This is a genomic window from Rhodanobacter sp. B2A1Ga4 (genome assembly GCF_018101315.1).
Taxonomy (GTDB): domain Bacteria; phylum Pseudomonadota; class Gammaproteobacteria; order Xanthomonadales; family Rhodanobacteraceae; genus Rhodanobacter; species Rhodanobacter thiooxydans_A.
Genome location: NZ_JADBJR010000001.1, coordinates 1,469,894 through 1,698,446, shown reverse-complemented (window position 1 = coordinate 1,698,446; position 228,553 = coordinate 1,469,894). Strand labels below are relative to the sequence as shown.

Here is a 228,553-nt window from a genome sequence, read left to right as displayed (position 1 = left end):
GACGGCGTCAGCCTGGCTGCGCGGCGGCTGCCCGACCTGCAGTTGTGGTGCGCCTTCGGCAGCGCGCCGCTGCTCGGCGCGGTGCGGGCGCGCATCGCGCGCGATCCGCAGCTTGCCAGGCGCGTGCACTTGCTGGGCACGGTGGCGCACGCGCAGGTCGAGCTGCTGATGCGCGCGGCCGACCTGTTCGTCTCGGGCAGCCGCGCCGAAAGCTGCGGTTACGCCGCGCTCGAAGCGCTGGCTTGCGGCGTCACGCCGGTGCTCACGGATATTCCCTCCTTCCGCACGCTGATCGGCGACAGCGGCATCGGTCGCCTGTGGGCTTGCGGCGAGGCGACGCAGCTGGCCGAGGCGCTGGTCGCTGCCGCCACTGACCGGCCGCCGGCGGCACGGGTGCGCGCCCATTTCGACGCCGCGCTGTCGTTCGCCGCGGTCGGCCGGCAATGGGCCGATGCCTACGCGCAGGTGCGCGACGAACGGTGCCGGAGGGCGTCGTGAAACTCGCGCTGGTGGTGCCGGGCGGGGTGGATCGCAGCGGCGAGTACCGGGTGATTCCGGCCCTGCTGGCGCTGATCGAACGACTGGCGCGCACCCACGAGGTGCATGTCTTCGCGCTGCAGCAGGAAGCGGCGGCGGGTCGCTGGGAACTTGCTGGCGCGAGCATCCACAACATCGGCGCGGGCTGGACCCGGTGGCGCGCGATCGCGGCGATCCGCGCCGAGCATCGCCGCGCGCCGTTCGATCGGATCCAGGCGATCTTCTCCGGCTCGTGCGGCCTGGTGGCCGTGGCCGCGGCCAGGCTGCTGCGGCTGCCGAGCCTGGTGCATGTCGCCGGCGGCGAGCTGGTCGCGCTGCACGCAATCGACTATGGCGGGCGGTTGCGATGGAAGGGACGGCTGCGCGAGGCGTGCGTGCTGCGTGCCGCCGATGTCGTCACGGCGGCCAGCGCGCCGGTCATCGAAGCGTTGCGCGTACTCGGCGTGGCGGCCAGGCGCGTGCCGCTCGGCGTCGACCTGAAAGCCTGGCCGCCGCTCGCGCCGCGTGCGCGCCGCGCCGGGCCGGCGCGGTTGATCCACGTGGCCAGTCTCAACCGGGTGAAGGATCAGCCGATCCTGCTGCGCGCACTGGCCATGCTTCGCGACGCCGGGCTGGCCTTTCGCATGGATATCGTCGGCGTGGACACCTTGTCGGGCGAGATGCAGCAGCTGGTTCGCCAGCTCGGGTTGGAAAACTGCGTCAATTTCCTCGGTTTCAAGACGCAACGTGAATTGCGTCCGTGGCTGGAAGCGGCGGATCTGCTGGTGATGTCATCGCTGCATGAAGCCGGCCCGCTGGTGCTGCTGGAGGCGGCGATAGCCGGCGTGCCGGCAGTGGGGACGGCGGTCGGACACTTTGTGGAATGGTCACCCGCGGCGGCGTGCAGCGTACCTGTCGGTGACGCGGGCGCACTGGCCGATGCGATCCGGCAGCTGCTTGCCGACGAACCGCGGCGGCTGCGCATGGCCGAGGCCGCGCAGCGCCGCGCGCTGCTGGAAGACGCCGACAGCACCGCGCGCCTGTTCGATGCGCTGTACCGCCACGCGTGCACGGGTGCGAGGGAATCAGCTGGGCTTGCGGGTGACGTAAAGTCGAAACCTTGAAGGCTTGCGACGGCCACGAAGTTTCGCGATGAGCGGGCGCAGCGCCCAGCGCATTCCGTACCAGGGACGATGCACCTTCCAGCGAATCGACAGCGCGTCCGCCATGCTGCGCAACCGCTCGTCGGTGAGATAGCCGAGGCTGGCGATGGCATCGGCGGTCGTGCCATGACGGTGCAGAAAAATTTCGCGCCGCTCGGCCAGCATCTGCCGGCCGCTCGCGTCGCGGGCGTACCACGGCGTGTCGCTGATGATCACCATGCCGCCCTTGCGCACGCAGCGCAAAGCTTCGCGCAGGCACGCTTCGCCGTCTTCGACGTAATGGAACGAGGCATTGAACACGGCGGCATCGAACTGCTCGTCCGCGAACGGCAGGCGGCACATCTCAGCCTGGAAGCGCGGAAACAGTGCCGGCAGGCGCGCCCGGTAATGCCTGGCCGCACCCAGTCCGTCGCGATCGTTGTCGAGCAGGTCGACCGCGGTCGGCCGATACCCGGCCAGCGCCAGACGAAAACTCATCCAGCCGTTGCCTGCACCGAGGTCGAGGATGCGGCCCCCTTGCGGCAGCCGCCGCACGAGGTAGTCGTAGCTGCGCGCACGCATCCGCCACTGGCAGCGATCCCTTCCCGTGGTGTCGCGGTAGGGAAGGGCGAGATAGAACGCTCCACTTTCGCTGCCGCGGCCTTCCGACGTCCTGATCCGCTCATAGTCGGCCATGAATCGCGCGTGGTGTGCGGCCGATTCGGGTGGCAGTGCATGGGCGATGCCGTCGTCGATCACGATGACGAAGCCGCATGCCGGGCAATCCAGTGTGTCGATCGAGGTCCTGCAGCGGGGACAGCGCAGGCGCAGGCCCGCCAGCGTCGCCGTATCCGCGGTATGGTTGGCCGGTGACGGGTCCGCTGCTGGTTGTGCCCGCGACATGGGCGGGCGCTACGGCGCGCGCGCCGGGCCTTCCAGGGCCGCGCGCACCGCGAACATCGTGTCCATCCGCGGTACCGGTCGGGTCAGCCAGGCAAGGATGCGCCGTCCGTGCGACAGGCCGGTCCAGTTCGACCCCTGCTGCAGCCAGAGCTGCGTGCGCAGCATGTCGGTACGCTCCTGATTGGCCTCCTGAGTGGGCCTGATCCGCTGCCCGAGGTAGCGCCCGAGTTCGCCGACGGAACGCGACCATTCGATGCCGTGCAGCGCATGCAGCCACAGGTCGGAGGACGAAACGCGGGTCAGGGTCTGGCGGCGCGATGCCATCCGCAGCAGGGTGGGGCAACAGGTGGCGAGCCGTGCCAGCACGTCCGCCGCGATTGCGTCCGGGTAGTAGCGCGCAGTCAGCAGCAGTGGCGGCAGCGCATACCAGGGCGCGTCGGCATGCTCGTCCCACAGCACGTTCCAGTCGTCCGCGGACAGGCGTGCCGAGAGCAGCGCGATGTCGTGCAGATGGAGCAGGCGCAGGCTGCGGTTGCAGAGGTTGCCGGCAGCATGCAGCAGCAGGTGGTTCATCAGCGCACCGGACGACGGGTACGGGTTCAGCCCGGGCCGCGGCTGCGACGGACGGATGCGCGCAGTGATGTCCACCGCGGTGACCGGCAGCCGCTCCTGGATGCGCGTGTGCAGCTCGATGTTGACCGGCGTGTCGCGGTGCTCGCCGAGGCCGGCAAAGGGCGCGCCGGCCGCCGGCCGGAACACCCGGTGCTTCCACCCGGCGAACGACTCCACGTAACCCAGTTCCTGCAGCAGCGCGATCGCCGGCGCGGCATCCTCCGCGCGGACCAGCAGGTCGATGTCGGCCATCGGCCGGTCGCCGGGCGCGTAGATGCCGAGCGCGTGCAAGGCGGAGCCCTTCAGCGCGACGAGGGCGATGCCGCGAGCGCGGGCGCCGGCGTCAATGTGCTGCAGCAGCGTATCGATGCGTCGATGGCGATGCTCGACGTGTTCGCGCTGGTCGGTCAGGAACGATTGCCAGGAGGGGTTCCGCCACACGCAGCGTCGGCACAGCAGCGGCGACATCCCGTGCACGGCGGCGGCAACGGCCGCCAGCTGCCATTCGAGCGCACTCCATGGCGGCGTGACGCTGCCCGGCCGCGCCAGCTCCGCGGCGAGCGCCTCGGTGGTGCGGCGCAGGCCGGCCCTAACGACTTTGAGCGGCGGCAGCATGGGGGAGCAGCCGGATATCGATTCGCTTCGTCGTCGCCGCCGCATCTTCGCTGCGGTGCGCCCGTTCGGATGCGACCAGCGCAGCCCATTTGGCATCGAGTGCCGCGCTCGCCTGCCGGTGGCGCTCCGGCGGGTCGGTGGCCTTCGATTGCTGCAGCGTGACCTGCTCGTGCAGCAGGTCGCGCACGCTGCGGTAGAAGTCCGAGTCGTAGGCGCCGTGGAACATCATGGCCAGGTCGCCGCTGTCCCGCCAATGCGTCTTGTCGCCAAGCTGGGCCTTGACCTTGTCGTAGAACTTGGTTCCCGGCAGCGGATAGGAGACGCTCACGCCGATGTCGTCGGGCGCGGCTTGCGCCACCAGTTCGCGGGTCGCCAGCAGGTCGTCCAGCTGTTCGCCCAGATAGCCGAGCTGGATGAAGAAGCCCACGCGGATGCCGCGCCGGCCGAGCCGCACCCGGGCCGCAACCAGGTCGGCGACCCGGGTGCCCTTGGCCATGCTGTCCAGCACGCGCTGGCTGCCGCTTTCGGCACCCAGCCACGCCTCGGCGCAGCCGGCCTGTTCGAGTGCGTCGGTCATGCGCTCGCTCATCAGGTCGGCGCGGGTCTGGATGGTGAACGGAACCGATCCACCGGCGCTGCGCAGGCGCGCTCCGAACTGCGCAACCCAGTCGACGTGGAAGCCGAAGATGTCGTCGGCCATCCAGATGTGATCGGGCCCGAACGCCTGTTTCAGGTAGATCATCTCCGCCGCCACGTCGTCGGCGCTGCGCTGCTTGTAGTGGTTGCCCCAGATCGGCTTGGCGCACCAGTTGCAGCGAAACGGGCAGCCCCGCGACGCCGCCATGTTGAGGCTGAAGTAGCCGTGCCGTTCGCGCCACAGGCTGCGGTAGCGCGCGATATCCACCAGGTCCCAGGCCGGCGGACCGACCAGCCGGGGGTCCGGCGGCATGGCGCCGATGCGTCGCGCCTGGGTCTGGCCGTCCACTTGCGTGGCGATGCCGTCGATGCCGTCGAGCCAGTGGCGGGCGGTGATGGTCGGGTCGCGCTCCAGCCGCTCGATCAGTTCCAGCAGCGCCGCGATCCCTTCGCCCAGCAGCACCGCGTCCGCGCCGGCGGCGAGGAAGGGGCCCGGCTGATCCGACGCGTCGGAGCCGGCCACGATCACGCGGGCGCCGCGCGCATGCGCTTGCGCGATCATCCGGCACGCCGCCTCGCGCATGCGGCCGAGGCACATCTTGGTCAGGTAGTTGAAATTGTCCTCGTAGAGGACCACGACATCCGGCTGCGCGGCGCGCACGGCGGCTGCGTAATCCTCGACGCCATCGGCAAGCATCGCGTCGAACAGGGCGACGTCGTGGCCCCGCCGCCGCAGCAGCGCGGCGATCTGGATCGTGGCCAGCGGGGGATAGGGCTTGCCGCGTTCCCATTGCTTGGGGTCGTACCTGAGGAAGTAGGAGTGGCCGACCTGAATCTTCAGCATCGCGAAGTGGCCTCGATCTCGTCGCGGGAATGGCGGCAGCGGCGAGGGAAACCGGCCTCCTCGTCGATGCTGCCGGGACGTGAGTGCCGGCGCGCGGCGCTTCGGTTGCCTCGCGTGGCGGTCCGTGCGGGTTGCCGGTGCCGCGGCGCCGTCAGCGGGGCGCCCGGACAACCTTTTCGCCGTGGCCGCGCACTCAAGGCCAGGCGACCCGCTGCGGATTCGCCACATCGTGCAACCACCTCTGGGCGGGGCAACTCGATCGGTGACGACGGCATCGACTCCTCACGGCGACATGCGGGACGCCTGCGCGGATCCTTTCCGCGAGCGATCCGGCTGCCGCCGTGCCGTGAGCCGGCAGATACTCGGCGGGCGCTTCCGTTTCGAAAGCGCGAGCGAGGCGCTGCTGCAGCTGGTCGAGGCCGCTTACGGCGGCCTGCCGCCGCACCGTCTGCCGGCGGCGGTGCCGGAGTTCCGCATCGAGCTGCAGCTGTCGCCGCCGCGGCTGTCGCCGGGCGGGGGCGAACCACCGCCGGTGCAGGTGCAGGCGGGAGCCGGCTGGATCTGCGGCGTCATGGACGCGTCGAACTACGTGATGCTGGCGCCCGCGCAGCAGCGGGCCCTGGTGGTGGCCTCCGCCGACATGTTGGAGCGGCCCTACCATCTGCGCTACGAACTCATCGAGTTCGCCGTGTTCACCTTGGCCACGCGCGGGCAGGGCCTGGTTCCGCTGCACGGTGCCTGCGTGGGCCGGCGGGGCAAGGGCGTCCTGCTGCTGGGCGCCAGCGGCTCGGGCAAATCGACGCTGGCTTTGCTCGCCCTGCTGCAAGGCCTGGATTTTCTCGCCGAGGACGCGGTGTTCGTGCAGCCGCACGCCATGCTCGCCACCGGCGTGGCCAACTATCTGCACGTGCAGGCCGATGCGCTGCGATTCGTCGACCCCGCCGGTGCCCGGCGCTGGATCAGCGGGGCGCCGGTGATCCGCCGCCGCAGCGGGGTGGAGAAGTTCGAAGCCGACCTGAGGCGGGGACCCGGCCGGCTCGCCGCGGCTCCACTGGAACTGGTCGGCACCGTGCTGGTTTCGGCCCAGCCCACCGACGACGCCACCGCCTTGCTGAGCACGGTTCCGGCTGCCGATGTCGCCGCGCGATTGTCCGCAGATCAGCCGTATGCGTCCGGCCAGCCCGGCTGGCCCTGCTTCGCGCAGCGGATGATGGCGATGGGCGTACACGAGTTGCGCCGCGGCAAGCATCCGCGGGACGGCGTGGCGGCGTTGCGGGAACTGCTGGACGATGCGCCGTGATCGCGCCGCGCAAGGCTTTCCTCAGGAACGATCCGAGCGGGCGCCTGCGGGCGGCGCGACTCGGTTTCGCCCGAAGACAGCGGCTTCCGGCTCTTGCAGGCATGACGGGCAATGGCTCGATCGGAGCATCCGCAAGGCGGCAGCAACGAAGTAAGCTCGGGTTTCCCCGGGTTCACGTTTCACGTCCAACGGGCACGACCGGTCGGGATGGACTCCGGCCGGGACGATGCCCCCTCACGAGGGTCACGGCAATGAAAAAGCGTTTTGCGGGATCGATGGTATTGGGTGCGCTGCTTGCGCTGGCTTCGGCGATGCCGGCGGCCGCCGCGCTCGCGCCCGGTGCCGTGGCGCCGACGTTCACCGCCCAGGCCAGCCAGGCCGGCAAGGAGTTCACCTTCTCGCTGGCCGATGCGCTGAGGAAAGGTCCGGTCGTGGTGTACTTCTACCCGTCGGCGTACACCGGGGGCTGCGACCTCGAGGCGCACACGTTTGCGGTCGCGCGGGACAAGTTCGACGCGGCCGGCGCGACCATCATCGGCGTGTCGGCCGACAGCATCGAGCGGCTCGATGCCTTCTCGGCGGATCCGAAGTACTGTGCGGGCAAGTTCCCGGTCGCCTCGGACGCCGAGGTCAAGGTCGCGCTTTCGTATGGCCTGGAGGCGATGGCGGCGCGCCCGGGTATGAAGGACGTGCGTGGCGTTGAGATCGATCACGCGTTCATCCCGCGCACGACCTTCGTCATCGCTGGCGACGGCAAGATCGTGGCCACGCTTTCCTCGGAGACCGACCACCTGCGCCCCGACGAGCACGTGAAACAGGCACTGGCCATCGTGCAGAAACTGCAGGCCGGCAAGGCGCCGTAAGCGGAGCCCCGGCGCGTAGTGATATGAGCTGCGTGCCGGCCGGGCCGGGTGGCGATGCAACCGTGTGCGTGCCGAATGGCACTCACCGGCATCGCGGTCGCCTGCGGTGACGAGGTGCTGCCGTCGATCGTGACGGAGCGTTCCCGCCATCGCGGCGGATCTTGTCGGCCATCCATCCGGATCAGCAGTGATGCCTGACGAACCATCGCCGGCGCAGGGCCACACGCTCGACCTGCTGCGTTCGCTCGCGCGCACGCTCAGCGGCGGTGACCTGGCGGAAATCGCCGCCTATGTCGCGTTGTCGCTGGCGGCGGCACTGGTCGGCAGCCTTGCCGCGGTGCTGCTGGTGCCGCTGGTCCAGCCCGGGCACGCGTTGCGGCTGGCCGGCGGGATGTTCGACGTGGGCGGCAGCGTGGAGATGCGGGCCGCCGTCTTCGTCGCGGCCACCGCGGCCTTCGCCGTGCTGCGCTGGCTGGTGGCATGGCTGGGCGCGCGCCTGACCAGTCGTTACGGCATGACCCGGCGGCGCCTGGTGCATGCACGGCTGGTCGATGCGCCGCTGGCCTCGCTGGCCGATGCGACCTCGGCGGAGATCGCGAACGTCCTGACCTACAACGTCGAAACCCTCACCCAGGGTTTTGCCGCATTGTTGCAGCTGCTGGTTGCCGGCATCACCACGATCGTCAGCCTGGGCTTCGCGTTCTGGGTGTCGCCGCCGCTGATGCTTGTGGCACCGCTGCTTGCCGGTTTCGTGCTGGTCGCCTCGCGCATCTTCGGCCGCGAACAGTCGCAGGTCGGCCGCCGCTATGTCGCCGACATGACGCGGCTGTTCTGGCTCAGCGAGGATTTTCCGCGGCGCCTGCGCCACATCCGTTCGTTCGGGCGGGGGGACGCGGAAAAGGAAAGTTACGGCGCCATTTCCGCGGCGCTGGGTCACGGCTACCGGCGCCAGCTGGAGCTGGTGGCAGCCGGACGGCTGGTGCTCGAACTGCTGGCGGCGGCCGCGATCGCCGCTGTCCTCGTGCTCGCCTATCGCTGGCACGGCGTCGATCAGTCGTCGCTGATCGCGGTGTGCCTGCTGCTCGGGCGCCTGCTGCCGTATCTGGTATCGACCCGGCAGAGCTTCCAGCAACTGCGTTCGGCCGTCCCGGCTTTCGGGCTCTGGCAGCGCTACATGGACCTCGACACGATCCGTTCGCCGGCGACGCCATCGCCCGCCGGGCCGGGGGCGGATCGGCCGGCGCTGCACATCGAGCGGATACGACTGGCGCCGCCGCTTGCCGGCCTCGACGTGCGCCAGGTGAGCCTGCGGCTCGGCGAGCTGACCCTGATCCGCGGCGACTCCGGCATCGGCAAGAGCAGCCTGGTCGACGTGCTGGCCGGCATGAGCGTGCCCGGGGTTTTCGCGGCGCGGGTCGACGGGCACGCCATCGACTTCGACGCATACCGGGAACTCGTGCGGCACGGCGCCTATGTCAGCCAGGGCGTGCGGCCCTGGCAGCACTCGGTGCGCGAATGCCTGTACTGGGCGGCGCCCGAAGCCGGCGCCGAACTGATGCAGGCCGCGTTGCAGGACGTCGGCCTCGACCGGCGACTGGCCGGCTCGCTGCAGGGCCTGGACACCGCGCTGCACAGTACGGCGAGCCGACTCTCCGGCGGCGAGCTGCAGCGCCTGCTGCTGGCCCAGGTGATCCTGCGCCGGCCCTTCCTGGCCGTGCTGGACGAAGCGACCAGCGCGCTCGACGCTGCATCCGAGATCCAGGTGCTGGCCGCCATGAAACGCCGGTTGCCGCAGACGATACTCGTCGTGGTATCGCACCGGGACAGCGTGGCAGCGGTCGCCGACCAGTGCCTGACCATCGACGGCGACCTCGTGGCGACGATGGTCGCGAAGGCCGATCCGTGCCATGCCGCGACGCGAAAGCGCGGCGGGCGCCCGCACGATGGGGCGAGCTGATCTTTCGGTCCGGCGCAGACGTTCGGGTGCCCCGAGCCGGCCGGCAACGGCTTGGCGGACGGCGGAATGCCGTTCCAGGGCACGCTGGTCGACGCGCCGGCGTGTCGGCGGAAAGCCGGCCTGTGCTTCGTTGGCGCCGCGTGCACGCGCGGCGTGCCTAGCATCGGTGCCATGCGGTGGCAGGGCGGCAACGTGAGCGATTCCGACTTGAACCTCGAAACGGCGGCGCGCGGGCGCGCTGGCGCCGTGGCTGTGCCGGCGGCGGCGATCAGCCATACCGCGCGCGTGGTTTATCCAGGCAGCGCGATCAGCAAGGGCGACGTGGCCGCGTACTACGCCGCGGTGGCGCGCTGGATGCTGCCGGAGGTGGCGAACCGGCCGCTGTCGCTGCTGCGCTGCCCGGATGGCACGGGCGCGGCCTGCTTTTTCCAGAAGCATCATGCGGACGCGCTGGGCGAGCATGTGCAGGCGATCGCGCTGCGCGAGAAGAACGGCGTCGTCGACGACTACCTGTACGTGCGCGACCTGGCTGGCCTGCTCGAACTGGTGCAGATGAACGCACTGGAGTTCCATCCGTGGGGCGCGCAGGTGGATCGGCCCGATGCCCCTGATCGCCTGGTGTTCGATCTCGATCCGGCGCCGGGCGTGCCGTGGCCGGCGGTGGTGCTGGCCGCGCGCAGGATCCGTGCGCGGCTGCAGGAACTCGGCCTGCAGAGCTTCGTGCGCACCAGCGGCGGCAAGGGCCTGCACGTGGTGCTGCCGTTCCGCCGCGGGCCGGACTGGGACGCGGCGAAGCGTTTCTGCAAAGCGCTTGCCGAGGCGATGGTGGCGCGGCATCCGCAGGATTACGTCGCCACCGCGAGCAAGGCGCGGCGCAGGGACCGCATCTTCATCGACTGGCTGCGCAACACCCGCGGCGCCACCAGCGTATGCAACTGGTCGCTGCGCGCCCGCGCCGGCGCGCCGGTGGCGATGCCGTTGCGCTGGGAGGAGCTGGGGCGGGTGCAGGGCGGGACGGCGTTCGACCTGCGCAAGGCGCTAAGGCGGGCGGCGGCGTTGAAGCGTGATCCGTGGGATGGCATCGCCACATTGCAGCAGGTATTGCCGGAGCTCTGAAACGGGGGCAGTGTGGAATGGCATTTACTTAAGGCAGCCCGACTCGCGTTCTACCCCGTTCTCGCTGAGCGTAGCCCGCGCAGCGGGCGGAGTCGAAGCGCCGCCAGATGAGGGGCCATCCCCGTCGTCGGCATGTCCTTCGACTTCCTCGCTCCTCAGGACTGTGGCCATCCATGGCCACTCCGCCGCTTCCGCCGGCGACGCTCTCCACCCTCGCCTGCAACAGTCTGGACTCCGTCCGCAGCGGTTTCCGCTTGGCGCGCAACCCGGCGACCTTCGCGCGCAACCGATCCACCCCTGCCCGCAAGCGAAAAACTCCGAAGCGCAAGGCCGAAAGCCGCGGACCGCGAAGGTCATCGACTGCGAATGCGAGGGTCAAACAGTCGCTTGCGGCTGAAAAACTTTAGCGGTCCACGCAGAAGATCTCGCCTGCAGTGCTCCGGACCTTGTCCCTGCCAGGTCGTGAGGGTTGGACGCGAAGGTCCGAGGGTTGAACGGCAAGCGCGGAGTCTTGCGTGCAACGTTGGGGGCGTCGCGCGCAAGGCCTGGGAGGTTCGGGTTTGGAAGTTTTTGGGTAGCAGGTGAGCCCCTGGGCCTTGGCTGCCGAGTCAATGGCCAGGACGCTGGCGCGCTTGGAATTGTCCCTGACACCTTTTCCCGACAATGCCGGTGACCATGCAGTAGCGGTCGAGATCGTCGGGGGCATAAACCGCGCCAGCAAAATGCCTTTTGACACCGCTCACATAGGCCGCCTGGTCGGCTTTGTCCTCAGGATCATAGTGGTAAAGCATTACCGCCTTTGCGTGGGCCTGCGTGGCAAGCTCTCCGATGTCGCCTGTGTCGAGATGCTCGAATCGGAAATGGGCACGGAACGCCTGGATGCGTTCAGGCGACCAATGATTGCGAGCCCCCATCGAGTCGATGAATCGATTGCGATCCTCGGCGTCGCGGCTCGACGCCTCCGCCACCAGCACGTCGGCGCCCTTCGCTAATCGGGCAACGGCATCGCTTGGGCCGGTATCGCCCGTGAATACGATCGCCCCGTGCGGTGTCTCGATCCGATAAGAATAGGATTTCAACTCTCCGCGTTGCTGAATCGGCATCAGTGCGTAGTGGGAATTTTCGGCCGCTGTGACGCTGATCTTGTCGTCCCGATAGATCACGCCATCCCGATTGAACTCGTGGGCAACGAAGGGGCTCACAAACTGGCCGTTGGCGACGTGGCGGCCAGAAGGGGTTTCAGCCTCAAAGGGTCGAAAGCCGATGGTGATGAAGTGGAACGCCGCCCCGACAAGTTCTTTGGTTTGTGGCGGCCCGTATATGTCGACAGATCCAGTCGCTCCGAAAAGATCCTCGCGGACAAAGTCGTTCGCCATGACATCGGCCAAGCCGAGGTCATGGTCTGCATGAAGGTGCGTGAAAAAGATGGTTCTGATCTGCTCGGATTTGATGCCGGCCTCGATCATCCGGCGCATGGTTCCGATCCCGCAGTCAATCAGGTACTCGCGTCCGTCGACGATGAGCAGCGTGGATGGCTCCGACCGATCGAGCCGCAACGGCGGCCCCCCGGCCGTACCGAGGAAAACGATCTCGGTGGTGTGTCCGGGGTCTGCCGCAGGGGCGTCCTGTGCTGCGTCTGCGCCTGGTACTCCACAAGCAAGTGCAAGGATTGCAACTGCTCGAAGCGCAACCGCCAATGCACGCATACTCATGGGAGCACCCTCCGACACTCGCTGGGCGATAACCCTTCCAGCTCTCGCCCCATGACGATATTACTCGCCACCGGTTTCGATACGAAACCGGTTCGGCAACCAATTGATGCGCTCGTCTGTGAAAGCCACGCGCACGGAGGATCGGCTCGCGGCCGTCGCAGCCTTGTGCAGCCGGTTGCGGTTCCGCCAGGCGTACGCGCAGCGTGCACAGCCCGGCCACGATGAGACTGACGCCGCCCGTCGCCAGCGCCCATGCCGGCTGACCGTGAACAGAAAAGGTGTCACCATTTCGCCGTCTGTAGTCAAGAGGCGCGCACTTGCTCTTCCCCGGTCATGCCGAAGGGTACGTGCCCGTCTTGCCGCTGACTGCCTGCCGCTGTGTTTCATGCGGTGCCGAGATCGCACCAGTCACCGTTCTGGTTGCGGAAAAGGTGTCGGGGACAATTTGTGGGTAGCTGCCGGAGGGAAAACTGTCCCTGACACCATTGTTCCCAAGGTCATCGACTGCGAATGCGAGGGTCAAACAGTCGCTCGCGGCTGAAAAACTTTCGCGACCAACCCGGAAGGCTCCGCGTGGGGCGCTCCGGACCTTGTCGCTGCCAGGTCGTGAGGGTTGGACGCGAAAGTCTAAGGGTTGAACGGCAAGCGCGGAGTCTTGCGTGCAACGTTGGGGGCGTCGCGCGCAAGGCCTGGGAGGTTCGGGCTCGGGAGTTTTTGGGTCGCGGGTGAGCCCGTGGGCCTTGGCTGCCGAGTCAATGGCCAGGACGCTGGCGCGCCTGGAATTGTCCTTGGCACCTTTTCTCCCTACTGCGTGCCGCCAACGATATCCGTGCACGTTTCAGCGAATTTGGCACCTAAAAAGGTGACGTAATATACGTAGACCTCGAAGCAATAGTTCTCAATCCAAATCTCCGAAGATTTAAAGTCCCCTATCAGACCCAACCCCTTGAGAATAGCGATAGAGCTCGGCTCAAAATCGTCGTCAATCGGCCCGCGAGGTGAGGTATAAACACTATCTAGTGGGTAGTGACCAGGGGCACCTTGCGCGATGTCAAAAAAATAGATTACCGACCCCGAGGTCTCTTCTTTCTCACGGAAGTCACTTGCCATACGCTCAAACTGGGCGTCCGTTCTTAACTGTTCAATTCCTCCAGCACGCTCTATCGCGTTTCGTATTGCGATGGAGACATACTCCGTTCTCCAGTCAGTCTCCACATCTTCTAGATGGCGTTTCGTTACGCAATGCTGGTGGGTCACGGAGGAGGCGATGTATTGGAATAGGCGAGCCTCTGGGGCGTTGAGCTCTCTAAGAATTCGGATAAATAGATTGTGCTCGCACTTTGGGCTCGTCGAGGCATCAACCAGCAAGCGTGCCCACATGTCCAGGAGCGTGTTGTCTTCGGGATCTTCGAGTGAGCAGTCTTCTAGATAGGGGACAAGAAACTTTAACGATGGCTCTTTAAGGGCAAGGCCTTCGGCGCTGGCAAGGTCCTTAGCGCGCTTTATAGAGCGAAGTAGAGAGAGCTGTCTGTAGATTCTAACTCTGTCCCCCAAGCTTCCAACCGCTTCGGTGATGGGTGAGAAAATGTCTACAAGTGCGCGAGATAGCTCCTTGGTTCCTTCGATTTTTACTTCGACCGTCATGCAGCCTCCCAGTGGCACATAACGCTTAGTAGGCCCTAGACCGGGGCATATGCACCGGATGTTCAGCTTTCGACTGGCACGCGTCAAGAGACCAATTCTGCGTACTGAGGGTGTCAGAGAAAAGGTGTCAGGAACAATTCGTGACCCTCCCCAACGAGCAGGGGAGGGGCGGGGCTCTATTTCACCTGCAGCGTATTGTTCGCGCGCTGCGCGTCCGGCAGCGCATGCGCCGGGTCGATGGTGGCTGAGACTACCTTGCGCGTGCCGGCCACGCGCACCACGTAGCTGCGGTGCTGCTGCCAGGTTTCCACCGGCACGCGGACATCCTGCTTGCTGCCGTCGTCGTAGGTCACTTCGAGCGTGGCCGGCAGCACCAGCTGGTCCAGGTTGGCCACGGTAACTTCGGCGCCGTGGCTCCAGTTGCCGTCGATCGGCGCGACTTTCTGCACCGCCATGTCGAACTGCCAGTTGCGTTCGTACCAGCCGCGCCAGAACCAGCCCAGATCCTCGCCGGTCTCGCTTTCCATGAAGCGGAAGAAGTCCGATGGGCTGGGGTGCTTGTACGCCCATGTGGCGATGTAGCGACGGAAGGCGGGGTCGAAGCGTTCCGGGCCGATGATCTGCTCGCGCAGCAGCACCAGGCCGAACGCGCCCTTGAAGTAGCTGATCGGGTGGCGGTACTTCTCCGGCGTCATGTCGGCGCCGTTGAGCAGGGCCGGCGCGGCGGGATCGGCCAGCACCGCGGCGATTTCGTCGGCCGGGTTGCCCTTGCCCGGCGCGTATTCGCTGTCGCGCTTGGGCGCGTACTCGCCGTGGTTGAACGCGTCTGCCTCGTAGACGTCGATGAAGGTGTTGAAGCCTTCGTCCATCCACGCGTCGCGGCGTTCGTTGCTGCCCACGATCATCGGGAACCAGATGTGCCCGATCTCGTGCGCGATCACCATGTGCAGCTTGCTGCCCTTGGCCAGCTTGTGGTCGAAGGTGATGCCCGGGTACTCCATGCCGCCGGCGGTGCCGGCCTCGTTGATCGCCACCGGCCACGGGTACGGATACCACTGCCTGGAGAAGTATTCGGTGGAGGCCTTGAGGTATGCGGTGGCGCGGCCCCAGGCGGCATCGCCGCCGCTTTCGGCCGGATAGACCGACATCGCCAGCGCGGTCTTGCCTGCGGGCAGGTTGATCCGCGCCGCATCCCACACGAAGGCTTTTGAGGCGCCGAACGCCACGTCGCGGGTGTTGTGCATGGCGAAGTGCCAGGTCAGCGTACCGTCCTGCTTTGGACGGCTGGACGGCTGGGTGACTTCCGCCGCGCTGCGGATCATCACGGTCTTGTCGCTGTGGCGCGCCTGCTCCAGCCGCTGCTGCTCGATCTTCGTCAGCACGTCCTGCGGGTTCAGCAGTTCGCCCGAGCCGGCCACGATCATGTCCCACGGCACGGTGATCACGTAGTCGAAATCGCCGTATTCCAGGTAGAACTCGCTGTTGAGGTAGGGCGCGGTGTCCCACCCGCGCAGGTCGTCGTAGACGGCCATGCGCGGGTACCACTGCGCGATCTCGAAGATCTCGCCGTTCTTGGTGGGGTTGACGTCGGTGCGCCCGCCGAATTCGCCGGGCACCGTGTAGCTCCAGGCGACGTGCAGGCGCAGCTTGCCGCCGTTGCCCTTCAGCGCCGCGGGCAGCTGCACCTGCATGCGCGTGTCGGAAACCAGCCATTTCACCGGCTGCCTGTTCCCGTGCGCGTCTTCCACCTCGACCGAGGCGATCTGGTAGCCGTCGGTGAACTCGGTGGGGAACTTGCTGGTGAACGCGCCGCGGGCGTCGCGGCGATAGCGGTTCTGGTCCAGCTGCAACCACAGCACGTCGAGTGCGTCGGGGCTGTGGTTGGTGTAGCTGATCACCTCGCTGCCGCGCAGCCGCCGGGTGGCCGGGTCGAGCGTGGCGGTGATGGTGTAGTCGGCGCGGTTCTGCCAGAACAGCGGGCCGGGCTTGCCGCTGGCCGAGCGATACGCGGTGGCCGGCTGCGGGTAGCTGTACGGGGCGAAGGTCTGCAGCGGGTCGAAGCGCGAGGTGGTGCTGTCGGCAGCGAACGCGGGCGCGGCCAGCAGCGTGCTGGCCGTGATGGCGAGGGAAATCGCGAACTTCATCGTGCAGTGCCTTGGGGAGGGTGGTGGATTACGGCTGGCCGCCGGCGCGCAACAGCGCCAGCACGTCGTGGCAGGCGCCCATGGTGTGGTAGTCGGTCTTGCCGGCCGGGCTTTTCTCGTCGCTGTACTTGCGGTTGTCGCGGGTGAGGATGCGATACCAGGCGCCGTAGCGATGGTCGACGAGATGCTGCCATGCATACGCCCACAACTTCCCGTACCAATCGTCATAGGCGGCCTCGCCGGTGCGCGCGTGCAGCCGCGCGGCGGCGGCCAGCGATTCGGCCTGCACCCAGAAGTACTTGTCGTCGTCGCAGACACTGCCGTCCGGCGCGAAGCCGTAGCAGGTGCCGCCGTATTCGTTGTCCCAGGCGTGCGCCAGCGCGGTGTCGAACAGCTGCCGCGCGGTGGGCAGCAGCCAGTCCGGTGCGGAACCGCGTTCGCGCAGCAGCGGTTCCATGATCAGCAGCAGCTTGGCCCATTCGGTCTGGTGGCCGGGCTGGAAACCCCACGGGCGGAACAGGTGCTTCGGATCGTCGCGGTGGTAGTCCCAGTCGATGGCCCAGCCGCGGTCGTAGTGTTCCCACACCAGGCCGCCGGCCAGCGCGGCCTGGCGGCGGGTCATGTGGTCGGCGAGGGTGTACGCGCGGTCGAGGTAGCGCGGCTCGCCGCTGGCCTGGTACGCGGCCAGCATCGCCTCGCACAGGTGCATGTTCGCGTTCTGGCCGCGGTAGTCGCTGAAGTGCCAGTTCGCATCGGCCTCGTCGCGGTACAGCCCGGCGTCGGCGTCCCAGTAGTGCCGTTCGAGCAACTGCCAGGTTTCGTCCATCCATGCGGCCGCTTCGTCGATGCCGGCCTTCACCGCGCTGGCGCAGGCGAGCAGCACGAAGGCCACGCCGTAGGCATGGTTGGTGCGGTCTTCCGGCTGGCCGTCGCGGATGGTCCAGGCGTAGCCGCCGCTGGCCGGATTGCGATGCACCTCGCGCAGGTAGCGCAGGCCGTGGCGGGCGGCGTCCAAGTACTCGCGCCGAAGCGCCGCGTCGTCGCCGAATTCGATTGCCGCCAGCGCATAGTTGAAGACGAAGCGGGTGCTGCTGACCAGGTGCCGGTGGCTGCGGTCATAGACCGTGCCGTCGTCGCGGAAGTAGTGGAAGAAGCCGCCGTCCGGGTCGATCGCGCGCGGGTGGTAGAACGCCATCGTCTGCGCGATGTGCGCGCGCAGGAAAGCGGCGGAGCGGAAGTCGGGAGTGGCATTCATGCCTGTTGCTCCATGAAGGCCAGCACCTCGGCGCCGCGCGGCATCGCGGCGAACGAGCCCCGGCGGGTGACGGTAAGTGCGCCGCAGGCGGCGGCGAAACGCAGCATCGCATGCAGCCGCGGCATCGCGGCGACCAGGCGGTCGAGCCGGTCCGGGGTGGATTCCAGCTCGGCCAGGCAGCACAGCAGGCCGCCCATGAAGGCATCGCCGGCAGCGGTGGAGTCGACCACGGCGACCGCGTAGCCCGGCAGCTCGCCTTCGGCGTCGGGGTGGAACCAGCGCAGTGGCTTGGCGCCGTCGGTCACCACCACCAGCCGGGCGCGGCCCAGCCACAGCCGGTCCAGCGCGGCCTGCTCGCCGTCGATCGCCAGCCAGGCGAATTCCTCGGCGGAGAGCTTCACCACGTCGGCCAGGTGCAACGCCGGCCACAGCAGCGGATGCGGATCGACACCCGCCGGCCACAGCGCGGGGCGCAGGTTGAGGTCGAAGCTGACCAGCGCGCCGACACCGTGCGCGCGCTGCATGCCTTCGCGGGTGGCGGCGGCCAGCGCCGGGTCGGTCATGCTGTTGGAGCAGACGTGGAACACGGCGACGTCGCGGAAGCTGTCCGCGCGAAAGTCGGCTGGCCGGAACAACAGGTCGGCGCTGCGCTCGCGATAGAAGCCGAAGCTGCGTTCACCATTCGCGTCCAGGGTGACGAAGGCCAGCGCGCTGTTCGCCGCGTCGGTGCGCACCACGTCGGCGGTGCCGACGCCGGCCTGTTGCAGGCTGTCGAGCAGGAAATCGCCGAAGCGGTCCGTCGAGAGCATGCCGGCGAAGCGCGCAGTGCCGCCCAGCCGCGCCGCGGCGACCGCCACGTTGGCCGGCGCGCCGCCGGCGAATGGCACGAAGCGGGTGGCGAAGCTGCGGTCGTCGAAGCCGTCGGCGTGCAGGTCGATCAGGGCCTCGCCGAAGCACAGGATGGGTCGAGGCGGCATGTCAGCGGATGCCGCTGGCGTCCGGTGTCGGCAGGCTGCGGATGCGTGAGCCGCGCAGGCCGTAGAACACGATGTACAGGTAGCACAGCAGCGGCAGGAAGAACGCGTGCTGCAGGCCGATGTGGTCGGCGAACAGGCCCTGCAGCGGCGGAATGATCGCGCCGCCCACGATGGCCATGATCAGCAGGCTGGACGCCTTGCTGGTCATCGGCCCCAGCCGTTCGATGCCAAGCGCGAAGATGGTGGGGAACATGATCGAGTTGAACAGGCCGATCGCGATGATGCTGTACATCGCCAGGGCACCACTGCTGGACATGGTGGTCAGCACCAGCAGCGCGTTGATCGCGGCGAATGTCGCCAGCAGCTTGCGTGGCGAGAACTTCGCCATCAGCGCCGAGCCGAGGAAGCGGCCGACCATGGCGCCGCCCCAGTACCAGGACACGTACTTCGCGGCCTGCTGCTCGCTCAGATGGCCGATCTCCGGCATCGACAGGTAGTTGACCATGAAGCTGCCGATCGACACTTCGGCGCCGACGTAGAAGAAGATGCCGAGCACGCCGAACAGCACGTGCGGGTGGCGCAGCACCTCGGCGAAGCTGTGGCGCGCATGGTCGCCCTTGTCGGTGGCCTCGCTCAGCGCCGGCAGGCGGAACAGCCACACGAACACCGCCAGCAGGAACAGCACCACGGCCAGGCCGATGTACGGCCCCTGCACCGCCTGCGCCTGCTGGGTGTCGTAGAGCAGGCGCTGTGCCGGTTCCAGCGTGGCCAGCTCGGTCGGACTCTTCACCACGTTGGACAGGATCAGCAGGCCGCCGAACCACGGCGCCAGGAAGGTGCCGAACGAGTTCAGCGCCTGCGCCAGGGTCAGCCGGCTGGAGCTGGTCTTCTCCGGGCCAAGCAGGGCCACGTACGGATTGGCCGCCACCTGCAGCACGGTGATGCCGGTGGCCAGCACGAACAGCGCGCCGAGGAAAGCCGGGTACAGGTGCAACCCGGCAGCCGGCCAGAAGCCCAGCGCGCCGACGCCGGCGATCGCCAGCCCGGCCACGATGCCCTTCTTGTAGCCCAGCGCGGCGACCAGCCGGCCGGCCGGCAGCGCCATCAGGAAGTACGCGCCGAAGAAGGTGAACTGCACCAGCATCACCTGCGCGTAGTTGAGCTGGAAGATCGACTTCAGGTGCGGGATCAGGATGTCGTTGAGGCAGGTCAGGAAGCCCCACATGAAGAAAATCGTGGTGAGCACGCCCAGCGCCGTCGGGTGGCTGGTGTAAGGCTCGTGACCGGTGTGGTGGTCCGGCGTGGGCGCAGGCGTGGGGGACGGTGCAGCGGCAAGGGCCATGGCGGTATTCCGGTTCGGAGGGTGGTCGAGGCTTGGACGGGATCGAGCGAAGGATGTGCCGCCGCGCCAATGTAACCATTTTTACCGAAACGCCGATCACGCGCCGCAGCATGCCGCCGGCGGTGCTACCTTCGACGCCTTGCACCCGGCCAACGGAGGAAGTCCATGTCCCGTACCAACACGATGCTGCTCGCCTTGCTGGGGCTCCTGGCCTGCGCACCGGCGCTGGCCTCGCGCGGACATGCGGCCGATGTCGACCCGCGCATCGGCACGGGCGGCGATGGCCACACCTTTCCCGGCGCCACCGTGCCGTTCGGCATGATCCAGCTGTCGCCGGACACCGCGATGCCTGACTTCAAGCACGCCTACAAGTGGGCCGCCGGCTACCAGTACGGCGATAGCAGCATCCTGGGCTTCTCGCACACGCACTTCTCCGGCTCCGGCCACTCGGACCTGGGCGACGTGCTGGTGATGCCGATCGCCGGCGACGTGCGGCTGGAACCGGGTGATCCGGCGAAGCCGGGCAGCGGCTACCGCTCGCGTTTCTCGCACGACAGCGAAGTGGTGCAGGCCGGCTACTACGCGGTGACGCTGAGCGACTACGGCGTGCGCGCCGAACTCACCGCCGGGCGCCGCATCGGCTGGCATCGCTACACCTTCCCGGCCGGCAAGCCCGCGCACGTGCTGCTGGACCTGCGTCCGAGCATCTACGACTACCCGGGGAAGGTGCTGTGGGCCAGTCTGCGCGTGCATGCCGATGGCAGCGTCACCGGTTGCCGCGCCACCCGCGGCTGGGCGCCGGGGCGCGAGCTGTGTTTCGCCATGCGCTTCTCGCAGCCGATGGTTTCGCGCGAGCTGTACAACCGCGAGACCGACATCACCTACAAGGGCTTCAAGGGGCCGGGCAACCAGGCTGAGGACCACGACGCGCAGGACGGCCGCGCGCTGGTCGGCGTGTTCGACTTCGGCCAGCTGAAGCGGCCGCTGGAAGTGAAGGTGGCGATCTCGCCGGTGAGCGAGGCGAATGCGATCGCCAACCTGGACAAGGACGGCGCGGGTTGGGACTTCGATGTGCGCCGCGCCGAGGCGAAAGCCGCCTGGGACCAGGCGCTGGCGGTGATCGACGTCGATGCGCCGAAGACCGCGAAGACGCAGTTCTACACCGCGCTGTACCACGCCATGCTGTCGCCCACGCTGAGCATGGACGTCAACGGCGAGTACCGCGGGCCCGATCACGCGGTGCATCGCGCGGACGGCTTCGAGTTTTATTCCACCTGGTCGCTGTGGGATGTCTACCGTGCGCAGCAGCCGTTGATGGTCTTGCTGAATCCCGGACGCAGCACCGACTTCATCCGCTCGCTGATCGCCGCGCGCGAGGCCAGCCCGTTCGGCATCCTGCCGGTGTGGGCGTACCAGGGGCTGGAGACCTGGTGCATGATCGGCTACCACGCGGTGCCGGTGATCGCCGACGCCTACGTCAAGGGCGTGCGCGGCTTCGACGCGGGCAAGGCGCTGGCGGCGATGGTGGCCAGCGCCAGCTACGGCCCGTACGGCGACCTGGCCGACTACATGAGGCTCGGCTACGTGCCGATCGACAAGGAGCCCGAGGCCGCCTCCAAGACGCTGGAATACGCCTACGACGACTGGTCGCTGGCGCGGATGGCGCAGGCGATGGGTAAGACCGATATCGCGGCCACCTTCGAAAAGCGCGCGGGCAACTGGAAGAACGCCTGGGACCCGAAGACCGGCTTCATGCGCGCCCGGCTCGCTGACGGCACGTTCCGCGAGCCGTTCGATCCCACGGCTGCGGGCTACGGCAGCGACTTCACCGAGGGCAATGCCTGGCAGTACTCGTGGTACGTGCCGCAGGACGTGGCGGGGCTGATCGCCGCGATGGGCGGCGACGCGAAGTTCGTGGCCAAGCTCGATGCACTGTTCGAGGCGAAGGTCGACCCGTCGCACTTCAAGCATGTCGAGGACATCACCGGGCTGATCGGCTGGTACGCGCACGGCAACGAGCCCAGCCACCACATCGCGTATCTCTACGATTACGCCGGCGCGCCGTGGAAGACGCAAGAGCGGCTGAAGCAGATCATGGACAGCCAGTACGCGCCGCGCGCCGACGGCCTCAGCGGCAACGACGACCTCGGCCAGATGTCGGCCTGGTACGTGTTCACCGCGCTGGGCTTCTACCCGGTGACACCGGGCAGCGACGAGTACGCGATCGGCCGGCCGTTCGTGGCGCGCGCCTCGCTCCACCTGGGCCACGGCCGCATGTTCACGATCAGCGCGTCGCCGCTGGACGACGCGCACCCCTACGTCGGCGCGGTGACCCTGAACGGCAAGCCGCTGGATCGCACGTACCTGCGCCACGGCGAGATCGTGGCCGGCGGCGAGCTGCATTTCAGCATGCAGGCCGAACCGAATCGGGCATGGGGCAGCGCGGCGGTGGCCCGGCCGGCTGCGATGAGCCGCTACGGTGAATGAGCGCCACTTCCGCGGCATCGCCGACGCGCGGATGAAACATGCCAGAATGCAGCGGGAACCCTTCACCGTGGGCCTGCCGATGTGGCGAGCGGCATGAAAACCAGGGGCATCATGCGCTGGCGTACCGTCGGCCTGCTGCTGGCGATGCTGATCATCGTCGGCCTGCCGTACATCGTCACGCTGCAGGGGTCACGTGACACGGAGCAGGCTGCCGAGTGGGTGGTTCGCTCGACCGAGGTGAAGTCGCTGGCGTACCGGATCGCCTATATCGTGCATGACAGCGAGGCGGCCACCTACCGGCTGCTGGCGGGCGACGTGAACGCGGCCACGCATGCGCGCGCGGAGCGGGTCGGCAAGGAAGTGCCGCCGTTGCTGCAGCAGCTGCGCCGGATGACGCGCGACAACGCCGATCAGCAGACCCTGATGGGCTCGCTGGCCAGCAGCGCCAACGGCCGCGTCACCCTGATGAACCAGGCGCTGGACCGGCTGCGGCAGGGCAATTCGGGCGGCGCCCGGCAGTCGCTGCGCGACGCCGACGACCTGTTCGGCATGAATGCACAGATCGCCGGCATCGTGCAGATCGAGGATGGCCTGCTGCAGCAGCGCCAGGCGGCGGCTACGCGACAGTCCCTCAACGGACGCATCGTGCTGTCGATCACCGCGCTGGCGCAGCTCCTGCTGCTGGTCATCATCGTGATCGCCTCCGAGCGGCAGATCGGCCGGCGCCAGCTGGCCGAGACCCGCGAGGGTCGCGCGGTGATGCGCACGCAACTGATCTTCCAGGCGGTGCGCGAACCGATCGCACTGTTCGACGAGAACCTGAACAGTCTGCTGGTGAACAACGCCTTCGGCGAGTTGTACGGGGTGGACCCGGGGCGGCGCTCCCAGCCGCTGGTGCAGATCGGCGAAGGTGCCTGGAGCGACGGCGTGCTGCTGCAGCGCCTGAACGACGTGCTGCTGCGCGATCGCGAACTGTGGGACTACGAGGTGGTCCAGCGCACCGTCGACGGCATCGACCGGCACGTGGTGATCAATGCACGCCGGCTGCAGCAACAGGACGGCGGCATGCCCGCGCTGCTGCTGACGGTCAGCGACGTCACCACGCGTGCGCTGGCCGAGCAGCAGGTGAACGAACTCAACCGGCAGCTGGAAGGCAAGGTCACGCAGATTTCCGACGTCAACCGCGAGCTGGAGGCGTTCAGCTATTCGGTGTCGCACGACCTGCGCGCGCCGCTGCGCCACATCGCCGGCTTCGCGCGCAAGCTGGAGCAGCACCTGGGCGAGCAGGTCGACGAGAAATCCGTCCACTACATCGAGGTGATCGCCAGTTCGGCGCAACGCATGGCCGTGTTGATCGACGACCTGCTGGTGTTTTCGCGGCTCGGCCGCGGCGCGTTGCGGCTGCAGGCGGTGGACATGCAGTCACTGGTCGACGAGGCCCGCGCGCTGGCCGAATCGGGCGTGTCGGGTCGGCGTATCGTGTGGACCATCGCGCCGTTGCCGATGGTGATCGGCGATGAGAACATGCTGCGCACGGTATGGCAGAACCTGCTCGGCAATGCCGTGAAGTACACCGGGCATTGCGAGGTGGCGCGCATCGCGGTGAGCGTGCGGCAGGGCCGCAACGGCGAATACGAATTCACGGTAAGCGACAACGGCGCGGGGTTCGACATGCAGTATGCGGACAAGCTGTTCGGCGTGTTCCAGCGTCTGCATCGCGCCTCGGAATTCCCGGGCAACGGGATCGGGCTGGCCAATGTGCGACGGATCGTGGCGCGCCACGGCGGTCGTGTCTGGGCCGAGGCCGAGCCGGAGCGGGGCGCCCATTTCCATTTCTCGCTGCCGGCCACCGACGCGGCCGGCACACGTACCTGAGAGCGAAGCATGAACAAGAAAGACCTGCGTACCATCCTGCTGGTGGAAGACAGCGTGGCCGATGCCGAGATGGCGATGGACGCGCTCGGCGAGGCGCACCTGGCCAATCCGGTGGTGCACGTGGAAGACGGCGTGGAGTGCATGGACTACCTCCACCGTCGCGGTGCGTGGGCTTCGCGCGAGCCTGGCGATCCGGCGGTGGTGCTGCTGGACATCAAGATGCCGCGCATGAACGGGCTGGACGTGCTGACCGCGATGCGCGGCGACGGCGGGCTGCGGCGGATCCCGGTGGTCATCCTGTCCTCCTCGCGCGAGGAAAGCGATCTGGCGCGCAGTTGGGACCTGGGCGCCAATGCCTACGTGATCAAGCCGGTCGACGTGGACCAGTTCTTCGAGGCGGTGCGCACGCTGGGGCAGTTCTGGGCGGTGCTCAACCAGGCGCCCGAACAGGAATGAGCGAATGGAGTGCGGCGATCCGCACCAGCCGGCAGGCTGCATGCGGGCATCGGAGACGGGCAGGGCAGCAGGGGAACATATGCCACACAGGCAATTTCGGGCGATGTCGAGTATCCGGGTGCTGCAGGTCGAGGACAGCCAGCTCGATGCCGAGCTGGTGCTGGCCGAACTCGATGCCGACAACATCGGCTACGAGGTGCGCCTGGTCGACGACGAGCCGGGCTTCCTCGCGGCGCTGGACGAATTCAAGCCGCACATCGTGCTGTCGGACCTCAGCATGCCGGGGTTTTCCGGCCAGCATGCGCTCGACCTGCTGCGCCAGCGCGACGAGGACCTGCCGTTCATCTTCGTCTCCGCCACGCTGGGCGAGGAGGCGGCGATCGAGGCGCTGCGCAACGGCGCCACCGACTACATCCTGAAGCAGAACCCGGCCCGGCTGGCCAGCGCGGTACGCCGCGCGCTGAGCGAGGCCGAGGCGCGCCGGGCCAGTCGCCGCTCCGAGGCGGAGTTGATCCGCGCCCAGCGTTTCGAGAGCCTGGCGATGCTCGCCGGTGGCCTCAGCCACGACCTGCGCAACTTGCTGCAGCCACTGCTGCTGGCCGGCGACAGCCTGCAGGATTACCAGGACGACCCACGCCTGGCGCGACTGGGTCGGCTGGTCCGCGACTGCGGCAAGCGCGGCCTGGACATGGTGCACTCGATGCTGTCGTTCGCCGGCGGCGCGCGCCGCGCGGAACAGGTGCGGCTGGGCGCGCTGTTCAGTGCGTTCGACCTGCTGATGCAGGGCAGCGTGCCGCACACGGTGAAAATGGAGCTGGTGATCGACGATCCGGAATTGTCGTTCGAGGGCAACCACACCGAGCTGCAGCAGTGCCTGCTCAACCTGTGCCTGAATGCGATCCAGGCGATGCCGGACGGCGGCCACCTGCGCGTCGAGGCGGCGCGGGCGCAGCTGCCGGAGAACTTCTTCCTGCCCGATGAGCCGTCGCGGCAGTGCTGCTACCTGTGCATCAGCGTGATCGACGACGGTCCGGGCATGGAACCGGCGGTGAGGGAGCGCCTGTTCGAGCCGTTCTTCACCACCAAGGAGTCCGGTACCGGGCTCGGCCTGCTCTCGTGCAAGCGCATCGTCAGCAGTCACGGTGGCGTGATGCGGGTAGCCAGCGAGCCGGGCCATGGCACCCGTTTCGACCTGTATTTCCCGCTGGAAGCCGCGGTCGCCGACAGCAGCCAGGCGGATGGCCAGGACAACCTGGAGGGCGCCGCCGAGCGGGTGCTGGTGGTGGTGGAAGAGGCCGGCCAGCTGTCGCTGCTGGTCGATACGCTGGATGCCTGGGGCTACCAGGCGCATGCCAGCCAGAGCGGCACCGCCGCGCTGCAATGGATCGAGGCCGCCGGCCTGCCCGACCTGGTGGTGCTGGACGCGGACATGAACCTGTTCACCGGCGTGCGCACGCTGGCGGCGCTGCTCGAACAGGGCTACGCCGGCGCGGTGATCCTGCTGACCCACCCCGGCGCCATGCCCGACCTGCACGAGCTGCCCATGCAGGAGCACCTGTACGTGGTCGACAAGCCGGTCACCACCCAGTTGCTGCTGCGCACCCTGCGCAAGGCGCTGGGCGCCGCCGGCAACGGCGGCTGATCCGTGGGTCGTGCGGACGCGGTGATCGGCAGGACCGGGATGCTGGCGTATTACTTCGATCTGGCCCTGCGCGGTTGCCGGCGCAGCAAGGCCTTGACCGCACTCGTGGTGGTGTTGATGGGTTGCGGCGTGGCCACCTGCATGGTCACCTTCGCCGTGTTCCGCGTCGCCGCGGCCGACCCGATCCCGTGGAAATCCGGCCAGCTGTTCGTGCCGCAGATCGACAACTTCGGGCCGGCGCACAACTGGAAGGGCGAGCCGCCGATCCTGCTCAGCTACACCGATGCGCAGGCACTGCTGCACGCGCGGCAGGCAAAGCGGCAGGTACTGATCTACGGCAGCAAGTGGACGGTGCTGCCGGACGACGCGCGGCAGCAGCCGTTGCCGCAGGAAGGCGATGCAGTCAGCAGCGATTTCTTCGCGATGTTCGACGCGCGCTTCCGCTACGGCGGCGGCTGGTCGGCCCATGACGACGACCAGCGCGCGGCGGTCGTCGTGATCAGCAGCGCGCTCAACCAGAAACTGTTCGGCGGCGCCGACAGCGTGGGCCGCGAGATCAACCTGGACGCGCACGTCTACCGCATCGTCGGCGTGCTGGACGAGTGGGAGCCACGCCCGCGCTATTTCGACATGGCCAGCACGTTCTACGCCTTCAGCCATCCGCGCCAGCTCTACCTGCCGTTCAGTCGCGCCATCGATGTGCGGAAGGCCACCACCGGGCAGTTCTATTGCAGCACGAATACCGTCGATCCCGACCTGCCGGACTGGAGCAGCGTGCTGCGCAGCGAATGCGCGTGGATCGTGGCCTGGGTGGAACTGCCCGCGCGTGCCGACGTGGCGCGTTACCGCGACTGGCTGCGCAACTACGCGGCCGAGCAGCAACGCCTCGGCCGCTTCGCCTGGTCGCCGAACACGGGCTTGTCCAACGTCGGGCAGTGGCTGCACGTGATGAAAGTGGTGCCGAAGTCGTCGGCGCTGTCGCTGATCGTCTCGGTGAGCTTCCTGCTGATCTGTCTCGTCAACGTGGTCGGCCTGATGCTGGCCCGCTTCATGCGCCGTGCGCCGGAGATCGGCGTGCGTCGCGCGCTGGGCGCGTCGCGCGGGGTGATCTATCGCCAGTTCCTGGTCGAGGCGGCGGTGATCGGGTTGGCCGGCGGTGTGTTGGGCCTGCTGCTGACGGCGCTGGGCATGGCCGGCATCGGCAAGGTGTTCGAGCCGGAGCTTGCCCGGCTGGCGCGGCTGGACGCGTCGCTGTTGCTGCTGACCGTGCTGGTCGCCGTACTCGCCAGCCTGATCGCCGCGCTGTATCCCACCTGGCGCGCCGCCCAGGTGCAACCGGCGTGGCAGCTGAAGGTGAACGGATGAGCGCAACCATGCAGCTGCGTCCGATCCTTGCCGCGCTGCGACGGCACAAGATGGCCACGGCGCTGATCGTGCTGCAGATCGCGCTGACCCTGGCGGTGGTCAGCAACGCGCTGTTCATCGTCAAGACGCGGGTGGTGCACCTGTCACGCCCGAGCGGCACCGACGAGGCGCATCTGTTCGCAATCAACAACCAGTGGATCGGCCAGCCGGACGTGCCGCATATCCACGCGCAGATGCAGGCCGACCTGGCGACCCTGCGCAGGTTGCCGGGCGTGCGCGACGCGTTTGCCAGCCAGGCCTATCCAATGGAAGAGGGCGGCGGCGGGCTGGTGCGCATCAAGCATCAAGTCGAGCAGAAGAAGCTGCAGCTGGCGCTGTCCTATTTTGCCGATGAACATGCGATCGACACGTTCGGCATCGCGCTGGTGGCCGGGCGCAACTTCCGCGCCGACGAGATCGCCATTCTCGGCCCGTACGACAAGGTGGTGCCGGCGGTGATCATCATCACGCGCGACCTGGCCCACAAGCTTTTTCCGGGCGGCGCGGCGGTGGGCCAGCGCGTCTATCTCAGGGACGACGGCTCGAGCACCATCGTCGGCGTGGTCGACCGGTTGCAAGGCAGCTACGCGGGCAGCAGCACGCGATCGATCGATGAGGATACGGTGCTGCTGCCGGCGCGTTACGCCAGTGCCGACGACGGGGCAGCCTATGCCGGCGGGGTGGTCTATCTGGTGCGTGCGCAACCGGGCCGACTGGCCGCGTTGCTGCAGTCGGCGCCGGCGGCGTTGCTGGCGCAGAATCGCATGCGCCTGATCAGCCCGGAAGACGGCGTGGTCACGCTGACGCAGGCACGCACGAAGGCTTACGCCACCGATCGCGGCGTGGCGATCATGATGGGCGCGATGTGCGTCTTGCTGCTGCTGGCGACCGCCGGCGGCATCGTGGGACTGAGCAGTTTCTGGGTCGGTCAGCGGCGCCGGTCGATCGGCGTGCGGCGTGCGCTGGGCGCCACGCGCGGCGACATCCTGCGTTATTTCCAGGCCGAGAATGCGCTGATCGTCGGCATCGGCACCGTGCTTGGCGTGGCGCTCGGCGTCGCCGCGAACCTGTCGCTGATGGCGCACTACGAACTGCCGCGGATGCCGCTGTGGGTGCTCGGCGTCGGTGCGCTGGTGCTGTGGTTGCTTGGCCAGCTGGCCGTGCTCGGCCCGGCCCGCCGCGCCGCCGCGGTGCCGCCGGTGGAGGCGACCCGTTCGGTGTGAACAGGATGGGTGATGCAGGGCGGGCACTGCCCGCCGCTCTCCGACAAGGCACGAAGCAAAAGCTGGTGGGCAGTGCCCGACCTGCGAAACGGCGCTGAAACGTCGCGCGTCTGCTGTCGGCAGTTCAGTCGATGCCGAGCTTCTTCAGCTTGTAGCGCAGCGCGCGGAAGGTGATGCCGAGTTTGCGCGCGGCGGCGGTCTTGTTGTAGCGCGATTCTTCCAGCGCCTTGACGATCGCGGTGCGCTCGAGGTTGCTGATGTAGTCGTCGAGGCCGCCGTTCGCGCTGGCGGGCGCCGCGACCGGCGCTGGTGGCTGGCCCGGTATCGTCGCTTCCTGGGGCGACCGCGCGCTGCGCTGCGGCAGCATCAGGTCGGCCGCCTCGATGGTGCTGCCGTCGCACATCGCCATCGCGCGTTCGAGGATGTTCTCCAGCTCGCGCACGTTGCCTGGGAACTCATACGCGTCCAGTGCGTCGCGAGCGGACGGCGACAGCTGGCCGACGCTTTCGCCGCTCTTGCCGGCCAGCGCCTTGAGGATGAACGTGGACAGCTGCGGCACGTCGCCGCGGCGCTCGCGCAGCGGCGGCACGCGCAGCTCGATCACGTTGATGCGGTAGAACAGGTCCTGGCGGAACTGCCCCTGCTCGACCAGCTGGCCGAGGTTCTTGTGGGTGGCCGACAGGATGCGCACGTCGACCGGGATCTCGTCGCGGCCGCCGATCGGGCGCACCGCCTTTTCCTGGATTGCACGCAGCAACTTCACCTGCATGTGCAGCGGCAGCTCGGCCACCTCGTCGAGGAACAGGGTGCCACCCTGGGCAGCCTGGAACAGGCCTTCCTTGTCCGCGCTGGCGCCGGTGAAGCTGCCCTTGCGGTGGCCGAAGAACTCGCTTTCCATCAGCTCGGACGGGATCGCGCCGCAGTTGACCGGTACGAACGGACCGCTGGCGCGCGGGCCCTGCTCGTGGATCAGCCGCGCCACCAGCTCCTTGCCCACGCCGGATTCGCCGGCGATGTAGACCGGCGCCTGGTTGCGCGCCAGCTTGCCGATGGTGGCGCGCACCTGCTGCATGGCCGCGGAGTCGCCGATCAGGCGGTCGCTGGAGTCGCCGGTTTTCGCCGCGGCGGCGCCGTTGCGCCTCTCCTCGGCCAGGCGCAGCGCGGTGCGCACCAGCCCGCGCAGCATCTGGATGTCGACCGGCTTGGAGACGAAGTCGAACGCGCCGGCCTTCAGCGCGTTCACCGCGGCGTCGACGTTGCCGTAGGCGGTGATCATCGCCACCGGCATGTCGGGGTGTTCCGCGGAGATCAGCTCGATGATCTCGTGGCCGCTGCCGTCGGGCAGCCGCATGTCGGTGAAGCAAAGGTCATAACTGCGTTCGGCCAGTGCGCGGCGTGCCTCGGCGACGGTGCCGACGGCGTCGACCTGCAGGTCCATTCGCCCCAGCGTGATGGTCAGCAGTTCGCGGATGTCGCGTTCGTCGTCGATGACCAAAACGGTCTGGGGATTCATGGCACGGCGCGTGGCAAACGATACGACAGAGAATACCCGGCCCCGGCCCGGGGGGCAAAGGCCGGCCATGCCGCAGGCGGCTGCCCACAAGCCGGTCGCGGGGGCGTGCGGCAGGCGCTGTCGGGCGGGTGGATCGTTGCCGCAGCCGCGATGCCGGATGGTGCGAAGGCAGTTTCAGCGTGGCTCACGGAGCAACCGGGGCTTGCCATCGGCGCCGCGGTCGATGCGGATATCGTAATGCCTGCCGCGGAACGCGACGTTCTTCAGGGTCAGCGAGCGCCACGCCGGCGGAAGTACCGGCGCATACGCCTCGACCAGACCGTCGTCCTCGATGCGCAGGCCGCTGAGGCCGTAGACAAAGCTCTGCACGAAACCGGCCGAGGTCGCGAGGATGTAGCCCGCGTTGTTGGCGACGGTTTCCGTGCGCACGTTGAACGGCGGTTTCAGGAAGCCGACCAGGTTGCGCTGGATCCACTCGCCGGCGGCCTTGTCGTCGCCCAATTCGGCTGCGCCGACGGCGAGCATCACCATCATCATCTCGTTCGGATCGTCGCCATGCACCTTCAGTTCGTGCAGCTGGAACGCGAAGTCGTTGCGGCGCCCCTGCGGCGACATCGGCAGGTCCAGGTTCGGATACATCAGCCAGGCCAGCGACGAGCCCATCCAGGTGATCTTGTCGTGCGGCACCGAGGCGTCGAAGTCGAGATGGCGCTGGTTCTTCTCGTCGAACGGGATGGTCATCTTTGCGGCGATCGCGGCCCACTGCGGATCAGGCGTTTCGCCGACGAGCTTGGCCGCCTTGATCGCGATCTGCAGCGACTTGCGTGCCGCGGCATTGGTGAACGAGTCGTTCGGCACGTCGTCGTAAGCCTCGTCGGGCGAGGTGACGTGGTGGATCTCGTAGCGGTCCTGGCCCTTGTCGTACGTGACCCGGCTGACCCAGAACTGCGCGATCTCGCGGATCACCGGCCAGCCATGCTGCTTCAGCCAGGCATCGTCGCCCGTGGCGAGGTAGTACTGCCACTGCGCGATCGCGATGTCGGCGTTGACGTGGATCTCGCGGAACACGCCGTAGGCGAAGTGCGGCGTGTTATCGACGCCGGTCTCTGGATCGGCTTCCCACGGGTACATGGTGCCCTTCACGCCGTACTGCTTCGCGCGCTCGCGCGCCGGCTGCATGGTGCGTGCGCGGAACATCACGATCGGTTTGGCGCGCTCGGGATGCAGCAGGAGCAGGGCGGGGAATACCCACGAATCGCTGTCCCAGAACGCGTGGCCGGCGTAGCCCGGAGTCAGCGCGCACGCGCCCATCGGCCAGGCCGTGCCGACCGTGGAGTTGGACAGCAGGTAGTACAGGTCCGAATGCACGGCGCGCTGCACGTCCGGATCGCCGTCGACCACGATGTCGGACTTCCACAACTCGTGCCAGGCGGCCTGGTGTTCCGCAAGCAAGGCGGTGAAGCCCTTCTGGCGCGCGGCGATGGCCAGCGCCACGTCGTCGCGGGCGTCGCCGCCCCAGTCCTGCCGGGAGGCGGCGATGTACTTGGTGAAGGTGTAGGTCCTGCCCTTTTGCACCTTGGCGACGAGGTTGAGCGACAGCTTGTACGGGCCTTTCTCCAGCTTCACGCTTTCGATCGCGAGACCCGGCGGCAGCCCGATCGCTGCCGCCTCGGCCATCGTCAGGCCGTGTTCGGCGCGGCCGTCCAGCCACAGCGTCAGCGCCTTCGTGTCGCCGTCGCTGGCCAGTACGCGGGTGTAGCCGGGGTACCACACGGCGGCGCGGTCGGGCGTCGGCACCGGCTTGTTGTCCAGCGTCTGGCCGCTGGCGATCACCGCCGCGATCATCTCGTCGCCGGTCATGCTGGCGATCGGAAAGCGCGGCGCATGCTCCGACCACAGCCGGATCGGGAAAGTCAGCTGCACCGAGCCGTCGAACTGCGGCGTGATGGAGAGTTGCGTCGCCGCCAGATGGTTCGAAGCCTGGCTGACGAAGGTGGTGACCTTGATGTCGGTCGACTTGTTCGCGTAGTCGAAGCGGTAGCTCGTGGTGAGCGTGCCGTCGTGCATGTCCAGCGTCTGCGCGTAGTCGGCGAAGATCTTCTTGTCGATGCGGGTCGAATTGAGCCAGCCGCCGCCGGGGTTGTAGTCGATCTCGCTCCAGCCGGGGATCGCGGCAGGGCGTGCGATGTCGCCGGGTTTGTAATCCATGAACGCGACCATGTACGCGCGGTTGCCCTCGGTGCCGCGCACCGAAGTCATCGTGGAGAAGTAACCGTTGGCCAGGTAGCTGGGGAAGTAGCTGTCGAAGTTCGCCGTGGTGCCGGTGAGCAGGAAGCTCGGGTCGGTGGCGGCGGGCGCGGGTGTGGCGAGTGCGGCGGCGAACAGGAACAGGCCGGCGAGGGTGGCGTGGTGTGGCTTCATGGTCGCTCCTGGCGGTGGGCTACTTGGCGGCAAGTCCGATCGCCGGCGGCGCGTCGACGCCGGCACGGTCGGTCTCGCGCTTGAACAGGAACAGCGTGACCAGGATCAGGCTCATCGGCAGCAGCGAAAAATAGAACGCGTGGATGCCGTCGAAGCTGGCGAACACCCGGGCAGTGATGTACGAGCCCAGCGTGCCGCCGAGCGCGGAGAACACCACGATCAGCCCGGTCATCGCTGCGTGCATCGGCTTGGGCAGCGAACTCAGCGCCACCGAATTGATCACCGGGTAGATTGGCGCCATCAGCAGGCCGAGCAGCGGGATCAGGTACGCCGCCAGCGGCGCGTCGAACCAGCCGACGTCTGGCCGTGCCACCACGCCGCGCGCCAGTGGCAGCACCACGACCACCAGCACGCCCATGCCGAGCACGCACGCATTGAGCAGCACGTACCAGCGTACCCGCTTGAGCACGACGCCGGCGCCGATGCGACCCAGCGCGGTCATGCCGGCGAGGATGCTGGCGAACTGGATGCTCATCGCGTTCGGCAGCTTCAGGATCTCGTTGTTGAAGGTTGGCAGCCAGGTACCGAAACTCTGCTCGATCAGCACGTACAGGAAAGCCGAGGCGAGGAACACGTAGACCAGCGGACGCACGAACAGGCGCAGCATCTCCATGATCGCGTCGGTGAAGGAGTTGTTGTGCCCCTGCGCATGCGCGGCGCTTTCGTCCAGGGTACCGGTGGCCAGCAGCGCGATGGTCAGCGCACAGGCGCCGGCGAGCAGCCAGTACACGTTGAACCACGCCGGGTCGCCCGGTTTGGCTGGGTCGATGAAGGCGCTGAAGACCCAGTTGCCGGCCAGCACGCCGACCATGAACAGACCCTCGATGGTGTTGGTCAGGCGCGAGTGCGCGGTGCGGTCGGCGGTGAGCAGGCCGATCGACGAATACACGGCGACCTTGGTCAGCGCGAATGAAAAACCCACGCAGGCGAACAGCAGCCGCGTGGTAGGGAAACTGGGGTAGAGCGGCATCAGTACGCAGGCGCCGCCGACGATGGCCAGCGCCAGCATCATCGAGCGCCGGTAGCCGAACATCGGCAGGAACGAGGCGACCAGGAACGAGGTGGCCGCGATGGTGAGGTCCTTGTAGCGTTCCAGCGCGCTGGCTGCGGGCTTGTCGATGCCGAAGGTGGCGATCGACTGCAGGATCACCGTGCCGACGCTGTTGAGCAGGATCGCGAAGATCATGTAGATCAGCGCCAGCGCGACGATCATGCGGATTCGGTTCATGTCGCCTCCGGCGGTACGGCGTCGCACTACGGGAAAGACGCGGTCCGGATCCCCCTGAAGGCTCGATCCGGACCGCACCACGCAACAACCTCAGGTTCAGAACAGGTACTTCACCGTCAGGTTGACCTCGCGGCCTTCCATCGGGCGGGCCAGGATCACGCCATCGGTACCGGCGGCGGAGCCGAAGATGCGCGAGTTGCTCTCGGTCAGGCCTAGTTCGTTGGTCATGTTGGTGCCCTGCAGGCGGATCTGCCAGCTCTTCTGCACGTTGGCGACGATGCCGAAGTCCCAGGTGTCGTAGCTGCCCAGCTGTTGCAGGGCGGACTGGTCCTGGGTGTGCGGGCCGACGTGGGTGTAGGTCACGAAGGCGGTAATGTCGCCCCAGTCGAACGGTACGCGATAGCTCGGCGTGAGCATGTAGCGCACCTTCGGCTGGCGCTGCAGCTGCTTGCCGTTGATGCCGATGCACTGGGTGGAGCCGCTGACGAGGTCGGTAAACAGGAAACAGGAGTTGTTGTGCGTGTAGTGGCCGTCCAGATAGTTGGCGACCACCTGCAGCTTGAAGTTCTCGAACGGCGTGACCGCGCCGGCGAGGTTCACGCCCTTGGAGTCGGAGCCGTACAGCGCCTGCGCGCCGACCGGCACGCCCTGGCCGTTGGTGGGCTGGTAGGTCAGGCCGTTGAACTGGCGGTGGTACACGCTGATGTCGGCGTAGAACAGGTCGGACTGGTACTTGAAGCCGCCCTCGAAGTTCTGCACCTTCTGCAGCGGCGGGGTATTGCCGGTGGTGTTGCCGCGCAGCGCGTTGTCGAAGTCGCCGAAGTGCGCGCCCTTGTTGGCGCGCACGTAGACGCTCATGTTGTCGGCCAGCTCGTAGTTCACGCCGACGGTCCACGACGGGTGGGTCTTGTCGTAGCGGGTTCTCGCGTAGGTGCCGTTGCACGTCGGCACGCTGTTGTCGTACAGCGTGTTCGGGTTGCCGTCGAGGTCGATGTTGGTGAGGTTGCACACGTTGTTGGTGGCGTTCTCGTTCTCGACGCGGCCGGACGCGTCGATCAGCCACTTGCCGATGCGCCACACGTCGGACAGATAGAACGCCTTGTTGGTGGCGCTGCCGTGCTGGGCGATGTTGTAGCCGCCGTAGTCGAGGAAGCCCTGGCCGTCGGTGAGGTACTTGGTCTGGCCGTTGTCGACGTAGCTGACCTTGATCGGCTGTGCGTTGGGCGTGTTGGTCATCAGCATCTGGTTGCCCAGCGCCCACTTGTCGTCCATGGTGTAGTGGGTCAGGTAGAGGCCGGCGGTGAGCGTGTTGCCCTCGAAGAGGTCCTTGCTCAGGCGGAAGTCGTTGCTGATGTTCTTCAGGTGCTTGTGGATGTACCACCAGCCCTGGTGGATCACGCTCTGGTTCGGGTCGACCATGCCGCCACCGTTCACGTAGCTGGCGCTGGCCGAGCCGGCGGGCAGGTTGAAGGCGCCCATGCTCGAGGTATTGGTGTACAGCATGTCGTTCATGCTGCCGGGGTTGTTGCCCGAGAACAGCGCGTTGGTGTCGACGTCGCCGCCGTCGAGCAGGAACTTGTCCGACAGGTTCCAGCCGTTGCCCAGGTCGTAGTCGAAGTTGCCGCCGAAGAAGCTGAACTTGGTGCCGCGGCCATTGGCCAGGTTGGCGTCGGTGCCGCCGCCGGGGTAGCCGGGCAGGTGCACGTGCTGGATCGCCTTGCTGTAGTAGGTATCGGTCAGCGGGTCGAAGCCGGGGTAGGCGCTGAACTGGTCGGTGCCGTGCTGGAGCAGCGGCACCGGCGTGATGAACTGGTTGCGGTCGTTGAGCTGGCGCGCGTACAGGGTCATCGTGCCGTTGTCGCTGTCGTGGCTCAGCGTGGCGGTGAGCTGGCCGCCCTTGTCCGCGGCGAACTGCGGGTCGCGCACGCCGTCGGAGGTGCGCCAGAAGCCGCCGACGCTGCCGTACCAGCTCTCGGCGATCGGGAAGCCGAAGAAGCCGTCCACGCGACGCAGGTTCTCGTTGCCGTAGGTGACGCCGACGCTGCCGCTGGGCACGTCGGTGCCGGTCTTCAGCATGAAGTTCGCGGTGGCGCCGATCTGGCCGTCGCCGAACACCACCGACGGGCCGCCCTGCAGGATCTCCACGCGGTCGACGGTGTCGTCGAGGCGGAAGATCGAGGTGGTCTCGAAGAACGACAGCGTAGGCATGCCGTACAACGGTGAGCCCATCAACTGGGTGCTGAAATAAGGCGCGTCGCCGCCGCCCGGGAAGCCGGCGATTTCGATGTTGGCGCCGGTCTGGCCGCCGGTGGATTCCGGCCACATGCCGGGCGAGATCTTCAGCAGGTCCGCCGTGCTCTTCGGGTTGGCCATCTTGATCTGCTCGGCCGAGGCCGTGGTGACCGAGTAGCTCGTGTCGATCTTCTTCAGGCCACCAGTGGCGGTGTTGCCGGTCACCACCACCTGTTCGAGGGTCTTGGCCTTGGCGGCGTCGGCCTTCTGCTGGGCCGCGCTCTTCTTCGCCGGCGCCTGGCTGGCCTGTGTCGACGTGGTGTCCTGGGCCATGACGGCGCCGCAGAACAGGATGGCGGCGATCGCCACCGGAAGACTCAGTCTGGACAACTGTTTGTTCTTCATTTCCGTCACTCCCCACCTTTGGATTGGATTGTTTTAGCCGCGCAGCTCATGCCGGCTGCGTGGAACGGCCGCTCACGCGATGAAACGGCTGATGTCGAACGCGGCAATGTCCGGCAGCAGCACATCCGCCTTGTCCAGCTCCTGCGCGCGGCCGATGCCGACCGCCGTCATGCCCGCCGCGTGCAGGGCGGCGATGCCCGCCGCGGCGTCTTCCACGCCGAGGCATTCCTGCGAACTCAGGCCCAGCCCGCGCGCCGCCGCCAGGAAGATCTCCGGATCGGGCTTGGAGCGGGCGATGCGGTTGGCGTCGACCACGCAGTCGAACAGCGCGGCGATGCCCAGCCGAGCCAGCAGCTGCGGCGCGTTGCGGCTGGCCGAGGCCAGCGCGGTCTTCAGCCCGGCGCGACGCACGGACTCCACGGCGGCGCGCGCGCCGGGCAGCAGGTCCTGCGGGCCGAGGCGTTCGATCAGCTCGACGTAATGGGTGTTCTTGCGTGCGGCGAACGCCTCCTTCTCCGCCTCGCTGTAGCAGCGCGGCGCCTGTTCCAGCAGGATGTCCAGCGAACCGCGACGGTCCACGCCCTTCATGCGTCCGGCGGTGGCTTCGTCGAGCGGCGCGCCGATCTCGTCGGCCAGCTGCTGCCATGCCGCGCGATGCAGCACGGCGGTGTCGGCAAGCACGCCGTCGAGATCGAAGACCACTGCCTTCAACGGCGGCAGCGGTGCGGCGAAGCCCGCGCACGGCAGGCGCAACGGCTGGCCGGCACGCAGGCGTTGCGGCAGGCCGTCGTGCAGGAAGGTGAGCGCGCTGCCTTCGGTGAGCGTGTAGCGCACGCCGTCGCCGTCGACTTCGACGCGCAGGTGCGTGCCGCGCCAGCGCAGGCCGAAGCGGTAGCTTTTCCAGGCCGCCGGCAGCCGCGGCGCCAGCGCGGGCAGGCCGTCGTGTACGCGCAGGCCGCCGTAGCCCCAGGTCAGCGCCAGCCAGCTGCCGGCCATCGCCGCCATGTGCAGGCCGTGCGCCGCGTTGCCGTGCAGATCGTCCAGGTCGACGCGCAGGGTGTCGCGGAAATAATGGAATGCCTTGTCGGCATGGCCCACCTCGGCCGCGATCACCGCGAAGGTGGAGGCGGACAGGGTCGAGTCATGCGCGGTGACGCCTTCGTAGTAGTCGAAGTTGCGCCGCTTGGCGGCCACGTCGACCTGCTCGCCGGCCAGCATCAGGGCCAGCAGTGCATCGGCCTGCTTGCATACCTGGTGGCGGTAGATGGTGAGTGGGTGCATGCGCAGCAGCAGCGGGCGCTGGTCTGTCGCAGTGGCTAGTTCGGCGGGGAGCCGAGGCTTGTCGAGGAAGCCGTCGTCCTGCGGGAAGATGCCCAGCGCGGCGTCCACCGGCAGGTACATCGCCTGCGCCGCGGCCCGCCACTGCGCCGGCTCGTCGGCGTCGAGGTCGATGCGGGTGGTCAGCGCCGCATACTCGGCCGGATGGCTCAGCGCCATCCATTCGGCAGTGGCGGCGGCGTCGCGCAGGTGCCGCTGCGCCATGCGGTTGGTGTAGTGGTTGTTGTCGACCAGCGCGGAGTACTCGTCCGGGCCGGTGACCTCGTGGATGCAGAACGCGCCGCCGCGGCGCGGATTGAAGTGGCCGATCTGCAGCCAGATCCGCGCCGTCTCGAAGATCATCTCGGCGCCGCCTTCGAGCATGAACGCCTGGTCGCCGCTGGCGTCGACGTAGAGGCGGATCGCCCACGCCACCGCGGCGTTGATGTGGTATTGCGCCGAGCCGCCGGGGAAGTAGGCGGAGCATTCGTCGCCGCTGATCGTGCGCCAGGCGTACAGCGCGCCGCGCAGGTGGTTGAGTTCGCGCGCATGCCGGCGCGCGTGGCCCAGCGTGCGATGGCGGTACGCCAGCATGGCGCGCGCCAGTTCCGGCGCCAGGGTGACCAGCGCCGGCAGCATGAAGGCTTCGGCGTCCCAGAAGTAGTGACCTTCGTAGCCCTCGCCGGTGAGCCCCTTGGCCGCGGTGCTACTGCGGCCGTCGCGGCCGCTGGACTGGAACAGGTGGAACAGGTTGAGGCGCAGCGCCTGCTCGGTCGCCGGGTCGCCCGCGATGGCGAGGTCGGCCTGCGCCCAGAAGCCGGCGAGCACTTGCGTCTGTCGTTCGAGCAGGGCCGGGTAGCCGAGCGCGACCGCGGTGGCCAGGGTGGCCTCGGCGCGAGCCGGCAGGGTCTCGGCGGCATCCGTGGCAAAGGGTGCGGTGAAGGCGTAGGCGGCGTACTTGTCCAGGCTGACCGTCTGGCCCGGCGCGAGCATGCCGGCGTAGACCTGGCTCACGCCGTCCGCGGACTCCCGCGCGTGGCGGAAGGCAAGTTCCGCGCCGTGCACGTGGTGCTGCACGCAGGCCAGCCGGATGCCGCTGTGGCGGGTCTGCTGGCCGACCCAGGCCGAGCCCTCGTCCGCCTGGGTGGCCCAGCTGACGAGGCCGCCGGCGAGGCGGGTGCCGATGCGCGGGTCGTCGCCCTGGCCGGTGGCCTGGCGACCGGTTGCGATCGATGATTCCAGCGTGATCGGGCCGTGGTAGTCGAGCGAGCGCACGCGGTAACGGATCGCCAGCAGCCCGGCCTCGGCCAGACTGACCAGGCGCTCGGCCTCGATCTCCAGCGTGGCGCCCTGTGGCGAACGCCAGCGCAGGCGGCGGCGGTAGCAGCCGTGGCGCAGGTCGAGGTTGCGCTCGAACTGCAGCCATTCGCCCTGGTCCAGCCGCACCGGCGTGTCGCCCAGGCGCAGCCGGATGGGCGTGGCGTCGGCGACCGGGATGCGCGTGTCGGTGTGGCTGGCGAAGCCGGGGAAGCGTTCGTGGTACTCGATCGGGGTGCGTTCCCACACCCCGGACAACAGGCTGGCCTGGCTGGCGCTGTCAGCCTCTTCCAGGTTGCCGCGCACGCCGAGCGTGCCGTTGGCGAGGGCGAACAGGCTCTCATCCTGGGCAAAGCCAGCCGGGTCGGTGCCGTGGCGAACCAGCAGCCACGGATCGACCACGGTCTGCGCGTCGGGCATCCGGGCATTGGAGCTGGCTGCGGCCGTCGTCTGGTGATCCAAGATAAATCTCCCCTGGTTGCGCGCATGGGCTGTCCCCACCTGGCCGGGCAGAGCTTGGCATCAAATGATATCGGTATCAAGATATCGATATCATTTGACTTGGCGAGCCTGTGTCGTCGCCGCCGAGCCTGCCGGCAAGGGCCGGCGGGTGCGCTGTCGGCCGGTGGGCGGCGAGCTTGCATCGGCAAGGCGAATGTCGACACACTGCAAGCGTCGGCCCGGGCCATCGCTGCAGTCCGGCAGCGTCGCGGTACCGGAGCGGGATCGGCCAGACCAACAGGGAATCGGATCGTTGAGCAAGAAGGGCACGCGCAAACACGCGTCAGGCGGCCCGACCATGGCCGATCTGGCGCAACTGGCCGGGGTATCCAAGATCACCGTCTCGCGGGCGCTGGGCGACAGCCCGCTGGTTAATCCGGAAACCCGCGAGCGGATCCAGGCGCTGGCGCGCGAACACGGTTACAAGCTCAACATCAGTGCGCGCAACCTGCGCCTGCGCCGCAGCCACACGGTGGCGGTGATCGTGGAGATGAAGCCGTCCACCGATCGCACCATGTTCGACCCGTACCCGCTGGTGTTGCTGGGTGGTATCTCGCAGGAGCTGACCGCGGCCGGCTACAGCGTGCTGCTGACTACCCGCCAGGGCGCTAGCGCGGCGGCAGTGCAGGCCGCGGACGGGCTGATCCTGTTGGGCCAGGGCGCGCACCAGGACGCGGTGCGCCGGTTCGACAAGCTGCGCCTGCCGATGGTGGTGTGGGGTGCGCAGTCGGCCAGCGACGCGCACGTGGTGGTGGGCAGCGACAACCGCCTCGGCGGCGCGGTAGTGGCGCGGCACTTCATTGCGCTGGGCCGGCGCCGTCCGGTGTTTATCGGCAACCCCAGCCACCCGGAAATTTTCGAGCGCCTGAACGGTTTCCTCGACGCGCTGGCGCTGCGCGGGATCAAGCCGCTGCTGATGCGGCGCGACGAGTTCACGGTGGACTCGGGTATGGACGCGGTGCGCTCGCTGCATGAACGCAAGGTCGGCTTCGACGCGATCTTCGCCTGCAACGACCTGCTGGCGATGGGTGCGATCCGCGCCACGCTGGATCTGGGGCGTTCGGTGCCGGCCGATGTCTCGGTGGTGGGTTACGACGACATGCCGCTCGGCGCCAGCTTCCTGCCGCCGCTGAGTTCGGTGCGGCAGGACTGGCAGGAAGGTGGCATGCTGCTGGCGCGCAAGGTGCTGGCGCTGATCGAGGGCGAGCCGGCCAAATCGGAATGCCTGCCGGTCAGCCTGATCGTGCGTTCGACCTGAGCGGCTTCAGCGGGCTGCGGTCTGGGTGGTTTCGGCGGCCTCGGCTGGACTGCGCGCCGGCGGGGTCAGCACCAGCCGGAAGCAGCTGCCGCCGCCGGCCACGCGCACGTATTCCAGCGCCGCCTGGTTGGCGTCACTCATCTGCCGGGCCAGGTACAGGCCCAGGCCGGTGCCGTATTCGTGGGTGGTGTAGAACGGCTCGAAGATCTGTGCGGCCACCTTGGGCGCGATGCCGGGGCCGCGGTCGATCACTTCCAGGATCGGCACGCCGTGCTCGCCCTGCCGGGTCACCACCATCACCCGCGCCGGCTCGCCGGGCAGGCGGCCGTAGCGCAGCGCGTTCTGCACCAGGTTCCACACCACCTGCTGCAACTGCTGCGGGTCGGCCACCGCCGCCACCGGGGTGCTGCCGTTGGCGATCGCGCGCAGCGAATCGGCGCCGAGGTCGTTGCCCTGGCAGTACTCCTCGACGAAGGCCTGCGCCCAGTGACCCAGGTCCAGCGTCTCCGGCCGCGAGCGCTCGCGCCGCGACAGCTGCAGGATGTTCTCGATGATCTCGTTGAGCCGGATGCAGTGGTTGTTGATGATCTCGACCATGCGCTGGTCGGTGCTGTCCATGCTGGTCGACTCGGCCAGCAGCTGCGCCGAATAGCGGATCGCCGCCAGCGGGTTGCGGATCTCGTGCGCGATCGAGGCCGACAGCCGGCCCAGCGAGGTCAGCGTGAGCTCCTCCGCGCGGCGCGACAGCAGCGAGGTGTCGTCGAGGAAGATCAATACGTGCGAGTCGTCGTTCGGTGCCAGCCGGGTGAAGCGCGGCACCACCTCGGGCACGCCGTCGGCGAGCTGGGTGGCGGTCTCGTCGAGCTTGCCCGAGGTCATCCAGTGGTACAGCCGGCGCGACAGTTCCGGCGCCAGCTGGCCGAGGTCGCGCTGGTCGGCGCCGGGGTTGCCCATCAGCATCCATGCCGACTCGTTGATCTGGTGGATGCGGTTGGCATCGTCGACCAGCAGCACGCCGGTCTTCATGCGGCGGATGATCAGCTCGTTGACCTGGGCCAGGTTGGCCAGGTCGGTGCTGCGCTGCTCGGCCAGCGCCTCGGTGGCGCGCAACTGCCTGCCCAGCACGTGGCACAGCGTGGTGGTGGCGAAGTAGGCCAGGCCGAACAGCGCGGCCTCGAGCAGGTCGCGGTCGCCGGGGCTGCCGGTGGTGCCGAACAGGGTGTGCCCGAGCATGCCCAGCGTGGCCAGCGAGGCGAAGAAGCTGGACAGCCGCAGCGGCAGGATCAGCGCGCCGGCGCTGAGGTTCACCGCCAGCATCATGGCAATGCCGATGCGTGCATCGTGTATCGCGGCGATCGCCAGCAGGGCGGCGGCGATGTCCACCGCCAGGGTGGTTGCCACCACCGTGCGCGCGTACGGCATGCTGCGCCGATTGAACAGCAGGGCGCCCAGGGCGAACACCAGGTACAGCATGGCCACGGTGCGGGCGAAATCGGGCGTGGCCAGTTTGGGCCAACCCAGGCCCGGCGGACTGAACGCCAGGCCGACGTAGACCAGCGCCTGTACCAGCCGGAACACGTTGAGGAACGTCAGCTCGTGGCGGATCGTCGCCGTGCCCGCGGCGCGCTGGGCGTTCAAGGGTACTGTGCTGGACATCATGCGGCCTGTGCGGGATGGGTCAGCGCGTTTGCGGGGGTCGGGGCGAGTATAGACGGGCTGATTGGCGCCGTGACGATGCCGGAAAGCGCGTGGAAACGGCCTGCGCGGGCGCTCCGGACAGGCGGCCCTTTCCATCGGCGCCCGCTTCCGCGAAAATAGGCGGCCATGTTGCGCGGTTTGGCCGGTTCCATCCGGCAGGCGCACTGCATCCCGGCAGCGCGTCCATCCGCCGTCCGACCGTCCTGACCCACGCCGATGTTCCGCGTGCGGCCGCCATCGTTTCTCCGTTCGCTCGAGGTATCGAATGAATTTCCACGAATACCAGGCCAAAGAACTGTTCGCGCAGTACGGCATCGCCGTGCCGCCGGGCAAGGTCGCCAACTCCCCCGACGCCGCCGTCGATGCCGCCAAGGCGCTCGGTGGTTCGCAATGGATGGTCAAGGCGCAGATCCATGCCGGTGGCCGCGGCAAATCCGGCGGCGTCAAGTTCTGCCGCAGCTTTGACGACGTGCGCGCCGCCGCCAAGGGCATGCTGGGCACCAACATGGAAACCTACCAGTCGGCCGGCCGTGCGCTGCCGGTGAACCTGGTGCTGGTGACCGACGCCACCAACATTGCCCGCGAGCTGTACCTGTCGATCCTGGTCGACCGCGACTCGAAGGCGGTTTCCTTCATTGCCTCCAAGCACGGCGGCGTGGACATCGAGCAGGTGGCGAAGGAAACGCCCGAAGACATCCACACCATCGTGGTCGACTTCATCGAAGGGCTGCAGCCGTACCAGTGCCGCCAGCTCGGCTTCGCGATGGACCTCAACAACAAGCAGGTCAACCAGCTGACCAAGATCATGCTGGGCCTGTACAAGCTGTTCAACGAACAGGACCTGGCCCTGGTCGAGCTGAACCCGCTGGCCGTGCTGGAAGACGGCAACCTCGCCGCACTGGATGGCAAGGTCAACTCCGACGACAACGCCGAATACCGTCACCCGAACCTGGCCGCGATGCGCGACCTGACCCAGGAAGACGCCGCCGAAGCCGCCGCGCAGCAGAGCAACCTCAACTACGTGACGATGGACGGCAACATCGGCTGCATGGTCAACGGCGCCGGCCTGGCCATGGCCACCATGGACGTGATCAAGCTGGCGGGCGGCGAGCCGGCCAACTTCCTCGACGTGGGCGGTGGCGCCACCAAGGAGCGGGTGACCGAGGCGTTCAAGCTGATCACCTCCTCGGACAAGGTCAACTGCATCCTGGTCAACATCTTCGGCGGCATCGTCCGCTGCGACATGATCGCCGAGGGCATCATCGCCGCGGTCAAGGAAGTGGGCCTGAAGATCCCCGTGGTGGTGCGCCTGCAGGGCACCAATGTCGATCAGGGCCGCGAACTGCTGGCCAACTCCGGCCTGGCGATCACGCCGGCGGATGATCTCAACGACGCGGCGCAGAAAGCCGTGGCTGCGGCCAAGGCCTGAGGAGCAATCGAAACATGAGCGTACTCGTCAACAAGAACACCAAGGTGCTGGTGCAGGGTTTCACCGGCCAGCAGGGCACCTTCCACGCACAACAGTGCCTCGACTACGGCACCCAGATCGTCGGCGGCGTGACCCCGGGCAAGGGCGGCTCCGAGCATATCGGCCTGCCCGTGTTCAACTCGGTCGATGAAGCGGTGCTGGAAACCGGTGCCGACGCCTCCGTCATCTTCGTGCCGCCGCCGTTCGCGGCCGACTCGATCCTTGAAGCGATCGACGCCGGCATCAAGACCATCGTGGCGATCACTGAAGGCATCCCGGTGCTGGACATGCTGCGCGTGAAGAACGTGCTGCAGCAGCATCCGGAAATCGTGCTGATCGGGCCGAACTGCCCCGGCATCATCACCCCCGGCGAATGCAAGATCGGCATCATGCCCGGTCACATCCACCAGAAGGGCAGGGTCGGCGTGGTCTCGCGCTCCGGCACGCTGACCTATGAAGCAGTGTTCCAGACCACCAACGAAGGCCTCGGCCAGAGCACGGTGATCGGCATCGGCGGCGACCCGATCAACGGCCTGAACTTCATCGACTGCCTGAAGTTGTTCCAGGACGACCCGCAGACCGAGGGCATCATCATGGTCGGCGAGATCGGCGGCAGCGCCGAGGAAGACGCCGCCGAGTTCATCGGCGAATACGTCAAGAAGCCGGTGGTGTCGTTCATCGCCGGCGCCTCGGCGCCGGCCGGCAAGCGCATGGGCCACGCCGGTGCGATCATCTCCGGCGGCAAGGGCACCGCCGCGGCGAAGTTCGCCGCGCTGGAGAAGGCCGGTGTCACCACGGTGAAGTCGCCGGCCGACCTGGGCAAGACGCTCGCCAAGCTGATGAAGTAAGTCAGCCCGGTAGTGCTCTAAAATACGAAGGCCGCGATTCGTCGCGGCCTTCGTCGTTTCCGGAGCAGGAAGTTCATGGCAAAGCTGCGCATGGCGCTGGCCCAATTCGATTTTCCGGTCGGTGCGGTGGCGGCGAATGCCGCGAAAGCCCGCGAGCTGATCGCGCAGGCGCGCGCCGGCGGCGCCGCACTGGTGGCGTTTCCCGAGCTGACCCTGTCCGGCTACCCGCCGGAAGACCTGCTGCTGCGGCCGAGCTTCCTGGCCGCCTGTGACAGCGAACTGGCCGCGCTGGCGGCGGCGACCGACGGTGTCGCGGCCCTGCTCGGCCATCCGCACAGCGAGGGCGAGGTGTTCAACGCGGCCAGCCTGCTGCGCGACGGCCGGGTGGACTGCACCGCGCACAAGCAGGTGTTGCCGAACTATGGCGTCTTCGACGACAAGCGCTATTTCCGCCCTGGCCACGAGTCGACCACCGCGGTGGTCGACGGGGTGCGGGTGGGGTTTCTGATCTGTGAGGACGTGTGGCAGCCGGAGCCCGCCGCGCAGGCCGCGGCCGCGGGCGCGGAACTGCTGCTGGTGATCAACGCCTCGCCGTGGGACGGCGCGAAACAGGCCGAGCGCGAGACCGTGCTGCAGGCACGGGCGCGCGAAACCGGCTGCGCGCTCGCCTACCTCAACCTGGTCGGCGGGCAGGACGAGGTGGTCTACGACGGCGGCTCGCTGCTGGTGAACGGCGATGGCGCGATCGCCGCGCGTGCGCCGGCCTTCGTCGATGCGCTGCTGTGGGCCGAGTTCGATCCGGCCACGCACAGCTTGTCGGCGCAGGACTGGCCGGTCGCCGCCGACGCCTCGCTGGAGGCGACGCTGTACGCCGCGCTGGTGCGCGGCACCCGCGACTACATCGACAAGAACGGCTTCGGCGGCGTGCTGCTGGGCCTGTCCGGCGGCATCGACTCTGCGCTGACGCTGGCGCTGGCGGTCGATGCGCTGGGCGCGCAGCGGGTCACCGCGGTGATGATGCCCACCCGCTACACCTCGCAGTTGTCGCTGGACGGCGCGCGCGCCCAGGCGGAACGGCTGGGCGTGGATTACCACGTGATCGACATCGAGCCGACCTGCCAGTCGTTCGTGGCGGCGCTGACCCCGACGTTCGCCGGCAAGGCAGCCGACACCACCGAGGAAAACCTGCAGTCGCGCACCCGCGGCACGATGCTGATGGCACTGTCCAACAAGCATGGCCGGCTGCTGCTGGCGACCGGCAACAAGAGCGAGATGGCGGTCGGCTATTGCACGCTGTACGGCGACATGTGCGGCGCCTATGCGCCGCTGAAGGATGTCTACAAGACCGTGGTGTACCAGCTGGCGCGCTGGCGCAATGCACAGGCAGTGCGTGCCGGCGAAGCCGAACCGATTCCGCCGGCGGTGATCGACCGCCCGCCTTCGGCCGAACTGCGCGACAACCAGACCGATCAGGATTCGCTGCCGCCGTATGACGAGCTGGACGCGATCCTCGAACGCTTCATCGAGCGTGAGCAGTCGCAGGCGGAGATCGTGGCGCAGGGTTTCCCTGCCGACGTGGTGCGCCGCGTGGTGCGGCTGGTGCTGCTGAACGAGTTCAAGCGCCGGCAGTCGGCGCCGGGGCCGCGCGTGACCACCCGCGCATTCGGCCGCGAAAGACGCTATCCCATCACTTCCGGCTGGCGTTGAGTCGCCACAGAAAAGGCCGACGATCACTCGCCGGCCTTTTCCGTCATGCGACGCGTGGGCTCAGTGGTGCCCCGAGAACGGCACCATCTTGCGCAGCGTGGACGGCGCATGCGGCCACCTGGCATCGCTCAGGTACGGGTGGTTCGGGTAGTTCAGCGCCAGCACCTGGCGGCTCTGGTCGGCCAGGGTCTTCTGGTCAAGCGCCAGGTAGCTGCGGGTGAGGATGGCCAGCGCGTCGCCGGTCTGCGGAGCCTGCTGGTAGTGCTCGATCACGTACTGCGCGCGGTCGGCGGCAGCGACATAGGCCTTGTTGCGCAGGTAGAACTCGGCCACGTTGATCTCGTACTGGGCCAGGATGTTGCGCAGGTAGATCATGCGCTGGCGCGCGTCGGCGGTGTAGGCGCTGTCCGGGAAGCGGCGCGACAGCTCGGAGAAGTCGTCGAACGACTGCAGGTTGTAGCCCTGGTCGCGGCGCGCCTGCGAGCCTTCGCGGTTGATGTAGCGCTCGATCACGCCGCTGGTGCGATCAAAATTGATCAGGCCGCGCAGGTAATAGGCATAATCGACATGCTTGTTGGTCGGATAGGTCTTGATGAAGCGGTTCACGGTCGACAAGGCATCATCCGGCTGGTTGTCCTTGTACTGTGCATAGGCCAGCTCGAGTTGGGCCTGCTCGTTGTATTCGCCCGACGGGAAACGCGCGATCAGGCGCTGGTAGGCCTTGCTGGCGGCCGCATAGTCGGCGTTTTGCAGCGAGTCGTGCGCGTTGTCATACAGCGCGACCAGCGGCATCGTGTCGATGGTGTCCTTTTTCGACTTGAACATCGAACATGCGCTCATCGACGTGACGAGCGCCAGCACCACAAGCACTTTCAGAACGGGCAATTTGGGCATCGGCAGCTTGGGCGAGTCGATTGTTGGGCGCATAAGGAAAGAATTCGGATGTTTGAGCGAAAAGGCATGATAGCCGAAACCGGCCACCGCCCGCGGAGGCCGGCATGACCACGATCCGGCACGAGGCGGAGGTGCCGCGGGCCGCGGCGGGACGCAGGTTCGACCAGGCGCTGGCCGAGATGTTCCCCGATTATTCGCGTTCGCGGCTCAGCGGCTGGATCAAGTCCGGCGCGGTGACCCTGGACGGCGTGCAGGCGCCGCCGCGGCAGCTGCTGCGGGGCGGCGAGCAGGTCTGCCTGCAGGTCGAGCTGGAAAACGAGGTGTCCAGCGCGCCGGAGGACATCGCGCTGAACGTGGTGCACGAGGACGCGCACCTGCTGGTGCTGAACAAGCCGGCCGGGCTGGTCGTCCACCCCGGCGCCGGCAACCCGGCCGGCACCCTGCTGAACGCGCTGCTGCACCACGACCCGAAGCTGGCCGAGCTGCCGCGGGCCGGCATCGTGCACCGGCTGGACAAGGACACCTCCGGCCTGATGGTGGTGGCGCGGACGCTGCCGACGTACACCGCGCTGGTCGACCTGCTGTCGCGCCACGAAGTGGAGCGCCAGTACGAGGCGGTGGTGCTGGGCACGCTGGTGGCCGGCGGCACGGTGGATGCGCCGATCGGCCGCAGCATGGGCGACCGCCTGCGCCAGGCGGTGCGCGACGAGGAAGACGGCAAGCGCGCGGTGACCCATTACCGCCTGCGCGAGCGTTTCCGGGCGCACAGCCTGCTGCAGTGCCAGCTGGAGACCGGTCGCACCCACCAGATCCGCGTGCACCTGACCCATATCGGCCACCCGCTGGTGGGCGACCCGTTGTACGGCGGTGGCCTGAAGCTGCCCAAGGGCGCCACCGCGGAACTGGCTGCCACCCTGCGTGGTTTCCGCCGGCAGGCGCTGCACGCCGAAAAGCTGTCGTTCATCCACCCGGCCACCGGCGAGGCGCTGTCGTTCGAAGCGCAGCGGCCGGCCGACCAGCAGGCGCTGATCGAGGCGTTGCGCGCGGATCTGGCTGAACACGGTTCGGATCACTACTGAGGGCAGGCGCCAAGGAACGCCGCCGGTGCTTGTGCGATGCTTTCCGAATCCCCAATCCCCAATCCCGAATCCCGAATCCCGAGAAAATGACCGATACCTGGATCTTTCCCGACTGGCCGGCCCCGGCCCGGGTCCACGCGGCGATCACCACGCGGCAGGGGCCGGGCATCTCGGCGCAGCCGTTCGATCGTTTCAACCTCGGCCTGCGCAGCGGCGACGACGTCGACGTGGTGCAGTCCAACCGCAGCGCGCTGCAGCAGGCGTTGCGGCTGCCGTCGGTACCGCGCTGGCTGCGCCAGGTGCATGGCACCGGCGTGGCCGAACTGGGGCCGCTGCCCAGCGCGGACGAGCCGCAGGCGGATGCGGTGGTGTCGCACATTCCCGGCACGGTGCTGGCCATTCTCACCGCCGACTGCCTGCCGGTGCTGTTCTGTGCCGACGACGGCAGCGAGATCGGCGCGGCCCACGCGGGCTGGCGCGGGCTGGCCGCCGGCGTACTGGAGGCCACGCTGACCCAGCTGCAAACTCCGCCGGCGCGCCTGCTGGCATGGCTGGGGCCGTGCATCGGCGCGGCTTCCTACGAGGTGGGTGAGGAGGTGCGCAGCGCCTTCGTGGCAGCCGATGCCGGTGCCGCGGACTGCTTCGTGGCCACCCGTGCCGGACACTGGCTGTGTGACCTCGCCGCCCTGGCGCGGCGCCGGCTGCAGGCTGCCGGCATTCAGCGTATCCATGGCGGCGGTTTCGACACGCTGGCCGATCCGCGCTTCTATTCCTACCGACGCGACGGCGCCCGCAGCGGCCGCTTCGCCAGCCTGGTGTGGCTGGACCACGCCTGATTTTCCGTTGCTGCCCCGACCGGCCCGGCCTTTCACGCCGCTTGCTTGAATCACCTGCCACAGTCCGCATTTAAGCGGGCAGTGGCGGCGTGGCCCGCCAGAACCATTCATCTCTTGCGGGGATCATTGCGATGCGGATGGACAAGCTCACCTCGCGTTTCCAGCAGGCGCTGGCTGACGCGCAGTCGCTGGCCGTGGGCCGCGACCACAACATGCTCGAACCGGCACACGTGATGGCCGCGCTGCTCGGCCAGCAGGGCGGCTCGACCGCGCCGCTGCTGACCCAGGCCCAGGTCAACGTGCCGCTGCTGACCCAGCGCGTCAACGACCTGCTGGAGCGCTTGCCGAAGGTCAGCGGACAGGAAGGGAATATCAACCTGGGCAACGACCTCAACCGCCTGCTCAACCTCACCGACAAGCTGGCGCAGCAGCGCGGCGACCAGTTCATCGCCAGCGAACTGTTCGTGCTGGCGGCGCTGGACGACAAGGGTGAGCTGGGCGCGGCGCTGAAGGCGGCCGGCGCGAACAAGGCCAATCTTGAAGCGGCCATCGACAAGCTGCGTGGCGGCGAAAAGGTGCAGAGTGAGAACGCCGAGGAACAGCGCCAGGCGCTGGAGAAATACTGCATCGACCTCACCGAGCGTGCCGAGCGCAACAAGCTCGATCCGGTGATCGGCCGCGACGAGGAGATTCGCCGCACCATCCAGGTGCTGCAGCGGCGCACCAAGAACAACCCGGTGCTGATCGGCGAGCCCGGCGTGGGCAAGACCGCGATCGTCGAGGGGCTGGCCCAGCGCATCATCAAGGGCGAAGTGCCCGAGGGCCTGCGTGACCGCCGCGTGCTGGCGCTGGATATGGGCGCGCTGATCGCCGGCGCGAAATTCCGCGGTGAGTTCGAGGAGCGCCTGAAAGCGGTGCTCAGCGATCTTTCGAAGCAGGAAGGCCGGGTGATCCTGTTCATCGACGAGCTGCACACCATGGTCGGCGCCGGCAAGGGCGAGGGCTCGATGGACGCCGGCAACATGCTCAAGCCGGCGCTGGCCCGTGGCGAGCTGCACTGCATCGGCGCTACCACCCTGGACGAATACCGCAAGTACATCGAGAAGGACGCCGCGCTGGAGCGGCGCTTCCAGAAAGTGTTCGTGGGCGAGCCTTCCGTCGAGGACACCATCGCCATCCTGCGCGGCCTGAAAGAACGCTACGCCGTGCATCACGGCGTGGAGATCACCGACCCGGCGATCGTCGCCGCGGCCACGCTGTCGCATCGCTACATCGCCGACCGCCAGCTGCCGGACAAGGCGATCGACCTGATGGACGAGGCTGCCTCGCGCATCCGCATGGAGATCGACTCCAAGCCGGAAGAACTCGATCGGCTGGAGCGGCGGTTGATCCAGCTGAAGATCCAGCGCGAGATGCTGAAGAAGGAAAAGGACAGCGAATCGAAGCAGCGCCTGGCCGACCTGGAAGCCGACATCGAGAAACTCGAACGCGAGTTCTCCGACTTGAATGAGATCTGGAAATCGGAGAAGGCCGCGCTGCAGGGCACGACCAAGGTCAAGGAGCAGATCGAGCAGGCGCACCAGGAACTGGAGGCCGCCCAGCGCCGGCAGGACTACGCCAAGATGAGCGAGCTCCAGTACGGCAAGCTGCCGGCGCTGGAGAAGCAGCTCGCCGCGGCGCAGGCCGCCGAGACGCAGGACTTCAAGCTGGTGCAGACCAAGGTCACCGCCGAGGAAATCGCCGAGGTGGTCAGCCGCTGGACCGGCATCCCGGTCAGCAAGATGCTTGAGGGCGAGCGCGACAAGCTGCTGCACATGGAGGATGAACTGCACAAGCGCGTGGTCGGCCAGGATGAGGCGGTGCACGCGGTGTCCGATGCGATCCGTCGCTCGCGTGCCGGCTTGTCTGACCCGAACCGGCCGAACGGCTCGTTCTTGTTCCTCGGCCCCACCGGCGTGGGCAAGACCGAGCTGTGCAAGGCGCTGGCCGAGTTCATGTTCGACACCACCGACGCGATGGTGCGTATCGACATGAGCGAGTTCATGGAGAAGCATTCCGTCTCGCGCCTGGTCGGTGCACCTCCCGGCTACGTCGGTTACGAGGAAGGCGGCTACCTGACCGAAGCCGTGCGCCGCCGGCCGTACAGCGTGATCCTGCTGGACGAGGTGGAGAAGGCGCATCCGGACGTGTTCAACATCCTGCTGCAGGTGCTGGACGACGGCCGCCTTACCGACGGCCAGGGCCGCACCGTGGACTTCCGCAACACCGTCATCGTGATGACTTCGAACCTGGGCTCGCAGATGATCCAGGATGCCTCGGAAAACGGCGGCGATGCGGAGGAGCAGTACACCCAGATGAAGGCCTCGGTCATGGGCGTGGTGCAGGCGCACTTCCGCCCGGAGTTCATCAACCGTCTCGACGAGATCGTGGTGTTCCGTCCGCTGGACAAGAGCCAGATCCGCGCCATCGCGAAGATCCAGCTCGAATACCTGGAAAAGCGCCTGGCCGAGCGTCAGCTCAAGCTGGACGTGGGCGACGATGCGCTGACCCTGCTCGGCAACGTCGGTTTCGATCCGGTCTACGGCGCGCGGCCGCTGAAGCGGGCGATCCAGCAACAGCTGGAGAATCCGCTGGCGAGGCAGATCCTGGAAGGCCGCTTCCAGTCGGGCGACACGGTGAGGGTGGCCGCCGAGGGCGGGCAGCTGGTGTTCCGCAAGGCGTGAGGTAGTCCGTGCAGCGGGTGTCCCCGGACGACACCCGCTCTGGATGGTCAGGCTGGTCCCGGCCTGACCGCTCGCCCAACTCCGGCAGTCAGTCGAGGTCGAGCGGGTCACCTTGCTGCCCTAGTGCCGCTGCTGTTCCTTCTGCTCGTAGCCCCGGCCTCGCGGCCGGCAACATACAAAAGCCACGGTCGAGCCGGGGCTTTTGCGTGTTGCCAGGGCGGTGCCGGGCCCGTTACTGCCAGCTGTAGCGCACCTTGCCGTAGACGTAGGCACCGTTGTAGCCGAACGGGGAGAACGTCGAGTACGGCAGCGTGCCGTTGTTGGTGTTGTTGGGAATGTTCTTGTCCGGATGCACGTTGAGTGCGTCGTCCGCCCCCACGGTGAAAGTCCAGTCGCTCAGCTTGTAGTTCACCGCCAGGTCAAGGATCCACTTGGGCGTGAAGGTCTGGTCGACGACGCCGGTTGCGACGTTGTAGCTGGCCAGGCTGCTGACGTAATTCGTGTAACGGCCATAGCGGGTCAGCGTGCCCGTCACTCCCCAGTTCCCGACGTTGTACTGCTCGCTGAGGATGAGCTTGCTGCGCGGAGTCGAATTGGCCAGGTAGCCCTTGATGTCCTGGCGGTTCAGGCGAACGAAATTGACGCCGAGGTTGTTCAGCACCGCCGGGTTCGGTTTTACGTCCGTGACGATGTTCTGGTTGTAGTTGGCGCTCAGCGTGGTGGCGAGGGTGCCCGCACTGCCGAGGTCGGCCAGATAGGTGCCCACGATATCGATGCCGCGCGTGCGCGTGTCCGCCGCATTGGTGAAGTAATTGATGCTGCGGAAGTTGAGGTTGCCGATGCCATTGGCCGCCAGGTAGTTCACCACGGCCGGCGTGGTGGTCGAGATCGCGCCGGACAGGGCGATGCGGTTCTGGATCCTGATCTGGTAGAGGTCCACGCTGAGGGTCAGCGCATCAGTGGGATTCCAGACCGTGCCCAGGGTGAAGTTCCTCGACTTCTCCGGCTTCAGCGCTTCGGAGCCGAGCAGTTGCGCGATCTGGCTGCCGACGGGCACCAGTCCCGCGTTGTAGATGCCTGCAGGCAGGCCGGCCGAGTTGCCGTTGGCGAAGAACAGCGAGGATGTCTGCGAAAAATATTCCTGACCCAGGGATGGCGCCCGGAAGCCGGTCGAGGCGCTGCCGCGGATGGCGAAGGTGTCGGTGAAGTCGAAGCGGGCGGCCAGTGATCCCGAGGTGGTGTTGCCGAAATCGTTGTAGTGCTCGTGCCGCACCGCCGCGGCGACGCCGAGTTTGTCGGTCAGGTTGGTTTCCAGATCGAGGTATTCGGCCACGTCCTGGCGCGAGGCATCAATCGCGTTGGACGGTTGCCAGCCGGCAAACCCCTGCGCGCCACCCGAGACGCCGGACGTGCCGACGTACCAGGACGGCAGCGAGCCGGCCTGGATACCGTAAGTCTGGCGCAGGTATTGCGCGCCGAATGCCACGGTGACGGGGTTGGGCAGCCAGCCGACGGCGACATCCTTGGCGATGTCGAGGTCGAGGCTTTGCTGCTTGGCGCTGAGGATGCCGTCGCTGAACACGCTCGGCGTGCTGCCGAAGTCGTGCAGGTAGGCATAGTTGAGGCTGTGCCGCGTCTCGTAGGAGACCCGGTTGCGACCGAAGTTGCCGCTGAGGTCCCAGCGCCAGCCGCTGACCTCGCCGCGCAGGCCTGCAACGAGGGACTGGTCAGTGGAGTCGGCGTGCTCAAGCGGCAGGAAGCCGTCGGGATAGACCAGACCTATCAGTGGATTGTTCGGCTTCGGCGAATTGGTGCCGTAGCGGAAGAATGCCGGCGATGTGCTCTGGCGGCGGCCATAGTGGCCGAACGCGTAGAACTGCACATTCGGCGTGATGTCGTACTGCGCGTTGAGCAGCAGGTTGGTGTCATGCACCGAGGGGTCGCCCTGGCGGAAGTTCACGCCAAGACCGGGGAAGCCGGGGCGTTGGTCCGGTTGGGCGCGATTGGTGTGGTCCTGGTTGCCGCTTTGCACGGTGAAGCGCAGCCAGCCCTTGTCGTTGTTCAGGGGGATGCCGAAGTTGGCCGAACCCTGCCACTGCCGGCCATCGCCCGCGGAGTACTGGCCGCCGCTGAGCTCGACGTCGCCGCCCTTCGCGCCCTTCTTCAGGATCACGTTGATGACGCCGGCGATGGCGTCGGAGCCGTACTGCGCCGAGGCGCCGTCACGCAGGACCTCGATATGGTCGATCGCCGACATCGGGATGGTATTGAGATCCACCGATTGCGAACCCCGGCCGATCACGCCGTTGTTCAACAGGATCGCGCCGGGATGCCAGCGCTTGCCGTTCACCAGTACCAGCACCTGATCCGGCGACAGCCCGCGCAATTGCGCCGGGCGCTGCGTGTCCGCCGTGTCGGCGGCGGCGGGGCGCGGGAAATTCAGCGAGGGGATGATGCGCGCCAGTGCGGTGGGCAGGTCGTTGGTGCCGGTCTGCTGCAGCACCTTGGCCGAAACCACGTCAATCGGGGTCAGCGAGCTGCTTTCCGTCCGGTTGCCGGCACGGGTTCCGGTGACGATCACCGCGCTGAGCTCCTTGGCCTTGGCCGGCGGTGGCGTGGTGGCTTCCTGTGCGGCGACGTTGCCGGCCAGCGCCAGCAGCACCGCGGCAGGAAGCCATACCGAAACGATCGGGTCGGGACGTTTGCTCATGGGGACTCTCCAGATAATGGGGTGCTGCGGCGCAACATCCGCAGGTTAGTGGCATATCGCATTGGTCGTCAATAGACGTATAGACGTCCATACGCTTGTTGACGCGTCCATCCCGCTCGGCAGGCAGCTGATGGCGGCCTGGCTCCTGCACTGCTCCTCGCTTGCAGGCTACTACTGAGATCCAGGCGTCGCCATGACCCAACCGGGACGTTGAAATCCGGCCGCGCACGCCGATAATGGCCTGTTGCCGGCCCCGCGATGGCCGGCGTGCCCGGAGTCTCCATGCCCATCTACGAATTCGAATGCAGCCATTGCGGCCATCGCTTCGACCGCCTGCAGAAGTTGTCCGATACCGATCCCACCGTCTGTCCCGCCTGCGATGCGCCGCACCTGCGGCGGATGGTCAGCGCGCCGTCGTTCCGACTCGCCGGCAGCGGCTGGTACGAGACCGACTTCAAGAAGAACGGCGAGAAGAAGCACAACCTGGCTGGCGACGCCGGCCAGTCCGGCACGGCGGCTGCCCCCGCGGCGGCCCCGGCGCCGGCCTCCGGTGACTCCGGAAGCAGCGCCAGCTGAACCGGTGGAACGCCCGGCCGGTTGCCGTATTCCGGCGCAGGCTATGCTGATTCCGAAAGGCCACGGCGAGGCGCCGGGGTCGGCATGGGTGGAGGAGGCGAGGAGATGCGCACAATCGGCGGATGGATGGTCGGGGTCATCGTGGCGGGACTGGCGGGCGGCCTGCTGGGAGTGGCCTCGCCGGTGCAGGCGCAGTCGGACGCGCCGGTACGCTGCGTGAGCAGCGACGGCCACTACGCTCGCTGCGCGGTGCCGTGGCGGTATGTCGAGCTGTACAAGCAGGAGTCGAAGGGCGCCTGCATCCGCGGCGAGAGCTGGGGCATGGACCAGGGCACGCTGTGGGTCGATCGCGGCTGCCGCGGCCTGTTTGGTCCGGCCGACCGCGATGGCTACGCCTACGGCGACCGTGATCGCGGCCGTTACGACGGCCGTCCCGGCGATCGCGACGACGACGCCTGGGGCGATCGCCGGGACGATCGTTACGACGACCGCGGCGACGACCGCGGCTGGCGGCCCGGCCCCGGCTGGGATCGCCGGATCAGCCTGCAATGCGACAGCAACCAGAAGAAGTACCAGCTATGCCAGGTCGACGTGGGTCGCAACGGCCGCGTGCGGCTGGGCCGGCAGCTCTCCGACGCGAACTGCACCGAGGGCTACAGCTGGGGCTGGAACCGCGCCGGGGTGTGGGTGGCGCACGGCTGCCGCGGCCAGTTCCTGGTCGACCGGCGCTGGTAGCGCGGCCCGCCGCGACACGCGGCAGTGGTAGACTTCGCGGTCTTTTCCCTTGCCTGAAGTCGCCGCGGCGACGCCGGAGTTCCAACGCATGCGCACGCATTACTGCGGCCTCATCGACGAGGCGCTGATCGGCCAGACCGTCACCCTGTGCGGCTGGGTCAACAAGATCCGCCTGCAGGCGCACGTGGCGTTCGTCGACCTGCGCGACCACGAGGGGCTGGCCCAGCTGGTGATCGAGCGCGACAACGCCGCCGCATTTGCGGTCGCCGGCGAGATCGGCAACGAATACTGCCTGCGCGTCACCGGCACGATCCGCCCGCGGGTGTCGGTCAACGACAAGCTGAAGACCGGCACGGTCGAGCTGCTGGCCGATACGGTCGAGGTGCTCAACGCCGCGAAGGACCTGCCGTTCGCGCTGCACGAGAACCCGAACGAGGACATGCGGATGACCTACCGCTACCTCGACCTGCGCCGCCCCGAGATGCAGGCGATGATGCGCAAGCGCATCAAGCTGGTACAGGTGCTGCGCCGCTATCTGGACGAGCGCGGTTTCCAGGATGTGGAGACGCCGATCCTGACCAAGGCCACGCCCGAGGGCGCACGAGACTACCTGGTGCCCAGCCGCGTGCATCCGGGCCAGTTCTACGCGCTGCCGCAGTCGCCGCAGCTGTTCAAGCAGATCCTGATGGTGGCCGGCTTCGACCGCTACTACCAGATCGCCCGCTGCTTCCGCGACGAGGACCTGCGCGCCGACCGCCAGCCGGAGTTCACCCAGCTCGACCTGGAGTTCGCCTTCGTCGAGGAACGGGACGTGCAGGATTTCGTGGAGGAGCTGATCCGCCACGTGTTTCGCGAGGTACAGGGCGTTGAGCTGGCTGCCACGTTCCCGCGCATGACCTGGGCCGAGGCGATGCGTCGCTTCGGCTCGGACAAGCCGGACCTGCGCATCGCGCTGGAACTGGTCGACGTGGCCGACGCACTGAAGCACATCGAGTTCAAGGTGTTCGCCGAACCGGCCAACGATGCGGACGGCCGCGTCGCCGCGCTGCGCGTACCCGGCGGCAGCACGCTGTCGCGCAAGGACATCGACGGCTTGGCTGAGTACGCCTCGCGCTACGGCGCGAAGGGCCTGGCCTGGCTCAAGGTCGAGGATCTGGCCAAGGGCCGTGACGGCATCAACTCGCCGGTGGCGAAGTTTCTCGACGATGCGGCGCTGGATGGCGTGCTCAAGGCCACTGGTGCGCAGAGCGGCGACATCGTGTTCTTCGGCGCCGGCAACTGGAAGACCGTCACCGACTTCATGGGCGCGCTGCGGCTGAAGGTCGGCAAGGATCGCGGCCTGGTCGAGGACAGCTGGAAGCCGCTGTGGGTCACCGACTTCCCGATGTTCGAGTACGACGCGGAAGAGCAGCGCTTCGTGGCCTTGCATCACCCGTTCACCGCACCGAAGGTGGACGACGCCGCCCAGCTGCGCGCCGATCCGCACAATGCGGTGAGCCGCGGCTACGACATGGTGTTGAACGGCAACGAGATCGGCGGCGGCTCGATCCGCATCCATCGGCCGGAGATGCAGAGCACGGTGTTCGAGCTGCTCGGCATCGGCGCGGAGGAGGCCGAGATGAAGTTCGGCTTCCTGCTGAAGGCGCTGAAATTCGGCGCGCCGCCGCATGGTGGCCTGGCGTTCGGCATCGATCGCATCGCGGCGCTGCTGGCCGGCACCGAGTCGATCCGCGACGTGATCGCGTTCCCCAAGACCACCAGCGCGCAGGACCTGATGACCGACGCGCCGTCGCCGGTGAGCGACGCGCAACTGAAGGAGCTGCACGTGGTCGTGAAGGAATAGGGAGCAGGGAATAGGGAAGGGTTCAAGGCGTTCGCCCGTGAGCTTGCCACTTCACCAGCTTTTGCGATTTCCCATTCACTCATCCCGATTCCCGGCTTTCGCCCCATGACCGATCACGTGATCCTGCTGCACGGCCTGTGGATGCGCGGTTTCGCGCTGTCCATGCTGCACCGGCGGCTGATCGAGTCGGGGTTCCGCGTGCACCGCTTCGATTACCTGAGCGTGGCGGCTACCCAGCAGCGCATCCTGGAACGGTTGCAGGCGCGCATGGCCGCGCTGGCGGGAGAGGCCGACGCGGTACACCTGGTTGGCCACAGCCTGGGCGGCCTGCTGGCCCTGCGCGCCTGCCTCGACGGCAGTCCGCCGCCGGGCCGCATCGTCTGCCTGGGTTCGCCGCTGAAGGGCAGCGCTGCGGCGCGGGGTTTCGCCGCCTGGGGGCGCGGCGGCGAAGTGCTGCTGGGGCACAACCGTGAGCTGCTGGAGCAGGGCTTCGAGCGCTGGGACGGGCCGCGCGAGGTCGGCGTGGTCGCCGGACGCCTGCCGCTCGGCCTGGGCGCCATGCTCGGCCATTTCGCCGGCGCGCACGACGGCACGGTGGCAGTGGAGGAAACCCGCCTGGCAGGGGTAACCGCGCACCGCGTGGTCGAGGCGAACCACACCGGGCTGCTGTTCTCGCAGGAGGTGGCGCGGCTGGTGGCGGAATTCCTGCATCACGGCCGGTTTCCGCCGGCAGCGCCCTGAGGCGTCATGTCGCGGTACGGCGGGGCGGCGCAACCGGCACGCAGGGCGAATTCAGGTAAAATTGACCGCTTGTCCAATCGCTTCGTGCAGGAATCGTCATGGGTAGAGGCCCGTCCATCGAAGGTCGCAAGAACGCCGAAGACGCCAAGCGCGCCAAGGTGTTCACCAAGCTGATCCGCGAGATCACCGTCGCCACGCGTTCCGGCGTCGCCGACCCTGGTGGTAATCCGCGCCTGCGTGCGGCGATCGACAAGGCCTTGTCGGCGAACATGACCAAGGACACCATCGAGCGCGCGATCAAGCGCGGCTCCGGCGCCGATGGCGGCGCCGACATGCAGGAGCTGCGCTACGAAGGCTACGGTCCGGCCGGCATCGCCCTGATCATCGAAAGCTTCACCGACAACCCCACCCGCACCGTGGCTGACGTGCGCTATGTGCTGACCAAGCATGGCGGCAATCTCGGCACCTCCGGTTCGGTGGCGTTCCAGTTCACCCGTTGCGGCGAACTGGTGTTCGCCACCGGCGGCGACGCGGCAGCCGAGGAAAAGGTGCTGGAAGCGGCGCTGGAAGCCGGCGCCGACGACGTGCTCAACGAACACGGCGAAAGTATCGTGCTGTGCACGCCGGAGAGCTTCGAGGCAGTGCAGCAAGGGCTGATCGCTGCCGGGCTGAGCGCCCAGCACGCCGGCGTGATGATGCGCCCGAACAACCGCGTCGAGGTGCCGGAGGAAGCGCTGGAACAGCTGCTCGACCTGCTCGAGAAGCTCGACGCGCTGGACGACGTGAGCGAGGTGTCGCACAACGCCTTGCTGCCCGCCGGGACTGCCGAATAAGTCGAAGGCCGCGCGCCTTCGCATCGCCTCGTGATGACTCGCATCATCGGCATCGATCCCGGCAGCCAACGCACCGGCGTGGGCATCATCGACGTGGACGACGCGGGCAAGCTCAGCCACGTCTTCCACGGCGCGCTGGCGGTGGCCGGCGAGGCCACCTTCCCGTTGCGCCTGAAACGTATCTTTGACGAACTGTGTGACATCATCGCGACCCACCAGCCGACCGAGTGCGGGATCGAGCGCGTGTTCATGGCGCGCAACCCGGATTCGGCATTGAAGCTTGGACAGGCGCGCGGCGCCGCCATTTGCGCGGTGGTCAGCCAGGGGATCGTGGTGCACGAATACGCAGCAACCGAAGTGAAGCAGTCCGTGGTCGGCAGCGGTCGCGGGGACAAGACCCAGGTACAGCACATGATCGGCGTGCTGCTCGGCCTCAAGGGGCCGCTGCAGGCCGATGCCGCCGATGCGCTGGCGGTGGCGGTGACGCACGCGCACACCCGTGCCAGCCTGGCCCGCGTCGGCATTCCGCGCACGGCCTGGAGGCGACGCCGGTGAAGGCGCCGGCGATGCACAAGGCACGAGGGCGACGCCGGTGATCGGGCGCCTGCGCGGCATCCTGATAAGCAAGCAGCCGCCGTCGCTGCTGGTCGAGGTTGGCGGTATCGGCTACGAGGTCGAGGCGCCGATGTCGACGATCTACGACCTGCCGGGCCTCGGCAGGGAAGTGGTCCTGCTCATCCATCATGCGGTGAAGGAAGACAGCATCACGCTGTACGGCTTCCTGCACGAAGCCGAGCGCACGCTGTTCCGCAACCTGCTGAAGGTCAGCGGGATCGGCGCGAAGATCGCGCTGGCGGTGCTGTCCGGCGTGTCCACCGACCACTTCGCGCGACTGGTGCAGGCCGGCGACGTGGTCGCGCTGACCAAGATCCCCGGCATCGGCAAGAAGACCGCCGAGCGCATCGTGGTGGAACTGCGCGATCGTCTCGATGGCATGTCCGGCATGCCCGGTGCCACGCTGCATGCGGCGGGTGCGCCGCTGGATGCCGCTGGCGAAGCGACCGTGGCGCTGCAACAGCTGGGCTACAAGCCGGTCGAGGTGAGCCGGCTGGTGCAGAAGGTCGCCGCCGAGGGCGACGATGCCGAAGCCATCATCCGCAAGGCGCTGCGCGCCGCACTCGGGAGCTGATCGTGGGACAGCACACCATGCAGGACGAATCGCCGACGGAGACCCGGCGCCGGTTGCGGACGCTGGCACTGGGCGCGATCGGCGTGGTGTTCGGCGACATCGGCACCAGCCCGTTGTACACCATGAAGGAAACCCTCGGCACGCACGGCATGACGCCGACCGCGCCGGCGGTATTGGGCGTGCTGTCGCTGGTGTTCTGGGCGCTGATCATCGTGGTGTCGCTGAAGTACGTGACCTTCGTGATGCGCGCGGACAACAAGGGCGAGGGCGGCATCATGGCGCTGATGGCGCTGGCGCAGCGCTCGATGAGCGGCTCGGCGCGCGCGCGCTGGGTGCTGGCGGGCTTCGGCATCTTCGGCGCGGCGTTGTTCTACGGCGACGGCGTGATCACCCCGGCGATCTCGGTGCTCGGCGCGGTCGAGGGCTTGCAGGTGGCCGCGCCCGGCCTGGGCAAGTACGTGGTGTGGGTCGCGCTGGCGATTTTGCTGGGCATGTTCGCGGTGCAGCGGCACGGCACGCACAAGGTCGGCAGGGCGTTCGCACCGGTGATGACGCTGTGGTTCGTGGTGCTGGCGGTACTCGGCGTGCGCCAGATCATCGCCAACCCGCAGGTGCTGTATGCGGTCAACCCGCTGCATGCGGTACGTTTCTTCATCAGCCACGGTGATACCTCGTTCATCGCCCTCGGCGGCGTGGTGCTGGCGCTGACCGGCGCCGAGGCGCTGTACGCGGACATGGGCCACTTCGGCAAGAAGCCCATCCGGCTGGCCTGGTTCGGCTTCGTGCTGCCGGCGCTGCTGCTCAATTACTTCGGCCAGGGCGCGCTGCTGCTGGGCGACCCGCTGGCGATCTCCAGTCCGTTCTACCTGATGGTGCCGCCGCCGCTGCTGTATCCGATGATCGTGCTGTCGGCCGCCGCGGCGGTGATCGCGTCGCAGGCGGTGATCTCCGGCGCGTTCTCGATGACCCGCGAGGCGATGTCGTTGGGTTATTCGCCGCGGCTGGCGGTGGTGCACACCTCGCGCGAGATGTCCGGGCAAATTTTCGTGCCGTGGGTCAACCGCATGCTGATGGTGCTGGTGATCCTGGCGGTGCTCGGCTTCCGCAGCTCGGACAACCTGGGTGCCGCCTACGGCATCGCGGTGACCGGCACCATGACCATGACCACGCTGCTGGCGCTGGTGGTGGCGCGCAAGCGCTGGCACTGGAGCTGGCTGACGGTGGTGCTGGTCGGCGTGCTGTTCCTGATCATCGACCTGGCGTTCTTCGGCGCGAACCTGCTGAAGGTGGCGCATGGCGGCTGGTTCCCGCTGGTGCTGGGCGTGGTGCTATTCAGCGTGATGACGACCTGGCGCCGCGGTCGCGAGCTGGTGGTGCGCGAGATCAAGCAGGGCGGGCTGGCGCTGGCGCCGTTCATCGAGAACATCGCCGACCACCCGCCGCTGCGCGTGCCGGGCACGGCGATCTTCCTCACCGCGAACCAGCACGCCGTGCCGCATGCGCTGCTGCACAACCTCAAGCACAACAAGGTGCTGCACGAGCGCAACGTGCTGCTGACGGTGGAGACGCTGGAAACGCCGGTGGCCGAAGCCGACGAGCGCATCGCGATCACGCCTATGGCGGGCAACTTCTTCGGACTGGAGCTGCGTTTCGGCTTCGCCGAGGATCCGAACATCCCGCTGGCGCTGACCCGGTGCACACGGGAGGGCCTCGGCTTCGACATGATGGACACTACCTTCTTCCTGTCGCGCGAAACCATCGTGGCCGACGCGCGCCGACCCGGCATGGCGCTGTGGCGCGACAAGCTGTTCGCGTTCCTGTCGCGCAACGCGATGCCGGCCACCGCGTTCTTCCAGATCCCCGGCAACCGGCTGATCGAGCTGGGGGCGCAAGTGGAGATCTGATCCGCGCAGCGGATCGGATCTCCACCGTGGCGAGCCAAAGAAGTGCCGGAAAGTACTTCCTTGGCTCATGGGAGCGGCGGCTCCCGCTCCTGATTTCCACTCCATTTCACCCACGCAAGCCGCCATAATGCCGGCATGACCGACCACCGCATCATCACCGCCGCTGCCCAGCTCGACGACGAGGCGCTGGAAGCCACCATCCGGCCGAAGCGGCTGGCCGAGTATCTGGGCCAGCAGGCGGTGCGCGAGCAGCTGTCGATCTACATCGAGGCGGCCAGGAAGCGGGGCGGGGCGCTGGACCACGTGCTGATCTTCGGCCCGCCGGGGCTGGGCAAGACCACGCTCAGCCACGTGATCGCCAACGAACTGGGGGTCAACCTGCGTTCCACTTCCGGCCCGGTGCTGGAGCGCGCCGGCGACCTGGCCGCGCTGCTGACCAACCTGGAGGCGAACGACGTGCTGTTCGTCGACGAGATCCATCGGCTGTCGCCGGTGGTCGAGGAAGTGCTGTATCCGGCGATGGAAGACTTCCAGATCGACATCATGATCGGCGAGGGCCCGGCCGCGCGCTCGATCAAGCTGGACCTGCCGCCGTTCACCCTGATCGGCGCCACCACCCGCGCCGGCATGCTCACCGCGCCCTTGCGCGACCGCTTCGGCATCGTGCAGCGGCTGGAGTTCTACACCACCGACGAACTGACCGCGATCGTGCGCCGGGCGGCGAAAATTCTCGGCATCACCTGTGCGCCGGAAGGGGCGCAGGAGATCGCCCGCCGCTCGCGCGGCACGCCGCGCATCGCCAACCGCCTGCTGCGCCGGGTGCGCGACTACGCCGAGGTGCGCGCCGGCGGCGAGATCACCCTGGCCGCGGCGCAAGCCGCGCTGGACATGCTGAAGATCGACCCGCAGGGTTTCGACGAACTGGACCGGCGCCTGCTCGGGCTGATCATCGAGAACTTCGACGGCGGCCCGGTCGGGGTGGAGTCGCTGGCCGCCGCGCTGAGCGAGGACCGTGGCACGCTGGAGGACGTGGTCGAGCCGTACCTGATCCAGCAAGGTTACCTGGTGCGCACCGCCCGCGGGCGCATGGTCAGCGCCAAAGGCTGGCGCCACCTGGGGCTGACCCCGCCGCCGCGGCAGGCGCAGGCTGCCGACCTGTTCGATGCGGGAGTCGGGGATGCCTGAATCCGCTTCCACGACGCCCTTCCGCTGGAAGGTCAGGGTCTACTGGGAAGACACCGACGCCGGCGGGGTGGTCTACCACGCCGGCTACCTGCGCTTCATGGAGCGCGCCCGCAGCGAGTGGATGCGCGCGCTCGGCGTCGACCAGATGGCCTTCAAGCAGGCCACCGGGCTGGCCTTCATGGTGCGCGACATGCACATCGACTTCCTCAAGCCTGCCCTGCTGGATGATGAACTGTCGGTAACGGTCGAAGTCAAAGAACGGCGCGCAGCCAGTATCCTGTTCACCCAGACGATCACGAAGAACGACGGCAGCTGCCTGATCCGCGCCAGCGTGCGGGTGGCTTGCGTCGATCTCCAGCGCATGCGGCCGGCGCCGATTCCGGCCGACCTGATCCCGCAACCCGCACCTCAAGACAACCCAAGCCGATAGGCGGAGAACCTGCAAGCAATGAACGGTGGACTGAACATTTTCACGCTGATCGCGGATTCGAGCGTGCCGGTAAAGCTGGTGCTGCTGATCCTGCTGGTGTTCTCGTTCCTGTCCTGGGTCATCATCGTGCGCAAGTACTCGCAGACCAAGGCGGCGATGGAGAATGCCGAGGAGTTCGAGGAGCGCTTCTGGTCCGGCGGCGACCTGGCCCAGCTGTTCCGCGAGGTCAGCAACCGCCACGGCGGCACTGGCGGCATCGAGAACATCTTCGAGTCGGGCTTCCGCGAATTCGCCCGCCAGCGCCAGCGCAAGACGCACGACACGCGCAGCGTGATCGAAGGCTCCGAGCGCGCGATGCAGGTCGCCGGCACACGCGAGATCGGCCTGCTCGAGCGCAACCTGGAGTTCCTCGCCAACGTCGGCTCGATCAGCCCGTACGTGGGCCTGTTCGGCACCGTGTGGGGCATCATGGGTGCGTTCCAGGGCCTGGGCGACATGAAGGACGTGACCATCGCGGTGGTCGCGCCGCACATCTCCGAGGCGCTGATCGCCACCGCGATGGGCCTGTTCGCGGCGATCCCGGCGCAGTGGGCGTACAACCGCTACGCCACCAAGGTCGAGCGCATCGCCTCGCGTTACGACGTGTTCCAGGAAGAGTTCTCCTCGGTGCTGCAGCGGCAGATCCAGACCGACGACGTCGCCTGAGCGGAGAGCAGCCATGCGAACCTCCGGCCGCCAGCGGCGCTACAAGCTCAAATCCGAAATCAACGTGGTGCCGTACATCGACGTGATGCTGGTGCTGCTGATCATCTTCATGGTCACCACGCCGATGATGAAGTCCAACGTCGACGTGAACCTGCCGCAGGCCGATGCCAAGTCGCTGCAGCAGAAGAAGGACCCGGTCATCGTCACGGTGAAACAGGATGGCCAGCTGTTCCTGACCCTGCCCGGTGCCGAAAAGGAGCTGCTGGACGCGGCCGCTCTGCAGACCAAGGTCGGCGCGTTCGTGCGCACCAATCCGGACGTCAACGTGCTGGTGGCCGGCGACGATCAGGGCCATTACGGTGGCGTGGTCGCGGTGCTGGCCGACCTGCAGCAGGCCGGCGTTTCCAAGGTGGGCCTGATGGCGCAGCCCGTGCAGGGCAAGAGCACGTCCAATGGACGAAAGTAAGGCGACGCCGAAGGCGGTCGTACTTTCCGCCATCCTGCATATCGGCATCGTGGGGTTTTTGTTCCTCGCGGTGTTGCCGTGTTCCAGCTACGAGAATTTCTTCAACGCGCTGCATCTTCCGGCGTGGATGAACCCGATCACCTGTGCCAAACCGCTGGAGCTGCAGGGCCCGATCATCGAGGCGACTTTGATCGGACGGACCGGCAGCCCGCCACCCAAGGCGGTCAAGACCAAGCCCGTTCCCGACTCCACCCCGCCGCCACCGACCATTCCGCCGCCGACCCCGCCCCCGCCGGTGACGCCGCCGGTGAGCGAATTGCCACCGCCGCCCAAGCAGGTTGACATCAAGGATCAGGAGCGGGTGGTCGAGGATGCTGCCCAGAAGGCGGAAGACGCCAAACAGGTGCAGGAAGAGAAGCAGCGTCAGCGCCAGGCCGAGCTGGATGCGCAGGCGGCCAAGAAGAAAGCCGAGGAAAAGAAGAAGATCGATGCGTTGTTCGCCAAGATGGATGCGGCCTCGGCCCAGACCAAACAGCTGGACAACAAGGCGAAGCAGGCGAAGCAGCAGCTGGAAGACCTCAAGAACGCGCAGGATGACGGTCAGCCGGACCTGCCGCCCGCGGACCAGCGTCAGACCGGCAACAACAGCCAGAACAGCAACCTTGCCGACGAATACACAGCGGCCATTCAGAATGCGGTCACGCCGAACTGGTTAAGGCCGGATAACATAGCTGCGCTCCCCTGCAAGGTTCATATCGTGCAATCGCCCGGCGGCGACGTGATGAGCGCGACCGTCGATTCCAGTTGCCCGTATGACGATGCCGGCCGGCGTTCGGTCGAAAACGCGGTGCTGCGAACCAAGACGCTGCCTTACAAGGGCTTTGAAAGCGTGTTCCAGCGCAACCTCACCTTCACTTTCAGGCCGCAATGATCAAGCCCATGCGCAAATTCAGCCCAAGCTTTGCCGTCATCCTGCTGGCCGTGGTGGCGCTGTTCGCCGGCCCGGCCGCCGCCCAGTCGCTGAATGTCGACATTGTCGGCGGCGTCAAGACCGCCACCCCGATCGTGGTGGTGCCGTTCGCGCAGGCGGGTGGCGTGCCGCTGCCGACCGATGTTGCCGACGTGATGCGCAACGACTTCAACCGCTCCGGCAAGTTCCGCTCGCTGGCCAAGAGCGACATCGTGGAGTTCCCGTCCAAGGGGTCGGATATCAAGTTCCCGACCTGGCGCCTGCTGAAGCAGGACTACATCGTGGTCGGCAACGTCCGGGACGCCGGCAACGGCATGATCCAGGTCGAATACGAGCTGTGGGATGTCAACAAGCAGCAGAGTCTGCTGCACCAGCAGATGCCACCGGCTCCGGCGGGTGACCTGCGCGGCGTGGCCCACCAGATCGCGGACATCATCTACGAAAAGATCACCGGCGTGCGCGGCGCCTTCTGGACCCGCATGGCCTACATCACCGCGGTTGGCCTCGGCAACCACACCACCTACTCGCTGATCGTGGCCGATTCGGACGGCTACAACCCGCAGGTGGTGGCGCGTTCGAAGGAGTCGCTGCTGTCGCCGGCCTGGTCGCCGGATGGCCGCAAGATCGCCTATGTCTCGTTCGAGAGCGGCAACTCGTCGATCTATGTGCAGGACATCACCACTGGCTCGCGGCAGCTGGTGGCCTCCCATTCCCGCGGCATCAACGGAGCGCCGGCCTGGTCGCCGGACGGCAGCAAGCTGGCGGTGGCGCTGTCCTACGTCGGCAACCTGGAGCTGTTCGTGCTGGACCTGGCCAGCCGTCAAGAAACCCGGCTGACCCACAGCCTGGCGATCGACACCGAGCCGGTCTGGGCGCCCGATGGCCAGAGCATCTATTTCACCTCCGACCGTTCCGGCCGGCCGCAGATCTACCAGATCCCGGCCAGCGGCGGTACGCCGCAGCGGATCACCTTCCAGGGCCAGAGCAACCTGAATGCCTCGGTGAGCTACGACGGCAAGCAGATCGCGATGGTGCAGGGCAACGGGAACGTGTATCGTATTGTCGTCATGGACCGCAGCCTGGGTGACCAGGTGCGTTTCCTCTCGCCGGGCCCGATCGACGAGTCCCCGAGTTTTGCTCCGAATGCCAGCATGCTGCTGTATGCCGCTACCGAAGGACGTCGCGGCGTGTTGTATGCCGTCTCGGCTGACGGTCTGGTTCGCCAGCGCCTCGTACTTTCCGATGGCGACGTGCGCGAACCCGCCTGGGGGCCGTACCGGCAACGTTGAATTTCCATGCTGCTGCACGCGAGTGCGGCAGCATGATGCCCAGGGAATGGGCCCGGACAGCGCCTTTGCGGCGCGTTTCGGTTTCCGGCTGTGGCGCTTCGCCGCGTCAAAAGCCAGTCAGGGCGATGGTGCAGCATCACGTACTGTCGATCTTTCAAGTGTCAAAATAACAGCCGGCCAACCGGCGTCAGCTGTCCCGTAAATCCCATCGTCATCGTTTGTCGGAACTCAACCCGTAAGGAACGTCACCATGAATAAGACCGTTCGCGTCGCCCTGGTTGCCCTGCTCTGCGTAGGCGCGGCCGCTTGCTCCAAGAAGCAGGAAGTCAAACCCCAGCCCGCCCCGGAGCAGGCCGCTCCGACCCAGGCTCCCGAGTCCAATGGCAAGTACACCCCTGCCGACCTCGATACCGATGCCTGCCTGCGTCAGCGCGTCGTGTACTTCGACTTCGACAAGACCGAGATCAAGCCGGAGTTCCAGCAGATCATGGCGTGCCACGCCAAGTACCTGCAGGACCGCCCGACCTCGCACATCCGTCTGGAAGGCAACACCGACGAGCGCGGTTCGCGCGAGTACAACCTCGGCCTCGGCGAGCGCCGCGGCAAGGCCGTCTCCGATGCCCTGCAGGCCAACGGTGGCTCGGCCAGCCAGCTGGAAGTGATCAGCTACGGCAAAGAGAAGCCGGTGTGCCGTGAGCACAACGAGGATTGCTGGAGCAAGAACCGCCGCGTCGAGATCGTCTACACGGCGCAGTAATGATGAAGCGACTGGCTAACAGCTTTGCAGCCAGGTTCAGCATGGCGGGCGCGATCGCGTCCGCCATGCTGTTCGCGTTCCCGGCATTCGCGCAGGACTCGCGGTTGAGCCTCGCCGATCGTGTCGCGCGGCTGGAACAGCAGGCACAGAACAAGGACCAGTCCGGTACCGGCCTGGTCAACCAGATGCAGCAGCTGCAGGCACAGGTGCAGCAGTTGCAGGGGCAGAACGAGGAGCTGCAGCACCAGCTGCAGACGCTCGACGACAAGAACAAGGCCCAGTACACCGATCTCGATGCCCGCCTCGGGCGTCTCGAGGCGGGCGGTGCGGGCGCGGCGGCGGCAGGCAACACCCCGCAGGCGCAGGCCGTCCCTCCGGCCGCCACGGCCAGTGCTGCCGCTGCCGCCAGCAAGCCGGCAGCGAGCCAGCCGGCTGCGGCTGCCGCCGGCAGCAATGCCGCCGCCGGCGATCCGGCCGCGGCGCAGGCCGCCTACGACGTGGCCTTCAAGGCGATTCGCGCGGGCAATTACGTGGAAGCCTCGCGCGAGTTCCGCAGCTTCATCCAGCAATACCCGAACCATGCGCTGGCGCCGAACGCCTGGTACTGGCTTGGCGAGTCGTACTACGCCACCACCAATTATCCGGTGGCGCTGGAATCGTTCCAGCAGCTGCTCAACCAGTTTCCGCAGAGCGAGAAGGCGCCCGACGCGCTGCTCAAGGTCGGCTACAGCCAGCTGGAGCTCAAGCAGACTGCAGCGGCGAAGGCCACGCTGACCCAGGTCACCACCAAATACCCGGGCTCCAAGGTCGCCAGCCTGGCCCAGGAACGCCTGCAGCGCCTGCAACTGCAGTCGGGCAACTGAGCGAATAGCGCGATGAGCGGCAATGACGCGCGCGAGGCGTCCGGCACGCCTGCCGCGGCTGTTGCCGAGCGCCTGCGCATCACCGAGGTCTTCCATTCGATCCAGGGCGAAGCCGATGCGATCGGCTGGCGCACCGTGTTCGTGCGCCTCACCGGCTGCCCGTTGCGTTGCGTCTGGTGCGATACCGAGTATTCGTTCTACGGCGGCAACTGGCACGCGATCGACGACATCCTCGCCGAGGTCGCCACGCATGGCGTGAAGCATGTCTGCGTGACCGGCGGTGAGCCGCTGGCGCAGAAGCGCTGCCTGATCCTGCTGCGCAAGCTGTGCGATGCCGGCTACGAGGTGTCGCTGGAAACCTCCGGTGCGCTGAACATCTCCGCCGTCGACCCGCGCGTGCGCAAGGTGATGGACCTGAAGGCGCCGGGCTCGGGCGAGAGCCAGCGCAACCTGTGGTCGAACCTCGACCACCTGCTGCCGCACGACCAGATCAAGATCGTCATCGCCAGCCGCGCCGACTACGAATGGGCGTGCGCGATGCTGGCCGAGCATGCGCTGGCCGATCGCTGCATGGTGCTGTTCTCGCCGGTATGGGGCAAGGTCGAACCGCGTGAGCTGGCCGAATGGATCATCGCCGACAGGCTGCCCGTACGCTTCCAGCTGCAACTGCACAAATTGCTGTGGAACGACGCGGCGGGAAAATGATGTCGCGCCGGCCTGTGTTGCCGGTGGCGTTTGCGGCCGATGACCGGTCACTCCGAAGTGGAATACAGCATGTCTCAAAACACGTTGCGCAAGGCCGTCGTGCTCGTCTCCGGCGGCATGGATTCAGCCGTCACCATCGCGCTGGCGCGCGAGCAGGGCTATCAGGTGCATGCGTTGAGTGTGGCCTATGGCCAGCGGCATAGTTCGGAACTGGCTGCGTCCGATCGCGTGTCGAAGATGCTCGGAGCGCTGGAACACAAGACGGTCAGCATCGACCTGCGCAGCATCGGTGGCTCCGCGCTCACCGCCGACATCGACGTGCCGCTGGACGACAGCGCGCACGATGGCGATGGCCACATCCCGGTGACCTACGTGCCGGCACGCAACACCATCATGTTGTCGATCGCGCTGGGCTGGGCCGAGGTGCTTGGTTCCAGCGACATATGGTGCGGCGTCAACGCGGTCGACTACTCGGGCTATCCGGATTGCCGGCCTGCCTTCGTCGAGGCGTTCGAGGCATTGGCAAATGTCGCCACCAAGGCTGGCGTTGAAGGCGCCGGCATCCGCATCCATGCGCCACTGATGCGCATGAGCAAGGCCGACATCGCGCGCGAAGGCCAGCGCCTTGGCGTGGATTTCTCGGCTACGGTGAGCTGCTACCAGGCTGACGACGATGGTCGCGCCTGTGGCCATTGCGACGCCTGCCGGCTGCGTGCGCAGGGTTTCCGCGAAGCGGGCCTGGCCGACCCGACCCGCTACATCTGAGCGCTCGGCGCGTTTGCTTGTGCCGCTGTCGCCCAGCCCGTAAAATTGTCCGCTTGAGTTTTGCAATGATGGGTCGTTAGCTCAGTTGGTAGAGCAGTAGACTTTTAATCTATTGGTCCCGGGTTCGAGTCCCGGACGACCCACCAGTTTCCAGAGCGCCCCGACGGGCGCTCTTTTTTTGCCCTCGCAGGCAGCCGTGCGTGGCTTCATTTGTCGTCGTGGATAACGGTCCATGCCGAGGTCATCGTGCTGCGCAGCTGTTGCGGCGAAACCGGTTTGTACAGCAGCGGGATCTTCGCGGCGATGATTTCACGCAGGCGGTCGATGCGGGTTTCGCCGGTGACCAGCAGGCGGGCGAATGGTGTGCCTCCGTCGCGCCGGTAGTGCCGGTCGAGCGCGGCGAAGATGTCGATGCCGCTTTCGCCGCTGCGCAGGTGCAGGTCGCAGATCACGATGTCGGGTGGACCGGGCCAGTTTTCGATGGCCTCCAGCGCCTGCAGCCGATCCTCGGCCACCTCCACCTCGCAGCCCCAGCTGCGCAGCAGGAAGCGGATGCCGGACAGGATAGCCGGGTCGTCGTCCACGACCAGCACGCGTTTGCCGGCCAGATCGGCGGGGCTGTCGTTGTCGAATCCGGGCAGATCCGTACGAGCGGTGGCGATCGGCAGCAGGAAATGGAACACGCTGCCCCGGCCGAGCCGGGATTTCACCAGGACCTCGGTGTCGAGCAGTTCCGCCAGTCGCTGCACGGTCGCCAGCCCCAGCCCCAGGCCCGAGTGTGAGCCGTCGTCGAGCCCGGCGTCGGGGTGGTCGTCGATGCGGTAGAACTCGTCAAACACGCTGGGCAGGTGCTCCGGCGCAATGCCGCGGCCGGTATCCCACACCTCGACGCGTACCCGGCCATCGGTGGTGCGGCGGGTGCCGACCAGTGCGCCGCCGTGGCGGGTGAAGCGCAGGGCGTTGCTGACCAGGTTGTTGAGGATGCGGGTGAGCATGGTGCGATCGCTGCGCACCCAGAGCCGGGCAGGGTGGATGGCCAGCTGCAGTCCACGCTGCTCGGCGACCATGTCGAAATTGCGGCTGACTTCGGCGAAGACCTGGTCGAGCGGGAACTCGCTGATCTCGACCTGCACCGCGCCGGTTTCCAGTCGCGTCAGGTCGAGCAGTTCGCTGAACAGGTGGTCGAGCGACTGCACGCATTCCTGGATGTGGGCGATCCGGTCCAGCCGCTGCGGGTCGTGTTCGTCCACCGCCAGTGCGGAGGAGAACAGGGTCAGCGCGTACAGCGGCTGGCGCAGGTCGTGCGAGGCGGCTGCCAGGAAGCGCGACCTGGCCAGGCTGGCCGCTTCCAGCGCGGCATTCTTGTGGGCCAGTTCCTGCGTGGCTTGTTCGATCTGCTGTTCCATCCCGCGCCGCACATCGTGCAACGCCGCCGCCGCGTGGTTGAAACCCTGCTGCAGTTCACCGATCTCGGTGTGGTCGGTCACCATCACCGCCACCTGGCGGTCGCCCTGCCCGAGCTGGCGCACGGCGCTGGCCAGATGGCGCAGTGGCGCGCTGATCCAGCGAGCGGCCTGCCAGCCGATCACGCCGGTGACGAACAGGCTCAACAGCAGGGCGAGCAGCGCATAGCGCAGGCTCGCGCGCTGGGCGGCGATCGCGTCGTGCAGGCTCACATCCACCAGCACGGTACCCAGCAGGACCACCCCGGAGGGATCGCGATCGACCACGTCGCGCACCACGGTGAGGATTTCCCGCGGGGCCCGGCTGGCATCGGGCTTGTGGCGGTCGGCGAGGATCTGGCCGGCGGCGGTGCGGATCTGCACGCGTGCCACGTGCGGCAGGTCGCCAATCGAATCGGCGACCTGCGCCAGCTCGCGTAGTTGCATCGCGCGCAGCGGCTGCACGGTGATCGAGGCGGCCTGGGTGGCGATGGCCTCGGCATTGCCGTGCGCCAGTTGGCGCAGGTTGGCCAGCTGGCGCAGGGTCAGCAGGGTCACCAGCAGCGCGGCGGTGGCGAGGGCGGGCACCAGCGCGACGAAGGCCAGGCGCTGCATCAGCGAAGCGCGCTGCCACAGGCGTGCGGGCCAGGAGTGGGTCGCCATGTCCATCCGCTGCTCCGTATTTCCCCCACGTTATCCCGAATGCGCGGTCGTGTCCGGCGCATCAGCGCCACAACACTAGCGCGAAATGGGCAGGTTGGCAGCCGTGAAGGAACGCATTGGGCGATACGACCGCAGGCCCGGAAACGGGTGGCGACATGCTGTGGCGCAGGACGCACGCGGCCGCGTGCGTCGTGATTCCGGCTATCCAGGCGGCGGCACTCCCGCGCCGGCCTTTGGGCTCCCACCCTCGCGGAGGGTCCACTTCGCCGTGGCCGTGGTGCAGGCGCGACCTGGTGGCCGCGCCTGCAAGTTTCTGTCAACGCTTATTGTTGGCCTTCGGTGAACCAGTAGGTACGCTTGCGCTTGCCGGTGTTGGGCGGGGTGACTTTGTTCGCACCCAGCGCCGAGCTGTTGTTGCCGCCGTGCGGTCCGGTCTGGTTGCCGCCGCCGATCAGAACGGGGGTGTACACACCGCTGCCGGGAGTGACTTCGACTAGGCCGAATACCGGCGAGGGTGGCAGGCCGCCACCGTCGAAGGTGATGTAGCCGCCCTTGTCGTTCAGGCCCGCGCCGGTCAGGAAGTTGATCGCGTAGCCGCGTGCGATACCCAGGTTCGCGGAACACACGAGTGAGCTCGCTGGACTGGGTGTATTGGTGCCGAAGTAGGTATAGCCCGCCACCGTCAGCGGTGCATTCACGGCCTTTTCGCCAGCCCCGAAGTTGATAAAGAAGCCCCTCGTGGTGCTGGTGGAGGAATAGGGTGTTCCTCCTGTGAGAGCACCGGTTTCGTCGGTGAGGTCGGATTGGGTAATCGTGGTCCAGGTACTGGGCACGCTCTTGCCGGTGCTGGTGTCCTTCAGCATGTAGAAACGGTTGACAACACAGGAGGATGCGTTCGCCAGCAAGGGGTGCTCGCGATCGCCGCTGGCGGCCACCACCGCGTCGAAATTACCGGTCTGCGTGACGTCGGGCGGATAGAAAAATTTGCGGACACCGATGGGGGTACTGGCGCAGCTGGCGCCGGTGCCGTTACCAGTGCTACTGAGTTTGGCGATCTGGGTCACCTTCCAGTCTGTCGACGGGGTGGCACCATCGATGTCGGCACGCCAGATGTTGCCGCCCAGATCAGCGGCGTAAAGGCGGTCGATCTTGGCATCGCCATCGCTATCCAGCAGCGTGATGTCGGCAGGGATCGCATAAGTCATGTTGGAATTATTCGCCATGCAGCCGCTATTGCAGGCGGTCCACACCGTCTTGCCGGTGAAGGCGTCCAGCACCACGATCGCGTTCCCCATGGTATCGGCAACGGTTGCCGGATCGGTGTCCTCATTCGTGTCATAGCCACCACCCATGATCACCACTGGATTCGTGTTGCCGTTGACTAGGGCCAGCTTGGGCTGCGACCAGGTCTGGCCGAGTATGTTGGCGAGGTCGCCGCTGGCGGTTCTGCTCCACAGGAATTTCGGTAAGGTCGGATCGCTCACGTCGAACGCGTAGATCAGGCGACCACCACGCCGTGCCGTGACGTAGATATAGGTCTGCGGGCTGCTGGCGTTGCGCAGATCCTGGTAGACCGTGGTGGTGCCATCGAAGAAGTAGTCCTTCTTGCTGCTGGCAGCGCCCAGCGTGAGCTGGGGGGTGTTGTCGTGCAGATCCTTGAGCTTACTGAAAAATTCCGGAGCGATGAACGACCACAATTCACCGCCAGGACGCACGTAGCTTGTGGTGTTGGTAATTTTGATGGCGCCGGGAGGCGCAGGAGTGGTGGTGGGAGTAGTGGCATCCTGGTTGCCGTTGACGGCACGGAAGAGACCGTCGTTGGAACCGTAGAACGCCACGATGCCGATGGAGCCACCGTAATTGACGACTGCCGGTCGCGAGTGCAGCACATCGCCATGGATGGACGGGCGCACGGTGACCGATCCGCCCGGCCCCTTCGGATTCTCGGCACCGGTGCCGGTGTTGTTGTCCGTGCCGCGGACCCAGTTGATCAAATCCGTAGTAGTCGGGGTCGTAGTGGAACTGGTACCGAAAGTTGTGTTGCTGCCCAGCGTGGCGACATCGAACTTGGTGGTGGACAGCGCCGCATTGACGGTGCAGCCAGCTGTTGGGCAGGTATAGATCATGCGACTCGTCTGAGCGGTGAGGTTATCCGCGCGAATCATCTCGGCGACGCCGCCCTTGTCGACGATCTGGCCGTCAGGGGCATCGAATGTGCCGCCAGCGCCTTGAACGGCGGCGGGCTTCAGATTGACCCAGAAGCCGCTGGGCGTGGTGGTGGTGGCAGTGGTGAGGCTGGGCCAGTTGGCGAAGATGGTACTGGTGTAGTAGCCAGTACTGGGGTCGATGGTGAACGGGCCATCGCGCAGGGTGCCGGCCTGGTGATCCGCCGTCCAGTAGCTGAGCGCATTGGGCGTGATGAAGCCGGTAGCGGAGTTGGTGATTGCCTGGTTACCCAGCGAGTCTTCGAGCTGGACGTTCTGGTTGGTATCAAAGCCGAGCTTGTACTGCTTGAGATTGCCGGCCCAGCGCTGGGCCGTGGTGGCATCCGGGCGGAACATGCCGACGTACACCTGGTTGAGCGAGGTGCCCTGGGCATTCACGCTGACCGGCAGGCTCACCGAGGCGAACACGCTGTTGGTCGCCTGCACTTCATTGAAGATGCTCAGCAGGTCTTTGACCAGGTCGTTCAGTGCGTTTGGGTCGTTGATGTTTATCACGAACGATTTGCCGCCGCCGTTAGCGGCCATGCTCTGGACATAGCTGACGTAGGCGGGATTCCCGCCATCGGTCACCGCGATCGTGTACGTGATGATGTTCTGCGGGGGGCCGCCGTTGGTTGCTCCGGAAAGATCGGTCTGGTACATGAAGCGGGCCCACTCGGGGCCGCCGCCCTTGCCTTGATACTTGGAGGGCGGGGGGATGCTGACGGTCTGTTGCTGCGCAGCTGTCGCACCGGCTGCCACGAGTGCAGGGCTCCAGATATTTTGACCCTGATTGGGGTCGCCATTACCCATGGCATTCGCGATGTAGATCACGAAGTTCTTCTGGCAGGCGTTGAGCTTGGGCAGCGTTGAGTAGTTGGTGTTCGACAGGCCGGTTTTGCGCGCATAGTACGCCCACACTTCCTGCATGGCGCCGCCGGTGTTCGGGCTGTTTCCACCATCCCCCGTGCGGTCGATTCCCTTGATGATGGTCTGCAAGTTGCTGAGATTGAGGGCACCCGGCGAGGTGGTGGACCCGGACGGATCGCCAATGACGGGAAGGAGTGCCGCTTGTGGCTGTGGAGACTTGAAATAACCGCCATTGCCACTGTAAGACGCGCCGGAATTAGTCGTTCCATCTTTTTTTACGTCCCAACGCATCAAGCCCACGTTGATATTGCCAGCCAACTGCGCGTTAGTACCCACGGCAGTGAGTGCGTTATAGAGGGCGCACTGTTCAAAACCGGCATCCTTGCCTGCATTGTTGGAAGAAACTACGCCGGATGTGGGGCAGCTGAATGTCACGGCGCCGTTCCATGCGTTGGAGCTGTCCAGCAGCAGGATCACGTTCGGCTGGCCGCCATTGATGGGCTTGCCGGTATACAGGTCGATATCCTCGCCGTTGGCCATACCTGGCAGGGTCAGTGCCGCAGCGATCAGGACGAGGATACGCAGCCGGTGGTTCAAGACAATGCGCGCGTGTGGCATGACGATTCCTCCGCGGACGCGGATGCAAGGTTAATTGGGGCAGGGTGTGCCGATCGGCACCTGCACGGAGGCACCCTGGTGTACGGTGACCGCGACGGCGGTGTTGTTCGGATCGGTGACGGCGGACTGGATGTCCCACTGCGTCGCGGAGCACATCGAGGGCGCCGCCGGCGGCGGGGATACCGAGGAGGCTGGACCGGGCAGGATCAGGTTGCCGTTGGGGTTGTTTGGCACCTTGCACACGTCGCCCACCGGCAGGCTCGCGTTCGGGATCACCTTGCTGTCGAGGCAGACGGGAGGCGCGACTTGCGCGGTGAAGTCCGCGGTGCCGTCGCCGCTGACGTCGACCTGCACGGGGGTGATAGTGGTGATCGGCACCCGGATGAACGGCTGGCTCATCACCTGTTCGATGCCCTGCTGCGCCACGGCGCCGGCTTCCAGCCGGTACTGCTGGTTGGCGGCGACCTTGGTGTTGATCATGCTCGAACTGACCATCGAAATGGCGAACAGCATGAAGATGACCAGGAAAATCAGCGTCATCACCAGGGTGAAGCCGCGCTGCGAGGCGTGGGTCGGAGAGGCCTTCATCACTGGTTCTCCCTCATGCCGCCGGTGTTCCAGACGCGTGCCACGGTGCCGTAGACGTGCCGCTTGTAGTGGTCGCCGTAGGGCCCGTTCACCGTGGCGCGGCCCAGGTCATAGGTGCGGGTGTCGGTCCAGCTGGCGGTGTTGTCGAGATTGCGCGAAAGCAGATTGACGCGCACAGCGGTAACGTTGGGCCAATTGGCGGTGCCGGATGTGATCCATGTGTAAGTGGCGGCCGCAGCCACTGCCGCGCAGGCCGGCACGGCGCTATTGTCCACGGATGGGTTATCGACGTAGCAGTCCGGCGAGCCGTTGATGTCAGTGTCCACGCCGTAGCTGTAGTGCACGTCCTCGATGCCGGCGACCAGCGAGGAGACCTGGATGTTATTGGGTGCGCCGGGCGCGAATTCGGCCACCTTCAGCGTCGGCGTGGTGTCGGCGCCAGGACCGGTGCAGACATCGCAGGTGGCCACGTAGTAGCTGTGCTCGACGTACTGGCGCAGTTCGGCCGTGGTACCGGTGGTGCTGCACGCATTGCCAGCAATGGGAGCCTTGGTGTGCAGCGTGAAGTCGCCGGGGGTCTTGCTGTAGACCATCGACACGCTGTCGGTCTCGCAACCGGATCGCTGCAGGTAGTAATTGGTACCGTCAGCCGTGGCGGTGGTGCTGCCGGAGACATAGCTGACGGTGAGGACTTCCGTGCCGAGCTTCATGTTCGTAAGTTTGGTCGCCAGGCATGCGGGAACGGTGGCGGCCAGCGCAGGCCCGTAGACCGGGAGCGGGACGGTGAGGGGACTGGTGCTGAAACCCATCGATGCCGGCGCATTGGCGCAGGGATCCGACAGGGCATAGCTGGTGGTGGCGACTGGCTGGCTGGCGCGCCCGTAGAAGCCGGCCATCTCGATGTCGCGTCTGATGGACTGCAGGGCGAAGCGACCGTTCTCGACCTGTTCCGACGTCTTGTTGAACTCCGAGCGCGCCTTGCTGGTGGAGACATAGAGCGAACTGAGCCCGGCCAGCAGCGCCAGGCCGATGGCGACGGCGATCATCAGCTCGATCAGGGACATGCCCGCCTGGTGGCGGGCATGTAACAGGGGCTGGCCGTGGGCGCGAGGAGTCATCATGTCGTCGTGAGGTTGGCGATCTGGATTTGGACGCTGATCACGCGCCGAAAGTTGTTGTCGCCGAGCGATGGTTTTCCGCACGACAGCTTCGGGGTGGCGGTTGGCATCAGGCCCTGCCAGGCAACGCTGACGCGATAGATCGGGTTGTTGGGGTCGAAGGGGAGGACCTCGTCGACGCAGCCCACGGCACCGATCATAGCGCCGACCTTGGAGCTACCGGAGACTTCGCTGGAGCCGAGCAGGGCGTTTTGCCATGCAAGGAGATCGGCGTTGGCCGTGGCGATCTGGACGGCCGAACCCGTGGCGCAGACGGGCAGAGGGGCGCTGGTCGTGCTGAGGCCGGTGGCGCCGTTCGAATAGCACGCAGCAATCTGTCGATTCGCGTTGATGCGCGAGACCATGTCCTGCACCAGGGTCAACGCCTGCACCCGCTGGTACGACTCCATCTCGCTGCGCGTGGATTTCGCCATCAGAGTGACGGTGCCGAGCAGGGCGATGGCTGCGATGACCAGCGACACCAGCGCCTCGATCAGCATCATGCCGGTCTGGTTTTTCATGTGCAGGTGACCTTGGTGGACTCGACGCGGCCGGTGGCGCCCACCGTGACGGTGAGGCAGAGCGGCTGCGAGCCGGTCTTGTTGACCGGTTTGATCGTGAACGTGGAACCGGTGCTGGTCATCCGCCCGTTGCCGGTGAAGCTGAAGCTTCCGCTGGCTGGCGTGGGCGTGATCACGATGTTGCCGAGGACGGGCTGCTTGCGGATAACGTTGGCGGCTGTCTGGCTGACCACCCAGCCCTGGCTCCAGTCGGCCGCGTTGTTGGCCGTCACGTCGACCGTGGCATTGCGCTTGATCGCCTCGCTGCGCGCCAGCGCCACCGTGGAGTTGATGTCCATCGAGGCGTTCTTGACGCTTTGCGATTGCAGGAACGGCCGCATCGAGGGGATGGCGATCATCAGCAGCACGGCGAAGATGGCCAGGGTGACCAGCATCTCGATCAAAGTGAAGCCGTGGCTACGTGATGTGCGCATGGCTCATTTCCAGCAGTTCGTGGCGCCAGTGCTGGCCACCTTGCTGCCGTCGCCGTTGAGGGTGAGCGTGCCGCATTCGGTGTCGCGGAGCTGGCCGTTGATCGGCGTGGCGGTAATCGTGTAGCCCGGCGGGGTGCCGCCCGAGGCGGAGGCCGCGGTGGCGACCATTGAGATGGTGTAGTTGGGTGCCACCGTGTTCGGCAGCATGCCCGCGCCGTAGCCGAGTACGGTCAGGTTGCCGGCGAATTGCCGGCTGTCGACCATGTAGCGCTCCTGTGCGCTGGCGGCTTCCTGCATCAGGCTTTCGGCTGCCGAACGGTTGGAGCGCACGATGTACTTGAAGTAGCTGGGCACGGCGATGGCGGCGAGAACGGCGATGACCGCCACCGTGATCATCAACTCGATCAGGGTGAAACCCCGCGTGCGTGATGCGCACTGCACCCGGCGCAGACACAGGCGCGGCGGTGACGCGTACCGTCGATCGGCATGGTTGGCAACTGGCATGTTCCCCCCCTAGGGTTGCCGGCATTGTTTCAGTTGACCGACAAGCTTGTCCGTGTGCTGGGTCACGGGCTGAAGCGATGCCTTGACATGAATATGGAATGTTACCCCGTCAAAGTCAATTTGCCGGCCGGCGGTTTGGGTGGCCTCGCAGTTTCGTGCGCGTGATCTTTCGGATCAACCCGGCAAGTGGCTTGTCGGCGCGCCCCTGGCCAGGAATCCCGGGCGGCTCCCGGGCCGTCGGACGCGGGCTGGTGACTCAGTCGACGCGCCGGGCTCCCTGCCGATGCCGTCGGGTGAGGCGTTCGAGCAGCAGTGGCAGCAGGGCGAGCAGGGCGATCGCGCCCAGCGGCAGCAGCACTGCGCGGTGCAGGAACAGGCCGATGCCGAAGCTGTCGCCCTGGCTCATGGCATCGCCCAGGCCGGCGCCGATCGAGGTTTCGAAGATCAGCGAGACGGTGCCGCCCAGCCAGCTGGCGCCAAGGAACAGCCACAGCGGGCAGCGCAACCAGGCCAGGCAGATGGTGACCAGGCCGAACGGCGCCACCGGCACGAAGCGCAGGAACAGGGTGTAGCTCGCCGGGTGGCGTTCGAAGCCGTGACGCAGTTTCGCCACCATCGCCGGCGGCTGCCGACTGCCGGCGCCGAACGCGTAGCGGCTGGCCAGGTACAGCACCAGCGAACCCAGGGTCAGGCCGATCGAGGAACACACGGTGGCGTCGACCACGCCGAAGGCAAAGCCGCCGGCCAGGATCACCACGATGGTGCCGGGGATGCCGGTGGCCACGGTCAGCGTCAGCAGCCCGATGAAGGCCAGCCGGGTCAGCCACGGGTGGCTGGCGATCTGCGCGTGCAGCTCGGCCTGGTGCACCACCAGCTGGTGCGGGCTCAGCTGGTGCAGCGAGCCGGAGGCGAACAGCACGATGCCGGCCAGCACCAGCAGGATCAGCGGCAGCGCGGCGCGCCAGCGGCTCAATACGGTGTGCCGCTGGCGCCGTAGGTGGCCAGCACGCTGCGCGCCTGTTCGCGCAGGATGTCGCGGCGGACCTCGATGTGGCGGCGTTGCAGTTCGCCGATCCAGTCGGCCGGCAGCGGGCCTTCGTCGAACTCGGTGAGTTCCTCGACGTCTTCCGCCCGCGCGCCGATCAGCAGTTCGTCGATGCCGGCCCACACGGTGGCGCCATAGCACTGGCAGCACGGCTGCGAACTGGTGGCCAGCACGTAATGGCCGCCATCCTCGTTCAGCCGGTGCCGGCTCAGGCGCTGCTGCGCGATCATGATCACCATCATCTCGGCATGCGCGACCGAGCAGCTCTGCGGCAGCACGCGGTTGACGCCGACGGCGACCAGCCGGCCACTGTGATTGTTGAACACGGCCGCGCCGAACGGGCCGCCACCGCCGCGATCCACGTTGTGCCGCGACAGCTCGATCGCCAGGCCTACGCGCTCCTCATCGCTGTGGTAGCGCTTGTTGGTGTCGGCGACGTCGCCGATCCACGGCGGCAGGGTGAGATGGATTTGCAGCGGCAGCATGCCTTCGCTCCGTTCGTGGATCGTCCCGTTTACTGGCTGGCCGGCCTGGCCCAGACGTCGCGCAGGGTCACCGTGCGGTTGAACACCGGGGCGTCGGCGCGGTGGTCGACGCGGTCGGCGACGAAGTAGCCGAGCCGCTCGAACTGGAAGCGCTGCTCCGGTTCGACGCGGGCCGCGGCCGGTTCCAGCCATGCCCGCACCACGCGCTTGGCCTCGGGGTTGACGTGGTCGAGCCAGTTCTTGCCGTCCTCCTCGCTGTCCGGCGCGGCCACGCTGAACAGGCGGTCGTACAGGCGCACTTCGGTGGCCACCGCGTGCGTCGCACTGACCCAGTGGATGGTGCCCTTCACCTTGCGGTCGGCGCCGGGCAGGCCGTGGCGGGTTTCCGGGTCGAGCGTGCAGCGCAGCTCGGTGACGTGGCCGCTGGCGTCCTTGATGATCTGTTCGCACTTCACGATGCCGACGCCGCGCAGGCGCACCTCACCCTCCGGCTTCAGCCGGTGGAAACCCTTCGGCGGCACTTCGGCGAAGTCGTCGCGCTCGATCCACAGCTCGCGCGCGAACGGCACCTCGCGCGTGCCGAAGCTCTCGTCCTTCGGGTGGTTCGGGAAGCTCAGCGTTTCCTCGTGGCCCTCGGGCAGGTTGGTGATCACCAGTTTCAGCGGGTCGAGCACGGCCATCCGCCGCGCCGCGGTGGCGTCCAGATCCTCGCGGATGCAGTTCTCCAGGATCGCGTAGTCGATCACGCTGTTCTGTTTGGAGACGCCCACGCGCTCGATCAGCAGGCGCAGCCCGGCCGGGGTGAAGCCACGCCGGCGCAGGCCGCGCAGCGTGTTCATGCGCGGGTCGTCCCAGCCGTCCACGACGTTCTCGTTCACCAGCTGCGCCAGCTTGCGCTTGCTGGTGATGCAGTAGGAAAGGTTCAGCCGCGAGAATTCGATCTGCCGCGGCTTGGCCGGCTTCGCCTCCAGGCCCGCGGCGACCACCGACTGCCACAGTTCAGGGTGGTTCGGCAGGTCCACCTTGTCCACGCACCAGTCGTACAGCGGGCGGTGGTCCTCGAACTCCAGCGTGCACAGCGAATGGGTGATGCCTTCCATCGCGTCGGACAGCGCGTGCGCGAAGTCGTACATCGGGTAGATCGGCCAGGCGTCGCCGGTGTTCTGGTGGGCGACCTTGCGGATGCGGTACAGCGCCGGGTCGCGCAGGTTGATGTTGCCGGAGGCCATGTCGATCTTCGCGCGCAAGGTGCGGCTGCCGTCGGCGAACTCGCCCTCGCGCATGCGGCGGAACAGGTCGAGGCTTTCCGCCACGCTGCGCTCGCGGTACGGCGAGTGGCGGCCCGGCTCGGTCAGCGTGCCGCGGTACTGGCGCATCTGCTCGGCGTCGAGATCGTCGACGTAGGCGAGGCCGTCTTCGATCAGTTTCAGCGCGGCGCGGTAGAACACGTCGAAGTAGTCCGAGGCGTGGCGCAGCTCGTGCCAGTCGTAGCCGAGCCAGCGCACGTCGTCCTTGATGCCCTGCACGAACTCGGGGTCTTCCTTGCCCGGGTTGGTGTCGTCCAGGCGCAGGTTGCACCAGCCGTTGAATTCGCGGGCGATGCCGAAGGACAGGCAGATCGCCTTGGCGTGGCCGATGTGCAGATAGCCGTTCGGCTCCGGCGGGAAGCGGGTGTGGATCGCGCGGTGCCTGCCCGCGGCGAGGTCGTCGCGCACGATCTGCCGGATGAAGTCCTGATGGGGAGCCGCCTGCTGCACGGCGGCCGTCGAAGGGGCGGGTGCGTTGGCGGGGTTCTCGGTCGACATCGGGCTCGGGCTCGCAAGCGGTGGCGGAAACGCACAAGTTTACCCTGTCGCCGCCATCGCCGCCGGGCGCCTTGCCCCGCGTGCCGGGGCGGGTTAGCGTGCGAGGCATGCATACCGTCTACCGCGCCGAGAACCTGTTCGATGCCCATCTGGTCAAGGATGCGCTGGAGGCAGGCGGCATCCCGGCGTTCATCGCCGGCGAGTACCTCACCGGCGGGGTCGGCCAGTTGCCGGCGATGGATTACATCGCGGTGATGGTGCCCGCATCGAGCCTGGCCGAGGCTGGCGGCATCGTGGCCGAGGTCGAGGCCCGGCTGGTCGAGGCGCGGCAGGCGATCGACGACCTGCCGGACGATCCGCTGGCCGCGCCTTGCTGAGCCGCCCAGGCTCCCAGGAAACCCCATGCAGGACCTCGCCGCACTGATCCGTGCCGTGCCCGATTTTCCCCGCCCCGGCGTGATGTTCCGCGACGTCACCCCGCTGCTCGCCGATGCCGGCAGCTTCGCCCGCTGCATCGATGCACTGGCCGAACCGTGGCAGGGCAGCGGCGTGCAGGCGGTGTGCGGCATCGAGGCACGCGGCTTCATCTTCGGCACCGCACTGGCGCAGAAGCTGCACGCCGGCTTCGTGCCGTTGCGCAAACCCGGCAAGCTGCCGCCGCCGGTGGCGAGCGTGGACTACCAGCTGGAATACGGCAGCGACCAGCTGCAGGTGCAGCGCGATGCGTTCCGGCCGGGTGAGCGCGTGCTGCTGGTCGATGACGTGCTGGCCACCGGCGGCACGCTGGTGGCGGCCGCGACGCTGGTCGGCCAGCTGGGCGCCGGGCTGCTCGGCGCCAGTGTGGTGATCGAACTGCCTGCACTGCAGGGGCGCAGTCGCTGGCCGGCGGCCAAGCCGCTGCACAGCCTGTTGCGCTACTGAGTCCAGCCGCTCACGGCGCCGTGGCGTCGACCCGTTCGACGTAGATCAGCTCGCAGGCGCCGGCGCCGGTGTCGTCACGGCTCAGCGAGGTGTTCCAGTGCCAGCCGTCGGGGCGGCTGGCGTCGACCAGGAAGCCTTCGATGTGAACCAACTGGCCGGGGCGTACCTGTTCCAGCTGGCGCTTCACCTCGGGGTCGGCGGGAATCATGTGCATGTTCGCGCTGGAGGTCTCGATCTCGCGGCGCGGGATCGGGAATTGCTGCACATGCCAGTAGTAGAAACGGCCGGACTGGCTGATGTCGATCTTGTCCAGCACCGCGCTGTCGGACATGCGGCCCCAGCCGAGCGCGAGGTCGAGCGGCACCAGTTCGCCGTCGGTGCTCCACGCATAATCCTTGCGTGACAGCACGCGCGCGGTGATGTCGAAGTGGGCGCGGGTGGTCAGCGTGACGTCGCCGCGCTGCAGCTGCGCGCCGTGGTCGAGATCGACCTGCACCGGCACCTCGGCGGCGAGCACGCCGGGTTCGGGCTGCAGCGGACGATGCTGGTGGTGCCGCAGTACGCCCAGCAGCACCAGCAGCAAGGCAGCCGCAACGAGGAGCTTGCGCATGCTCAGGCGAAATCCGCCGCCAGCGTGTGCAACTGCCCGGGGGTGAGGAGGGCTTCGAGCGGCAGCGCCGGCAGCGTCGAGGCCAGCGTGACCGGCGCAGCGGAGCGCCAGTCGGCGATCATCGCTGCGTCGAGTTCGAAGCGCAGGAAATGCACCGCGGCGGTCTTCTCCTGGTTGCTGCGCTCCATGTCCTCGTCGGCGATGGCGGTGACCGGGGCGTGGCCATGCACGGTCAGCGCGATCGCGTGCTCGATGTGGCGCAGGCGCACCAGCTCGCGCTTGCGCTCCTCGGCGTCGGGGTATTCGATCAGCATGGTGGCCTTGAGGTTGCTGCCGTCGGGGACCAGCGGATTGTACGCATCGAGTTCGTCCTGGATGCCGGCGGCCTCGAAGATGCGCTCGATGCGCAGCATTTCCTGCACCTGGTACTGGATGCTCAGGCGGTCCTCGAAGATCAGCGTGAGATGCTCGCCCAGGTGCACCGTGCGCTGCTGCTTGTGCGCCATCACGCAGGTGCGGAATTCTGCGCGCTGCTGTGCGTAGGCTTCGAGGGAGAGCAGGTCGGCGCGGGTGAGTTTGTCCATGCTCAGATTCCGTAGGCCTTGCGCAGCAGGCTCAACGGATGCTCCGCCGCCGGCTTGTCGTCGAGGCCGTGGGCGATGTGGCCGCCAGCCATCGGGCAGTCGCTGGTGAAGTGGTCGGGTGCGGCCTGCTGCACGCGGTTCTCCACCGGCTTGGCCAGCTTGCGCGAGAGCGCATAGGTCTTGTGCTTCACGCCGTAGGTGCCGTCGTGGCCGGAGCAGCGCTCAATGGTGGTGATCTCGGTGTCCGGCACCAGTTGCAGGATCTCGCGCGTCTTCGGGCCGATCTTCTGCACGCGCTGGTGGCAGGGCACCTGCCAGGCGATCTTGCCCAGCGACTGCTTGAAGTCGGTCTTGAGCAGGCCGGCCCTGTGCCGTTCGGCGAGGTATTCGAAGGGGTCGAAGAAGCGCTCGCGCACCAGCGCCACGTCGGCGTCGTTGGGGAACATCAGTGGCAGCTCCTGCTTGAACATCAGCACGCAGGACGGGATCGCCGCGGTGAAGTCCCAGCCTTCGCGCGCCATCTTCGCCAGCACCGGAATGTTGCGCTCCTTGTACTTCGTCACCGTCTTCAGGTCGCCCAGTTCCAGCTTGGGCATGCCGCAGCAGCTTTCCTGCTCGACCAGCCGGATCGGGATTGCGTTGTGCGCCAGCACGGCGGCGAGGTCCTCGACCACGCCGGGCGCGGAGTGGTCGCAGTAGCAGGTGGCGAACAGCGCGAGCTTGCCGCGGGTACGGCCGGCGGGCACCGCGTCGCCGCTGCCGTCGAGATCGCGCAGGCGCTTGCGCGCGGTGGGCGAGTGGTACTCGGGCACGCGCGCCTTCGCGTCGACGCCCAGGGTCTTTTCCAGCAACTGGCGCGCGGCCGGGTTGCGGTTGGCGGCGTTGACCACCTCGACCACCACCGGGATCGAGGCGAGCTTGCCCACGGTGCGCGTGCTGGACAGGATCTTCGCCGACAGCGGCGCGCCGTCACGCTCGAACGCCACCGCCTTGGCGCGCAGCATCAGGTGCGGGAAATCCACGTTCCACGGATGCGGCGGCGTGTACGGGCACTTGGTCTGGTAGCACAGGTCGCACAGGTAGCACTGCTCGGTGACCTTCGGGTAGTCGGCCTTGTCGACGCCGTCGATCTCCATCGTCTTCGATGAGTCGACCAGGTCGAACAGGGTGGGGAAGGCATGGCACAGGCTGACGCAGCGGCGGCAGCCGTGGCAGATGTTGAACACGCGCTCCATTTCCGCTTCCAGCGCCGCGGCGTCCCAGAAAGCGGGTTCGTGCTGGCCCAGCGGATGGCGCGTGGGCGCATCGAGGTTGCCTTCGCGCGTTTCGTGGATGGGGTCCATCGGCGTCTCCGCGTGGCGAACAGCGAACAACCGTCATCCCGGCTCCTGCCGGGATGACGGGCGAGCTCAAGCCATGTCGCCCAGCGCCTTGGTGAAGCGGTTCGCGTGCGAGCGCTCGGCCTTGGCCAGCGTCTCGAACCAGTCGGCGATCTCGTCGAAGCCTTCCTCGCGCGCGGCCTTGGCCATGCCCGGATACATGTCGGTGTATTCGTGGGTTTCGCCGGCGATGGCGCTCTTCAGGTTCAGCTGGGTGCCGCCGAACGGCAGGCCGGTGGCAGGATCGCCCACCGCTTCGAGATATTCCAGGTGGCCGTGGGCGTGGCCGGTCTCGCCCTCGGCGGTGGAGCGGAACACCGCGGAGACGTCGTTGTAGCCCTCGACATCGGCCTTGGCGGCGAAGTAGAGATAGCGGCGGTTGGCCATCGACTCGCCGGCGAAGGCGTCTTTCAGGTTCTGCTCGGTCTTGGAGCCTTTCAGGTTGCTCATGACATCACCTCGTGGCGTTGGGCTGGGAGGGGTTGCAAGTGCGGCCTTCACGGTCGTGACCGGCCGAGCCTAGCGCGCGGCGGGCCTGCGATGAAATTGATTGTCTGGATCGGGCGGATAGCCCGCGGCTATCGGTGCGCCGCCTCGCGTGCCGGCGGAGCGGGCGGCAGCGCGGGCGTGGCCGCCGAATGCGGGTTCAGCAGGTCGGCCGGCAACTGCCGGAACACCGCCGCCAGCCGCTTCAGGAAGCCGGCCATCGCCGAGCTCTTGCGCCAGACCATGGCGATGCGCCGACTCGGCGGCTGGCCCTTGAACTCGATCAGGTGCAGGTTCGCCACCGGCGCCACCGGCGGTTTCACCGCGGTGACCGGCAGGAGGGTGATGCCGACGTTCGCCGCCACCATCTGCCGCAGCGTCTCCAGGCTGGTGGCGCGGAAGCCGCTGCGCTCGACGGCGCCGGCGAGATGGCACACCTCCAGCGCCTGGTCGCGCAGGCAGTGGCCGTCTTCCAGCAGCAACAGGTTCTGGTTGGACAGGTCGGCCAGTTTCAGCTGGCCCTGCTTGTGTGCCAGCGGATGTTCGCCCGATACCGCCAGCAGGAACGGTTCCTCGAACAGGAATTCGCTGTGCAGGCTGTCCTCGTGCAGCGGCAGGGCGAGGATGCCGGCGTCCAGCTTGCCCTCGCGCAGCAGGCGCAGCACCGCCTCGGTCTTCTCCTCGACCAGCAGCAGCTCCAGCTGGGGGAACGCCTGGCGCACCAGCGGCAAGGCGTGCGGCAGCAGGTACGGCCCCAGCGTGGGAAAGATGCCCAGCCGCACCGTGCCGGATTCCGGGTCCAGCGTGCGCCGGGCCACGCCGCGGATCTGCTCGACGCCGTTGAGCACGTCGCGGGCGCGGATCGCGATGTCGCGGCCAACCTCGGTCAGCAGCACCTTGCGCGGCGTGCGCTCGACCAGCGGCACGCCGAGTTCTTCCTCCAGCTTCTTGATCTGGGTGGACAGGGTGGGCTGGCTGACGAAGCAGGCGTCCGCGGCGCGGCCGAAGTGCCGATGCTCGGCCAGGGCCACCAGGTACTGGAGATCGCGCAGGTTCATGGATCGTCCCGCTTGGGCAATAGCCATACGCTATGGCAGGGATGGTAACAATCAATTGGAACAATGCAAACAGGCCGCCTACCCTGCATCCACATTGCGCTTGTGACACCCCGCGCGCCGGAGTTCCCCCTCCCTCTCCCCCGCAGGCGCGCGGGCTTTCCCCGGCCGGTGATGAAGCTTGCTTCGTCACCGGTTTTTTTTGCGCGGAGCTCTCTCATGGATGGCCATGCGTCGCGCGCGCTGGCCCCCGGGCATGCCTTCTGGCACTGGGTCGAAGGGCATGCCGGCTCTAGCTTGGGGATTCTCCACGTACCCAGGGAATCACCATGCGTCGACTCGCCCGTCCCCTCCTGCTCACCGCGCTGGCCGCCTGTTGCGGCGCGGCATTTGCCGCCAGCGCCGACCAGGCGCCGCAGGGCCGCCTGCCGGGCTGGGCGGTGCCGCAGTCGTACCAGCTGGCGTTCAAGGTCGATCCGGCGCAGCAGGACTTTTCCGGCACCACCACGATCAAGGTCAAGCTGACCCAGGCGTCCGACCACCTGTGGCTGGATGGCGCCGAACTGAAGGTGTCGAAGGTGACGATCACCGACGCCGCCGGCAAGACGCACGCGGGCAAGTACGTCAACGTGGACCCGAAGGCGGGCGTGGTGCGGGTGGATTTCGGCAGCACGCTGAAGCCGCAGGACCTCACCGTGAAGTTCGACTACAGCGCGCCGCTCAACCAGCAGCTGCAAGGCCTGTACAAGGTCACCGCCAAGGGCCAGCCGTACGCGATGACGCAGATGGAGCCGATCAGCGCGCGCTTCGCCTTCCCCGGTTTCGACGAGCCCGGCTTCAAGACCCCCTTCGACATCAGCATCACCGTGCCCGACCACGAGAACGTGGTGGCCAATACCAAGCAGGTGAAGGAACAGCCGGCCGACAAGGGCTGGAAGACCGTGACCTTCGCCCAGACGCTGCCGCTGCCGACCTACCTGGTGGCGTTCGCGGTCGGTCCGTGGGACATCGTGGACGGTCCGGACATCTCGCCCGACGCCTACCGCAGCGAACCGCTCAAGCTGCGCGGCATCGCCGCCAAGGGCGAAGGCCATCGCATGGAGCACGTGCTGGGCGAGACGCCGAGCATCATCCACGCGCTGGAGAACTACTACGGCTTCGGTTACCCGTTCGGCAAGCTCGACCTGCTGGCAGCACCGGATTTCGAAGCCGGCGCGATGGAGAACCCGGGCCTGGTCACCTTCCGCGACTGGCTGCTGTTGCTGGACAAGGATTCCCCGGCGCGCAACGTGCAGGGTTCGTTCAACGTCAACGCGCATGAGCTGGCGCACCAGTGGACCGGCGACACGGTGACCACCGCCTGGTGGAACGACATCTGGCTCAACGAGGCGTTCGCGACCTGGATGCAGCAGAAGGTCACCATGCAGGTGCACCCGGAATACCGTGCCGACCTCGACCGCGTGCGCGGCGGCCAGGGCGCGATGAACAACGACAGCCTGGTCAGCGCGCGCAGCATCCGCCAGCCGATCACTGGCAACGGCGACATCATGACCGCGTTCGACGGCATCACCTACCAGAAGGGTGCCAGCGTCATCGGCATGTTCGAGAACTACGTGGGCGAGCCGACCTACCAGAAGGGCATGCGCGCGTACATCCAGAGCCAGAAGTACGGCAACGCCACCGCCGACGACCTAGTCTCGGCGATCGCCACCGCGGCGGGCAAGGGCGACGCGTTCAAGCATGCGTTCAAGAGCTTCCTCGACCAGTCCGGCGTGCCCTACGTGGCGACGAAGCTGGAGCAGAAGGATGGCAAGACCGTGCTGCAGCTGAGCCAGAGCCGCTACCTGCCGCTGGGCAGCAGCGGCGACGCCAAGCGCATCTGGGGCGTGCCGGTGTGCGTGCGCTACGGCACTGTCGATGGCAGCAAGGTCGCCTGCGACATGCTCGACCAGGCCTCCGGTTCGATGGAATTGCCCGGCGCCAGCAAGCCGACCTGGGTGATGCCGAACGCGAACGCCAGCGGCTACTACCGCTTCAGCCTCGACAAGGACGGGCTCGACCGCCTGATCAAGCAGGTCGGCAAGCTCAGCGATGCCGAACAGCTGGCTTACGCCGATGCGATCAACGCCAGCTTCCGCCGTGGCGACCTGGATGCCGGCCAGGTGCTGGCCGCCATGCAGCCGCTGACCGGCTCGAAGATCCGCGAAGTGGCCACCGTGCCACTGGGCACGGCCAGCGGTCTCTACCATCGCGTTGCCACCACCGATGCCCAGCGCGCTCGCCTGGCCGCGTGGGCGAAGGCTGCCTACCTGCCGCGTCTGGAGCAGCTCGGCTACCAGCGCAAAGCCGGCGAGCCGGAAGACGATTCGCTGATGCGCAGCAGCCTGGCCAGTTCGCTGGCGTTCGACTTCAAGCTGCCCGAAGTGCGTGCGGCCCTGCTCAAGCAGGGCGAGGCGGCGTTGAAGCCGAAGGCGGATGGCCATCTGAACCTGGCTGCGGCCGATCCCGACCTGCTCGGTGATGCGCTGGGCGTGGCGGTGCAGGAGCACGGCAAGAGCGCGGTCGATGCGCTGATCGCCGAGTTGCCGAAGACCAGCGATCCGGCCTTGCGCAACGGCATCCTCGGTGGCCTGGCCAGCGTGGAAGATCCGGCACTGGCCGAACAGGTGCGCAACTTCGCGTTGACCAAGCCGGTCAAGGTCGGCGAGATGGGCATGCTGCTGCGCGGTGGTCGCGACACGCGGGCCCAGCGTGATGCGATGTGGAACTGGTTCACCGGCCACTACCAGCAGATCCTCGCTCGCACCGGCAGCTTCTCCGGTGGTCGCCTGCCGTCGCTGGCCGCCGGTGGTGGCTGCTCCACCGCCGAATACGATCGCCTGCAGGCGTTCTTCAAGACCCACGAGAAGGACGCCGCCGGCATTGGCCGCGGCCTGGCGCAGACCGGCGAATCGATCCAGCTGTGCAGCGCATTGAAGGCCAGCCAGGACCCCGCCGCAATCCTGCGCTGAGCGGATCCGGAAGTCCGGCAAAAAGCCCCGCTACCGCGGGGCTTTTTGCTGCGTGGACGAAACGTCCGGATGGTGGTGCTGACACGGGATTTGCGGGCCTGCGTCTGCATTTCGGTCACGCTGCCGTCGTAGCATGGCCGGCAGGCGCGCCGCGCCGCTGGCGCATGCGGGGGATGAATGATCGAGCTGGAAATCCAGGGTCTCTCGGAACGCCGGGGAGGTCTGCTGGTCGAGGTCGGGCGATTCGTGCTGGCCAGTGGATTCACCCTGGTGCGGCAGCGTCTGGTGGAGGACGACCACGGCATTCTGCTCACGATGGTCGTGCAGGGACCGTTGCGCCAGAGGCGGGCGCTCGAGACGGTGCTGGATGCCTACGAACGCTTCATCAGCGTCAAGATTTTCCCCTTCGTCGAGGGTGGGCCGCGGCCGCATTTTGCCGCGTCGCGCAAACCGGTGGGGGTGGTGGTGGCACCGCCGGCAGTGGCCGTTCCTCCGCCGGTGGCACCCGCGCCCGTCGCGGCCCCGGCATTGCCGGTGGCGAAAGATCGGGTCCGGGTTGTCGAAGCGGTCGCGGTATCCGCGGCGGTGGATGGGCCGGAGCTGCCCCCCGCAGCGCCGGCGGAGCCGGAGTTCGAATTCATTCTGCCCGCGCCACGGGTGGCCGCACCGGCACGCGCCGCGTCGATGGCCACGGCACCGTTCGTCGAACGGGTTCCGCTGGGGCCGGACGAGGCGGCCGTCGAAAACGCGCTGCGCGGACTGGAGTTTGACTACCCGCGAGTCGTGCCGCAGTTGCAGGCGCTGCAGCGTGCGGTTGCCGAAGGTGCGCGGGAATCCTCGCTTGCGCTGGCGGGGCGGCGCATGGGCGCCTGGGTGTTCGAGCGCGAGCACGCGCTGGACGGCGGCCTCGCCCTGCGCGAGGCGATCGGGCGCATCGGCGCTCCGGCGTTGCGCGCGCTGGTCGAGGTCGACCAGCAGGGCAGCCAGCTGCACATCCACGACAGCCCGCTGTGCGCCGAAGGCGGCGGCTCCGGTTGCAGTTTCTTCAGCGGTTTCCTGGAGGGTCTGCTCGGGCCGGTCGTCGCGCCGGGCGGGTTGTCGATCTTCCCGGTGTGCTGCCGCAGTTACGGGGCGGACGGGTGCGTGCTGGCGATTTCGGAGTGAGTCGGGTGCCGGTGCTGTGTAAGACGCAGGGCGGCAAGCTTTCGCCCTCCGCAGGATGACGAAAGCTCTTCGGCTCCTGCTTCAAAAAAAGCAGCGGCCCAGGCCATCACCCGCAGGAAAACTCAGCCGCCCAGGGCCAGCCGGGTGCCGAGGTCCAGCAGCGGCGCGGCGAGCAGCAGGCGGGCCAGCAGCAGGGCGATCATCACCGCCATCGGCGCGAAGTCGATCTGGCCGACGACCAGCCTGTCGCGTAGCGGACGCAGCAACGGGGCGACGATGCTGCCGGCGAGCTGCAGCAGCGGGTGGCGGCGGTCCACCGCGAACATGCTCAGCAGCGACCAGCCGAAGATCAGCACCAGGTAGCACAGCAGCACGAAGTCGAGCAGCTCGGCCAGCGCCAGCACGATCAGGCCGAGCGGGTGCGGCATCGTACCGTGCAGGGCGAACAGCAGCAGGAACTTGAGCAGCATCGCCAGCCACGCCAGCAGCAGGGCAGCCAGGTTGATCCGGCGCCAGTTCGGCAGCACGCGGCGGATCGGCGCCAGCACCGGGTTGGTGGTGCGGTAGACGAACTGGCTCAGCGGGTTGTGGAAATCGGCGCGACAGGCTTCGGCCGCCACGCGCAGCAGCAGCAGGGTGACCGCCGCGTCGAACGCCAGTTCGAGCAACATGGACAGCGCCTTCAGCAGGTAGCTCACGGCAGCTTGTCCAGTTCGGTGGCAAGTTCCACGCCGCGCCGGGTGGCGGCGGCGACGGCGCGGGCGACGATGTGCGGCAGGCCGTCGGCGCTGAAGCTTTCCAGCGCGGCCTGGGTGGTGCCGTTGGGCGAGGTGACGCGCCGGCGCAGCAGCGCCGGATCTTCGCCGCCGTCGACCAGCATGCGGCCGGCGCCCAGGCAGGTCTGCGCAGCGAGCGCGCGCGCGGTATCGCGCGGCAGGCCCTGCGCCACCGCGGCCGCTTCCAGCGCTTCGACCAAGGCGAAGAAGTACGCCGGGCCGGAACCGGACAGCGCGGTGACGGTGTCCATCAGCGCCTCGTCGTCGATCCAGCGGGTGGTCCCGGCGGCGTCCAGGATGTGCTGTGCCTGCGCCTTCTGCGCCGGGCTGACCCGGCCGTTCGCGCACAGGCCGGTGGCGCCGGCGCCGATCAGCGCCGGCGTGTTCGGCATGCAGCGCACGATCGGCAGGCCGTTGCCGAACCAGCGCTCCAGCTGGTCCAGCCGCACGCCGGCGGCGATCGAGATCAGCAGCGGCCGGTTGCGCTGCAGGATGTCGCGCAGGTCGGTGTGGATCGCCGGCATCACCTGCGGCTTCACCGCCAGCAGGATCACCTCGGCGTCCGCCACGGCCAGCCGGTTTTCGGCGTAGCAGGCGACGCCGAATTCGCGGCCCAGCAGCTGGCGTGCCTCGGCCAGTGGTTCGGCCACGCTGAGGGTGGCCGGCGCCACGCCGGTTTTCAGCAGGCCGCCGATCAGGCTGCGCGCCATGTTGCCGCCGCCGATGAAGGCTAGTCGTGTCATGCAAAGGCTCCTCGTCCGTCCATGCCGCTTACCTTACCGGAGCGGGCGCGATCGCGACGAATCCTGCCGGTGGGGATGCCGGTGGCAGGTCGTCCCGGGCGCCCGGGTGATGGCCGGCTGGCGAATTTTCGACCGGATGCGCAAACCGGGTCGACAGTTTGTGCATCGACGGCGGAAAGACTGGCCGCACAGCCGGTTGCGCGAGTAGTATCGACGCGGCTACAGGGGGATGCGGGAAGTTTGTCCAGGTGGTGTCGTGGCGCCGGATGCCACGCGTTGCGGCGCACCACGCCTGCGAATGTCACCCGGCCCCGGATGTGGCATACAAATCCATGCCATCCAGACGATCGGTTGAGGGGAAACGACTTCATGGACATTGCCGAACTGCTTGCCTTCTCGGTGAAGAACAAGGCCTCGGACCTGCACCTGTCCGCCGGGCTGCCGCCGATGATCCGCGTCGATGGCGACGTCCGCCGGATCAACATCCCCGCGCTCGAACACAAGCAGGTGCACTCGCTGATCTACGACATCATGTCGGACAAGCAGCGGCGCGACTACGAAGAATTCTACGAGACCGACTTCTCCTTCGAGATCCCCGGGCTGGCCCGTTTCCGCGTCAACGCGTTCAACCAGAACCGCGGTGCCGGCGCGGTGTTCCGCACCATTCCGTCCGAGGTGCTGACGCTGGAGGACCTCGGCTGCCCGCGTATCTTCAAGGAGCTGATCGAGCAGCCGCAGGGCCTGATCCTGGTGACCGGCCCGACCGGCTCGGGCAAGTCGACCACGCTGGCGGCGATGGTCGACCACATCAACAAGAACGAATACGGGCACATGCTCACGATCGAGGACCCGATCGAGTTCGTGCACACCTCGCAGAAGTGCCTGGTCAACCAGCGCGAGATCCATCGCGACACGCTGGGCTTCAACGAGGCGCTGCGCTCGGCGCTGCGCGAGGACCCGGACTACATCCTGGTCGGCGAGTTGCGCGACCTGGAGACCATCCGCCTGGCACTGACCGCCGCGGAGACCGGCCACCTGGTGTTCGCCACCGTGCATACCAGCTCGGCGGCGAAGACCATCGACCGCATCATCGACGTGTTCCCCGCCGGCGAGAAGCCGATGGTGCGATCGATGCTGTCCGAGTCGCTGCGCGCGGTCATCTCGCAGTCGCTGCTGAAGAAAGTCGGCGGCGGGCGCATCGCGGCGCACGAGATCATGGTCGGCATCCCGGCCATCCGCAACCTGATCCGCGAGGACAAGGTGGCGCAGATGTACTCGTCGATCCAGACCGGCCAGCAGTTCGGCATGCAGACGCTGGACCAGTGCCTGCAGGATCTGGTCAAACGCGGCCTGGTGACGCGGCAGCAGGCTTCGTCGTATGCCAAGAACAAGGACAATTTCAAGTGAGCGTCGGGATTCGGGATTCGGGATTCGTAATTGGCGAAAGCCAGGATCGCGTCGCGGCTCGATATTCCCGCGCTTGCACGGAAGGGCAGGTTGCCGGTCCGGAGCGCACTGCGCGGGTCGGCGGCCTTGACGCATCCCGCATCTCGAATCCCGGGGACAGACGCCATGAGCGACTTTGATTTCACCTCGTTCCTGAAACTGATGGTGCACAAGAAGGCTTCCGACCTGTTCATCACCGCCGGCGTGGCGCCGTCGATGAAGGTGCAGGGCCGGATCGTGCCGATCACGCAGAGCCCGCTCAGCGTGCAGCAGGCGCGTGATATGGTGCTCAACGTGATGACGCCGGGCCAGCGCGAGGAGTTCGAGAAGACCCACGAGTGCCAGTTCGCGATCTCCGCGCAGGGCGTGGGCCGTTTCCGCGTGTCGTGCTTCTACCAGCGTAACTGCGTAGGCATGGTGCTGCGCCGGATCGAGTCGAAGATCCCCACCATCGAGGAGCTGACCCTGCCGCCAGTGCTCAAGCAGCTGGCGATGACCAAGCGCGGCATCATCGTCTTCGTCGGCGCCACCGGGTCGGGCAAATCGACCTCGCTGGCGGCGATGATCGGCTACCGCAACGCCAATTCCACCGGCCACATCATAACGATCGAGGATCCGATCGAGTACGTGCACAAGCACGAAGGCTGCATCATCACCCAGCGCGAGGTCGGCATCGACACCGACAGCTGGGACAACGCGCTGAAGAACACCCTGCGCCAGGCGCCGGACGTGATCATGATTGGCGAGGTGCGCACGCGCGAGGGCATGGACCATGCGATCGCGTTTGCCGAAACCGGCCACCTGGTGCTGTGCACGCTGCACGCGAACAATGCGAACCAGGCGATGGACCGCATCCTGCACTTCTTCCCGGAGGATCGTCGCCAGCAGTTGCTGATGGACCTGTCCCTGAACCTGAAGGGCATCGTGGCGCAGATGCTGATCCCCACCCCGGACGGCAAGGCGCGCCGGGTGGCGGTGGAGATCCTGCTGGGCACGCCGCTGGTGCAGGACTATATCCGCCAGGGCGAGATCCACAAGCTGAAGGAAGTGATGAAGGAATCCACCCTGCTCGGCATGAAGACGTTCGACCAGAGTCTGGTCGAGCTGTACCACGCCGGCGAGATCAGCTACGAGGATGCGCTGCGTTACGCCGACAGCTCCAACGAAGTGCGCCTGCGCATCAAGCTGGCGCAGGGCGGCGATGCACACACCCTGTCGCAGGGCCTGGACGGCGTCGAGCTGGAGGAAACCCGCGACGCGCAGAATTTCGGGAGCAACTTCCTGAACCGTTGAGCGTCACCGCCGGCAGGGAACAAAAAAGGCGCCATTCGGCGCCTTTTTTGCACACGTGTCGCCTGCTGCAACCGCCGCGGCCTACTTCAGCGCGGTCTGGCTGGTGATCACCATGCCATCGTTGTCCACGTGCATTTCGGCGTCGATGCTGTCGATGCGTTCGGCCTGGGACTTCATCGTGGCGAACTGGGCCTTGGAACGGGCCAGCTCGGCGGCGGCATCGGCGGCCTCGTCGCTGCTGTCGTCGATCGAGGGCTCGTCGCTCTTGCCGATCGCCGCCGTGGCAGCGGCCACGCTGTCGATCTTCTGTTCCATCAACTGCAGCCAGCTCAGGTACATCGCGCCGCTGATGTGCATGCGGCCCATCTGTCCGGCGTCGCCGACCGGGTCCTTCAGGGTGTCGCCCAGGCGTGCGTCTTCGCCGGCACCGATGCCGAGGGCGAGCACCTTCTCGCCCATGGCCACCCACGCCGGTTGTCCCAGCATGCCGGCCATGTCCTTCGGCAGCGGCAACGGCTTGCCGTCGTGGGTGGGCTTCAGCTGGGCCAGCGCAGGCACCATCATCTGGCCCATCGCGAGCAGGCCCTCGGGATTGCTGGTGCCGAGCACCAGGCGCCCGGTGAACGTGGGCAGGCCGGCGTCCTTGCCCGGCACCAGTGAATCCAGCGCGATGCGCAGGCCGAGCATGTCGCCGAACGGCGGGATCGCCGCCTTCTGCATGGTCGGGCCGAGCTTGGCGAAGCCGTCATTGAGGTCGGTCAGCGAGGGGCAGCTGAACGGTTTGGCGGCCACTGCGTCGGCCTGGGCCAACCAGAATGTGCGCAGGCTGCCGACCGGCAGCGCCAGGCTCAGGTCGAACGGCGCGGTGCCGGCGCTGCCCAGGCCGGGCAGTTCGACCTTGAGCCCGGCGAACGCCTTGCTGATGTCGTCGGCCAGCGCCACGTCGAAACGCACGTCCTGGTGTTTCGCGTCCAGTCGGGTGTAGCCGAAGCTCACCGCCGGAACGCGCGCGGCGATGCGGGCAGCATCGGTACTGCAGCTGGGTGCGGTTTGCAGCTGGGTAGCGACCGGCTCGCCGGTCTTCGCCGCGATGGCCTCGGCGTGGGCCTTCTGGATCGCGCCGACCAGCGGGTCCTTGCCGCTGACCGCCAGCGGCAGCGCACGGGTCAAGTCCAGCTCGCCGACCAGCCACTTCCGGTAGCCCTTGGCCTTGGCCAGCGCGGCGAGACGGCCATCGTCCTGCAGGCTCTTCTGCGGCCGCTCCAGACCCAGCGCCTGGCGCAGCAGCGCCGGCGAGGCATCGGCCGGCAGCAATGCGGCCACGGCCTGCTTGCCGACTGTGGCCAGCACTACCTCGGTGCCGGAGGCAGGGAACGCGTACTTGCGATAACCCAGCTTGTCCACGCTGGCGACATCGAGCTTCTTGCCGTAGGCGGTTTCCAGCCGGCCGACGAAGCCCTCGAAGGCGCCCGGGTCGCTCAGCTCGACGCGCAGCACCGGTGCCAGGCCCAGGCCATAGAACGCGGAGTAGCCCTTGAGGTTCAGGCCGGCGCCGCGGGCGAAAGCCTCGATCGTCTTGCCGTCGAACTCGGCGCGCAGTGCACGCAGCAGGCGGGCGCCGTCGGGATCTTTCCTGGTCAGCCGTTCGGCGGTGGCATCGAGCTGGGCCAGTTGGGACGGCAGTTGCGCGTCCGCCTGGGCGAGCAGGGCCGCGCGGGTAGCGTCGTCCATGATGTCGAGGTTGGCCACCACGTACGGCGTATCCGCCGGCACGAAAGCCAGGGGTGCATCCTTGTCCTTGTGCCCGCAGGCCGCCAGCATGACGCCGGCGAAACCCAGCGCGATGTATCGCGTCGTCGATCGCATGTTGATCCCCAGTGTGGTGAATGGTGCGCCGGTCATTATGCCCGCTGCCCCGGGGCGCTGCCGTGGCCGGTGGCGGGCGTGGAGGGGGCTCAGCGGGCCAGCACTTCGTTGAGCACGGCCATGCGCACGAACACGCCGTTGCCGACCTGTTCGAGGATGCGCGACTGGGCGCCGTCGGCCACCTCCGAGGCAATCTCGATGCCGCGGTTGATCGGGCCGGGGTGCATTACCAGGCAGCCCGGGGCAGCCAGCGCCAGACGTCGCCGGTCCAGTCCGTAATGGGCGAAGTACGCCGCTTCGTCCGGCAGCTCGATGCTGGCCATGCGCTCCTTCTGCAGGCGCAGCATGATCACTGCGTCGACGCCGTCGATGGCCTGGTCGAAGTTGTCGTGGCGGCGGCACTGCGGCATCTCCTCCGCCGGCGGCATCAGTTCGGCCGGTCCGCACAGGCGGATGTCCTTCACCCCAAGCGTGGTGAACGCGTTGATGTCCGAGCGGGCCACCCGCGAGTGCCTGATGTCGCCGCAGATGAGCACCTTGAGGTTCTCGAAGTCTGGCCGGTGCTGGCGGATCGTCAACGCGTCCAGCAGGCCCTGGGTGGGGTGCGCGTGGTTGCCGTCGCCGGCGTTGATCACCGAGACCCCGCTCATCGCGTGGCGCACCAGTTCGTCCGGCGTGCCCGAAAGCTTGTGGCGCACGATGATCGCGTCCAGGTGCATCGCCTCCAGCGTGTGCAGGGTGTCGAACAGTTCCTCGCCCTTGCTGGTGGAGGACAGCCCGATGTCGAAGTTGATCACGTCGGCGCCAAGACGCCGCGCGGCCAGCTCGAACGAGGTGCGGGTGCGCGTGGACGGCTCGAAGAACAGGTTCAGTACGGTGCGCCCGGCCAGCACGTCGAGCTTGCGGGTGCCGTGCGCGCAGGCGTCGCGCAGCGACTCGGCGCGATCGAGCAGGCGCTCGATCGTCTCGCGCGGCAGGTTTTCCAGGGAGGTCAGGTGGCGCAGGCGAGGGCTCATGGCGGCGGGTCTGGAGGTGGAAAGGGGAGGGTCTGTTCAGTGGCCGGGCGTGTCGGCCGCTGGCGCGTCGGCGCCGGCGAGCCAGCGCTCGAGGATGACCGCCGCCGCTTCGGCGTCGATGTCGGCGGCATCGCGGCGGCGCTTGAGCCCCACCGCGCGGGCGGCGGCGAACCGCTGTGCGGCTTCCTGCGAGCTGTGCCGCTCATCGACCAGCACCACCGGCAGGCCATAGCGCTGCTGCAACTGGGCGGCGAACTGGCGGGCGCGGCGGCTGGCGGGCTGCTCGGCACCGTCCAGGGTCAGCGGCAGGCCGACCACCAGGGTGCCGGGCTGCCATGCCTGGCGCAGCGTGTCGAGGCGTGGCCAGTCCGGATTGCCGTCGCCGCGTACTGGCAGCGTGGCCAGCGCGCGCGCGCTGGCGGTGAAGGTATTGCCGATCGCCACGCCGGTGAGCCGGCTGCCGACGTCGAAGCCGAACACACAGCTCATGCGTGACCCGCGTAGCCGGACAACTGGCGCGGGTCGACCCCGACCAGTCCGGCAGCGGCACTCCAGCGTTCCTCCAGCGGAGTGTCGAACACCACCCGGCCGCAGGCCTCGGCGGTGAGCCACGCGTTCGCCATCAGTTCCTGTTCCAGCTGGCCGGCGTCCCAGCCGGCGTAGCCGAGCACCATGATCGCCTGGCGCGGGCCTTCGCCGGCGGCCATCGCGACCAGGATGTCGCGCGAGGTGGTGACCGACCATTCGGTGTTGATGCGGTAACTGGAGTCCCAGTCGCCGGGCTCGCGATGCAGCACGAAGCCGCGCTCCTGCTGTACCGGGCCGCCGATCAGCACCGGCGCATCGGCCAGTTCGCTGTCCATGCATTCCAGTTTCATCTGCGCCAGCACGTCGCCCAGGCGGTATTCGGACAGCTGGTTCACCAGCAGGCCGACCGCGCCGTCCTCGTCGTGCTGGCACAGCAGCGCCACGCCGCGCGAGAACGGCGGATCGGCCAGGTTCGGCATGGCGATCAGGAAATGCCCGGTGAGGGTCGAGGGCTGCACGGCGGTCATGGGCGCATTGTAAGCGCAGCGCGCGCCGTGCGCAGAAAGTCGGCGTTCCCGTTCAGCGGGTCTGCAGCACGTTGTCCGGCTGGAAGCGCCAGGTGCGGGTGATGTTGAGTTCGTCGATGCGCTCCGCGCTCCGGGGCGCCGGCGGGAACGGCGCGGCCAGGCGCACGATGCGCTCGGCAGCGGCGTCCAGCACCTTCTGGCCGGAGCTCTGGATCACCTCGATGCTCTTGATGCTGCCGTCGAGGTTGAGCACCACCGTGAGCAGCACGTCGCCGTGCAGGCCGCGGCTGCGCGCTTCCTCCGGGTAGTTGAGGTTGCCGACCCGCTCGACCCGGTCGGACCAGCCGCGCATGTAGGCGGCGTAGGCGTATTCCCGCGTGCTGGCGGTGAGGTACTTCACCTTCGGCCGCTTGGCGTAGTCCACCTTCTTCTTGCGCAATTCGGCGGCCAGCTGGGCGATCGCCTGCTGGCGCTTCAGCTCGGCGGCGGTCGGGGTCGATTCCTGCGGGTCGACCGCGGTCTGCGCGGTGTCGCTGGTCACGCGGAAGTCGGTGGCGCCGCTGGTGGTGACCATGCGGGTCGGGGTGGCCTCGCGCGGTTGCGGCGTGGTGGCCTCGACCGGTTGCGCCGCGATGCCGGGGTCGGGTTTCGGGATCGCACCGGAGAACAGCTCCGACGGCCGCGCGGCGCGGTCGCTGCGGCCACCGCCGGTGTTGTTCGCCTGGGCCAGGAAGTCCGCCTTGTCCGGCGCCTGCTGGTTGGCCACGTTGACCAGGGTCACGTCCAGCGTGGGCAGGCTGGGCGTGGGTTTCACGAAGTGGAAGGTGATGCCCAGCAGCAGCACGCCGTGCAGCAGCAGCGAGAACAGCAGGGTGGCGCCGATCGGATCGGGTGGGGAGTTGACGGTTGCAGTGGCGCTCACGCTCGGCGGTTTCCGGTGACGTGCTGCTCGATGACGTCGAACAGCTGGCCGGCAATGTTAAGCCCGAACTGGGCGTCCAGTTCACGCACGCAGGTCGGGGATGTGACGTTGATCTCGGTCAGGTAGTCGCCGATCACGTCCAGTCCGACGAACAGCAGGCCGCGCCGGCGCAGCTCGGGTGCCACCTGGTTCACGATCCAGCGGTCGCGCTCGGACAGCGGCACGCCGACGCCGCGACCGCCGGCGGCCAGGTTGCCGCGGAATTCGTCGCCCTGCGGGATGCGCGCCAGCGCGTACGGCACCGGTTCGCCATCGATCACCAGGATGCGCTTGTCGCCGGCACTGATCGCGGGAATGAATTTCTGCGCGATGGTGAACTGCCGCCCTTCGCCGTGGGGGCCGCCGCCAAGCAGGGTCTCCAGCATCGAGTTGAGGTTGCCGTCACCGGTGCGGGCGCGGAAGATGCCGCGCCCGCCCATGCCGTCCAGCGGCTTCAGCACCACTTCGCCATGTTCGGCGGTGAACCGGCGCAGTTCGCCCGCGTCGCGCGAGACCAGGGTCGGTGCGATGCATTGCGGGAATTGCAGTGCGAATAGCTTCTCGTTGCAGTCGCGCAGCGAGCGTGGGTCGTTGACCACCGCCACGCCGCCGCGCTGGGCCGCTTCCAGCACCATCGTGTCGTAGATGAACTGGGCGTCGACCGGTGGGTCCTTGCGCATCAGCACCACGTCCAGTTCGCGCAGGTCGCGCCATGACGCCGGGCCCAGCGTGTACCAGCGCTGCGGGTCCTCGCGCACGTCGAGCGGGGCGATCCGCGCCCACGGCTCGCCATCGCGCAGCGCCAGGTCGCCCTGCTCGAAGTAGTGCAGCGAGTGGCCACGGCGCCGGGCCTCCAGCAGCATCGCGAAACTGGTGTCCTTGGCTATCTTGATCGCGCCGATGGGGTCCATCAGCACGCCGACCGAAAGGGTCATCGTGGTTCTCCGTGAGTGGTTGGCCCGCAGGGCGGGTGGGCGTCGCAAGGCGGCTATGTCAGGCCGATATACTAAGGCGCCGGTCGCCGGGGCTGTCGAATTGCGACAAAGCCGGCACACCTGCGCTGTCGTCAGTGGCCAGATGGTGCCAATATGGGTCACCCGGTACGACCGGCAGGTGGCGTGGTGATTATTGCTTGACAGTCTCGGCGGGCAGGCAGTAAACAGCAAAGCTATTGGATTCACCGTCTTTAAGAGCGGTTGCAGCTGGTTTTTTCGATATTTTTTGCATGCACGCCATCCGGCATGGCTGTTGCATGTCTTGATGGCTATCCTGAGCTCGGGGCGGGCCGCAGGGGGAGTAAGTGAATTTGAACATGAGTGCTAATGACTTGGCTGGTCTCAAGGTCATGGTGATCGACGACTCGAAGACCATCCGCCGCACGGCGGAAACCTTGCTGAAAAAAGAGGGGTGCGAGGTGCTGACCGCCGTCGACGGCTTCGAGGCACTCGCCAAGATCTCCGACCAGAAGCCTGCGATCATCTTCGTCGACATCATGATGCCGCGGCTGGATGGCTATCAGACCTGCGCGCTGATCAAGAACAATCCGCAGTTCCGCGCCACGCCGGTGATCATGCTGTCCTCCAAGGACGGCCTGTTCGACAAGGCGCGTGGCCGCATCGTGGGTGCCGAGCAGTATCTGACCAAGCCATTCACGCGGGACGAGCTGCTTGGTGCCATCCATCGCCATGTCAGTCCGGTATCGAGCCACTGACTGCAGATTCTGAGGGGGACCTGTGGCCACCATTCTTATCATCGACGACTCGCCGACCGACGTGCGCGTGTTCACCACGCTGCTTGAACGGGCCGGGCACCAGGTCGTTGCCGTCAGCACGGCCGAGGAGGGCATTGAGCGCGTGCGCGCCGACCTGCCCGGCCTGGTCATCATGGACGTGATCATGCCCGGCATGAACGGTTTCCAGGCCACGCGTACGCTCACGCGCGACCCGAAGACCCAGAACGTGCCGATCGTGATGATCACCACCAAGTCGATGGAGACGGACCGCGTATGGGGGCTGCGTCAGGGCGCCCGCGCGTTCATCACCAAGCCGGTGAACGAAAAAGAGCTGCTGGCGTGCATCAACGAATTGTTGCCGAGCGAGAAATGAACCAGTCCGTCAACCGCACTCCGTTCGAGATCCTGGCCCGCTACGAGCGGCTGTCGCTGGCGCATGCGTCGGATACGCAGAACAAGCTGGAGGCACCCGGCCTGTGGCGCGGGATCGGTTTCCGGGTTGGTTCGCGCCTGCTGGTCAGCGGCATCGACGAGATCAATGAATTGCTGGCGGTACCGGTGCTGACGCCGGTGCCGGGCACCCAGTCGTGGCTGCTTGGCGTGGCCAATGTGCGCGGCAACCTGGTGCCGGTGATCGATTTCGGCCGCTTCCTGTTCGGCGAGCGCACGCAGCACACCGAGCGTGCCCGCCTGCTGGTGGTGCGCCAGGGTGGCGGCAACGTGGCGCTGCTGGTCGATGAGGTGTTCGGCCAGCGCACGGTGGACGAAGAGCAGCGACGCGAGGCAGGGCGCGAAGACGATCCGCGACTGGCCCGTTTCGTGGACAGCCGGGTCGGCGAGCAGCAGTTGGCCATTTTCAGCATGAACCGGCTGGTGCGCGCACCGGATTTCCGGCAGGCCGCAGCCTGACGTCGGAGCGGGACACAGTGACATGAAGGGCCGGCGCCCGCGTGGGCCGGAAACTCGGGACAAGCATTCCCTGGCCGGTACCCACCGCGCGGGACTGGCGGCGTAATCAGCGTAATCAGTTAGACGGATGAGGTGAACATGAGCACTACAGGGGGCGTCAGCAGGGAACGCGGTTACACCGCACTTATTGTCCTGCTGCTGATTGCGATCGGTTTCGCGGCGCTGGATTTCTTCCTGCTCAACCAGAAGAACGGCGAGGACCGCCAGGCGATCGCGCTGACCACGCAGATCCAGGTGCTGTCGCAGCAGACGGCGAAGTTCGCGCTGGAATCGTCGGACGGCAATACCGACTCCTTCAAGGAGCTCGAGTCCACTCGCAATGCGATCGACTCCGCCGTGCAGCGGCTGAACAAGGGCGACCCCAAGGGCGGCATGCAGCCGTACTCGGACAACAACGCCACGCCCGCCGGCCGTGCCGTGAGCGCGCTGGATGCCTCCTGGAAGCAGCTCGACGCCGATATCGGCAAGATCCTCTCCAACAAGGCGGTGGTGCTCGACTCCGGGCAGCGCGCCGGCACCCTGTCGCAGCAGATGCCGCTGCTCAACTCGAGCATGGAGCAGGTGGTCAACATCCTGCAGCAGCGCAACGGCAGTTCCGAGCAGATGCTGGGCACGTCCCGCCAGATGCTGTCCGCCGACCGCATCATCCGCCGCGTGCAGGAAGTGCTGCAGGGCGGCGACAGTGCCCAGTCGGCGGCTGACGGCCTGTCCCGCGACGCGCAGTTGTACGGCAGCGTGCTGAAGGGCCTGATCGAGGGCAACCCCGACAGCGGCGTGAAGCCGATCAATGACGCCAATGCGCGCAAGATCCTTACCGAGATGGACGCCAGCTGGGCCCAGCTGGCCGACCCGGTGGCCAAGCTGGTCGCCGCCGCCGGCAACATCGCCGACGTGAAGCGCGCGGGCAACCAGGCCTCGCTGGATTCGCAGACCGTGCTGCTGCGTGCGAACGACCTGTCCGAGCAGATCGGCAAACTGCCGCTGCGCCGGCTGTTCCCGAACGTGTGGTGGGGCCTGCTTGGTGCGATCGCCGCGGTGGCGTTCGCGCTGCTGCTGGTCATCACCCTGGTGCGCGACCAGCGCCGCCGGTTCGCCCAGAGTACCGAGCTGAACCAGCGCAACCAGGAGGCGATCATGCGTCTGCTGGACGAAATGGGCTCGCTCGCGGAAGGCGACCTGACTGTGAAGACCACGGTGTCGGAGGACATCACCGGCGCGATCGCTGACTCGGTGAACTACGCCATCGACGAGCTGCGATCCCTGGTGACCACCATCAACGAGACTTCCGAGCAGGTGTCGTCCTCGGCGCAGGAAACCCAGACCACCGCCCGCCACCTGGCCAACGCGGCCGAGCAGCAGGCGCAGCAGATCAGCACCGCGACCTCGGCGATCAATCAGATCGCCAGCTCGATGGACGACGTGTCGAAGAACTCCGCCGAGTCGGCCGACGTGGCCGAGCGCTCGGTGAAGATCGCCTCGCATGGTGCCGAAGTGGTGCGCGAGACGATCTCCGGCATGGACTCCATCCGCGACCAGATCCAGGAAACCTCCAAGCGCATCAAGCGCCTGGGCGAATCCTCGCAGGAGATCGGCTCGATCGTGGAACTGATCAACGACATTGCCGAGCAGACCAACATCCTGGCCTTGAACGCGGCGATTCAGGCGGCCTCGGCCGGCGAGGCGGGCCGGGGCTTCGCGGTGGTGGCGGACGAAGTGCAGCGACTGGCCGAACGCTCGACCAGCGCGACCAAGCGCATCGAGACGCTGGTGCAGACGATTCAGTCCGATACCAACGAAGCGGTGAACTCGATGGAGCAGACCACCGCCGAGGTGGTGGCCGGCGCACGCAAGGCGGAGGACGCCGGCAGCGCGCTGGGCGACATCGAACGCGTCTCGCACGATTTGTCATCGCTGATTCAGAGCATCTCCACCGCGGCGCGTCAGCAGTCCGCGGCGGCGACCGATATCTCGGTGTCCATGAACGCAATTCAGGAGATCACTTCGCAGACCTCGCAGGGTGCGAGCCAGACGGCCGACTCGATCGGTACGCTGGCGCAGCTGGCGAGCGACCTGCGGCGCTCGGTGGCGCACTTCAAGCTGCCGGGTTGACATCGGCCGGGCCGGTTGCCGGTCCGATTGAGCAAAGCACAAGACAGGGGGCAGTCTCGCTGGTTGCAGGATGCTTGCGTTGTGCAACCGTTGAGAGAGGCGCATGAGACTTCAAGACCACATCGATTTCACCACGCTGCAGTGGGTCAAGCCGGAACTCGACGACACGTTGTCGATCGCCCGCGAGGCGCTGGAGTCGTACGTCGACAACCCGGGCAAGCGCGACTACATGCGCACCTGCGCAGATCACCTGCACCAGGTGCAAGGCACCCTGCGGATGGTCGAGTTGTACGGCGCGGCGATGGTGACGGCGGAGATGGAGGCGCTCGCCATCGCCCTGCTCGAGGATCGCGTCACCTACCGCGAGGAAGCCTATGCCGCGCTGATGCGCGGCCTGATGCAGCTGCCTGACTACCTGGAACGTCTGTCCAGTGGCCATCGCGACGTACCGGTGGTGCTGCTGCCGCTGCTCAACGACCTGCGCGCGAGCCGCGAGCAGGAGCCGCTGCCCGAATCGGCGATGTTCCACCCGAATCTCGATGCGTTCCTGCCGGAGCAGGCGCCCGCGGCGATGAGCGAGGCCTATGCCGAAGCGCACCGCGGCGAACTGGTGGACCTGCGCCTGCGCTTCCAGCAGCAGTTGCTCGGCTGGTTCCGCGGGCAGAATGCCGCGCAGCAACTGGTCAACATGCGCAAGACCCTGCTGGCGATCACCGCGCGTTGCCACCATGTGCATGGCCGGCGTCTGTGGTGGATCGCCGCCGGCGTGCTGGAAGGCCTGGAGCAAGGCTTCCTCAAGGGCAGCGCCGGCGAAGTGCGCCAGCTGATCGGCAAGGTAGACCGCAACATCCGCCTGCTGATCGAGCAGGGCGAGGACAGCCTGCGCGGCGGCGAAGCGGACGACGTGGCCTGCAAGCTGCTCTACATCGTGGCGCAGGCCAAGCAGCGCAGCCCGCAGATGGAGCTGTTGCGCAGCACCTACGCGCTGGACGGCCTGCTGCCCGATGCCGGCGAACTGGAACACGCCCGGGGTTCGATGGCCGGGCACAACCGCGCGCTGCTCGACTCGGTGTCGCGCGCGCTGAAGGACGACCTGCTGCGCGTCAAGGAAGCGCTGGACCTGTTCCTGCGCCAGCAGAACGGCGACCCCGCACAACTGGCCGCACAGGGTGAAGTGCTCGAGCGCGTGGGCGACACGCTCGGCATGCTGGCGCTGGCGGTGCCGCGTCGGGTGGTCACCGAACAGCGCCGGGTGCTCGACGAGATCGCCAACCGCATGCGTGCGGCCGACGAGGAAGCCCTGCTCGACGTGGCCGGCGCACTGCTGTACGTCGAAGCGTCGCTGGACGACCACATCGAAAGCCTCGGTTCCGAAGACGAAGCGGCCCCGAACGACGCCATGCCCAGCCTGCCGCGCAGCGAGGCGCTGGGCGTGGTCACCACGCTGATGCAGGAGGCGATCGCCAACACCGGCAAGGTCAAGGACGCGATCGTTGCGTTCGTCGAATCCGGCTGGGAGCACAACCGCCTGGCCGGTGCACCGGCGCTGATGGATGAAGTCGCCGGTGCCATGCACATGCTGTCGTCGCCGCGCCCGGCCGAGCTGGCCCAGGGTGTGGGCCGCTTCATCGGCAACGAACTGCTGGAAGACCGGCGCGTGCCGAGTGGCGCGCAGATGGACCAGCTGGCTGATGCGCTGGCGGCGCTGGAGTATTACCTGGAGGCCGCGCGCGAGCATCGCGGCGGTCTGGAGCACATTCTCGACGTGGCCGAGCACAGCCTCAGCCTGCTCGGCTACTGGCCGCTGCCGTCGGCGCGCGTGGCGTCCCCGGCGGCCTTCGTGCCCGAAACGGCAGCACTTGCCGAATACGCGGACGCGGGCGAGGAACATCCGGAGCTGTCCGAGTCCGTCAGCCTGCTGCAGGGCGACGACCTGGGGCGACTCTTCGTCGGCGACAGCCAGACGCCAGCTGCATCCGCCCATGACCTGGACGGCCTGCACCTGGCGCAGACCGAAACCACCGCGCCGGGTCACTCCGGGTCCGACGAGCCGGGCGACTGGATCGAGATCGAGGAAGAGGTGGACGAGCAGGTGCCGGTGCGCGACGCGCTGGCGGCGAATACCAGTTTCAACATTCACGCCGAGGGCATCGACGACGATATCCGCGAGATCTTCCTGGAGGAGATGCAGGAGGAAATCGACAACCTGCGCGGCGCCGAGAAGACCTGGCTGGTCGACCCCGCGCAGACTTCGCCGCTGGTCGGCATCCGCCGCTCGTTCCACACGTTGAAGGGCTCCGGCCGACTGGTCGGTGCCGGCGTGCTGGGCGAGTTCGCGTGGAAAGTGGAGGACATGCTCAACCGCGTGCTGGACAACACCATCGAGCCAGGCGCCGACGTGCAGGCGCTGGTGCGGCATGCGATCGACGCGTTGCCGCAGCTGCTGGCCGCGCTCAAGGGCGAAGGTGCGCCAAGCGCGCCGCTCAGCGCGATCATGCATGTCGCCGAGCAGCTGGCGGCCGGTAACCAGGCGCGCGTGGAGGATCACGCACCCCAGGCCATGGAAACGGTGCGTCGCATCGTGCGCCGGCGCGTGCCGCGCCCCGACACGGCGGCGGCAGGGGCTGTACCCACGGCCAGCCTGACGGAGGCAAACGCCACGTCCACCAAGCCGGAGCCGGTCGAGTCCGAACACGCCATGGCGATGCCGGTGATGCCGCCGGTGGATCCGGTGCTGCTGGAGATCCTGCGCAGCGAAGTGGCGCAGTACCTGCAGACCATTCGCGCCGCGATCCAGCGCTGCGACGACGAATTGCCGATCGGTGAAGAGCTGCTGCGTGCCGTGCACACGTTGCATGGCGCGATCGCGATGGTCGACATCCCGTTGCTGACGCAACTGCTGTCGCCGCTGGAAGGCCTGTTCAAGCGCCTGCGCGCCGCCAACCTGCCGCTGTCGCCGGAGGGCGTGCACCTGCTCGGCCAGTCGGTCGACGTGGTCGATCACGTGATGGGCCAGTTCGACGCGGCCGCGCCGCAGATGCCCAATGTCGACGTGCTCACTGCGCAGATCACCGGCATGCGCGACTTCTATCCCGAATCGAAGGTGGCGCACGTCGTATTCGAGCCGCAAGCCGACGAGGCCGAGCCGGTGGAGACCTTCGGTACGGCGAATCCTGTCGACGCCGATCACGCGACCATGGCTGCCTCGCTCGAGGCCGGCATGGCCGAGGCCGCGGCGGCACAAGGGGGAACGGCATCCGCCCATGTTCCGGTCGACGCCGGCGAGGCACAGGAAATCCACCCGGACGACGCGCACCACGCCGAGCTGACCGCCGAGCTGATGGCGGCACTGGGTGCCTTTGAACCCGAGCAAGCCGTTGCCGAGCAGGCCGCGGCGGCACAAGCGGCGGCAGAGCAACTGGCGGCCGAGCAGGCCGCGGCAGCACAGGCGGCAGCAGAGAAGCTGGCGGCCGAGCAGGCCGCGGCGGCACAGGCGGCAGCAGAGAAGCTGGCGGCCGAGCAGGCCGCGGCGGCGCAGGCGGCGGCAGAGAAACTGGCGGCCGAGCAGGCCGCGGCGGCACAGGCGGCGGCAGAGAAACTGGCGGCCGAACAGGCCGCGGCGGCACAGGCGGCGGCGAGCCGCGTGACGGAAGAGGCGGCCGATGCCGCAGCGCCGGAACCCACCTATGCCCTGGCCGGCTCTGGCCAGATCGATGCCGACCTGCTGGAAGTCTTCATCGACGAGGCGCGCGAGCTCCTCGACCACGCCGATGGCGTGCTGGCGCAGTGGCACGCCGAACCTGCCGAGCTGGCGCACGTGCCGGAACTGCAGCGCGACCTGCATACGCTGAAGGGCGGTGCGCGCATCGCCGGCCTGATGTCGGTGGGCGATCTCAGCCATGCGATCGAGACCCTGCTCGAGAAGCCGATCCGCGATACGTCGAAAACCGGGCCGCTGATCGCCGCGCTGGAGGCCGGCTTCGACCAGCTGCACGCCCTGGTGCAGCAGGTGGCGCAGGGCCAGTCGGTGGATTACCCGCGGGTGATGATCGACCACCTGCTGTCGCTGGCGGGCGAGACGGCCCTGGTCGACGACATGGTGCCGGCTGCGGTGTCGGCGCCCGCGCCGATGCCGGCCGCATCGTCGCCGACGGTTTCCGCGGCGGGCGATCTCGACCTGCCCGAACTCATGCCGGAGGCGGAGGAGGAAGTACGTTCCTCGCAGGAGCAGATCCGCGTTCGCGCCGACCTGCTCGACAGCCTGGTGAGCCATGCCGGCGAAGTGGCGATCTACCGTTCGCGGCTGGAACAACAAGTCGCCGGCTACCGTTTCAACCTGGTCGAGCTGGAACAGACCGTCGCGCGTCTGCGCAGCCAGCTGCGCATGCTGGAGATCGAGACCGAGGCGCAGATCATCGCGCGCTTCCAGCGCGAACATCGCGAGGCGGGCCTGGCCGCGTTCGATCCGCTCGAGCTCGATCGCTACTCGCAGCTGCAGCAGTACTCGCGTGCGCTGGCCGAGTCGGTATCCGATCTGGTGTCGATCCAGAACATGCTGGACGAGCTGACCCGCCAGGCCGAGACGCTGCTGATCCAGCAGTCGCGGGTCAGTACCGAGCTGCAGGACGGCCTGCTGCGCACGCGCATGCTGCCGTTCGACACGATGGTGCCGAACCTGCGCCGCACCCTGCGCCAGGCCGCCCAGGAGCAGGGCAAGCACGCCCAGCTCCACGTGGACGGCGCCCACGGCGAAATGGACCGCAACCTGCTCGACCGCATCAAGGCGCCGTTCGAGCACATGCTGCGCAATGCGATCGCGCACGGCATCGAGACCCCGGCCGAGCGCCGCAAGACCGGCAAGCCGGCCGAGGGCGTGGTGAACATCACGGTCGCACGTGAGGCCACCGAGGTGGTCATCCGGGTCAGCGACGACGGCCGCGGCCTGAACCGCGAGGCGATCCGCAAGCGCGGCATCGAACGCGGGCTGCTGCGCGCCGAAACCCGGCCGACCGACAACCAGTTGCTGTCGCTGATCACCCAAACCGGCTTCTCCACCGCCAGCCAGGTCACCCAGCTGGCCGGCCGCGGCGTCGGCATGGACGTGGTGGCGAACGAGATCAAGCAACTCGGTGGTTCGCTGTCGATCGAATCCGAGGAAGGCAGGGGTACCACCTTCATCCTGCGCCTGCCGTTCACCCTCGCGGTGACCCAGGCCATCCTGGTGCGCATCGGCGAGGCCACGTTCGCGATCCCGATGACCTCGGTGCAGGGTGTGGCGCGGGTCAATCCTGACGACCTCACCGCATGGATGGCCGCAGACGAGCCGTCGTTCCAGTACGGCAACGAGGCGTATGGCATCCATGACCTGGCGGAACTGCTGGGCCTGCCGCCGGGCCTGCCGGCCGAGGACGAGCAACAGCCGCTGCTGCTGACCCGCGCGGGCGACCTGCGCGCGGCGATCCGCATCGACGCGGTGCTCGGTTCGCGCGAGATCGTGGTGAAGTCGGTCGGCCCGCAGATCAGCTCGGTGCCGGGCCTGCTCGGCGCGACCATCATGGGCGACGGCTCGGTGCTGATCATTCTGGATCTGGCGCCGCTGGTGCGTCACGGCATCATCCGCCGCGAGCAGCGCCTGGCCGAAGGCCTCAGCGCGGTGCAGGCGCCGGTGATCGAGGAAGTGCAGGCCAAGCCGCTGGTGATGGTGGTGGACGACTCGATCACCATGCGCAAGGTCACCAGCCGCGTGCTGGAACGCCACGAGTACGAGGTCAGCACGGCGAAGGACGGCGTCGACGCGTTGGAGAAGCTGCACGAGCGCGTGCCGGACCTGATGCTGCTGGACATCGAGATGCCGCGCATGGACGGCTACGAGCTGGCGACCCACATGAAGGCCGACCCGCGACTGCGCGACGTGCCGATCATCATGATCACCTCGCGCAGTGGCGACAAGCACCGCCAGCGCGCGTTCGACATCGGCGTCGACCGCTACCTCGGCAAGCCGTACCAGGAGGCCGAGTTGCTGGTGCAGATCGGGGAGGTGCTGGAGCAGCGTGCGGTGGCGGCGGAGCCGGTTCATGACTGACACGGTTCCTGCGGTTGCCCTGCTGTTCGACGACACCGAGCTGGGTAGCCAGTTGCGTGAGGCACTGTGCGAGCGTGGCGCGCGGATCGTGCACGAAGGCGGGGTGGCCGGCTTCAGCCGCGCATTGCTGCAGCAGGTGGCTGCCGACGTGCTGGTGGTCAACCTGGACGACAGCGCCGACGACGCGCTCGACCGCCTCTACGAGGTGATCGACGGCGACCGCCCGCGCGTGGTCTTCAATGACGCACAGGCCAGCCGCGCGCTGGCCGGCTGGGATCGCGCGCGCTGGGCGCGTCACCTGGCGGTCAAGGTAATGGCAGAGGGTGACCTCGATCCGCCGCGACCCAGTGACGCCCCCGGCGTCGAGGCGCCGGCGGCTGCGCCGCCGTCGATGGTGGCAGCCGGGGCCGCACCGGTGCTGGCGCCAGTGATGGCCGGGGCGACGGAGCTGCTGGCCGAACCTGCCGAGGCGCCGACGGATTTCGATCCGCAGGAGTCCGATTTCCCGATGCACGACGACCCCGCTGAGCAGCATGGTCAGGTCGCGGCGGCGGAATCGGAAAGCCTGGCGGCGGAACTGGAAGCCCTGCTGGCCTCCGACGAACTGCCGGCCGATGACGACGCGCATTCCGGTCCGGGCCTGCGCTTCGTCGATGACGAGGAGCCGCCGCCGTTGCACGACGGGAACTTCGGCGCGCCGGTGGCGGATCCGGCAGCGACATCGCCGGCCGCACCCGCTCCGGCGTTGTCGGGCGTGACGCCGGCGGCGTTCCAGCTGGACCATCTGCAATTGTCGTCGCTGACCGACGCCGCGGTCAGCACGGTACCCACCCCGGTGGCGGCCAGCGGCGTATCGCCCGTGCGTGCGCCCGAGGGCTGGACGCTGGTGGACGAAGAGGCCCAGCCGGCCGCGCCGGAAGTGCCCGAAAAGCTTGAGGCCGTGGTGTTCGGGATCGAGAAATTGAGCGCCGCTGATTTCCTCGCTCCGGACGTCGAGACGGTCGCCGCCGACCTCGAGCCGCGGATGAGCCTGGAGCTGGTGTCGATGGAGGAAGCCATCGCGCCGCAGGCGTACGTACACGAGCATGGGTCCGAGCAGACAATGATGCTCGACGATCTCGGCGGCGCGTTGAGCCGGGTGGTGTTGCTGGGCGCCGCAAGCGATGGCATCGACGCGGTATGCACGTTCCTGGCGACGCTGCCGACGACGGCGCGGCATACCTTCCTGCTCACCCAGCACCTGGGTGGGCAGTCGGATGCATCGCTGGTGGCGGAATTTTCCGCGAACTGCGCGTTGCCGGTGCGACTGGCCAAGGCTGGCCGCGCCAGGCCTGGCGAGGTGCTGCTGGTGCCGGCCGGGCAGCAGGTCCAGTTGCATCGCGACGGCGGCATCGAGCTGCGGGCGAACGGCGCGGAGGCCGCGCCGGAGCCGTCGATCGACGCCAGCCTGACCATGGCGGCGAATGCATTCGGCCGCGACGCGCTGGCGATCGTGTTCGCCGGGCGCGGCAACGATGCCGTCGCCGGTGCGCAGGCGATCCATGATCGCGGCGGGCAGGTCTGGGTAGAGTCGTCGTCCGGGGAGCATTTCGCCGACATGGTCAGTGGAATCTTCGCCGAGCGACTGGTCAGTTTCTCCGGTACGCCGTCCGAACTGGCGGCGCACCTGCTTGAGGTGTTTCCATGAGTGATCCGCTGCCGCGTGAAATCCGCTGCGTCCTGGTGCCGGTGGGCAACCTGCGCCTGTTGCTGCCCAACGCTACCATCGCCGAAGTGGTCACCCAGAGCGCGCCCGAGCCGGTGGCCGGCGCACCCGCCTGGCTGCTTGGCCGGATCGCCTGGCGCGGCTGGCGCGTGCCGCTGGTGTCGTTCACCGCACTGGCCGGCACCGAGGAGGGTGATGCCGAGCTGAGCGTGCGCGTGGCGGTGCTGAAGGCGCTCGGCGGCAATCCGAAACTGCCGTTCATCGCCGTGCTGACCCAGGGCTTCCCACGCCTGACCACGCTGAACGCGGAGCTGATCATCCCCACCCACGACGGCAAGCCGCTGCCGCCGGGCGTGCGCGCGCACGTGCTGGTGCGCGACGACGTGGCGATGATCCCCGACCTGGAATGGATCGAGACCACCTTGCTGGACCTGCTCGACGCCGCCGAGCCGGCGGAGTCCATGGAGTCGTCGGGTTCGGACGACTGAAGCGGGCCGGCGAGCGACCGCCAGGCTTGCTAGCCGTCGCCGTGCAGCGCCTGCAACGCCGCCAGTGCGGCCAGCCCTGCCGTTTCGGTGCGCAGGATGCGCGGCCCCAGCCGCAGGCCCGCGAAACCGGCGGCGGTGAGCGCGCTGACGTCGCGTTCGCCCAGGCCGCCTTCCGGGCCGACCAGCAGCAGGCCTCCGGCCGCCGTGAAGCGCAGGTCGCGCGACGAGCGACCGCCTTCCGGCAGCAGCGCCAGGCGCAGCGCGCCGTCATCGGCCAGGCCGGCCAGCCATGCCGCCAGCGGCAGCGCCGGGACGATCTCGGGCAGGCGCGCGCGGCCGCTCTGCTCGCAGGCGCTGGCCACTACCGCACGCCAGTGTGCCAGTCGCTTTTCCGCGCGGGCGGCGTCCAGCTTCACTTCGGAGCGTTCGGTCAGCAGCGGCACGATGCGCGCCACGCCCAGCTCGGTCGCCTTCTGCACGATCAGGTCCATCTTCTCGCCGCGCGCCACGCCCTGGGCCAGGGTCAGCGACAGTGGCGACTCGTTCCGCAAAGCCTGCTCCGACTCGACCCGCACGGCCACCTCACGCTTGCCCACCGCGACGATGACCGCGGCGTAGTCGTGGCCGTCGCCGTTGAACAGGGTGAGCGGGTCGCCGGGATTCATGCGCAGCACGCGCGCCACGTGTTCGGCGGCCTGCGCCGGCAGGTTCAGCGCGGCGGAGACGGCGAGCGGCTGGTCGACGTGGATACGGATCGTGCGCATCGGAGCGGACTGGGTCTGGGCGGCCGCCCAGCATAGCGCGGCTCACATCTGCGGTGCCCTGCGGATGAACGGATGCGAGACGGCTGGGCGCCGCCGCTTGCTCCTGTTGCCGCGTCGTATCAGCATGGATCGCACTCCCCATGCGCGCTCGCCGCATCTGCACCCGCGAGCCGGAGGTTCCATGTCCAGGTTCGTTTTCGTTTCCGCCATGCTGCTGGCAGGCTGCGGCGCAGGCACCACGCTGCTGGCACAGGATTCGCCGAGTTCGCCGCCCTCCGCCGCATCATCGAGCCAGCAACAGGCCGCCCGGCTGGACGATCACAACTGCATCCGCGAAACCGGCAGCCATATCCCGGCCAGGAAAGGGCACTGCCTGCCGGTGAACGGGCGCAGCTACAGCCAGCAGGACCTGCAGCGCACGGGCGAGCCCGAACTGGGCCGGGCGCTGCAGAAACTCGACCCCCGCATCACCGTCCACGGGCACTGAACAATTCGCGGGTTCAGTCCGCGACGGCGCGCTCGATCCCGGCGATGGCGGTGTCGACCAGCAGGTCGAGGTCCGACGCGTCGACCACGTAGGGCGGCATGAAATACACCACGTTGCCCAGCGGACGCAGCAGCACGCCGTGCTGCAGGCCATGCAGGTAGACGCGCAGGCCGCGCCGTTCCGCCGCTGGATATGGCCGCCGGCTCGGCTTGTCGGCGACCAGTTCGACCGCCGCGATCATGCCGGTCTGGCGCACGTCGGCGACGTGTGGGTGCGCGCGCAGCGGTTCCAGCCGGCGGGCCAGGTGGGCGGCCAACTGGCGGTTGCGTTCCAGTACCGGCTCGTCGCGGAAGATCGCCAGCGTCTCCAGCGCCACCCGGCAGGCCAGCGGATTGCCGGTGTAGCTGTGCGAGTGCAGGAACGCCTTGCCGGCGTTGTACTCGGCGTAGAACGCCTGGTAGATCTGCTCGCGGGTGAGTACCGCCGACAGCGGCAGGGTGCCGCCGGTGAGCCCCTTCGACAGGCACATGAAATCCGGCGTCACGCCGGCTTGCTCGCAGGCGAACAGCGTGCCGGTGCGGCCGAAGCCCACCGCGATCTCGTCGGCGATGAAGTGCACCGCGAACTCGTCGCACAGCGCGCGCAGGCCGGCGAGGTAGCTTGGGTGGTACATGCGCATGCCGCCGGCACACTGCACCAACGGTTCGACGATCACCGCGCAGGTCTCGTGCGCGTGGCGTTCCAGCAGCGTGCGCAGTTCGCCGAGGCGGCGTTTGGCCGTCTGTTCGGCCGACTCGCCGGGCTCGCCTTCGTACGCGTCCGGTGACGGCGCCAGGAACGGGGTCAGCAGCAGCGGCGCATAGGTCTTGCGATACAGCGCCACGTCGCTCACCGACAGCGCGCCCAGCGTCTCGCCGTGGTAGCTGCCGGTCAGCGCGATGAAGCGGGTCTTCTCGCCGTGACCCTGGTTGAGCCAGTAGTGGAAGCTCATCTTCAGCGCCACCTCGATCGCCGCCGAGCCGTTGTCGGCGTAGAACACGCGGTCGAGTCCGGGCGGGGTGATGCGCACCAGCTCTTCGGCCAGCTTGATGGCCGGTTCATGGGTGAAGCCGGCGAAGATCACGTGCTCCAGCGTGTGCGCCTGCTCGGCCAGCGCGGCGGCGAGGCGCGGGTTGGCGTGGCCGAACAGGTTGGTCCACCACGAACTGATGCCGTCCAGGTAACGCCTGCCGTCGGCATCGATCAGCCAGGCGCCCTCGCCGCGCACGATCGGCACCATCGGTATGCTTTCGTGGTCGTGCATCTGCGTGCAGGGATGCCAGACGTGGCGCAGGTCGCGCGCGGCGAGTGCGGCGTTGCCGCTTGCGGGGTTGTTCATCCGGCTATGATCGGCGTTGCGCGGCGGACACTCAAGTCGACGCAGCATTCATCCGGGACATCGACGCTTGAAGTCACTGCGAAAAAGCCTGCTCGGCCTTGGCGTGCTGGTGCTGGCCGCCACCGTGCTGCTGTGGTTCCTGCCGGCGCGCTGGGCGCTGCCGTGGCTCGCGCCGCGACTGCACGGGTTGCAACTGCAACAGCTGCAGGGCAGCGTGTGGGACGGTCGCGCCGGTGCGGTGGTCGCTGCCGACGGACAGGTGCTGGGGCGACTGCAGTGGCAGCTGTCGCGGCGCGCCCTGCTCGGGCAGCCGCGGCTGCAGCTGCAGTTCGAGGGGCCGCAGCTCGCGTTTTCCGGCGCCGTTCGGCGGTTGCCGGATGGTCGCATCGAGGTGGATGGAATGAGCGCGCACGCGCAGCTGGCCGCACTGGATCGCTACGCGTCGTCGCCGCTGGGCCAGCCGCGCGGCGAACTGCAGCTGACGATCGATCACGCCCTGCTGCAGGGCGGCTGGCCGCTGCAATTGCAGGCGCAGGCGCGATGGCCGCAGGCGCTCATGCGCACGCGCGCCGGCGACGTGGCGCTGGGTACCCTGCTGGCGCAGGCGAGCGCGACGGGCGGGGTGGTCCAGGCGCAACTGCACGATGACGGACACGGCCCGTTGCATGCCGACGGCAAGCTCCAGCTGAGCCCGCTCGGCTGGCGACTGGACGCGACGCTGCGCGCCCGACAGACTGACCCGGCCCTGCGCCGCTGGCTGGCTACGCTGGGCCCGCCGGCGGCTGACGGCAGCGTGCACGTCGAGCGCCGCGGCGGGCTGGCCGGCAGCGCGCCGGCACCCTCCACGAACTGAAGGACGCGAGACGAACATGACTCCGGATATCGCCACCACGGCCCTGGCGGCCGCACGCGAAGCCGCCGCGGCCGCGGCCGAGGTGATCAGGCACTACTGGCGACGCGGCGTCGAGGTGGAGCTGAAGTCCGACGCCACGCCGGTGACGATCGCTGATCGCGAGGCCGAGCAGGCGATCCGGCGGATCCTGCAGGCCGCGTTGCCGCAGGCCTCGATCTATGGCGAGGAGTTCGGCCTGGACGGCGAGCGCGGCGGCCTGCTGTGGCTGGTCGATCCGCTCGACGGCACCAAGAGCTTCGTGCGCCGCACGCCGTTCTTCTCCACCCAGATCGCGCTGATGGATGGCGACGAGCTGGTGCTCGGCGTGTCCAGCGCACCGGTCTACGGCGAGACGATGTGGGCCAGTGCGGGCAACGGTGCGTGGCTCGACGGCGAGCGCGTGCGCGTGGCAGACACGACGCAGATGGCGCAGGCCTCGCTCTCCACCGGCAACGTCAGGACGCTCACCGGCGACGCTCGCTGGGATGCGCTGGGCGCGCTGATCCGCGACAGCAACCGGATCCGCGGCTACGGCGATTTCTGCCACTACCACCTGCTGGCGCGCGGCAGCCTGGACCTGGTGATCGAGTCGGACGTGAACATCCTCGACGTCGCCGCGCTGGCGGTGATCGTGCGCGAGGCGGGCGGCGTGTTCACCGACCTGGATGGTGCGCCGCTGACGCTGGACACGCGCAGCGTGCTGGCCGGCACGTCGGCGATCCACGCGCAGGCCCTGCAGCGCCTGCGGCGTTGAGCGGCGCGGGTTAGAATCGCCGGATGCGCAAACTACCGATCGTCCACGCCACGCGCGATGTCAGCGACAGCCACTTCCTGCACGTCGAGCAGCTCGACCTGGAGTTCTCCAATGGCGTGCGGCGCACTTACGAACGATTGAAAGGCAGTGGCCTGGGCGCGGTGATCATCGTGCCGATGCTGGATGACGACACCGTGCTGCTGGTGCGCGAATACGCTGGCGGGCTCGGCCGCTACGAGCTCGGCCTGCCGAAGGGCCGGCTGGATCAGGATGAAACCGCCGAGCAGGGTGCCGAGCGCGAGTTGAAGGAGGAGGTCGGCTACGGCGCGCACAAGCTGAAGATCCTGCACAACCTGTCACTGTCGCCGTCGTACATGACGCACATGGCGCACGTGGTGCTGGCGCAGGACCTGTATCCCGAGAAGCTGGTCGGCGATGAGCCGGAAGAACTTGAAGTGGTGCCGTGGAAGATGTCCGAACTGCACACCCTGCTCGGTCGCGACGACGTGACCGAGGGGCGTTCGATCGCCGCGCTGTTCATGGCCCGCGAGTATCTCGCCGGGCGCTTCCAGCGCACATGAGCACGCCGCCCGGAAATATGCCGCCCGAGCTGGCCCGGCAGGTTGGCGCGATTGCCCGCGCCGCCGGTGCGGCCATCCTCGACGTCTACCACAGTGACTTCGCGGTGCAGACCAAGGCGGATGCGTCGCCGCTGACCGCTGCCGACCTGGCCGCCCAGCAGGTGATCATGGCCGGCCTGGCTGCGCTCGAGCCGGTACTGCCGGTGCTGTCGGAAGAAGCCAAGGCCTTGCCGTGGTCCGAGCGCCGGCACTGGTCGCGCTACTGGCTGGTCGATCCGCTGGACGGCACCCGCGAGTTCGTCAAGCGCAATGGCGAATTCACCGTCAACATCGCGCTGGTCGACGACCACCGCAGCGTGCTCGGCGTGGTGCTGGCGCCGGTCAGCGGCGAGCTGTATGTCGCCGCGCTGGGGCAGGGCGCCTGGCTGCAGACGCAGGCCGATGGACCCTGGCAACGCCTTCGCACGCGCCCGCTGGGGCAACCGCCGCGGGTGGCCGGCAGCCGCTCGCACGGCGGCGTGCAGGGCGATGTGCTGCAGCAGCTGATCGGTAGCGACTACCAACTGGTGCCGCTGGGCTCATCATTGAAGTTCTGCCTGATTGCGCGTGGTGAAGCGGACGTCTATCTGCGCCTCGGCCTCACCAGCGAATGGGACACCGCCGCGGCGCAATGCGTGCTGGAGGAGGCCGGTGGCGCGGTGCTCGACCTGGCCGGCCAGCCGTTCCGCTACAACCGCGGCGAGTCGCTGCTGAACCCCGAATTCGTCGCCGTCGGCGACCTCACGATCGACTGGGCCACGCGGTTGCCGGCGCCATGAGCGACCCGACCCGGCACAGCCTCGACGACCTGCTCGCGATCATGGCGCGCCTGCGCGATCCCGAGCGCGGCTGTCCGTGGGACGTGCAGCAGGATTTCGCCTCGATCGCCGCGTACACCATCGAGGAGGCCTACGAGGTCGCCGACGCGATCGACCGCCGCGACTGGCCCGACCTGCGCGACGAGCTGGGCGACCTGCTGCTGCAGGTGGTGTTCCACTCGCAGATGGCGGCCGAGCAGGGCCTGTTCGGTTTTGTCGACGTTGCCCACGCGATCAGCGCCAAGATGCTGCGGCGCCATCCGCACGTGTTCGGCGACACGCGCTACGCCGACCTGGCCGCGCAGATGCAGGCGTGGGAAGCGATCAAGACGGCCGAACGCGCGGACAAGGGCGAGCCGCCCGACGCCAGCGCACTGGCGGGCATCTCGAGTGGCCTGCCGGAATGGAAGCGCGCGCAGAAGCTGCAGCAGCGCGCGGCGGCCACCGGTTTCGCCTGGCCCGGCCCCGAGCCGGTGCTGGCCAAGCTGGCCGAGGAAGTGGACGAGGTGCGCGCGGAGTTCGCCAACGGTGCTGACCCGGCGCGCCTGCAGGACGAGATCGGCGACGTGCTGTTCGTGATGGTGAACCTGGCGCGCCATGCCGGCGTCGATTTCTCGCAGGCATTGCGGCATGCCAATGCGAAATTCGAACGACGCTTCCGGCAGATGGAGCAGCTGGCCACAGCTGACGGCACGGCATTCGGCGAGCGCACGCTAGATGAGCAGGAACAGCTGTGGCAGCGCGCCAAGCAGGCGGAACGCAAACCCTGAACCTGCACGATGGCGCCAGGCCATCGCGCAGGTCGTGGCGGACTTTCGTGAAGTTACTTGGCCGCCGGCGCCGCCTTGTCGGCACGCTGCTGCCAGGCGGCGCGCATCTTCTCGCGCTCGGCACGCATCTTCGCCTCGTTGGCCAGGTTCTCGTCCAGCCCCTTGCGCAGCGTGGCGATCGCCTGGTCGACGTTGGCCGGCTGCGCCTGCAGGCGGGCCAGCCGCTGGTAGACGTAGTCGCGCACGCGCGGATCCTGCGATTTCGCCAGCACGTCGTTGTAGACCGACGCCATCTCCTTGCTGCGGCCGGACTGCAGGTACAGCCGCTCCAGGCCGTGCAGGTCGCCGATCACACCGCTGCGCCGGTGGTCGAAGCGGTGCATGCGCATGCCGTGGTCGCGGTCGCCGTGATGCGCGCGCATGTCCTTGCCGGCCATCGCGGACGGGGCCGGCGACGGCGGGGCCGGCGTATTCTGGGCCATCGCGAACGAGGTCGATCCGGCGATCAGCACGGCCAACGCGGAAGCAAGCAGGGTTTTGCGGTGCATGGTGTGTCTCCTCGGTAGGTAGACTGGAGAACGCGGCCGGCGGCGGTACGTTGACGGGCGCGTTCATGCTTCCATCATGCTTGCAACCCTTTAGCCACCGGCCGCATCTCAGGCAGGTCGACCACCCAAGGAGAGTTCCATGCGCCGTCTTTTCACTGCAGCCCTGCTGCTCGCCCCGATCGCCGCCTTCGCCGCCAGCCCGTGCAAGTACGAGGCGCCGCGCAATCTGCAGCTCGACCTCGCCGGCGTGCGCGGCGTGCAGATCGACGTGCACAGCTACGACCTGCACCTGACCGGCAGCGACCATGCGAAGGAGCTCACCCTTCACGGTCGCGCCTGCGCTTCCGAGCAGGCGGCGCTGGACAAGCTGCAGGTCACCCAGCGACGCGAAGGCGACCAGCTGCTGCTCGACATCGGCGATGGCGGCGGCTTCAGTGTCAACCTGTTCGGCGGCAATTCCTACACCAGCCTCGACGTCACCGTGCAACTGCCGGCGAACCTGCCGGTCACCGTGCGCGTGGGCTCCGGCGACGCCGACGTCGGCGGCGTGCAGCAGCTTCAGACCAGCGTGGGCTCGGGCGACCTGCACGTGCGCCAGGTGTCCGGCAAGTTCGGCACCAGCGTCGGTTCGGGCGACGTCGATGCCACCGACGTCGGCAGCCTGGAACTGGGCTCAGTGGGCTCCGGCGACTTCAAGGCGGAAGGCATCAAGGGCGACGCCCGCATCGGCAGCATCGGTTCCGGCGACGTCACGCTGCACAACGTCGGTGGCAGCGTGCATGCCGACACGCTGGGTTCCGGCGACCTCAGGGTGAGCGACGTCGGTGGCGATCTCAGCCTCGGCGCCAAGGGCAGCGGCGATGTCAGCCACTCCGGCGTGAGGGGCAAGGTCAGCGTGCCGCACGACGACGATTGACGTCAGCCCAGCCAGCGCCAGACCAGGTACACCAACGGCGCGCACACCAGCAGGAACGGAATCGACACCAGGTGCAGCAGCCGCAGCCCATGCGGCTGCTTCGCCAGGCGCAGCGCGATCAGGTTCGCCAGCGAACCGATCGCCACGCCGAAGCCGCCCACGTTCACCGCCACCGCCAGTGCGATCGCGTCGGGCGTGCGTTCGAGCAGCAGCACCGTCGCCGGCACGTTGCTGATCAGCTGCGAGGCGACGATGCCGCCGGCATACAGCGTCAGCGGCTGGCCGAAGTCGAGCCGGTCCAGCGCCTGGTGCACCAGGGGCAGGTTTGCGAAGTGGCCCAGACCCAGGAAGATCGCGGCGAAGGTGAGCAGCAGCAACCAGTCGATCCGCGCCAGGCTCGACCGCGCCAGCAACGTGAACAGCACCAGCAACAGCAGCGCGCCCAGCGGCGCGTGGCCGTATTCCATCATCAGCACCATGCCGAGCAGCGCGGCCATCGAACACGCGCCGAGACGGGTCGAAGCCACCATGCCGTCGATCCGTTCCGGGCTCAACGCCACGCGGTCGCGCGGCAGCCACAGCCAGGCGAATGCCGCCACCAGCACGAACATTACCGTCGCGGCCGGCAGCATGGCCGCCGCGAAATGCAGGAACGGCAGTTGCGAGTGTTGCCACAGCAGCAGGTTCTGCGGGTTGCCGATCGGGCTCAGGGTGGAACCCGCGTTCACCGCCAGCGCCTCCAGTACCACCATGCGCAGCACCGGCAGGTTCGAGATGGCGCCGATCGCCAGGGTCAGCGGCACGATCAGGAACAGGCTCACGTCGTTGGTCAGCACCATCGACAGCAGCGCCGTCGCGGACACCAGCAACAGGCCCAGACTGCGCAGCGAATGCGCGCGCGCCACCACGGCCACCGCCGCATGCTGCACCAGGCCGCTGTCGCGGATGCCCTGGATCGCGATCAGCAGGCCGGTCAGGCCGGCCAGGGTCGGCAACTGCAGCCAGTGCCGATAGCTCGCCAGCGGTTGCGGATCGAGCACCGCCAGCGCGATCGCCAGCGCTGCGAACAGCCACAGCAGCCACTCCTCCCTGAGGCGCTGTCGTGTGCGGCTTGCGATCATCGGGAAGTCCGGTGGGGCGTCGGCGTACTTTATCAGCCCGCCCTTCGATGCCGGCTCAACCCTCGCGCAGCAGCCGCATCGGCGGCGTGCGGCTGACCTTGCGCGTACCGGCCAGGCCCAGCAGCATCACCACCAGCGCGGCGCCGACGGCACCACTAAGCAGCGGCCACGGCGGCGGCACGAAGTGCTCGATGTGGAACACTGCCTGGCCCAGCCACCAGCCCGCGCCGGCGGCACCGAGTGCGGCGGTGAGGCCGGCGACCAGGCCGAGCAGGGCGAATTCGCAGGCGGCGGCCACGCGCAGTTGTGCGCGGCGCGCCCCAAGCGTGCGCAGCAAGGCGGCTTCGTGGCGGCGCTCGGCTGCGCTGGCGGCGAGCGCCGCGGCCAGCACCAGCGCACCGGCGAGCAGGCTGAAGCCGAGAATCCAGCGCACCGCGTTGCCGACCCGGTCGACGATCTCGCGCACGCGGTCGAGCAGCGAGTCGACATCGACCAGGCTGAGGTTGCTGTAGTCGCGCGACAGCTGCGCCAGTTCGGCGGCATGCCCGCGCGGCAGGTGGAAGCTGGCCAGCCAGGTATGCGGCAGGCCGCCGGCGTGGGCCGGGTCGAGCAGCAGGAAGAAGTTGACCCGGAACGAGCTCCAGTCGACCTTGCGGATACTGCTGACCTTGGCGTCGATGCGGCCTTCGCCCACGTCGAAGCTAAGCGTGTCGCCCAGCTTCAGCGCGAACATGTCGCGCCACATGGTGTCGATCGATACCTCGGCGTGGGCCGGCTGCGGACCCTGCCAGCCGCCGGCAACCACTTCGTTCGCGGGCGGCAGCTCGGCGGACCAGGACAGCCGCAGCTGGCGGTCGGCCCAGTCCTTCGCGCGCTCGTCGGCGAAGGCGAGCTGGTCGATCGGGCGGCCGTTGATCGCGGTGAGCTTGCCCACCGCCAGCGGCAGCATGTTGAGCTGGTCGCCGCCGGCCTTGGCCAGCGCCTGCTCGAAGCCGGCACGCTGGTCGTCCTGCAGGTTCAGCGCGAACCAGTTCGGCGTATCCGCCGGCAGTTCCTGACGCCAGCCCTGCAGCAGTGCCGGCGCCACGATCGCCAGCAACAGCAGCGCGCACAGGCCCAAGCTGAGCGCGGTGGCCTGGATCACGCTCAGTGCCGGCCGCCGTGCCAAGGCAGCCAGGCCGAGCCGCAACGCCGGGTGTGCGCCCGGTGCAATGCGCCGGGCCAGCCACAGCAGCAAGCCGGCCAGCAACGCCGCGATCAGCGCCACACCGAGCAGGCTGGCGGCGAGGATGCCGGCCAGGGTGAGCGAGCTGCTCTGGCTCCAGATCAGGCCCAGCGCCACCAGCGCGGGAACCAAGTACAGCGCATCGAAACGCCGCACGCGTCGCTGCATGCTCTGGCGAAATACGGCAACCGGAGCGACCTCGGCCAGCCGCGCCAGCGGCGGCAGCGCGAAGCCGACCAGCACGGCGGTGCCCATCGCGGCGGCGGCGAACGACGGCGCCAGCGGCAGCACGGTCGGCACGTTGCCGAACAGCTGGCTGGCCAGCAGCCAGGCCAGCTGCGCCAGTCCCAACGCGAGCAGTACGCCGAGTGCCGTCGCCGGCACGGCGAGCGCACCCAGCGTGCCCAGCAGCAGCCCCAGCACGCGTCGACGTGACATGCCCAGCGCGCGCAGCAACGCCACTTCGGTGGTCTTGCGCCGCGCGTAGCGCTGCGCGGACAACGCGATCGCGATGCCGGCCAGCAGCGCCGAGAGCAGGGCGGTCAGGCGCAGGAACGCACCGGCGCGGTCGAACGAGGTGCGCATGCGTTCCTGGGTCTGTTCCGGGGTGATCAGCTGGGCGCCTTGCGGCAGCGCGGTCGTCTGCGCCCAGTCGCGCCAGGCCTGCACCGCGACCGGTGTACCGGCCAGTAGCAGGCGATGGCGGGCGCGGCTGCCGGTGCCGAGCAGGCCGGCCTGTTCGGCATCGGCCAGGCTCATCAGCGCGCGTGGCGCCAGCGCCAGCAGCTCGCCGCCATCGGGCTGGCGCAGCAATTCGGCGGCGATGGTCAGGTTGCGGCCGCCCAGTTGCAGCGGCTGGCCGACCTGGAGGCCCAGCGCGACCAGGGCGCGGTGGTCGAGATAGACCTCGCCCGCGGCCGGGGCGCGGCCGTTGCGCGTGTGGCCGGCGGCATCGCGCAGTTCCAGCTTGCCGCGCAGGGGGTAATGCGGGTCGACCGCCTGCACGTCAAGCAACTGGGTCTGCTCGTGCGCGAACGCCACGCTGGGAAAGCCGGCGGTACGGGCGAGTTGCAGGCCGTCCTGGCGCGCCTTGTCGGCGAACGCCTCTGGCAGGGCCTGCGGCGACGACACGCCGACGTCGCCGCCGATCAGTTCGGCGGCGCTGGCCAGCATGCCGCGTTCGATCCGCGTCGCCAGCGTGGCGACCACGCCCAGCGCCACCACCGCCAGCACCAGCGCAGCGGCCAGCGTGCGCAATTCCGGCAGGCGCCATTCGCGGCGCAGGCTGCGCAGGGCGAGCAGCAGCATCTTCATGCCTGCGCGTCCGCGCCGGACGCCACGACGCGACCCTCTTCCAGTTCGATCCGGCGGTCGCAACGTGCGGCCAGGGTCGCATCGTGGGTGACCAGCACCAGGGTCGTGCGGTGGTCGCGGTTCAGCGCGAACAGCAGGTCGCTGATGTGGTGGCCGGTGCGCTGGTCGAGGTTGCCGGTGGGCTCGTCGGCGAACAGCACGCGCGGGCCGTGCACGAACGCGCGGGCGATCGCCACGCGCTGCTGCTCGCCGCCGGACAGCTGGGCCGGATAATGCCGTCGCCGCGTGCCCAGGCCAACGGCTTCGAGCGCGTCGCGTGCACGCGCGCGAGCCGCGCTGCTGCCTTCCAGCTCCAGCGGCAGCATCACGTTCTCCTCGGCGGTGAGCGCGGGCAGCAGGTGGAACGACTGGAACACGAAGCCGACCAGTTTTCTGCGCAGGTCGGCGCGCGCCTCCTCGTCCAGTTGCTGCAGCGCATGGCCATCCAGCATGAGGCTGCCGCTGTCCGGCGTGTCCAGCCCGGCCAGCAGGCCGAGCAGGGTGGTCTTGCCGGAACCGGAGGCACCGACGATGGCGAAACTCTCGCCCGGCCGCACCTGCAGGCTGACCTGGCTGAGGATCTCCAGTCTCCCTTCGGGGCCGTTGACCGACTTGCTAACATCGCAGGCTTCAAGAAGAGGTCGGGAAGAATCGCTCATGCGTCGATGCCTGTGGTGGCTGGTTTTTCTGTGCGGCATCGGCAGCGCCCAGGCGGCGGCGCCGAAAACCGTGCTGGTGCTGGGTGATTCGTTGTCCGCCGCGCACAACATCCCGGTCGAGGCCGGCTGGGTGCATCTGCTGGATGCGCGCCTCAACCAGATGGTGCCGAAGTGGACCGCGATCAATGCCAGCATCAGCGGCGAGACCTCGCTGAGCGGGCGCAACCGCCTGCCCGCGCTGCTGGCGAAGTACCGGCCCGAGGTGCTGGTGCTGGAGCTGGGTGCCAACGATGGCCTGCGCGGCCTGCCGCTGCCGGCGCTGCGCGACAACCTCGACGCGATGATTCGCACCGCGCAGCAAGCGAAGCTACGCGTGCTGCTGGTCGGCATCGAGCTGCCGGTGAACTACGGCCCGCGCTACCGCGACGGCTTGCGCGCGGTCTACGCGGAACTGGCGCAGAGCCGCCACGTCGCCCTGGTGCCGTTCCTGCTCGAAGGCGTTGCACTCGACCCCGCGTTGATGCAGGACGACGGCCTGCATCCGGTGGCTGCCGCCCAGCCGCGGGTGCTGGCTACCGTATGGAAGCCGTTGCGACCGTTGCTGCATTGAAACCGAACCGGTTCTGAACCGTCATCGCCGGCTTTCACGCGGCCGTCACTTGCGCGCCGGTTATCTCTTCACATATGTGAAGCCACGGAGGTAAGGACGATGACCGTACATGATGAACAGGCGGGATTGATCCTGCTGGTCGAGGACAACCGCCAGATTGCCGAGATGATCGGCGAATTCCTGGAGCGGCGTGGCTATTCGGTGGATTACGCCGCCGACGGCGTGAGCGGGCTGCACCTGGCGGTGTCCAACAGCTACGACGTGCTGGTGCTGGACCTGATGCTGCCGGGCCTGGACGGGCTGGAGGTCTGCCGCAAGCTGCGCCGGGAAGCCAAGAAAGCCACCCCGGTGCTGATGCTGACCGCCCGCGACACGCTGGAGGACAAGCTGGCCGGGCTCGAGGCCGGTGCCGACGATTACCTGGTCAAGCCGTTCGAGGTGCGTGAGCTGGAAGCGCGGCTGCGCGCACTGATCCGCCGCGACCGCCGCCAGGTCTCCACCGAGGTGCTCACCGTGGGCGACATGACGCTGGATACCGCCACCTTGCGGCTGACCCGCGACGGCCAGGAACTGACCGTGTCGCCGATCGGCCTGAAGCTGCTGGCGATCCTGATGCGCGAGTCGCCGCGAGTGGTCAGCCGGCGCGATATCGAACGCGAGATCTGGGGTGATACGCTGCCCGATTCGGACACCCTGCGCTCGCACCTGTACAACCTGCGCCGGGTCATCGACAAACCTTTCGCACGACCCCTGCTACACACCATCCATTCGGCAGGTTATCGTCTCGCGGATCTCGAATCGGAAGTGGCCTCTTCGCCCCAGATGGCCTGAGCAACGATCACCGCGCATACAGGTAGGCGCACGCAGTTAATGGATAGCAGGGTCAACGCGGTCACGTTCCGGGTGGGTGCCTTCCGCCGGCGCGTCGCGTGGGTGTTCGCCCTGCAGTTCCTGATCGTGGTGATCGTCTGCATCCTGGGCATCTACAACGTCGCGCACACCGCGGTGGTGATCGCGGCGATCGTGCTCACCACCGCATTCGCCTGGCTCGCCCTGCGACGCGAGTGGCGGCCGGTGCGCACGCTGGCCCGCATGGTGAACCGCTGGGACGGCCAGCAGCTGGACCCGGAATCGTTGAACCTGGACCAGTGGTCCGCCAGTACCGATGCCGATGTGGCTTCGCTGGCGCAGGGGCTGCACGGCTTCGCCACGCGCCTGGCCAGCTACAACCAGCGCGAGCGCAATTTCACCCGCGACGCCAGCCACGAGCTGCGCAGCCCGCTCACCGTGATCAAGATGTCGGTGGACATGCTGGCCGAGGAGGATGGCCTCAGCGACTTCGGCGTGCGCTCGGTGCGCCGGATCAAGCGCGCCGCCCGCGAGATGGAGGTGCTGGTGGATGCGCTGCTGATCCTTGCGCGCGAGACCGACAGCGCGGCCGACGACCAATATTTCATTGTCAACGATGCATTGCGCAAGGAACTGGATTTCGCCCGCGAGCTGCTCGCCGGCCGCCCGATCGAGCTGCTGCTGGAGGAGCCCACCCGCTTCGCGCTGCAGGGTTCGCCGCAGGCGTTCTCGGTGCTGTGCTGGCAGCTGATCCGCAATGCCTGTCAGCAGACCGAGCAGGGCAGCGTGGTGGTCTGCGTGCTGCCCGGCGTAGTCAGCGTGCGCAATCGGGCCGCACCGCAGCTGCCCGGCGGCGATGGCCGCCCGGTGCGCGCGCGGAGCGCGGACCGGCACGGTTTCGAGCTGGCCATCGCCCAGCGGATCAGCGACCGGTTTGCCTGGCCGCTGGAACTGCAGACGGGCCAGGGCCAGGAAAACATCGCCCGCATCCGCTTCCCGCATCCGCTGCCGGTCGACGCAGCGGCGGAATCCGCCGTGTAGGGCGGGCACGGCCCGCCGGTTCTTTCGATTCCGCAGCGCCAGGCATCAACCGGCTTGCAGCGCCACCGTGAATGCGCAGCCGGTCTTCGCCTTCACTTCGTCCAGCGTCACGCCGTCGTTGAGTTCGATCAGGGTCAGGCCCTTGCCTTTCTCCACCGCGAACACGCACAGGTCGGTGATGATCAGGTCCACCACCTGCTTGCCGGTCAGTGGCAGGTCGCAGGCGTCCTTGATCTTCGGTGAGCCATCCTTCGCGTTGTGCTCCATCAGCACCACCACGCGCTTGACGCCGCTGACCAGGTCCATCGCGCCGCCCGGGCCCTTGACCATCTTGCCCGGGACCATCCAGTTGGCCAGATCGCCGTGCGCGGAGACTTCCAGCCCGCCCAGGATCGACAGGTCGATGTGGCCGCCGCGGATCATCGCGAACGACTCGGCGCTGGAGAAGAAGCTGGAGCCGGGCAGGGTGGTGATGGTCTGCTTGCCGGCGTTGATCAGGTCGGGATCGAGCTGGTCCTCGGTCGGGAATGGGCCGATGCCGAGCAGGCCGTTCTCCGACTGCAGGGTGACGCTGACGCCGTCGGGGATGTAGTTCGCCACCATGGTGGGAATGCCAATGCCCAGGTTCACGTAGAAGCCGTCCTGCAGCTCCTGCGCGGCGCGTTTGGCCATGGCCACGCGGATCGGGCTTTCCTTCGCACCGACCACGCCGGCGAGCGTGCGGAACTCGATGCGCTTCTCGTACTTCGCGCCCTGCACGATGCGGTCGACGTAGATGCCCGGCACGTGGATGTTGTTCGGGTCCAGCTCACCCACCGGCACCAGGTGTTCCACCTCGGCCACGCAGATCTTGCCGCAGGTGGCGATCATCGGGTTGAAGTTGCGTGCGGTCTCGCGGAACACCAGGTTGCCGTGGGCGTCGCCCTTCCATGCCTTGACGATCGACAGGTCGGCGCTGATGGATTCCTCCAGTACGTATTCCTTGCCGCTGAACACCTTGGTTTCCTTGCCCTCGGCCAGCTTGGTGCCGAACGCGGTGCGCGTGTAGAAACCGGGGATGCCGGCGCCACCGGCGCGCAGCTTCTCGGCCAGCGTACCCTGCGGGGTCAGGTGCAGTTCGAGTTCGCCGGCCAGCACCTGGCGCTCGAATTCCTTGTTCTCGCCCACGTAGGACGCGTACACGCGCTTGACCTGGTGTGTCTTCAGCAGCGGGCCCATGCCGAAATCATCCACGCCGGCGTTGTTGCCGACGATGGTCAGGCCCTTGGTGCCGGCCTCCAGCAGTGCGCCGATCAGGTTCTCGGGGATGCCGCACAGGCCGAAACCGCCGGCGGCGATGGTCATGCCGTCGGCCAACAGGCCGTCGAGAGCTTTCGCGGCGCTGGGATAAACCTTGTCCATTGCTGTGCCTTCCTGCAGGGAGAGTCAGCTGCCAAGGATACGACGGATTGAGCCTGACCGACCTTGTACCAAGGTCCGAGGCTCGTGGGCCCGCGTCGAGATTCGGCCGTTGCGGCAATCTTCCAGCCGGCTCGAATCCCGTAGTGGCGCCGCGGCGAGGCCAGTCCCGACTCCGCATGAAAAGGTGCTTGACGCAATCAATTACGCGTGTAAACATTAATTCACTTACACATGTAAACGGTGACTCATGGCGATCAGCGAAGCCGAAGCGGTAGTGATGGACGTGCTCTGGCGCGAGGCGCCGCGCACGGCCGAGGAGATCCTGGCCGAAGTCGGCCCGGTGCAGGGCTGGCAGGAAGGCACGGTGAAGTCCCTGCTCAACCGCCTGCTGCGCAAGAAGGCGGTGCATGCCGAACGCGACGGTCGCCGTTACCTCTACACGCCGCTGCTGGCGCGCGAGCAATACGTGCAGCAGGAAAGCAAGGGCCTGCTCGACCGCCTGTTCGGCGGCCGCGTGGCGCCGCTGGTGGCGCACTTCTCCGAACAGCGCAAGCTCACGAAGAAGGACATCGCCGAACTGCGCAAGCTGCTGAAGGAGCTAGATGATGAGCAGTGAGCTGGCCGCAATCGACTGGCTAGGCTGCGGCTGGCTGCTGCTGCTCGCGTTCACCGCGGCGGTGCTGCTGGTCGCCGCGCTGCGCAGGCCATGCCGCCGACTGTTCGGCACCGAGCGGGCGTTCCAGCTGTGGCTGCTGCCGCCGCTGGCGATGCTGGCCAGCCAGTTGCCGCATGTGGCTGAAGCACCGGTCGTGGTGTTGTCGCCGGTGGTGATCGCGATCGCCTCGGCGGCGGCCGCATTGCCGGGGTACGGGGTCCAATCCGGTGCCATCGACTGGCGCGTCCTTGCCGTGCTCGCCTGGGTCACCGGCAGCGTGTGCAGTCTGTTGCTGGCCGCGCTTGTGCAGCAGCGCTACCGCCGCTGTCTGCGCGGAGCCACCGCCGTGAATGTCTCCTCGTCGCGCTGGCCCGTGTTGCGTGCCGTCGGTACGGATGTCGGCCCGGCGCTGGTCGGCGCCTGGCGCACGCACATCGTGTTGCCGGCAGACTTCGAGCAGCGCTACGACGTCAACGAACGCGCGCTGATCCTCGCTCACGAGACCGCGCATGCGCGCCGCCATGATGGCTGGTGGTGCCTGTTCGCGCAGGTGGCGGTCGCGCTGTTCTGGTTTCATCCGCTGGCCTGGTGGGCGCTTGCCGCACTTCGCCACGACCAGGAACTGGCCTGCGACGCCGCCGTGCTGCGCGAACACGGTGAGCAGCGGCGCAGTTATGCGAACGCGATGCTGAAGACCCAGTCGGCCGCGTTCGCGCTGCCGGTGGGGTGCACCTGGTCCCCCCGTCATCCACTCACGGAGCGTATTGCCATGTTGAAACTGCCTTCGCCAAATCGCCTGCGCCGGAACGTCGGAACAATCGCCGGCTTTGCACTCGCCATTGCCGTGGCCGGTTCGGTTTATGCCGCCAGTGCGCCGCAAGCAGAGCGCATGGCCTGGAAGGTCCAGGCGGATCATGCGGCCTGGAAGGTCCGGGGTCCGGAGTACCAGCTGGACATGCAGGTCGAGCTGTCGACTGATGATGGTCACAAGGGTGAGGCCCAGAGCGTGGCGCTTGCGTTGTGCGTGGCACCGGGCAAGACAGCAGTGGCGAACGTGGGCAGCTTGATGGTGCAGGCGACCCCCGTTGCTGTTGGCGACCGACAGGTGCGTATCGACCTTGCCGTGGGCAACACAGGCGCCTCACCGCTTGCGCGCAGTCAACTGCTTGGCACGCTCGGCCAGAAGTTGCACGCCGAAGGTACCGGAGTCGACGGAATACATGCATACGCCATCGACGTCACGCCGCAGGCCGGCTGTCCGGCGCGAGCGATTGCCGAAGCTTCCCCGGTCAAGGTCACCGAGCACGTCACCAACGGCACGGCGCGTGCCGTGGCGGAATCGATAGCGGCAAAGGCGGGCTGGACGCTCGTCAACCCGGACGCGCTGGTTGCTGCCCCGGTCACGCTGTCGTTCAACGAGATGCCTGCGGGCACGGCATTGCAGCGGGTGGCCGACCTTGCCGGCATGAAGCTGGTGCTGGACGGCGAGCGGGTACGCTTCGCGCCCAAGTGAGCAACCGGACACCGGTATACTCGTGCCGTTGTCCGGAGAACGCCCACGTGAGACCGCACCACCTGTTGCTTGCCCTTGCTGCCTTCGGGATCACAGCCATGAGCCACGCCGCCGTCTCGCCCGTGCTGGTGATCCACGGCGGCGCCGGCGTGATCAAGCGCGACATGACGCCGGCGAAGGAGCAGGCGGTACGCGCGGCGATGACGCAGGCGTTGCAGAAAGGCTACGCCGAGCTCAAGGCGGGCAAGCCAGCGCTGGATGCGGTGGCTGCGGCGATCACCGTGCTCGAGGACGATCCGAATTTCAATGCCGGCAAGGGTGCGGTGTTCACCCATGACGGCACCAACGAGCTGGATGCGGCGATCATGGACGGCAACACGCTGCGTGCTGGCGCGGTGGCCGGGGTGCAGCGGGTAAAGAACCCGATCCTGTTGGCGCGCGCGGTGATGGAACATTCGCCACACGTGATGCTGTCCGGCGCCGGTGCCGAGGCCTTCGCGAAGGAGCAGGGCATCACCCTGGTCGATCCCTCGTACTTCCGCACCGAAGCACGCTGGCAGCAACTGCAGAAGGCGCTGAAGGAAGACGCCGCGAAGCAGCCACATGCGGACGTCGAGACGGCCAAACACTTCGGTACGGTTGGCGCGGTGGCGCTGGACGCACAGGGCCGCCTTGCCGCCGGGACATCCACCGGCGGGATGACCGACAAGCGCTGGGGCCGCATCGGCGATTCGCCGATCATTGGTGCCGGCACCTATGCCAATAGCGGCTGCGCGGTCTCCGGCACCGGCTGGGGCGAGTTCTACATCCGCACCGTGGCCGCGCACGAAATCTGCATGAAGGTGACCCAGATGCGCGTGCCGCTGAAGCGTGCCGCCGCCGAGGTGATCAACCAGGAAATCCCCTCGATGGGGGGCAACGGCGGTGCGATCGCGCTGGACGCGCAAGGCCATATCTCGATCCCGTTCAACACCGACGGCATGTACCGCGGCTGGATCGGCGCCGACGGCGTGCCGCACGTGGCGCTCTACGGCGACGAGGACGACGGCACCGCCGAGCTGCCGGCGCCGGCCGACAGCGTCGCGCAGCCCTGAGGGCTGCACGGCGGCGGGGCAAGGCGGCGGGCGCTGTCCGCCTACAAAATTTTGTGCAGCTGCGCCGGCGTCAGCGCGCCGCTGATGCCCAGGCGGCTGCCGTCGGCGCGGATCACCAGCACCCGCGGTGTCTCGCCGCCCCAGTTCGGGTCGAGCAGGAAGTTGGTGCGTTCGGGTGAGGCCTCGGCGTAGGCGCGCGCGGGATAGACATCCATCTTCATGCTGTGCAGGCGCGCCTCGATCGCCGTGCGCAACGCAATGCTGTCGGTCGTCACGGTGACCAGTTCAAGCTCGTGCGGATGGGCACGCTGCAATGTCGCGAGCGCTTCGAGGTTCGGCTCGCAGTAGGCGCAGTCGAGCGACCACAGCGCGAGGATGCGCGTGCCGTGCGCCGGCGGCTGCAGCAGGGCGGCAACATCGGTGGCGGCCAGCGGCTGCAGCGTGCCGGCACAGGCCAGCGCCGGCAGCCACAGGGCGAAAGCGAGCAGCAGGCGCTTCATCGTGGTACCTCGACCAGGCGGAAGCCGGCGGCGGTGTTCCAGGCCACGAACGCACGGCCCTGTTTCAGCAGCAGCTGCGGCGAACCCACCGCACCGCTGCTATGGGAGATGTCGCGGGGCGCGTCGAAGTGTGCGCCATCGTCGGTCGAGCGGCGCAGCATCAGCGTGTAGCCGTCGGCACCGACCTGGTTCCACACCACCCACACGGTGCGCCCGTGCACGGCCACGTCGGCGTGGCTGGCGCCGCTACCGGCGATCGCCAGCGCATGTTTCGGTGCATGGCCGGGATCGAGCTGGCCGTACCGGATCGTGGGCTGGCCCTTCGCCTCGTACCACACGGCGTGGCGGATGCCGTCGGTGCCGATCGCCAGGCCGGGCCCGTGGTGCGGGCAGCCGGCGATCTGCCAGTCGCTGAAGGTGGCGCGCGCGACCCGGCTGGCCTGGCCGTCCGTACGCAACACGGCATACGCGTGGTCGCGGATGTTGTCGCCGTAGATGCCGCGGAAGAACGCGGCGACTTCGCCATCGGGCATGCGCGCCAGCGCGATGCGGCAGCATTCGCAGCTCTGGTCGACCAGCTTGCGCTCGGGCACGAAGCTCTTGCCGCCGTCGTCCGACCAGCTGTAGTAGATCGCGGCGCCCAGGTACGGCTTGCCGGCGGCGGTGACCGCGATCAGGTCGCGCTTGTCGATCCAGGCGATCACGATGCGGCCCTTGCCGTCGACCGCCAGCGCGTCGAAGCGGTGGGTGATTTCGGCGCGGTCGTGATGCACGGTCAGCGGCTCGCTGAAGTGTTCGCCACGATCGGTCGAGCGGGCGAAACGTACGAAGCCGGTCCACGGTGCGGCGCGCGGCTGCGACCAGCTCACGTAGATTTCGTCGTGTGGCCCGAACGCGATCTTCGGGCGGTTCTCGCCCTCGGCGTAGATGCGTTCGGCCGTGGCGTTCACCTCGACCGGTGCGCTCAGCGTGCGGCCGTCGTCGTCGGAATGGCGCAACCGCACGTGACCATCCGCCGCATCCACCAGCCACAGCCGGCCGTGGCTGTCGAACGCCGCGCTGGCGCCCAGCTCGGGGCCTTTCGGCATTTCCATGCGCATGCCGTCGTGCGCCAGCAGCGCGGGTGACAGCAGGCAGAACAGGGTAAACAGCAGGTGGCGCATGAGTGTTCCTCGGGCTTCGCTCCTCCCCCTGCAGGCAGGGGGAGGTTGGGAGGGGGTGAAGCTTTTGACTTTGCGATCAAGAGCGACCCCACCCCAGCCCTCCCCTGCGAGCAGGGGAGGGAGTAGTGCGCGCAGGGCTTGGCAGCTTTTCACAACTCCCAGCGCAGTTCGCCGAACCAAGTGCGGCCGGCGTAGGGATGGTAGACCCAGTACTGCTCGTTGGTGAGGTTGTCGACGCCGAGCGCGGCGGTCCAGCCCGGTGCGAACTTCCAGCGCAGTTTCGCGTCGGCCACGGTGAAGCGGCTGACCGCGCCGTAAGTATCCATGTAGTCGCTGTTGTCCAGCGTGCCGTACTGGCGGCCGGAGTGGCGGATGCCGAGCGAGGCGTCCCACTGCGGTGCGAAACGGTAATCGGCGAACACGCTGGCGCGGACTTTCGGCATGCGCGGGAAGGTCTTGCCGTTGGCCAGCGGGTACTGGTGATCCTGCAGCGTCTTCGCGTCATTGAGGGCGAGGCTGGCCTGCAGGTCGAGGCCGTCCAGCCAGAGGTCGGTGAGGCCGAGCTCGCCCTCGATGCCGCGGCTGCGCATCCTGTCGATGTTCTGCACGCTGGTAACGGTAGGGGTGACGGTGATGTCGGTCTGCGAGTACAGCGAGTTGGCGATGCGATCCTGGTACAGCGAGACGCGCCAGTGGCCGTGCTCCAGGTGGCGGGTCAGGGTGAGGTCGGTGGACTCGTCGGTCTCGGGCTTCAGCGCAGGGTCGTTGTTGACGATCGCGTTGGCCGACAGGCTGCCCTGGAACAACTCGGTCACGGTCGGGTAACGCACGGCCTTGCCGTAGGCCAGGCGCAGTTCCCAGTCGTCAGCGAGATCCCAGCTCAGCGCCGCCTTGGGCGAGAAGTCGGTGCGCCGGCGATCGGCGTAGCGCAGGGTGTCGAATGCGTTCGCGCGCAGGCCGCCGTAGGCGCGCCATTGTTCCAGCCGGCCGCCGAGGGTGAGCGCCCAGGCGTCGGCGAAGCTCCACACGTCCTGCAGGTACAGCGCGCGGGTCTGCGTGCGGCCGGCGAACCCGCTGATCTGCGCGCCGTCGGCATCGCCGAGCCAGCTGCTGGCGTTGCGCACGCGGCTGTCCAGCACGTAGCGGTCGCCGTGCATGCCGGCGTAGAGCATGTGGCGCTCGCCGAGCGGTCCGGAACTGCGCAGGTCGAGCGTGTCCCAGCCGGAGCCGGCCTTGTCGGCGATCGTGCCGGGTCCGCCGCTGGGCCTGCCGGGTTCGGCCAGGTTGGCCGTGGCCGCCTGCGAGCGCAGGAAGTCGTAATGGCTGGCCACCGCGGTCCAGCGCCAGCCGTTGTCGAGGTGGCCGTTCAGCTCGACGCCGTACAGCAGGTGGGTGTCGCTGGCCGAGGAGGGTGCCAGGCCGCTGGCGGGCAGCGTCCAGGTCTGCCCGGCGGCGCTGATCGTGCCGGCGGCGACCGGGTGGCCGCCGGCATCGCGGATCAGGCTGCGGGTACGGTCCTCGGCGCGGTTGTGCCACCAGCCCACGGTGAACAGCGCGGCGACGTGATCGGTGATATCCACGCCGACCTTCAGCTTGGCCTGGTCCTGCACCGTGTGTTCGATGCTGTTGGCGCCGTACACCAGTCGCGGCGAGCCGTTCGGGTTGTGGTCCAGCACGGCACCGCTGACCGGCACCGCGGCGGCCGCATTACCGCCGGCCTTGGCGGTGGCGTACTGCATCGGCTGACCATGGTTGTTGAGCCGGCTGAGTTCCAGCAGCCAGCTGAAGCGCCCCTGCTTGTCGCCCAGCGTGGCGGCGGCCTGGTGGCCGCTGTAGTGGCCGCCGGCGCCATACGCATCATGGTAGTCCTGGCTGAAGAACTGGGTGCTCGCGCTGGCGGTGAACTGCTGCGGCAGCACGGTGTGGATCAGCACGGTGCTGCCCAGCGAGTTGCCCGGATACAGCGCGGAATAGGGGCCGTACAGGATGTCGACCGCACCGATTTCCTCGGGCGCCACCATGCCCCAGCGCGGCGCGCCGTCCCAGCCGTTGGTCATCAGGTTGGAGAGCAGCAGGCCGTCGGCGTAGACCAGGCTGCGCGCGCTCTGCAGGGTGCCGGCGTTGCGGCCGCTGACCACCGCGTTGGGATCGCCGATGTAGCGCTTGCGCACTTGCATGTTCGGCGCGTACTTCAGTGCGTCGGCGCTTTCGGTGAGGTTCTGCTGCTGCAGTTTCTGCCGCCGGATGCGCACCTGCACGCTGGGCGTTTCCATCACCATGGTGTCGCTGGCATGCACCGAGACCGGGGCGAGCGTGGTGGTGGCGGGGGCGGGTTCATCGGCGGCCAGCAGCGGGCTGGCGGACACGGCGAGTGCGACTGCACAAAGGCCGAGCGGTAGGGTGTTCAAGACGACACTCTGGATGGGGATCTAGGGTTGCAAGGATAGTCCGCTGCCGTGCGCACGACAGATGGCGCGTTGTCGCAGCGGGGGTCGCCGATGGGATGCGCGGACACGCCAAAAGGTGCCCGATCCGGGATGCGCTTCTATACGTGGCGCCAGCTCACTCTTCGCGGTCGGGGCGTTCGCGTACCGGGTGCTTGCTCAATTTGCGCTGCAGCGTGCGGCGGTGCATGCCGAGGCGGCGGGCGGTCTCGGAAATGTTGCCGTCGCATTCGGTGAGCACGCGCTGGATGTGCTCCCACTCCAGCCGGCGCAGTGCCAGTGGTTGTTCGGGAGCGTCCGGCAGGTCGTTGTCGTCGATCTCGTTGTCGCCGTCGAGCAGGGCGCGCACCACGGCGTCGGCGTCGACCGGCTTGGCCAGGTAATCGTGGGCGCCGCGCTTGATCGCCTCCACCGCGGTGGCAATCGAGGCGTAGCCGGTCAGCAGCAGTACGCGCAGGTCCGGCACCAGGGTGTGCAGCTCGGGGATCAGGCGCAGGCCGTTCTCCTCGCCCAGTTTCAAGTCGAGCACGCAGTAGCGCGGGTTGTGCCGGCGCGTCAGCGCACGCGCCTCGTCGAAGGTGCTGGCGGTGATCACCTCGAAACCGCGCGAGCCGAGCGCACGCGCCAGCACGCGCAGGAAGGTGGTGTCGTCGTCGACCAGCAGCAGCGGGCGCGCCGTGACGGCATGGGGCAACTCGGTCATCGGCTATGTTCCCTGAAAGTGGATCAGGCGCCCATTCTTGCCGGAAGCGGCGACACTTGCACGTCCGGCGGGCTATTTTTCGGCGATCACCGCCAACGGCAGGCGCAGGCACACTTCGGCGCCGTGTTCGGCATTGCGCGCGATCAGTTCGCCGTTGAGCCGTTCGGCGGTGGCTTCGGCCAGGGCCAGGCCGATGCCCAGCCCGGTCTGCTTCTGCGAGTAGCCGAGCAGGGTGAGTTCGCTGTCGGTGGCGAAACCCGGGCCATGGTCGCGCACGTTCAGCTGCAGCCAGTCGCCGTCGCGCGAGACCTGCAGTGCCACCGCGTGCGAGTGATTGGCGGCCGAGGCGTCGGCGGCGTTGTTGAGGAGGTTGAGCAGCGCATGGCGCAGGCCCGGCGGAGTGCGCAACACGGTATGCACGATGTCCTCGTCCAGCGTCGTGGCCAGTTCCGCCTCGGGCCGCAGCAGCTGGAAGCGTTCCAGGCAGCCGTGGATGAAGGCAGCCACTGTGAGCCGTTCCGGCTCCTGCGACAGTTGCGCCTTGCCGAAGGCGACCATCTCGCGCAGGATCGTGCGGCAGCGGTCGACCTGGCCTTCCAGCAGCGCCAGGTCTTCGGCCAGCGTCGCATCGCCGGCGTGCTCGCGGCGCAGTTCGGGCAGCAGGGTGCGCATGGTCGACAGCGGCGTGTTGAGTTCGTGCGCGGCGCCGGCGGCTTGGGTGGCGATCGCCAGGATGCCCTCGTCGCGCAGCGCGCGCTCGCGCACCCGCTGCACCTCGAGCTGTTGCAGCCGCAGTACACGGGCCAGCCGGCTGATGAAGAAACTCAGCAGCAGCGCCATGATCACGAAGTTCACGCCCATGCCGACCACGTGCAGCGTGAAGCGGCTGGGCGAACCGGCGGGCATCGGCAGCGGCAGCGGCACGTACGAGTACAGCAGGATCACATAGGCGACACCGGCCAGCGCGGCCACCGCCAGCACCGCCCGACCCGACAGCGCCGCCGCGCTGAGCGCGATCGGCACCAGCAGCAGGGTGATGAACGGGTTGCTGGCGCCGCCGGTGAAGTACAGCAGGTAGCCGAGCACCAGCGTGTCGAAGGCGATGTGGCCGACCGCCTCCCACTCGCGCAGCGGCCACGGCTGGGTCAGCCGCCATGCGGCGAACACCGAGAACACCCCGAGCAGCCCGATGCCGAGCAGCAGCGGCAGCAGCGGAATGCCCAGGTGCATTCCCCAGGCGCACACCAGCACGGCGGTGCTCTGGCCCGCGATGGCGCAGATCCGCAGCCAGGCGAGCGAGCGCGTCAGCGCGAACGGACCGATGCGTTGGGAGTGCCGGTGCGGCATGGTGGTATCCAGACTTGCCGGGCCGCCGCGCGGCGGCCCGGTCGGGTCACGACGGCGTGTTGAATTCCTCGCTGCGCACGGCCGGCAGCGGGTTGTTGGCGACGGAGTCGGAGTGGCTGCTCGACAGCTTCTTCATCAGCGGCAGCATTGCCAGCGCGATCACCGTGCAGGCGACGCCGGCGAAGCCGAGCTTGTTGAACAGCGCGGTATAGACCGGCAGCGACACCAGCGGATCCTTGATGTCGGTCGGGATGCTGGCGAAGTTCGCCACCACGCTGCCCAGGTACTGCGAGATGCCCGAGGCCACGTAGTAGGCGCCCATCATGAAGCCGCCCATGCGGGCCGGCACGTAGCGCGCGATCATCGCCAGGCCCAGGCCCGACACCAGCAGCTCGCCCAGCGAGTACAGGCCGTAGCCCCATACCATGATCCACGACGAGACCTGGCCGTTCACCGCGAAGCGGGCGCCGACGCCGTAGATGAAGAAGCCGATCGCCACCGCCGCGAAGCCCCAGGCGAACTTGGCCGCCACCGAGGGGTTTTTGCCGACCTTGCCCATGGTGTTGTAGAGGAACACCAGCACCGGGCTCAGCAGCACGATCCAGATCGCGTTGAGCGACTGGAACTGCTCGGGGATCCAGTTGAACAGGTGCAGGCCGAACAGGTCGAACGAGAGGTCGACGTTGCGCTGCGCGAACAGGTTCAGCGAGGTCGACATCTGCTGGTAGAAGATGAAGAAGAAGATCGTCTGCGCGGTCAGCACCAGCGCGGCGACCAGGCCGGCGCGCTCGTGCGGCTCGCTGCTGCGGATCAGGTGGACGAAGATACCCAGGATCACCACGCCGGCGGCGTACACGCACCATTTGGCGACGGTCTGGTCCTGCAGGATGAAGGCGGAGACGAACACCATGCCGATCGCGGCCAGCAACACCATGCCGAGGCGCTTGACGTCCACCGGCTTGTCATCGGCCGGCGAGCCGATGTGCGCCAGCGTCCGCTGCATCAGCGTGTAGTTGATCAGGCCGAGGATCAGGCCGATCGCGCAGACGCCGAACGCGGTATGCCAGCCCCAGGCGTCACCGTATTTCGCGCCCACGTAGTCACGGATCCACGGGGTCAGCAGCATCGAAATGGTCGAGCCGATGTTCACCGCCATGTAGTAGATGGTGAAGGCGCTGTCGATCTTGGTGTCGTCGCCTTCGTAGATCTTGCGCACCAGGTTGCCGGCGTTCGGCTTGAAGAAGCCGTTGCCGACGATGATCACGCCGAGCGCGACGTACAGGAAGTAGGCGTTGTTGGTGGGAATCCACAGCATCGCGTAGCCCAGCGTCAGCACCACCGCGCCGAGCAGCATGGTGCGGCGGGTGCCGATCAGCTTGTCGCCGACCCAGCCGCCGATGGCCGGCGTGGCGTAGATCAGCGCCGCGGCGGCGCCCCAGATCAGGTTGGCCTTGCTGTCGACGAAGCCGAGCTTCTTCACCATGTAGGTGACCATCAGCACCTGCATGCCGTAGAAGCCGAAGCGCTCCCACATTTCGATCAGGAAGACGGTGCTGAATGACCGCGTCTGCGAGACGGGCGGGTTCTGGGTTGCCATAGGTTTTCCGTGCGAGATTCAAAACCGTGGCGACGTGCGGGCACGCGCCATTGCCGTGCGGCCCCTGAATGGGCCACAACCGACGAAGCGTAACCCATTCGCCATCACGGTGTAGCTGCACTGCGGCATGACAGCGGGCCCGCGACGGGCGTCCGCTGCCGGCGCTTGTGGCATCATCGGCCGTCCGAACCGGCCCGTTCCAGGGGAGTCTTGCCGTTCATGTCCACCATTGCATCGACATCGCCGAGGTGTTTGCGGCCGACCGGGTACCGCCGCTGATGGCCGCCGAAGGTTTCCGCGGCCCGAAGCAGGTCTGGAACGCGTTCCTGTGGTCGATGAAGGGGCTGCGCGCCGGCTGGCGGCACGAGGCCTCGTTCCGGCTGGAAGCCTGCCTGGCGGTGGTGCTGATCCCGCTCGGCCTGTGGCTGGGCCACGGCGGAGTGGAGAAATTCGTGCTGATCCTGGCGCCGATGCTGGTGCTGTCGGCCGAGCTGCTGAATTCGGCGATCGAGGCCGTGGTCGACAAGGTCAGCCCGGAATTCAACGAGCTGGCCGGGCGCGCCAAGGACATGGGCTCGGCGGCGGTATTCGTGCTGCTGGTGCTGGTGGTGCTGAGCTGGGTGTTGATCCTCGGGCCGCGCCTGTTCGGTTAGCGCGTGCGTTCACCCTGTGCTGACACGATTGCGGCAAGCAGCATGGGATGATGGAATGGCCTTCCACCGGATCGGAGCGACTCCATGAAACTTCTGCGCCATCTCGTGCTGTTGCTGCTGGCCTTCGGCCTGAGCGGCTGCGGCTACAACGCCATCCAGAAGCAGGACGAGGCGGTCAAGGCAGCCTGGTCCGAAGTGCTGAACCAGTACCAGCGCCGTGCCGACCTGGTGCCTAACCTGGTCAACACGGTCAAGGGCTACGCCCAGCACGAGGAGAAGGTTTTCGTCGAGGTGACCCAAGCTCGCGCCAAGGTCGGCAGCCTGCAGGTCAATGCCGATTCGCTGAACGATCCGCAGAAGCTCAAGCAATTCCAGGCCGCGCAGGGCGAGCTGGGCAGTGCGCTGTCGCGGCTGATGGTGGTCAGCGAGAACTATCCGCAACTGAAGGCCGACGGCCTGTTCCAGAACCTGCAGGCGCAGCTGGAAGGTACCGAGAACCGCGTCACCGTGGCGCGCAACCGCTACGTGCAAGCGGTGCAGGCGTACAACGGGATGATCCGCACCTTCCCGAACAACCTGACCGCGAAGATCTTCGGCTACCAGGTCAAGCCGAATTTCTCGGTCGAGAACGAGCAGGCGATCTCCACCGCGCCGAAGGTGGATTTCGGCACCAGCACGCCGGCGCCTGCCGCGACGCGTTGATGATGCCCGGGCGCCTCCCGCGCCGCTGGCTGCTGCTGGCGCTGCTGCTGCCGGCCTTGCTGCTGGCGGCCGACGCCGTGCCGAAACTGGCGCGGCACGTCACCGACCTCACCGGCACGCTGAGCGCGCCACAGGTCGACCAGCTCGACGCGCAGCTGGTGGCGCTGGAAAAAGCCAAGGGCGCGCAACTGGTAGTGCTGATGGTCGGCAGCACCGGCGAGCAGGACATCGAGGGCTACTCGCTGGCGGTGGCCGAGGCGAACAAGGTGGGCCGCAAGGGCACCGACGACGGCGTGCTGCTGCTGGTGGCGAAGGACGACCGCCGCGTGCGCATCGAGGTGGGCTACGGCCTGGAAGGCGCGATCCCCGACGCCGCCACCGCACGCATCATCCGCGAATACATCGCGCCGAAGTTCCGCGGCAACGACTACTTCGGTGGCATCAGCGACGCGGTTGGCGCGCTGACCCAGCTGATCGACGGCGAGCCGCTGCCGCCGCCGGTGCAAGGCGCTCCCGAGCGCGACCGCCCCGGCCTCGATCTGCAGGGCGGCCTGATGATCGCCGTGTTCGTGGCGCTGTTCCTGCGCGGCATTTTCGGCCGCACCAGCCGCTGGCTGCGCACGCCGCTGGGCGCCGTGCTGGTCGGCGGCCTGCTGTGGCTGCTGATCTCGATGGGCGCCGGCATCCTCGGCGCGCTGGTCGGCGGCGTGCTGATGCTGCTGCCCGGCGGTGCCGGCCGTTCGATCGGTGGCGGCGGCTGGGGTGGTTTCGGTGGTGGTGGTTGGGGTGGCGGCGGAAGTTTCGGCGGTGGCGGCTTCAGCGGCGGTGGCGGCAGCTTCGGCGGTGGCGGTTCTTCGGGGAGCTGGTGATGGCGCGCATGCGGCGACTGTGGGCGAATCTTTGCGGCAGCTGGTTCCAGCTGTCGCGGCGTTTTCCGCCCGCATTGCTGGACGAGATGGCCGCGGCGATCGCCGCCGGCGAGCGCACCCACCTGGGCGAGATCCGCTTCGCGGTGGAATCGCGGCTGGCGCCGCTGGCCGTGCTGGAGGGCCTCGATGCCGCGACCCGCGCGCGCCAGGTGTTTGCCCAGTTGCGCGTGTGGGACACCGAACTCAACAGCGGCGTGCTGTTTTACGTGCTGATGGCCGAGCACCGCATCGAGATCGTCGCCGACCGCGGCATCGCGGCGAAGGCGTCGACGCACGAATGGGCGAACCTCTGCGCCCGCATGCGCGAAAGCTATGCCGCCGGACAATGGCGCAGCGGCAGTCTCGACGGCATTGCCGCCGCCAACGCCTTGCTGGAACGGCATTTCCCCGGCGACGGCAAGGCCAATCCCGACGAGCTGCCGGACCGACCGGTGCTGCTCTGAGCTGCGGTGCTTCACGGGTGGGCTGACGGTCCATCACAAGCACGCCCCATGCACTCGCAAAAAAGGAAGGCGCCGAAGCGCCTTCCGGGAGTGGCCTACCGTTGGCGGAGTCAGCGTGCGCTGGCGCCCGGCCCGATGTGCTTGGTGAGGAAGGCCTGCAGCCGGTTGTAGAACTCGATGTTGTTCTCTTCGCTGTAGAAACCGTGGCCTTCGCCCGGCTTGCTCAGCCATTCGTACGGCTTGTGCGCGGCGTCGAGTGCAGCGCGCATCGCCTTGGCCTGCGCGAACGGTGCACGTTTGTCGTCTTCACCGTGGATCAGCAGCACCGGCACGTCGATCTTGTCGACCAGCTTGTCGGGCGAGTTCGCATCGAGATCGGCGTCGTCCTTGCCGATGACCATGTTCAGGTAGTTGCGGCCGGACTTGCTTTCGCGGATGTCGCCTTTGCTGTACATCATCTTCAGGTCGTAGATGCCGGCGTAGCCCACCGCGCACTTGAACATGCCCGGTGCGCGGATCGTGGTCATCATGGCCGAGTAGCCGCCGAAGCTGCCGCCGTAGACGCAGACGCGCTTCGGGTCGGCATAGTTTTCCGCGATGGCCCACTTCACGCCGTCGATCAGGTCCTGCTGGATGCGGGTACCCCACTTCAGGTAGCCGGCTTCCTGGAAACCGACGCCGCGACCGCTGGAGCCGCGGTAGTTCACCTGCAGCACCAGATAGCCGCGGCTGGCCAGGAACTGCGCGTCGTCGTCGTAGTACCAGGTGTCCTGCACGTCGATCGGGCCGCCGTGCGGCAGCAGCACCATGGGCAGGTTGTTGCCGGCAACGCCCCGGGGGATCGTGAGGATCGCCTCCAGTTCCATGCCGTCGCTGGCCTTGAAGTGCAGGGGACGTCGCTCGGCCATCTTCGCCGGGTCGATCCACGGCTCCTCGGCGAACAGCTTGCTCACCTTGTAGTTGTGCGTGTCGATCAGGTAGTAGGTGCCCGGGTCGCGATCGCTGCCGACCCAGAACAGCAGCTTGCTGCCATCCTCGCTGAAGTCGACGAACTGGACATGGCCGGCGAATTTCTGGCTCAGCGCGCGGTGCAGTTTGGCCGTGGGAGTGTTCGCGTCGATGTAGCTGGTCTGCGGCATGCCGGTGGCCGGTACGGTGGCGAACGGCTGGCGCGGCAGCGCCGTCCACTCGATGCTGCCGATGCTGCTGAAACCGTCGCTGGCGAGCACCTTGCGGTTGCCGCCGTCCTCGTCCTGTTCGACCAGCGAGGTCGGGCCGCCGCCGGCGTTGTAGCGGGCGTAGACGCGCTGCCCGTCGGGCGTGGAGTCGATCGGGGTGAAGCTGCTGCCGATCCGGGCGGCAGCCATCGGCGTCCAGCCGCCAGCCTGCTGGTGGTAGACCACGTAGTCCCAGTTGTCGTTACGGCCATAGGCGTAGTGGGCCTTGCCGTCCGCGCCAACCATGAAGTCCAGTCCGCTCATCTTGATCTGGCCGATCAGGCGGCGCGTGTTCTTGCCCGCGTCGACGTCGTACAGGGTGCTGTAGTCCTGGCTTTCCCAGCCGTACGTGGTCATGTAGAAGCGGCCGTTGGTCGGCGTCGGCAGCCCGGCCAGGAAGCCCCAGCCGCGGTCGGTGCCGCGTGTGCCGGCACGCGAGCCGAACTTGCTTTCGAAGCCGTAAAGATAGTCCTGGTTCTTGCCGTCGAAATCGGTGGCGATCACTTCGCCGGTCGCGGCGGGCTTGTCGATCGAGCCCATCTGCTTGCCTTTTTCCACCACCAGCCGGGTGTTGCTGACCCAGGTGATGCCGACGGCCAGCTCGTACTTGGGCAGGCGCAGCAGGCTGACCGGCCTGCTCATGTCGGTCACGTCGTAGACGACCAGCGCATGCGAGTTGCCGTCGGTATCGTTCATGTTGACGGCGAGGTGCCTGCCGTCCGGTGAAAGCCGCGGCATGGAGAGTTGCGCGTGGCGCGCGAAATCCTCCACCGGCACCAGATCGGCGGCTACGGCGGCAGCGGGCAACAGCAGGCAGGCCGCGGACAGCATGGTCCGCGCAAGACGGTACGACATCGGTTTTCTCCCCTGAAGCTCCATGCGACAAGTCCGGCCGTCTGGAGCAAGACGGTACGGCTGGATGCGGACATCCCTGGCAAACTAGCAGCGCTACCCTCGTCCGGACTCCCCAGTGCGGACGATGTGACGGTATCGAGGGAGGATTCTAGTTCCTGCGAAAGCCCGGGCGGAAGAGGTGCCGCCGCCGCCCGCTCCAGCGTCCCGCTACACTTGGCCTTTATCCGTCAGCGCGCTCGCCATGTCCCAGCCTTACGTCGTCGATTTCAATCCCGTCGCTTTCCAGCTCGGCCCGATCCAGGTGCACTGGTACGGCCTGATGTACCTGCTCGGCTTTTTCTTCGTCGCCGTGCTGGGTGAATACCGGCGTCGGCGCGGCCGCTTGCCGGTCAGCCGCGATGCGCTGGGCGACCTGCTGTTCTACGGCATGCTGGGCGTGATCGTGGGCGGACGCGTGTGGTACATGCTGTTCTACGCCGACATCAGCTGGATCTGGACTGCGCCGCAAACCCTCTTCAAGGTGTGGGACGGCGGCATGAGCTTCCACGGCGGCCTGCTCGGCGTGCTGGCGGCGGGCTGGTGGTGGTCGCGCCGGCAGAAGCTGCACTTCTTCGACACCATCGACTTCGTGGCGCCACTGGTGCCGATCGGGCTGGGCCTGGGCCGGCTGGGCAACTTCATCAACGGCGAGTTGTGGGGCAAGCCCAGCGACGTGTCGTGGGCAATGATCTTCCCGCAGGCGCCGGACCGGCTGCCGCGGCATCCCTCGCAGTTGTACGAAATGCTGCTCGAAGGCGTGGTGATGTTCGTGGTGCTGTGGCTGGTCTCGCTGAAACCACGGCCGCGCTACCTGGTGTCCGGCCTGTTCGCGCTGCTGTACGGCTGCTTCCGCTTCGCGGTGGAGTTCGTGCGCGTGCCCGACGCGCAGCTCGGCTACCTGTTCGGCACGTCGTGGGTGACGATGGGGCAGATGCAGTCGTTGCCGCTGATCGCGGTCGGGTTGCTGCTGCTCGCTATGTCGCGGCGCGCGCCGACCCTGCCGCTCGCCACTGCCTGACGCGCCTGCCTATACTTGCCGGATGCGCGCCTATCTCGACCTGCTCCGCCATGTCCTCGACCATGGCACCGAAAAGACCGACCGCACCGGCACCGGCACGCGCAGCGTGTTCGGTTGGCAGATGCGCTTCGACCTCAACGATGGTTTCCCGCTGGTCACCACCAAGAAACTGCACATCAAGTCGATCGTGCATGAGCTGATCTGGTTCCTGCGCGGCGACACCAACATCGCCTACCTGAAAGAACACGGCGTGCGCATCTGGGACGAATGGGCCGACCCGAACGGCGATCTCGGCCCGGTCTACGGCCGGCAGTGGCGCGCCTGGCCCGCCGCCGACGGCGGCGCGGTCGACCAGATCGCCTGGGTGGTCGACGAGATCCGGCGCAACCCGGATTCACGACGGCTGATCGTCAGCGCGTGGAACGTCGGCGAGCTGCCGAAGATGGCGCTGATGCCGTGCCACACGATGTTCCAGTTTTACGTGGCGGATGGAAAACTCAGCTGCCAGCTGTACCAGCGCTCGGGCGACATCTTCCTCGGCGTGCCGTTCAACATCGCCAGCTACGCGCTGCTCACCCACATGGTGGCGCAGGTCTGCGGCCTGGGCGTGGGTGACTTCGTGCACACGCTGGGCGACGCGCACCTGTACAACAATCACCTGGAGCAGGCGCAGCTGCAGCTGAGCCGCGAACCACGGCCGTTGCCGCGGCTGAAGCTCGATCCGGCGGTGCGCTCGATCTTCGATTTTCGCTACGAGGACGTCGCGATCGAGGGCTACCAGCCGCATCCGGCGATCAAGGCCAGCGTCGCCGTCTAGGAAGTTCCGGCTTCGTAGGGCGGGCACTGCCCGCCGGCTTCCGCACTACTTGAGCATGATGTAGAGCGGCGGGCAGTGCCCGCCCTACAAAGCTAGCCGCTGCGCATAAACATGCGAAACCGGCGCGCCGCCGCTGCCGCCTGTTAATATCCGGCGTTATCGGCAGTGCCATCTGCAGGCGCAGGCCATTCCATCGATCCAGCCTCCCAAGGATTCGCCATGGCCATTTCGCTGATTGCCGCACTCGACGAAAACTTCGCGATCGGCCGCAAGGGGCAGTTGCCCTGGCACCTGCCCGACGACCTGCGCTGGTTCAAGCAGCTGACCACCGGCAAGAACGTGCTGATGGGCTACAACACCGCGCTGTCGATCGGCCGCGCGCTGCCGGACCGGGTCAACCTGGTGCTGACGCGCCGACACGAGGCGCCGTACCCGGGCCAGATCACCGTGCGCTCGATCGAGGAGGCGCAGGCGCGCTGCGACAACACCGGCCTGATCGTGATCGGCGGCGGCATGGTGTTCGCCGAGGCGTTGCCGCGTGCCCGCCGCATGTACCTCACTTGGGTCGGCGCCGCGGTCGACGGCGCCGACGCGTTCTTCCCCGGCATCCATTTCAGCGACTGGACCGAAGTCTCCCGCGTGCACCACAAGGCCGATGCCGAGCACGCCTACGACTTCGACATGGTCGAATACCTGCGCAACAGCTGATGCTGGCAGCGGCGGTGCCGAAGCCGGCCATGCACGTGATGGCCGCCGTCATGCTCGACGCCCTGGGGCGCGTGCTGCTGGCGCAGCGGCCGGCCGGCAAGCATCTGGCCGGCATGTGGGAGTTCCCCGGCGGCAAGCTCGAGCCCGGCGAAACGCCGATGGCGGCATTGACGCGCGAGTTGCGCGAGGAACTCGGCATCACCCTGCTGCGCGCCGATCCGCTGATCCGGGTGCCGTGCCATTACCCCGAGCGCGAACTGCTGCTGGATGCCTGGCAGACCGACCAGTGGGAAGACGAGCCGCAGTCGCTGGAAGGGCAGGCGCTGCAGTGGCTGCCGCCGGAGCAGGTCGACCCCTCCATCTTGACTCCGGCCGACCGCTGGATCCTGCAGGCGCTGCGACTGCCGACCCGTTACGCGATCACCCCGGCCGACGTGCGGCCGGGGCAACGCGGCCTCTGGTTCGAACGCATCGGCCAGGCGATCGAGCGCAGTCGGCAACTAGTGCAATTGCAGCTGCCGCTGTGGCCACGCGAACTGGTGCGCGAACTGGCCGCCGGCCTGCTGCCGCTGGCCCGCCGGCACGGCTCGCAACTGCTGCTTTGCGGCGACATCGAAGGTGCGCGGCGGCTCGGCATCGGCGTGCAGCTCAAGGGGCGTCAGCTGGCGACCCTGTCCGAGCGCCCGCTGCCGCTGTCGCAGTTGGTCGGCGTCAGCTGCCACGACGCCGCCGACCTGGCCCAGGCCGAACGGCTTGCCGTGGACTTCGCCACACTGTCGCCGGTCGCCGCCACCCACAGCCATCCGCAGACCCCGCCGCTGGGCTGGTCTCGTTTTCAGTCCCTGGCCGAAGCCGCCGCGCTGCCGGTCTACGCCTTCGGCGGCATGGCCCCCGCGCACGTCGCCCAGGCCCGCGACAACAGCGGCCAGGGCGTCGCCGGCATCCGCGAGTTCTGGCTGTAGCGGGAGCGGCGGACGGTGTCCGCCCTACGCAGCGGCTGTTGTAGGGCGGGCTGCGCCCGCCGGCTCTTTTCGGTCACTCGCCGAACGTCCTGCCCGGCGGGCGACGGGGCTCGCCGTCGCCCCAATCGGCGGCGTAGAAGCCTTGCCGTACGCAGCGATGAAAGCTCGAATACGGCCAGTCGATCACGCGCCTCACGTACCCGTGTTTCACCGGGTTGTAATGCGTGTAATCCATGTGCACAGCGAAGTCGGCCTCGTCGCGAATCAGGTGTTCCCAGAAGCGGGGCTGCCAGAGGCCAGCGTTGCGTCCTGGCGCGGACGTGTGTGCCTTGCCACAGTACCGGGTAAATCCGGCCTTGATCCTTCCCCACCGTGCGGAGAAATCGAAATCGTCCACCGGCAGTGTCCAGATCGCGTGCATGTGATCCGGCAACATCACCCACGCATCGATCGAAAACGGCAGCTGCCGGTGCACTTCGACGACACTCCGGCGCAAGGCCGCCACGGCTTCGGCGGTAGCCAGCAAGGGGCGCCGTCGTGCCGTCACGACGGTGAAGAAATAAGTCGCTCCCGGAATCCTTGCACGGCGGTAGTTGGGCATGCAGCGATGCTGGCAAGCCGCATCGCGAGCTGTCTGTCGGGGAAGGTCACGCCGGCGCCCGGATCCGGACGACGCGGCCGTGGGCATGGCGGACGGTGTCCGCCCTACGGGGTGCGGCGTAGGGCGGGCAATGCCCGCCGGCTCTGGCTTTGTCGCGGAAGATGGCGGAGAGCGGCGGACGGTGTCCGCCCTACAGGACGCGGCGTAGGGCGGGCAATGCCCGCCGGCTCTGGCTTTGTTGCGGAAGATGGCGGAGAGCGGTGGGCGGTGTCCGCCCTACAGGACGCGGCGTAGGGCGGGCAATGCCCGCCGGCTCTGGCTTTGTTGCGGAAGATGGCGGAGAGCGGCGGACGGTGTCCGCCCTACGGGACGCGGCGTAGGGCGGGCAATGCCCGCCGGCTCTGGCTTTGTCGCGGGAGGTGGCGGAGAGCGGCGGACGGTGTCCGCCCTACAGGACGCGGCGTAGGGCGGGCAATGCCCGCCGGCTCTGGCTTTGTTGCGGGAGATGGCGGAGAGCGGCGGACGGTGTCCGCCCTACAGGACGCGGCGTAGGGCGGGCAATGCCCGCCGGCTTTGGTTTTGTCGCGGGAGGTGGCGGAGAGCGGCGGACGGTGTCCGCCCTACAGGACGCGGCGTAGGGCGGGCAATGCCCGCCGGCTCTGGCTTTGTTGCGGGAGGTGGCGGAGAGCGGCGGACGGTGTCCGCCCTACGGGCTGTGGCGGGACAGCGCCAGGTAGCGTTGGTGCAGTTCGGCGACGGCGGTGTCGAGGGCGGCTTCGTCGCCGCTGTTCTCGATCACGTCGTCGGCCAGGGCCAGGCGTTCGGTGCGGCTGGCCTGGTGGGCCAGCATGCGGCGGGCGAGGGCTTCGTCGATGCCGTCGCGGGCGACCAGGCGGGCGATCTGCACGGATTCGGGGGCGTCGACCAGCAGCACACGGTCGACCCAGCGATAGTGTTCGATGTTCTCGGCCAGCAGGGGAATCGCCAGCAAGCAGTACGGCCCGCACTCGGTCAGCGTGCGCTCGCGCAGCCACTGGCGCACGCGCGGGTGAATGATCGCCTCCAGCATTTTTCGCGCCGCAGGGTCGGCGAACACCCGCTGGCGCATGGCCGGGCGATCCAGTCGGCCGGAACCATCCAGCACCCCGGCACCGAACGCGTCGACCACCTCGGCCAGCCCGGGCGTGCCCGGTTCGATCACCTCGCGGGCGGCCACGTCGGCATCGTGCACGTGTACGCCCAGCGCCTCGAAGCGCCGCGTCACCGCCGTCTTGCCGGCGGCGACGCCACCGGTGAGGGCGATCACCAGGGCGTGCGGCCGCGCGCTCATCGCAGGCCGGTGAGCTGCATGTAGCCCTGCAGCAGGTCCGCGCCCGCCACGAACCAGACCCAGCCGGCGGCGGCGATGAACGGACCGAACGGCATCGGGATCTCGCGCTCATGCTTGCGCAGCGCGATCAGGGTGCCGCCGACCAGCGCGCCGATCAGCGACGACAGCAGGATGATCGGCAGCAGCGACACCGGCCCCATCCACGCACCCAGCGCGGCGAGCAGCTTGAAATCGCCGTGGCCCATGCCTTCCTTGCCGGTGAGCAGCTTGAACGCCCAGTACACGCTCCACAGGCTCAGGTAACCGATCGCCGCGGCCAGGATCGAGGCCGGCGCGGTGACGAACATCGGCAGCAGCGCCAGCAGCAGGCCCAGCCACAGCAGCGGCAGAGTGAGCTGGTCGGGCAGCAGCTGGGTGCGGAAGTCGACGCCGGACAGCGCGATAAGGGTCCAGGTCAGCGCCAGTCCGGCCAGCGCAGCCCACGACGGTCCGAACTTCCACACGACCACCGCGCTCAGCACGCCGCTGAGCAGTTCCACCAGCGGGTACTGGATCGAGATCTTCGCCTGGCAGTAACGGCAGTGCCCGCGCAGCAGCAGCCAGCCGAACAGCGGGATGTTGTCCCGCGCCGACAGCGGATGCTTGCAGTGCGGACAGTGCGACGGCTCGCGCACGATGCCCGGCGGCAGCGGCGTGGCATCAGCCTGCAGCTCCAGCACCTCCCGTGCCTCCTGCCGCCATGCCGCTGCCATGCGCTCGGGCAGCCGCAGGATCACCACGTTGAGAAAGCTGCCCACCAGCAGGCCGAGCACGCCGGCCAGGGCGATCCACAGGACAAGGGGAAGTTCGGGCATGCGTCGGCCTTGTGTTTCAGGTACCCCTCGGCAGGGGAAATAAAGAGGCGGGCAGTGCCCGCCCTACGGAGCGTGGCGCCCAAGTAGGGAGGGCAATGCCCGCCGGCTCTTGATCCGGTTTTGAGGCTGCGTCAGAACGTGCCGGCGAGCTTGAAGATCGGCAGGTACAGGGCCACCACCATGCCGCCGACCAAGGTGCCGAGCACCACCATGATGATCGGTTCGAGCAAGGTGGAGAGGGTGTCGACGGCGTTGCTCACCTCTTCCTCGTAGAACTCGGCCACCTTGAACAGCATGTTGTCCAGCGCGCCGGACTCTTCGCCGATCGCGGTCATCTGCACCACCATGTTCGGGAACAAGCCGGTCTGTTTCATCGCCAGCTGCAGTTGGTGGCCGACCGAGATGTCTTCGCGCATCTGCCTGACCGCATCGCCGTAGACCACGCTGCCGGTGGCGCCGGCCACCGCGTCCATCGCCTCGACCAGTGGCACGCCGGCACGGAAGGTGACGCCCAGCGTGCGGGCGAAGCGGGCGATCGCCGAGTTGCGCACGATATTGCCCATCACCGGCATCTTCAGCGACATGCGGTCGAGGAAGTGGGCAAATTTCACCGAGCGCTTCTTGGCGAGCACGATTGCGATGATGCTGCCGCCGATCACGCCGACGACCACGAACCAGTAGCTCTGCATGAACCGCGAGGCGGTCACCAGCAGCTGGGTGGGTGCGGGCAGCTGCGCGCCGGCGTCCTGGAAGGTCTTGGCGAAGACCGGTACCACGAACAGCAGCATGATCAGCACGACGATGAATACCACCGCCAGCACCATCATCGGGTAGAACAGCGCTTTCTTGATCTTCTTCTTGATCGCTTCCGTGCGCTCCTTGTAGGTCGCCACGGTGTCCAGCACGGTGTCCAGCACACCGGAGGCCTCGCCGGCCTTCACCAGGTTGCAGTACAGCTCGTCGAACTGCACCGGGTAACGCCCCAGCGCCTCGTGCAGCGACGCACCGCCCTCGATGTTCTGCTTCACGTCTAGCAGGACGTTCTTGAAGCGGATGTTCTTCTGGCCGTCGGCAATGATGTCGAAGGCCTGGATCATCGGCACGCCGGACGCCATCATGGTGGCGATCTGACGGCTGAAGATGGCCACGTCGCCCGGCTTGATGGTGCTGCCGGTGGCGCCGAACAGCGGCTTGGCGCGCTCGCGCACGGTCTGCGGGTTCATGCCCTGGCGGCGCAGTTCGGCCTTGACCAGCAAGGCGTTCTTCGCCGGCATGTCGCCCTTCATGCGCTTGCCACGCTTGTCCAGCGCCACCCACTCGTAAGTGGTCAGCTTGCTGACCTCGGCGCGCTGGGCACCGAGCTCACGCGCCTTGTTGATGTTCGTTGCGGTAGCCGTAGCCATGCGCATCTTCCCCCAGTGGTCCAGTCCCGAAGCCGTCCTTTGCGGCGGCTGACAAGGTATCCGGTACAGCTTATGTCATTTTTGCGGCGCCAAACCGTGGCGTCGGACGCAAGTTTGGTGCAACGGACGTCCGGGTCCGTCGCTTATTCCTTGGTAACGCGGTCGATCTCGGTCAGGCTGGTCAGTCCCTGCTTCACCTTGAGCAGGGCCGACGCGCGCAGGTCGTTGATGCCCGCGGCCCTGGCCACCTCGGCGATCTGCAGCGCGTTGCCGCCCTGCAGGACGATCTTCTGGATATCCTCCAGCATCGGCATCACCTGGTAGATGCCCACGCGGCCCTTGTAACCCTCGTTGCAGCTGTCGCAGCCGACGGCCTCGTAAATGGTCAGCCCGGCGTCGATGTCGGCCTGGCTGAAGCCGGCGTCCAGCAGCACCTTGGGCGGTAGTTCGATCGGCTTCTTGCAGTCGTGCAGGCGCCGCGCCAGACGCTGGGCGATGATCAGGGTCACCGACGAGGTGATGTTGTAGGGCGCGATGCCCATGTTCATCAGGCGCGAGATGGTCTGCGCGGCGTCGTTGGTGTGCAGGGTGGACAGCACCATGTGGCCGGTCTGCGCCGCTTTGATCGCGATCTCGGCGGTCTCCAGGTCGCGGATCTCGCCGACCATGATCACGTCCGGGTCCTGGCGCAGGAACGAGCGCAGCGCGCTGGCGAAGGTCATGCCGCGCTTCACGTTCTGCTGTACCTGGTTGATACCCTCGACGCGGATTTCCACCGGGTCTTCCACCGTCGAGATGTTGCGCTCGGCGGTGTTGAGCATGTTCAGGCCGGTGTACAGCGACACCGTCTTGCCCGAGCCGGTGGGGCCGGTGACCAGCACCATGCCGTACGGCTTGTGGATGGCGTCGACGTAGAGCTTCTGCTGCTCCGGCTCGTAGCCAAGCTTCTCGATGCCGATCCGGGCCGAGGAGCCGTCCAGGATACGCATCACGATCTTCTCGCCAAACAGCGTGGGCAGCGTGCTCACGCGGAAGTCGATGGCGCGGGTCTTGGACAGGTTGAGTTTGATGCGACCGTCCTGCGGCACGCGCTTCTCGGCGATGTCCAGCTGCGCCATCACCTTGATGCGCGAGGAGATGCGGTTGGCCATCTTCATCGGCGGGCTGGCCACCGCCTTCAGGATGCCGTCCATGCGCAGGCGCACCCGGTACTGAGTCTCGAACGGCTCGAAATGGATGTCCGAGGCGCCGCGGCGGATCGCGTCGACCAGGATCTTGTTGACGAACTTCACCACTGGCGCGTCGTCGTTCGCGTTCGCGTCGACGCCGCTGCTCGATTCGCCCTCGTCGTCGCCGCCCTCGACGTCCAGCTCGTCCAGGTCGCCGCTACCCATGTCGGGCATGGTGTTGCGCAGGTTGTTGAGCAGGCTCTCGATCACTCGCTGCAGCGAGCCACGCTCCACCAGGATCGGTTCCACCATGCAGTTGGAGTGGAACTGGATCTCGTCCAGCGCATGCGACTGCATCGGGTCGGCGATGCCCACGAACAGGCGCTTGCCGCGGCGGAACAGCGGCAGCGTCTGGTGCTTGGTGATCAGCGCCTCGCTGATCAGGTCCAGCGGCATCGTTGTCGGGTTCAGCGCGGCCACGTCCATCGTCGGCATGCCGAATTCGGCCGAGGCGATCCGGGTCAGTTCGGCGCTGTCGACCAGGTTGCGATCCAGCAGCCAGGTGGTCAGCGTGGACTTGCTGTGGTTGCTGTCGGCCATCGCCTTGCGCACGACGTCTTCGGGCATCACCCCCTCGGACACCAGTCGGCGCGCCATGCCTGACAGGCCCGCGAGCGATGGTTGCAATTGAGATGACATAATCTGCTCGACCTTGCCCCTGTATGTTGTTGAATCTACCGCAGTCCAGCGCGCAGGTCACCCATTCCATGCAAGCCCGATCCAGCGCAGTGATGCAGCGCACAAGCCAGCTTCCGCAAGCCTGGTTCTCCTCCTTGGTCGGTGCGGGGCCGTGAGGCTCGGTTCCCCCCCTTGCGCGCAGAGGCTCCATGTTCAGTTCCTCGCGCACAGAGGCTCCACGTTCGGTTCCTCCCCCTGCGTGCAGAGGTCCCACGTTCAGTTCCTCCCCCTGCGTGCAGGGGGAGGTCAGGAGGGGGTAAAGCTCTTGATCTCCCGCTCCAAGACCCCGCAAATCTCCCCGTCGGCACTGGAGAAGGCCATGACCACCACCAGCGTTACCAACAAGGGCCAGATCACGATCCCGGTTGCCGTGCGCGAGGCCATGCACCTGCGTGCCGCGGATCGAGTGGAGCTTGTGGGGTATGAGTTCGCCGCCGTCACGCGCTCCATAACCGCACTCAAGAGCATGTTCGGCAAGGCGCCCAAGACGATATCGATCGAGCGGATGAACGCCGTGATCGCTGCAGCGGGTGCAGCGGCGAAATAATCGGCCTGGATACCCATGTGCTGGTGAGTTACATCATGCAGGACGATGCCGCGCAGTCGGCCAAAGCCTCGACCTTGCTTGACGCTCTGACCCAAGCCGCACCCCAAAAAACCAACCCCGTCCACAACCCCCAGCCGGCCTTCACGCTATGATCCCCTCTCCATTCGGGGGAGTCGCCTGTTGAACCGCCTGAGCATCATCCTGCCCGCCAAGAACGAAGCGCCCGCGCTGGCCGCGTTGTTGCCGCGTTTGCGCGCTGCCCACCCCGAGGCCGAGATCATCGTGGTCGACGACGGTTCCACCGACGACACCCGCAGCGTCTGCAAGAGCGGCGGCGTCCAGTGCCTGTCCTCGCCGTACTCAATGGGCAACGGCGCAGCGATCAAGCGCGGCGCCCGTGCCGCCAGCGGCGACATCCTGGTGTTCATGGACGGCGACGGCCAGCACGATCCGGCTGACGTCGCACGGCTGCTGGCCGAACTGGAACGCGGCTACGACATGGTGGTCGGCGCACGCGACTGGGGCAGCCAGGCCGGCGTCGGCCGCGGCCTCGCCAACACGCTGTACAACTGGCTGGCCACTCGCATGACCGGCCATCGCGTGCTGGACCTCACCTCCGGCTTCCGCGCCGTGCGCGCGGACAAGTTCCGCGAATTCCTGCACCTGCTGCCGAACGGCTTCAGTTACCCCACCACCAGCACCATGGCCTTCTTCCGTAGCGCCTATCCGGTGGCCTACCTGCCGATCAAGGCCGCTCGACGCGTCGGCAAAAGCCACATCAAGCCCCTGCGCGATGGTGTGCGCTTCCTGCTGATCATCTTCAAGATTGCCACGCTGTACTCGCCGCTGAAGTTGTTCGTGCCGGCGAGTGCGCTGTTCTTTCTGCTCGGTTGTGCCAACTACGCCTGGACCTTCGTGCACGAAGGTCGCCTCACCAACGGCAGCACGCTGATGTGGAGCGCGGCGGTAATCGTGTTCCTGATCGGGCTGGTGTCCGAGCAGGTCACTGCGCTGACGTATCGGCGCGACGGCAACACGTAGGCCAAATAACCATGACCGATACTTCCGACAAGTTCGCCCCGATCCGCGACTTTTACGACAATGAGTATTACGCCCAAGGCCCGGGAGGCAAATCGTTGCCTTGGCATTGCCGAAAGATCGGCAAGCAGCTAGGCAGCTTGAGCGGACGGGCCGTGCTGGATGTAGCCTGCGGCACCGGCGAGTGGCTGGATTTTTTCCGGTCTCGTGGCGCCTCCATTGCTGGCATCGACCTGTCACACAAGGCGGTCGACGAGTGCGTGCGGCGTTTCCCTGGGGGCGAGTTTTACTGTGGCCCGGCCGAATCGCTGCCGTTCGATACCGGCCGTTTCGATCTTGTTACCTGTATGGGGTCGCTGGAACATTTCCTGGATAAACCACGCGCATTGAACGAAATGAAACGCGTGGCCAAGCCCGACGCGAAATTTCTTCTGCTGGTGCCCAACGCCGGATTTCTGACACGCCGTATGGGGCTTTACGGCGGTACGCAACAAGTCAAGGCCAGAGAGGACGTGCTCGAGCTTGCCGCATGGGAGCGGCTCTTTGAAGATGCGGGCTTGCAGGTGGTGGCGAAATGGCGCGACCTGCACCCACTCTCGCGGTCGTGGATCTGCCGGGGCAACATCTTGTCCTGGCCATTGCGGGCGATGCAGGCCCTGGCCTTGACGACGTGGCCGACGACCTGGCAATACCAGGTCTATCACTACTGTCGAACCTCACATGATTGAAGAGCAGGAGTCGGGCAACGCGCGTGCAGCAATATTGCTCGTTACCCGCAACCTGCCGCCCTTGCGCGGCGGCATGGAGCGCTTGAACCGGCACATTGCCATTGAACTGGCCAGCGGGTTCCGCGTTCTGGTGGTGGGGCCGATCGGGTGTCGCGCACATTTGCCGGCAACGGTCGATGTGCATGAGGCACCGGTCCGCCCGCTCTGGCGGTTCCTCGCGAGGGCGCTCCTGCTGTCGTTGTCGCAGGGAAGAAAGGCGCGGCCTCGCATCGTTCTCGCAGGCAGCGGCTTGACGGCACCGATCGCTGTGATCACAGCCGGGATCATGCATGCGCGAAGTGCAGTCTACGCACATGGCCTCGATCTGGTGACGCCGAACCTGCTGTACCGGGCTTTGTGGTTGCCATTCCTGCGACGGTGTGACGTATGTATCGTCAACAGCCGTAACACCGCCCGGCTTGCCCGGCAGGTGGGAATCCGTCAGGAACGCATCACCGTGATTCACCCGGGTGTAGAACTACCGGTCGAGACCGGCAACGATGGTTGCGCCGCCCCTGACTTTCGGCAGCGGCATGGTCTCCAGGCATGCAAGGTCATGCTCTCCGTGGGGCGATTGACGCCGCGCAAGGGTATTCCGGAGTTTGTCCGCCAAGCCTTGCCGCGCATCGTGTCGGCATGTCCGGATGTGGTCTTGGTGATCATCGGCGACGAGGCGCCGAATGCGCTTCAGGGCAGCGGGCTTGGTGCCGGCGAACGACTCATGGAGTGCGCGCGCGAGTTGGGACTCGAACGGCACATCCGGATGCTCGGCGCATGCGAGGATGCTGAGCTGGCTATCGCCTACGACGTGGCGGATCTGTGTATTTTCCCGGTCCGTGCATTACCCGGCGACGTGGAAGGCTTCGGTATGGTGGCGGTTGAAGCCGCTGCGCACGGTCTTCCCACGGTGGCGTTTGATGTTGGTGGCGTTGGCGACGCCGTTGCCGACGGTTGCTCGGGTCGGCTGGTGCCAGCAGGCGATTACGACATGTTCGTCGAGCAGGTCGTGCAGACCCTGCAGATTGGTCGGACGGTCGAAGTGAGTGCTGCATGTCGACGATTTGCTGCCGGGTTCGAATGGAGGAAGTTCGGCGCAAGATTGAGCGACCGACTCCGGCAGTTGGTCTCCAATGACGGATCATTGCCATGAACCGGCCGCTAAGGATCTGGCTTCCGGCCATCCGTGCCGGTAGCGGGGCGGATGTTTTCGTACAGCGCCTGGCGCAGGGATTGCGTCTCGCCGGCCATGAGCCGGTGGTGCAATGGTTCAAGCACCGATACGAGTTGATGCCCTGGCGGCTCGCGTCGATGGCTGTGCCGGAAGGCATCGATGTGGTGCATGCGAACAGCTGGCAGGGATTCGCCTTCAAGCGTCCGGGGATTCCGCTGGTGATCACGGAGCACCAGTACATCGCCCATCCGGATTTCGCGCCCTGGCGTAGTCGGTCGCAGGCCTTGTATCACGACCTGTTTTGCAGTCGATGGATCAAACGCTCCTACGCGGCTGCCGATGCCGTCGTCGCCGTCAGCGAATACTGCGCCACGGCCATGCGCGCGGACGTGGACAAGCCGGTGGCCGTCATCCACAACTGGGTCGACACGGACTGCTTCGCGCCGGCGTACGTGGATGCAACCCATGAAACCGATCCGCGGAAGAATGCGGAACCGTTCAAACTTCTTTTCGTGGGCAACCCATCGCGTTGGAAAGGTGCTGACCTGCTTCCGGCCATTGCCGATCGGTTGGGGCCGGGCTTCGAGATACGCTGTATTGGTGGATTGCGCGCCGGTTTCGATGCCTCTGGACTGCCGGCGAATGTGAAGCCGTTGCCTCGCCTGGCGCCCGAGCAGATGCCGGCGGCATATCGGTCTGTCGACGCGGCACTGGTGCCGACTCGCTACGAGGCGTTCGGCTATGTCGCGCTGGAGGCGATGGCCTGCGGGTTGCCGGTGGTCGGGTTTGCCAGCTCCGGTACGGCCGAAGTCTGCCAGCACGAGAAGACGGCATTGCTGGCGCCAGTAGACGATCTTCATCAATTGGTTCGTTACGTGAAACAGCTGGCGCAGAACTCGTCGCTATGCGCACAGCTGGGGACGACAGGGCGTCGGCGTGCTGTCGAATGTTTCGGCGAGACCAAGGCGATTGCGGCGTATGTAAATGTTTATCGATCCGTGCTTGGTAGTACTTGATTTGTAACTGACTGTATCGAGATAGTGCCGACGCGCACATGAATGGCGTTATGTGTCTATCGTGGCAACCGGTCGTTTCTAAGGTGTAAATAAAAATCTCACCTGTAACCAATTTCGGAGGAATTTAATATGTCGGAAAATATATCAGTTATGGATGTTCGCCGGCTCTATCTTGAAATCTTGAAAAAATCTTTGATGCACTCATTGTGGTACAACAAGGAGCCAGTTGACTCTTTGGTTATGAGAAATTTAAAATCAATTGCGCCTAGCATTTTTGGGCATCCACGCGGAAATTTTCAGGAGAAAATTGAAGGCCGAGTGTGGCCGCAATACGCGCACACGATGATAGGTTTGCCGAGATTGAACAACCTTCAGCTCTGCATGGAAACGGCCATAAACGAAGGTGTTGAGGGTGATTTCATTGAGACGGGTGTATGGCGGGGTGGTGCATGTATTTTCATGAGGGGCATTCTTAAATCATACGGCATTTCTGATCGCGTTGTTTGGGTTGCTGATTCGTTTGAAGGACTCCCGCGACCGAATGAAAAAAAAGCGCCAGCCGACAAAGGCGACAAACACCACACCTACAAAGGCCTCGCAGTTGGGCTCGAAGAGGTCAGGCAGAATTTCGAGCTTTATTCGCTGCTTGACGAACAAGTTAAATTCCTCAAGGGATGGTTTAAAGACACATTACCGAGTGCGCCTATCAGCAAGCTGGCCGTCTGTAGGCTGGATGGCGACATGTATGAATCAACCATGGATTCTTTGAATGCACTCTATCCAAAGATTAGCATTGGAGGGTTTCTTATTATCGATGATTATGGCGCTGTCGATGGATGCCGCAAAGCTGTCGACGATTATCGTGCTAAATTCGAGCTGCGCGAAGAAATCATTCCGATTGATTGGGGCGGTGTTTATTGGCGCAAGGTTGGATGACACTGTGCGAGTAATGGTTACGGGGCTTTTGCTCAACTACCGCGATGCCGTGCGTAGCATCAGCTGCGTCCATTCGCTGCTTGGGCAGGGCATCCAGCATGTTGTCGTATGGGACAACTCGGCCGATGGAGGAACCTCTGCAGCGGCGATCGCTGCCGTATTTGTTCACGATGCGCGTGTCGATCTGCATGTGAGCGTGGCTAACCTCGGGTTCGCGGCAGGGGTCAACCGCGGACTGGAGCATTGTCACCAACGGTATCCGGGCGCCTGGGTGCTGTTGATCAACAACGATGCACGCTTGCTGCCGGGTGGGCTGACCAAACTTGTCGATGCGCTTGTTGCGAATAGCAACGCGAGGATCGCCTATCCCGATATTGACCATGCCGGGCGTGTTCTGGGCCCGGCATACTGCCATCGGTTGACCGGCCTGCTGTCGTGGCGGGCGCGTCGCGGCTATTTTCCCTATGCAAGTGGTTGTTGCCTGCTGGTCGCCGCCGAGCGTGTTGCCTTGCCGCTGTTCGACGAGGATTTCTTCATGTACGGCGAGGACTGGGAGCTGGGTTGGCGGCTCGCTCAGTTACCGGGTGCGATGGCGTATGTGCACGAGACACTGGTCGAGCATGACGGCTCGGCGAGCAGCGGACTGGGGTCCGCGTTCTACGAGTCGCACATGGTCGCCGCGCACCTGATCCTGGCGCGCAAGCTTGCACGAAGTTGGGTGGAGACAGGCGTCCTGCTGGCATCTCGCATATGCATGCTTGTGGCGCGTGGGGCGATCCGCTCGATTCGCTTCCGTTCGCTGGTGCCGTGCAAGGCCTTGTGGCATGGCGTACGGATAGCATCAGGACGACGCTAGAGAGTCCCGCCCATTGCCACGCGGCTTGCGAGGCGGCGGCGCACCAGCCACCAGCCAATCAACGCCATGCTTGTTTCGGCGATGACGAGAGCCACGGCGAGTCCGCGGATACCGTAATGCGGCGCCAGCGCCAGCATGCTGCCGACCAGAAGCAGGATGCCGCAGAGTTCGAACGCCATGCGCTCCAGTGGCTTGCCCAATGCCACCAACACGGCGCCTGCAGCCAGTCGCAGCGAAAGCAGTGGCGCGGCCGCGGCCAGCCACGACATCAGCTGGGCCATGACTGAGAACGAAGCGCCGAACAGCCACGGCAGTAACGGACTGCATAGCGCCAACAGCAGTCCACTGGCGAGGCCCCAGGCCAGTGCCAGCAAGGCGATCAGGCCGATCAGCCGTTGCCCTTCCCGGGTGGGTGCGTGCGCGTGTCGAAACAATCGGGGCAGCGAGGCCAGCAGCATGGCGGTCACCGGCATCACCGTGGCCGCCATGACGCGTGCCGTGGCCGCGTAGATACCCGCATCGTGTGCACCAACCAGGCGAACAGCAATGATCTTGTCCAGTTCGGAAGGGTTCGCCGCCACCAGGTTCATCGCAGCGTATGAGGCGCCGTCGCGCAGCTCCTGCCGCGTGGCATGGCGCGGGCGCCAATCCAGTGTCACGAGCCGGCTGGTGATCCACAAGCCCAGCAGCAGGCCGAACAGCGACGCGAGCAGCTGGAAGAAGACATAGGCCGAAAGCCGCTGTACATCCGGCAAGAGGAAGCAAGGCAATACCGCAAGCACCCTTAGACCCAGTGGCAGCCATTGCACGCATTGACTCAACGGTACCCGTTCGCGCGCCTGCAAGGCGAAACTCAGCAACATGGTGAACGGCGTCAACAGCAACTCGGCCGCACCTATCGCGAGCAGGACGTGCAGCGGAAGCGCCGGCCGGGTAACAAAGCCGGCAACGACGATATAGACGGCCAGCAACAGCAGTCCGAACGATGCCGTCATCGGCCATGCATAACGCCATACGGCGGCCGTGCCGTTGGCGTCGTGCGCATTTCGGGCCAGCATTACGAAGCCGGCGCCGAAATTAGGCAGCAGGCCCAGCACCACGGCCAGCGAAGCGGCGGCGGCGAAGCTTCCGTAGGCGCGCGGTCCGAGCAGTCGCGTAAGGAGGACGAGGACCATCGCCTGGGTCATTACCCGCAACCCGAGCATGACGCTGGTCTGCAGGCTGCTGCGCGCGAGTGGACCTTTCAATGAGTGCTCGTTGATGGGACGGATGTGGACAAGTCGGGCAATTGCGTACGCAATTGGTCCAGAGTGTTGTTCAGGTGACCGCCGATATTCAATCGATCCAATCGTTCCAAGGCTTTTTTGGCTTCGGTCTTGCGGCCTTGCACCGCCAGCATGCGAATCAAGGTGACCTGGTAGGCGGATTCATCCGGGTTGGCCTTCACTGCCGCATCGGTCACGCGCTCACCCAGGACATGGTCGTCGAGCACGTTCCACGCGTAGTCGCCGTACATGGCGAGCAATCGTGCGCTGGGATCGGGGTGTGACAGCGCGCCGAGGAAGGCTTGAGTCATGCGCTGCGTAGGCAAATCGCACTTGCGTTCACGAGCGCACATAGTCAGCGCCCCCAGTGAACTTTCATCCTGCACGCCAGGTTTGCGAGCCACGAGCTTGGCGACCAGGCTGTCCCACCACGCATCCTTGATCGGCAGGTGCATGCGTGCATTCATGAAGATCAGTGCCTGTTCGGGAAGGATGGAGGCATTCGGCAACGCGGCCGCTTTTTCCAATGGTGCGTAGGCCAGGCGGGTGAACGGCGAGGCAGGGTCGTAATGCGAGTAGATGATGTAGTTGCGGCCCAGTTCATATTGAGCGCGTGGAGACATAGGCGCACGCGCGGCGAGGTCTTCAGCCAGGCGCAATGGGTTGCCCCAGGTGTAGGCGGTAAGTGCCGTGAGCCCAATCCAGCAGAGCATCAGTCCGGCCAGCAGCACGTATCGAGGCAGTGGCAATGGGAAAGTCCGCGGTACGGCGAGCAAAGGCATCATCGCCAGCAGCAAGCCGAAGCTGGCAAAGTAGTTGCGGTGTTCGTAGATCAATTCCAGTGGCAGGATGGTGCCGGTGAGCAACTGGCAACCGAGGAACAGGGCGATGCCCAGCGCCACCAGCGGTTTGCGTGGACGCAGCCACAACATCAGCGCGATCAGTGCGGCGAGAAAAACGATGCTGGCCAGCGTACTCCATGGAGTCAGCAACCCTGTCGAGACCTGAAAATCATCGTGATAGAACGATAGTGCGCCCGGTGTGGGCAGCAGGGTCCACGCGACGTAGTCGGTGATGATGCGTGCTTCGCTGAGCAGACGGGTGCCGAGGGTGAAGTCGCGTGCGGCCCAGGTTTCCGGTTTGAACACAGTGGGCAGCAGCCACGCCAGGCCAATCAGCATTGGAAGTGCAAGCACCAGCATGAACAGGCCGATGGTGCGCGGATCATATTGCGAGCGTCTTGGCTCGCTTTCTTCAGAAGCGGTAGAAACCTCCTGTCGATTGCGAAAGTGGAACAGCGCCCACTCGATCAACAGCGCATACAGCGGCAGCATCACCGCGGTTTCCTTGGCCAGCAGCCCAAGCAGGGTGGGCAAGGTGATGCTTGTCGCGCACAGGATGAAGCTACCCCACCTCAGTCCTCCCCTGCCTGCAGGGGAGGAAGCAGGAATCCAGGCAAGCATGCGGCGGCGGCCGGCGACGTAGCCGAGCAGGCCCAGCAGCACAAACAGGTTCGCCATGCTTTCCATGCGCTGCACCACATACAGCACGGCGGTGAGGTTGATCGGCAGCAGCATCCAGCTGGCAGCGATCAGCACGGCAACGAGCTGCGCGTGCGGATGCCGATCGGAAGGATCGGATCGCAACAGTGCCAGCGACAGTAGATACACCAGCCAGCCGTTCAGCAGATGGAGCAGCAGGTTGGTCAGCTTCATCCAGTACGGATCAAGCCCGGTGGCAAGGTAGTTCGCGGCAAAGCTCAGTGAGGCCAGCGGACGCTTGAAGTCACTCGCCGGCGAGGAAAGCGCAGCGCCGACCAGCGAGGGGAGTGTGGCGTCGTGAGGCTGTACCCCCTTGTTGTCGACGATGTTGGGGTAGTCGTCGAACAGAAATCCACCGGAAAGCCCCGGCCAGTAGACGGCCAGGGTCATGGTGAAGGCAGCAAGCAGCATCAACAGCTGCCACGGTGAGCGGCGAAGGGAGTCTGTCAATCTGGTGTGCCCGGTCGGGATGACTGGCTGGAAGTATTCACAGAGCCAGCCTTTGCGTCGAGGGTGAGTTGGTTGCGCAGGTGATCAAGTTCATGTTGCCAGTAGTGTTGGTGCTGGAGCACCCACGCATGCAGCCAGGGCATGCCGAAGCCCGGCTTCATGGCGTTCCCGCTGACGGTTTCGTAATGGTCGAGCAGGCGCAGGCCGTGTGCCGGGTAACCGGCGGCGCCCAGGGTTGCTGCGGCCTGCAGCGCCATGCCGGGGCGAACCTGCAGATCGAGGGCATGGATGAAATCGGCCAGTGCCGTATCGGGTTGCCCGTGTGCGAGGGCAATCCTGCCGCGCATGTAGGTCAGGTCCTGCTGCGGTCCGGCCGCGGACAGTTTCGGATTCTTCAGCCCGGTGTCAATCAGCCCCTGCAGACCTTGCGTCGTCAGCCCGGGGCAACCACCCGAAAGTGCCACGGGCAGGGTACGGTCGAACCAGTGGGCGAACAAGGTGCCGGTCTTCGGCGTGCCCTGCATGGCGGTTCGGGCGGCGGCGAGGTCGGTAGCCTGGATGCCGCCGGTCATGCAACGTGCGCCGATCAGGTTGAAGGCGAGCTGCACCTGATCCGGTTGGGTCGCGAGCAGCTTTTCCAGACGCTGGATGGCCGCTTCCGGTCGCCCAGCTTGCATTTCGATCTGTGCGGCATTGGTCTGGGCGCGTGCCGAATCAGGGTTGATCCTGGCCCACAGCAGTGCCTGGCTGTGTACGTTGCCCCACAGCTCGGCGCGGGCGTGAGTCATCCATGCCAGGCCCAGTGGCAGCACCAGCATCAAGGCGTATTTGAACAGGCGCAGGCTGCGTGTATCGGCCAGCCACAGGCCAAGCGGCCAGAACATGAGCAGGGCGGGTAGGTAGTTGCGATGTTCGAAATAGAGCTCCAGTGATATCGAGGTAGATTCCAGCAACTGGCCGGCAAAGTAGAACAGTATGGCCAGCGCCAGCGCGGGGTATCGCCTGCGTTGCCACCAGGCCAGCCCGACCAGCCCAAGCACTGACAGCATGGCAGGCAAGGTGGTGATCGGCTGCCACCACGAGGTCGAGGCGACGTACTGGTCATTGAACAGTCCGCTCGAAAACGGGCGTGGCAGCCACAGCAACTGCAGGTAATCCAGCAGCACGCGTGGCTCGGTGAGCAGGCGCTGACTGATGCTCCATGGGCGGATGCCCACTGGGCCACCGGCAAGTACCCCGCTGAGGCCGATCCAGAACAGGTAACCGAGAATGGCCGCGGCGGGAATGATGCCGAATACCAACAGCGTGAAACGATGCGCCCGCCGTGATCCACCGGCAGGCACGGGATGCCGTGGCGCAAGCACGATGGCTTCGATCAGCAAGGCAAACAGTGGCAACAGGGCACCGTTGGCCTTGGCCAGTACCCCAAGCACGGTGCAGCCTCCCAGTCCCAGCACGCCCCAGGTCAGGCCCGCCGTGGTGTTGCCCCGGATCAGCAGGCTGCGACCGTGCAGCCAAAGCAGCAGCCCTGCCAAGGTGCAAGTGGCGGGCAGCATGGCCTCGCGCTGCACGATATACAGCGTCGTGGAGACCAGCAGGGGGTGCAGCAGCCAGAGCGTGGAGCCCATCAGGGCGGCGGTCTGGCTCTGCTGTTTGCCATGGCCCAGCAAGCGGCTCAATTGGGCCAGCAAGAGGTAAAGCAGGCCCCCGTTGAGCAGGTGCAGGATCAGATTGGTGCGCTTGAAAGGGAAAGGATTGGCAGGCCAGTCGTGCGCATCCAGCAGAAAGGTCAACAACGTCAGCGGGCGGCCGGTGGGGTCGGCAATACCGGAAGTGAGGTAGCGCCAGAATGTCGGCCAGGTGTCGACCGGGCCGGTGGTCCCCAGCGCGGGCAGGTTCGCGAAATCGTCGAACAGGAAGCTGCCATGCAGGCCGGGGGCATACGCCCACACCAGCAGCAGGGCGCAGGCCATCAGCAGAAACAACAAGGGCTTGCGCAAACTCACGGCAGATTTCCCGGCCTGGGGGGCACAAAAACGAAAGGCCGCGCTGGGCGGCCTTTCGAGATGGATCAACTGGGGTTGATGTTTATCAGTTGCGGCAGGTCGTCGGCAGGTACTTGAGCGCCGGCGCTGTAGCACCCGGATGGCAGGTCCAAATCACGACACCGTTGAGCGTCGTTGGAGAGAGGTCGATTTCCTTATTCTGGATAGCCGTGTTGGCCGCGCCCGCGTTGAACTTGGAAGTGATCAAGCCAGTCGAGCCAACGGTAACGGAGGCCACATACTTGCCGGTGATGGAGGCAGGGAGCGAGAGACCTGCTGAGGTGTTGTTGGCCGGAAGCCTGCCGGTATTGGCAAAGAACTCGGTGACGCCAACCTTGGCGCCGTCCATCATCGTGACGCCTTCGCTTGCCTGAGTGCGGATCAGGTAGTCCTGGTAGGCCGGGATGGCGATGGCGGCGAGGATCGCGATGATCGCAACCACGATCATCAGTTCGATCAGGGTAAAGCCCTTTTGCATGCTCTTCATGGTGATTCCTCTGTTTTGGTTAGCTAACCGTGTGATGCCCCCTGAGCCCCAGCCCCGTAATCCCCCTAGGCGGGATCGGACCCCATTCGCATGGTCGGAACGACCAGGAAGCTCGCGGCAAAGTCAAGCAGCTTGTATGCCACGTTTGCCGCAGGCGTATTCCCTCACAACCGTAGGCCCTTCGATTGTGCCCGCGGTCACGAAAGCTCGCAAGCCTTGGTGGAAAGCCCCATGAAGTTCGGGAAATGTGATCCCGGATGCATGGGTTTGCACTGTTCATCAAGGACACTTAGTGACGTTTATTGTCAGTTTGTGCGACGACAATGGCGGGAATGACTACTTTCGCCCGGGGTTACCTAAATATTGCGGTGTCGAAGGTGGCTTGTCTGTTGGCATGCTTGTGCTGCAGCCAGGTGGTGATCCACCAGCATGCAGAAACGGCCTGTTGCGCGCGGGCGGATGCGGGCTGGCGCGTTGCCAAGTTCGCGGCGTGCCACTTCCAGTTCGAACCACTTCTGCAGTTTGATCCATATGTCCGCCGTCGTGCCGAAGTAGCGGCCGAGGCGCAGGGTGGTGGTGTCCGCGATGATGCCGCGCTTCTGAATGGCGATGTCACTGACGCGTGCCAGCGTGACACCGATGGCACGGGCGAGCGCGTTGCAGGAAAACGCCAGCGGCAGCATGAATTCCTCACGGAGGATTTCGCCGGGGTGGACGGGGACAGCGGGGTGGAGGTCATCGTCGTTGTCGCTTTAATGGTAGTCGGTGATCTCGACGTCGTACGCGTCACCGATCTTCCAGCGGAAGCAGGTGCGGAACTGATCGTTTACGCGAATGTTGTGCTGTCCCGGTCGGTCTCCCTTGAGTGCTTCCAGACGGTTGCCCGGCGGCAACCGAAGGTCTTCCAGCGTGCCGGCTGGGTCGAGGTCTTCCAGCTTGCGGCGGGCGGGAGCTTCGATGTTCACGAAGTGGTGAACTCGCACGCTATCGAACAGCGCCCCCACATCCTGTTGACGAAGGTTTTGATCATGAGCTCATATCGCATATCGATACACGGTACGTAGCAAGCTGATACGGAGGCCGCCGCTGGGTTGGTAGCATGCTCACGCTTCACCGATCACGGCAAAGCTTGCCCGTGACGAATTTGGCGCTTACCGTCACTACTTTGACTACCAAGGGACCACCCATGAAACCCCTGATGGCTGCATTGCTGCTCGCACTGGTGACGGCGCCCGCGATGGCGGGCGATGTCGTGAACACCAGCTTCGTCAAGACCGAGGGCCCGCACGCCTTCAACGTCCGCGACCTGGTGATGATGGATCGGGTTAGCGACCCGCAGCTGTCGCCGGACGGGCGTTACGCGGCATTCGGCGTGCGCAGCACCGACTACGCGGCGAACAAGGGCGTCAATGCGGTCTACGTGCTGGACCTGGCCAAGGGCGGCCAGCCGGTGAAGGTGCTGGACAAGGGTGGCTCGGCGCGCTGGTCGGCGGACGGGCGCAGCCTGTATTTCACGGCGCCGGCCAAAGGTGTGGCGCAGTTGTGGCGGGTGGATCTGGGTGGCAAGGATGGGTTGAACCTGGGCAAGCACGCCGCGCCGGTGCAGGTCAGCCATGGGGTGCTGGACCTGGGCGGCTACAAGCTGTCGCCGGATGGCAAGCAGGTGCTGTTGTCGTATGAGGTGTTCACCGATTGCGGCACGCTGGCATGCACTCAGCAGCGACTCGACGCGCGCGCGAAGGACAAGGCCAGCGGCACGCTCTACGACAAGCTGTTCGTGCGGCATTGGGATACCTGGGCGGATGGTCGGCGCAACCAGTTGTTCGTGGCCCGTTTCGACGGTAAGGGGCAGCTTTCCGCTGAACCGAAGCTGCTCAGCCGCGGCATCGACGGTGACGTGCCGAGCAAGCCGTTTGGCGACGAGGGCGAGTTCGGCTTCGCGCCGGATGGCAAGACCGTGTATTTCGACGTGCGCATCGCCGGCCACAGCGAGCCGTGGTCGACCAATTTCGACGTGTACAGCGTGCCGGTGGATGGTTCCGCCGCGCCGAAGAATCTCACCGCCGACAACAAGGCGTGGGATGCCTATCCGGTGGCGTCGCCGGACGGCAAGACGCTGTATTACCTGGCGATGAAGACGCCGGGCTTCGAGGCCGACCGCTTCGCGATCATGGCGCTGGACCTGGCCAGCGGTACCCGTCACGAGGTGGATCCGCAGTGGGATCGTTCGCCGGGCGGCCTCACGATTTCCGCCGACGGCAAGACCCTGTACGCCACCGCCGACGACAACGGCCAGCATCCGCTTTTCGCGATCGACGCGGCCAGCGGCAAGGTCAGCCAGGTGGTCGGTGAAGGCACGGTGGGCGGCTTCTCGCTGGCCAACGGCAAGCTGCTGCTGACCCGCGACGACCTGAAGCGACCGGCCGACGTCTATCTTGCTGCCGCCGACGGCAGCGGTCTGAAGCAGGTCACCCACTTCAACGCGGCGGACCTGAAGAACACAGAGATGGGCGACACCGAGTTCTTCACCTTCAAGGGCTGGAACAACGAGACCGTGCAGGGTTACGTGGTGAAGCCGGCCGGCTACAAGGTGGGGCAGACCTACCCGGTCGCCTTCATCATCCACGGCGGCCCGCAGGGCGCGATGAGCAACGGCTGGAGCTACCGCTGGAACCCGCAGACCTACGCTGGCCAGGGCTTCGCGGTGGTGACGGTGAACTTCCACGGCTCCACCGGCTACGGCCAGGCGTTCACCGACTCGATCTCCGGCGACTGGGGCGGCAAGCCGCTGGAGGACCTGAAGCTGGGCTGGAAGGCCGCGCTGGACAAGTACAGCTTCCTCGACGGCGACCGTGCCTGCGCGCTCGGCGCCAGCTACGGCGGCTACATGACCTACTGGATCGCCGGCGTGTGGAACCAGCCGTGGAAGTGCCTGGTCGACCACGACGGCGTGTTCGACACCCGCGCCATGTACTACGACACCGAGGAACTCTGGTTCGAGGAGCGCGAGAACGGCGGTACCCCGTACGAGCACCCGGAGAACTACGAGAAGTTCAACCCGGTCAATCACGTCAAGGACTGGCGCGTGCCGATGATGGTGATCCACTCGGCGAAGGATTTCCGCATCCCCGATACCCAAGGCCTGGGCGCGTTCACTGCGCTGCAGCGCCGCGGCATCCCCAGCCAGCTGCTGCATTTTCCCGACGAGAACCACTGGGTGCTGAAGCCGCACAACAGCGTGCAGTGGCATGACGCGGTGAACGCGTGGCTGAAGCAGTGGACGGCGAAGGAGGCGACGAAGCCCGCCTCGCACTGAGCCGGTTGAAGTCATGAAAGCGGCGGCCTCCGGGTCGCCGCTTTTGTTCCTCCCTCTGCAAGGCAGGGGGAGGTCGGGAGGGGGTAGCTCCGGGCTGGCGAAGAAGATCAAGAGCACCCCACCCCAGCCCTCCCCTGCAAAGCAGGGGAGGGAGCAAGGCTGCGGGGGCTTGCTCCTCCCCTGCAACGAGTAAGGCTGCAGAGGTTTGGCTCCTCCCCCTGCAACGCAGGGGGAGGCTGGGTGGGGGTGCTCTTTTGGTCGTGTGGTCAGCGCAGCAGCGCGCGCAGGCGGCTGCGGGTGAAGGCGCCGAGGCGCAGTTGTTCGCACAGGGTTTCGAGCTGGTCGGCGGGTGCTGGACGGCGCTGCAGGGCTTCGGCGGATTCGGCGCCCGGAGCATCCAGCGCAATGCGGGTGAGGCGGCGGTATAGCCGGGCCTGCTCGGCGTGCTCGCGCAGCTTGGTGGCACAGGCCGCGGCGCCGCGCAAGCGCAGGAAGGCGACTTCGTCGACGCGGTCGAGCAGGATGTCGAGGCTGCCGAAGTGGCTGAGCAGGGCGGCGGCGGTCTTGGCGCCGACGCCGGGCACGCCGGGGATGTTGTCCACGCTGTCGCCGCACAGGGCGAGGTAATCGGCGACCTGGTGCGGGTGCACGCCGAGTTTCTCGTGTACCCCGGCCGGCCCCCAGCGCAGGCCGCGGGCATAGTCCCACTGCTCGTCGTGCTCGCCCAGCAGCTGGCCGAAATCCTTGTCGGCGGAGACGATCACGCTGCGCCAGCCTTGCGCGCGCAGGTTCCACACGGTGCTGCCGATCAGGTCGTCGGCCTCGAAGCTGTGGTCGATCATCAGGTGCACGCCGAGCGCCTCGGTAATCGCACGGCATTGCACGAACTGCCGCTCCAGGTCGGGCGGTGGCAGGTCACGGTTGGCCTTGTACGGCGGGTAGATCGCGTTGCGGAACGAGCTGTTCAGCGAGGCGTCGAACGCCACCGCGATGTGCTCGGGCTGCACGCGCTCCAGCAGTTCGCACAGGAAGCGGGTGTAGCCGTGCACCGCATTGACCGGGTGGCCGTCGGCGTCGAAGAACTCGTCCGGCATCGAGTGCCAGGCGCGGAAAACGTACATGCTACCGTCAACAAGATGGACGGCTGGACGTCCGTTCGCCGGCGCGTTCACGGCGTCCACGTGCTCAGCAGGTCGGCCAGCGCCGGGCGCTCGCGGTCGGGCACCTCGATCTGCGGCGTGCCGAGGTGGATGAAACCGACCACGTGTTCGTGTTCCGCCAGGTCGAGGATGCCCGCCACCTCGCGGTCGTAGGCGGCCCAGCCGGTCAGCCATTGCGCGCCGTAGCCCAGCGCGTAGGCGCCGAGCAGGATGTTGTAGGCCACGTTGCCGGCGCACAACTTCTGTTCGATCTCCGGCACCTTGCTGTCGGCGTGCAGGCGGGCGACCACCGCGATCACCAGCGGTGCGAAGGTGTAGCGCAGGCGTTCCTTCTCGAGCTTGGCGTCGGACATCTCCGGGTGGTTGCGGATCGCGATCGCCGCCAGCCGCTCGCCGAACGCCAGCTTCGCTTCGCTTTCGAGGCGGATCAGCCGGAATGGCACCAGCTTGCCGTGGTCGGGCACGCGGATCGCCGCCTCAAGCAGTTCATGCAGACTCGCTTCGTCCGGCGCCGGCTCGCCGAGCTGGCGCGAGGGGACGGAATGGCGTTGCTGGAGCAGGGACAGGGCAGCGGGCATGGAGCGGTTCTTTCGATGGGGAGAATGCCCATGCTAGCGGGCGGCCTGATAATGCGCGAACCGTCACGCCGACAGCGGCAGCTTGAACGAGCCGGGCAACAGGGCGGCCACGCTGGTCTGCTGGGTGTCGCCGTGCAGGTTCGCCAGCAGCACCGGCATGGCGTCGTCGCACAGTTCGGCCATCACCTGGCGGCAGGCGCCGCACGGGCTGACCGGGCTGTCGGTATCGGCGATCACCGCCAGCGCGGCGAAGTCGCCGGGCCGGCAGCCGGCGGCGATCGCGCTGAACAGGGCGGTGCGTTCGGCGCAGTTGCACAGGCCGTAGGACGCGTTTTCCACGTTGCAGCCGCTGAAGTGGCGGCCGTCACGGGTCAGCAGCGCGGCGCCGACCAGGAAGTTGGAATACGGCGCATAGGCCTGTTCGCGTGCGCTGCGCGCCAGGGCCAGCAGGTCGTCGAAAGCGTTGGAAGTAGCGGGCATCGGGATCTCCGGCGTGACCCCCGGTCGCCACTGCCGGCGGGCCAGCTTACTCTTTGGCGGGCAGCCGGATCAAAGCCGGCGAGTGCCGCTAAGATGCGTGAACCACTCAGAGGGGATGGACCATGCCGATCACCGTAGCCGCCTTGCGTGAGACTGCCGCCGGGGAGCGGCGCGTGGCGATCACGCCCGAGATGGCGAAGAAGCTGCGCGGCAAGGGCCTGCGTGTGCTGCTGGAACACGATGCGGGGCGCGCGGCCGGTTTCCCCGATGGCGTGTATGCCGAGGCCGAATTCGCCGATGCCGCCAGTGTGCTGGCGCAGGCCGACGTGCTGGCCTGCGTGCTGCCGCCGGACGACGCGGTGTTCGCCGGGCTGCGCGAAGGCAGCGTGGTGGTCGGTCAGTTGCGTCCGTACGGCGCGGCCGCGCGCATCGCCGCGCTGACCGCGCGCAAGCTCACCGCGTTCTCGCTGGAACTGCTGCCGCGCACCACCCGCGCCCAGGCGATGGACGTGTTGAGCTCGCAGGCGGCGGTGGCCGGTTACCGCGTCATGCTGATCGCGGCCGAGGCCTCGCCGAAGTTCTTCCCGATGCTGACCACCGCCGCGGGTACGATCCGGCCGTCGAAAGTGCTGGTGATCGGTGCCGGCGTAGCCGGTCTGCAGGCGATCGCCACTGCGCGCCGGCTCGGCGCCCAGATCGAGGGTTACGACGTGCGCCCGGAGACGCGCGAGCAGGTGGAGTCGCTGGGCGCGAAGTTCCTCGACCTCGGTGTCAGCGCCGCCGGCAGCGGCGGCTATGCGCGCGAGCTGTCGGCGGAAGAGCGCGCCGCGCAGCAGCAGGCGCTGGCCGATCACCTGAAGTCGTTCGACGTGGTGGTCAGCACCGCGGCGGTGCCGGGGCGGCCGGCGCCGAAGATCCTCAGCGCGGCGATGGTTGAAGGGATGAAGCCGGGCGCGCTGGTCGTCGACCTGGCCGCCGAGAGCGGCGGCAACTGCGAGCTGACCCGGCCGGGCGAGCGGATCGAGCACGGCGGCGTGGTGATCCTGGGGCCGCTGAACCTGCCGGCCGGCGCGCCGCTGCACGCGTCGGAGATGTACGCGCGCAACGTGTTCAACTTCCTGGAACTGCTGGTGCACGACGGCGCATTGAAGCCGGATTTCGACGACGAGCTGGTCGCGAAGAGCTGCCTCACCCACGCCGGCGAGACGCGCTTCGCCGGCTGACTTGACTGCGCAGGGCGGGCAGTGCCCGCCGGCTTTCTTGACGGCAAGAGCAGCGGGCACTGCCCGCCCTGCAAATCTTGGAAAAAACGCCCCGCGCAAGGCGGGCGTTTTGTCGATCAGGGGTGGCCGGGACCACCCGGCGGCGGATGGCCGTGGCCGCGTCGCTCGTCCCAGTGCAGGCGTTCGGCGGGTGGCAGCGCGTGCCATTCGCGGATCAGTTTCTCGCGTTGATCCGGCGGCAGTTGCTGGAAGCGCTCGAAGGTGGCGTGCAGTTGCTCGCGCTGCTGTGGCGGCAGCTGGTGGAACTTGCGCATGTTCTCGCGCGCCTGCCTGCGCTCGTCCGGCGTCATCTGCTGCCAGCGGGCGATGTGCTGGCGCACTTCCTCGCGCTTTTCCGGCGGCAGCGTGACCCAGTGTTCGGCACGCTGCAGCATGTGCGACTGCTTGCGCGGCGACAGGCTGTCCCAGGTCTTCTGCAGTGGTGCCAGCACGTCGCGCTGCGCCGGGTCGAGGCTGCTCCACGGACGCGGCGGCGGCATGTCGCCACGGGGCGGCGGTGGCGCAGCCTGCGCGTGCAGTGGTGCCACGGTGATGCCGCCGAGCAGGGCGGCCAGCAGCAGCGGCAGGAGCGTGCGGAGGATTCGGGTCATGGCTCAGCGACTCGCCGTGTGGCTGCCGGTGGAAGCCAGCCAGCCGTAGAAGTCGAGGTTCTGGTAGAGGTTCGGATCGGTCTTGTCGGCGTCCGGCGGCAGCTCGTTGTCGAGCTCGTCGGTGCTGCTGGTGGCGTGCATCACGGTGGTCGCCTGGTGCTGCGGTAACGGCTGCCACACCATCATCGTGGCCAGCGCGATCGCGGCGAAGGCACCGACGGGGATCAGCCAGCGTACGGCGCGGTGCGCGGGTGCCTTGGTTGTCTCCAGCGCCTGCCGCCGGGCCGCACGCAGGCGTCCGGCGGTGGCCGGGTCGATGCGCTGGGCGGCTTCGCGCCAGAGTTTGCGGGCGCGCTGTTCGAGATGTTCGTCGGGCCTGCGGTTATCGGGCGAGTTCATCGCCAGTCCTCCAGTTGGTCGCGCAGATGGTGCATCGCGCGCGACAGATGGGTTTTCACGCTGCCTTCGGAGCAGCCCATGGCGCGGGCGGTTTCCGCCACGTCCAGTCCTTCCAGCATGCGCAGCATGAACGCTTCGCGCTGGCGTTGCGGCAGCTGCCTGACCGCGGCGGCCATGTCCGCATACGACTGCACGTCGTGCAGCCGGCCCAGCGGATCCTGGCCGGGGTCCGCCGGTTCCCACGCCGGCAGTTCGTCGCCGTCGTCGTCGCGGCCGCCGCCGAGCCAGCCCACCACGATCGAGCGCACCTTGCGCCGGCGCTGCAGGTCGACCACGCGCCGGCGCAGGATGCCCCAGAACAGCGGCGCCCACTCCATGGCCGGCTTGTCGCGGTAATGCCTGACCAGCCGCAACATCGCGTCCTGCACCGCATCCATGGCGTCCTCGCGATGGCGCAGCTGCAGTTCCGCCATGCGGAACGCGCGCCGCTCGACCTGCGCCAGGAACGCGTCCAGCGTGGCAGGCGTTTCGCGGGCGTCGCCCAGCAAGTCCGTGTCGAGCGTGCCGGCCACGCCGTTCATGGACTCGTCGGCCGCAGCATCGGGTGAAGCATCCTCGGGCTCCAGCGGTGGGTTCCCGTTGTTCAACGCGGCAGGCTCGCACGGGTTGACCGGCACCCGTATGATGCGAACTCGACGTCCTGGCGGGCGGCTCTCACGGGGATGGGCTCATGATCGACGGTTTCCTGGCGCTGTATATCTTCATGCTGGCCGCGTTTACCGGCTATGAAATCATCGCGCGGGTGCCGGTGATCCTGCACACGCCGTTGATGTCCGGGTCCAACTTCGTGCACGGCATCGTGCTGGTGGGGGCGATGATCGCACTGGGCCATGCGCAGACGCCATTCGAGATGACGATCGGCTTCATCGGCGTGCTGCTGGGCGCCGGCAACGCCGCCGGCGGCTACGTGGTGACCGAGCGCATGCTGGATATGTTCAAGTCCAGCAAGCCGGACGCCGGCAAGGGAGCCAAGTGATGAGCTGGTTGCCGACGCTGATCAAGGCCTGTTATTTCCTCGCCGCGCTGCTGTTCATCCTTGGCCTGAAACGCATGAGCTCGCCGCGCACGGCGCGCGGCGGCATCGTGTGGGCCGGCTACGGCATGCTGCTGGCGGTGCTGGCCACGTTCTTCCTGCCGGACATGCACAACCGCGGGCTGATCATGGCCGCGGTGCTGGTCGGCGTCAGTGCCGCCTGGTGGAGCGGCAAGCGCGTGGCGATGACCGCGATGCCACAAATGGTGGCGCTGTACAACGGCATGGGCGGCGGCGCGGCGGCGGCGATCGGCGCGGTCGAGTTGATCGGTTACGCGCGTTCGTCGGGGCTGCTGCACGTGGTGCCGGATACCTCGCCACTGCGGCCGGAAGCCTGGGCGGTGAATGGCCTGCCGCCGGCGCTGTCGCCGACCGAGCTGGCGCTGGGCGTGCTCGGCGCGCTGATCGGCGCGGTGAGCTTCTCTGGTTCGCTGGTTGCCTTCGCCAAGCTGCAGGGCTGGCTGGACAAGCGTTTCGTGTTCCCCGGCCAGCGTGCGGTGAACCTGTTGCTGCTGGCGGCGGCAGTGGTCGCGGGCGTGCTGCTGGCCACCAGCCATGCCAGCCCGGCGCTGATCGCTCTGTTCTTCGCGCTGGCGCTGCTGTTCGGCCTGATGATGACCTTGCCGATCGGCGGCGCCGACATGCCGGTGGTGATCTCGCTGTACAACGCGTTCACCGGCCTGGCGGTGTCGTTCGAGGGTTTCGTGCTGGGCAACGAGGCGATGATCATCGCCGGCATGGTGGTCGGTGCGGCCGGCACGCTGCTGACCCAGCTGATGGCCAAGGCGATGAACCGCTCGATCGGCAACGTGCTGTTCGGCAGCTTCGGCGCCGCCGGCGGCGAGGCGCAGGCGATCGAGGGCGCGCAGAAGCCGATCGACGCTTCCGATGCGGCGGTGATGATGGCCTACGCCGAGCGCGTGGTGATCGTGCCCGGCTACGGCCTGGCGGTGGCGCAGGCGCAGCACAAGGTGTGGGAGTTCGCGCAGCTGCTGATCAAGCGCGGGGTGAAGGTGAAGTTCGCGATCCACCCGGTGGCCGGCCGCATGCCAGGCCACATGAACGTGCTGCTGGCCGAGGCCGGCGTGCCGTACGACCTGATTGCCGACATGGACGACATCAACCCCGAGTTCCCGGCCACCGACGTGGCGCTGGTGATCGGCGCCAACGACGTGGTCAACCCGCTGGCCAAGACCGATCCGGCCTCGCCGATCTACGGCATGCCGATCCTCGACGTCAGCGCGGCGAAGCACGTGATCGTGATCAAGCGCGGCAAGGGCACCGGCTTCGCAGGCATCGAGAACGCGCTGTTCTACGCCGACAACACCCGCATGCTGTATGGCGACGGCCAGGCGGCGGTGGGCGAACTGGTAGCGTCGCTGAAGGAAATCGACGCCTGACCGGCGATGGGCCGTTTCAACGCCGGCGCGGCTGGCGCCAGGCCAGCCACGCGGCCAGCAGCATGCCCAGCGCGGCGTAGCCGAAGTCCGCCGGCGACAGCGCCATGCGTGACAGCTGCCACAGCATGCCGAGGCCGGCGGTGCGCATCGCCTCGATCAGGCCCATGCCCATGTTGCCAGCGATCAGCACGCCGGCGACCAGCATGTTGACGTAGAACGCGGCCAGCAAGGTGGCGCCTGCGGCCAGCAGCGCCGCGCTGGTGCCGGCCGGGCGCACGCAGGCGCGGATGGTCCAGGCCAGCAGCGCGCCGAGCGGCAGCGCCAGCCATGGCAGCGGATGGCGCAGGTACAGTGCCGCCACCATCCACACGGCACCGGCGGCCAGTCCCAGCATGGCGGCGCTGAACAGCACGAACACCGACAGCGATACGGTGCGCACGCTCATCGGCGACGACACGTCAGGAGGGCAGGGAGCATGGGTTTTGCCGTCGGTTAAAGCGGCCATCATAACGTGTCGCCGGCGGGCATCCCTTGAGTTCCGGTGATCCCGGCCTGATCTGGGACAAGCAGCCGCATGCAGCGGACGGCATAATAGGCAATCAGGGTTCGACGCTTGGCCGTGCCCGCAGATACAGGATTGGCGTTGGCATGAGTGGTTTCAGTCTGAGCAGCGAACCCTTCACCCTGGTGCGCGATTGCAGCGCCGTGATGGTGCCACAAGGCGACGTGGTGACCCTGCCGGCCGGCCAGATCGGCTACATCACCCAGGCACTGGGCGGCAGCTTCACCGTCTACGTGGAAGGCAACCTGTTCCGCATCGCCGGCGACGATGCCGACGCGCTGGGCAAGGAGCGGCCGGCGCCGATCGAGGTGCCGGACGACGCCACCAATGCGGACGTGGAGAAACTGGCGTGGGACCAGTTGCGCACCGTGTTCGATCCGGAGATCCCGGTGAACGTGGTCGAGCTGGGCCTGGTCTACGACCTCAGCCTGGAGCAGACCGAATCCGGCGCACGCAAGGTCTACGTGAAGCTCACCCTGACCGCTCCCGGCTGCGGCATGGGTGACATCCTGGTGGACGACGCGCGCACCAAGCTGGAGATGATTCCCACCATCGCCGAAGCCGACGTGGACCTGGTGTTCGACCCGCCGTGGACGCATTCGATGATGTCCGACGCGGCGAAGCTCGAAACCGGCATGCTCTGAACCCGCCTGCCGGCCCTGCGCCGGCGTGATGGACGGCGCTGGCGCACAATTTTACGATTCGCCATGACGCATCGCTTCCTTGCGCAATAACTGACGATACGGGAACGCGGCACGCGGTGCCGCCACCTTGTTTCCTGCCCGGCATCCGCGCTGCAACGGCGCAGATGCTGCGTCCTGTGACTGTCGTCACCCGGCGTAGGAAAAAGTCGGATTGTCGTCATGATGCGCAAGGAATAACGTAACCAGATTCGTCATCGGGGAGGTTGACGGATGATCCTTTGGCGGCGTGATCGCCGTTTTGCAGTTACGCGTCCACGCGCTGCCCATGCAAGGGAATGCCAGGGGGAGGCAGCCGATCCGGGCGTAGTTTGGGATCGCTAGACAGCACACCAAAAAAAGGGGCCGTGCCTCGCACGGCAATTCTGAATGGGGTCTACGTGGCCGCATCGGGCCCGTTTGTCCCGAAAAAAATTTGTCTAGGAGTTTTCAATGCCCAATCATTACCGTCTGAAGCTGCTGGTTGCCGCGATCGGCATGGCTACCGCCTCGGTGGCCACGGCTGCCAACACGAAGACCTTGCATGCACAGAATCTCGGTGCGGTGCCGGTCAGCTTGCTGGCCGCCCAGCTCAACCTTGGCCAGAACATGTCGCTGGTACCGCGCAACTCGGCCGCCATCGCCAACGGCCACCAGGTCGTGCGCCAGCAGCAGATGTATCGCGGCGTGCCGGTCTACGGCCGCAGCATTGCCGTGGTGCAGGATGCCAATGGCAACGCGTTGCGCGCCACCGGCGAGCTGATGCAGGAAGACCAGGTTGGCCTGGCCTCGGTTGCGCCCAGGCTGAGCGGCGACCGCGCCATCTCGGCGCTGAAGTCGCACGCGCATACCACCCTGATCGGTGGCGCCACCATCAGCAACCAGCAGACCGACCTGTTCGTGTACCCGCAGGAGAATGGCCCGGCCCGCCTGGTCTACCGCGTGTCCTACTTCGTCGACGGCACCAATCCGTCGCGTCCGACCGCGATCATCGATGCCAACACCGGAGAGGTGATCCAGAGCTGGAACGGCCTGACCGATGCTTCCGCCACCGGTCCCGGCGGCAACACCAAGACCGGCAAGTACCTCTACGGCACCAACTACGCGGCGCTCAACGTGACCCAGTCCGGCAGCACCTGCACGCTGCAGAACACCGACGTCGTGACCAACAACCTGCATCAGGGTACCACTGGTTCGGTGGTCAGCTTCACCTGTCCGAACAGCGACACCGACGCGATCAACGGCGCCTACTCGCCGGTCAACGACGCCCACCACTTCGGCGGCGTGACCCATGACATGTACATGGCCTACGTCGGCGTGGCGCCGCTGAACTTCCAGCTGGTGATGAACGTGCACTACAAGGCCAACTACGAGAACGCGTTCTGGAACGGCACGTCGATGAACTTCGGCGACGGCGCCAGCACGTTCTACCCGCTGGTGTCGCTGGACGTGACCAGCCACGAGATCAGCCACGGCTACACCGAGCAGCATTCCGCGCTGCAGTACTCCGGGCAGTCGGGCGGCATCAACGAGGCCTATTCGGACATCGCCGGCGAGGCGGCCGAGTTCTACGATCGCGGCAGCAACGACTGGCTGGTCGGCGCCGACATCATGAAGAGCGGCACCGCGCTGCGCTGGATGTGCACGCCGACGCAGGACGGCAGCTCGATCGACAACGCCGCCAACTTCACTTCCACCATGGACGTGCACTACAGCAGCGGCGTGTACAACAAGGCGTTCTGCCTGCTCGCCAAGACTGCCGGCTGGGATACCAAGAAGGCCTTCCAGGTCTTTGCGCTGGCCAACAAGGTCTACTGGAATGCCACCACCACCTTCAACTCCGGCGCCTGCGGCGTAGAATCGGCGGCCCAGGACCTGGTCTACAACAAGAGCGACGTGACCGCCGCGTTCACCAGCGTGGGCGTGAGCTGCGCGGGCGGTGGTGGTGGCGGCAGCACCACCGAGCTGCAGAACAACGTCGGCGTCACCGGCGTGGCGGCAGCCACGGGCGGCGACAACGACTACTTCATCACCGTGCCGACCGGTGCCAGCAATCTGGTGATGTCGATTTCCGGTGGCACCGGCGATGCGGACCTGTACACCAAGTTCGGCAGCGCGCCGACCACCAGCAGCTACGACTGCCGCCCGTACAAGACCGGCAATGCAGAGAGCTGCAGCGTGGCCGCGCCGAGTGCCGGCAAGTACTACCTCAAGGTGCACGGTTACTCGGCGTACTCCGGCGTCACCGTCAAGGCGTCCTACAGCACCGGTGGCGGCACCGGCGGCCTGCAGAATGGCGTGCCGGTGACCGGCCTGGCCGGTTCCTCGGGCCAGGAGCTGAGCTACACGGTCACCGTGCCGTCGGGCAGCAACCTGACGATCGCGATCTCCAGCGGCACCGGCGACGCGGACCTGTACGTGAAGAAGGGTATGGCGCCGACCACCACCAGCTACGACTGCCGCCCGTACCTGACCGGTAACAACGAGAGCTGCTCGTTCAGCGCGGCCTCGGGCACGTACTACATCAAGGTGCGCGGCTACACGACGTTCTCCGGCGTGTCGCTGAAAGCCACCTGGTAAGCCCCCTGACGGGCCAGGGAAGGCCCGTCGTTTTACTCAAGGAGCAGTAACCCGGGCCCGGTCGGATCGACCGGGCCCTTTTTCATCGGCGTGGCTCAGCCGCCGACTTCCTCGAAACGGTTGGCGTCGCGGTTCTTGCGCACCTTGGCCGGGTCCCACACGCGGCCGTTCATGGCGATGTAGACGCCATCGGGCAGGGTCTGCACCGCGGCCACCGCGCAGCCGATGTTGAACACCGCGTCGGAACCCTGGAAGCGCGCCGGGTTCAGCGCGCCGGTCAGCACGATCACCTTGCCCTTGATGTTCGCCAGTTCGCGCGCGGTCTCGACCATGGTGTCGGTGCCGTGGGTGACCAGCACGTGGCGGTGCGGCTGCGCCTCGATCGTCGAGCGCACCAGTGCGCGGTCCTCGGCGCCCATGTGCAGGCTGTCCTTGCGCAGGATCGGGATCACGTCGAACTGGAACGCCACGCCGAGCTGGCCGAGGATCTCGCCGATCTGCGGCGCGCCGATCTTGTAGTCCGACTTGTCGTCGAAGTAGATCTTGTCGATGGTGCCGCCGGTGGTGACGATGGTCAGGTGCTGCATGTCGGTGGGCCGTGGAGGGAATCCCGGCATTTTAGCCCGTGCCGACAGGGCGCGGGTTGCGACGCCATCCCTGCAGAGCCCGCGGCCTCATGGAGCCGCTGTACCCATCGGCTGCCGTGGCATCGCGCCGCGGCGGGCTGTATACGACAGGCGGCGGGCAAACCGGCTAGGATTCGGGGGCGCCGGCGTCGTGCCGGGCGGCAGGTGGATTCCGGATCAGGCTGCGGATGAAGGGAAAAGCCACATCGATCGACATTGCCCACCTGGCCGGGGTGTCCCAGGCCACGGTGTCGCGCGCGCTGCGCGGCAGCCCGCTGGTCAATGAGGAAACCCGGCGGCGCATCCAGGCCGCCGCCGAACAGCTCAACTACAAGGTCGACAAGAACGCCTCCAACCTGCGCCGGATGCACACCGGCACGCTGGCGCTGCTGTTCTTCGAGGACCCCACCGCCGACGAGTCGCACATCAACCCGTTCTTCCTGTCGATGCTGGGCTCGATCACCCGCGCCTGCGCGCTGCAGGGCTACGACCTGCTGATCTCGTTCCAGCAGTTCTCGCGCGACTGGCACGCCGATTTCGCCGACAGCAAGAAGGCCGACGGCCTGATCCTGCTCGGCTACGGCGACTATCTGGCCTATACCGACAAGCTGGACAAGCTGGTCGCCCAGGGCACCCGCTTCGTGCGCTGGGGCGCGGTGCTGGCCGACCAGCCCGGCGTGTCGATCGGCTGCGACAACTTCCGCGGCGGCCAGGCGGTGGCCGGACACCTGCTGGAGCGCGGCTGCCGCCGCATCGCCTTCCTCGGCGACGCATCCAGCCACTACCCGGAATTCTTCGGGCGCTATCGCGGCTACGTCGACGCGTTGGAGCAGGCCGGCGTGGCGGTGGACCCGGCGCTGCAGGAAAATGCCGAGAGCACCGAGCGCTCCGGCTACGAGGCGATGCGCAGCCTGATCCTGCGCGAGGTCGGCTTCGACGCGGTGTTCGCCGCCAGCGACCTGATTGCGATCGGCGCCATGCGCGCGCTCAGCGACCACGGCCTGCGCGTGCCGCAGGACGTGGCGCTGGCCGGCTTCGACGACATCGCCACCGCCAGCTTCGTCAACCCGCCGCTGACCACCGTGCTGCAGGACACCAAGCAGGCCGGCGAGGTGCTGGTCGACAGCCTGCTCGGCCTGATCCGCGGCGAGCCGGTGGACAGCGAGGTGCTGCCGGTGAAGCTGGTGGTACGGCGGTCCAGCCTGCGCTGAAACGCTGACCGCGCGGCGCCACTACCGCCTTCACGCGCGATCACCTAATCTGCCCGCGTTGCCATAGCGCCACTGGCGTGACGAGGGTGCTCGCACCATGGATGAACCGCGGCTGGAGCTGGACTTTCATCAGGTGTTCGAGCGGGTCACCGATGCCTACGTGGCGCTGGATCGGGACTGGCGCTACACCTACCTGAATGCGACGGCCTGCGAGCTTTTCGGGCGCAGTGCGGAGGAACTGATCGGCCGGCACATCTGGACGGAGTTTCCGGAAGGCGTCGGGCAGCCGTTCCAGCTGGCCTACGAAAAGGCGATGGCCGAACAGCGCCCGCAGCAGGTCGAGGCGTTCTACCCGCCGTACCACCGCTGGTTCGAGAACCGCATCTACCCGTCGGCGGACGGGCTGACCATCTATTTCCGCGACGTCACCGAGCGCAAGCGCGCCGAACAGCTGGCGGCCGGACAGCACGAGATCCTGGAAGGGATCGCGGCGCAGCGGCCGCTGGCGGAGAGCCTGGAACGGATCGCGCGCCTGCACGAGACGATGAACCCCGGCGCGCTGTGCTCGCTGCTGCTGCTGGACGACGACGGCCGGCACGTGCTGTACGGCGCCGCGCCCAGCCTGCCCGACGCGTACAACCGCGCCATGCACGGGCAGGAGATCGGCGAGGCGCATGGCTCGTGCGGTACCGCCGCGTGGCTTGGCGAGCGGGTGGTGGTGGCCGACATCGCCAGTCATCCGTATTGGGAAAACTACCGGCAGCCGGCGCTGGCGCATGGCCTCAAGGCGTGCTGGTCGACGCCGGTGTTCGGCAGCCACAAGGAGGTGCTGGGCACCTTCGCGGTGTACTTCCGCGAGCAGCGCGAACCGCGCGAGGAGGAGCTGCACAGCATCGACCGCATGCTGTCGATCACCGGTATCGCGATCGAGAGCGAGCGCCTGGCCGCCCGCCTGCGCGAACGCAACCGCTTCTTCGAGATGTCGCAGGAAATCTTCTGCATTCTCGACCCGCGCAGCGGACGGCTGCGGCAGTTCAACCCGTCGCTGCAGCAGCTGACCGGCTACCGCGCCAGCGAGCTGACCTCGCTCCCCTACCGTGAATTCCTGCTGCCGCGGCATCCCGGCGACGCCGCCGACCCGATGCTGGTGTGCGGCCGCTGCGGCGAGCAGATCCACGAGTTCGTCAACCGCTGCCGCTGCAGCGACGGCAGCGAGCGCCTGCTGGAGTGGGTCTCGTTCGCCGCGCCCGACGGGCTGGTCTATGCGGTGGCACGCGACATCACCGAACGCCAGCGGGTCGAGGCCGAGCTGGCGCATGCCTCCAGCCACGACCCGGTCACCGGCCTGCCGCAGTACCTGCTGCTCGGGCGTGCGCTGCGCGAGATGCTGAAGGACGCGACGGCGCCGGTCTGGGTGCTGGTGATCGGGCTGGATCGCTTCCAAGGCGTCAACGAATCGGTGGGCCACCAGGCCGGCGACGACGTGCTGCGGCAACTGGCTGGCCGCCTGCAGGCGGCGCTGGCCGGGCAGCAGAGTCAGGTCGCCCGTGTCGCCGGCGACGAGTTCGTGGTGACCGCGGTCGGCCTGTCGGCGGACGGCGCGCATGCGCTGGCCGAGCGCCTGCGCGCTGTCGTGGCCGAACCGGTCGAGGTCAGCGATTACCGCCTGCTGCTGACCGCCAGCGTCGGCATCAGCCATTCGCCCGACCACGGCAGCGACCCGAACAACCTGTTGCGCCGGGCCGAGGCCGCGATGAACCAGGCCAAGCGGGAAGGGCGCGACCGGGTGTCCGCATTCTCGGTCGAACAAATGCGCCACCTGGAAGACCGCCTGGTGATGGGCAACCAGCTGCGCGATGCGATCCGGCACGGCGAACTGGAGCTGCACTACCAGCCGCAATACCGCGCCGCCGACCACTGGCTGAGCGGTTTCGAGGCGCTGCTGCGCTGGAACAGCCGGCAGCTCGGCCAGGTACCGCCGGCCTGCTTCATCCCGATCGCCGAAGCGTTGGGCCTGATGCCCGAGATCGGCCAGTGGGTGCTCGACGCGGCCTGCCGGCAGCTGCGGGCGTGGCTGGACCGCGGCCACCGCGACTTCACCGTCGCAGTGAACATGTCCGCGCAGCAGGTGCAGCGCCCCGGGCTGGCCGCGCAGGTCGGCGCGGCCCTGCAGCGGCACGGCGTGCCGGCGGCGATGCTGGACATCGAGATCACCGAAAGCTCGTTCATGGAGAACGTGTGGCGCGTGCAGCGCACGCTGGCCGAGCTGAAGGCGCTGGGCATCCGGCTGTCACTGGATGATTTCGGCACCGGCTATTCCAGCCTGGCCTACCTCAAGCAGTTCCCGATCGACAAGTTGAAGATCGACCAGGCGTTCGTGCGCGAGCTGCCGGCGGACACCGCCGACGCGGCGATCGCGCGCACCATCATCGCAATGGCGCACGAACTGCACATGCAGGTTGCTGCCGAAGGCGTGGAGACCACGGCACAGGCGGACTTCCTCGCCGCCGCCGGCTGCGACGAACTGCAGGGCAACCACCTCGGCCCGGCCGTGAATGTGGAGCAGGCCGGGAAGTGCTTCGGCCCGGTGCGCGAGTAGCGCATCGGCGGCATTCGCTAAGGCGGCGCCGGCACTTTCCTGCAGCGCCCGCAGTGCGGCGAGCGCCTGGCTGGCCGACTCGACGGGCACGAACAGATGGTCGTGATATGCGGCGGCGACCACGTTGCAGCTGATGCCGGCCTTGGCCAGCGCCGCCGCCACGGCGGCGGTCAGGCCGACGGCGTGCAGGTCGGAATGCACGCTCAGGGTGATCCACGCGGCGCGGAACAGCACCACCAGCCCCGCATCCTTCGCCTGCTGCTCCGCGACGATCAGGGTCAGTCCCTCGCGCTCACGGAAGGTGGCGATCGGCTCGACCTGATCTGGCATGCCACCTGTGGGTAACGAGGCGAACACATACACGCCGCGGTTCAGCACGGGGCTCATCGAGTGCAGCAGTTCGGCAAGGTTAGAGACGGCGTGGCTCATGGCAGTCATCGCGGCAGGCGCAAGCAGTCAGCTCGCCGGCCGCACGCTCCCGGCCCGGTATGCCATGCCGACGCCGGCCGGCGCGGTCGGTACGAAACCGAACCGGGCGTACAGCTCCTGCGCCTTGCCGTCCGCGATCAGGCTGACGTAGCCGCCGGGCGGCACGTTCGCGTCGAGGTAGCCCATGATCTCCTGCATGACGCGCTTGCCCAGTCCCTTGCCCTGGTGTTCGGGCAGCACCGCGATGTCCACCACCTGATAGAAGCACCCGCCGTCCCCGATGACTCGGCCCATGCCGATCGGCTCGCCGCGATGCAGGATCTGCACCGCGAACAGCGAGCCCGGCAGCCCGCGTGCGGCGGCCTCCTCGCTCTTCGCGCTGAGTCCCGCGCCGGTGCGCAGGGCGTTGTAGACGCTGGCGCTCGGGGTGGCGTGGACGACGGCGTAGGCCGGGTCGTTCGTGTCCATTGGTTATTCGCGCCGGTTCATTTGCCTGTCGACGTGGATGCTGGGTGTACCCGGCGGAACAACCGCAGCCAGAACGCCAGCTCGAACAGCACGCCGGCGAGCACCAGCACGCTGCCGACCAGCGGCGCGCCGAAGAACAGCGGGCCGAGGCCAAGGGCATAGGCGGCGACGGCCGCGAGGAAGATGGCGAATGTGATCAGGTGGCGCATGGTTTCACCTCATTGCGTGGTACGCGGTGCATGACTTCACGGGCGGCTGCAGGCCGTTCCGTGGAAGCAGGGGCCGGCCCGGCCATTTCATCGCGAACGGCCATCGTACTGCCGCACCGGGATGGCCGAAAGCTCGATGCCCTCGATGCAGCGGATGTTGATCGCGGCCATCGCGTTGCCCTTCGGGTCGCTACCTTCGCCGTACGGATGCATGCCGCAGACCGGGCAGAAGCGGTGCCTGATGGCGTGCTGGTTGAACGTATAGCTGCTGGCCGCGTCCTCGGGCGTGAGCAGGTGAAGCTTCTCGCGCGGAACGAACCACAGCAGCGAGCCCTTGCGCTGGCAGATCGAGCAGTTGCACGCCAGCGCCTCCCCGATCTCGCCTTCCACCTCGAATGCCACCCTGCCGCAGTGGCAGCTGCCCTTGTAGTTCATGGCTGTTCTCCCGATGTCCAGCGTTGTGGTGCGATGTTCGATGATGCGCCTGCGATGGATCGTGTCATCACGATATCCCGCTGCGGATCGCTGCCCAGCGGAAAAACATGGTCGCCGACCTCGACGAAGCCGCACTTCCGGTAGAACGCGATCGCGCGCGGGTTGTGCTCCCATACGCCCAGCCAGGCCACGTCCGAGCCGCGTGCCTGCAATGCTTCGATGCAGGCGTGCATGAGGCCCTGCGCGATGCCCTTGCCATGCCACGCATCGGCAACATACAGCCGCTGGATCTCGCCCGGGGATTGGCCCGCGACACATTCCGGAGCATCACCCCAGCGCAGTTGGGTAAACCCGACCAACCCTTCGTCGCCATCGCACAGCAGGGTGAGCATGTACGGGTCGGCGATCTCGCCTGACTGGATTGCCGTGCCGTAACTGGTGCGGCAGTGGAGGTCCATGTCTTCGCGCGTATTCGCCGCGCCGAAGGTGCTGCGGAAAGTCGCCTCGGCAAGCCGGGAGAGCGGTTCTGCGTCACTGGGAGTGGCTGGTCGGATGACGGGCAACGGGGTCTCCCGCGAGTGCCTGGTGTGTGGGTGAAACGTGGTCCGGCGATATTCGATGCTGCAGGCGTCGAGGCGCAAAGCGTTACGCACCTGGGGACGAAGGGGAGTCTCCCGCGGCGTTGCCACCCTCCGCCGGCTGAAGCTCGGTATGAGCATTCGCGGGGCCCGATATCACGCCATCTATCCATCGGGTGTAGCGTGAGACGCGGACGCCGTACAGGATTTCGCCATAGAGACCTTCTACGAATGGGCGACCCGGTGCCCATCTGCTCCAGAATGGATGGCCTGCCGGATACTTGCCCCAGGAGGCCAGGCCGACGAGTTGCCTTGAATCCCCGTTCTCGATGAACAAGGGGCCGCCGCTGTCGCCGCTCCCCGTGATGCCTTCAAGCGGCAAGGCGGATGGCGGCGGGTCAAAGCGATACCAGACATAGCGCGCGTCGGCACCTTCGATCACGTTGAAGGCACGGCGCAGCACAGTCCGATGCGGGCTGTGGGGATCCTGGCCATCGACGCCATTGCCGGTGGCGCCCTTGCCCACGAGCTGCACGGTCATCCCCGCTTCCTTGTTCCCGCGATAGAGAGGCACAGGAATCACATCCGTCACCGGCGATGCAAGTTCGATCAGCGCGATGTCATCGGATGATGCAAGAAATGCGTGCACCCTGGAGAGATCGCCAGATGCCAGGGCTTCCTCGACCAACGGGTTGGGCAGCTTCTTGTAGCCGGGATAGGTGATGACACGTTTGACCTTGCGCGCCACACCGCCGATGGATACTTCGTGTTCCATGCCTTCCATTTGCATGGGCGCCGCGTGCGCTGCGGTTACCACCCACCGAGGCGCAATCAATACCCCTTGCCCCTCACTCGGCATGTCGACCAGCGCGGGGAATGCCGAAGCAGGAACTCGATATCTGGCATCGTTGACATCGCTGCGAATGACGACGGCGCCTGACGTGAACGAGATTGCGAGCAATGCAACGGGAAGAAGGCGTCTCATCTGTGTTCCTGTGATTGAAAGGTGGAAAAGTCCCTGACGCCTTTTTGGATGACTGGCAAGAAACGGGGCTAGATTCGCACACCCGACATCCCGAGCATGATGACGAGCGCCAAGACCATACTGGCGCCGACGGCGACTATCCAGCCGCGATCAACGGCGCGTCGACCTGCCCCGTGTGCGAGAAGTATTCCGCGTGCCCCCGAGGCAAGATGGCCCAGCACGAAGAACACCCCCAGGAGATAGTGCGGCAGCAGCCGGATGTTCCATGCCCCATGGATGATGCCGTCCGGGGCACCGACGGCAAATGCCCAATCGCTCGGAGTTTTCAGATAGCTGCGGGCATAGACGAATACAGAGTCCAGATGTCCGATGACGTAGACGGCGAGGTACAGACCCGCGGCCAATTGAAAGCTGCGGAAAACGTCGCCGCGCTGGCCACTCCAGTGCCAGAACAGACGCATGCCGGTTATCGTCTGCAGGAGCAGCAGCAACACCAGGATCGGTTGCACAACGGGGTTCCGGTAAACGATCTCGCCGATGTGCTGGACGGCGTTGTACGTTTCCGGCGAGGCAAGGAAGAACAGGTGGTTGATCACGTGGAAGGCAACGTAGAAGACGATCACGACTGCCGTAATGCCGTGGACGACACGCCAGCGGGTGACGTTGCTCGGGCCGCCCACGGGCTCTTCGGTATCGGGGCTCGCCAGGGCGATCCCCGCCATGGCCACCCACAGCACTGACCAGACAACCTCGTCCGGCAGACGGCTTTTGACCATGTAGGTCACGACACCCAGAAAGACGTAGAGCGTTGGCGCCATGACGGTGGCGTAGGCGAGCCGGCGCATGCTAGTGGGTCCGGGAAGCTTCCAGGCGAAGGCAAACCCGACGGTGGGCGTGAGGAACACGCCAGCGAGCATCACGACGGCGAGCAGTATCGACGCGAACCCGGCGGCACCGGGGCCACCGACCGCCATGTGAAAGCCATCGAGCCAGAATGGATAGCCGATGGCCGCCAAAGCGGGAATCAGTCCGAGGAATTTCGCCAAGCCGTACGACCTGACGCCGGTGGCTGGCGCCGCCGACATCTCGCGCGTACTCGTATTCATTTTTGGAATCTCCATGGGGGAGCGGCGCTCGCGCTCGTCTGCCCATGGATTATGAGAGTTCCTGCGGAAAAGTTGACACCGACTGGTTAGCCGCCCTGGGCTCCGAACCCGACGGGAGAACGACAGTCCATCAGGGCAGACACAGTTGCGCCAGGCTTGAAAAATTCAACGTATCAGCTTCTTGATTGCCGCCTGATCCGGCCGCCTGATCCCGCAGCGTTGAATCGGGTGGATCAGTGCGTGGGATGCCCCCGCTCCTGCATCAGCCGCATCAACTCCGCCACCAGGTCCGCCCGCTTCGCGGTGGCATCCAGCAGATAGACCTGCACGTCGTGCGCGGGAACGCTGGCATGCAGGTGGCCCCCTGCAGCCACGTCGATCGCGGCGCCCCCGAGCGCCGGCTGCCAACGGCTGGGCTGCAGATACTCGCCGATGTCGAATGACGCGACGGCATCGCCCTTGTTGAGCAGCACCAGCGCGATCTGGTGCGTGTTGCCTTTCTGGTACACGCGGTAGAACGCGGCCTGGTTGCCGGCGAAGCGCAGCGGCAGCATCAGGCCGCGCTGCAGGGCGGGGGTGTTTTCGCGCAGCTGGGCGATGCGCTTGAGCTGCTGGTAGATCGGGCTTTTCGACGCCCCGTCGATACGCTGCTGGCCGTAGTAGTTGCGGTTGCCCTGGTGTTCGGCTTTGCCGCGTTCGAAGCCGGTCTCGGAACCGTAGTAGATGGCGGGGATGCCGCGGGCGGTGAACAGGAAGTTGTTGGCGTCGATGAAGCCGGCGTCGGTGGCGTTCAGGCGGGCCATGTCGTGGTTGTCGTAGAACGTGACCAGTTCGTACGGGTTCTGGTACGGGCCGTTGGTGAGGTAGAGGCGGTCGAGCAGGTGGGCGTAGTCGCTGTCCGGGCGTTCGAACACGTCGCCGAGGCGGCCGCGCAATGGGAAGTCGAGCACGCTGATGGCGCCATTCTCGGGCCAGGTGTACTGGCCGATGTTGTCCGGGCTGTAGTCGAACGCCTCGCCGAACATGAAGAAGCCGGGATGCTTCGCGCGGATGCGTGCGCTGAACTGCTTCCAGAACGCGGTGGACATGTGGCTGATGGTGTCGATGCGGAAGGCATCGGCGCCCTCGCCGATCCACTGCTCGTAGGCGCCCACGAAATAGTCGAGCACGGCCGGGCTCTGGTCGTCGTTGTTGGACAGCTGCACCAGATCGTCGTAGGCGTGGTAGAAGCGGTGCAGCGGGTTGCGTGCGGGATCGAGCTGGTATGGCGGCAGGTTCTGCTCATCGGCGATCAGCCTGCCGTCCTTGTCGAAGATCTGGCCGTACTGCGGCTGCCGCACCGGCATGCTGAAGGCGGGCGAGCCGTGGTTGACCACGATGTCCTGCACCACCTTCAGCCCGGCCGCATGCATCTTCGCGGTGAACTGGCGGAAGTCGAGGCCCTTGCTGGGCAGGTGTTCGTCGAGCTTGTAGAAGTTGACGCCCCAGTAGCCGTGGTAGCCGGTCTTGCCGCGGTCGGTGAACTTCGAGCCCCAGCTCACCGGGTCACCACCGGTGAACGCCTCGTCGGGGTTGTCCACGATGGGGGTGATCCACACCGCGCCGAAGCCCATGCCGCGGATGTAGCCGGCGTTGTCGAGCACGCCCTTGAAGTCGCCGCCGAGGTAGCCGATGTTCGCGCTTTCGCCCTTGGGCGCGCCGGGCACCGGGATGTCGAAGGTGCGGTGCGGGCCGCCCTGGTCGCGGTGGTCGTTGCTGGGATCGCCGTTGACGAAGCGGTCGGTCATCACGAAGTAGATCGCGTTCGACGCCATCGGCGCATCGGTGCCGACGAATTCCGGCACCGATGCGGCCGGCGCGGCGGCATGGGCGAGGCCGCAGGCGAGCGCGGCGACGAGGGCGGTGAGCAGGCGTGACTTGGGCATGGTTCGGGATCCGCGATGCAGGATGGGTGGCGGGCGGCGCGGTTACGCGGCGTTTTCGGGCAGCGGCACGCGCAGCGTGCACAGGCCGGCGACGAGCAGGCTCACGCCGCCCAGGCCCAGCGCCCAGATCGGCTGGTTGTGGAAGAACAGCTTCAGCAGCACGCCCAGCACACTGGCGGCCAGCAGCTGCGGGATCACGATGAAGAAATTGAAGATGCCCATGTAGATGCCCATCTTCGCCGCGGGCAGGTTGTCCGACAGCATCGCGTAGGGCAGCGAGAGGATCGAGGCCCAGGCGAAGCCCACGCCCACCATCGAGGCGACCAGCCAGTGCGGGTCGCGGATGACGAGGAATGACAGCAGACCCAGCCCGCCCAGCCACAGGTTGACCAGGTGGCTCATGCGCAGCCCGCAGGCGCGCACCAGCAGCGGGATCAGGATCGCAGCCAGCACGCCCACGCCGTTGTAGGTGCCCATCAGCACGCCGGCCCAGTTGGCGCCTTCGTTGTAGGCGACCGAGGTGGTGTCGCTGGAACCATAGAACGTCTGCGACACCGCCGAGGTGGTGTTGATCCACATCGCGAACATCGCGAACCACGAGAAGAACTGCACCCAGTTGAGCCGGCGCATCGGCAGCGGCATGCCGTGCAGGTCGCCCATGATGTGGCGCAGCGGGCCGTCGCTGCGGGTGCCGCTGAGCCACACGAACAGCGCGCCGAAGCCGGCCAGGCCGCCGGCCAGCAGATACAGCTCCTGCTCCAGCGCGAAACGCCGGATCAGGCCCAGCAGCACGAGCCCCAGCACCAGCAGCAACGCGCCGATCTTCCACGCGCCGGCCACGCTGCCGGGCGCCTCCTCGGTACGGTTGTCGGAGAACGACTCCAGCTGCTCCGGCGGGTACTCGCGGGTGCCGAGGATGGTCCACAGCATCGCGCCCAGCAGCACGAACGCGCCGGCGTAGAAGGCGTACTTCACCGAGTGCGGCACTTCGCCGGCCGGTGCCGTGTTGGCCACGCCGAAGTGGGTGAGCACGTAGGGCAGGAACGAGGCGACCACCGCGCCCACGCCGATGAAAACACTCTGCATCGCGTAGCCCAGCGGGCGCTGCTTCGGCGGCAGCTGGTCGCCGACGAAGGCGCGGAACGGCTCCATCGACACGTTGAACGAGGCATCCATGATCCACAGCAGCCCCGCGGCGATCCACAGCGTGGGCGAGTTCGGCATCGCCAGCAGCGCCAGCGTCGCCAGCACCGCGCCGGCGAAGAAGTACGGCCGGCGCCGGCCGAAGCGGTTCCAGGTGCGGTCGGAGAAGTAGCCGATGAGCGGCTGTACGATCAGCCCGGTGAACGGCGCGGCGATCCACAGCACCGGAATCTGGTCGACGTTCGCGCCCAGCGTCTGGAAGATGCGGCTGACGTTGGCGTTCTGCAGCGCGAAGCCGAACTGGATGCCGAGGAAGCCGAAGCACATGTGCCAGATCTGCCAGAACGACAGCTCGGGTTTGGCGCGCAAGGCCGTGCCGTCCTTCATGGCGTGCCCCGGTCGGTGGCGAGCGGCGCGACCAGCAGGGCATGCACCTCGGCCTGGTTCAGCGGGCCGCTGCTGCCGCCGTTGCCGCCGCTGCCATTGTCAGCGGTGTAGTGGGCGAAGTGGGCGAGGTAGCTCATGTTGAATCCGTCGTCGAGGGCGAAGTGGCAGGTGCTGCCGGCTTTCGCGGTGAAGCTGCCCCAGGTGGACTGCTGCGTACGCACACTGTGCGCCATCACGATCGGCAGGCGCTGCTCGTCGCTGCCGTCGCAGCGGATCACCAGCATCTTCACTGCGGCAGTGATGCCGGTGTTGATCGGGCCGTGGTCGTTCGCGTAGTCGAGCGCGACGCGATAGTTGCCGCTGGCCGGTGCCGTCCACGTGCGCGGCCAGCCGCCGGTGACTTTCGTCACCTCGCCCACGCAGGTGGCGGGGCTGTGCAGCGATTCCAGACCGTGTGCATCCACGCGCGTGGCGCTGAGGCAGGCTAGGCCGGCTTGCCGCGCGAGGTGGCTGTCACCGTCGACGCTGCCGTGGGCGTGGCCGTTGAGGTAGAGCCGCACCTTGCCGTCGGTCGTGATCTTCCAGCCATCGCCATCGGCTCGCGCCAGCGGTGCGGCGGGGGCGACGGGTGCGTACAGCGGCGCGTCGGTGCGCAGCGGCGGGTCCGGCACCTGCACCGCCTTCAGCGTCACCGTGGTGGTCGTGCCGTGCGTGGTGGTGCGGTCGGCGACGAGCAGGTTGCCGGTGTAGTTTTCCGGAAGCTGCAGGGTGATCCGGCGGTTGCGCAGGTCGAGCGTGATCGCGTGGCGCTGGCCGAACAGCATCGGCACCAGCGCGGTCGGCAGTTTCGGTTGCACGCTGCCGTCCTCGTTCAGGCCGAACACGCCTTCGGTGACCACCGCCAGCGCCGCCGCCACCGACCACAGCTGGCGCGGCGAATTCACCACTGGGCCGCTGAGCTTGCCTTCGTCCAGGTGCTGGCCCTGGGTCAGCAGCTCGTAGTTCTCCATGTTGGAGCCGTACAGCGCGGCGCCGCGCAGCACCGACTCGATCTCGTGCGCGATGCGCGCGGGCTGCTCCGTGATGCGCGCGGCGCGCAGCGCGTAGGCGCTGACGAAAGGCCAGATCGCGCGGTTGTGGTAGATCGGCTGGTCGGCACGCTCGGGCCAGATCACCGGGCTGCCCGCGGGCCACGCGGGATAGTTCGCCAGCGCCTGCCGCGCGCGCTCGCCGTCGGCCACGCCGCTGTCGACCGCCAGCGCGATGCCGAGCAGGTCGTAGCTGTCGTAAGGCGTGCCATCGCCGCCGATGTAGCTCATGTACATGCCGCGATCGGCGCGCCAGAAGTGGGCGTTGATCGCGTCCTTCAGCGCCGCCGCGCTGGTGCGGTAAGCGGCAGCGGCTTTCGCGTCGTGGTGGGCATCGGCCAGGCTCGCGGCCAGCTGCAGCGCCTGGTAGTGCAACACGTTGGTGGACAGCGCAAAGGACTGCGCGATGAAGGTGACCTGGTCCGCCGTCCATGCGGGGTAGCTCTGCTCGCGCCAGTCGAGGAACGAGGTCTCGCCGCGGTACAGGCCGAACGCGGCGTCGAACGCGTACAGGCGATCCTGTGCCAGCGTATTGCCCAGCGCCTTGTACACATCGGCGGCAAAGGCCTTGTCATCGAGCAGGTGGCGCGCGCCGAGGAACCACACCACGCGATCGGTGCTGATCGGCCAGCTGCCGCCGGAGCCGGTGTCCTGCATCGCGTACAAGCCCTGCGGTGCGGACGGAACGCGCACGCCGGACAGCTTGAACTTCAGCCCGTTGCGCGAACGCGTGGGGTCGAAACGCCACAGGCCCAGGTCGATCGCGTAGGACAGGTCGCGCGTCCACACGTACGGCCACTTCAGGCCGGTCACGAAGCACTGGCAGGGAATCGGCTGGCCGTGGTCGAACGCGCCGTCGCGGATCGCGCTGACCGAATCCTGCGCCAGGTCGTCCTGCGCCATCGCGAACAGGCCGTCGAACAGGGGGCTGGCGGTGTCCGTGGAGAGCGGCTGCGCTGCAATGACGCGCTGGCCGTACGGCCATGCCAGCGTGTAGCTGTGCTGCGCGTCGCGGCTGATGGCGACGTGCACGCCGTGCCAGTCAAGGCCGTCGTGCCAGGCCGGCGCGGTGGTGGCGGCCATGGCCGCGGCGAGCAGCAGGCTCAGCATCGGCCGGCCAGCTGCAGCGGGTTGCGGATCGGGTGGGTCGTCGACATGGGCTCTCCGGCGGCTGTTATGTCACGGCGTGGCATGTCCCGCATTTGCGGCTGCAACATCGACGACAGACGGATGTCGGGATGAGCCCTGCATGGTAGGTAGCGTCGCACTGCAGCAACCAGCCCATGCATACGTATTCATGGGCGAACGGGCGGTATGCCGACCTCGACATTACCAGCGCCGTTCCGCAGGGCGGGCACGGCCCGCCAGCTTTTGGCCGGGACCGGAGCGGCGGGCCGTGCCCGCCCTGTTGGGCGGAAGCTGCCTCAACGCAGCTCGATCACCACCAGCCCCTGCACCGGCACGTCGATCGCGAGTTTGCCGTCATGCACGTCCACCGTTTCCGGCGCAGCCAGCTTGCCCGCTTCGCGCAGTTGCACGATCTGCGCGCGGCTGGGGGAATCGGGGCGGCCCATGCGGTCGAACGCGGCGACGGCGTTGCCGTGGCTTTCGTCCACGCGCCACACGGTGGCGCGGGCGGCGGCGGGCAGGTTCTTCAGCGCGATGTCGAAGCGCTTCGGCGTGCCGGTCGGCTTGCCCGGCGTGTAGCTGGCGGTGTCGCCGACCGGCGGTGCGTAGTTCCACAGTGCGATGACGACGGTGCCATCGTCGCGGCGGGTGACCAGCGCGGAATCCGACTTCGTCGCCAGCTGGCGGTCGCCCAGCTTGTGCAGGATCGCGAACGCGTTGAACGCGGGCTTGGGAATGCGGTTGGCGGCGATCAGGCCGAAGCCGCCGTAGAACGGGTTGCGCACCACACCCTGTTCCTCGAACACGTCGGAGAACGACCAGTAGCTCATCGCCTGCACCTTGCCGGCGCATTCGCGGATGGTGTTGGCCAGCCACGGACCCATGAACACGGTGTCGGTGACGTTGGGCAGGTTGGCGTAGCTGGCGTTGTACTCGCTGAAGATCAGCGGCAGGTGCGGATAGGGCGAGGCAGCGATCTCCTTGTGCACTTTGTCCACCGAGCGGCAGACCATGTCACGGCGCGGAATCGACTCGCCGGTGTGGAACACGTTGTCGGCGGTGTCGTCGCCGTAGACGTGCGTGCTGATGAAGTCGACCGGCACGTTGTTCTTGTGCACGTGCACGAGGAAGTCGGTGGCCCACGCGGCCTGCGCCGTGGCCGGGCCGCCCACGCGGATGCGCGGGCTGACCGCCTTGAGCGCGCGCACGGTGTGGTCGTACAGGGTGAAGTAGGTGGACTGCGCGGGCTTGCCGACCCAGAAGCCGATGTTCGGCTCGTTCCACACCTCGAAGTACCAGCTGGCCACCTCGTCGATGCCGTAGCGCCCGACCAGGTGTCTGGCCAGTGCGTCGATCATCGCGTCCCACTCGGCGTAATCCTTCGGCGGCGCAATGTTCGGGTGGTACCAGAACGGATGCAGCGCGGCGGGATCAGAGGTGAGTTCTGGCGGCATGAAACCGAGCTCCACGAACGGCTTGAAGCCGTGCTCGAGCAGGCCGTCGTAGATCTGGTCGATGTAGGAGAAGTTGTAGGAGATCTTTCCCTGCGCGTCGCGCTGTATCAGGCCCACGTCGTGGTCGAGGATGCCGTGGAAGCGGATGTAGCCGACGCCGGTAGCCTGGTGCACGGCATCCAGATCCTTGCGGTAGTCGTCGCGCAGCGCGAGTGCGGCACGACCGGAGCCGAGCATCTGTTCCCAGAAATGCGGGAACGGCGTGCCTTGCGCGCTGGCGTCGATGTTCAGGCTGGTGGTCGTGGCGGGTGGCGTGGCGCTGGCCGTGCCGGTGAGCAGCAGGGCGGCCGCACAAACGCCCAGGGCCAGGTGGCGAAGCGAGGCGGAACGAGTCATGGTGGGATCCTGTTCGACGCGTGGGAGTGGCGCGGGGGACGGAGCAGCCGGAGCCTGCAACCATCAGGATGTAAACGTTTACATCGGGCGGAGTTTCCTACACCGCAAGGGGCCGCGTCCAGCGGCGGCGTGGCGCGCTTGCCACGTCGCCGCCACGGGCCGGGTTCACTGCGCCAGGATCGCCCCGTAATGCCCGTTCACGCTCACGCTGACCTGGCCGTTCTGCACGGTGTACTGCGTGCCCGAGATCAGCTCGGTGACGGTGCTGCCGTTGGTCATGCTCAGCTGCCACACCGGCACCGTCACCGTGTGCGTCACCGAATCGTTGTTGAGCGCCACCGCGATGCGGTTGGTCGCGTCGAAGCGGCCGTACGCGTACAGCTTGTTGGTGTCATCGGTCAGCAGGGTCATGAACGAGCCGGTGCGCAGGGCCGGATAGGCATTGCGGATCGCGACCAGTTTCTGGGTCAGTGCCACTGCGCTGTTGGTCGAAGTGCCGACGGTCCAGTCGAAGGTGCGCCGGTTGTCCGGATCGGCGCCGCCTTGCATGCCGTATTCGTCGCCGTAATAGATCGTGGGCGTGCCGACGTAGGTCATCTGGAAGAACAGCGCGAGGTAGGTTTTCCAGATGTCGCCGCCAGCGCGATTGCCGAAGCGGGTGATGTCGTGGCTGCTGAGGAAGTTGCTCATCGCCTGTTGCACGTTGGTCGGGTAGTTCGCGCGGGTGCCGTGCAGCCAGCTGTCGAACTGCGAGACCGGGATGCTCGCCGCATTGCCGCTGTAATCCTGGCCGGTGATCCACTCCGATACCGGCTGGGTGAAGCCGTCGTAGTTCATCGCGCCGTCCCACTGGTCGCCGCCGTCGGTCCACGGACCGGCGTTGCCCCAGAACTCGCCGAGGATGTCGGCGTTGGCGTTGACCGATTTCACCGCGCTGCGCAGCTCGGCCATGATCTGGTGGTTGGCGGTATCGCTGCCGTTGCCGCCGCCGGCGTCGAGGTACTGCGCCGCGTCGAGGCGCCAGCCGTCGATCGAATAGGGCGATGCCAGGTAAGTCTTCACCACCGAGCTGGTGCTGCCGTAGATGGCGTTGCGCACGGCCGAGCCGCTGGCGCCGTAATCCAGCTTGGGCATGCTGGAGAAGCCGAAGAAGGCCGAGTAGGTATTGGGCCAGCTCTGGAAGGTGTAGTAGCCGTAGGTCGGACTGGATTGCGACTCGTAGGCGCCGGTGATGCTGGTCCACCAGTTGTAGCGGTCGAACCACTTGTGGGTATCGCCGGTGTGGTTGAACACGCCGTCGAGCACCAGGTAGCCCTTCGGTCCGTTGCTGGTGCTGTGGATGTCGGCGCTCAGCGTCTGCAGCGTGCTGTTGCTGCCGAACGCCGGGTCCACCGTCATGTAGTCCTCGGTGTCGTACTTGTGGTTGCTAGGCGAGAGGAAGACCGGGTTGAGATAGATGATGTCCGCGCCTACGGTGTTCTTGATGTAGCCCAGTTTCTGGTCGATGCCGGACAGGTCGCCGCCGAAGAACACGGCGGTGTTGCAGCCGCTGACGTTGGCCACCACGCTCGACCCCCAGGCATGCTTCTCGGTGGCGCAGCCCGCGTAGGTGTACTGGCCGTTGGTTACGTCGTTGCCGGCGTCGCCGTTGTAGAAGCGGTCAGGGAAGACCTGGTACATCACGCCGTTCTTCATCCATGCCGGGGTGGTGAAGCCTGGGAGGATGAAGAAGTCGCCGGAGGACGGCTCGGTGGAGGTGGTGCCCGCGGCGTTGAGCCAGGCGGTGGCGCTGCCGTCGTTGATCTGGAAGCGGTAGTACTTCTTCGAGGCGCTGGCCGGGATGGTGCCTTTCCAGTAGTCGAAATTGCCGGTGGGATCGTTCGCCGACCAGCTCATCGCGACCCAGTGGTAGGCACCGTCCGCGCTGTCGTAGTACTTGATGTTGGCGCTGCTGATGTCGCCCTTGAACGTGCGCAGGGTCAGCGTGACCGCCTGCGCGGAAGTCGGCTCGACGTGGTTGTCGTACAACGGGCCCTGGTCGTGGAACAGGCCGCTCCACTCCACGTTGTTGTCGTTGCTGGCGGCCCGCGCCTGCTCATGGATAGCCGGCAGTGCGTAGAGCGCCAGCGCCGCGGCGAGCGCGCAGGCCAGGGTGGATTTCGAGCCGTGTCTCGCGTTGCCGTGATTGCCCATCGAACGTCCCTCCGCAGGTGAGTGGATCCGGCGTGCCCGCACGGGAACGCCGGGGTTCTTGCGCTTTCAGGAAACCTTGAACCGCCGGCCGGTCCTACATGGCGATCGTGATTTGCGCGGCACGCGCTGCCGTCACCCGTACGTAGGTGACGTCGCCGTAGCGGTCGTGGCCGCGGGCCCAGCCTTCGCCGTCGCCGTGCTGCAGGGCGGCGAGATCGGCGAAGGCTTTCAGCTGGCCGACGCTGGCTGCTGCGGTGCCGTGGATCTTCAGCAGGTAGAAACGCAGTGCCGGCTTGAAGCTGCCGCTCGCCTTGCCGATCTCCAGTTGCACCGTGGCACCCTGGCGCTGCACCGACAGCGGCTGCAGGAAGTACGCGCCGTGCTCGTAGCCGTAGGTGGCGCCGTCGTCGTCGTAATAGTCGAACGTGCTGCGCTGCGCGGCGGGGAACACGTCGACGTCGAGCTGGGTCAGCGGCCGTTCGCCCACGTAGTCCACCGGATCGGCGCGGGTGGGGACGATCGCGCCCTCGCGGACGAACAGCGGGATGTCGCGCCAGGTCTTGTTGTCGACTGCCAGGTGGATGGTCCGGCCGCCGTCATAGCTCTTGCCGCTGAACCAGTCGGTCCAGCGTCCAGCGGGCAGGTAGATGTCCTTGGCAGTCTGGCCCTCGACCACCACGGGCGACACCAGCAGCCAGTCGCCGAACAGCCAGCTGTCGACGTCATTGCGCAGCTTCGGGTCCTGCGGCCAGTTGAACAGCAGCGGGCGTACCAGGCCCACGCCGGTGGTGCGGCGCACGTGTTCATAGCTGTAGATGTACGGGATCAGCGCCTGGCGCAGGCGGATCGCGTCGGTGGCGGCCTTCTCGGCGAGCGGGCCGTATACCCACGGCTGGCGCTTCTGGCCAAACTCGCCGTGCACGCGGAAGATCGGCGTGAACGCGCCGAACTCCACCCAGCGCGCGTAGTTCTCCGGCGTTGGCGTGCCGCTCTTGAAGCCGCCGCCGTCCATGCCCCACTGCATCGCGCCCACGTTGATCGCGCTGAGCATGCGTGGGCGCTGCGCGGCCATGCTGGCGAAGCCGGTGGCAATGTCGCCCGACCACAGGCCGTAGGCATAGCGCTGCGAACCGAGCCAGAAGTTGCGGTTGATCGACCACACGCGCAGCGGCGAATGCGCGCGCTGGCCGTCATACGTGGCGCGCTGCATGTTGAGGAACTGGGTGTTGCTCTGCGTTGTGTCGGCCTCGTCGTTCCACCAGCCCACGATGCCGCTGTCGAAGCTGTGCTTGAGCGCGTCGTTGAACCACCACGCGCGCGCGGCTGGCTTGTCGAAATCGATGTCCTTCACCGGCAGGTGCGAGAAGTAGTCCGGACTGGCCTTCTCGCCGGGCAGCCACAGATCGTGCGCGGTGGCGTAGCGGCCCTCCACGGTGTCGACGTGCACGCGCGGCTTCATGATGCCGGTCATGTGCACGCCGAGCTTGTCCATGTCGGCCTTCAACTTGCCGTCGGGGCCGTCGGGAAATTTCGTCGCGTTCCAGCGGAACTCGCCCCAGTCCTTACCCCAGTCCTTCCAGTCGAAGTCGAAGGTGAAGGCGTCGATGGGGATGTGCCTGGCGCGATAGGTGGCGATGATGCGACGGAACTCCGGCTCGTCGATGCCCCACTGGCTGTTGATGAAGCCGTTCGACCATTTCGGGAACAGCGGCGCGTGGCCGCTGAGGTTGGCCAGTTCGCCGAACAGTTGCGGCGGGTTGCCGGCCATCAGATAGACGTCCATCGCGGTCCTGGAAAGGCCGTCGATGGCGATGCGCCCGTCACGCAGCGCAAAGCTCGCGCCGTCGCTGTCCACCAGCACGCCATAGCCCGCCGTGCTCCACACGAATGGCGCACCGGCATGGCCCTGCTCGCCGGCCCTGGCGACCTGCGCGCCGGTGCGCAGCAGGCCGGCGGAGGCATCGGCATCCTTGTCATAGCCGCCGATGCCGTACAGCGCGTCGCCCTGCGCGTGGGTCAGGACCACCTGACCTTGCGCCAGCGCAGCGAGATCGAGGGTGAGCAGCAGCTTGTGCTGCGTATCGCGTAGTTCCAGCGTGTTGCCACCCTTGCGCCAGGTCGCCGTCAGTCGGCTGCCGACCAGGATCAGGTCGCCGTCCTGATGACGGACCTGCGACTTCGTTTCGGGTGGTGCGACCGGGTCCATCACCAGCGTGGGCCTGTCGTCCGCGCCGTCGGGCAGCGCACGCACGTGCACGACGCCCTGGCCGGCGAGCTGGATCGACAATGTCTCGTGCGGTAGCCGGAACGTCACGCTGCCGTCGTCGACGCCTGGATTGGCGAGTACGGCGGTCCTTGCGGCATGGGCCGGCACGGCCAGCAGCAGGCTCGTGGCCAACGCGGCGGCGAGTGTACGCCGGCCCATCACTGCAGCACCACGCTGGTGTAGGCCGGCACGCTGAGCGTGTCGCCGTGGATCGCGGCGCCGGGGCCGGTCTGTTTCAGCACGCGACCGAAGTGCGGCGCACCCGGCACGTCCAGCGCCATCGTCTGCGTCTGGCCGCACAGGTTGTGCACCACCAGCACGCTGCCGTGCGGATCGGTGCGCTGCCACGCCACCAGGTGGTCGCTGGCTTCGGGATAGGCGCGGAAACCGCCGTCGCGCAGCGCGGGCAGCTCGCTGCGCCAGTGGATCAGCTGCGTGTAGAGGTTGAGCAGGGAATGCGGATCGGCGCGCTGGGCCTCGACCGAGACCGCGGCGCCATTGGCCGCATCGGTCGCCTCCCAGGTGGTCTCGCCCGGGGCTTTCGTCGAGCGCTGCCAGCGCATCGGTTCGCGCAGTGCCGGGTCGGGCTTCCTGCCCCGCGTGCCCAGCTCTTCGCCGTAATAGATGTACGGCTCGCCCGGCAGCGTGAGCAGCATCGCCGCGGCGGTGCGCATGTGTTGCAGGTTGCCATCGAGCTGGCTCATCACGCGCTCCTGGTCGTGGTTGGAAAGGAACGGCGCGTCCTTGATTGCGACGCCGCCCACGGCTTCATAGGCGGCATAGGTGCGATCGAGCGTGGGTCCGACGCCGAGGTTGCGCTCGCTTCTGGCCGCGTCGATCAGCTGTGCCGCCAGCGGGAAGTTGAACACCGCGTCCAGCGGCTTCAGGTACGGTGCAAGGTCGGTGGCCGCGGGCTGCGTCACCTCGCCCACCAAATAGGTGTGCGGATTCACCGCGTCGAGGCCGCGGCGGTATTCGTTCCACCAGGCGAGGTTCTTCGCCAGCGCGGCAGGATCGTCCACGTCCCAGGGAAAGTTCTCGTAGATGTGGCGCGCGGCGTCGAGGCGGAAGCCGTCCGCGCCCTGCTTCAGCCAGAACTGGCCGGCCTTGATCATCTCGCCGCGCACCGCCGCGTTGTCGTAATTCAGGTCCGGCATCTCGCCGGTGAAGATGCCCAGGTAGTGCTGCAGGCCGGCGGCGTGCCAGGCGCGGCTGCCGGCGGCGCTGCCGCTTTCCAGGTCGGTGTAGGGGCCGGCCCAGGTGTACCAGTCGTGGTAGGGGCTGGCCGGGTCCGGCGCGGCCTTGAACCAGGGGCTCCGGTCGCTGGTGTGGTTGATCACCATGTCGATGATCACGCGGATGCCGCGCTGGTGCGCCGCTGCCGTCAGGCGGCGGAAATCGGCCAGCGTGCCGTACTGCGGATTGACGTTGTAGTAATCGGTGACGTCGTAGCCGTGGTAGCTCGGCGAGGGGTTGATCGGCATCAGCCAGATGCCGCTGACGCCAAGCGACTTGAGATAGTCGAGCCTGGCGGTGACGCCGTTCAGGTCGCCGATGCCGTCGCCGTTGGTGTCGACCCAGCTGCGTACGAAGATCTCGTACCAGACACCGGAGGGTGCTGCTGCCGCGGCGGTGGCGGGCACGGCGGCGACCGGCGCGGCGCTGGCCGGTGCCAGCAGGGCGAGGGGCAGGGTGAACAGCAGCGATGAAGCGATGCGTCGGATCATGGGTGGCTCCGGCAAGGGTGGCGCGCCGCTGCGGCGCTCATGCGGCGAGGCTGCCGGCCGCGCGTGCCACGAATTCGTGATGCGGCGGCAGCGTGTTCTTTGCGCGGCCGACCAGGGTGCGGATGTCGGCGAGGAAACCGTCCAGTTGTCCTTCGGTCAGCGCGTCGGCCAGCGGGTGGTGGCGCTGCGGTTCGATGCGCTGGCCCAGCAGCACCTGCAGCCAGCCGGTCTCGGTGAACAGTTCGTCGGCCTCGCGGAAGATCATGCCGGTGCGGCGGAACAGTTCGATGCGGCGTTGCAGTGACGGCGGGATCTCCATCGCGCCGCACTGCTGCCAGAACGGCGTGTCGGTGCGTTCGGTGGCCTTGTAATGCAGGATCAGCAAGTCGCGTACGTGCTCGTACTCGAAACGGGTCTGCCGGTTGTACTCGTCCACCAGTTGCGGGTCGCAGTGGCGGTCGGGGAACATCGCCAGCAGGCGGCTGACGCCGGACTGCACCAGGTGGATGCTGGTCGACTCCAGCGGCTCCATGAAGCCGGCGGCCAGGCCCAGCGCAAGGCAGTTGCGGTTCCACGCCAGCTTGCGCATGCCGGTGACGAAACGCAGCGGGCGCGGCTCGCCCAGCGCCTCGGTCTCCAGGTTCGCCACGAGTTGCGCGGCGGCCTCGTCATCGCTGATGAAGCGGCTGCAGTACACGTGGCCGTTGCCCACGCGGTGGCGCAGCGGGATGCGCCACTGCCAGCCGGCGGTGCGCGCGCTGGCCTGGGTGTACGGGCGCATCGGGCCGCCCGACGCGCTGGCCACGGCCAGCGCGCGGTCGCAGGGCAGCCACTGCTGCCAGTTTTCGTAGCCGGTTTTCAGCGTGCCCTCGATCAGCAGGCCGCGGAAGCCGGAGCAGTCGATGAAGAAGTCGCCTTCGACGATCTCGCCGTTGTCCAGCTGCAGCGATTCGATGAAACCGTCGCCCTCGCGCAGGCGCACGTCCACCACCTTGCCCTCGATGCGCTGCACCGCGCCGGGCGCGATGTGTTCGCGCAGGTACTGGGCGTAGCGCGAGGCGTCGAAGTGGTAGGCGTAGCGGATGCCGCCGAGCGGGCTGTCCGGGACTTTTTCCAGCGGCGCGAAACGGTTCTCGGCGGCCGCCGCGGCGTTGAGCGAGTACGCCCACAGCCCCTGTGCGTCCGCATGGCCGCGTTCCTGCACGGCACGCAGCCAGTAGTGATGGAACGGAGTCAGCCCCAGCGGCAGGCCGAGGTCGCCGAAAGCGTGCAGGTAGGAATCGCCGAGGCGGCCGAAGCCGTTGAGCTGTACGCCCAGTTTGTAGGTGCCGTGCGCGAAGCGCAGCAGCTCGTCCTCGTCGATGCCGAGGAAGCGGTTGATGTGGCGGATCTGCGGAATGGTGGCCTCGCCCACGCCGACGGTGCCGATCTCGGCTGATTCGACCAGGCGGATGGCAACACCCGTGCCGAGCGCCTTGGCGAGCAGCGCCGCCGCCATCCAGCCGGCGGTGCCGCCGCCCACGATCACCAACTGGCGAATGCGCGAGTCGTGCGTGTCATGGTCCATCGGGATGCCGTCCTGGTTGCCGCGCCGCCGTCGTTGCAGCGGCGCGGGTCATGAAAAAAAAGCCCCGCTGAAAAGTACGCAGCGGGGCTTCATGGGGAGGTACGTCAATACGACTTACTGGAACTTGTACGACACGCCGATATCGTAGCGACGGCCGTAACGCTCCCACGTCAGTACCTGGCGGGGGTCGTTGTTCTGGAACGTGATGAACTTCTTGTTGGACAGGTTGGAGCCCTGCACGATGAAGGTCAGGCCCTTCAGGCTGCCGCTGTCGAAGCCGTAGCTGATCTGGGCGTCGTAGCTGCTGCCACCCTGGATGGTCTGCTCGATGCGGGAGGCACTGATGCCCGACACCTCGCCCAGGAAGCTGGAACGGTAGCTGTCGCTGATGCGCGCCTCGAAGCCGCTGTGCTGGTAGTACAGCGTGGCGTTGGCGACCCACTTCGACAGGCCCGGCACGGTGATCGGATCGGGATTGCCGGCGAACACCAGCGAGCTCTTGGTGCGGTTGCCGGTGAGGATCGTGCCGAAGCCGTCGAGTACCGGCGTGACCACGTTGAACGGCAGGTTGAGGGTTACCTGGGCGCCCTTCACGTAGCCATGGCCGTCGTTGGTCGGGCCGGAGACGGTACCCTGGGTGGTGCCCAGCTGGGCCTGCTGCGCCGGCGTCAGGCCGAACGGCAGGAACGAGCTGAAGTCATACAGGTAGGCGGCGTTCGGGTTGATGTAGTCGCTCAGCTTCAGGTAGTAGCCCGACAGCGCGAAGTAGCCACCGCCGCTGCGGCACAGGTCGGAGTTTTTCGCGTCGTTGGAGTTGCACTGGTAGCCGTTGCCGCCGGAGAAGTAGTGCTCGTAGCTGACGTTGTAGTTGTCGGCCATGGTCGGCTTGAGCTTGGCGTTGCCGCCGGACGCGCTGAAGTAGGCCTGGTTGGGGTCGGTCGACGACAGATGCGTGATGTTGCCGCTCACCCCGAGGCTGGCGTTCATCTGGTCCATGCGCGGACGGGCCAGGGTGCGGGCGGCGCTGACGCGCAGGTCGTCATTGTCGGTGAAGCCGAAGATCAGGTTGGCGCTTGGCAGGTACTTGTTGTAGCTGGTACTGCCCACCACCGGCAGCAACGTGATCGCGTTGCCGGTGATCGCGCTGCCCGGCGCCACGCGTTCACCGATGGCGCGCTGCGAGGTGTGCTGTGCCTGCACGCCGAAGTTGCCGCGCAGGCTGACGCCGCCGAGGTAGGTGTCGAGGTTGAACTGCACGAACGGGGTGAACGTCTTCTCGCGCACCTTCCAGTTCGGCGGCATCGACAGCGACGAGCCGAAGGTCGGCACCTGCTGCAGGGTACCGTTGTTGATCAGGTCGAACGGGTTGTAGCAGAGCTGCTGGCTCACGCCCATCCACGCCAGCGGGGAGCACGACGTGCCGCTGAACGGTGCCGTGGTGACTGCGCTGCCACCGCTGATGGTGCCACCGCCCAGGGTCAGGAAGCTCTGGTCGATGTGGTAGGTCTTGTCGCGGGTGCTGTGCGCCACGCCGAACTCCATGCTGGAGAACGGACCGCTGGAGAAGCTGCGTTCCACGCTCAGGCGCAGGTTGGCGAGGTAGTCCACGGTGTGCGGCGCGTTGATGAAGCCGGCCTGCACCACGTCGTTGCCGCCGCCCCAGCCCTGCGGGTCGGTCAGCACCACGCCGTTGGTGTAGTCCAGCGACGGGTTGACGTAGAGCAGCCCGTCGTTGCGCTCGACGAAGCCGAGCGTGTCGGTGGCGCCGTTGGAGGCGAAGCCGGTGCCGGAGTAGCTCTCGAGGTTGATGTCGCGGCGTGTGGCGCGCGAGTAGTTCGCGTCGAGGTCGGCCGTCCAGTTCTCGTTGATGGTGAACTTGTTGTCCCAGTTGAAGTTGTAGACCCGGGCGCTGGTGCTGTTGTAGTCGTTGCGGATCACCGGCTTGACGTTGCCGTAGGTGCCGGCGACGTCCATGCCGTTCTGCACCGTGCTACCCGGCTGCAGCTGCGCGGAGCTCCACCACAGCGGGAACTCCATGCCCTTGGCCTGCTGCACTTCCTTGAAGTTGTCGTAGGTCATGTCGACGGTGCCGGTGTACCACTCGGTCGGCTGCCACTGCACGGTGGCCAGCACGCCGCGGCGCTTCATGGTGTCGGAGATGCCGTAGTTCTTCGCACCGCCGATCACCGCGTTGCCGTTGTTGTCGCTCGGGTAGCCCCACGGCGCCTGGTGCTGGATCTGCGAGGGGTTGGATTCCATGTCCAAGCCCAGGGTGACGCCCAGGGTGTGGTCGGCGAACTGGTTCACCCACACGCCGTTGAGGTTGTAGCCCTTGTCGCTGACGCCGGGGCCGCTGGACAGCTGGGACGCGTCGTTCCAGATGTAGTGGGCATTCAGCGCGGCTTCCGGACCGTTCTTTTCCAGCGGGCGGATGGTGTGCATGTCGACGGTGCCGGCCAGGCCCTGGCCGATCAGCGAGGCCTCCGGGGTCAGGTGCACCACCACGTTGTCGAACCAGCTCGACGGGTACTGGTCGAACTGCACGTCACGGTTGTTGGACGTCGAGACCTGCTGGCCGCCGTTGACCAGCGCGGTGGAGAAGTCCGGGCCCAGGCCGTGGATGGTCAGCACCTGCGGACGACCGCTGACGGTCTGCACGGCCAGGCCGGGCAGGCGGCCGAGGGTGTCGGCGATGGACACGCCGGGCAGCTTGCCGACCTGTTCGGCCGACACCGCCTCGACGATGGTGCTGGAGTTGCGCTTGAGTGCGGTGGAGTTCTCGATGCTGCTGACGAAGCCGTTCACTTCCACGGCCTGCAGCTTCTGCGCCTTGCGCTTGCCGTCGGCGTCCTTGGCGTTCTTGTCCGCCTTGTCGGTCGTTGACGGCTGGGCCTGATCTTGCGTGCTCTGCTGCTGGCTGGCTGACGGTGCAGTCCCGGCATAGGCCGTGGCGCACATGCCAAGGCAAACCGAGGCGATCGCCATTGCCAGCACGTTATGTTTCAGAACCATGTTCCCCTCCCACAAAGGTGTGTCGCCGTCGAATTCGATAATTGGGTTCCCCGCGCTTTCGTCGGCGACGACCGTCGGCAGGTGCGCTGCCGAGGTTTTCGGCGGCGTGATCGCATGGTAGGCCGGCGTTTCCGCAGCGAAGCATTTCCTGCATACGTATTCATGCCGGGTGCCATCGAACGTTTATGGCACTGCAACATGAGGCGTGTAGGAAACGGGCCATGCCAGCGCGAGCCCCGGTGCGGCTTGACATCCACTCGGGACGTATGCACGCGGACGAGGCACCCCGCAGGCGCGGCATGCCGCAGCTGCAGCACGAATGAATACGTATGCACACCCGTGCTGGTGGTGGCGGGGCTACGGCTAAGCTGGCCCGCATTCAACGACGGGCGATGGAACGCGCCCGCATCATGTCGTGGGGAACCGTTCAAATGACCGATGCACCCTGGTGGCGCGGCGCCGTCACCTACCAGATCTATCCGCGCAGTTTCCTGGACACCGATGGCGATGGCGTGGGCGACCTGCCGGGCATCATCGAGCGGCTCGACTACGTGGCCAGCCTCGGCGTGGACGCGATCTGGATTGCGCCGTTCTTCAAGTCGCCGATGGCCGACTTCGGCTATGACATCGCCGACTACCGCGACGTCGACCCGCTGTTCGGTACGCTCGCCGATTTCGACGCGCTGCTGGCGAAGGCGCACAAGCTGGGCCTGAAGGTGATGATCGACCAGGTGCTCAGCCATACCTCGGCCGAGCACGCGTGGTTCCGCGAAAGCCGCGAGAGCCGCGACAATCCGAAGGCCGACTGGTACGTGTGGGCCGACGCGAAGGACGACGGCAGCGCGCCGAACAACTGGCTGTCGCTGTTCGGCGGCAGCGCCTGGCAGTGGGAGCCGCGCCGCGGCCAGTACTACCTGCACAACTTCCTGACCTCGCAGCCGGACCTGAACTTCTACCACCCGGATGTGCGCGCGGCGATCCTCGACAGCGTGCGCTTCTGGCTGGACAAGGGCGTGGACGGCTTCCGCCTGGACGCGATCAACTTCTGCTTCCACGACCGCGAGCTGCGCGACAACCCGCCCAAGCCGAAGGAAAAGCGCACGGGCCGCGGCTTCAGCCCGGACAACCCCTACGCGTTCCAGTACCACTATTACAACAACACCCGGCCGGAGAACCTGGCCTTCCTCGGCGAGCTGCGCGCACTGATGGATCGCTACCCGGGCGCGGCCACGCTGGGCGAGATCTCCTCGGAGGATTCGCTGGCGACGATGGCCGAATACACCCGCCCCGGCCGCCTGCACATGGGCTACAGCTTCGAGCTGCTCACCGACGATTTCAGCGCGGCACACATCCGCGGCACGGTGCAGGCGCTGGAAGCGCAGATGACCGACGGCTGGCCGTGCTGGGCGATCTCCAACCACGACGTCGAGCGCGTGCTGACGCGCTGGGGCCGCGGCCACCCGTCGGCGCCGCTGGCCAACCTGCTCACCGCGATGGTCTGTTCGCTGCGCGGCTCGGTCTGCGTCTACCAGGGCGAGGAACTGGGCCTGACCGAGGCCGTGTTGCCGTACGAGGCGCTGCAGGATCCCTACGGCATCGCGTTCTGGCCGCAGTTCAAGGGCCGCGACGGTTGCCGTACGCCGATGCCGTGGAACGACGCCGATGCGCAGGCCGGCTTCAGCGGCGGCCTGCCGTGGCTGCCGGTGCCGGCGGAGCATCACGCGCTGGCGGTGAGCCGGCAGGAAGCCGACCCGCATTCGGTGCTGAACGGCTTCCGCCGCTTCATGCACTGGCGCCAGTCGCAACCCGCGCTGCGCTGGGGCGACATCGCGTTCATCGACACCGCCGAGCCGGTGCTGGCGTTCACCCGCCACCTGGACGGGCAGACCGTGCTGGTGGTGTTCAACCTGGCTGGCTCCGCCGTCGAGGTCGACCTGCCGGCAGCGCTCGGCACGTCGCAACCGCTGGATGGCCACGGCCTGACGAGCGGCCGTTTCGACGGCGGCCGCTTGCGATTGCCTGGCTACGGCGCATGGTTCGCTGGCGTGGCGTGACGACGATGAGTCGCCGCACGCTCCTGTCGTGGCTGCTGCCCGGCGTGCTGCTGCTTGCCGGTGGCGCGCCCGCCTTCGCTTCGGAGGCCGTCGCCGCCAACGAACCGGTGCAACTGCAGCTCGATGCATCGGCGTTCGCGCCGCAGCGGATCAAGCTGGCCGTCTATCTGCCGCCGGGCTACGCGCAGGCATCCGGCCGCCGCTATCCGGTGCTGTACGCGAATGATGGCCAGGACATGGCAGCGGTGGGCCTGCAAGCGACGCTGGCGCAACTGTATCGGGACAAGGCGATCGAGCCGGTGATCGTGGTGGCGATCCGCATGCTCGACGACCGCGCCAGCGGCTACGGCCTGTCCGATCGCGCCACGGCACGCAGCCTGGTCGGCGGTTCGCGGATCGGCCCGATCGGCACCCGTGCGCAGGACTATTCCGCCTGGGTCGCCACCGCGCTGGTGCCGTACGTGGACGCGCACTACCGCACGCGCCGGTCCGCGCGCGGGCGCACGATACTGGGCTGGTCGCTCGGTGCGTTGAACGCGTTCAACCTGGGCTGGCAGTACCCCGAGGTGTTCGGCCAGGTCGGCGCATTCTCGCCCTCGTTCTGGCTGGCCGCGGATCGCACTAGCGCCACCGCGGTGCAGCACACGCGGCTGGCGCAGGCGATGGTCGATCACGGCCACAAGCGCGCCGGTTTGCGCATGTGGTTCGCGGTGGGTACGGCGGAGGAAACCGATGATCGCGATGGCGACGGTGTCAACGATGCCGTCGACGACGTGCAGGATTTGCTGCAGGGCTATCGCGGCGCCGACGGCTTCCGTGCCCGTGGCCTGAGGCAGCTCGGTTATTCGATCAACCTGGATTACGCGGGACATCCGTCGCGCAGGGCGGATGCCTCGCTGTTCCTGTTGCAGGGTGGCGTGCACAACCAGGCGTCATGGCAGCGGATGCTGCCGCTGTTCCTGCGCTGGGCCTACGGCCGGCACTGACAATGATTCCTCCCCTGCTTGCCCCAGAAGGGACTTCCTTCGGTCGCAGGGGGGAGGTCAGGAGGGGGTTGCTCAGGGTAGCGAAGAAGATCAAGAGCCGACCCCACCCCAACCCTCCCCTGCAAGCAGGGGAGGGAGCACATCGACAGTGTGGCTTACTTGCGGTCGGCGGCGCTGGCGTCGCGGATGCCGCGGAACTCGGAGTCCTTGCTCCAGTCCGGCCACTGGTTGGAGTTCGCCAGGTCGTGGCCGACGGTGTAGAGCAACTGCAGGTCGCGCGCCATGCCGGTGAACGGCCAGCTGGCCTGCCACTCGTCGCCGGGCTGGTGGTAGCGCCTGGCGGTGTAGTCGTCTTCCGCCGCCTTGCCGGCCTTGATGCCACCGTCGACCCAGTCATTGCCGGAGCCGAACGACACCGCCGGCACACCGCGCTTGGCGAACGAGAAATGATCGGAGCGGAAGAAGTAGCCGGCTTCCGGTTTCGGGTCCGCGGTGTAGCTCATGCCGTACTGCTTCGCGTCGGCGATCAGGTCGTCCAGCAGGCCGAGCTTCGCGCTGCCGGAGATGGTGAAGTTGCGCGCCGGGCCGTGCGGGTCGAGCGCGTCCATGTTGATCACGCCCACGGTGGTGGCCAGCGGGTACAGCGGGTTGGCGGCGTAGTACTCGGAGCCGAGCAGGCCCTTCTCCTCGGCGGTGACGTTGAGGAACACCATCGAGCGCTCCGGGCGCGGCCCCTGCGCGAAGGCGCGGCCGAGTTCGATCAGCGCGGCGGTGCCGGTGGCGTTGTCGACGGCGCCGTTGTAGATGCGATCACCCCTGGCGTCGGGCGCACCGACGCCGAGGTGGTCCCAGTGCGCGCTGTAGATCACCGTTTGCTCCGGGTGCTTGCTGCCCTCGATGCGGCCGACGATGTTGTGCGAGGTGATCACGCTCTTGTTGACCTTGAAGCTGGCCGACAGGCTCTCGCCCTTCAGCGTCACCGGCTTGAACGCGCGCGTCTGCGCCTGTTTCTTCAGCGCGTCGAAGTCCAGCCCGGCGTGCTTGAACATCGCCACCGCCAGCTCGCGCTGGATCCACGCTTCCAGCTGCGGATGCGCGGCGGACGGCTGGTCGCGCACGATGTCGAACATCGTGTTGGTGTTGGAATTCTTCACCGTGGCCCAGCCGTACGAGGCCGGTGCGGTCTCGTGCACGATCAGCACGCCCAGCGCGCCCTTGCGCGCGGCTTCCTCGTACTTGTAGGTCCAGCGGCCGTAGTAGGTCATCGCCTTGCCGCCGAAGTCGCCCACGCCGGTCTCGAAATCCGGGTCGTTGATCAGCACCACCGCGATCTTGCCGTGCAGGTCGACGCCCTTGAAGTCGTCCCAGTGCCGCTCCGGCGCCTCGACGCCGTAGCCGACGAACACCAGCGGCGCGTTGGCGATCGCCACCGAGGTGGAGCCGTCCATCGGCGCGCGCACCGCGATCTGCTCGCCCTGGGTCAATGCTTCGTGGCTGTCGCCGAGGGTGAGCGAGAGCTTCGGCACACCGACGATCTCGCTGCGCAGCAGCGGCACCGCCTGGGTCCAGCTGCGCTTGCCGTCCTTGAGGTCGCCGCCGGGCTGCAGGCCCGCGGCCTTCATCTGCGCCACCACGTAGTCGATGGTCTTCGCCTCGGCCGGCGTGGCCGGGCCACGGCCCTCGAACGCGTCCGAGGCCAGCGTCTTCACTTCGGCGGACAGTCGTTCGGTGCTGAAGGTCGGTGTATCGGAGGCCTGCGCCGCGGCGCAGGCAGACATGATCAGGGCGCACAGGAGCAATCGCTTCACGGGCAGTCACCAGTTGCGGGGATGGGTCCGCCGATAGTAGTGAGGTCGGACGCATTGATCCATCCGTGGGTGGCGGGCCACCCGTGGCCGCATCGACCGGATGTTTTTCAACGCCCTTTCAGTCGTTGCGCCAGGCCGGCGGCCGAAGTGATGTCGTTGAATTCGAAAAGGGTTTCGAAAGGTGGCGCGTCGTACCGTACGGTAACCTTCCTGATCTTGCCCGGTTCCCGATGACTGACGTTGCAGAACTGCCGCAAGCCGGGCAGCCACACACCCATATCGTGGCGCGACGCCGGGATGTGTTGCGGCACCGGGCCATCGCGCTGTTCTTTGGCCGGCTGTTTGCGCTCACCGGCAGGCAGCTTTGCGAGCCGGGCCAGTTGCCGACGCGAGGCGTGCATCGCGTCTTGATATGCCGGCCCAATCACCGGCTTGGCAACACCGTGCTGATCAGTCCGTTGCTTGCGGAAGTCGAGGCGCTTTATCCGGGTGCTGAAATCGATCTCGTCAGTGGCGGCGACGCAGCCAGGGACTTGTTCACGAATCGCTTCCAGGTTCGCCGCATATTCAGCCTGCCACGCAAGATGGCGCGGCATCCGTGGCTGACGGTGACCCTGCTTCGGCAGCTGCGGCTGCATTCCTACGATCTGGCCATCGATGCCTGCAACGGTTCGCAATCCGGTCGGCTGCTGCTGGCCATGGTCAGGGCGCGTTTCAAAATCGGCTTCCCGGACGCCGGGGCGAACAGGACGTCGGCATGGCACGACCTGACCTCGCCGGAGCATCTGGCGCATCGAAGTGTTTTTCTGCTGCGCACGGCCTATGCCGGGAGAGTGGATCGGGAGTGTTTCTCGCTCAACCTGCGGCTGTCCGATGGCGAAAAGCAGCAGGCAGGCCAGGCTTTGGCTGCCATTCTCGGTGCATCGCAACAGCCGCCGGCACGACGCCGTGTCGTCGGCATTTTTGCCAACGCCACCGGTGCCAAGCGCTACGGCGAGGGCTGGTGGAAGCAATTTGTCGATGCGCTGCTGACACTGCAACCGGATGTGCTGATCGTCGATGTGGTGGCGGAGCACGGACAGACACAACTTGGCGGGGAATTCGCCTCCTATTACACGCGTGATTTGCGGCGACTGGCCTCGATGATCGCCAACCTGGACGGATTCATCAGCGCGGACTGCGGCGTGATGCACCTGGCCGTCGCCAGCGGCACGCCGACACTGGGCCTGTTCTCGGTCACCAGCTCCACAAAATATGCGCCCTATGGCCACGCCAACAAGGCTGTCGATACCCACGACATGAGCAGCGCCGCTGTCGCGAAGATTGCTTCGGACTGGCTCGACCTGACCGGGTCGTCCGTATCGCCGGCACTGCCCGTAACCGCGGGGCATTCCTGAGCTTTCCAGACCTTCCGCTGCCGCCGGCCGGGCCGCCTGCGCCTCAGTACGTGCCGATCACCTTGCCGCTGCTGGCATCGATCTTCAGCCTGACGCTGTTGCCGGCGGGGTTCCTGGCCCTGGCCTTCCACATGCCGTCCTCGAAGTCCACGTCGTGCACGTGCGTGTAGCCCTGGGTTTCCAGCGCCGCATGCACATCCTGCCTGCTCAGCTGGGACACCTGCTCGTCCGGATACACCTGGCCGGTCTTCGCGTCGATGCGCAGTTCCACCCGATGGCCGTTCGCGCTCCTTGCCTCGGCGTACCACATGCCGTCCTTGAACTTCAGGTCGTGCACCTTGGTGTAGCCCTGTGCGGTGAGCCGGCCCTGTACCAGCGGTTCGGTCATGGCCTGCTGCGCCGCGGCGGTGGTGGAGACTCCCAGCGCCAGCGTTCCCAGCGCCAGGGCAAGGGTCAGTGGAGCGAGCTTGTTGGTCATGGGGAAGTACCTCGTTGCCTGTGGGAAACCCGAGTCTTGAATCGCCCCATCCAACCTGCGGTGAACATGGGGTGCCAGCGGTGGCTGGCGTTCAGGCATGTGACGTACGCGTCAATCCTTTCCGGATGCGATGGCAGCGCCCTCGTGTCCGGCTATAGTGCCAACTGGTCCGGAAACATGGGGTTTCGATGAGCGATCGTGGTCAGGCACCGTTGAGCCGTTCCGGCGAACGATCTTCAGGACCGCAGGGCACCCGGTTTTTTTCCACCGAGGCGTTGCGGCAGTACATCAGCGACGCCGAGGGCGCGATGAATGGCCGGATCAGCGCGCGCGAACCGGTGCTGGAAGGCAGCAGCCCCGGCATCGAAGGACAACGCTTCATCCTTCGCCCGGGCCGGCAGGCGATCGGCCGCCGGGCCGACAACGAGATCGTCATCGACGACCTGAGCGTGTCCGGCAATCACGCCTGGATCACCAACCAGCAAGGTCGCTGCGTCATCGTGAATACGCTGTCCACCAATGGCACCTTCGTGAACGACCAGCGCATCCACGAAGTGGCCTTGCGCCACGGCGACCACATCCGGCTGGGGCAGGCGGAATTCGTGTTCCTGACCCGCGAACGCGACCTGCCGGAGCCCGCATCCCGGCGCTGGATCGGCATCGTCCTGCTGCTTGCCGCGCTGGGCGTGCTGGGTGCGCTGGCGTGGTGGTTGCTCGGGTCGCCGTGAGCGAGAGTCCCATGCCGCAGCAGGTCGGCCGCTACCGCATCGAGGGCGTCCTCGGCGAAGGCGCGATGGCCGTCGTCTATGCCGGTTTCGACCCGGGCATCGAACGCAAGGTGGCGATCAAGTGCCTGCACCGGGAGATTGCCACCGACCCCACCTACCGGCGCCGGTTCCAGGTCGAGGCGCGCGCGGCCGGCCACCTGACCCACCCGCACATCGTCACCATCTTCGACGTCGGCGAGACCGACGACGGCCGTTCGTACATCGCAATGGAGCGGCTCTCGGGCGAGACGCTGGCCAGCGCGGTCGCCCGCGAGGGCTTTCCGCCGCTGCCGGTGATCATCGAGCTGGTCGGGCAGCTTGCCGCGGCGCTCGACTATGCGCATGCGCGAGGCGTGCTGCACCACGACGTCAAGCCCGAGAACATCATGCTGGCCGACGGCTGGAGCTACGCCAAGATCAGCGACTTCGGCATTGCCGAACGGCGCGGCTCGCCGCGCGAGGCCGGCGGGGCGTCCGCGGAAATCGGCGGCACGCCGGCCTACATGGCGCTGGAGCGCCTGCGTGGCGAGCGCACCGACGCGCGCAGCGACCTGTTCTCGCTGGGCGTGGTGCTGTACTGGCTGGTCACCGGCAAGCTGCCGTGGCCGGACATCGGCAACGTACAGCAGCTGATCAAAAAGCGCCTGCGCTCGCCGCGCCCGTCAATCCGCCCGCGCGACCCGGCCACGCCGTCGATCCTGGTCAACATCGTGCGCACCTTGCTGGCGCCGGCGGCGGAGTCGCGCTACCAGCGCGGCGCGGAGGTCATCGACGACCTGCGCCTGGCCGCGCGCGAGTACGAGCGCGAACGCGAAAACCCGCTGGCGACCCGCATCATTTCATTGCGCCTGCGCTGGGCCGGCAGCCTGGGTGCGATCCTGAGCCTGGTGCTGGTGCTGGGGCTGGCCGCGATCTATGCCAAGCAGGGCAGCGCAGTAACCGGCGTGGCGCTGGATTTCGGCAGCTCGATGGGGCGCATGATCGCCAGCGAATCGGCCGAGAACCTGCTGCTCGGCGACCAGGCCGCCACCCGCGCGCTGGTCACCGACGTCTCGCGCAACCGGCAGATCCGCTACCTGGCGATCGCCGACCACGATGGCGGCATCATCGCCAGTACGCAGGCGCAGGAGGTCGGCCACAGGCTGTCCGCCCCGGATGGCACGGAGTACCTGCCGCGCCCGGATGACATCCAGAGCTATCTCAGCCGCACCGCGGGCGACCGCGAGCAGGGCGGCATGCTGCTGTTCGACGTGCCGATCCAGTACCAGGCCAAGACGGTGGGCGAGCTGCGCCTGGGCATCAGCAACGCGGCCCTGCGCGCGGCGCAGCGGACCACGCTGTGGGTGATCGTCAGCGTGCTGGTGCTGACCCTGGTGGCGGTCGTCGGCGCGGCTTTCTGGCTGTTCCGCCGGCCGCTCAACACGCTGAACCTGCTGGGCGATGCGATGCTGCGGGTGGCGCGTGGCGACTTTCGCCATCGCATCCGGCTGGCCCGTCGCGACGAGCTAGGTCGCCTGTTCGCCGCGTTCAACCTGATGAACGGCGCGTTGCAGGCCCGGCAGCACCGGTCCGGGGCGCCCACGCCGGCCGCCGCCGGCGAGGACGTCTCGCGGCCGACGCGGATCATGGCGACGGCCGGGGATGACGGCGCCGCCGAGTCCTGAGTCGTGGCTCAGTACTGCTTGAGCCGCTGCTGGAGCTCGCGGGCGCGGGTGCGGTAGACGATCGCCGGCTCATAGTCCGGCGCGATCGCCAGGATCCGGTCCCACAACGCGATGGCCTGGTCCAGCTGCTGGTCGCGGTACAGCACGATCGCGCGCTCGTGATACGAGTCGAGCAGCTGCTTCCGCAGCGCGGCTGCGCCGGCTCCGGCTGGCTTCAGCTGCGGATCGATGGTCAGTGCCTGGTCGAGACGGGCCAGTGCCTGGTCCTTGTGCCCCTGGCCGAGCAGGGACACGCTCTCGTCCTGCAACCGCCGCGCCGTCGTCGCCGGCGATTCGGCGCCACGCACGATCGCTGTCGGCATCGTCGTGGCAGCCGGCGCCGCGGCTGCGGAATCGCTGGCAGCAGACAGCGGCATGTGCAGCGTCTCGCCGACGCGCAGCCGCGACGGGTTGGTCGAGCCGTTGTAGCGGGCCAGGATCAGGAACTGGTTCGGGTCGCCGAGATAACGCTCGGCCAGGGTGCTGTAGGAATCGCCCGGCTGCACGACATGCGCGCGCCAGCGCTCGCCCAGCACCTGCTGCGGATCGGCGGTGAGCTGGCGCAGCATGGCCGGCGCGGCGCGGTCGCCCGGGTGCCGCTCCAGATACTGTCGCAGGGCCTTTTCGCCTTCGGCGTAGTGACCGGACTGGAGCCGACTGCCGATCGCGGCCAGCGTGGGCTCCCTGGAGGCACTTGCCGGTGATGGCGACGATGGAGTGACCACCACCGAGGAATGCCTGTCGCGCAGCGGGGTGCAGCCGCCTGCCCCCAGCGTGGTCAGGGCCAGCGCCATCAGCAGCACCCGTGTCCGCCACTGCCGGTTGGCAGCATCTGGCGGCAGGGCGCGGGTGTCGGTCGGCATGCTCATCATGTCTCGGTCCCTGGTCAGCATTCGTCTACGCCTTCCGCGTCCGTCGGGGTTTCGCCTGCGCCGCCGCAATCAGCTGCTGCAGGTAGGCAATGCCTTCCTCCTCCGGGAAGAACGCCACCACATCCGCCACGCTCAGTTCGTGCCGCTTGCGCAGCGCCAGGAACTCCTCCCGCGCCATCGCCAGCCGCTGCGCCGCCGCAGCCTTCTTGCCGAGCGGCTTGGCCGGCTGCTGTTGCTCGACCTTGCGTTCGAGCCTGGCGAGCTCTTCCTGGAACTGGCGGAAATCGTATTTCGGGGAGGTCATGGCATTGGCGAGACATCGATGGGTGGCCGATTCTCGCACGTGGCCCGCATGCGACGGTGAGTGATGCACGACGGGCCGCATGCAGCGATGTGTGCGGCCCGTTGCGTGTGTGGGGGTGAGGTGAAGTGAAGAGGGTCGCCGAGCATCGACCTACACCGGCGCCAGCAGCACGCGCGGCACGCACGAGCAACACCAACAGCACGCCCGATCCGCTGCCCAGCGCCCGCACCAGAATTTCAGAATTTCCAGCGGTGGGTAGGGACGGTCGAGAGTTGAAATGAACGCGCACCGGGACCGTTCGGGCACCTTTTTTCACGCGTCCCCAATTGAAATTTTTCGGAGGCATCCATGCCGCGCCAGCGCAAAGCAACGAACGTCCTGGAACTGAGCGGGGCGTTTGCCAAGAATCCGAACCGTCGCCGCGTCGATCCCGTGCCACACGGTCCGATCGGCAAGGCACCGAAACAAGGGCTGATCACCTTCGCGAAGGCGTGGGCCATGATCGTCGCGCAGTGCCCCGACGGCGTGCTCGCCGACCGGGATCGCGTTTGGGTAGAAGTGGCCTCCTCCCTGTTCGTCCAGTTCAGGGCCGACCCGGCGAACATGCACCCCGCCAAGCTGTCGCGCTTGACGGCCATGCTTTCGTCGCTGGGCATGTCCCCGGCCGACGCGTCGCGTGTCGTGGCGAAGCCGGTGGAAAAGGCCAATCCCTTCGCCGAGTGACGGGGATTGGCGGGCGCCTGCACGCCGTCGTGCCGCCCGCCGCTGCACGCTTGGCAGCTACGCTACACTGAGGCGGGAGGGGGAAATGAATCTGACGCCTGAAGACCAAGCTGTTGAGGATGCCGCTCTTGATTTCGTGAGCCAAAATCGTCGACGGATTGCTAGGCAGTTGACGGACCTTGCGATCTATCCCGCAGAGAGGGATCCCGTAGCGGTCTTTATGGCCGGCTCGCCCGGTGCAGGGAAAACTGAGGCTTCGCAAGCTCTCATCGAAAAACTGGGCGGGCCCGTTTTAAGGATCGATCCGGATGACTACCGCAAGCTCATACCCGGGTACACCGGCAAAAACTCAAACCTCTTCCAGAGAGCTGTCGGCAAGATTGTCGAGAAGGTTCTAGACGAAGCGTTTGGAAATAGGCAAAGCTTCATCCTTGACGGAACGTTGTCGAACTACGAAGTGGCGTTCAGAAACGTAAGCCGGGCTCTGACGAAGGGCAGGGTGGTTCAGATTTTGTATGTTTTTCAGGAACCTTGCCAAGCTTGGCGGTTCGTAAAGGATCGAGAGGCGTTAGACGGACGTAGCATTCCTGTAGGCGTGTTCATCGGTCAATACTTCGCGGCCCGAGATGTGGTAAACAGGTTGAAAGAGGAACTTGGAAGTAAGATAAAGGTCGATCTCATCATCAAGAACCTTGACGGTGGCAATCGAGTCTACGAAGGCAACATTCAAGCTATTGACGGTTACGTTAAAGAGACCTATGATGTTCGGTCCCTAAGCGATGCGCTAGGGATACTCAATGGGAGCTAGCATGTTCTTCGGAAATAAGAAGCTTGCGTCGACCCCCTTATCCGATTTCATTCGGAACGCTTCCTCGGCGGACAAGAAGCGTGTTTACAAGGAAGTGATCGAGAAATCGACGCAGGAACAGAGAAAGTTGATCGATACCGTGCGTAGCACTCAGCGGCGGCTTGTTCACGCCGGCTGACGCGGTGTGATGCGATTGTGTGGATGAAAGCCCCGTCTAAGAGCGGGGTTTTTTGTTGCCTGTGCTACAGCCTTACATAGGGCTTACACAAGAAAAAGCCCGCTGAGTGAGAGCGGGCTAAGTCTTTGTTTTCATGGTGGCCGGGGACGGAATCGAACCGCCGACACGGGGATTTTCAATCCCCTGCTCTACCAACTGAGCTACCCGGCCGGGAACCTGGCGATCAGGGGCTGCCGCGAAGCTTGCCGATGATGCGTGGAGCCGCGCATTAGACCGAATGCACGGCTTTTCGTCAAGACTCCAGGTCGGGCGGAGTGAATCCGGCGGCCTGGTCGACGTCGCCGCCGAACAGGAATTTCTCCATCTGTTCGCCGAGGTACTTGCGTGCTTTCGGGTCGAGCGGGTTGAGCCGGTATTCGTTGATCAGTGTGGTCTGGTGGGCCAGCCATTGCTGCCAGGCAGCTCTGGAAACCTCGGCGTAGATGCGCTGGCCCAGTGGGCCGGGCCAGGGGGCGAAGTCGAGGCCTTCGGCGTCGATGCCGAGCTTGGCGCAGTGGACGGTACGGCTCATGGTTCGAATCCTGATGGGACCACAATAATGGAGGCAGCTTGCCGTTCTGCTCAGGTGCTGTCGTTGATCTGCAGCAGGAGGCTGCGCACCGGTGCGGGCAGGCCGAGTGCGCCGAGTTCGCCGGCGCTGCACCAGCGCAGATGCGGATTATCGGCGATGCCGCCGCGTGCTGTCGCGCGGTCGAACAGCAGCGGCTCGATGTCGAGCCGGTAATGGCTGAACACGTGGGTGAACGGGGCAAGCGCCTGCGCGTCGTCGATCTGCGCGTGCTGCTGCGCGAGGCGCCAGGCGCTGCCCGGGTCGCCCGCTTCGGGCAGGCTCCACAGGCCGGACCACACGCCTTGCGGACCGCGCCGTTCCAGCAGCACGCGTCGATCATGGTCGCGCAGGATCAGCATCACGGTGGCGCGGGTGGGAATGGATCTGGTTGGCTTGCGGCTGGGCAGCTGCGCGGTGAGGTCGTCGCGATGGGCGATGCAGCCGGTGGCCAGCGGGCAGTCCCCGCAGCGTGGGCGCGAGCGCGTGCACAGCGTCGCGCCGAGATCCATGATCGCCTGGGTGTAGTCGGCGACGCGAGTTTTCGGCGTGTGCGTCTCGGCGTGTTGCCACAGCTGTTTTTCTACCGCGCTTTCGCCGGGGTGGCCGTGGATGCCGTGGTAGCGGGTCAGCACGCGCTTGACGTTGCCGTCGAGGATGGGAAAGCGCAGGCCGTGCGCCTGCGCCAGGATCGCGCCGGCGGTAGAACGGCCGATGCCGGGCAGTGCGCTCAATGCCGCGAAGTCGCGCGGCAGTTCGCCGCCGTGCCGTTCCACGCAGAGCTGCGCGGCGCGATGCAGGAAGCGCGCGCGACGGTAGTAGCCGAGGCCGGACCACAGCGCCAGCACGGTGTCCTCGTCGGCGGCGGCGAGCGCGCGCAGGGTGGGCAGCGCACGGACGAAGCGCTCGAAATAGCCGACCACGGTGGCGACCTGGGTCTGCTGCAGCATCACCTCGGACAGCCATACGCGGTAGGCGTCGCGCCGGCCGTCGTTGAGCGTGCGCTGCCAGGGCAGGTCCTTGCGGCCGTGCTGGTCGAACCAGCGCAGCAGGCGGGTCGCCAGGGCTGCGCTCATGGCTGTTTCTTGCCGGCGGGTTTCGCTGGCGCGGCTGCCGTCCCGGCCGGCGCGGGCACGGCATCGCCGGTGCTGATGGTGAGGCCTTCGATGCTGATGCCAGCGGCGTCGAGCTTCGCGATTTCCGCGTGGCCGCTGCCCGGCGGCACGCTCAATTGCGGCCCTTGCGGATTGCCCAGCTGGTTCCACCAGTGCGCCAGCGCCAGCGGCGGCAGGCGCAGGTCGGCGTGGTTGGCGGGGCCGTCGAGTTTCAGCGCGAGCAGCAGCGGGTTGTTCTGGTCGGCAGGGGTCAGCAGCAGCGAGATGTCGTACTGGCCGGCACTGGCCTGGTCGAGCTTGCCGGCAAGGCTGGCGGCGGCGTCGGCGGCGCCGTGCCAGCGCGCATTGCCGGTGAGCGCGAGCGTCATCGCGCTGCCCTGCGACAGGTGCAGGGTGATGTTGTTCAACTGCAGTGCATTGCCTTCGATGCGCGGCGTGGCGGACAGCCGCAGTTGCAGCGGCGTGCCGGTGGCGGTGACGGCGGACAGGCGCAGCGGGAACGGCTGGCCGGAAATCAGGCTGCCGGCTTCGAGCGAGACGTTGCCGAGCAGCACCTGGTTGCCACGCACCACGCTGCCGTGGCTGATGCTGACACCGGTGTCGATGCGCGGGATGTTCGGCGGCGCGCCCGCGGGCTGCGCGGGCAGGGCGGCGAGCCACTCCTGCAGCGCGTCGAGGTCGACCCGCGGCGATTCGATCTGCAGTTGCGAAATCACCGTGGGACCGCCGAGCACGGTATGCCACGGCAACGCCAGCTGGCCGTGCGCGGCCAGCAGGATCGGCGCGCTGGCGCCTGCGGCGTTGAGCGTGATGCCGTCCAGGTCCAGCGCCGGCCGCGGGAACAGGGTCGGGCTGGCCGGGCTGGCCAGGTTCAGTTCGAGCCCGGCGCTGCGTGCCTGGGTCTGCAGCATGCGGGTGAAGCGCTCCGGCTGCAGCAGCAGGTAGACGGCGATCACCGCGGCAAGCACCACCGTCAGCACGAAGCTGCCAAGTGCCAGCAGGGTCAGCCGCAGTCGGCGCGACATGCGTTCAACCTCGCCGTCGTGGTTCAGTCATGGTCGGGCGCCTCGCCACCGAGGCTGGCCGGCAGCAGGCCGTCGACGAACGCCTCGGCCTCGAACACGCGCAGGTCGGTGGCGGTTTCGCCCAGCCCCACGAAGCGGATCGGCAGGCCGAACTCGCGCGCCAGCGCGAACACCACGCCGCCCTTGGCGGTGCCGTCGAGCTTGGTCACGACCAGGCCGGTCACGCCCACGATCTGGCGGAACTGGCGTACCTGGTTGACCGCGTTCTGGCCGGTGGTGCCGTCGATCACCATCAGCACCTCGTGCGGCGCGTCGGCGTCGAGCTTCTTCAGCACGCGGGCGATCTTGCCCAGTTCGTCCATCAGTCCGCCCTGGGTGTGCAAGCGGCCGGCGGTGTCGGCGATCAGCACGTCAGCACCGCGCGAGCGTGCTGCCTGCAGTGCGTCGAAGATCACGCTGGCGGCGTCGGCGTCCTGCCCTTGCGAGATCACCGGCACGGCGTTGCGTTCGCCCCAGGTCTTCAGCTGCTCGACCGCGGCGGCGCGGAAGGTGTCGCCGGCAGCCAGCATCACCGCGCGCTTCTCGTCGCGCCAGCGGCGGGCCAGCTTGCCGATGGTGGTGGTCTTGCCGGCGCCGTTGATGCCGACCACCAGCACCACGAACGGCTGCCGGCCGCGCATGTCCAGCGGCTGCTCAACCGGCTTGAGCAGGGCCACCAGCGCCTGGCGCAGTGCGGCCAGCAGCGCCGGGGCGTCGGCGAACTCGCGCTTGTGCATGCGCTTGCGCAGGTTCTCGACCAGCTCGGTGCTGGCCTCGATGCCGACGTCGGCGGTGATCAGGGTGGTTTCCAGTTCGTCGAGCAGGTCGTCGTCGAGCCGGGGATGGCGCACGAACAGCGAGCCGAGGCTGCGCGCGAATACATTGCCGGACAACCGCTCGCGCCAGCTGCGCCGGGTCGATGCCGGTGTTTCGGTGGCGGCTTCGGCGGCGGGCGCCACGAAGCGCTCAGTGTCGGGCCGGGTTTCGGCGGGCGCGGGAATTTCCGCCAGCGCCTCGTGCAGGGTTCCGTCGCCGCTTTCCGGCACGCTGGCGTCGGCAGGTGCCTTGGCGGTGGCTTGCTGCGCGTCCTTGCCGGCAGGTTTCTTCTTCCAGAACTTGAGCATTGCGGCCGTGATTCAAAGACAATGGGCGGCATGCTAACACTCCAACCTGTACGGGCCGCTGAGGGTCTGATTGCCGAGGGTCCGGCGGCATGAACGGCGGGCGCAAGGCCGCAGCGGGGCGGATCCGCATCATCGGCGGCAGCCTGCGCAATTCGCGGCTCGACGTGCCGGATCTGTCGGGTCTGCGGCCTACCCCTGAGCGGGTGCGCGAGACCCTGTTCAACTGGCTGGCGCCGGTGATCGACGGTGCGCGCTGCCTGGACCTGTGCGCCGGCACCGGCGCGCTCGGCATCGAGGCGCTGTCGCGCGGTGCGGCCAGCGTGCAGTTCGTCGAGCGCGACGCGCGCGCGGCGCAGGCGCTGCGCGCGAACCTGGCGCGTTTGAAGACCGAAGCCGGCCAGCTGGCGGTGCTCGACGCGGGGCTGTTCCTGCAGGGCGCGGCGCACCCGTACGACCTGGTCTTCCTCGACCCGCCGTTCGCACTGGAGCTGTGGCCGGCGCTGGCGCGGCAGCTGGAGCAGGGCGGCTGGCTGGCCGCGCGAGGGTGGATCTACGTGGAATCGCCACGCGGCCTCGCGCCGGCGCTGCCGCCGAACTGGCAGCTGCACCGCGAAGGGCAGGCCGGCGAGGTGCGTTTTGCGCTCTATCGGCGCGCGCTTCCGTTAAGCTAGGGCCACAATCACTGCCGCTTCCGTCTCGTGAGCAAAACTTTGGGCAATTCGCGCCTGGCCGTCTATCCGGGCACCTTCGACCCGATCACCAACGGCCATACCGACCTGGTGGCGCGCGCCGCGCCGCTGTTCGACAAGGTGGTGGTGGCGGTGGCCGACAGTTCCAGCAAGGGGCCAGGCTTCAGCATCGGCGAGCGGATCACGCTGGCGCGGCTGGCGCTGGCCGACCTGCCGAACGTGGAGGTGCGCGGCTTCGACTGCCTGCTGGCCACCTTTGTCGAGCAGATCGGCGCCGGCGTGATCATCCGCGGGCTGCGCGCGGTGTCGGACTTCGAATACGAATTCCAGCTGGCCAGCATGAACCGGCATCTGATTCCGCAGGCGGAGACGCTGTTCCTGACGCCGGCGGAACAATACAGTTTCATCTCCTCGTCGCTGGTGCGCGAGATCGGCCGTCTCGGCGGCGATATCTCCGGTTTCGTGCATCCGGCGGTGCAACAGGCCATGCGGCAGCGCTGGCAGAAGAGCCGTTCCGGCTTCAACAAGCAACCCGAAACAGAAGGTGATAACCATGCGTAAGTTCGCTCTCATTGCTGCCGTCGCGCTGACCGCCAGTCTGGCCCTGAGTGCCTGCGGCAAGCACGAAGCCGCCGAGCAGGATGGCCAGCAAGCCAGCCAGCAGCTGACCAAGCCGACCGATCCGAACGATGCCAAGGCGTGGAACGCCTACCTCGGCCAGATCGTGCAGAACAACATGCAGGGCATGAAGGCCGACCGTCCGTACCCGTACCTGGTGCCGGGTGGCGATTCCGAGGAAGCGGTGGCCGGTCGCGCTCGCCAGCTGTCGAACGTGCAGGACACCGTGGCGCGCGGCGTGCTGCCGGGCAACATGCTGGTGTTTGCCGGCCCGGACTCGGCCAAGACCGCCGACCTGATCGCCGCGGCATTCAAGGATGCCAAGCCCGGTTCGTTCAAGGACGTGATCGTCCTGTTCATCGGTGCCCAGGCCGACCAGCAGCGCGTCGACGACGTGCTGAAGCCGACCGGCGCCACGGTGCGTTTCGTCGCGATGTAAGCGCGGTCGCCGCGCCGGCAGCACCGGCGCGGACCCGCAGCGGCGCCCTCGCGCAACGGGAGGGCGCCGAACGACTGGTCGCTGCAAGGTTGCCAGCGCACCGCACGCTTCCCCAGGCGTCGCCCCCCGGCATGTAGTATCGACCGCCATGTCCCTGAAAATCCTCGACACCTGCGTCAATTGCGACGTCTGCGAACCGGCCTGCCCGAACAAGGCGATTTCGCTGGGCGAGGAGTTTTACGTGATCGACCCCGCGTTGTGCACCGAGTGCGTCGGCCATCATGACGAACCGCAGTGCGTGGTGGTGTGCCCGGTCGAATGCATCATCAGCGACCCCGATCACGTCGAATCGCGCGAGCAGCTTGAATTCAAGTACCGCCAGCTGATGGCGAAGGAGTCCGCGGCATGAGGTTTCCCATGAACTGGCACCGGCTGTTGCCGGGTGTTTTTTCGCTGAGCCTGCTGCTGGTCGGCGGCATCGCGCTCGCCGCCGACGGCGCGCCGAAGACGGCCCCGGCCGCGGCGGTCCGCACCGCACAGCAGCGTCCCGGCCATGCGGCCGTCGCCAGCGCGAACTTCCACGCTACCGAAGCCGGCCTTGAAGTGCTGGCCAAAGGCGGCAACGCGTTCGACGCGGCGATCGCAGTGGCGGCCACGCTGTCGGTGGTGGAGCCGGAGAGCTCCGGTATCGGCGGCGGCTTCATGGCCGTGCTGCACCGGGCGAAGGACGGCCACAACGTGTTCATCGACGCGCGCGAGACCGCGCCGGCGGCAGTGAACCCGAAGGATTATCTCAACCCCGACGGCAGCCCGAACCGCGATACCGCCCTGAAGGGGCCGCTGTCGGCCGGCATCCCGGGCGAGCCGGCCGGACTGGTGTTGATGGCCAGGCGTTACGGACGCTTGCCCCTGGCGCAATCGCTGGCACCGGCGATCCGCATCGCACGCGAAGGTTTCGAGCCTGATGCGCGCCTGCGTGGTGCCATCGCCGGCATGCAGAAAGACCTGCAGCGCTGGCCGGCTTCGGCCGCGAAATACCTGCCGGGTGGCAAGCCGCCGGCCGAGGGCGTGATCTGGAAGGACCCGGGCCAGGCGCGCACGCTGGAGCTGCTCGCCAGCCACGGCGACGAGGGCTTCTACCATGGCGAGACCGCGCAGAAGCTGGTGGCTGCCGTGCAGGCCGCCGGCGGCAACTGGACGCTGGCCGACCTGGCTGGCTACCAGGCGAAAGAGCGCACGCCAATCACGGTGGACTACCGCGGCTACAAGATCGTCACCGCGCCGCCGCCGTCGTCCGGCGGCGTGGCGATCGCCGAGATCCTCAA

At 67.1% G+C, this 228,553-nt stretch carries 192 protein-coding genes, 2 tRNA genes and 3 pseudogenes (2 of these 197 cut by a window edge); 99 read left to right on the top strand and 98 right to left on the bottom strand.

What is annotated here, in order from left to right; all coding sequences use genetic code 11:
- Together IMW82_RS07965 and IMW82_RS07960 are read left to right on the top strand one after the other, a co-directional pair.
- Positions 1–498, top strand: the final stretch of a protein-coding gene (locus IMW82_RS07965) for a glycosyltransferase family 4 protein (RefSeq protein WP_211004190.1). It extends 630 nt beyond the left edge of the window; only the last 498 of its 1,128 coding nucleotides appear in the window; the start codon falls outside the window, past its left edge; its stop codon occupies positions 496–498.
- Positions 495–1,640, top strand: coding sequence for a glycosyltransferase family 4 protein (locus IMW82_RS07960; protein ID WP_211004189.1), 1,146 nt, complete (start codon positions 495–497; stop codon positions 1,638–1,640). Before IMW82_RS07965 ends, IMW82_RS07960 begins: the two co-directional genes overlap by 4 nt.
- Here the strand turns inward: IMW82_RS07960 and IMW82_RS07955 are convergent.
- Genes IMW82_RS07955 through IMW82_RS07945 form a run of 3 tightly spaced genes read right to left on the bottom strand, consistent with a single transcriptional unit; the run spans position 1,602 to position 5,268 of the window.
- Positions 1,602–2,561 carry a class I SAM-dependent methyltransferase gene (locus tag IMW82_RS07955; protein WP_211004188.1) on the bottom strand — a complete coding sequence of 320 codons (960 nt, stop codon included), beginning with the start codon at positions 2,559–2,561 and terminating at the stop codon, positions 1,602–1,604. The two genes, IMW82_RS07960 and IMW82_RS07955, sit on opposite strands and share 39 nt — an antisense overlap.
- 9 nt (positions 2,562–2,570) lie before the next feature.
- The gene (locus IMW82_RS07950) at positions 2,571–3,788 is read right to left on the bottom strand and encodes a nucleotidyltransferase family protein (protein ID WP_211004187.1); all 1,218 of its coding nucleotides are present in this window, start codon (positions 3,786–3,788) and stop codon (positions 2,571–2,573) included.
- A complete protein-coding gene (locus IMW82_RS07945) occupies positions 3,763–5,268 on the bottom strand; it encodes a radical SAM protein (RefSeq protein WP_211004186.1) in 1,506 nt (501 codons plus the stop codon). Before IMW82_RS07945 ends, IMW82_RS07950 begins: the two co-directional genes overlap by 26 nt.
- Positions 5,269–5,614: 346 nt before the next feature.
- Between IMW82_RS07945 and IMW82_RS07940 the strand changes: the two genes are divergently transcribed.
- The 4 genes and pseudogenes from IMW82_RS07940 to ligD all read left to right on the top strand — a co-directional run.
- Positions 5,615–6,568 (top strand): serine kinase, encoded by a 954-nt coding sequence (locus tag IMW82_RS07940; protein WP_345777120.1) that lies wholly within the window; start codon positions 5,615–5,617, stop codon positions 6,566–6,568.
- Between the two features lie 251 nt (positions 6,569–6,819).
- Positions 6,820–7,431 carry a peroxiredoxin gene (locus tag IMW82_RS07935; RefSeq protein WP_211004185.1) on the top strand — a complete coding sequence of 204 codons (612 nt, stop codon included), beginning with the start codon at positions 6,820–6,822 and terminating at the stop codon, positions 7,429–7,431.
- A gap of 190 nt (positions 7,432–7,621) precedes the next feature.
- Positions 7,622–9,388: an ABC transporter ATP-binding protein gene (locus IMW82_RS07930; RefSeq protein ID WP_211004184.1), complete on the top strand. Its 1,767-nt coding sequence runs from the start codon at positions 7,622–7,624 to the stop codon at positions 9,386–9,388.
- 267 nt (positions 9,389–9,655) lie between these two features.
- Positions 9,656–10,504, top strand: a pseudogene (ligD, locus tag IMW82_RS07925) (non-homologous end-joining DNA ligase); the annotation flags it as partial.
- A 608-nt stretch (positions 10,505–11,112) separates the two neighbouring features.
- Here ligD and IMW82_RS07920 read toward each other — a convergent pair.
- The 6 genes from IMW82_RS07920 to fucP form a co-directional block, all read right to left on the bottom strand.
- Positions 11,113–12,216, bottom strand: a complete 1,104-nt coding sequence (locus IMW82_RS07920) for an MBL fold metallo-hydrolase (protein WP_211004182.1) — start codon at positions 12,214–12,216, stop codon at positions 11,113–11,115.
- Between the two features lie 804 nt (positions 12,217–13,020).
- Complete coding sequence (locus IMW82_RS07915; RefSeq protein ID WP_211004181.1) at positions 13,021–13,860, bottom strand: Abi-alpha family protein; 840 nt, start codon at positions 13,858–13,860, stop codon at positions 13,021–13,023.
- Between the two features lie 176 nt (positions 13,861–14,036).
- Positions 14,037–16,004: a M1 family aminopeptidase gene (locus IMW82_RS07910; RefSeq protein WP_211004180.1), complete on the bottom strand. Its 1,968-nt coding sequence runs from the start codon at positions 16,002–16,004 to the stop codon at positions 14,037–14,039.
- 28 nt (positions 16,005–16,032) lie between these two features.
- Positions 16,033–17,259, bottom strand: a complete 1,227-nt coding sequence (locus IMW82_RS07905; protein ID WP_211004179.1) for an AGE family epimerase/isomerase — start codon at positions 17,257–17,259, stop codon at positions 16,033–16,035.
- On the bottom strand, positions 17,256–18,236 hold the full coding sequence (locus IMW82_RS07900; protein ID WP_211004178.1) for a carbohydrate kinase: 981 nt from the start codon (positions 18,234–18,236) through the stop codon (positions 17,256–17,258). Before IMW82_RS07900 ends, IMW82_RS07905 begins: the two co-directional genes overlap by 4 nt.
- Position 18,237: 1 nt before the next feature.
- The gene (gene fucP, locus IMW82_RS07895; protein ID WP_280518345.1) at positions 18,238–19,578 is read right to left on the bottom strand and encodes an L-fucose:H+ symporter permease; all 1,341 of its coding nucleotides are present in this window, start codon (positions 19,576–19,578) and stop codon (positions 18,238–18,240) included.
- A 165-nt stretch (positions 19,579–19,743) separates the two neighbouring features.
- Here fucP and IMW82_RS07890 point away from each other — a divergent pair, with 165 nt between their 5' ends.
- From IMW82_RS07890 to IMW82_RS07865, 6 genes are all read left to right on the top strand, one after another.
- The gene (locus tag IMW82_RS07890; RefSeq protein ID WP_211004177.1) at positions 19,744–22,065 is read left to right on the top strand and encodes a GH92 family glycosyl hydrolase; all 2,322 of its coding nucleotides are present in this window, start codon (positions 19,744–19,746) and stop codon (positions 22,063–22,065) included.
- 111 nt (positions 22,066–22,176) lie between these two features.
- Positions 22,177–23,940, top strand: coding sequence for an ATP-binding protein (locus IMW82_RS07885; protein ID WP_244754175.1), 1,764 nt, complete (start codon positions 22,177–22,179; stop codon positions 23,938–23,940).
- Between the two features lie 9 nt (positions 23,941–23,949).
- Positions 23,950–24,396, top strand: coding sequence for a response regulator (locus tag IMW82_RS07880; RefSeq protein ID WP_108470917.1), 447 nt, complete (start codon positions 23,950–23,952; stop codon positions 24,394–24,396).
- A 103-nt stretch (positions 24,397–24,499) separates the two neighbouring features.
- Positions 24,500–26,038, top strand: a complete 1,539-nt coding sequence (locus tag IMW82_RS07875) for a response regulator (protein WP_108470916.1) — start codon at positions 24,500–24,502, stop codon at positions 26,036–26,038.
- 39 nt (positions 26,039–26,077) lie between these two features.
- Complete coding sequence (locus tag IMW82_RS07870; RefSeq protein ID WP_211004323.1) at positions 26,078–27,403, top strand: FtsX-like permease family protein; 1,326 nt, start codon at positions 26,078–26,080, stop codon at positions 27,401–27,403.
- On the top strand, positions 27,400–28,665 hold the full coding sequence (locus IMW82_RS07865; protein ID WP_211004175.1) for an FtsX-like permease family protein: 1,266 nt from the start codon (positions 27,400–27,402) through the stop codon (positions 28,663–28,665). The genes IMW82_RS07870 and IMW82_RS07865 overlap by 4 nt, the downstream gene beginning before the upstream one ends.
- A 124-nt stretch (positions 28,666–28,789) precedes the next feature.
- On the opposite strand, the gene IMW82_RS07860 is transcribed toward IMW82_RS07865, so the two are convergent.
- From IMW82_RS07860 to pgmB, 5 genes are all read right to left on the bottom strand, one after another.
- Entirely contained in the window at positions 28,790–30,178 is a 1,389-nt protein-coding gene (locus IMW82_RS07860) for a sigma-54 dependent transcriptional regulator (RefSeq protein ID WP_211004174.1), read from the bottom strand.
- A gap of 174 nt (positions 30,179–30,352) precedes the next feature.
- On the bottom strand, positions 30,353–32,599 hold the full coding sequence (locus IMW82_RS07855) for a glycosyl hydrolase family 65 protein (RefSeq protein ID WP_211004173.1): 2,247 nt from the start codon (positions 32,597–32,599) through the stop codon (positions 30,353–30,355).
- Between the two features lie 19 nt (positions 32,600–32,618).
- Positions 32,619–33,887 carry an MFS transporter gene (locus tag IMW82_RS07850; RefSeq protein ID WP_234411279.1) on the bottom strand — a complete coding sequence of 423 codons (1,269 nt, stop codon included), beginning with the start codon at positions 33,885–33,887 and terminating at the stop codon, positions 32,619–32,621.
- Positions 33,888–33,983: 96 nt separating this feature from the next.
- Positions 33,984–36,524 carry a TonB-dependent receptor gene (locus IMW82_RS07845; RefSeq protein WP_211004172.1) on the bottom strand — a complete coding sequence of 847 codons (2,541 nt, stop codon included), beginning with the start codon at positions 36,522–36,524 and terminating at the stop codon, positions 33,984–33,986.
- Positions 36,525–36,596: 72 nt separating this feature from the next.
- The gene (gene pgmB, locus IMW82_RS07840; protein WP_244754173.1) at positions 36,597–39,620 is read right to left on the bottom strand and encodes a beta-phosphoglucomutase; all 3,024 of its coding nucleotides are present in this window, start codon (positions 39,618–39,620) and stop codon (positions 36,597–36,599) included.
- Between the two features lie 292 nt (positions 39,621–39,912).
- Here pgmB and IMW82_RS07835 point away from each other — a divergent pair, with 292 nt between their 5' ends.
- Positions 39,913–40,917 (top strand): LacI family DNA-binding transcriptional regulator, encoded by a 1,005-nt coding sequence (locus tag IMW82_RS07835; RefSeq protein WP_108470909.1) that lies wholly within the window; start codon positions 39,913–39,915, stop codon positions 40,915–40,917.
- 6 nt (positions 40,918–40,923) lie between these two features.
- Here IMW82_RS07835 and IMW82_RS07830 read toward each other — a convergent pair whose 3' ends face one another.
- Positions 40,924–42,573 carry a HAMP domain-containing sensor histidine kinase gene (locus IMW82_RS07830; RefSeq protein WP_211004321.1) on the bottom strand — a complete coding sequence of 550 codons (1,650 nt, stop codon included), beginning with the start codon at positions 42,571–42,573 and terminating at the stop codon, positions 40,924–40,926.
- Positions 42,574–42,676: 103 nt separating this feature from the next.
- On the opposite strand from IMW82_RS07830, the gene sucC reads away from it, so the two are divergent.
- From sucC to IMW82_RS07815, 3 genes are all read left to right on the top strand, one after another.
- Positions 42,677–44,044 (top strand): ADP-forming succinate--CoA ligase subunit beta, encoded by a 1,368-nt coding sequence (gene sucC, locus IMW82_RS07825; protein WP_280518356.1) that lies wholly within the window; start codon positions 42,677–42,679, stop codon positions 44,042–44,044.
- Between the two features lie 14 nt (positions 44,045–44,058).
- A complete protein-coding gene (gene sucD, locus IMW82_RS07820; RefSeq protein WP_108470907.1) occupies positions 44,059–44,931 on the top strand; it encodes a succinate--CoA ligase subunit alpha in 873 nt (290 codons plus the stop codon).
- A gap of 75 nt (positions 44,932–45,006) precedes the next feature.
- Positions 45,007–46,638: an NAD+ synthase gene (locus IMW82_RS07815; RefSeq protein WP_108470906.1), complete on the top strand. Its 1,632-nt coding sequence runs from the start codon at positions 45,007–45,009 to the stop codon at positions 46,636–46,638.
- Positions 46,639–46,698: 60 nt separating this feature from the next.
- On the opposite strand, the gene IMW82_RS07810 is transcribed toward IMW82_RS07815, so the two are convergent.
- On the bottom strand, positions 46,699–47,565 hold the full coding sequence (locus tag IMW82_RS07810; protein WP_108470905.1) for an outer membrane protein assembly factor BamD: 867 nt from the start codon (positions 47,563–47,565) through the stop codon (positions 46,699–46,701).
- Positions 47,566–47,636: 71 nt separating this feature from the next.
- Here IMW82_RS07810 and rluD point away from each other — a divergent pair, with 71 nt between their 5' ends.
- From rluD to clpB, 3 genes are all read left to right on the top strand, one after another.
- The gene (rluD, locus tag IMW82_RS07805; protein ID WP_108470904.1) at positions 47,637–48,611 is read left to right on the top strand and encodes a 23S rRNA pseudouridine(1911/1915/1917) synthase RluD; all 975 of its coding nucleotides are present in this window, start codon (positions 47,637–47,639) and stop codon (positions 48,609–48,611) included.
- 86 nt (positions 48,612–48,697) lie between these two features.
- Positions 48,698–49,447 (top strand): peptidoglycan editing factor PgeF, encoded by a 750-nt coding sequence (pgeF, locus tag IMW82_RS07800; RefSeq protein ID WP_108470903.1) that lies wholly within the window; start codon positions 48,698–48,700, stop codon positions 49,445–49,447.
- Between the two features lie 131 nt (positions 49,448–49,578).
- Positions 49,579–52,170 carry an ATP-dependent chaperone ClpB gene (gene clpB / locus IMW82_RS07795; protein WP_108470902.1) on the top strand — a complete coding sequence of 864 codons (2,592 nt, stop codon included), beginning with the start codon at positions 49,579–49,581 and terminating at the stop codon, positions 52,168–52,170.
- Between the two features lie 232 nt (positions 52,171–52,402).
- Here the strand turns inward: clpB and IMW82_RS07790 are convergent, their stop codons facing one another.
- Complete coding sequence (locus tag IMW82_RS07790; RefSeq protein ID WP_108470901.1) at positions 52,403–54,880, bottom strand: TonB-dependent receptor; 2,478 nt, start codon at positions 54,878–54,880, stop codon at positions 52,403–52,405.
- 282 nt (positions 54,881–55,162) lie between these two features.
- Between IMW82_RS07790 and IMW82_RS07785 the strand changes: the two genes are divergently transcribed.
- The 19 genes from IMW82_RS07785 (at position 55,163) to IMW82_RS07695 (ending at position 70,982) form a co-directional block, all read left to right on the top strand.
- Positions 55,163–55,456, top strand: a complete 294-nt coding sequence (locus IMW82_RS07785; protein ID WP_108470900.1) for a zinc ribbon domain-containing protein — start codon at positions 55,163–55,165, stop codon at positions 55,454–55,456.
- Positions 55,457–55,561: 105 nt separating this feature from the next.
- The gene (locus tag IMW82_RS07780) at positions 55,562–56,191 is read left to right on the top strand and encodes a DUF3011 domain-containing protein (RefSeq protein WP_108470899.1); all 630 of its coding nucleotides are present in this window, start codon (positions 55,562–55,564) and stop codon (positions 56,189–56,191) included.
- 88 nt (positions 56,192–56,279) lie between these two features.
- Positions 56,280–58,034: an aspartate--tRNA ligase gene (gene aspS, locus IMW82_RS07775; RefSeq protein WP_108470898.1), complete on the top strand. Its 1,755-nt coding sequence runs from the start codon at positions 56,280–56,282 to the stop codon at positions 58,032–58,034.
- A 105-nt stretch (positions 58,035–58,139) separates the two neighbouring features.
- Positions 58,140–58,775 carry an alpha/beta hydrolase gene (locus IMW82_RS07770; RefSeq protein ID WP_108470897.1) on the top strand — a complete coding sequence of 212 codons (636 nt, stop codon included), beginning with the start codon at positions 58,140–58,142 and terminating at the stop codon, positions 58,773–58,775.
- A gap of 98 nt (positions 58,776–58,873) precedes the next feature.
- Positions 58,874–59,608: a YebC/PmpR family DNA-binding transcriptional regulator gene (locus tag IMW82_RS07765; protein ID WP_108470896.1), complete on the top strand. Its 735-nt coding sequence runs from the start codon at positions 58,874–58,876 to the stop codon at positions 59,606–59,608.
- Between the two features lie 33 nt (positions 59,609–59,641).
- Positions 59,642–60,163 (top strand): crossover junction endodeoxyribonuclease RuvC, encoded by a 522-nt coding sequence (ruvC, locus tag IMW82_RS07760; protein ID WP_108470895.1) that lies wholly within the window; start codon positions 59,642–59,644, stop codon positions 60,161–60,163.
- A gap of 37 nt (positions 60,164–60,200) precedes the next feature.
- Positions 60,201–60,797, top strand: a complete 597-nt coding sequence (ruvA, locus tag IMW82_RS07755; protein WP_108470894.1) for a Holliday junction branch migration protein RuvA — start codon at positions 60,201–60,203, stop codon at positions 60,795–60,797.
- A 17-nt stretch (positions 60,798–60,814) separates the two neighbouring features.
- Positions 60,815–62,701 (top strand): potassium transporter Kup, encoded by a 1,887-nt coding sequence (locus IMW82_RS07750; protein ID WP_108470973.1) that lies wholly within the window; start codon positions 60,815–60,817, stop codon positions 62,699–62,701.
- A 135-nt stretch (positions 62,702–62,836) separates the two neighbouring features.
- On the top strand, positions 62,837–63,886 hold the full coding sequence (gene ruvB, locus IMW82_RS07745) for a Holliday junction branch migration DNA helicase RuvB (RefSeq protein WP_108470893.1): 1,050 nt from the start codon (positions 62,837–62,839) through the stop codon (positions 63,884–63,886).
- The gene (ybgC, locus tag IMW82_RS07740; protein WP_108470892.1) at positions 63,879–64,316 is read left to right on the top strand and encodes a tol-pal system-associated acyl-CoA thioesterase; all 438 of its coding nucleotides are present in this window, start codon (positions 63,879–63,881) and stop codon (positions 64,314–64,316) included. The genes ruvB and ybgC overlap by 8 nt, the downstream gene beginning before the upstream one ends.
- An 18-nt stretch (positions 64,317–64,334) precedes the next feature.
- Complete coding sequence (gene tolQ / locus IMW82_RS07735) at positions 64,335–65,021, top strand: protein TolQ (RefSeq protein WP_108470891.1); 687 nt, start codon at positions 64,335–64,337, stop codon at positions 65,019–65,021.
- A 13-nt stretch (positions 65,022–65,034) separates the two neighbouring features.
- Positions 65,035–65,487: a protein TolR gene (gene tolR / locus IMW82_RS07730; protein WP_108470890.1), complete on the top strand. Its 453-nt coding sequence runs from the start codon at positions 65,035–65,037 to the stop codon at positions 65,485–65,487.
- On the top strand, positions 65,474–66,418 hold the full coding sequence (gene tolA / locus IMW82_RS07725) for a cell envelope integrity protein TolA (protein WP_108470889.1): 945 nt from the start codon (positions 65,474–65,476) through the stop codon (positions 66,416–66,418). The genes tolR and tolA overlap by 14 nt, the downstream gene beginning before the upstream one ends.
- Positions 66,415–67,746: a Tol-Pal system beta propeller repeat protein TolB gene (tolB, locus tag IMW82_RS07720; RefSeq protein WP_199909805.1), complete on the top strand. Its 1,332-nt coding sequence runs from the start codon at positions 66,415–66,417 to the stop codon at positions 67,744–67,746. The genes tolA and tolB overlap by 4 nt, the downstream gene beginning before the upstream one ends.
- A 250-nt stretch (positions 67,747–67,996) precedes the next feature.
- Positions 67,997–68,503 (top strand): peptidoglycan-associated lipoprotein Pal, encoded by a 507-nt coding sequence (gene pal / locus IMW82_RS07715; protein WP_108470888.1) that lies wholly within the window; start codon positions 67,997–67,999, stop codon positions 68,501–68,503.
- Positions 68,503–69,366 (top strand): tol-pal system protein YbgF, encoded by an 864-nt coding sequence (gene ybgF / locus IMW82_RS07710; RefSeq protein WP_234411277.1) that lies wholly within the window; start codon positions 68,503–68,505, stop codon positions 69,364–69,366. Before pal ends, ybgF begins: the two co-directional genes overlap by 1 nt.
- Positions 69,367–69,378: 12 nt before the next feature.
- Positions 69,379–70,071: a 7-carboxy-7-deazaguanine synthase QueE gene (gene queE / locus IMW82_RS07705; protein WP_108470886.1), complete on the top strand. Its 693-nt coding sequence runs from the start codon at positions 69,379–69,381 to the stop codon at positions 70,069–70,071.
- Between the two features lie 69 nt (positions 70,072–70,140).
- Positions 70,141–70,836: a 7-cyano-7-deazaguanine synthase QueC gene (gene queC, locus IMW82_RS07700; protein WP_108470971.1), complete on the top strand. Its 696-nt coding sequence runs from the start codon at positions 70,141–70,143 to the stop codon at positions 70,834–70,836.
- A gap of 70 nt (positions 70,837–70,906) precedes the next feature.
- Positions 70,907–70,982, top strand: a tRNA-Lys gene (locus IMW82_RS07695).
- A 60-nt stretch (positions 70,983–71,042) separates the two neighbouring features.
- Here IMW82_RS07695 and IMW82_RS07690 read toward each other — a convergent pair.
- From IMW82_RS07690 to IMW82_RS07645, 10 genes are all read right to left on the bottom strand, one after another.
- A complete protein-coding gene (locus tag IMW82_RS07690; RefSeq protein WP_211004171.1) occupies positions 71,043–72,947 on the bottom strand; it encodes a hybrid sensor histidine kinase/response regulator in 1,905 nt (634 codons plus the stop codon).
- 317 nt (positions 72,948–73,264) lie between these two features.
- Positions 73,265–76,633, bottom strand: a complete 3,369-nt coding sequence (locus tag IMW82_RS07685; RefSeq protein WP_211004170.1) for a PilC/PilY family type IV pilus protein — start codon at positions 76,631–76,633, stop codon at positions 73,265–73,267.
- Positions 76,634–76,663: 30 nt separating this feature from the next.
- Positions 76,664–77,221, bottom strand: coding sequence for a pilus assembly PilX N-terminal domain-containing protein (locus IMW82_RS07680; RefSeq protein ID WP_211004169.1), 558 nt, complete (start codon positions 77,219–77,221; stop codon positions 76,664–76,666).
- Positions 77,221–78,339 carry a PilW family protein gene (locus tag IMW82_RS07675; RefSeq protein ID WP_280518355.1) on the bottom strand — a complete coding sequence of 373 codons (1,119 nt, stop codon included), beginning with the start codon at positions 78,337–78,339 and terminating at the stop codon, positions 77,221–77,223. The genes IMW82_RS07680 and IMW82_RS07675 overlap by 1 nt, the downstream gene beginning before the upstream one ends.
- Entirely contained in the window at positions 78,339–78,899 is a 561-nt protein-coding gene (gene pilV / locus IMW82_RS07670) for a type IV pilus modification protein PilV (protein ID WP_211004168.1), read from the bottom strand. The genes IMW82_RS07675 and pilV overlap by 1 nt, the downstream gene beginning before the upstream one ends.
- Positions 78,896–79,372 carry a GspH/FimT family pseudopilin gene (locus IMW82_RS07665; protein WP_211004167.1) on the bottom strand — a complete coding sequence of 159 codons (477 nt, stop codon included), beginning with the start codon at positions 79,370–79,372 and terminating at the stop codon, positions 78,896–78,898. Before IMW82_RS07665 ends, pilV begins: the two co-directional genes overlap by 4 nt.
- A gap of 3 nt (positions 79,373–79,375) precedes the next feature.
- Complete coding sequence (locus IMW82_RS07660) at positions 79,376–79,876, bottom strand: type IV pilin protein (protein ID WP_108470880.1); 501 nt, start codon at positions 79,874–79,876, stop codon at positions 79,376–79,378.
- Between the two features lie 256 nt (positions 79,877–80,132).
- On the bottom strand, positions 80,133–80,849 hold the full coding sequence (locus IMW82_RS07655) for a VTT domain-containing protein (protein ID WP_108470879.1): 717 nt from the start codon (positions 80,847–80,849) through the stop codon (positions 80,133–80,135).
- Positions 80,846–81,406, bottom strand: a complete 561-nt coding sequence (locus IMW82_RS07650) for a nucleoside deaminase (protein ID WP_211004166.1) — start codon at positions 81,404–81,406, stop codon at positions 80,846–80,848. Before IMW82_RS07650 ends, IMW82_RS07655 begins: the two co-directional genes overlap by 4 nt.
- Positions 81,407–81,435: 29 nt before the next feature.
- Complete coding sequence (locus IMW82_RS07645; protein WP_211004165.1) at positions 81,436–83,211, bottom strand: glutamine--tRNA ligase/YqeY domain fusion protein; 1,776 nt, start codon at positions 83,209–83,211, stop codon at positions 81,436–81,438.
- Positions 83,212–83,318: 107 nt separating this feature from the next.
- Between IMW82_RS07645 and IMW82_RS07640 the strand changes: the two genes are divergently transcribed.
- Positions 83,319–83,588 (top strand): DUF2007 domain-containing protein, encoded by a 270-nt coding sequence (locus tag IMW82_RS07640; protein ID WP_211004164.1) that lies wholly within the window; start codon positions 83,319–83,321, stop codon positions 83,586–83,588.
- A gap of 25 nt (positions 83,589–83,613) precedes the next feature.
- Positions 83,614–84,132: an adenine phosphoribosyltransferase gene (locus tag IMW82_RS07635; RefSeq protein ID WP_211004163.1), complete on the top strand. Its 519-nt coding sequence runs from the start codon at positions 83,614–83,616 to the stop codon at positions 84,130–84,132.
- Positions 84,133–84,142: 10 nt separating this feature from the next.
- Here the strand turns inward: IMW82_RS07635 and IMW82_RS07630 are convergent, their stop codons facing one another.
- The 5 genes from IMW82_RS07630 to IMW82_RS07610 all read right to left on the bottom strand — a co-directional run bounded on the left by IMW82_RS07630 (position 84,143) and on the right by IMW82_RS07610 (position 88,249).
- Positions 84,143–84,742: a hypothetical protein gene (locus IMW82_RS07630; protein ID WP_108470874.1), complete on the bottom strand. Its 600-nt coding sequence runs from the start codon at positions 84,740–84,742 to the stop codon at positions 84,143–84,145.
- 2 nt (positions 84,743–84,744) lie between these two features.
- Complete coding sequence (locus IMW82_RS07625; protein WP_108470873.1) at positions 84,745–85,326, bottom strand: DUF3501 family protein; 582 nt, start codon at positions 85,324–85,326, stop codon at positions 84,745–84,747.
- A 2-nt stretch (positions 85,327–85,328) separates the two neighbouring features.
- Positions 85,329–86,669: a heterodisulfide reductase-related iron-sulfur binding cluster gene (locus IMW82_RS07620; RefSeq protein WP_211004162.1), complete on the bottom strand. Its 1,341-nt coding sequence runs from the start codon at positions 86,667–86,669 to the stop codon at positions 85,329–85,331.
- Positions 86,670–86,735: 66 nt separating this feature from the next.
- Complete coding sequence (locus IMW82_RS07615; protein ID WP_108470871.1) at positions 86,736–87,155, bottom strand: rubrerythrin family protein; 420 nt, start codon at positions 87,153–87,155, stop codon at positions 86,736–86,738.
- Positions 87,156–87,283: 128 nt separating this feature from the next.
- Complete coding sequence (locus tag IMW82_RS07610) at positions 87,284–88,249, bottom strand: LysR substrate-binding domain-containing protein (protein WP_108470870.1); 966 nt, start codon at positions 88,247–88,249, stop codon at positions 87,284–87,286.
- A 326-nt stretch (positions 88,250–88,575) separates the two neighbouring features.
- Here IMW82_RS07610 and IMW82_RS07605 point away from each other — a divergent pair, with 326 nt between their 5' ends.
- Both IMW82_RS07605 and IMW82_RS07600 read left to right on the top strand, forming a co-directional pair.
- Positions 88,576–91,257, top strand: a complete 2,682-nt coding sequence (locus IMW82_RS07605) for a M1 family metallopeptidase (protein WP_108470869.1) — start codon at positions 88,576–88,578, stop codon at positions 91,255–91,257.
- Positions 91,258–91,434: 177 nt separating this feature from the next.
- Entirely contained in the window at positions 91,435–92,421 is a 987-nt protein-coding gene (locus IMW82_RS07600) for a hypothetical protein (RefSeq protein WP_108470868.1), read from the top strand.
- Positions 92,422–92,543: 122 nt separating this feature from the next.
- On the opposite strand, the gene IMW82_RS07595 is transcribed toward IMW82_RS07600, so the two are convergent.
- Complete coding sequence (locus tag IMW82_RS07595; protein ID WP_108470867.1) at positions 92,544–93,119, bottom strand: YggT family protein; 576 nt, start codon at positions 93,117–93,119, stop codon at positions 92,544–92,546.
- Complete coding sequence (gene proC / locus IMW82_RS07590) at positions 93,116–93,940, bottom strand: pyrroline-5-carboxylate reductase (RefSeq protein ID WP_211004161.1); 825 nt, start codon at positions 93,938–93,940, stop codon at positions 93,116–93,118. The genes IMW82_RS07595 and proC overlap by 4 nt, the downstream gene beginning before the upstream one ends.
- Before the next feature lie 369 nt (positions 93,941–94,309).
- On the opposite strand from proC, the gene IMW82_RS07585 reads away from it, so the two are divergent.
- Positions 94,310–95,347, top strand: coding sequence for a type IV pilus twitching motility protein PilT (locus IMW82_RS07585; RefSeq protein ID WP_108470865.1), 1,038 nt, complete (start codon positions 94,310–94,312; stop codon positions 95,345–95,347).
- 165 nt (positions 95,348–95,512) lie between these two features.
- A complete protein-coding gene (locus IMW82_RS07580) occupies positions 95,513–96,679 on the top strand; it encodes a PilT/PilU family type 4a pilus ATPase (protein WP_108470864.1) in 1,167 nt (388 codons plus the stop codon).
- 81 nt (positions 96,680–96,760) lie between these two features.
- Here the strand turns inward: IMW82_RS07580 and IMW82_RS07575 are convergent, their stop codons facing one another.
- From IMW82_RS07575 to gshB, 6 genes are all read right to left on the bottom strand, one after another.
- A complete protein-coding gene (locus tag IMW82_RS07575) occupies positions 96,761–98,545 on the bottom strand; it encodes a hypothetical protein (protein WP_234411272.1) in 1,785 nt (594 codons plus the stop codon).
- 89 nt (positions 98,546–98,634) lie between these two features.
- On the bottom strand, positions 98,635–99,561 hold the full coding sequence (locus IMW82_RS07570) for an aspartate carbamoyltransferase catalytic subunit (protein ID WP_108470862.1): 927 nt from the start codon (positions 99,559–99,561) through the stop codon (positions 98,635–98,637).
- 36 nt (positions 99,562–99,597) lie between these two features.
- Positions 99,598–100,050, bottom strand: a complete 453-nt coding sequence (gene ruvX, locus IMW82_RS07565; RefSeq protein WP_108470861.1) for a Holliday junction resolvase RuvX — start codon at positions 100,048–100,050, stop codon at positions 99,598–99,600.
- Complete coding sequence (locus IMW82_RS07560; RefSeq protein ID WP_108470860.1) at positions 100,047–100,616, bottom strand: YqgE/AlgH family protein; 570 nt, start codon at positions 100,614–100,616, stop codon at positions 100,047–100,049. The genes ruvX and IMW82_RS07560 overlap by 4 nt, the downstream gene beginning before the upstream one ends.
- Before the next feature lie 52 nt (positions 100,617–100,668).
- Positions 100,669–101,538 (bottom strand): energy transducer TonB, encoded by an 870-nt coding sequence (locus tag IMW82_RS07555; protein WP_108470859.1) that lies wholly within the window; start codon positions 101,536–101,538, stop codon positions 100,669–100,671.
- Positions 101,535–102,512, bottom strand: a complete 978-nt coding sequence (gshB, locus tag IMW82_RS07550) for a glutathione synthase (protein WP_108470858.1) — start codon at positions 102,510–102,512, stop codon at positions 101,535–101,537. Before gshB ends, IMW82_RS07555 begins: the two co-directional genes overlap by 4 nt.
- A 365-nt stretch (positions 102,513–102,877) precedes the next feature.
- On the opposite strand from gshB, the gene IMW82_RS07545 reads away from it, so the two are divergent.
- The 7 genes from IMW82_RS07545 (at position 102,878) to IMW82_RS07515 (ending at position 114,662) form a co-directional block, all read left to right on the top strand.
- Positions 102,878–103,288 (top strand): response regulator, encoded by a 411-nt coding sequence (locus tag IMW82_RS07545; RefSeq protein ID WP_286042126.1) that lies wholly within the window; start codon positions 102,878–102,880, stop codon positions 103,286–103,288.
- Positions 103,289–103,310: 22 nt separating this feature from the next.
- Complete coding sequence (locus IMW82_RS07540; RefSeq protein ID WP_108470856.1) at positions 103,311–103,682, top strand: response regulator; 372 nt, start codon at positions 103,311–103,313, stop codon at positions 103,680–103,682.
- Positions 103,679–104,218 (top strand): chemotaxis protein CheW, encoded by a 540-nt coding sequence (locus IMW82_RS07535; protein WP_108470855.1) that lies wholly within the window; start codon positions 103,679–103,681, stop codon positions 104,216–104,218. Before IMW82_RS07540 ends, IMW82_RS07535 begins: the two co-directional genes overlap by 4 nt.
- A gap of 138 nt (positions 104,219–104,356) precedes the next feature.
- Positions 104,357–106,387, top strand: a complete 2,031-nt coding sequence (locus IMW82_RS07530; protein ID WP_108470854.1) for a methyl-accepting chemotaxis protein — start codon at positions 104,357–104,359, stop codon at positions 106,385–106,387.
- A 103-nt stretch (positions 106,388–106,490) separates the two neighbouring features.
- Positions 106,491–112,469 carry an Hpt domain-containing protein gene (locus tag IMW82_RS07525; RefSeq protein ID WP_108470853.1) on the top strand — a complete coding sequence of 1,993 codons (5,979 nt, stop codon included), beginning with the start codon at positions 106,491–106,493 and terminating at the stop codon, positions 112,467–112,469.
- Complete coding sequence (locus IMW82_RS07520; RefSeq protein ID WP_108470852.1) at positions 112,462–114,156, top strand: chemotaxis protein CheB; 1,695 nt, start codon at positions 112,462–112,464, stop codon at positions 114,154–114,156. Before IMW82_RS07525 ends, IMW82_RS07520 begins: the two co-directional genes overlap by 8 nt.
- Positions 114,153–114,662: a chemotaxis protein CheW gene (locus tag IMW82_RS07515; protein WP_108470851.1), complete on the top strand. Its 510-nt coding sequence runs from the start codon at positions 114,153–114,155 to the stop codon at positions 114,660–114,662. Before IMW82_RS07520 ends, IMW82_RS07515 begins: the two co-directional genes overlap by 4 nt.
- A gap of 29 nt (positions 114,663–114,691) precedes the next feature.
- Here the strand turns inward: IMW82_RS07515 and IMW82_RS07510 are convergent, their stop codons facing one another.
- Positions 114,692–115,426, bottom strand: coding sequence for a 16S rRNA (uracil(1498)-N(3))-methyltransferase (locus tag IMW82_RS07510; protein WP_108470850.1), 735 nt, complete (start codon positions 115,424–115,426; stop codon positions 114,692–114,694).
- 181 nt (positions 115,427–115,607) lie between these two features.
- On the opposite strand from IMW82_RS07510, the gene IMW82_RS07505 reads away from it, so the two are divergent.
- Entirely contained in the window at positions 115,608–115,913 is a 306-nt protein-coding gene (locus tag IMW82_RS07505) for a hypothetical protein (protein ID WP_108470849.1), read from the top strand.
- A 13-nt stretch (positions 115,914–115,926) separates the two neighbouring features.
- Here the strand turns inward: IMW82_RS07505 and IMW82_RS07500 are convergent, their stop codons facing one another.
- On the bottom strand, positions 115,927–117,291 hold the full coding sequence (locus IMW82_RS07500) for an adenosylmethionine--8-amino-7-oxononanoate transaminase (RefSeq protein WP_108470848.1): 1,365 nt from the start codon (positions 117,289–117,291) through the stop codon (positions 115,927–115,929).
- A gap of 67 nt (positions 117,292–117,358) precedes the next feature.
- Between IMW82_RS07500 and IMW82_RS07495 the strand changes: the two genes are divergently transcribed.
- Genes IMW82_RS07495 through mazG form a run of 5 tightly spaced genes read left to right on the top strand, consistent with a single transcriptional unit; the run spans position 117,359 to position 121,145 of the window.
- Positions 117,359–118,144: a type II secretion system protein N gene (locus IMW82_RS07495; RefSeq protein WP_108470847.1), complete on the top strand. Its 786-nt coding sequence runs from the start codon at positions 117,359–117,361 to the stop codon at positions 118,142–118,144.
- Between the two features lie 16 nt (positions 118,145–118,160).
- A complete protein-coding gene (locus IMW82_RS07490; RefSeq protein WP_108470846.1) occupies positions 118,161–118,937 on the top strand; it encodes an inositol monophosphatase family protein in 777 nt (258 codons plus the stop codon).
- Positions 118,938–118,960: 23 nt separating this feature from the next.
- Complete coding sequence (nudE, locus tag IMW82_RS07485; RefSeq protein WP_108470845.1) at positions 118,961–119,518, top strand: ADP compounds hydrolase NudE; 558 nt, start codon at positions 118,961–118,963, stop codon at positions 119,516–119,518.
- Positions 119,515–120,336, top strand: a complete 822-nt coding sequence (gene cysQ / locus IMW82_RS07480; protein WP_108470844.1) for a 3'(2'),5'-bisphosphate nucleotidase CysQ — start codon at positions 119,515–119,517, stop codon at positions 120,334–120,336. The genes nudE and cysQ overlap by 4 nt, the downstream gene beginning before the upstream one ends.
- Positions 120,333–121,145 carry a nucleoside triphosphate pyrophosphohydrolase gene (gene mazG, locus IMW82_RS07475; RefSeq protein ID WP_108470843.1) on the top strand — a complete coding sequence of 271 codons (813 nt, stop codon included), beginning with the start codon at positions 120,333–120,335 and terminating at the stop codon, positions 121,143–121,145. Before cysQ ends, mazG begins: the two co-directional genes overlap by 4 nt.
- A gap of 53 nt (positions 121,146–121,198) precedes the next feature.
- Here mazG and IMW82_RS07470 read toward each other — a convergent pair whose 3' ends face one another.
- On the bottom strand, positions 121,199–121,693 hold the full coding sequence (locus IMW82_RS07470; RefSeq protein WP_211004160.1) for a hypothetical protein: 495 nt from the start codon (positions 121,691–121,693) through the stop codon (positions 121,199–121,201).
- A 139-nt stretch (positions 121,694–121,832) separates the two neighbouring features.
- On the opposite strand from IMW82_RS07470, the gene IMW82_RS07465 reads away from it, so the two are divergent.
- On the top strand, positions 121,833–122,609 hold the full coding sequence (locus IMW82_RS07465; protein WP_211004159.1) for a DUF4097 family beta strand repeat-containing protein: 777 nt from the start codon (positions 121,833–121,835) through the stop codon (positions 122,607–122,609).
- Positions 122,610–122,611: 2 nt separating this feature from the next.
- Here the strand turns inward: IMW82_RS07465 and IMW82_RS07460 are convergent, their stop codons facing one another.
- From IMW82_RS07460 to IMW82_RS07450, 3 genes are read right to left on the bottom strand one after another with little or no spacing between them, the layout of a single operon-like run.
- The gene (locus tag IMW82_RS07460; RefSeq protein ID WP_211004158.1) at positions 122,612–123,730 is read right to left on the bottom strand and encodes an SLC13 family permease; all 1,119 of its coding nucleotides are present in this window, start codon (positions 123,728–123,730) and stop codon (positions 122,612–122,614) included.
- Positions 123,731–123,785: 55 nt separating this feature from the next.
- Entirely contained in the window at positions 123,786–126,269 is a 2,484-nt protein-coding gene (locus IMW82_RS07455) for an FtsX-like permease family protein (protein ID WP_211004157.1), read from the bottom strand.
- Positions 126,266–126,967 (bottom strand): ATP-binding cassette domain-containing protein, encoded by a 702-nt coding sequence (locus IMW82_RS07450; protein ID WP_211004156.1) that lies wholly within the window; start codon positions 126,965–126,967, stop codon positions 126,266–126,268. The genes IMW82_RS07455 and IMW82_RS07450 overlap by 4 nt, the downstream gene beginning before the upstream one ends.
- Here IMW82_RS07450 and IMW82_RS07445 point away from each other — a divergent pair.
- From IMW82_RS07445 to IMW82_RS07435, 3 genes are all read left to right on the top strand, one after another.
- Positions 126,966–127,577, top strand: a complete 612-nt coding sequence (locus IMW82_RS07445) for an arylesterase (RefSeq protein WP_211004155.1) — start codon at positions 126,966–126,968, stop codon at positions 127,575–127,577. The two genes, IMW82_RS07450 and IMW82_RS07445, sit on opposite strands and share 2 nt — an antisense overlap.
- Positions 127,578–127,676: 99 nt before the next feature.
- Entirely contained in the window at positions 127,677–128,408 is a 732-nt protein-coding gene (locus IMW82_RS07440) for a response regulator transcription factor (protein WP_108470836.1), read from the top strand.
- Between the two features lie 39 nt (positions 128,409–128,447).
- Entirely contained in the window at positions 128,448–129,467 is a 1,020-nt protein-coding gene (locus IMW82_RS07435) for a HAMP domain-containing sensor histidine kinase (protein WP_211004154.1), read from the top strand.
- Positions 129,468–129,512: 45 nt separating this feature from the next.
- Here IMW82_RS07435 and IMW82_RS17900 read toward each other — a convergent pair whose 3' ends face one another.
- Positions 129,513–130,868 (bottom strand): 3-oxoacid CoA-transferase, encoded by a 1,356-nt coding sequence (locus IMW82_RS17900; protein ID WP_211004153.1) that lies wholly within the window; start codon positions 130,866–130,868, stop codon positions 129,513–129,515.
- Between the two features lie 247 nt (positions 130,869–131,115).
- Here IMW82_RS17900 and IMW82_RS07425 point away from each other — a divergent pair, with 247 nt between their 5' ends.
- The 3 genes from IMW82_RS07425 (at position 131,116) to IMW82_RS07415 (ending at position 134,130) form a co-directional block, all read left to right on the top strand.
- Complete coding sequence (locus IMW82_RS07425) at positions 131,116–131,484, top strand: BlaI/MecI/CopY family transcriptional regulator (protein ID WP_211004152.1); 369 nt, start codon at positions 131,116–131,118, stop codon at positions 131,482–131,484.
- Entirely contained in the window at positions 131,471–133,036 is a 1,566-nt protein-coding gene (locus IMW82_RS07420) for a M56 family metallopeptidase (protein ID WP_211004151.1), read from the top strand. The genes IMW82_RS07425 and IMW82_RS07420 overlap by 14 nt, the downstream gene beginning before the upstream one ends.
- A gap of 98 nt (positions 133,037–133,134) precedes the next feature.
- The gene (locus IMW82_RS07415) at positions 133,135–134,130 is read left to right on the top strand and encodes an isoaspartyl peptidase/L-asparaginase (protein WP_211004150.1); all 996 of its coding nucleotides are present in this window, start codon (positions 133,135–133,137) and stop codon (positions 134,128–134,130) included.
- A gap of 41 nt (positions 134,131–134,171) precedes the next feature.
- Here IMW82_RS07415 and IMW82_RS07410 read toward each other — a convergent pair whose 3' ends face one another.
- From IMW82_RS07410 to IMW82_RS07385, 6 genes are all read right to left on the bottom strand, one after another.
- Entirely contained in the window at positions 134,172–134,630 is a 459-nt protein-coding gene (locus IMW82_RS07410) for a hypothetical protein (RefSeq protein WP_108470830.1), read from the bottom strand.
- A complete protein-coding gene (locus tag IMW82_RS07405; RefSeq protein ID WP_211004149.1) occupies positions 134,627–135,793 on the bottom strand; it encodes a sialidase family protein in 1,167 nt (388 codons plus the stop codon). Before IMW82_RS07405 ends, IMW82_RS07410 begins: the two co-directional genes overlap by 4 nt.
- 149 nt (positions 135,794–135,942) lie before the next feature.
- Complete coding sequence (locus tag IMW82_RS07400; RefSeq protein ID WP_211004148.1) at positions 135,943–138,201, bottom strand: TonB-dependent receptor; 2,259 nt, start codon at positions 138,199–138,201, stop codon at positions 135,943–135,945.
- A gap of 154 nt (positions 138,202–138,355) precedes the next feature.
- A complete protein-coding gene (locus tag IMW82_RS07395; protein WP_108470827.1) occupies positions 138,356–138,940 on the bottom strand; it encodes a response regulator transcription factor in 585 nt (194 codons plus the stop codon).
- Between the two features lie 72 nt (positions 138,941–139,012).
- Complete coding sequence (locus IMW82_RS07390) at positions 139,013–140,287, bottom strand: ATP-binding protein (protein WP_211004147.1); 1,275 nt, start codon at positions 140,285–140,287, stop codon at positions 139,013–139,015.
- Between the two features lie 46 nt (positions 140,288–140,333).
- Positions 140,334–141,884 carry an oligopeptide:H+ symporter gene (locus IMW82_RS07385; RefSeq protein ID WP_211004146.1) on the bottom strand — a complete coding sequence of 517 codons (1,551 nt, stop codon included), beginning with the start codon at positions 141,882–141,884 and terminating at the stop codon, positions 140,334–140,336.
- 278 nt (positions 141,885–142,162) lie between these two features.
- Between IMW82_RS07385 and IMW82_RS07380 the strand changes: the two genes are divergently transcribed.
- The 4 genes from IMW82_RS07380 (at position 142,163) to IMW82_RS07365 (ending at position 144,611) form a co-directional block, all read left to right on the top strand.
- The gene (locus IMW82_RS07380; protein ID WP_211004319.1) at positions 142,163–142,537 is read left to right on the top strand and encodes a diacylglycerol kinase; all 375 of its coding nucleotides are present in this window, start codon (positions 142,163–142,165) and stop codon (positions 142,535–142,537) included.
- Between the two features lie 84 nt (positions 142,538–142,621).
- Entirely contained in the window at positions 142,622–143,239 is a 618-nt protein-coding gene (locus IMW82_RS07375; protein WP_211004145.1) for a LemA family protein, read from the top strand.
- Positions 143,239–144,108, top strand: a complete 870-nt coding sequence (locus IMW82_RS07370) for a TPM domain-containing protein (protein WP_211004144.1) — start codon at positions 143,239–143,241, stop codon at positions 144,106–144,108. Before IMW82_RS07375 ends, IMW82_RS07370 begins: the two co-directional genes overlap by 1 nt.
- The gene (locus IMW82_RS07365; protein ID WP_211004143.1) at positions 144,108–144,611 is read left to right on the top strand and encodes a TPM domain-containing protein; all 504 of its coding nucleotides are present in this window, start codon (positions 144,108–144,110) and stop codon (positions 144,609–144,611) included. Before IMW82_RS07370 ends, IMW82_RS07365 begins: the two co-directional genes overlap by 1 nt.
- 110 nt (positions 144,612–144,721) lie before the next feature.
- Here the strand turns inward: IMW82_RS07365 and IMW82_RS07360 are convergent, their stop codons facing one another.
- Positions 144,722–146,683 carry a S9 family peptidase gene (locus tag IMW82_RS07360; protein WP_244754171.1) on the bottom strand — a complete coding sequence of 654 codons (1,962 nt, stop codon included), beginning with the start codon at positions 146,681–146,683 and terminating at the stop codon, positions 144,722–144,724.
- Between the two features lie 241 nt (positions 146,684–146,924).
- Between IMW82_RS07360 and lgt the strand changes: the two genes are divergently transcribed.
- The 4 genes from lgt to IMW82_RS07340 all read left to right on the top strand — a co-directional run bounded on the left by lgt (position 146,925) and on the right by IMW82_RS07340 (position 150,227).
- A complete protein-coding gene (lgt, locus tag IMW82_RS07355; protein ID WP_211004142.1) occupies positions 146,925–147,740 on the top strand; it encodes a prolipoprotein diacylglyceryl transferase in 816 nt (271 codons plus the stop codon).
- Between the two features lie 22 nt (positions 147,741–147,762).
- Positions 147,763–148,557, top strand: coding sequence for a thymidylate synthase (locus IMW82_RS07350; protein ID WP_211004141.1), 795 nt, complete (start codon positions 147,763–147,765; stop codon positions 148,555–148,557).
- A 219-nt stretch (positions 148,558–148,776) separates the two neighbouring features.
- Entirely contained in the window at positions 148,777–149,265 is a 489-nt protein-coding gene (locus IMW82_RS07345; protein WP_211004140.1) for a dihydrofolate reductase, read from the top strand.
- Entirely contained in the window at positions 149,265–150,227 is a 963-nt protein-coding gene (locus IMW82_RS07340) for a Nudix family hydrolase (protein ID WP_280518344.1), read from the top strand. Before IMW82_RS07345 ends, IMW82_RS07340 begins: the two co-directional genes overlap by 1 nt.
- Positions 150,228–150,300: 73 nt before the next feature.
- Here IMW82_RS07340 and IMW82_RS07335 read toward each other — a convergent pair whose 3' ends face one another.
- From IMW82_RS07335 to pilB, 5 genes are all read right to left on the bottom strand, one after another.
- Entirely contained in the window at positions 150,301–150,828 is a 528-nt protein-coding gene (locus IMW82_RS07335; RefSeq protein ID WP_211004139.1) for a transposase, read from the bottom strand.
- A 706-nt stretch (positions 150,829–151,534) separates the two neighbouring features.
- A complete protein-coding gene (gene coaE / locus IMW82_RS07330; RefSeq protein WP_211004138.1) occupies positions 151,535–152,158 on the bottom strand; it encodes a dephospho-CoA kinase in 624 nt (207 codons plus the stop codon).
- The gene (locus IMW82_RS07325; protein WP_211004137.1) at positions 152,155–153,012 is read right to left on the bottom strand and encodes an A24 family peptidase; all 858 of its coding nucleotides are present in this window, start codon (positions 153,010–153,012) and stop codon (positions 152,155–152,157) included. The genes coaE and IMW82_RS07325 overlap by 4 nt, the downstream gene beginning before the upstream one ends.
- A 131-nt stretch (positions 153,013–153,143) precedes the next feature.
- Positions 153,144–154,415: a type II secretion system F family protein gene (locus tag IMW82_RS07320; RefSeq protein WP_211004136.1), complete on the bottom strand. Its 1,272-nt coding sequence runs from the start codon at positions 154,413–154,415 to the stop codon at positions 153,144–153,146.
- Between the two features lie 143 nt (positions 154,416–154,558).
- Entirely contained in the window at positions 154,559–156,283 is a 1,725-nt protein-coding gene (pilB, locus tag IMW82_RS07315) for a type IV-A pilus assembly ATPase PilB (protein ID WP_211004135.1), read from the bottom strand.
- A 358-nt stretch (positions 156,284–156,641) separates the two neighbouring features.
- Here pilB and IMW82_RS07310 point away from each other — a divergent pair, with 358 nt between their 5' ends.
- The 7 genes from IMW82_RS07310 to IMW82_RS07280 all read left to right on the top strand — a co-directional run bounded on the left by IMW82_RS07310 (position 156,642) and on the right by IMW82_RS07280 (position 162,653).
- Positions 156,642–156,869, top strand: coding sequence for an AbrB/MazE/SpoVT family DNA-binding domain-containing protein (locus tag IMW82_RS07310; RefSeq protein ID WP_211004134.1), 228 nt, complete (start codon positions 156,642–156,644; stop codon positions 156,867–156,869).
- 180 nt (positions 156,870–157,049) lie between these two features.
- Complete coding sequence (locus tag IMW82_RS07305; RefSeq protein WP_211004133.1) at positions 157,050–157,910, top strand: glycosyltransferase family 2 protein; 861 nt, start codon at positions 157,050–157,052, stop codon at positions 157,908–157,910.
- A gap of 11 nt (positions 157,911–157,921) precedes the next feature.
- Entirely contained in the window at positions 157,922–158,635 is a 714-nt protein-coding gene (locus IMW82_RS07300) for a class I SAM-dependent methyltransferase (RefSeq protein ID WP_211004132.1), read from the top strand.
- Positions 158,628–159,824 carry a glycosyltransferase family 4 protein gene (locus tag IMW82_RS07295; RefSeq protein WP_211004131.1) on the top strand — a complete coding sequence of 399 codons (1,197 nt, stop codon included), beginning with the start codon at positions 158,628–158,630 and terminating at the stop codon, positions 159,822–159,824. The genes IMW82_RS07300 and IMW82_RS07295 overlap by 8 nt, the downstream gene beginning before the upstream one ends.
- On the top strand, positions 159,821–160,861 hold the full coding sequence (locus IMW82_RS07290; protein WP_108470809.1) for a glycosyltransferase family 4 protein: 1,041 nt from the start codon (positions 159,821–159,823) through the stop codon (positions 160,859–160,861). The genes IMW82_RS07295 and IMW82_RS07290 overlap by 4 nt, the downstream gene beginning before the upstream one ends.
- Before the next feature lie 129 nt (positions 160,862–160,990).
- Positions 160,991–161,797, top strand: a complete 807-nt coding sequence (locus tag IMW82_RS07285; RefSeq protein WP_199909804.1) for a TylF/MycF family methyltransferase — start codon at positions 160,991–160,993, stop codon at positions 161,795–161,797.
- On the top strand, positions 161,682–162,653 hold the full coding sequence (locus IMW82_RS07280) for a glycosyltransferase (RefSeq protein WP_211004130.1): 972 nt from the start codon (positions 161,682–161,684) through the stop codon (positions 162,651–162,653). Before IMW82_RS07285 ends, IMW82_RS07280 begins: the two co-directional genes overlap by 116 nt.
- Here IMW82_RS07280 and IMW82_RS07275 read toward each other — a convergent pair.
- From IMW82_RS07275 to IMW82_RS07250, 6 genes and pseudogenes are all read right to left on the bottom strand, one after another.
- Positions 162,650–163,900, bottom strand: coding sequence for an oligosaccharide flippase family protein (locus IMW82_RS07275; RefSeq protein WP_211004129.1), 1,251 nt, complete (start codon positions 163,898–163,900; stop codon positions 162,650–162,652). The two genes, IMW82_RS07280 and IMW82_RS07275, sit on opposite strands and share 4 nt — an antisense overlap.
- Positions 163,897–165,870 carry a hypothetical protein gene (locus IMW82_RS07270; RefSeq protein WP_211004128.1) on the bottom strand — a complete coding sequence of 658 codons (1,974 nt, stop codon included), beginning with the start codon at positions 165,868–165,870 and terminating at the stop codon, positions 163,897–163,899. Before IMW82_RS07270 ends, IMW82_RS07275 begins: the two co-directional genes overlap by 4 nt.
- Before the next feature lie 35 nt (positions 165,871–165,905).
- Entirely contained in the window at positions 165,906–167,915 is a 2,010-nt protein-coding gene (locus tag IMW82_RS07265) for a tetratricopeptide repeat protein (RefSeq protein ID WP_345777119.1), read from the bottom strand.
- 85 nt (positions 167,916–168,000) lie between these two features.
- Positions 168,001–168,441 (bottom strand): pilin, encoded by a 441-nt coding sequence (locus IMW82_RS07260; RefSeq protein ID WP_211004127.1) that lies wholly within the window; start codon positions 168,439–168,441, stop codon positions 168,001–168,003.
- Positions 168,442–168,896: 455 nt separating this feature from the next.
- Positions 168,897–169,163 (bottom strand): annotated as a pseudogene (locus IMW82_RS07255) (HigA family addiction module antitoxin); the annotation flags it as partial.
- A gap of 30 nt (positions 169,164–169,193) precedes the next feature.
- A complete protein-coding gene (locus IMW82_RS07250; protein ID WP_211200168.1) occupies positions 169,194–169,436 on the bottom strand; it encodes a type II toxin-antitoxin system RelE/ParE family toxin in 243 nt (80 codons plus the stop codon).
- 191 nt (positions 169,437–169,627) lie between these two features.
- Here IMW82_RS07250 and IMW82_RS07245 point away from each other — a divergent pair, with 191 nt between their 5' ends.
- Positions 169,628–171,757, top strand: a complete 2,130-nt coding sequence (locus tag IMW82_RS07245) for a S9 family peptidase (RefSeq protein ID WP_211004124.1) — start codon at positions 169,628–169,630, stop codon at positions 171,755–171,757.
- 266 nt (positions 171,758–172,023) lie between these two features.
- On the opposite strand, the gene IMW82_RS07240 is transcribed toward IMW82_RS07245, so the two are convergent.
- From IMW82_RS07240 to cdd, 3 genes are all read right to left on the bottom strand, one after another.
- Positions 172,024–172,929, bottom strand: a complete 906-nt coding sequence (locus tag IMW82_RS07240; protein WP_211004315.1) for a 5'-3' exonuclease H3TH domain-containing protein — start codon at positions 172,927–172,929, stop codon at positions 172,024–172,026.
- Positions 172,926–173,495: a nitroreductase gene (locus tag IMW82_RS07235; protein WP_211004123.1), complete on the bottom strand. Its 570-nt coding sequence runs from the start codon at positions 173,493–173,495 to the stop codon at positions 172,926–172,928. Before IMW82_RS07235 ends, IMW82_RS07240 begins: the two co-directional genes overlap by 4 nt.
- Positions 173,496–173,558: 63 nt before the next feature.
- Positions 173,559–173,975 carry a cytidine deaminase gene (gene cdd / locus IMW82_RS07230; protein WP_211004122.1) on the bottom strand — a complete coding sequence of 139 codons (417 nt, stop codon included), beginning with the start codon at positions 173,973–173,975 and terminating at the stop codon, positions 173,559–173,561.
- A gap of 122 nt (positions 173,976–174,097) precedes the next feature.
- Here cdd and IMW82_RS07225 point away from each other — a divergent pair, with 122 nt between their 5' ends.
- Positions 174,098–175,198, top strand: a complete 1,101-nt coding sequence (locus IMW82_RS07225) for an NAD(P) transhydrogenase subunit alpha (protein ID WP_211004121.1) — start codon at positions 174,098–174,100, stop codon at positions 175,196–175,198.
- 116 nt (positions 175,199–175,314) lie between these two features.
- On the opposite strand, the gene IMW82_RS07220 is transcribed toward IMW82_RS07225, so the two are convergent.
- Genes IMW82_RS07220 through IMW82_RS07210 form a run of 3 tightly spaced genes read right to left on the bottom strand, consistent with a single transcriptional unit; the run spans position 175,315 to position 176,828 of the window.
- A complete protein-coding gene (locus IMW82_RS07220; protein ID WP_211004120.1) occupies positions 175,315–175,848 on the bottom strand; it encodes a DUF3106 domain-containing protein in 534 nt (177 codons plus the stop codon).
- 3 nt (positions 175,849–175,851) lie between these two features.
- On the bottom strand, positions 175,852–176,247 hold the full coding sequence (locus tag IMW82_RS07215) for a hypothetical protein (protein WP_211004119.1): 396 nt from the start codon (positions 176,245–176,247) through the stop codon (positions 175,852–175,854).
- Entirely contained in the window at positions 176,244–176,828 is a 585-nt protein-coding gene (locus IMW82_RS07210; RefSeq protein WP_211004118.1) for an RNA polymerase sigma factor, read from the bottom strand. Before IMW82_RS07210 ends, IMW82_RS07215 begins: the two co-directional genes overlap by 4 nt.
- A 149-nt stretch (positions 176,829–176,977) precedes the next feature.
- Between IMW82_RS07210 and IMW82_RS07205 the strand changes: the two genes are divergently transcribed.
- Positions 176,978–177,283: an NAD(P) transhydrogenase subunit alpha gene (locus IMW82_RS07205; protein ID WP_108470795.1), complete on the top strand. Its 306-nt coding sequence runs from the start codon at positions 176,978–176,980 to the stop codon at positions 177,281–177,283.
- Complete coding sequence (locus tag IMW82_RS07200) at positions 177,283–178,740, top strand: NAD(P)(+) transhydrogenase (Re/Si-specific) subunit beta (RefSeq protein WP_108470794.1); 1,458 nt, start codon at positions 177,283–177,285, stop codon at positions 178,738–178,740. Before IMW82_RS07205 ends, IMW82_RS07200 begins: the two co-directional genes overlap by 1 nt.
- 16 nt (positions 178,741–178,756) lie before the next feature.
- Here IMW82_RS07200 and IMW82_RS07195 read toward each other — a convergent pair whose 3' ends face one another.
- Positions 178,757–179,185, bottom strand: coding sequence for a hypothetical protein (locus IMW82_RS07195; protein ID WP_108470793.1), 429 nt, complete (start codon positions 179,183–179,185; stop codon positions 178,757–178,759).
- Between the two features lie 203 nt (positions 179,186–179,388).
- On the opposite strand from IMW82_RS07195, the gene sufT reads away from it, so the two are divergent.
- Entirely contained in the window at positions 179,389–179,946 is a 558-nt protein-coding gene (gene sufT / locus IMW82_RS07190) for a putative Fe-S cluster assembly protein SufT (RefSeq protein WP_108470792.1), read from the top strand.
- Between the two features lie 489 nt (positions 179,947–180,435).
- Positions 180,436–182,562: a pre-peptidase C-terminal domain-containing protein gene (locus IMW82_RS07185; RefSeq protein WP_108470791.1), complete on the top strand. Its 2,127-nt coding sequence runs from the start codon at positions 180,436–180,438 to the stop codon at positions 182,560–182,562.
- Between the two features lie 95 nt (positions 182,563–182,657).
- On the opposite strand, the gene IMW82_RS07180 is transcribed toward IMW82_RS07185, so the two are convergent.
- Positions 182,658–183,149 (bottom strand): asparaginase domain-containing protein, encoded by a 492-nt coding sequence (locus tag IMW82_RS07180; RefSeq protein ID WP_108470790.1) that lies wholly within the window; start codon positions 183,147–183,149, stop codon positions 182,658–182,660.
- 227 nt (positions 183,150–183,376) lie between these two features.
- On the opposite strand from IMW82_RS07180, the gene IMW82_RS07175 reads away from it, so the two are divergent.
- Positions 183,377–184,399, top strand: coding sequence for a LacI family DNA-binding transcriptional regulator (locus tag IMW82_RS07175; RefSeq protein ID WP_108470789.1), 1,023 nt, complete (start codon positions 183,377–183,379; stop codon positions 184,397–184,399).
- 97 nt (positions 184,400–184,496) lie between these two features.
- The gene (locus IMW82_RS07170; RefSeq protein WP_211004117.1) at positions 184,497–186,998 is read left to right on the top strand and encodes an EAL domain-containing protein; all 2,502 of its coding nucleotides are present in this window, start codon (positions 184,497–184,499) and stop codon (positions 186,996–186,998) included.
- A 60-nt stretch (positions 186,999–187,058) separates the two neighbouring features.
- Here the strand turns inward: IMW82_RS07170 and IMW82_RS07165 are convergent.
- The 16 genes and pseudogenes from IMW82_RS07165 to IMW82_RS07090 all read right to left on the bottom strand — a co-directional run.
- Positions 187,059–187,427 (bottom strand): annotated as a pseudogene (locus IMW82_RS07165) (ACT domain-containing protein); the annotation flags it as partial.
- A gap of 27 nt (positions 187,428–187,454) precedes the next feature.
- Entirely contained in the window at positions 187,455–187,895 is a 441-nt protein-coding gene (locus IMW82_RS07160) for a GNAT family N-acetyltransferase (RefSeq protein WP_211004116.1), read from the bottom strand.
- 17 nt (positions 187,896–187,912) lie between these two features.
- A complete protein-coding gene (locus tag IMW82_RS07155) occupies positions 187,913–188,104 on the bottom strand; it encodes a glycosyl transferase family 39 (RefSeq protein ID WP_211004115.1) in 192 nt (63 codons plus the stop codon).
- 87 nt (positions 188,105–188,191) lie between these two features.
- Entirely contained in the window at positions 188,192–188,539 is a 348-nt protein-coding gene (locus IMW82_RS07150) for a GFA family protein (RefSeq protein WP_211004114.1), read from the bottom strand.
- Positions 188,536–189,102: a GNAT family N-acetyltransferase gene (locus IMW82_RS07145; protein ID WP_211004113.1), complete on the bottom strand. Its 567-nt coding sequence runs from the start codon at positions 189,100–189,102 to the stop codon at positions 188,536–188,538. Before IMW82_RS07145 ends, IMW82_RS07150 begins: the two co-directional genes overlap by 4 nt.
- Positions 189,103–189,184: 82 nt before the next feature.
- On the bottom strand, positions 189,185–190,102 hold the full coding sequence (locus tag IMW82_RS07140) for a trypsin-like serine protease (protein ID WP_211004112.1): 918 nt from the start codon (positions 190,100–190,102) through the stop codon (positions 189,185–189,187).
- Between the two features lie 68 nt (positions 190,103–190,170).
- Positions 190,171–191,208 carry a hypothetical protein gene (locus IMW82_RS07135; RefSeq protein ID WP_211004111.1) on the bottom strand — a complete coding sequence of 346 codons (1,038 nt, stop codon included), beginning with the start codon at positions 191,206–191,208 and terminating at the stop codon, positions 190,171–190,173.
- A gap of 233 nt (positions 191,209–191,441) precedes the next feature.
- The gene (locus IMW82_RS07130; RefSeq protein ID WP_211004110.1) at positions 191,442–193,133 is read right to left on the bottom strand and encodes an alpha-amylase family glycosyl hydrolase; all 1,692 of its coding nucleotides are present in this window, start codon (positions 193,131–193,133) and stop codon (positions 191,442–191,444) included.
- Positions 193,134–193,175: 42 nt separating this feature from the next.
- Positions 193,176–194,663 carry an MFS transporter gene (locus tag IMW82_RS07125; RefSeq protein WP_211004109.1) on the bottom strand — a complete coding sequence of 496 codons (1,488 nt, stop codon included), beginning with the start codon at positions 194,661–194,663 and terminating at the stop codon, positions 193,176–193,178.
- Positions 194,660–196,861 (bottom strand): Six-hairpin glycosidase-like protein, encoded by a 2,202-nt coding sequence (locus IMW82_RS07120; RefSeq protein ID WP_211004108.1) that lies wholly within the window; start codon positions 196,859–196,861, stop codon positions 194,660–194,662. Before IMW82_RS07120 ends, IMW82_RS07125 begins: the two co-directional genes overlap by 4 nt.
- A 314-nt stretch (positions 196,862–197,175) precedes the next feature.
- Entirely contained in the window at positions 197,176–198,729 is a 1,554-nt protein-coding gene (locus tag IMW82_RS07115) for a glycosyl hydrolase family 39 (protein ID WP_211004107.1), read from the bottom strand.
- 165 nt (positions 198,730–198,894) lie between these two features.
- Positions 198,895–200,922 (bottom strand): glycoside hydrolase family 13 protein, encoded by a 2,028-nt coding sequence (locus tag IMW82_RS07110; RefSeq protein WP_211004106.1) that lies wholly within the window; start codon positions 200,920–200,922, stop codon positions 198,895–198,897.
- A gap of 94 nt (positions 200,923–201,016) precedes the next feature.
- Complete coding sequence (locus tag IMW82_RS07105) at positions 201,017–203,347, bottom strand: TIM-barrel domain-containing protein (protein WP_211004105.1); 2,331 nt, start codon at positions 203,345–203,347, stop codon at positions 201,017–201,019.
- Positions 203,347–204,915 carry an alpha-amylase family glycosyl hydrolase gene (locus IMW82_RS07100; RefSeq protein WP_211004104.1) on the bottom strand — a complete coding sequence of 523 codons (1,569 nt, stop codon included), beginning with the start codon at positions 204,913–204,915 and terminating at the stop codon, positions 203,347–203,349. The genes IMW82_RS07105 and IMW82_RS07100 overlap by 1 nt, the downstream gene beginning before the upstream one ends.
- A gap of 37 nt (positions 204,916–204,952) precedes the next feature.
- Complete coding sequence (locus IMW82_RS07095) at positions 204,953–206,482, bottom strand: tryptophan halogenase family protein (RefSeq protein WP_211004103.1); 1,530 nt, start codon at positions 206,480–206,482, stop codon at positions 204,953–204,955.
- Between the two features lie 114 nt (positions 206,483–206,596).
- The gene (locus IMW82_RS07090) at positions 206,597–209,494 is read right to left on the bottom strand and encodes a TonB-dependent receptor (RefSeq protein ID WP_108470774.1); all 2,898 of its coding nucleotides are present in this window, start codon (positions 209,492–209,494) and stop codon (positions 206,597–206,599) included.
- Between the two features lie 431 nt (positions 209,495–209,925).
- On the opposite strand from IMW82_RS07090, the gene IMW82_RS07085 reads away from it, so the two are divergent.
- On the top strand, positions 209,926–211,548 hold the full coding sequence (locus IMW82_RS07085) for an alpha-glucosidase family protein (protein ID WP_211004102.1): 1,623 nt from the start codon (positions 209,926–209,928) through the stop codon (positions 211,546–211,548).
- On the top strand, positions 211,527–212,534 hold the full coding sequence (locus IMW82_RS07080; protein WP_199909803.1) for an alpha/beta hydrolase-fold protein: 1,008 nt from the start codon (positions 211,527–211,529) through the stop codon (positions 212,532–212,534). The genes IMW82_RS07085 and IMW82_RS07080 overlap by 22 nt, the downstream gene beginning before the upstream one ends.
- Before the next feature lie 155 nt (positions 212,535–212,689).
- Here IMW82_RS07080 and IMW82_RS07075 read toward each other — a convergent pair whose 3' ends face one another.
- Complete coding sequence (locus IMW82_RS07075; protein ID WP_108470772.1) at positions 212,690–214,342, bottom strand: M28 family metallopeptidase; 1,653 nt, start codon at positions 214,340–214,342, stop codon at positions 212,690–212,692.
- Positions 214,343–214,425: 83 nt separating this feature from the next.
- On the opposite strand from IMW82_RS07075, the gene IMW82_RS07070 reads away from it, so the two are divergent.
- Positions 214,426–215,739, top strand: coding sequence for a glycosyltransferase family 9 protein (locus IMW82_RS07070; protein WP_234411266.1), 1,314 nt, complete (start codon positions 214,426–214,428; stop codon positions 215,737–215,739).
- Positions 215,740–215,782: 43 nt separating this feature from the next.
- Here IMW82_RS07070 and IMW82_RS07065 read toward each other — a convergent pair whose 3' ends face one another.
- Positions 215,783–216,217: a PepSY domain-containing protein gene (locus IMW82_RS07065; protein WP_108470770.1), complete on the bottom strand. Its 435-nt coding sequence runs from the start codon at positions 216,215–216,217 to the stop codon at positions 215,783–215,785.
- 188 nt (positions 216,218–216,405) lie between these two features.
- On the opposite strand from IMW82_RS07065, the gene IMW82_RS07060 reads away from it, so the two are divergent.
- Positions 216,406–216,945 carry an FHA domain-containing protein gene (locus IMW82_RS07060; RefSeq protein ID WP_234411265.1) on the top strand — a complete coding sequence of 180 codons (540 nt, stop codon included), beginning with the start codon at positions 216,406–216,408 and terminating at the stop codon, positions 216,943–216,945.
- A gap of 11 nt (positions 216,946–216,956) precedes the next feature.
- Complete coding sequence (locus tag IMW82_RS07055; RefSeq protein ID WP_211200096.1) at positions 216,957–218,648, top strand: protein kinase; 1,692 nt, start codon at positions 216,957–216,959, stop codon at positions 218,646–218,648.
- Between the two features lie 8 nt (positions 218,649–218,656).
- Here the strand turns inward: IMW82_RS07055 and IMW82_RS07050 are convergent, their stop codons facing one another.
- Positions 218,657–219,559 (bottom strand): LysM domain-containing protein, encoded by a 903-nt coding sequence (locus IMW82_RS07050; RefSeq protein WP_159082160.1) that lies wholly within the window; start codon positions 219,557–219,559, stop codon positions 218,657–218,659.
- Between the two features lie 25 nt (positions 219,560–219,584).
- On the bottom strand, positions 219,585–219,863 hold the full coding sequence (locus IMW82_RS07045) for a hypothetical protein (protein ID WP_108470767.1): 279 nt from the start codon (positions 219,861–219,863) through the stop codon (positions 219,585–219,587).
- A 348-nt stretch (positions 219,864–220,211) separates the two neighbouring features.
- Between IMW82_RS07045 and IMW82_RS07040 the strand changes: the two genes are divergently transcribed.
- Entirely contained in the window at positions 220,212–220,586 is a 375-nt protein-coding gene (locus IMW82_RS07040; RefSeq protein WP_108470766.1) for a terminase, read from the top strand.
- 85 nt (positions 220,587–220,671) lie between these two features.
- Entirely contained in the window at positions 220,672–221,394 is a 723-nt protein-coding gene (locus IMW82_RS07035) for a zeta toxin family protein (protein ID WP_199909802.1), read from the top strand.
- A gap of 312 nt (positions 221,395–221,706) precedes the next feature.
- Here IMW82_RS07035 and IMW82_RS07030 read toward each other — a convergent pair.
- From IMW82_RS07030 to ftsY, 5 genes are all read right to left on the bottom strand, one after another.
- Positions 221,707–221,782: transfer RNA gene (locus tag IMW82_RS07030), tRNA-Phe, on the bottom strand.
- Between the two features lie 82 nt (positions 221,783–221,864).
- Positions 221,865–222,143, bottom strand: a complete 279-nt coding sequence (locus IMW82_RS07025; protein WP_108470765.1) for an oxidative damage protection protein — start codon at positions 222,141–222,143, stop codon at positions 221,865–221,867.
- Between the two features lie 50 nt (positions 222,144–222,193).
- Positions 222,194–223,255 (bottom strand): A/G-specific adenine glycosylase, encoded by a 1,062-nt coding sequence (gene mutY / locus IMW82_RS07020; protein ID WP_211004101.1) that lies wholly within the window; start codon positions 223,253–223,255, stop codon positions 222,194–222,196.
- A complete protein-coding gene (locus IMW82_RS07015; RefSeq protein ID WP_211004100.1) occupies positions 223,252–224,319 on the bottom strand; it encodes an AsmA family protein in 1,068 nt (355 codons plus the stop codon). Before IMW82_RS07015 ends, mutY begins: the two co-directional genes overlap by 4 nt.
- Positions 224,320–224,342: 23 nt before the next feature.
- Positions 224,343–225,482: a signal recognition particle-docking protein FtsY gene (gene ftsY / locus IMW82_RS07010; protein WP_108470762.1), complete on the bottom strand. Its 1,140-nt coding sequence runs from the start codon at positions 225,480–225,482 to the stop codon at positions 224,343–224,345.
- Positions 225,483–225,571: 89 nt separating this feature from the next.
- Here ftsY and rsmD point away from each other — a divergent pair, with 89 nt between their 5' ends.
- The 5 genes from rsmD to ggt all read left to right on the top strand — a co-directional run.
- Positions 225,572–226,153 (top strand): 16S rRNA (guanine(966)-N(2))-methyltransferase RsmD, encoded by a 582-nt coding sequence (rsmD, locus tag IMW82_RS07005; RefSeq protein ID WP_211004099.1) that lies wholly within the window; start codon positions 225,572–225,574, stop codon positions 226,151–226,153.
- Between the two features lie 27 nt (positions 226,154–226,180).
- Positions 226,181–226,732 carry a pantetheine-phosphate adenylyltransferase gene (gene coaD / locus IMW82_RS07000; RefSeq protein ID WP_234411264.1) on the top strand — a complete coding sequence of 184 codons (552 nt, stop codon included), beginning with the start codon at positions 226,181–226,183 and terminating at the stop codon, positions 226,730–226,732.
- Positions 226,725–227,228: a hypothetical protein gene (locus IMW82_RS06995; RefSeq protein ID WP_108470759.1), complete on the top strand. Its 504-nt coding sequence runs from the start codon at positions 226,725–226,727 to the stop codon at positions 227,226–227,228. Before coaD ends, IMW82_RS06995 begins: the two co-directional genes overlap by 8 nt.
- A 148-nt stretch (positions 227,229–227,376) precedes the next feature.
- On the top strand, positions 227,377–227,637 hold the full coding sequence (locus IMW82_RS06990) for a YfhL family 4Fe-4S dicluster ferredoxin (protein WP_108470758.1): 261 nt from the start codon (positions 227,377–227,379) through the stop codon (positions 227,635–227,637).
- Positions 227,634–228,553, top strand: the 5' portion of a protein-coding gene (ggt, locus tag IMW82_RS06985; RefSeq protein WP_211004098.1) for a gamma-glutamyltransferase. Its footprint extends 820 nt past the window's final position; only the first 920 of its 1,740 coding nucleotides appear in the window; the start codon lies at positions 227,634–227,636; its stop codon lies beyond the right edge, outside the window. The genes IMW82_RS06990 and ggt overlap by 4 nt, the downstream gene beginning before the upstream one ends.

Excerpts from the sequence above, each read along its gene's own strand:
- IMW82_RS07955 (WP_211004188.1), bottom strand. The coding sequence starts at position 2,561 with ATGTCGCGGGCACAACCAGCAGCGGACCCGTCACCGGCCAACCATACC.
- IMW82_RS07950 (WP_211004187.1), bottom strand. The coding sequence starts at position 3,788 with ATGCTGCCGCCGCTCAAAGTCGTTAGGGCCGGCCTGCGCCGCACCACC.
- IMW82_RS07945 (WP_211004186.1), bottom strand. The coding sequence starts at position 5,268 with ATGCTGAAGATTCAGGTCGGCCACTCCTACTTCCTCAGGTACGACCCC.
- IMW82_RS07935 (WP_211004185.1), top strand. The coding sequence starts at position 6,820 with ATGAAAAAGCGTTTTGCGGGATCGATGGTATTGGGTGCGCTGCTTGCG.
- IMW82_RS07930 (WP_211004184.1), top strand. The coding sequence starts at position 7,622 with ATGCCTGACGAACCATCGCCGGCGCAGGGCCACACGCTCGACCTGCTG.
- IMW82_RS07920 (WP_211004182.1), bottom strand. The coding sequence starts at position 12,216 with ATGAGTATGCGTGCATTGGCGGTTGCGCTTCGAGCAGTTGCAATCCTT.
- IMW82_RS07915 (WP_211004181.1), bottom strand. The coding sequence starts at position 13,860 with ATGACGGTCGAAGTAAAAATCGAAGGAACCAAGGAGCTATCTCGCGCA.
- IMW82_RS07910 (WP_211004180.1), bottom strand. The coding sequence starts at position 16,004 with ATGAAGTTCGCGATTTCCCTCGCCATCACGGCCAGCACGCTGCTGGCC.
- IMW82_RS07905 (WP_211004179.1), bottom strand. The coding sequence starts at position 17,259 with ATGAATGCCACTCCCGACTTCCGCTCCGCCGCTTTCCTGCGCGCGCAC.
- IMW82_RS07900 (WP_211004178.1), bottom strand. The coding sequence starts at position 18,236 with ATGCCGCCTCGACCCATCCTGTGCTTCGGCGAGGCCCTGATCGACCTG.
- fucP (WP_280518345.1), bottom strand. The coding sequence starts at position 19,578 with ATGGCCCTTGCCGCTGCACCGTCCCCCACGCCTGCGCCCACGCCGGAC.
- IMW82_RS07890 (WP_211004177.1), top strand. The coding sequence starts at position 19,744 with ATGTCCCGTACCAACACGATGCTGCTCGCCTTGCTGGGGCTCCTGGCC.
- IMW82_RS07885 (WP_244754175.1), top strand. The coding sequence starts at position 22,177 with ATGCGCTGGCGTACCGTCGGCCTGCTGCTGGCGATGCTGATCATCGTC.
- IMW82_RS07880 (WP_108470917.1), top strand. The coding sequence starts at position 23,950 with ATGAACAAGAAAGACCTGCGTACCATCCTGCTGGTGGAAGACAGCGTG.
- IMW82_RS07875 (WP_108470916.1), top strand. The coding sequence starts at position 24,500 with ATGTCGAGTATCCGGGTGCTGCAGGTCGAGGACAGCCAGCTCGATGCC.
- IMW82_RS07870 (WP_211004323.1), top strand. The coding sequence starts at position 26,078 with ATGCTGGCGTATTACTTCGATCTGGCCCTGCGCGGTTGCCGGCGCAGC.
- IMW82_RS07865 (WP_211004175.1), top strand. The coding sequence starts at position 27,400 with ATGAGCGCAACCATGCAGCTGCGTCCGATCCTTGCCGCGCTGCGACGG.
- IMW82_RS07860 (WP_211004174.1), bottom strand. The coding sequence starts at position 30,178 with ATGAATCCCCAGACCGTTTTGGTCATCGACGACGAACGCGACATCCGC.
- IMW82_RS07855 (WP_211004173.1), bottom strand. The coding sequence starts at position 32,599 with ATGAAGCCACACCACGCCACCCTCGCCGGCCTGTTCCTGTTCGCCGCC.
- IMW82_RS07850 (WP_234411279.1), bottom strand. The coding sequence starts at position 33,887 with ATGAACCGAATCCGCATGATCGTCGCGCTGGCGCTGATCTACATGATC.
- IMW82_RS07845 (WP_211004172.1), bottom strand. The coding sequence starts at position 36,524 with ATGAAGAACAAACAGTTGTCCAGACTGAGTCTTCCGGTGGCGATCGCC.
- IMW82_RS07830 (WP_211004321.1), bottom strand. The coding sequence starts at position 42,573 with ATGTCCAGCACAGTACCCTTGAACGCCCAGCGCGCCGCGGGCACGGCG.
- sucD (WP_108470907.1), top strand. The coding sequence starts at position 44,059 with ATGAGCGTACTCGTCAACAAGAACACCAAGGTGCTGGTGCAGGGTTTC.
- IMW82_RS07815 (WP_108470906.1), top strand. The coding sequence starts at position 45,007 with ATGGCAAAGCTGCGCATGGCGCTGGCCCAATTCGATTTTCCGGTCGGT.
- IMW82_RS07810 (WP_108470905.1), bottom strand. The coding sequence starts at position 47,565 with ATGCGCCCAACAATCGACTCGCCCAAGCTGCCGATGCCCAAATTGCCC.
- rluD (WP_108470904.1), top strand. The coding sequence starts at position 47,637 with ATGACCACGATCCGGCACGAGGCGGAGGTGCCGCGGGCCGCGGCGGGA.
- pgeF (WP_108470903.1), top strand. The coding sequence starts at position 48,698 with ATGACCGATACCTGGATCTTTCCCGACTGGCCGGCCCCGGCCCGGGTC.
- clpB (WP_108470902.1), top strand. The coding sequence starts at position 49,579 with ATGCGGATGGACAAGCTCACCTCGCGTTTCCAGCAGGCGCTGGCTGAC.
- IMW82_RS07790 (WP_108470901.1), bottom strand. The coding sequence starts at position 54,880 with ATGAGCAAACGTCCCGACCCGATCGTTTCGGTATGGCTTCCTGCCGCG.
- IMW82_RS07785 (WP_108470900.1), top strand. The coding sequence starts at position 55,163 with ATGCCCATCTACGAATTCGAATGCAGCCATTGCGGCCATCGCTTCGAC.
- IMW82_RS07780 (WP_108470899.1), top strand. The coding sequence starts at position 55,562 with ATGCGCACAATCGGCGGATGGATGGTCGGGGTCATCGTGGCGGGACTG.
- aspS (WP_108470898.1), top strand. The coding sequence starts at position 56,280 with ATGCGCACGCATTACTGCGGCCTCATCGACGAGGCGCTGATCGGCCAG.
- IMW82_RS07770 (WP_108470897.1), top strand. The coding sequence starts at position 58,140 with ATGACCGATCACGTGATCCTGCTGCACGGCCTGTGGATGCGCGGTTTC.
- IMW82_RS07765 (WP_108470896.1), top strand. The coding sequence starts at position 58,874 with ATGGGTAGAGGCCCGTCCATCGAAGGTCGCAAGAACGCCGAAGACGCC.
- ruvC (WP_108470895.1), top strand. The coding sequence starts at position 59,642 with ATGACTCGCATCATCGGCATCGATCCCGGCAGCCAACGCACCGGCGTG.
- IMW82_RS07750 (WP_108470973.1), top strand. The coding sequence starts at position 60,815 with ATGCAGGACGAATCGCCGACGGAGACCCGGCGCCGGTTGCGGACGCTG.
- ruvB (WP_108470893.1), top strand. The coding sequence starts at position 62,837 with ATGACCGACCACCGCATCATCACCGCCGCTGCCCAGCTCGACGACGAG.
- ybgC (WP_108470892.1), top strand. The coding sequence starts at position 63,879 with ATGCCTGAATCCGCTTCCACGACGCCCTTCCGCTGGAAGGTCAGGGTC.
- tolQ (WP_108470891.1), top strand. The coding sequence starts at position 64,335 with ATGAACGGTGGACTGAACATTTTCACGCTGATCGCGGATTCGAGCGTG.
- tolR (WP_108470890.1), top strand. The coding sequence starts at position 65,035 with ATGCGAACCTCCGGCCGCCAGCGGCGCTACAAGCTCAAATCCGAAATC.
- tolA (WP_108470889.1), top strand. The coding sequence starts at position 65,474 with ATGGACGAAAGTAAGGCGACGCCGAAGGCGGTCGTACTTTCCGCCATC.
- tolB (WP_199909805.1), top strand. The coding sequence starts at position 66,415 with ATGATCAAGCCCATGCGCAAATTCAGCCCAAGCTTTGCCGTCATCCTG.
- pal (WP_108470888.1), top strand. The coding sequence starts at position 67,997 with ATGAATAAGACCGTTCGCGTCGCCCTGGTTGCCCTGCTCTGCGTAGGC.
- ybgF (WP_234411277.1), top strand. The coding sequence starts at position 68,503 with ATGATGAAGCGACTGGCTAACAGCTTTGCAGCCAGGTTCAGCATGGCG.
- queE (WP_108470886.1), top strand. The coding sequence starts at position 69,379 with ATGAGCGGCAATGACGCGCGCGAGGCGTCCGGCACGCCTGCCGCGGCT.
- queC (WP_108470971.1), top strand. The coding sequence starts at position 70,141 with ATGTCTCAAAACACGTTGCGCAAGGCCGTCGTGCTCGTCTCCGGCGGC.
- IMW82_RS07690 (WP_211004171.1), bottom strand. The coding sequence starts at position 72,947 with ATGGACATGGCGACCCACTCCTGGCCCGCACGCCTGTGGCAGCGCGCT.
- IMW82_RS07685 (WP_211004170.1), bottom strand. The coding sequence starts at position 76,633 with ATGCCACACGCGCGCATTGTCTTGAACCACCGGCTGCGTATCCTCGTC.
- IMW82_RS07680 (WP_211004169.1), bottom strand. The coding sequence starts at position 77,221 with ATGAAGGCCTCTCCGACCCACGCCTCGCAGCGCGGCTTCACCCTGGTG.
- IMW82_RS07675 (WP_280518355.1), bottom strand. The coding sequence starts at position 78,339 with ATGACTCCTCGCGCCCACGGCCAGCCCCTGTTACATGCCCGCCACCAG.
- pilV (WP_211004168.1), bottom strand. The coding sequence starts at position 78,899 with ATGAAAAACCAGACCGGCATGATGCTGATCGAGGCGCTGGTGTCGCTG.
- IMW82_RS07665 (WP_211004167.1), bottom strand. The coding sequence starts at position 79,372 with ATGCGCACATCACGTAGCCACGGCTTCACTTTGATCGAGATGCTGGTC.
- IMW82_RS07660 (WP_108470880.1), bottom strand. The coding sequence starts at position 79,876 with ATGCCAGTTGCCAACCATGCCGATCGACGGTACGCGTCACCGCCGCGC.
- IMW82_RS07650 (WP_211004166.1), bottom strand. The coding sequence starts at position 81,406 with ATGCTGCCGCTGCAAATCCATCTCACCCTGCCGCCGTGGATCGGCGAC.
- IMW82_RS07645 (WP_211004165.1), bottom strand. The coding sequence starts at position 83,211 with ATGTCGACCGAGAACCCCGCCAACGCACCCGCCCCTTCGACGGCCGCC.
- IMW82_RS07640 (WP_211004164.1), top strand. The coding sequence starts at position 83,319 with ATGCATACCGTCTACCGCGCCGAGAACCTGTTCGATGCCCATCTGGTC.
- IMW82_RS07635 (WP_211004163.1), top strand. The coding sequence starts at position 83,614 with ATGCAGGACCTCGCCGCACTGATCCGTGCCGTGCCCGATTTTCCCCGC.
- IMW82_RS07630 (WP_108470874.1), bottom strand. The coding sequence starts at position 84,742 with ATGCGCAAGCTCCTCGTTGCGGCTGCCTTGCTGCTGGTGCTGCTGGGC.
- IMW82_RS07625 (WP_108470873.1), bottom strand. The coding sequence starts at position 85,326 with ATGGACAAACTCACCCGCGCCGACCTGCTCTCCCTCGAAGCCTACGCA.
- IMW82_RS07620 (WP_211004162.1), bottom strand. The coding sequence starts at position 86,669 with ATGGACCCCATCCACGAAACGCGCGAAGGCAACCTCGATGCGCCCACG.
- IMW82_RS07615 (WP_108470871.1), bottom strand. The coding sequence starts at position 87,155 with ATGAGCAACCTGAAAGGCTCCAAGACCGAGCAGAACCTGAAAGACGCC.
- IMW82_RS07610 (WP_108470870.1), bottom strand. The coding sequence starts at position 88,249 with ATGAACCTGCGCGATCTCCAGTACCTGGTGGCCCTGGCCGAGCATCGG.
- IMW82_RS07605 (WP_108470869.1), top strand. The coding sequence starts at position 88,576 with ATGCGTCGACTCGCCCGTCCCCTCCTGCTCACCGCGCTGGCCGCCTGT.
- IMW82_RS07600 (WP_108470868.1), top strand. The coding sequence starts at position 91,435 with ATGATCGAGCTGGAAATCCAGGGTCTCTCGGAACGCCGGGGAGGTCTG.
- proC (WP_211004161.1), bottom strand. The coding sequence starts at position 93,940 with ATGACACGACTAGCCTTCATCGGCGGCGGCAACATGGCGCGCAGCCTG.
- IMW82_RS07585 (WP_108470865.1), top strand. The coding sequence starts at position 94,310 with ATGGACATTGCCGAACTGCTTGCCTTCTCGGTGAAGAACAAGGCCTCG.
- IMW82_RS07580 (WP_108470864.1), top strand. The coding sequence starts at position 95,513 with ATGAGCGACTTTGATTTCACCTCGTTCCTGAAACTGATGGTGCACAAG.
- IMW82_RS07575 (WP_234411272.1), bottom strand. The coding sequence starts at position 98,545 with ATGCGATCGACGACGCGATACATCGCGCTGGGTTTCGCCGGCGTCATG.
- IMW82_RS07570 (WP_108470862.1), bottom strand. The coding sequence starts at position 99,561 with ATGAGCCCTCGCCTGCGCCACCTGACCTCCCTGGAAAACCTGCCGCGC.
- ruvX (WP_108470861.1), bottom strand. The coding sequence starts at position 100,050 with ATGAGCTGTGTGTTCGGCTTCGACGTCGGCAGCCGGCTCACCGGCGTG.
- IMW82_RS07560 (WP_108470860.1), bottom strand. The coding sequence starts at position 100,616 with ATGACCGCCGTGCAGCCCTCGACCCTCACCGGGCATTTCCTGATCGCC.
- gshB (WP_108470858.1), bottom strand. The coding sequence starts at position 102,512 with ATGACCCTTTCGGTCGGCGTGCTGATGGACCCCATCGGCGCGATCAAG.
- IMW82_RS07535 (WP_108470855.1), top strand. The coding sequence starts at position 103,679 with ATGAACCAGTCCGTCAACCGCACTCCGTTCGAGATCCTGGCCCGCTAC.
- IMW82_RS07530 (WP_108470854.1), top strand. The coding sequence starts at position 104,357 with ATGAGCACTACAGGGGGCGTCAGCAGGGAACGCGGTTACACCGCACTT.
- IMW82_RS07525 (WP_108470853.1), top strand. The coding sequence starts at position 106,491 with ATGAGACTTCAAGACCACATCGATTTCACCACGCTGCAGTGGGTCAAG.
- IMW82_RS07520 (WP_108470852.1), top strand. The coding sequence starts at position 112,462 with ATGACTGACACGGTTCCTGCGGTTGCCCTGCTGTTCGACGACACCGAG.
- IMW82_RS07515 (WP_108470851.1), top strand. The coding sequence starts at position 114,153 with ATGAGTGATCCGCTGCCGCGTGAAATCCGCTGCGTCCTGGTGCCGGTG.
- IMW82_RS07510 (WP_108470850.1), bottom strand. The coding sequence starts at position 115,426 with ATGCGCACGATCCGTATCCACGTCGACCAGCCGCTCGCCGTCTCCGCC.
- IMW82_RS07505 (WP_108470849.1), top strand. The coding sequence starts at position 115,608 with ATGTCCAGGTTCGTTTTCGTTTCCGCCATGCTGCTGGCAGGCTGCGGC.
- IMW82_RS07500 (WP_108470848.1), bottom strand. The coding sequence starts at position 117,291 with ATGAACAACCCCGCAAGCGGCAACGCCGCACTCGCCGCGCGCGACCTG.
- IMW82_RS07490 (WP_108470846.1), top strand. The coding sequence starts at position 118,161 with ATGACTCCGGATATCGCCACCACGGCCCTGGCGGCCGCACGCGAAGCC.
- nudE (WP_108470845.1), top strand. The coding sequence starts at position 118,961 with ATGCGCAAACTACCGATCGTCCACGCCACGCGCGATGTCAGCGACAGC.
- cysQ (WP_108470844.1), top strand. The coding sequence starts at position 119,515 with ATGAGCACGCCGCCCGGAAATATGCCGCCCGAGCTGGCCCGGCAGGTT.
- mazG (WP_108470843.1), top strand. The coding sequence starts at position 120,333 with ATGAGCGACCCGACCCGGCACAGCCTCGACGACCTGCTCGCGATCATG.
- IMW82_RS07470 (WP_211004160.1), bottom strand. The coding sequence starts at position 121,693 with ATGCACCGCAAAACCCTGCTTGCTTCCGCGTTGGCCGTGCTGATCGCC.
- IMW82_RS07465 (WP_211004159.1), top strand. The coding sequence starts at position 121,833 with ATGCGCCGTCTTTTCACTGCAGCCCTGCTGCTCGCCCCGATCGCCGCC.
- IMW82_RS07460 (WP_211004158.1), bottom strand. The coding sequence starts at position 123,730 with ATGATCGCAAGCCGCACACGACAGCGCCTCAGGGAGGAGTGGCTGCTG.
- IMW82_RS07455 (WP_211004157.1), bottom strand. The coding sequence starts at position 126,269 with ATGAAGATGCTGCTGCTCGCCCTGCGCAGCCTGCGCCGCGAATGGCGC.
- IMW82_RS07445 (WP_211004155.1), top strand. The coding sequence starts at position 126,966 with ATGCGTCGATGCCTGTGGTGGCTGGTTTTTCTGTGCGGCATCGGCAGC.
- IMW82_RS07450 (WP_211004156.1), bottom strand. The coding sequence starts at position 126,967 with ATGAGCGATTCTTCCCGACCTCTTCTTGAAGCCTGCGATGTTAGCAAG.
- IMW82_RS07440 (WP_108470836.1), top strand. The coding sequence starts at position 127,677 with ATGACCGTACATGATGAACAGGCGGGATTGATCCTGCTGGTCGAGGAC.
- IMW82_RS07435 (WP_211004154.1), top strand. The coding sequence starts at position 128,448 with ATGGATAGCAGGGTCAACGCGGTCACGTTCCGGGTGGGTGCCTTCCGC.
- IMW82_RS17900 (WP_211004153.1), bottom strand. The coding sequence starts at position 130,868 with ATGGACAAGGTTTATCCCAGCGCCGCGAAAGCTCTCGACGGCCTGTTG.
- IMW82_RS07425 (WP_211004152.1), top strand. The coding sequence starts at position 131,116 with ATGGCGATCAGCGAAGCCGAAGCGGTAGTGATGGACGTGCTCTGGCGC.
- IMW82_RS07420 (WP_211004151.1), top strand. The coding sequence starts at position 131,471 with ATGATGAGCAGTGAGCTGGCCGCAATCGACTGGCTAGGCTGCGGCTGG.
- IMW82_RS07415 (WP_211004150.1), top strand. The coding sequence starts at position 133,135 with ATGAGCCACGCCGCCGTCTCGCCCGTGCTGGTGATCCACGGCGGCGCC.
- IMW82_RS07410 (WP_108470830.1), bottom strand. The coding sequence starts at position 134,630 with ATGAAGCGCCTGCTGCTCGCTTTCGCCCTGTGGCTGCCGGCGCTGGCC.
- IMW82_RS07405 (WP_211004149.1), bottom strand. The coding sequence starts at position 135,793 with ATGCGCCACCTGCTGTTTACCCTGTTCTGCCTGCTGTCACCCGCGCTG.
- IMW82_RS07395 (WP_108470827.1), bottom strand. The coding sequence starts at position 138,940 with ATGACCGAGTTGCCCCATGCCGTCACGGCGCGCCCGCTGCTGCTGGTC.
- IMW82_RS07390 (WP_211004147.1), bottom strand. The coding sequence starts at position 140,287 with ATGCCGCACCGGCACTCCCAACGCATCGGTCCGTTCGCGCTGACGCGC.
- IMW82_RS07385 (WP_211004146.1), bottom strand. The coding sequence starts at position 141,884 with ATGGCAACCCAGAACCCGCCCGTCTCGCAGACGCGGTCATTCAGCACC.
- IMW82_RS07380 (WP_211004319.1), top strand. The coding sequence starts at position 142,163 with ATGGCCGCCGAAGGTTTCCGCGGCCCGAAGCAGGTCTGGAACGCGTTC.
- IMW82_RS07375 (WP_211004145.1), top strand. The coding sequence starts at position 142,622 with ATGAAACTTCTGCGCCATCTCGTGCTGTTGCTGCTGGCCTTCGGCCTG.
- IMW82_RS07370 (WP_211004144.1), top strand. The coding sequence starts at position 143,239 with ATGATGCCCGGGCGCCTCCCGCGCCGCTGGCTGCTGCTGGCGCTGCTG.
- IMW82_RS07365 (WP_211004143.1), top strand. The coding sequence starts at position 144,108 with ATGGCGCGCATGCGGCGACTGTGGGCGAATCTTTGCGGCAGCTGGTTC.
- IMW82_RS07360 (WP_244754171.1), bottom strand. The coding sequence starts at position 146,683 with ATGTCGTACCGTCTTGCGCGGACCATGCTGTCCGCGGCCTGCCTGCTG.
- lgt (WP_211004142.1), top strand. The coding sequence starts at position 146,925 with ATGTCCCAGCCTTACGTCGTCGATTTCAATCCCGTCGCTTTCCAGCTC.
- IMW82_RS07350 (WP_211004141.1), top strand. The coding sequence starts at position 147,763 with ATGCGCGCCTATCTCGACCTGCTCCGCCATGTCCTCGACCATGGCACC.
- IMW82_RS07345 (WP_211004140.1), top strand. The coding sequence starts at position 148,777 with ATGGCCATTTCGCTGATTGCCGCACTCGACGAAAACTTCGCGATCGGC.
- IMW82_RS07340 (WP_280518344.1), top strand. The coding sequence starts at position 149,265 with ATGCTGGCAGCGGCGGTGCCGAAGCCGGCCATGCACGTGATGGCCGCC.
- IMW82_RS07335 (WP_211004139.1), bottom strand. The coding sequence starts at position 150,828 with ATGCCCAACTACCGCCGTGCAAGGATTCCGGGAGCGACTTATTTCTTC.
- coaE (WP_211004138.1), bottom strand. The coding sequence starts at position 152,158 with ATGAGCGCGCGGCCGCACGCCCTGGTGATCGCCCTCACCGGTGGCGTC.
- IMW82_RS07325 (WP_211004137.1), bottom strand. The coding sequence starts at position 153,012 with ATGCCCGAACTTCCCCTTGTCCTGTGGATCGCCCTGGCCGGCGTGCTC.
- IMW82_RS07320 (WP_211004136.1), bottom strand. The coding sequence starts at position 154,415 with ATGGCTACGGCTACCGCAACGAACATCAACAAGGCGCGTGAGCTCGGT.
- pilB (WP_211004135.1), bottom strand. The coding sequence starts at position 156,283 with ATGTCATCTCAATTGCAACCATCGCTCGCGGGCCTGTCAGGCATGGCG.
- IMW82_RS07310 (WP_211004134.1), top strand. The coding sequence starts at position 156,642 with ATGACCACCACCAGCGTTACCAACAAGGGCCAGATCACGATCCCGGTT.
- IMW82_RS07300 (WP_211004132.1), top strand. The coding sequence starts at position 157,922 with ATGACCGATACTTCCGACAAGTTCGCCCCGATCCGCGACTTTTACGAC.
- IMW82_RS07295 (WP_211004131.1), top strand. The coding sequence starts at position 158,628 with ATGATTGAAGAGCAGGAGTCGGGCAACGCGCGTGCAGCAATATTGCTC.
- IMW82_RS07290 (WP_108470809.1), top strand. The coding sequence starts at position 159,821 with ATGAACCGGCCGCTAAGGATCTGGCTTCCGGCCATCCGTGCCGGTAGC.
- IMW82_RS07285 (WP_199909804.1), top strand. The coding sequence starts at position 160,991 with ATGTCGGAAAATATATCAGTTATGGATGTTCGCCGGCTCTATCTTGAA.
- IMW82_RS07280 (WP_211004130.1), top strand. The coding sequence starts at position 161,682 with ATGGCGCTGTCGATGGATGCCGCAAAGCTGTCGACGATTATCGTGCTA.
- IMW82_RS07270 (WP_211004128.1), bottom strand. The coding sequence starts at position 165,870 with ATGCTGCTTGCTGCCTTCACCATGACCCTGGCCGTCTACTGGCCGGGG.
- IMW82_RS07260 (WP_211004127.1), bottom strand. The coding sequence starts at position 168,441 with ATGAAGAGCATGCAAAAGGGCTTTACCCTGATCGAACTGATGATCGTG.
- IMW82_RS07245 (WP_211004124.1), top strand. The coding sequence starts at position 169,628 with ATGAAACCCCTGATGGCTGCATTGCTGCTCGCACTGGTGACGGCGCCC.
- IMW82_RS07235 (WP_211004123.1), bottom strand. The coding sequence starts at position 173,495 with ATGCCCGCTGCCCTGTCCCTGCTCCAGCAACGCCATTCCGTCCCCTCG.
- cdd (WP_211004122.1), bottom strand. The coding sequence starts at position 173,975 with ATGCCCGCTACTTCCAACGCTTTCGACGACCTGCTGGCCCTGGCGCGC.
- IMW82_RS07225 (WP_211004121.1), top strand. The coding sequence starts at position 174,098 with ATGCCGATCACCGTAGCCGCCTTGCGTGAGACTGCCGCCGGGGAGCGG.
- IMW82_RS07220 (WP_211004120.1), bottom strand. The coding sequence starts at position 175,848 with ATGACCCGAATCCTCCGCACGCTCCTGCCGCTGCTGCTGGCCGCCCTG.
- IMW82_RS07215 (WP_211004119.1), bottom strand. The coding sequence starts at position 176,247 with ATGAACTCGCCCGATAACCGCAGGCCCGACGAACATCTCGAACAGCGC.
- IMW82_RS07210 (WP_211004118.1), bottom strand. The coding sequence starts at position 176,828 with ATGAACGGCGTGGCCGGCACGCTCGACACGGACTTGCTGGGCGACGCC.
- IMW82_RS07205 (WP_108470795.1), top strand. The coding sequence starts at position 176,978 with ATGATCGACGGTTTCCTGGCGCTGTATATCTTCATGCTGGCCGCGTTT.
- IMW82_RS07200 (WP_108470794.1), top strand. The coding sequence starts at position 177,283 with ATGAGCTGGTTGCCGACGCTGATCAAGGCCTGTTATTTCCTCGCCGCG.
- IMW82_RS07195 (WP_108470793.1), bottom strand. The coding sequence starts at position 179,185 with ATGAGCGTGCGCACCGTATCGCTGTCGGTGTTCGTGCTGTTCAGCGCC.
- sufT (WP_108470792.1), top strand. The coding sequence starts at position 179,389 with ATGAGTGGTTTCAGTCTGAGCAGCGAACCCTTCACCCTGGTGCGCGAT.
- IMW82_RS07185 (WP_108470791.1), top strand. The coding sequence starts at position 180,436 with ATGCCCAATCATTACCGTCTGAAGCTGCTGGTTGCCGCGATCGGCATG.
- IMW82_RS07180 (WP_108470790.1), bottom strand. The coding sequence starts at position 183,149 with ATGCAGCACCTGACCATCGTCACCACCGGCGGCACCATCGACAAGATC.
- IMW82_RS07175 (WP_108470789.1), top strand. The coding sequence starts at position 183,377 with ATGAAGGGAAAAGCCACATCGATCGACATTGCCCACCTGGCCGGGGTG.
- IMW82_RS07170 (WP_211004117.1), top strand. The coding sequence starts at position 184,497 with ATGGATGAACCGCGGCTGGAGCTGGACTTTCATCAGGTGTTCGAGCGG.
- IMW82_RS07160 (WP_211004116.1), bottom strand. The coding sequence starts at position 187,895 with ATGGACACGAACGACCCGGCCTACGCCGTCGTCCACGCCACCCCGAGC.
- IMW82_RS07155 (WP_211004115.1), bottom strand. The coding sequence starts at position 188,104 with ATGCGCCACCTGATCACATTCGCCATCTTCCTCGCGGCCGTCGCCGCC.
- IMW82_RS07150 (WP_211004114.1), bottom strand. The coding sequence starts at position 188,539 with ATGAACTACAAGGGCAGCTGCCACTGCGGCAGGGTGGCATTCGAGGTG.
- IMW82_RS07140 (WP_211004112.1), bottom strand. The coding sequence starts at position 190,102 with ATGAGACGCCTTCTTCCCGTTGCATTGCTCGCAATCTCGTTCACGTCA.
- IMW82_RS07135 (WP_211004111.1), bottom strand. The coding sequence starts at position 191,208 with ATGAATACGAGTACGCGCGAGATGTCGGCGGCGCCAGCCACCGGCGTC.
- IMW82_RS07130 (WP_211004110.1), bottom strand. The coding sequence starts at position 193,133 with ATGCCCAAGTCACGCCTGCTCACCGCCCTCGTCGCCGCGCTCGCCTGC.
- IMW82_RS07125 (WP_211004109.1), bottom strand. The coding sequence starts at position 194,663 with ATGAAGGACGGCACGGCCTTGCGCGCCAAACCCGAGCTGTCGTTCTGG.
- IMW82_RS07120 (WP_211004108.1), bottom strand. The coding sequence starts at position 196,861 with ATGCTGAGCCTGCTGCTCGCCGCGGCCATGGCCGCCACCACCGCGCCG.
- IMW82_RS07115 (WP_211004107.1), bottom strand. The coding sequence starts at position 198,729 with ATGACTCGTTCCGCCTCGCTTCGCCACCTGGCCCTGGGCGTTTGTGCG.
- IMW82_RS07110 (WP_211004106.1), bottom strand. The coding sequence starts at position 200,922 with ATGGGCAATCACGGCAACGCGAGACACGGCTCGAAATCCACCCTGGCC.
- IMW82_RS07105 (WP_211004105.1), bottom strand. The coding sequence starts at position 203,347 with ATGGGCCGGCGTACACTCGCCGCCGCGTTGGCCACGAGCCTGCTGCTG.
- IMW82_RS07100 (WP_211004104.1), bottom strand. The coding sequence starts at position 204,915 with ATGATCCGACGCATCGCTTCATCGCTGCTGTTCACCCTGCCCCTCGCC.
- IMW82_RS07095 (WP_211004103.1), bottom strand. The coding sequence starts at position 206,482 with ATGGACCATGACACGCACGACTCGCGCATTCGCCAGTTGGTGATCGTG.
- IMW82_RS07090 (WP_108470774.1), bottom strand. The coding sequence starts at position 209,494 with ATGGTTCTGAAACATAACGTGCTGGCAATGGCGATCGCCTCGGTTTGC.
- IMW82_RS07085 (WP_211004102.1), top strand. The coding sequence starts at position 209,926 with ATGACCGATGCACCCTGGTGGCGCGGCGCCGTCACCTACCAGATCTAT.
- IMW82_RS07080 (WP_199909803.1), top strand. The coding sequence starts at position 211,527 with ATGGTTCGCTGGCGTGGCGTGACGACGATGAGTCGCCGCACGCTCCTG.
- IMW82_RS07065 (WP_108470770.1), bottom strand. The coding sequence starts at position 216,217 with ATGACCAACAAGCTCGCTCCACTGACCCTTGCCCTGGCGCTGGGAACG.
- IMW82_RS07060 (WP_234411265.1), top strand. The coding sequence starts at position 216,406 with ATGAGCGATCGTGGTCAGGCACCGTTGAGCCGTTCCGGCGAACGATCT.
- IMW82_RS07055 (WP_211200096.1), top strand. The coding sequence starts at position 216,957 with ATGCCGCAGCAGGTCGGCCGCTACCGCATCGAGGGCGTCCTCGGCGAA.
- IMW82_RS07050 (WP_159082160.1), bottom strand. The coding sequence starts at position 219,559 with ATGATGAGCATGCCGACCGACACCCGCGCCCTGCCGCCAGATGCTGCC.
- IMW82_RS07045 (WP_108470767.1), bottom strand. The coding sequence starts at position 219,863 with ATGACCTCCCCGAAATACGATTTCCGCCAGTTCCAGGAAGAGCTCGCC.
- IMW82_RS07040 (WP_108470766.1), top strand. The coding sequence starts at position 220,212 with ATGCCGCGCCAGCGCAAAGCAACGAACGTCCTGGAACTGAGCGGGGCG.
- IMW82_RS07035 (WP_199909802.1), top strand. The coding sequence starts at position 220,672 with ATGAATCTGACGCCTGAAGACCAAGCTGTTGAGGATGCCGCTCTTGAT.
- IMW82_RS07025 (WP_108470765.1), bottom strand. The coding sequence starts at position 222,143 with ATGAGCCGTACCGTCCACTGCGCCAAGCTCGGCATCGACGCCGAAGGC.
- mutY (WP_211004101.1), bottom strand. The coding sequence starts at position 223,255 with ATGAGCGCAGCCCTGGCGACCCGCCTGCTGCGCTGGTTCGACCAGCAC.
- IMW82_RS07015 (WP_211004100.1), bottom strand. The coding sequence starts at position 224,319 with ATGTCGCGCCGACTGCGGCTGACCCTGCTGGCACTTGGCAGCTTCGTG.
- ftsY (WP_108470762.1), bottom strand. The coding sequence starts at position 225,482 with ATGCTCAAGTTCTGGAAGAAGAAACCTGCCGGCAAGGACGCGCAGCAA.
- rsmD (WP_211004099.1), top strand. The coding sequence starts at position 225,572 with ATGAACGGCGGGCGCAAGGCCGCAGCGGGGCGGATCCGCATCATCGGC.
- IMW82_RS06995 (WP_108470759.1), top strand. The coding sequence starts at position 226,725 with ATGCGTAAGTTCGCTCTCATTGCTGCCGTCGCGCTGACCGCCAGTCTG.
- IMW82_RS06990 (WP_108470758.1), top strand. The coding sequence starts at position 227,377 with ATGTCCCTGAAAATCCTCGACACCTGCGTCAATTGCGACGTCTGCGAA.